The sequence below is a fragment of the Gemmatimonadales bacterium genome, assembly GCA_036279355.1.
Lineage (GTDB): Bacteria > Gemmatimonadota > Gemmatimonadetes > Gemmatimonadales > GWC2-71-9 > DASQPE01.
This window is the reverse complement of the sequence record DASUJH010000060.1, coordinates 57,672-238,811: the sequence shown is the minus strand read 5'-3', so window position 1 is coordinate 238,811 and position 181,140 is coordinate 57,672. Positions and strand designations below refer to the sequence as shown.

General features: G+C 71.1%; 168 protein-coding genes and 6 tRNA genes (1 of these 174 cut by a window edge). 52 read left to right on the top strand and 122 right to left on the bottom strand.

Annotation, left to right across the window (positions count from 1 at the left end; genetic code table 11):
• The 3 genes from asnS to ftsY all read right to left on the bottom strand — a co-directional run bounded on the left by asnS (position 1) and on the right by ftsY (position 4,532).
• Entirely contained in the window at positions 1–1,296 is a 1,296-nt protein-coding gene (gene asnS, locus VFW66_15565) for an asparagine--tRNA ligase (GenBank protein ID HEX5388117.1), read from the bottom strand.
• Between the two features lie 220 nt (positions 1,297–1,516).
• Positions 1,517–3,586, bottom strand: coding sequence for an ATP-dependent DNA helicase RecG (recG, locus tag VFW66_15560; GenBank protein ID HEX5388116.1), 2,070 nt, complete (start codon positions 3,584–3,586; stop codon positions 1,517–1,519).
• 7 nt (positions 3,587–3,593) lie between these two features.
• The gene (ftsY, locus tag VFW66_15555) at positions 3,594–4,532 is read right to left on the bottom strand and encodes a signal recognition particle-docking protein FtsY (protein HEX5388115.1); all 939 of its coding nucleotides are present in this window, start codon (positions 4,530–4,532) and stop codon (positions 3,594–3,596) included.
• A gap of 163 nt (positions 4,533–4,695) precedes the next feature.
• On the opposite strand from ftsY, the gene VFW66_15550 reads away from it, so the two are divergent.
• A complete protein-coding gene (locus VFW66_15550) occupies positions 4,696–5,250 on the top strand; it encodes a Rieske (2Fe-2S) protein (GenBank protein ID HEX5388114.1) in 555 nt (184 codons plus the stop codon).
• A 10-nt stretch (positions 5,251–5,260) separates the two neighbouring features.
• Positions 5,261–6,640, top strand: a complete 1,380-nt coding sequence (locus tag VFW66_15545; protein ID HEX5388113.1) for a cytochrome b N-terminal domain-containing protein — start codon at positions 5,261–5,263, stop codon at positions 6,638–6,640.
• Positions 6,641–6,646: 6 nt separating this feature from the next.
• On the opposite strand, the gene VFW66_15540 is transcribed toward VFW66_15545, so the two are convergent.
• From VFW66_15540 to VFW66_15250, 59 genes are all read right to left on the bottom strand, one after another.
• On the bottom strand, positions 6,647–7,675 hold the full coding sequence (locus tag VFW66_15540) for a hypothetical protein (GenBank protein HEX5388112.1): 1,029 nt from the start codon (positions 7,673–7,675) through the stop codon (positions 6,647–6,649).
• Between the two features lie 30 nt (positions 7,676–7,705).
• Positions 7,706–9,553 carry a hypothetical protein gene (locus VFW66_15535; protein ID HEX5388111.1) on the bottom strand — a complete coding sequence of 616 codons (1,848 nt, stop codon included), beginning with the start codon at positions 9,551–9,553 and terminating at the stop codon, positions 7,706–7,708.
• A complete protein-coding gene (locus VFW66_15530; GenBank protein HEX5388110.1) occupies positions 9,550–10,269 on the bottom strand; it encodes a 1-(5-phosphoribosyl)-5-[(5-phosphoribosylamino)methylideneamino] imidazole-4-carboxamide isomerase in 720 nt (239 codons plus the stop codon). Before VFW66_15530 ends, VFW66_15535 begins: the two co-directional genes overlap by 4 nt.
• Positions 10,270–10,273: 4 nt before the next feature.
• Positions 10,274–11,599, bottom strand: a complete 1,326-nt coding sequence (locus VFW66_15525) for a M23 family metallopeptidase (GenBank protein HEX5388109.1) — start codon at positions 11,597–11,599, stop codon at positions 10,274–10,276.
• Positions 11,599–12,768, bottom strand: coding sequence for a cell division protein FtsZ (ftsZ, locus tag VFW66_15520; protein ID HEX5388108.1), 1,170 nt, complete (start codon positions 12,766–12,768; stop codon positions 11,599–11,601). The genes VFW66_15525 and ftsZ overlap by 1 nt, the downstream gene beginning before the upstream one ends.
• 21 nt (positions 12,769–12,789) lie before the next feature.
• Entirely contained in the window at positions 12,790–14,055 is a 1,266-nt protein-coding gene (ftsA, locus tag VFW66_15515; GenBank protein ID HEX5388107.1) for a cell division protein FtsA, read from the bottom strand.
• On the bottom strand, positions 14,052–14,768 hold the full coding sequence (locus VFW66_15510) for an FtsQ-type POTRA domain-containing protein (protein HEX5388106.1): 717 nt from the start codon (positions 14,766–14,768) through the stop codon (positions 14,052–14,054). The genes ftsA and VFW66_15510 overlap by 4 nt, the downstream gene beginning before the upstream one ends.
• Positions 14,750–16,171, bottom strand: a complete 1,422-nt coding sequence (gene murC / locus VFW66_15505; GenBank protein ID HEX5388105.1) for a UDP-N-acetylmuramate--L-alanine ligase — start codon at positions 16,169–16,171, stop codon at positions 14,750–14,752. The genes VFW66_15510 and murC overlap by 19 nt, the downstream gene beginning before the upstream one ends.
• A 35-nt stretch (positions 16,172–16,206) precedes the next feature.
• Complete coding sequence (locus VFW66_15500) at positions 16,207–17,304, bottom strand: UDP-N-acetylglucosamine--N-acetylmuramyl-(pentapeptide) pyrophosphoryl-undecaprenol N-acetylglucosamine transferase (protein HEX5388104.1); 1,098 nt, start codon at positions 17,302–17,304, stop codon at positions 16,207–16,209.
• Positions 17,305–17,341: 37 nt separating this feature from the next.
• Positions 17,342–18,607, bottom strand: a complete 1,266-nt coding sequence (locus VFW66_15495) for a putative peptidoglycan glycosyltransferase FtsW (protein ID HEX5388103.1) — start codon at positions 18,605–18,607, stop codon at positions 17,342–17,344.
• Positions 18,607–20,001, bottom strand: a complete 1,395-nt coding sequence (gene murD, locus VFW66_15490) for a UDP-N-acetylmuramoyl-L-alanine--D-glutamate ligase (GenBank protein ID HEX5388102.1) — start codon at positions 19,999–20,001, stop codon at positions 18,607–18,609. The genes VFW66_15495 and murD overlap by 1 nt, the downstream gene beginning before the upstream one ends.
• A 1-nt stretch (position 20,002) precedes the next feature.
• Entirely contained in the window at positions 20,003–21,130 is a 1,128-nt protein-coding gene (gene mraY, locus VFW66_15485) for a phospho-N-acetylmuramoyl-pentapeptide-transferase (GenBank protein HEX5388101.1), read from the bottom strand.
• A 16-nt stretch (positions 21,131–21,146) separates the two neighbouring features.
• Complete coding sequence (gene murF, locus VFW66_15480) at positions 21,147–22,562, bottom strand: UDP-N-acetylmuramoyl-tripeptide--D-alanyl-D-alanine ligase (protein ID HEX5388100.1); 1,416 nt, start codon at positions 22,560–22,562, stop codon at positions 21,147–21,149.
• A complete protein-coding gene (locus VFW66_15475) occupies positions 22,552–24,069 on the bottom strand; it encodes a UDP-N-acetylmuramoyl-L-alanyl-D-glutamate--2,6-diaminopimelate ligase (protein ID HEX5388099.1) in 1,518 nt (505 codons plus the stop codon). Before VFW66_15475 ends, murF begins: the two co-directional genes overlap by 11 nt.
• A complete protein-coding gene (locus tag VFW66_15470) occupies positions 24,066–26,075 on the bottom strand; it encodes a penicillin-binding transpeptidase domain-containing protein (GenBank protein HEX5388098.1) in 2,010 nt (669 codons plus the stop codon). Before VFW66_15470 ends, VFW66_15475 begins: the two co-directional genes overlap by 4 nt.
• Positions 26,075–26,383 carry a hypothetical protein gene (locus tag VFW66_15465; GenBank protein HEX5388097.1) on the bottom strand — a complete coding sequence of 103 codons (309 nt, stop codon included), beginning with the start codon at positions 26,381–26,383 and terminating at the stop codon, positions 26,075–26,077. The genes VFW66_15470 and VFW66_15465 overlap by 1 nt, the downstream gene beginning before the upstream one ends.
• Positions 26,373–27,296 (bottom strand): 16S rRNA (cytosine(1402)-N(4))-methyltransferase RsmH, encoded by a 924-nt coding sequence (rsmH, locus tag VFW66_15460; GenBank protein HEX5388096.1) that lies wholly within the window; start codon positions 27,294–27,296, stop codon positions 26,373–26,375. The genes VFW66_15465 and rsmH overlap by 11 nt, the downstream gene beginning before the upstream one ends.
• Positions 27,297–27,374: 78 nt before the next feature.
• A tRNA-Asp gene (locus tag VFW66_15455) sits at positions 27,375–27,449 on the bottom strand.
• Positions 27,450–27,498: 49 nt separating this feature from the next.
• Positions 27,499–29,232 carry a hypothetical protein gene (locus tag VFW66_15450; GenBank protein ID HEX5388095.1) on the bottom strand — a complete coding sequence of 578 codons (1,734 nt, stop codon included), beginning with the start codon at positions 29,230–29,232 and terminating at the stop codon, positions 27,499–27,501.
• A gap of 56 nt (positions 29,233–29,288) precedes the next feature.
• Positions 29,289–29,363, bottom strand: a tRNA-Val gene (locus tag VFW66_15445).
• Positions 29,364–29,386: 23 nt separating this feature from the next.
• Positions 29,387–29,593 (bottom strand): hypothetical protein, encoded by a 207-nt coding sequence (locus VFW66_15440; protein ID HEX5388094.1) that lies wholly within the window; start codon positions 29,591–29,593, stop codon positions 29,387–29,389.
• A gap of 14 nt (positions 29,594–29,607) precedes the next feature.
• Entirely contained in the window at positions 29,608–30,429 is an 822-nt protein-coding gene (locus tag VFW66_15435) for a hypothetical protein (GenBank protein ID HEX5388093.1), read from the bottom strand.
• A gap of 83 nt (positions 30,430–30,512) precedes the next feature.
• Complete coding sequence (locus VFW66_15430; protein ID HEX5388092.1) at positions 30,513–31,391, bottom strand: tetratricopeptide repeat protein; 879 nt, start codon at positions 31,389–31,391, stop codon at positions 30,513–30,515.
• A complete protein-coding gene (locus VFW66_15425; GenBank protein HEX5388091.1) occupies positions 31,388–31,906 on the bottom strand; it encodes a chemotaxis protein CheW in 519 nt (172 codons plus the stop codon). The genes VFW66_15430 and VFW66_15425 overlap by 4 nt, the downstream gene beginning before the upstream one ends.
• Before the next feature lie 3 nt (positions 31,907–31,909).
• Complete coding sequence (locus tag VFW66_15420; GenBank protein ID HEX5388090.1) at positions 31,910–32,332, bottom strand: chemotaxis protein CheW; 423 nt, start codon at positions 32,330–32,332, stop codon at positions 31,910–31,912.
• On the bottom strand, positions 32,329–33,453 hold the full coding sequence (gene cheB, locus VFW66_15415) for a chemotaxis-specific protein-glutamate methyltransferase CheB (protein HEX5388089.1): 1,125 nt from the start codon (positions 33,451–33,453) through the stop codon (positions 32,329–32,331). Before cheB ends, VFW66_15420 begins: the two co-directional genes overlap by 4 nt.
• Complete coding sequence (locus VFW66_15410; protein ID HEX5388088.1) at positions 33,434–33,922, bottom strand: chemotaxis protein CheD; 489 nt, start codon at positions 33,920–33,922, stop codon at positions 33,434–33,436. Before VFW66_15410 ends, cheB begins: the two co-directional genes overlap by 20 nt.
• A gap of 13 nt (positions 33,923–33,935) precedes the next feature.
• Positions 33,936–34,754: a protein-glutamate O-methyltransferase CheR gene (locus VFW66_15405; protein ID HEX5388087.1), complete on the bottom strand. Its 819-nt coding sequence runs from the start codon at positions 34,752–34,754 to the stop codon at positions 33,936–33,938.
• Positions 34,751–36,367 carry a DUF4388 domain-containing protein gene (locus VFW66_15400; GenBank protein HEX5388086.1) on the bottom strand — a complete coding sequence of 539 codons (1,617 nt, stop codon included), beginning with the start codon at positions 36,365–36,367 and terminating at the stop codon, positions 34,751–34,753. Before VFW66_15400 ends, VFW66_15405 begins: the two co-directional genes overlap by 4 nt.
• Positions 36,367–38,280 carry a DnaA/Hda family protein gene (locus VFW66_15395; protein HEX5388085.1) on the bottom strand — a complete coding sequence of 638 codons (1,914 nt, stop codon included), beginning with the start codon at positions 38,278–38,280 and terminating at the stop codon, positions 36,367–36,369. Before VFW66_15395 ends, VFW66_15400 begins: the two co-directional genes overlap by 1 nt.
• Positions 38,277–38,879 carry a GTPase domain-containing protein gene (locus VFW66_15390; GenBank protein ID HEX5388084.1) on the bottom strand — a complete coding sequence of 201 codons (603 nt, stop codon included), beginning with the start codon at positions 38,877–38,879 and terminating at the stop codon, positions 38,277–38,279. Before VFW66_15390 ends, VFW66_15395 begins: the two co-directional genes overlap by 4 nt.
• Positions 38,880–38,883: 4 nt before the next feature.
• A complete protein-coding gene (locus tag VFW66_15385; GenBank protein ID HEX5388083.1) occupies positions 38,884–39,345 on the bottom strand; it encodes a roadblock/LC7 domain-containing protein in 462 nt (153 codons plus the stop codon).
• Complete coding sequence (locus tag VFW66_15380; protein ID HEX5388082.1) at positions 39,345–39,707, bottom strand: roadblock/LC7 domain-containing protein; 363 nt, start codon at positions 39,705–39,707, stop codon at positions 39,345–39,347. The genes VFW66_15385 and VFW66_15380 overlap by 1 nt, the downstream gene beginning before the upstream one ends.
• Entirely contained in the window at positions 39,704–40,576 is an 873-nt protein-coding gene (locus VFW66_15375; protein HEX5388081.1) for a roadblock/LC7 domain-containing protein, read from the bottom strand. The genes VFW66_15380 and VFW66_15375 overlap by 4 nt, the downstream gene beginning before the upstream one ends.
• Positions 40,569–41,729 (bottom strand): DUF4388 domain-containing protein, encoded by a 1,161-nt coding sequence (locus VFW66_15370; GenBank protein ID HEX5388080.1) that lies wholly within the window; start codon positions 41,727–41,729, stop codon positions 40,569–40,571. Before VFW66_15370 ends, VFW66_15375 begins: the two co-directional genes overlap by 8 nt.
• Positions 41,730–41,732: 3 nt before the next feature.
• A complete protein-coding gene (locus tag VFW66_15365; protein ID HEX5388079.1) occupies positions 41,733–44,468 on the bottom strand; it encodes a tetratricopeptide repeat protein in 2,736 nt (911 codons plus the stop codon).
• Positions 44,469–44,472: 4 nt separating this feature from the next.
• A complete protein-coding gene (locus tag VFW66_15360; protein ID HEX5388078.1) occupies positions 44,473–45,093 on the bottom strand; it encodes a chemotaxis protein CheC in 621 nt (206 codons plus the stop codon).
• A gap of 10 nt (positions 45,094–45,103) precedes the next feature.
• Positions 45,104–47,017, bottom strand: coding sequence for a chemotaxis protein CheA (locus VFW66_15355; GenBank protein HEX5388077.1), 1,914 nt, complete (start codon positions 47,015–47,017; stop codon positions 45,104–45,106).
• Positions 47,018–47,031: 14 nt separating this feature from the next.
• Positions 47,032–47,394, bottom strand: a complete 363-nt coding sequence (locus tag VFW66_15350) for a response regulator (protein ID HEX5388076.1) — start codon at positions 47,392–47,394, stop codon at positions 47,032–47,034.
• Positions 47,391–47,855, bottom strand: coding sequence for a chemotaxis protein CheW (locus tag VFW66_15345; protein HEX5388075.1), 465 nt, complete (start codon positions 47,853–47,855; stop codon positions 47,391–47,393). Before VFW66_15345 ends, VFW66_15350 begins: the two co-directional genes overlap by 4 nt.
• Before the next feature lies 1 nt (position 47,856).
• Positions 47,857–48,831, bottom strand: a complete 975-nt coding sequence (locus VFW66_15340) for an RluA family pseudouridine synthase (GenBank protein HEX5388074.1) — start codon at positions 48,829–48,831, stop codon at positions 47,857–47,859.
• 65 nt (positions 48,832–48,896) lie between these two features.
• Entirely contained in the window at positions 48,897–49,427 is a 531-nt protein-coding gene (gene lspA, locus VFW66_15335) for a signal peptidase II (protein ID HEX5388073.1), read from the bottom strand.
• Positions 49,411–49,824: a TraR/DksA family transcriptional regulator gene (locus VFW66_15330; GenBank protein HEX5388072.1), complete on the bottom strand. Its 414-nt coding sequence runs from the start codon at positions 49,822–49,824 to the stop codon at positions 49,411–49,413. The genes lspA and VFW66_15330 overlap by 17 nt, the downstream gene beginning before the upstream one ends.
• On the bottom strand, positions 49,814–53,050 hold the full coding sequence (gene ileS, locus VFW66_15325) for an isoleucine--tRNA ligase (protein ID HEX5388071.1): 3,237 nt from the start codon (positions 53,048–53,050) through the stop codon (positions 49,814–49,816). The genes VFW66_15330 and ileS overlap by 11 nt, the downstream gene beginning before the upstream one ends.
• A gap of 1 nt (position 53,051) precedes the next feature.
• Positions 53,052–53,906, bottom strand: coding sequence for a purine-nucleoside phosphorylase (locus VFW66_15320; GenBank protein HEX5388070.1), 855 nt, complete (start codon positions 53,904–53,906; stop codon positions 53,052–53,054).
• Entirely contained in the window at positions 53,906–54,433 is a 528-nt protein-coding gene (locus VFW66_15315; protein ID HEX5388069.1) for a DivIVA domain-containing protein, read from the bottom strand. The genes VFW66_15320 and VFW66_15315 overlap by 1 nt, the downstream gene beginning before the upstream one ends.
• The gene (locus tag VFW66_15310; protein ID HEX5388068.1) at positions 54,430–55,116 is read right to left on the bottom strand and encodes a YggS family pyridoxal phosphate-dependent enzyme; all 687 of its coding nucleotides are present in this window, start codon (positions 55,114–55,116) and stop codon (positions 54,430–54,432) included. The genes VFW66_15315 and VFW66_15310 overlap by 4 nt, the downstream gene beginning before the upstream one ends.
• Positions 55,117–55,170: 54 nt before the next feature.
• Positions 55,171–56,712 carry a hypothetical protein gene (locus tag VFW66_15305; GenBank protein HEX5388067.1) on the bottom strand — a complete coding sequence of 514 codons (1,542 nt, stop codon included), beginning with the start codon at positions 56,710–56,712 and terminating at the stop codon, positions 55,171–55,173.
• Positions 56,713–56,744: 32 nt separating this feature from the next.
• Positions 56,745–59,843 carry a protein kinase gene (locus VFW66_15300; protein HEX5388066.1) on the bottom strand — a complete coding sequence of 1,033 codons (3,099 nt, stop codon included), beginning with the start codon at positions 59,841–59,843 and terminating at the stop codon, positions 56,745–56,747.
• A gap of 77 nt (positions 59,844–59,920) precedes the next feature.
• Positions 59,921–60,700 (bottom strand): diadenylate cyclase CdaA, encoded by a 780-nt coding sequence (gene cdaA / locus VFW66_15295; GenBank protein ID HEX5388065.1) that lies wholly within the window; start codon positions 60,698–60,700, stop codon positions 59,921–59,923.
• Complete coding sequence (folP, locus tag VFW66_15290; protein HEX5388064.1) at positions 60,700–61,890, bottom strand: dihydropteroate synthase; 1,191 nt, start codon at positions 61,888–61,890, stop codon at positions 60,700–60,702. The genes cdaA and folP overlap by 1 nt, the downstream gene beginning before the upstream one ends.
• Positions 61,891–61,920: 30 nt before the next feature.
• Complete coding sequence (gene ftsH / locus VFW66_15285) at positions 61,921–63,909, bottom strand: ATP-dependent zinc metalloprotease FtsH (GenBank protein ID HEX5388063.1); 1,989 nt, start codon at positions 63,907–63,909, stop codon at positions 61,921–61,923.
• 34 nt (positions 63,910–63,943) lie between these two features.
• Positions 63,944–64,498 carry a hypoxanthine phosphoribosyltransferase gene (hpt, locus tag VFW66_15280; protein ID HEX5388062.1) on the bottom strand — a complete coding sequence of 185 codons (555 nt, stop codon included), beginning with the start codon at positions 64,496–64,498 and terminating at the stop codon, positions 63,944–63,946.
• Positions 64,482–65,894, bottom strand: coding sequence for a tRNA lysidine(34) synthetase TilS (gene tilS / locus VFW66_15275; protein HEX5388061.1), 1,413 nt, complete (start codon positions 65,892–65,894; stop codon positions 64,482–64,484). The genes hpt and tilS overlap by 17 nt, the downstream gene beginning before the upstream one ends.
• A 95-nt stretch (positions 65,895–65,989) precedes the next feature.
• Positions 65,990–66,334: a hypothetical protein gene (locus VFW66_15270; protein HEX5388060.1), complete on the bottom strand. Its 345-nt coding sequence runs from the start codon at positions 66,332–66,334 to the stop codon at positions 65,990–65,992.
• Between the two features lie 7 nt (positions 66,335–66,341).
• Positions 66,342–66,752: a Co2+/Mg2+ efflux protein ApaG gene (gene apaG, locus VFW66_15265; protein HEX5388059.1), complete on the bottom strand. Its 411-nt coding sequence runs from the start codon at positions 66,750–66,752 to the stop codon at positions 66,342–66,344.
• 74 nt (positions 66,753–66,826) lie between these two features.
• On the bottom strand, positions 66,827–67,207 hold the full coding sequence (locus tag VFW66_15260) for a PilZ domain-containing protein (GenBank protein ID HEX5388058.1): 381 nt from the start codon (positions 67,205–67,207) through the stop codon (positions 66,827–66,829).
• The gene (locus tag VFW66_15255; protein ID HEX5388057.1) at positions 67,191–68,396 is read right to left on the bottom strand and encodes an aminotransferase class I/II-fold pyridoxal phosphate-dependent enzyme; all 1,206 of its coding nucleotides are present in this window, start codon (positions 68,394–68,396) and stop codon (positions 67,191–67,193) included. Before VFW66_15255 ends, VFW66_15260 begins: the two co-directional genes overlap by 17 nt.
• Positions 68,397–68,460: 64 nt before the next feature.
• Positions 68,461–68,910 (bottom strand): response regulator, encoded by a 450-nt coding sequence (locus VFW66_15250; GenBank protein ID HEX5388056.1) that lies wholly within the window; start codon positions 68,908–68,910, stop codon positions 68,461–68,463.
• Positions 68,911–69,081: 171 nt separating this feature from the next.
• On the opposite strand from VFW66_15250, the gene VFW66_15245 reads away from it, so the two are divergent.
• Complete coding sequence (locus tag VFW66_15245; GenBank protein HEX5388055.1) at positions 69,082–69,591, top strand: hypothetical protein; 510 nt, start codon at positions 69,082–69,084, stop codon at positions 69,589–69,591.
• 48 nt (positions 69,592–69,639) lie between these two features.
• Here VFW66_15245 and VFW66_15240 read toward each other — a convergent pair whose 3' ends face one another.
• The 19 genes from VFW66_15240 to VFW66_15150 all read right to left on the bottom strand — a co-directional run bounded on the left by VFW66_15240 (position 69,640) and on the right by VFW66_15150 (position 87,029).
• Complete coding sequence (locus tag VFW66_15240; protein ID HEX5388054.1) at positions 69,640–69,885, bottom strand: DUF202 domain-containing protein; 246 nt, start codon at positions 69,883–69,885, stop codon at positions 69,640–69,642.
• Positions 69,886–69,926: 41 nt separating this feature from the next.
• A complete protein-coding gene (locus VFW66_15235) occupies positions 69,927–71,738 on the bottom strand; it encodes a galactose oxidase-like domain-containing protein (GenBank protein HEX5388053.1) in 1,812 nt (603 codons plus the stop codon).
• 601 nt (positions 71,739–72,339) lie between these two features.
• Positions 72,340–72,413: transfer RNA gene (locus tag VFW66_15230), tRNA-Met, on the bottom strand.
• 79 nt (positions 72,414–72,492) lie between these two features.
• On the bottom strand, positions 72,493–72,792 hold the full coding sequence (locus tag VFW66_15225) for a septum formation initiator family protein (protein ID HEX5388052.1): 300 nt from the start codon (positions 72,790–72,792) through the stop codon (positions 72,493–72,495).
• The gene (gene eno, locus VFW66_15220) at positions 72,789–74,069 is read right to left on the bottom strand and encodes a phosphopyruvate hydratase (protein HEX5388051.1); all 1,281 of its coding nucleotides are present in this window, start codon (positions 74,067–74,069) and stop codon (positions 72,789–72,791) included. Before eno ends, VFW66_15225 begins: the two co-directional genes overlap by 4 nt.
• Positions 74,070–74,080: 11 nt before the next feature.
• Positions 74,081–74,812 (bottom strand): lysophospholipid acyltransferase family protein, encoded by a 732-nt coding sequence (locus VFW66_15215; GenBank protein HEX5388050.1) that lies wholly within the window; start codon positions 74,810–74,812, stop codon positions 74,081–74,083.
• Positions 74,813–74,820: 8 nt separating this feature from the next.
• Positions 74,821–75,855, bottom strand: a complete 1,035-nt coding sequence (thiL, locus tag VFW66_15210) for a thiamine-phosphate kinase (GenBank protein ID HEX5388049.1) — start codon at positions 75,853–75,855, stop codon at positions 74,821–74,823.
• Positions 75,856–75,871: 16 nt separating this feature from the next.
• Entirely contained in the window at positions 75,872–77,422 is a 1,551-nt protein-coding gene (locus VFW66_15205) for an NAD(P)H-hydrate dehydratase (protein ID HEX5388048.1), read from the bottom strand.
• A 49-nt stretch (positions 77,423–77,471) separates the two neighbouring features.
• Positions 77,472–77,639, bottom strand: coding sequence for a hypothetical protein (locus VFW66_15200; GenBank protein ID HEX5388047.1), 168 nt, complete (start codon positions 77,637–77,639; stop codon positions 77,472–77,474).
• Positions 77,640–77,701: 62 nt separating this feature from the next.
• On the bottom strand, positions 77,702–78,088 hold the full coding sequence (locus VFW66_15195) for a Minf_1886 family protein (protein ID HEX5388046.1): 387 nt from the start codon (positions 78,086–78,088) through the stop codon (positions 77,702–77,704).
• Complete coding sequence (gene glyA / locus VFW66_15190; protein ID HEX5388045.1) at positions 78,085–79,404, bottom strand: serine hydroxymethyltransferase; 1,320 nt, start codon at positions 79,402–79,404, stop codon at positions 78,085–78,087. The genes VFW66_15195 and glyA overlap by 4 nt, the downstream gene beginning before the upstream one ends.
• Positions 79,401–79,844: a ribose 5-phosphate isomerase B gene (gene rpiB / locus VFW66_15185; protein ID HEX5388044.1), complete on the bottom strand. Its 444-nt coding sequence runs from the start codon at positions 79,842–79,844 to the stop codon at positions 79,401–79,403. The genes glyA and rpiB overlap by 4 nt, the downstream gene beginning before the upstream one ends.
• Before the next feature lie 87 nt (positions 79,845–79,931).
• Positions 79,932–80,747 (bottom strand): M90 family metallopeptidase, encoded by an 816-nt coding sequence (locus tag VFW66_15180; GenBank protein ID HEX5388043.1) that lies wholly within the window; start codon positions 80,745–80,747, stop codon positions 79,932–79,934.
• Positions 80,748–80,760: 13 nt separating this feature from the next.
• On the bottom strand, positions 80,761–81,609 hold the full coding sequence (locus VFW66_15175) for a 3-hydroxybutyryl-CoA dehydrogenase (protein HEX5388042.1): 849 nt from the start codon (positions 81,607–81,609) through the stop codon (positions 80,761–80,763).
• Positions 81,606–82,460, bottom strand: a complete 855-nt coding sequence (locus tag VFW66_15170) for a CPBP family intramembrane glutamic endopeptidase (protein ID HEX5388041.1) — start codon at positions 82,458–82,460, stop codon at positions 81,606–81,608. The genes VFW66_15175 and VFW66_15170 overlap by 4 nt, the downstream gene beginning before the upstream one ends.
• 14 nt (positions 82,461–82,474) lie before the next feature.
• Positions 82,475–83,665, bottom strand: a complete 1,191-nt coding sequence (locus VFW66_15165) for an acetyl-CoA C-acetyltransferase (GenBank protein HEX5388040.1) — start codon at positions 83,663–83,665, stop codon at positions 82,475–82,477.
• Positions 83,666–83,845: 180 nt separating this feature from the next.
• A complete protein-coding gene (locus tag VFW66_15160; protein HEX5388039.1) occupies positions 83,846–84,934 on the bottom strand; it encodes a Gfo/Idh/MocA family oxidoreductase in 1,089 nt (362 codons plus the stop codon).
• Positions 84,934–86,874, bottom strand: coding sequence for a threonine--tRNA ligase (gene thrS / locus VFW66_15155; GenBank protein HEX5388038.1), 1,941 nt, complete (start codon positions 86,872–86,874; stop codon positions 84,934–84,936). The genes VFW66_15160 and thrS overlap by 1 nt, the downstream gene beginning before the upstream one ends.
• Positions 86,871–87,029 (bottom strand): hypothetical protein, encoded by a 159-nt coding sequence (locus tag VFW66_15150; protein ID HEX5388037.1) that lies wholly within the window; start codon positions 87,027–87,029, stop codon positions 86,871–86,873. The genes thrS and VFW66_15150 overlap by 4 nt, the downstream gene beginning before the upstream one ends.
• Positions 87,030–87,111: 82 nt before the next feature.
• Between VFW66_15150 and VFW66_15145 the strand changes: the two genes are divergently transcribed.
• The 7 genes from VFW66_15145 to VFW66_15115 all read left to right on the top strand — a co-directional run bounded on the left by VFW66_15145 (position 87,112) and on the right by VFW66_15115 (position 97,487).
• A complete protein-coding gene (locus VFW66_15145; protein HEX5388036.1) occupies positions 87,112–87,549 on the top strand; it encodes a BON domain-containing protein in 438 nt (145 codons plus the stop codon).
• A complete protein-coding gene (locus tag VFW66_15140) occupies positions 87,546–90,227 on the top strand; it encodes a valine--tRNA ligase (protein HEX5388035.1) in 2,682 nt (893 codons plus the stop codon). Before VFW66_15145 ends, VFW66_15140 begins: the two co-directional genes overlap by 4 nt.
• Positions 90,228–90,478: 251 nt before the next feature.
• On the top strand, positions 90,479–91,819 hold the full coding sequence (locus VFW66_15135; protein HEX5388034.1) for an Ig-like domain-containing protein: 1,341 nt from the start codon (positions 90,479–90,481) through the stop codon (positions 91,817–91,819).
• Positions 91,816–93,174, top strand: a complete 1,359-nt coding sequence (gene selA, locus VFW66_15130) for an L-seryl-tRNA(Sec) selenium transferase (GenBank protein ID HEX5388033.1) — start codon at positions 91,816–91,818, stop codon at positions 93,172–93,174. The genes VFW66_15135 and selA overlap by 4 nt, the downstream gene beginning before the upstream one ends.
• A gap of 20 nt (positions 93,175–93,194) precedes the next feature.
• On the top strand, positions 93,195–93,812 hold the full coding sequence (gene purN / locus VFW66_15125) for a phosphoribosylglycinamide formyltransferase (protein HEX5388032.1): 618 nt from the start codon (positions 93,195–93,197) through the stop codon (positions 93,810–93,812).
• On the top strand, positions 93,809–95,344 hold the full coding sequence (purH, locus tag VFW66_15120) for a bifunctional phosphoribosylaminoimidazolecarboxamide formyltransferase/IMP cyclohydrolase (protein HEX5388031.1): 1,536 nt from the start codon (positions 93,809–93,811) through the stop codon (positions 95,342–95,344). Before purN ends, purH begins: the two co-directional genes overlap by 4 nt.
• A 10-nt stretch (positions 95,345–95,354) precedes the next feature.
• The gene (locus tag VFW66_15115; GenBank protein HEX5388030.1) at positions 95,355–97,487 is read left to right on the top strand and encodes a DUF2723 domain-containing protein; all 2,133 of its coding nucleotides are present in this window, start codon (positions 95,355–95,357) and stop codon (positions 97,485–97,487) included.
• 27 nt (positions 97,488–97,514) lie between these two features.
• Here VFW66_15115 and VFW66_15110 read toward each other — a convergent pair whose 3' ends face one another.
• Positions 97,515–97,814 (bottom strand): DUF6582 domain-containing protein, encoded by a 300-nt coding sequence (locus VFW66_15110; protein ID HEX5388029.1) that lies wholly within the window; start codon positions 97,812–97,814, stop codon positions 97,515–97,517.
• Positions 97,815–97,954: 140 nt separating this feature from the next.
• A complete protein-coding gene (locus tag VFW66_15105; protein ID HEX5388028.1) occupies positions 97,955–98,446 on the bottom strand; it encodes a hypothetical protein in 492 nt (163 codons plus the stop codon).
• A gap of 511 nt (positions 98,447–98,957) precedes the next feature.
• Here VFW66_15105 and VFW66_15100 point away from each other — a divergent pair.
• Complete coding sequence (locus VFW66_15100) at positions 98,958–99,443, top strand: hypothetical protein (GenBank protein HEX5388027.1); 486 nt, start codon at positions 98,958–98,960, stop codon at positions 99,441–99,443.
• A 46-nt stretch (positions 99,444–99,489) separates the two neighbouring features.
• Here the strand turns inward: VFW66_15100 and VFW66_15095 are convergent, their stop codons facing one another.
• Entirely contained in the window at positions 99,490–101,949 is a 2,460-nt protein-coding gene (locus VFW66_15095; protein ID HEX5388026.1) for a PAS domain S-box protein, read from the bottom strand.
• A gap of 139 nt (positions 101,950–102,088) precedes the next feature.
• Here VFW66_15095 and VFW66_15090 point away from each other — a divergent pair.
• A tRNA-Ser gene (locus tag VFW66_15090) sits at positions 102,089–102,175 on the top strand.
• A gap of 32 nt (positions 102,176–102,207) precedes the next feature.
• Here VFW66_15090 and VFW66_15085 read toward each other — a convergent pair.
• The 3 genes from VFW66_15085 to VFW66_15075 all read right to left on the bottom strand — a co-directional run bounded on the left by VFW66_15085 (position 102,208) and on the right by VFW66_15075 (position 104,985).
• A complete protein-coding gene (locus tag VFW66_15085; GenBank protein ID HEX5388025.1) occupies positions 102,208–102,552 on the bottom strand; it encodes a response regulator in 345 nt (114 codons plus the stop codon).
• Positions 102,553–102,754: 202 nt separating this feature from the next.
• The gene (locus tag VFW66_15080; protein ID HEX5388024.1) at positions 102,755–103,303 is read right to left on the bottom strand and encodes a sulfocyanin-like copper-binding protein; all 549 of its coding nucleotides are present in this window, start codon (positions 103,301–103,303) and stop codon (positions 102,755–102,757) included.
• A gap of 32 nt (positions 103,304–103,335) precedes the next feature.
• Entirely contained in the window at positions 103,336–104,985 is a 1,650-nt protein-coding gene (locus VFW66_15075) for a PQQ-binding-like beta-propeller repeat protein (protein HEX5388023.1), read from the bottom strand.
• A 218-nt stretch (positions 104,986–105,203) separates the two neighbouring features.
• On the opposite strand from VFW66_15075, the gene VFW66_15070 reads away from it, so the two are divergent.
• The 5 genes from VFW66_15070 to VFW66_15050 all read left to right on the top strand — a co-directional run bounded on the left by VFW66_15070 (position 105,204) and on the right by VFW66_15050 (position 109,832).
• A tRNA-Ser gene (locus VFW66_15070) sits at positions 105,204–105,294 on the top strand.
• Between the two features lie 25 nt (positions 105,295–105,319).
• Entirely contained in the window at positions 105,320–106,795 is a 1,476-nt protein-coding gene (gene gltX / locus VFW66_15065; protein ID HEX5388022.1) for a glutamate--tRNA ligase, read from the top strand.
• 142 nt (positions 106,796–106,937) lie between these two features.
• Complete coding sequence (locus tag VFW66_15060; GenBank protein HEX5388021.1) at positions 106,938–108,026, top strand: CapA family protein; 1,089 nt, start codon at positions 106,938–106,940, stop codon at positions 108,024–108,026.
• A 90-nt stretch (positions 108,027–108,116) separates the two neighbouring features.
• Entirely contained in the window at positions 108,117–109,136 is a 1,020-nt protein-coding gene (locus tag VFW66_15055; protein HEX5388020.1) for a class I SAM-dependent methyltransferase, read from the top strand.
• 102 nt (positions 109,137–109,238) lie between these two features.
• A complete protein-coding gene (locus VFW66_15050) occupies positions 109,239–109,832 on the top strand; it encodes a hypothetical protein (protein ID HEX5388019.1) in 594 nt (197 codons plus the stop codon).
• 24 nt (positions 109,833–109,856) lie between these two features.
• Here the strand turns inward: VFW66_15050 and VFW66_15045 are convergent, their stop codons facing one another.
• From VFW66_15045 to trxA, 11 genes are all read right to left on the bottom strand, one after another.
• A complete protein-coding gene (locus tag VFW66_15045) occupies positions 109,857–110,300 on the bottom strand; it encodes a hypothetical protein (GenBank protein HEX5388018.1) in 444 nt (147 codons plus the stop codon).
• A gap of 5 nt (positions 110,301–110,305) precedes the next feature.
• On the bottom strand, positions 110,306–111,169 hold the full coding sequence (locus VFW66_15040) for a hypothetical protein (GenBank protein HEX5388017.1): 864 nt from the start codon (positions 111,167–111,169) through the stop codon (positions 110,306–110,308).
• A 46-nt stretch (positions 111,170–111,215) separates the two neighbouring features.
• The gene (locus tag VFW66_15035; protein HEX5388016.1) at positions 111,216–112,412 is read right to left on the bottom strand and encodes an aminotransferase class I/II-fold pyridoxal phosphate-dependent enzyme; all 1,197 of its coding nucleotides are present in this window, start codon (positions 112,410–112,412) and stop codon (positions 111,216–111,218) included.
• On the bottom strand, positions 112,409–113,035 hold the full coding sequence (locus VFW66_15030; GenBank protein HEX5388015.1) for a fumarylacetoacetate hydrolase family protein: 627 nt from the start codon (positions 113,033–113,035) through the stop codon (positions 112,409–112,411). The genes VFW66_15035 and VFW66_15030 overlap by 4 nt, the downstream gene beginning before the upstream one ends.
• A complete protein-coding gene (locus tag VFW66_15025) occupies positions 113,032–115,575 on the bottom strand; it encodes a helicase C-terminal domain-containing protein (protein ID HEX5388014.1) in 2,544 nt (847 codons plus the stop codon). The genes VFW66_15030 and VFW66_15025 overlap by 4 nt, the downstream gene beginning before the upstream one ends.
• A complete protein-coding gene (locus tag VFW66_15020; protein HEX5388013.1) occupies positions 115,575–116,912 on the bottom strand; it encodes a hypothetical protein in 1,338 nt (445 codons plus the stop codon). The genes VFW66_15025 and VFW66_15020 overlap by 1 nt, the downstream gene beginning before the upstream one ends.
• Entirely contained in the window at positions 116,909–118,642 is a 1,734-nt protein-coding gene (locus tag VFW66_15015; GenBank protein HEX5388012.1) for a hypothetical protein, read from the bottom strand. Before VFW66_15015 ends, VFW66_15020 begins: the two co-directional genes overlap by 4 nt.
• Entirely contained in the window at positions 118,639–121,920 is a 3,282-nt protein-coding gene (locus VFW66_15010; GenBank protein HEX5388011.1) for a DUF4175 family protein, read from the bottom strand. Before VFW66_15010 ends, VFW66_15015 begins: the two co-directional genes overlap by 4 nt.
• Positions 121,921–121,943: 23 nt before the next feature.
• Positions 121,944–122,549 carry a DUF4159 domain-containing protein gene (locus VFW66_15005; GenBank protein HEX5388010.1) on the bottom strand — a complete coding sequence of 202 codons (606 nt, stop codon included), beginning with the start codon at positions 122,547–122,549 and terminating at the stop codon, positions 121,944–121,946.
• Between the two features lie 122 nt (positions 122,550–122,671).
• The gene (gene rsmI, locus VFW66_15000; protein ID HEX5388009.1) at positions 122,672–123,550 is read right to left on the bottom strand and encodes a 16S rRNA (cytidine(1402)-2'-O)-methyltransferase; all 879 of its coding nucleotides are present in this window, start codon (positions 123,548–123,550) and stop codon (positions 122,672–122,674) included.
• A gap of 12 nt (positions 123,551–123,562) precedes the next feature.
• The gene (gene trxA, locus VFW66_14995) at positions 123,563–123,898 is read right to left on the bottom strand and encodes a thioredoxin (protein HEX5388008.1); all 336 of its coding nucleotides are present in this window, start codon (positions 123,896–123,898) and stop codon (positions 123,563–123,565) included.
• Between the two features lie 37 nt (positions 123,899–123,935).
• Here trxA and mce point away from each other — a divergent pair, with 37 nt between their 5' ends.
• Entirely contained in the window at positions 123,936–124,331 is a 396-nt protein-coding gene (mce, locus tag VFW66_14990) for a methylmalonyl-CoA epimerase (protein ID HEX5388007.1), read from the top strand.
• A 38-nt stretch (positions 124,332–124,369) separates the two neighbouring features.
• Here mce and VFW66_14985 read toward each other — a convergent pair whose 3' ends face one another.
• On the bottom strand, positions 124,370–124,897 hold the full coding sequence (locus VFW66_14985) for a hypothetical protein (GenBank protein HEX5388006.1): 528 nt from the start codon (positions 124,895–124,897) through the stop codon (positions 124,370–124,372).
• Positions 124,898–124,956: 59 nt separating this feature from the next.
• Between VFW66_14985 and VFW66_14980 the strand changes: the two genes are divergently transcribed.
• Both VFW66_14980 and VFW66_14975 read left to right on the top strand, forming a co-directional pair.
• Entirely contained in the window at positions 124,957–125,694 is a 738-nt protein-coding gene (locus VFW66_14980) for a pyridoxine 5'-phosphate synthase (GenBank protein ID HEX5388005.1), read from the top strand.
• A gap of 73 nt (positions 125,695–125,767) precedes the next feature.
• On the top strand, positions 125,768–126,142 hold the full coding sequence (locus tag VFW66_14975; protein HEX5388004.1) for a hypothetical protein: 375 nt from the start codon (positions 125,768–125,770) through the stop codon (positions 126,140–126,142).
• A gap of 60 nt (positions 126,143–126,202) precedes the next feature.
• On the opposite strand, the gene VFW66_14970 is transcribed toward VFW66_14975, so the two are convergent.
• Complete coding sequence (locus tag VFW66_14970) at positions 126,203–126,718, bottom strand: hypothetical protein (protein HEX5388003.1); 516 nt, start codon at positions 126,716–126,718, stop codon at positions 126,203–126,205.
• A gap of 119 nt (positions 126,719–126,837) precedes the next feature.
• On the opposite strand from VFW66_14970, the gene VFW66_14965 reads away from it, so the two are divergent.
• From VFW66_14965 to VFW66_14850, 24 genes are all read left to right on the top strand, one after another.
• Positions 126,838–128,430 (top strand): hypothetical protein, encoded by a 1,593-nt coding sequence (locus VFW66_14965; protein HEX5388002.1) that lies wholly within the window; start codon positions 126,838–126,840, stop codon positions 128,428–128,430.
• A complete protein-coding gene (locus VFW66_14960; protein HEX5388001.1) occupies positions 128,414–129,433 on the top strand; it encodes a lysylphosphatidylglycerol synthase transmembrane domain-containing protein in 1,020 nt (339 codons plus the stop codon). The genes VFW66_14965 and VFW66_14960 overlap by 17 nt, the downstream gene beginning before the upstream one ends.
• A 27-nt stretch (positions 129,434–129,460) precedes the next feature.
• A complete protein-coding gene (gene ispE / locus VFW66_14955) occupies positions 129,461–130,372 on the top strand; it encodes a 4-(cytidine 5'-diphospho)-2-C-methyl-D-erythritol kinase (GenBank protein ID HEX5388000.1) in 912 nt (303 codons plus the stop codon).
• A gap of 77 nt (positions 130,373–130,449) precedes the next feature.
• A tRNA-Gln gene (locus VFW66_14950) sits at positions 130,450–130,520 on the top strand.
• A gap of 47 nt (positions 130,521–130,567) precedes the next feature.
• Positions 130,568–131,482: a glycosyltransferase family 2 protein gene (locus VFW66_14945; GenBank protein HEX5387999.1), complete on the top strand. Its 915-nt coding sequence runs from the start codon at positions 130,568–130,570 to the stop codon at positions 131,480–131,482.
• Complete coding sequence (locus VFW66_14940) at positions 131,479–132,495, top strand: lysylphosphatidylglycerol synthase transmembrane domain-containing protein (protein HEX5387998.1); 1,017 nt, start codon at positions 131,479–131,481, stop codon at positions 132,493–132,495. Before VFW66_14945 ends, VFW66_14940 begins: the two co-directional genes overlap by 4 nt.
• A 10-nt stretch (positions 132,496–132,505) precedes the next feature.
• Positions 132,506–134,284 carry a glycosyltransferase family 39 protein gene (locus VFW66_14935; GenBank protein HEX5387997.1) on the top strand — a complete coding sequence of 593 codons (1,779 nt, stop codon included), beginning with the start codon at positions 132,506–132,508 and terminating at the stop codon, positions 134,282–134,284.
• A gap of 130 nt (positions 134,285–134,414) precedes the next feature.
• Positions 134,415–134,624: a hypothetical protein gene (locus VFW66_14930; protein HEX5387996.1), complete on the top strand. Its 210-nt coding sequence runs from the start codon at positions 134,415–134,417 to the stop codon at positions 134,622–134,624.
• A gap of 148 nt (positions 134,625–134,772) precedes the next feature.
• On the top strand, positions 134,773–135,369 hold the full coding sequence (locus VFW66_14925) for a hypothetical protein (protein ID HEX5387995.1): 597 nt from the start codon (positions 134,773–134,775) through the stop codon (positions 135,367–135,369).
• Positions 135,370–135,390: 21 nt separating this feature from the next.
• Positions 135,391–136,344, top strand: a complete 954-nt coding sequence (locus VFW66_14920) for a ribose-phosphate pyrophosphokinase (protein HEX5387994.1) — start codon at positions 135,391–135,393, stop codon at positions 136,342–136,344.
• A 47-nt stretch (positions 136,345–136,391) separates the two neighbouring features.
• Positions 136,392–137,057, top strand: coding sequence for a 50S ribosomal protein L25 (locus tag VFW66_14915; protein ID HEX5387993.1), 666 nt, complete (start codon positions 136,392–136,394; stop codon positions 137,055–137,057).
• Positions 137,058–137,072: 15 nt separating this feature from the next.
• Complete coding sequence (gene pth, locus VFW66_14910) at positions 137,073–137,627, top strand: aminoacyl-tRNA hydrolase (protein HEX5387992.1); 555 nt, start codon at positions 137,073–137,075, stop codon at positions 137,625–137,627.
• A gap of 16 nt (positions 137,628–137,643) precedes the next feature.
• Positions 137,644–138,741 carry a redox-regulated ATPase YchF gene (gene ychF, locus VFW66_14905; GenBank protein ID HEX5387991.1) on the top strand — a complete coding sequence of 366 codons (1,098 nt, stop codon included), beginning with the start codon at positions 137,644–137,646 and terminating at the stop codon, positions 138,739–138,741.
• A gap of 83 nt (positions 138,742–138,824) precedes the next feature.
• On the top strand, positions 138,825–139,166 hold the full coding sequence (rpsF, locus tag VFW66_14900; GenBank protein HEX5387990.1) for a 30S ribosomal protein S6: 342 nt from the start codon (positions 138,825–138,827) through the stop codon (positions 139,164–139,166).
• Positions 139,163–139,384, top strand: coding sequence for a 30S ribosomal protein S18 (gene rpsR / locus VFW66_14895; GenBank protein ID HEX5387989.1), 222 nt, complete (start codon positions 139,163–139,165; stop codon positions 139,382–139,384). Before rpsF ends, rpsR begins: the two co-directional genes overlap by 4 nt.
• The gene (locus VFW66_14890) at positions 139,294–140,280 is read left to right on the top strand and encodes a DUF2232 domain-containing protein (protein HEX5387988.1); all 987 of its coding nucleotides are present in this window, start codon (positions 139,294–139,296) and stop codon (positions 140,278–140,280) included. Before rpsR ends, VFW66_14890 begins: the two co-directional genes overlap by 91 nt.
• A gap of 22 nt (positions 140,281–140,302) precedes the next feature.
• Positions 140,303–140,749: a 50S ribosomal protein L9 gene (gene rplI / locus VFW66_14885; GenBank protein HEX5387987.1), complete on the top strand. Its 447-nt coding sequence runs from the start codon at positions 140,303–140,305 to the stop codon at positions 140,747–140,749.
• Positions 140,750–140,756: 7 nt separating this feature from the next.
• Entirely contained in the window at positions 140,757–142,613 is a 1,857-nt protein-coding gene (locus VFW66_14880; protein HEX5387986.1) for a DegV family protein, read from the top strand.
• A gap of 28 nt (positions 142,614–142,641) precedes the next feature.
• Positions 142,642–142,995, top strand: coding sequence for a ribosome silencing factor (rsfS, locus tag VFW66_14875; GenBank protein HEX5387985.1), 354 nt, complete (start codon positions 142,642–142,644; stop codon positions 142,993–142,995).
• Between the two features lie 13 nt (positions 142,996–143,008).
• Positions 143,009–146,203, top strand: a complete 3,195-nt coding sequence (locus VFW66_14870; GenBank protein HEX5387984.1) for a hypothetical protein — start codon at positions 143,009–143,011, stop codon at positions 146,201–146,203.
• Positions 146,204–146,265: 62 nt separating this feature from the next.
• Positions 146,266–147,702: an SPOR domain-containing protein gene (locus VFW66_14865; protein ID HEX5387983.1), complete on the top strand. Its 1,437-nt coding sequence runs from the start codon at positions 146,266–146,268 to the stop codon at positions 147,700–147,702.
• Positions 147,703–147,736: 34 nt separating this feature from the next.
• Positions 147,737–151,252: a chromosome segregation protein SMC gene (smc, locus tag VFW66_14860; GenBank protein HEX5387982.1), complete on the top strand. Its 3,516-nt coding sequence runs from the start codon at positions 147,737–147,739 to the stop codon at positions 151,250–151,252.
• A 36-nt stretch (positions 151,253–151,288) separates the two neighbouring features.
• Complete coding sequence (aroF, locus tag VFW66_14855) at positions 151,289–152,329, top strand: 3-deoxy-7-phosphoheptulonate synthase (protein HEX5387981.1); 1,041 nt, start codon at positions 151,289–151,291, stop codon at positions 152,327–152,329.
• Positions 152,326–153,066, top strand: coding sequence for an outer membrane lipoprotein carrier protein LolA (locus VFW66_14850; GenBank protein ID HEX5387980.1), 741 nt, complete (start codon positions 152,326–152,328; stop codon positions 153,064–153,066). The genes aroF and VFW66_14850 overlap by 4 nt, the downstream gene beginning before the upstream one ends.
• Here VFW66_14850 and VFW66_14845 read toward each other — a convergent pair.
• The 7 genes from VFW66_14845 to rpmE are packed head-to-tail and all read right to left on the bottom strand — an operon-like array spanning position 153,063 to position 158,724.
• Positions 153,063–153,869 carry a DUF2520 domain-containing protein gene (locus tag VFW66_14845; protein ID HEX5387979.1) on the bottom strand — a complete coding sequence of 269 codons (807 nt, stop codon included), beginning with the start codon at positions 153,867–153,869 and terminating at the stop codon, positions 153,063–153,065. The two genes, VFW66_14850 and VFW66_14845, sit on opposite strands and share 4 nt — an antisense overlap.
• Before the next feature lie 38 nt (positions 153,870–153,907).
• Positions 153,908–155,551, bottom strand: a complete 1,644-nt coding sequence (locus tag VFW66_14840; protein ID HEX5387978.1) for a S41 family peptidase — start codon at positions 155,549–155,551, stop codon at positions 153,908–153,910.
• A gap of 25 nt (positions 155,552–155,576) precedes the next feature.
• Positions 155,577–156,212 carry a dTMP kinase gene (tmk, locus tag VFW66_14835; GenBank protein HEX5387977.1) on the bottom strand — a complete coding sequence of 212 codons (636 nt, stop codon included), beginning with the start codon at positions 156,210–156,212 and terminating at the stop codon, positions 155,577–155,579.
• Between the two features lie 10 nt (positions 156,213–156,222).
• On the bottom strand, positions 156,223–156,576 hold the full coding sequence (locus tag VFW66_14830) for a YlbF family regulator (GenBank protein ID HEX5387976.1): 354 nt from the start codon (positions 156,574–156,576) through the stop codon (positions 156,223–156,225).
• Positions 156,573–157,457, bottom strand: coding sequence for a peptide chain release factor N(5)-glutamine methyltransferase (gene prmC, locus VFW66_14825; protein HEX5387975.1), 885 nt, complete (start codon positions 157,455–157,457; stop codon positions 156,573–156,575). The genes VFW66_14830 and prmC overlap by 4 nt, the downstream gene beginning before the upstream one ends.
• On the bottom strand, positions 157,450–158,508 hold the full coding sequence (gene prfA, locus VFW66_14820) for a peptide chain release factor 1 (protein HEX5387974.1): 1,059 nt from the start codon (positions 158,506–158,508) through the stop codon (positions 157,450–157,452). The genes prmC and prfA overlap by 8 nt, the downstream gene beginning before the upstream one ends.
• Positions 158,509–158,511: 3 nt before the next feature.
• Complete coding sequence (gene rpmE, locus VFW66_14815; GenBank protein HEX5387973.1) at positions 158,512–158,724, bottom strand: 50S ribosomal protein L31; 213 nt, start codon at positions 158,722–158,724, stop codon at positions 158,512–158,514.
• 228 nt (positions 158,725–158,952) lie between these two features.
• Between rpmE and VFW66_14810 the strand changes: the two genes are divergently transcribed.
• Complete coding sequence (locus VFW66_14810; GenBank protein HEX5387972.1) at positions 158,953–159,630, top strand: Crp/Fnr family transcriptional regulator; 678 nt, start codon at positions 158,953–158,955, stop codon at positions 159,628–159,630.
• Between the two features lie 114 nt (positions 159,631–159,744).
• Entirely contained in the window at positions 159,745–160,656 is a 912-nt protein-coding gene (locus VFW66_14805; GenBank protein HEX5387971.1) for an MBL fold metallo-hydrolase, read from the top strand.
• Here VFW66_14805 and VFW66_14800 read toward each other — a convergent pair.
• The 4 genes from VFW66_14800 to VFW66_14785 form a co-directional block, all read right to left on the bottom strand.
• On the bottom strand, positions 160,646–161,881 hold the full coding sequence (locus VFW66_14800) for a DUF4105 domain-containing protein (protein ID HEX5387970.1): 1,236 nt from the start codon (positions 161,879–161,881) through the stop codon (positions 160,646–160,648). The genes VFW66_14805 and VFW66_14800 overlap by 11 nt on opposite strands.
• Positions 161,882–162,003: 122 nt before the next feature.
• Positions 162,004–163,008: a Gfo/Idh/MocA family oxidoreductase gene (locus VFW66_14795; protein HEX5387969.1), complete on the bottom strand. Its 1,005-nt coding sequence runs from the start codon at positions 163,006–163,008 to the stop codon at positions 162,004–162,006.
• A 25-nt stretch (positions 163,009–163,033) separates the two neighbouring features.
• Entirely contained in the window at positions 163,034–164,326 is a 1,293-nt protein-coding gene (locus VFW66_14790; protein ID HEX5387968.1) for a SpoIID/LytB domain-containing protein, read from the bottom strand.
• Complete coding sequence (locus tag VFW66_14785; GenBank protein HEX5387967.1) at positions 164,307–164,810, bottom strand: YajQ family cyclic di-GMP-binding protein; 504 nt, start codon at positions 164,808–164,810, stop codon at positions 164,307–164,309. The genes VFW66_14790 and VFW66_14785 overlap by 20 nt, the downstream gene beginning before the upstream one ends.
• Positions 164,811–164,988: 178 nt before the next feature.
• On the opposite strand from VFW66_14785, the gene VFW66_14780 reads away from it, so the two are divergent.
• From VFW66_14780 to metX, 3 genes are read left to right on the top strand one after another with little or no spacing between them, the layout of a single operon-like run.
• Positions 164,989–166,329, top strand: coding sequence for an O-acetylhomoserine aminocarboxypropyltransferase/cysteine synthase family protein (locus VFW66_14780; GenBank protein HEX5387966.1), 1,341 nt, complete (start codon positions 164,989–164,991; stop codon positions 166,327–166,329).
• A gap of 19 nt (positions 166,330–166,348) precedes the next feature.
• Complete coding sequence (locus VFW66_14775) at positions 166,349–166,888, top strand: carbonic anhydrase (protein HEX5387965.1); 540 nt, start codon at positions 166,349–166,351, stop codon at positions 166,886–166,888.
• Positions 166,885–167,979 (top strand): homoserine O-acetyltransferase, encoded by a 1,095-nt coding sequence (metX, locus tag VFW66_14770; GenBank protein HEX5387964.1) that lies wholly within the window; start codon positions 166,885–166,887, stop codon positions 167,977–167,979. The genes VFW66_14775 and metX overlap by 4 nt, the downstream gene beginning before the upstream one ends.
• Here the strand turns inward: metX and VFW66_14765 are convergent.
• The 7 genes from VFW66_14765 to larE form a co-directional block, all read right to left on the bottom strand.
• Entirely contained in the window at positions 167,909–168,769 is an 861-nt protein-coding gene (locus VFW66_14765) for a sigma-70 family RNA polymerase sigma factor (GenBank protein HEX5387963.1), read from the bottom strand. The two genes, metX and VFW66_14765, sit on opposite strands and share 71 nt — an antisense overlap.
• A 228-nt stretch (positions 168,770–168,997) precedes the next feature.
• Positions 168,998–170,488: an aldehyde dehydrogenase family protein gene (locus VFW66_14760; protein ID HEX5387962.1), complete on the bottom strand. Its 1,491-nt coding sequence runs from the start codon at positions 170,486–170,488 to the stop codon at positions 168,998–169,000.
• 12 nt (positions 170,489–170,500) lie between these two features.
• Positions 170,501–171,007 (bottom strand): hypothetical protein, encoded by a 507-nt coding sequence (locus VFW66_14755; protein HEX5387961.1) that lies wholly within the window; start codon positions 171,005–171,007, stop codon positions 170,501–170,503.
• On the bottom strand, positions 171,004–172,371 hold the full coding sequence (locus VFW66_14750) for a sigma-54 dependent transcriptional regulator (GenBank protein HEX5387960.1): 1,368 nt from the start codon (positions 172,369–172,371) through the stop codon (positions 171,004–171,006). The genes VFW66_14755 and VFW66_14750 overlap by 4 nt, the downstream gene beginning before the upstream one ends.
• Positions 172,372–172,395: 24 nt before the next feature.
• Entirely contained in the window at positions 172,396–173,034 is a 639-nt protein-coding gene (locus VFW66_14745) for a hypothetical protein (GenBank protein ID HEX5387959.1), read from the bottom strand.
• Positions 173,031–173,585, bottom strand: a complete 555-nt coding sequence (thpR, locus tag VFW66_14740) for an RNA 2',3'-cyclic phosphodiesterase (GenBank protein ID HEX5387958.1) — start codon at positions 173,583–173,585, stop codon at positions 173,031–173,033. Before thpR ends, VFW66_14745 begins: the two co-directional genes overlap by 4 nt.
• Positions 173,585–174,409 carry an ATP-dependent sacrificial sulfur transferase LarE gene (gene larE / locus VFW66_14735; GenBank protein ID HEX5387957.1) on the bottom strand — a complete coding sequence of 275 codons (825 nt, stop codon included), beginning with the start codon at positions 174,407–174,409 and terminating at the stop codon, positions 173,585–173,587. The genes thpR and larE overlap by 1 nt, the downstream gene beginning before the upstream one ends.
• On the opposite strand from larE, the gene arfB reads away from it, so the two are divergent.
• Positions 174,408–174,968 carry an alternative ribosome rescue aminoacyl-tRNA hydrolase ArfB gene (arfB, locus tag VFW66_14730; protein ID HEX5387956.1) on the top strand — a complete coding sequence of 187 codons (561 nt, stop codon included), beginning with the start codon at positions 174,408–174,410 and terminating at the stop codon, positions 174,966–174,968. The two genes, larE and arfB, sit on opposite strands and share 2 nt — an antisense overlap.
• 9 nt (positions 174,969–174,977) lie before the next feature.
• Positions 174,978–175,826: a class I SAM-dependent methyltransferase gene (locus VFW66_14725; protein ID HEX5387955.1), complete on the top strand. Its 849-nt coding sequence runs from the start codon at positions 174,978–174,980 to the stop codon at positions 175,824–175,826.
• A 45-nt stretch (positions 175,827–175,871) separates the two neighbouring features.
• Here VFW66_14725 and VFW66_14720 read toward each other — a convergent pair whose 3' ends face one another.
• From VFW66_14720 to VFW66_14710, 3 genes are all read right to left on the bottom strand, one after another.
• Positions 175,872–176,318, bottom strand: a complete 447-nt coding sequence (locus VFW66_14720) for an ester cyclase (protein HEX5387954.1) — start codon at positions 176,316–176,318, stop codon at positions 175,872–175,874.
• 245 nt (positions 176,319–176,563) lie between these two features.
• Entirely contained in the window at positions 176,564–178,102 is a 1,539-nt protein-coding gene (locus VFW66_14715; GenBank protein ID HEX5387953.1) for a YifB family Mg chelatase-like AAA ATPase, read from the bottom strand.
• Positions 178,103–178,253: 151 nt separating this feature from the next.
• Positions 178,254–178,745 carry a hypothetical protein gene (locus tag VFW66_14710; protein HEX5387952.1) on the bottom strand — a complete coding sequence of 164 codons (492 nt, stop codon included), beginning with the start codon at positions 178,743–178,745 and terminating at the stop codon, positions 178,254–178,256.
• Positions 178,746–178,891: 146 nt separating this feature from the next.
• On the opposite strand from VFW66_14710, the gene VFW66_14705 reads away from it, so the two are divergent.
• Positions 178,892–180,253 (top strand): S41 family peptidase, encoded by a 1,362-nt coding sequence (locus VFW66_14705; GenBank protein HEX5387951.1) that lies wholly within the window; start codon positions 178,892–178,894, stop codon positions 180,251–180,253.
• A gap of 11 nt (positions 180,254–180,264) precedes the next feature.
• Here the strand turns inward: VFW66_14705 and VFW66_14700 are convergent, their stop codons facing one another.
• Positions 180,265–181,140, bottom strand: partial view of an ATP-binding protein gene (locus tag VFW66_14700; GenBank protein ID HEX5387950.1) — the 3' end only. 3,171 nt of this gene lie beyond the right edge of the window; the window shows 876 of its 4,047 coding nt (coding positions 3,172–4,047); the start codon falls outside the window, past its right edge; its stop codon occupies positions 180,265–180,267.

The following is a 181,140-nucleotide window of genomic DNA, read 5'->3' as shown; positions in this document are numbered from 1 at the left end:
CTACGGATACAACCGATAAATCTGCCGCGGAAACGCGATCGCCTCGCGAATGTGGGGGATGCCGCAGATCCACGCCACCGTGCGCTCGATGCCGAGCCCGAACCCGGCATGCACAAAGGTGCCGTACTTCCGCAGGTCGAGATACCACGCGTAGGCCCTGGGATCGAGCCCCTGCTCCACGATGCGCGCGAGCAGCTTGTCGTAATCGTCCTCGCGCTGCGAGCCGCCGATGATCTCGCCGTAGCCTTCCGGCGCGAGGCAGTCGTTGTTGAGCACCGTTCGCGGATCGTCGGGGTTCTCCTTCATGTAGAAGGCCTTCACCTGCTTGGGATAGTTGTAAACGAAGACCGGTCGCTCGAACTGCGCGGCGAGCAGGGTTTCGTCGTCGGCGCCGAGGTCGTGGCCCCACGCGACATCGCTGCCGAGCGCGTTGAGCTTGGCGACGGCGTCGGTGTAGGCGATGCGGGCGAAGGGCGCCCGCACCGTTTCGAGCATGGTCGTGTCACGCTCCAGCTCTTTCAGCTCGGCCACGCGCCGCTCGAGCGCGCGCGCCACCAGGTAGCTCACGAACTCTTCCTGCAGTCGCATGTTCGCGGCCGAGTCATTGAACGCGACCTCCGGCTCGACCATCCAGAACTCGGTGAGGTGTCGCCGCGTCTTCGATTTCTCGGCGCGAAAGGTGGGCCCGAAGCAGTACACCCGTCCGAGCGCCGCGGCTGCGGCCTCGACGTAGAGCTGCCCCGTCTGCGCCAGGTACGCCTTGCCCAGGTCGAAGTATTCGGTGGCGAAGAGATTGCCCGCCTCCTCCCCGATGGCACCGGTGAGGATCGGCGTGTCGACCAGGGTGAAGCCGCGCGCGTCGAAGAAGTCCCGGATCCCCTGCACCACCTCGTGCCGCACCCGCGCGATGGCCACCTGACGGCGGCTCCGGAGCCAGAGGTGACGGTGCTCGAAGAGAAATTGGGTGCCGTGTTCCTTGGGGCTGATCGGAAATTCCGGCGAGGTGCCGAGCACCGCGAGATCGCTGACGCCGAGCTCGAACCCGCCGGGCGAGCGCGGCTCCGCGCGGACCGTCCCGGTCATCGCAACGCTCGTCTCCTGCGTGAGCGCGCCAAAGGTCTCCCACACGCGCTCCGGCACATCCTTCTTTGCGACGACTCCCTGCACGTGCCCCGACCCGTCGCGCACGACGGCAAACGCGATCTTCCCGCTCGAGCGCGTGGTGGCGATCCACCCCTGAACGGTGACGGTCTCTCCGACATGACGAGAGAGCTCGCTGATGAGGACCTGCGGCATCGGCGCGTGACTCGCGGCTTGGGTGTTCGACACGGAGCGTGGAGACTAAGGGCCGCTTCGCACCTCGTCAACAAAGCCGGACGCGTCAGTGAGCGGTAGCCAGCGTTATGATCTCACCCGAACGAGCGAACTGCAGCGGCCGGTAGGGGCAGCTCCCCGGGGCCGCGCCCGCCCCACACGGAGCCCGTAGAGGGCGCCCGCCCCACACCGGAGCCCAGAGCTACCCGACGCGAAAGAGCTCAGTGGCCCGCGGATACCGCGCCACCGCCCGCTCCCGCACCCCGCGATGCTCCGCCCGCTGCAGCGCAGGATCGCGCGCAATCATCTCCGCCGCCAGCTCGCGCGCCCGCCCCAGCAGATCCTCATCTGCCGGCAGGCGCGCATGCCGCACCACGAGATCACCCGACTGCCGCGCCCCGATCAGCTCCCCCATCCCCCGCTCCGCCAGATCCAGCTCCGCAATCCTGAACCCGTCGTTCGTCGCCGCGAACGCCTCCAGCCGCTCAGGCACGCGATCATCCACCAGCAGAATGCAGTAGCTCGCGTCCACCCCGCGCCCGATCCGCCCCCGAAGCTGGTGCAGTTGCGCGAGCCCGAAGCGCTCGGGATGCTCGACCAGCATGATGGTGGCGTTGGGCACGTCGATCCCGACCTCGATCACCGTGGTCGCCACCAGCACGTGCAGCTCGCCCGCGCGGAAGCGGCGCATGATGCCGTCGCGCTCGTCCCCCTTCTGCCGCCCATGCACCAGCCCCACCGCGAGCGCCGGCCACCGCGCCGCGAGCGCCTCGGCCATCGTGGTGGCCGCGCGCAAGTCCGCCCGCTCCGATTCCTCGATCACCGGCAGCACCACGTACGCCTGTCGCCCCTCCGCCGCGGCGCGCTCCACGAAGGCGTACACCCGCTCCCGCTCGGCCGCGCTCCGGATGGCGGTGCGCACGGTGCCGCGTCCGGGCGGGCGCTCGCGCAGGGTGGAGACGTCCAGGTCGCCGTAGAGGGTGAGCGCGAGCGAGCGCGGAATGGGCGTCGCGGTGAGGAGGAGCACGTCGGGCGCCGCTCCCTTCGCGATGAGCGCCCCCCGCTGCTCCACGCCGAACCGGTGCTGCTCGTCGATCACCGCGAGGCCGAGCCGATGGAAGCGCGTGGTCCCCTCGAGCAACGCATGGGTGCCGACCACCAGCCGCGCGGCACCGCTCGCCAGTCGCTCGCGCACCGCGCTCTTCTCGCCCGCCGGGAGCCGGCCGACGAGCAGTTCGGGGCGGATGCCGAGCGGCTCGAGCAGCGCGGCGAGTGTGGCCACGTGCTGCTCGGCCAGAAGCTCGGTGGGCGCCATGAGCGCTGCCTGGTATTCGTTCTCCAGCGCGAGCAGCATGGCGAAGAGCGCCACCACCGTCTTGCCGGTCCCTACGTCGCCCATGAGCAGGCGATGCATGCGGTCGGCCGCGGTCATGTCGGCGGTGATCTCGTGCAGCGCGCGCTGCTGGTCCCGGGTGAGAGACCACGGGAGATGCTGGCGAAGCGCGGTCGTGAGCTCGCGCTTCACCTCGAACGCAACGCCGCTCCGCCGCCGCTTGGCGAGATGCCGCGCGCGCACCAGCATGAGCTGCAGGTCGAGCAGCTCGTCGAACGCCAGCCGGCGGCGCCCCGCCTCCGCGTCGGCCAGCGAGCGGGGCCGGTGGACGGCCCGGAGCGCGTCGCCGAGTGTGGGGAGCGCGAGGCTCTTCCGAAGCGGCTCGGGCAGCACGTCGCGCGAGGCCGCCACGAGCGCATCGAGGTGCCGCTCGACGAGCCCGCGGATCACCTTGTGGCTCAGGCCTTCGGTGGCGGGATACACCGGGAGCACCGTGCCGGCGGCGAGCGCGTCGGGTTGGCCCTCGCCATCACCCAGGATCAGATATTCGCGCGGGGCCATCTGTCGCCCATGGTAAAACCGCATCGGCCCCGACACGAGCAGCGTCTGTCCGACCGCGATGCTGCGGTCGAGAAACGCCTGTCCCGGCCAGACGCACTCGAGCAGCCCGCTGTCGTCGCGCAGCACGGCGTGAAAGATCCTGAGCCCGCGGCGCGTGGGCACGACGCCCTTCGCCACCACTCTGCCCATGCACGCGACGTCGCTCCCCACTTCCGCGCGCGCGAGCGGGGTCACGGTCGATGCGTCGACGTAGCGGTGCGGGAGGTGCCAGAGGAGATCGCGCGCGGTACGGATGCCAAGCCGGGCGAGCGCCTCCGCCCGCCGCTCGCCGATGCCCTTGAGAAATGTGACCGGCGTGTCGAGGCGGAGCGGGCTCACCTGCGGGTCACGTGCCGCCCACGAGATTGGCGGCAAAGCGCTCGGCGTCGAACGGTTCGAGGTCGTCCACCCCCTCGCCCAGGCCCACGAAGCGAATGGGAAGCGCCAGCTCGCGCCGGAGCGCCACCACAGCGCCGCCCTTGGCGCTCCCGTCGAGCTTGGTGACGACGATCCCGGTGGGGCTCACCGCCTCATTGAAGAGGCGGCCCTGCTGGATCGCGTTCTGGCCAACGGTGCCGTCCAGCACGAGCAGCGTCTCGTGCGGCGCGCCGGGCACCTTGCGCGCCACGACGCGGCTCAGCTTACGCAGCTCCTCCATGAGCCCTTCCTGCGTGTGCAGCCGGCCGGCGGTGTCGACCACGACGGTATCGGCGCCGCGCGAGCGGGCCGCGTCGAGCGCATCGAAAGCGACCGCCGCGGGATCGCCCCCGGGCGCGCCCGCCACGCACGGCACACCGATGCGATCGGCCCAGATCTGCAACTGTGCGATGGCGCCGGCGCGGTAGGTGTCGGCCGCGGCGAGGAGGACCCGCCGGCCCTGGCGCTTGAGCCGGTACGCCAGCTTGGCGGCCGTCGTGGTCTTGCCGGTACCGTTGACGCCGACGATGAGCACGACGGTTGGGCCGCCGCCGTTCCCGTCCGACTGTGCCTGCGCGATGGCGCCAGGGTCGCCCGCGGCACCGAGCATCTCGGTCAGGCGGACGCGCAGGGTGTTGCGGAGATCGGCCTCGGTCTTGAGCCGCCCCTTGCGGACCTCGTCCTCCAGCGCCTCGGTGAGCTCGACCGTGGCGGGTACGCCGAAGTCGGCCTCGATGAGAATCCGCTCCATGGTCTCGATGTCAGCCGCGTTGAGCCCGCGGATGACGGCGTTCACATCGCTGAACGCGAGCCGCTTGAGCCGCTTCCAGAGTCCCTGCTTCTGCTCGCCAAGCCGGCCTTCGGCCACGCTGCGTCTCCCGGTGATCGTTCCCCGAAAATCTAGCGGGGCCGCGGCGCTTGCCGCGCGTCCCGGGCTCGCGCTAAGTTGCCCGCACCGAACGGCCGACCCGCCGCCGCACGCGCGCCGGATCGGCCGTCCGTCAGATCGCCACCATCAACGCGAGCCTCGCATGGACGCTGCCGGTTCCGACGCTTCGCCCGACCCCGCGCCTCCCGCGCCGCCCTCCACCCCGACGAACGGCGCCGAGATGCTTCCGCGGCGCCGCTTTTTCTCCCGGCTCTCGACCGCGGTTTCGGCCGCGGCCGCGGTGATCGTCGGCGTGCCTTTCATCGGCTTTCTCGTGGCGCCGCTCGTGCGCCGGGTGCCGAGGGAGTGGCGCGCGGTCGGTCCGGTGGACCGGTTCGCCGTCGGAGAGACCGTGTCCGTAACCTTCCAGGACGCGTCGCCGCTCCCCTGGTCGGGGGTCACGGCGCGCACCGCGGCATGGCTCCGGCGCACCGAAGACGGTGGCTTCACCGCGTTTTCCGTCAACTGCACCCACCTCGGCTGCCCGGTCCAATGGATCGCCGACGCGCGGCTCTTCCTCTGTCCGTGCCACGGCGGCGTGTACAACGCCGACGGCACCGTGGCCGCCGGTCCGCCTCCCCGCCCCCTGGGTGAATACCCGGTGCGCGTGCGGAGCGGGCGGGTGGAGATCCTCACGAGCCCGATACCGTTCGCGTGAGGCCGGCACGATGAGTCGGCTCCTTGCGTGGCTCGACGATCGCACCGGCCTGGTCACCTGGACCCGGCACGCGCTCGAGCATCCGGTGCCGCCGCGCACCGGCTGGTGGTACGTCTTCGGGAGCGCCACGCTCATCGCATTCCTGCTCCAGGTGGTCACCGGTATCGCGCTCGCCACCGCGTACGTCCCCGCCAGCGGGCAGGCGTACGAAAGCCTCCGCTTCATCAGCGAGCAGGCGCTGATGGGGCGCTTCCTGCGCGGCATGCATTACTTCGGCGCGTCGGCCATGATGCTGCTCATCGGCATCCACGTGGCCCGCACCTACCTGATGGCGGCGTACAAGTATCCCCGCGAGCTCAACTGGCTCTCGGGCGCGGTGCTCCTGCTGCTCACGATCGCGCTGGCGTTCACCGGCCAGTTGCTGCGCTGGGACCAGACCGCGGTCTGGTCGGTGATCGTGGCCGCGGCGCAGGCGGGCAAGGTGCCCGTGATCGGCACCGACCTCGCGCGCTTCGTCCTCGCGGGCGACACCGTGGGCGGCGCCACGTTGAGCCGCTTCTTTGCCTTTCACGTCTTCTTCATCCCGGCGCTCGTCTTCCTGCTCATCGGGCTGCACCTGCTCCTGGTGCTCCGGCACGGCATCTCGGAGCGGCCGCGCCTCGGCCAGCCCGTCGAGGAGGCCACCTACCGCGCGCGCTACGACGCGATGCTCCGCAGCGAGGGCGTGCCGTTCTGGCCCGACGCAGCGTGGCGCGACGCCGTGTTTGGCGCGGCGGTGGTCGCGGTCATCGCGATCCTCGCCGTGATCGTGGGCCCGCCGGAGCTCGGCCGGCCGCCCGACCCGAGCATCTTGCAGGCCTATCCACGGCCCGACTGGTATTTCCTCTGGTACTTCGCGGTGCTCGCGCTCACGCCCACGAGCCTCGAGACGTTCATCATCGTGGTGGCGCCCCTCGTGTTCGGCGCGATCCTGCTGCTGGTGCCACTCTCCAACACCGGCGAGCGCAGCGTGCGGCGCCGGCCATGGGCACCGCTGCTCGTGATCGCGATTGTGACGGTGATCGTGAGCTTCTGGATCGCCGGCGCGCAGGCCAAATGGTCGCCGGATTTCGCGGCCACGCCGCTGCCGGCCGAGGTGGTGCACGACACGTCGGCGGCGGTGGTGGAAGGCGCGCGGCTCTTTCACTCGAAGGGCTGCGAGTTTTGTCACCAGATTGCCGGCCACGGGGGAGAGCGCGGGCCCGACCTCTCGAACGTCGCGAGCCGGCTCACGTCGCAGGGCATCGCCCTGCAGATCACGAACGGCGGGCCGAACATGCCGGCGTACGCGCGGAGCCTGACACCAGACGAAGTGCAGGCGCTGGTGGCGTTTCTGTCGACGCGGAAGTAGCGGTCGCTAGCGGCCGACGACGAGCAACTCGAACGTCCCCGGCACCACGCTGGGTCGGGGATGCGGGTGCTCGGGCGTCGGGGCCGGCGGCGGCCCAAATGCCGCCGTGACGAGATAAACCCGGTGGGTGCGCGGATCGAGCGCCATGGTGCGCGCGCCGCGCGCGGTGGTCACGGTCTGCGCCACGCGGGGGTGCGGGCCCCGCGCGTCGACGACGGTGAGCGTGCCGTCGCCGTTGGAGCTGAAGGCGAGCCCGGTGGCCGCGTCGAAGGCGTTGGCGTCGACGTGCGCACCGATCGGCACCGTGTCGAGCACGCGGCCCTGGTCCGCATCGGTCACCGCCATCAGTTGATTGGCGCAGCCGCTGAACAGCCGGCGCCGCGCCGTGTCGATCGCAAGCCCGCTCGGCTCCTCGCAGGGCGCCAGGGACCACGGCGCGGCCGCCGCGAGCGTGCGCGCGTCGAACGACGTGAGCTCGCTCCGGTCTTCCAGATTTACGTACACGCGGCCGCGGCCGTCCGCCACCGCGAACTCCGGCCGGCCGCCGAGGGCGATCGTTCCGACCACGGCGCCGGTCGCGGCGTCGATGGCCGTCGCGTTGTCGCTGCCGCCGTTCATGGTGAAGACCCGGCGCGTCACCGGCTCGTAGACGATCGCGTCCGGATTGCGGCCGGTCACGCGGACGCGACTCAGCACACGGAGGGTGCGCAGGTTGAAGATGGTGACGGTGGAATCCGCGCCGTCGCTGATGAATCCTCGACCGAGCGCCTGCGCGAGCGCCGTGCCGTGCACGCCCGGCGTATCCGGGATCCGGCCGATGACCGTACCGCGGTCCGCGTCCACGACGAGCACCTGCGTGGCGTGTGCGATGAAGAGCCGGCGCCGCACGGGGTCCATCGTGACGTAGTCCCACCATCCCTCGCCGCCCAGCACGACCCGACGCAGCAGGTGGTACGGCGGCCGCGGATGACTTGGCGCCGGTGCCGCGCCGGAGAGGATTGCGAGTGCCGCGCCCAGGCCGGCGATCGCGCGCATCGGGTTCTCCCGTTGGAAGGTTTGACCGCCCTACCTGAGCCCCATCCGCCGCCGCGCGAGCCACTCGCCCGCCAGGCCCACGATACAGAGCGCAAAGAGCCACGGCCAGTCCCGTGCGGAACGGCGGGAGGCTTCCGCGAGTCGCCGTGCACCATGCGGTGTGAGCGTCACGGCGCCGGGCAAGAGCTCGGCGGAATACGCCTCCACGGCCGCCATGCCGCTGCCGCCGGCCGCGAGCTGGTAGCGGTATTCGCCCACCGGAAGCCGGACGGAGGCGTGGCCGAAGCCATCGAAGCGCAGCGTATCGGCGCGCGGCGTGGCGCGCGGGAGCGTGGCGCGCACCGGCTCGCCCGGCGACGCGCGATCGTTGGTCCACGTGATCGCCGTCGGCTGCGGCGCGCCGGCGCCGGTCCACTCGAAGACCATGGGACGGCCGTTCGCCACCACCGCGCGCACCGGCCGCGCCACGCCGCGCGCGCTGTCGGCGCCCGCGAGGAGCCAGCTCACCGTGGCCGAAACCCACGCGCGATAACTCTCTTCACTCGACCCGCCGCGAAATGCCCAGCGCCAGAGCCCATCGGCGCGCACGTCGACTTCGCGGATGCGCCCGGCCGATCGGCCGAATACCGCCGGCACGCGCGGGCCCCTGCGTCCCATCTGTCCGGTGAGCGCCACCCAGTCCGGATCGGGCGAACGCGCGGGCGCGATCTGAATTGCCGGCGGAAATGAATCGAGCGGCACACCCGCGAATGCGTCGGCCAGCGGCGATGCGGCAGACGCCGCGAGATACCAGTCGCCCGGTACCGGCGGGGTGCCGGTCTCACCGCTCGGCCAGCGCCAGATGCCTCGCGCGCGGCTTCCCGCCGCGAACGCACCGACGCCGCCCTTGAGAATCAGGAGATCGGCTCCGCGTGCGGCGCGGCGCACCGCGTCCTCGGCCGCCGGGGCGAGCGATTCCATCGCGCGCCAGCGGTTCCGCTCCAGCCGCTCGAACCCGCGCAGCGGCAGTTGCGCCACGTCCTTGAGCGCGCGATACAGAAAGCGGGTGTCCCAGTCCGCGGATCCGGCAAGGAGCACGATGCCCGGCGTGGCGACGACGGTGACGAGATGAAGACGACTGTCGGTGCGGGGCTCGGCATCGCGGTGGCCGGCAAGTGCGACGCGGAGCAGATGATCGCCGGGCGCGAGCGCCGCGGTGCCGACGCGAAGCTCCACCCGCGCCTCCCGCGCGGCGCCGAGCGGCACCGTGCGCCGCGCGAGGCGGGCGTCACCCGCGTGCACCGCCACCGTGACGCTCTCCGGCACCGCATCGCCGCTCCCGCGCACCTCCGCCTCGAGCGTGAGCGAGTCGCCGCGGGTGACGCGCGCCGGGCCGGTAAGTGCGGTGATGGCGACGTCGGAGGCGGGCGCGCGCGGAAAGAGTCGGATGGCCGCACCGGCCAGGAGGTCCGGCGGAAGCTCGGCCGCATCGCCGATCTCGCCGTCGGAGACCACGACGACCGGCCGGCCCGCCGCCGCCGCCGCGGTGAGCGCCGGCCCGAGCAGCGAGCGGCCGCGGTTCGGCAACGTATCGCCCGCGCTGCCCTGCCCTCGCTCGTCGCCGAAGAGCCGCACGTCGCCCCAGCGCGCGGCGGAATCGTGCGCCTCGCGCCAGCGGCCGCCGGGCGCCGTGAGGCTGAGCGAGCCGTCGAGCAGCACGAGCGGGCGGCGTATTGGGGCCGCCACCGGACAGCCCACGTTGAGGAGGAGCAGTCCGAGCGCGCTCCACGCAATTGCGCGGCACGCAAGCGGCACGACGGCGCGGCGGCCCAGACGCTCGAGCCAGAGATAGGTGAACGCCGCCAACCCCACGGCGAGTACCACGACGAGTGCTATCACGCGCTGACGGCCGCGACCGCCTCCGCGACGGTGAACCGCCCCTCGTAAATCGCCCGCCCGACGATGGCGCCGGCGAGTCCGGCGTCGCGCACCGCGCGGAGATCGGCGAGCGTGGCGACGCCGCCGCTCGCGATCACGTCGGCGCCGAGGTGCCGGAGCGCCGCGGCGCCGGCCACGTCGGGCCCGGCGAGCATGCCGTCGCGCGCGATCTCGGTGTAGACGATGGTACGAACACCCTGGGCGACCACGCGCGCCGCGAGCGTCTCCACCCGCTCACCGGACGATTCGCGCCAGCCGCGCACGGCGGCGGCGCCGGCGCGCGCGTCGAGCCCCACGGCAATGCGCTCCGCGCCCGCGCGCGCGAGCGCCGCCGCCACGAACGCCGGATCACCCACCGCGGCGGTGCCCACGACGATACGCCCGGCGCCCAACGCAAGCGCCGCATCGACCAACTCGAGCGTCCGGAATCCGCCGCCCCACTGCACCCGCACCCGGCCGCACACGGCGCGCACCACGCGCGCGATGGCCGCGGTGTTGTCGCCCTCGCCGAAGGCGCGGTCGAGATCCACGATGTGAATCCAGCGCGCGCCCTCGGCGACGAACCGCTCGGCTACGGCCAGCGGATCCGGCTCGTACACGGTCTCGCGCGCCGCCTCCCCCTGGCTCAGGCGGACCACGCATCCCTTCCGAACGTCGATTGCGGGGTAGAGGTCCACCGGCCTAGTTCGTGAGGCCTGCCGTCGTGTGCTCGTGGGTGGCTCCGGCGATCGCGGGCGGTGGCGCCGGCTCGGGTCCAGCGGGGTGGAGGAGAAGCGTGAGGCGGTCGCGCACGGCGAAGAACGCGTCGCGATCGGCTTTGGGCACCGGTGCGCCCGAGCCCAGATCCACTCGGCGCGAGTCGCGCGCGACGCCGTTCACCCGGAACTCGTAGTGCAGGTGCGGCCCCGTGGCGAGCCCGGTGGCGCCGACATACCCGATGACTTGCCCCTGCGTCACGTGCGCGCCGCGGTGGATGCCGCGCGCGAAGCCTTGCAGGTGGCCGTAACGCGTCGTGATGTCGTTCCGGTGCTTGAGCTCGACGAGATTGCCGTAGCCCCCCGCGCGCCCGGCGCGCAGCACCGTGCCGTCTCCCGCGGCCATCACCGGCGTGCCGCGCGCGGCCGCGTAATCGGTGCCCTCGTGCCGCCGCCATCGGCCGAGGATCGGATGATACCGCGCCCGCGAGAACGCGGACGAAATCCGGCGGAACTGGACCGGCGCGCGCAGGAAGGCGCGCCGGAGCGAACGGCCGTCGGAGTCGTAGAGCGTGTTGGTGGGGTCGAAGCGGAATGCGGTGAGGCTCTTGCCGGCTACGCTGAGCTCGCTCGCGAGGATCCGTCCGAAGCGCACCTCGCCCTCCGGAGAGACCAGCCGCTCGAACACCACGTTGAACGTGTCGCCCGGCTGCACGTCGCGGGTAAAGTCCACCTCCCACGCGAACACGTCCGCCAGGTCCCAGGCGAGTCGCACGCGCTCTGGGCCCGCGAGCACGCTGTCCCGCACCTGTCCGTCGAGCGCCTCGTAGAGCGAGTTGTCGATGCCCCCCCGCACATCCATGGTATCGGAGTGCCAGACAATTTCCCGGGCATTGACCTCCCAGCCGACGGACGAGCGCTGGAAGGTGACGACCTGCTCCGGCGAGCTGCGGAGGCGAATGCGGGTGGGCGGTGCACTTGCGTCCGGGCCGTGGAAGCTCAGCACGAGCCCTGGTCGCAACCGCCGCGGGTCGATGCCGGCGTCCCGTCCGCGGTGCGCGAAATCGAGATCGGTGATGTTGTGGCGCGCGAGGACGTCGGAAATGGTTTCGCCGCGGTGCAAGGTATCGAGGGTCTCGACGGCGGGCGGGCGCCGCGGGGGCGCCTCCGGTCCGTCGACGCCAGCCGGCACCGCTTCGAGCCCGCCCGGCGCCTCGACGTTGAGCCGGCGCCACGGCCAGTGCCCGCTCAGCGCCGCGGCCGCGGCACCGCCCAGGATGAGCGCGGCGAGGGCGATGCGCGACAGCCGCATCAGTCCATCTGCCGCCGGATGAACGTCGGGATTTCCATCTCCGGCACGTCGGCGCCGGGAGGCGGCGCGACCTTGGTCTGGACCCGGGGCGCCTGCACCACCGGCCCGGCGCGCTTGGGCGTGAACGGAAGTACGCTCGCGGCCCCGGCGCCGCGGGCCCCGGGCTGACCGCCGGTGGACGCGGCGGCCGGCTGGTCGCTCGTGACCGCGCGGTCGAAGCCGGTCGCGATGACGGTGACCCGCACTTCTCCCTGCATCGCGGGGTCGCTGCCGGCGCCGAAGATGATCTCCGCGTCGTCGCCTACCGCGTCATGGATGATGTCGTTGATCTGCGTGGTCTCGCCCAGCGTAAGGTCGTCGCCGCCGATGATGTTGATGAGAACGCCCGTGGCGCCGGCGATCGAGATGTTGTCGAGCAGCGGGCTCGAGATCGCCTGCTGCGCCGCCTCGAGCGCCCGGTTTTCTCCCCGGCCGATCCCCGTGCCCATGAGCGCGGCGCCGCCGTTCTGCATGATGGTGCGGACGTCGGCGAAGTCGACGTTGATGATGCCCGTACTGGTGATGAGACTCGAGATGCCCTGGGTGGCATGGAGCAGCACTTCGTCGGCCTTCTTGAGCGCGTCCTGGAATGGAATGCCTTTGCCCACCACGGCGAGCAGCCGCTCGTTGGGCACGACGATCATCGTGTCCACGTTCTTCCGCATCTCGTTGATGCCCGTCTCGGCCTGCCGCATCCGGCGCCGGCCCTCGAACAGGAATGGCTTGGTGACGATGCCGACCGTGAGGGCCCCTGTGTCGCGCGCGAGCTGGGCCACGATAGGCGCCGCCCCGGTGCCGGTGCCGCCGCCCATGCCGCAGGTCACGAAGACCATGTCGGCGCCCTGCACCACCCCGGCGACCTCGTCCTTGTTCTCTTCGATGGCCTGCCGGCCGATTTCGGGCCGGGCGCCCGCTCCGAGTCCGCGGGTGAGCTTGCGACCGATCTGGATCTTGATGTCCGATTTCGAGAGCCGGAGAGCCTGGTTGTCGGTGTTCACCGAGATGAACTCGACCCCGCCCAACTGCTCGTCGATCATCCGGTTGACGGCGTTGCCGCCGCCGCCGCCCACGCCGATGACCTTCATCTTGGCGTTCTGGGGGGCGCCGCTCTCTTCCAGCTCAAAGATCATGGTGTGTGTCCTCGGTCCGACTCAGAAGAAGTCCTGGAGCCACCGTTTCACCGGAGCCAACCATTTCTCGACTGCTGGCGAGCGCTGCGCGCCCGAGGAGAACCCGCTCCCAAGCGCCACCTGCCGCGCCCCGTAGAGCACGAGCCCGGCCGGCACGGCCATGCGGGGCGACTCGACGCTGTCGGCGAGGCCCCGGAGCCGCTGGCCGGGCACCCCGCACCGGGCTGGCATCGCGAAGACCTCCCGCGCCAGCTCCACGATCCCGGGGGTGACCGCGCCGCCCCCGGTCAAGATAACTCCGGCGGGAAGACGCTGATGATAGCCTGCGCGCGTCATTTCGTCGAGCGCGTACTCCAGGATTTCCTGAAACCGCATATGCATGATGTGGCCGAGCACCCGGCGGTCCGCCGAGCGGGTGCCCTGGGCCGGCGTCGTGGGCAACTGGAGCATCTCGCCCTCGGTCACGAGCGGCTCGTAGGCCGCGCCGAACCGCTCCCGAAGCCGCTCCGCGTCCTGTTGCGTCACCTGGAGCCCGTGGATGATGTCGCCCGTCACATGCCCGCCGGCGCAGAGGAGCGACGCGGTGTGCCGGATCTTGCCGCTCTGGAAGATCGACACGTTGGTCGAGCCGCCGCCCAGCTCGACCAGCGCGCAGCCCAGCTCGACTTCATCCGGCGTGAGCACGGCGAGCGAGGCCGCGAGCGGCTCGAGGACGAACTCCCCGACCTGGTAGCCCGCGCGCTCGACGCACTTTCGCAGGTTCTGCATGACGCTCGCGAGGACGGTGACCAGATAGACCTCGGCCTCGAGCCGCGAGCCGGTCATCCCGATCGGCTCGTCGATACCGCCCTGCTGGTCGATCAGGTACTCCTGCGGAATGGCGTGCAGCAGCTCATGATCTCTGGCGAAGGAGGTGTTGCTCGCCATGTCGTTCACCCGGGCGACGTCGCCGGTGCGGATCTCGTCGCCGGTGACCGACACCATGCCGCGCGAGCTGCGCCCGGCCACGTGCTCGCCGGCGATGCCGCAGTAGACGGTGCCGACCTCGACGCCCGCCATGCGCTGGGCGTCGCGCATCGCCTTCTCGATGGCGCGGCTCGTCTCCTCGACGTCGCGCACCACGCCGCGGCGCACCCCGTTGGTGCGCTCGACGCCGAGCCCCAGGATCTTGGCCCCGGCCTCACGCCCGTCGCCCACGACTTCGGCGACGATGCCCACGACTTTGGTCGAGCCGAGATCGAGCCCGGCGACGAGGCGCTGAGGTTGCGCGCTCGTCCGTCCGCTCACGCGCCGGCTCCCGCGGTCGTCCCCGAGCTCATCGAGCGCACGATGACCTGGCCGGAGAAGCGTCCGTCCAGCTCCTGATAGCCGCGGTTGCGCCGGGCCAGATCCTGTACGACTGCCGTCACCGCCCGTATGTCCTCCGCCGTTGCGTTACCCCTGAGCCAGAGCCGCCGTCCTCCGAGATCGAGCAGCACGTCGCCCCGTATGTCGGAGGCTGTCGAAATTCGCGCAAAGAGCGCCGGGTCCGCGTCGCGCACCACGTCGAGCACGCCGGCCACCACCGAATCGGCGCGCACGACGACGGGGAGATCGGGCGCCGCGAACGCGGGATCATAGGGGAGCAGCCTGCCCCGCGCATCCAGGGCGGCGAGCCCCTTGGCGCCGCGCGGCGTGAGCGCCACCGGTTCCCGCTCGACAACGGTCACCACCAGCGTGCCCGGCAGCCGGCGCCCGACATCGGCGCGCTCCACGCCCGGAACCGAGAATACTCTGCGCGCCAGGACGTCGCGATCGTCGAAGACCGTGGCCCGCGGCCCGAGCCGGAGCGCCGCCGCGACCGCTTCCGGCGCGAGATAGCGCGCGCCGTTTACTTCGATGCGCCGAACGCGAAAGAAATCGAACCGCCTGAGCACCACGGGCCCACCGAACCACACGAGCAGGCCGAGTGCCAATGCACCCGCGAGCCCGGCCACCACCGTCAGGCGGCTTGCAACCACCGCACCAGCTCGGGCCCGACCCGCGTGATGTCGCCGGCGCCGAGAATGAGCACCACGTCGCCCGGGCGGAGCGCATCGCGAACCACGCGCCCGAGCGTGTCGCGATCGGCTGCGAACTCCACTGCCGCGCCCGCCTTGGCTGCGGCGCGGGCCACGTCCCGTCCGCTCACCCCGGCGATGGGCTGCTCGCGGGCCGCGTAGATCTCGGTCACGATGACGACATCGGCCCGGGCCAACGCCTCGCCCATTGCGGCGCCGTGCTGCGCGGTGCGCGAGTAGAGGTGCGGCTGGAACACGGCGACGAGCCGACGCCCCGGAAAGGCCTGTCGCGCCGCGGCGAGCGTCGCGGCCAGCTCCGAGGGGTGGTGGGCGTAGTCGTCCACCAACGCCACGCCGCCGAACTCGCCCAGCCGCTCGAACCGGCGGCCCACGCCGCGAAATCCGCGCAGCGCATCGAGCGCGGGCTCCGGCTCGGCCCCGGGTGCCATATGCAGCGCCGCTGCGAGCGCACCCACCGCGTTTCTGAGATTGTGCAGGCCCGGCACCGTGAGCTGGAGCGCAAGCGGCGCGCGGTCGGGCATGCGCACGGTGGCTGCCGTACCCTCGGCATTCTGCCGCACGTCGTAGATGCGGATGCCGGCATCCGGCGCGAGACCAAAGCTCACAGCGCGCGTGTTCACGCTGCCGGCGAGCCGGGCTCCCACTTTCCGCGCTCCCGCGTCATCGGCGCCCAGGAACGCCGCCTCCGCGCGCCCGGCGAATTCGGTGAACGCATCCTCGAGGGCGGCCACGCTCCCGTAGCACTCGAGATGATCCGGCTCGACGTTGTTCACGATGGCGACCGTGGGTTCGAGCGCCAGAAACGCCCGATCGTACTCGTCCGCCTCGACCACGAAGAGCGGATCGACCGCCGGCCCGCGGCTGCCGGCGGGTTTGCCCGCAAGCCGCGCGTTGCCGCCCCACGCCGCCACCCTCCCGCCCGCGATGCCGGTGGGCTCCTGCCCCAGCGCGGCGAGCACCTCCGTCGCCATTACCGTCGTGGTGGTCTTGCCGTGGGTACCGCTCACCGCAAGCGTGCGGGCACCCGCCACCAGCTCGGCCAGCGCCACCTTTCGCGGCACCACCGGCACCCCGAGCGCCCGCGCGCGCGCGAGCTCCGGATGATCGCTCGGCACCGCCGCGGTGTGTACCACGGCGCGCGCGCCATCGACGTGCGCGGCCGAGTGCCCCTGCTCCACCGGGACGCCGAGCGCAGCGAGGTCATTCGCGCCGGCCGGATCGGCGTCGCACCCGGTTACCGTGATCCCGCGGTGGCACGCGATCAGCGCCAACGCGCTCATCCCGGCGCCGCCGATGCCAACAAAGTGGACCGGCCGTCGATCCTCGGGATTGAACAGTGCCATGGTGGATGAGCCAATGTAAGAAGCCGCCTCGGATTCTAAAAGGCCGGCCGCGACACCCCTGCCAGCGCCAACAGCCGCCGCGCAATGTCGCGCGAGGCGAAGGGCCGGCCGCGCGCCCGTGCCGCTTCAGCCATTGCGTAGCGCCGCGCCGGAACCTCCAGCAGGCGGCCCACTTCGCCACCCAGCCGCTCCGGGGTCAGGTCCCCCTGCGAAAGCAGCACCGCCGCGCGCGCATCCGCGAGCACCCGCGCGTTCACGGTCTGATGATCCGCCGCCGCCGTGGGGAGCGGAACCAGGATGCTCGGCAGCCCCCAGGCGCACAGCTCGGCCACCGTGATCATGCCGGCGCGGGAGACCACGAGGTCGGCGACCGCGTAGCCGTCGGCCATCGGATCGAGGAAGTCGATCACCTGTACCGTGGGCGGCCGGTGGTAGCGGGCAAACTGCGCGTACGTACGTTCCCCGGTCACCCAGAGCACGCTCGCACCCGCCGCAAGCCCCGCATCGAGCCACCCGGCCACCGCCTGGTTGATGGCGAGCGCACCCTGGCTCCCGCCGGTCACGAGCACGACCGGCCGCGTCGCTGCTGCGTCGAGCCCGAAACGCGTGCGCGCGGCGGCACGCCGCTCCGGCGTCGGCGGCGTGATGGGATTGCCCGTGTCGAGCACGACGGTGCGCTCGCCGGGCGTGAGATGCCCCCGCGCTTCCGGCAGGCCCAGGTAGATCTCGTCCACCCGCCCGGCGAGCCAGCGCGTGGCGATGCCCGGGAACGCGTTCTGCTCCTGCACCGCGCTGGGCACGCCTCGTCGCGCCGCCCACCACACCACCGGTCCGCTCGCGTATCCCCCGGTGCCGAGCACGACCGCGGGCTGCTCCTCGCGAAACAGCGCGCCGAGCCGGCGCACGAGTCGCGCCGCCACGAACGGCCAGCGCGCGTTCTTCCACCAGGTGCGGCGGTAGATCGGCTCCGACGGCAGCAGATGGTAGCGGAAGTCCCGGCTCCGGAGGATGCCCGCCTCGACACCGCGCCGGGCACCCACGAGGACCGGTTCGATGTCGCGATCGAGCTCCCGCAAGGATGCCGCGATCGCGAGCGCCGGCATGAGGTGGCCGCCGGTGCCGCCGCCGGCGATCAGGATTCGACGCGACGATTGCCTCGCGCTCAGGCGGTCAGTCGCTCCGCGCGGCGTGCGCGCTCGTGACCGTGCGACCCGACGGCCGGCCGGCTGCTCCCCTTCCCCGGCGCTCGCCCTGGCGCCGCTCGGCCGTCGTCCGCGCCTCGCTTCGCCGCTCGCCGGTGCGCCGCTCGGTCTTTCCTCGGAGCCGGCCGATGTTGATCAGGATCCCGGTGCCGGCGAGCGAGATCACCTCGCTCGAGCGGCCGTACGACATGAACGGCAAGGTGAGTCCCGTGGTCGGCATCATCCCGAGCGAGACGGCCATGTGCATGAACGCCGTGAGCCCGATCGTACAGGTGAGGCCGACCGCGAGGTACTGCCCGAACGGATCCGATGCCGTTCGCGCGATGCGAAGCCCGAGCCAGACGAAGAGCGCGAAGAGCAGCACAATGAAGAGCACGCCGATGAATCCCCACTCCTCGCCGATCGTGCTGAATAGAAAGTCCGAGTATGCGTACGGCAGGTAGCCCAGCTTCTGGTGCCCTTCGCCGAAGCCCAGGCCGAGCCATTGCCCCGACCCGATGCCGATGAGCGATTGATGGATCTGGAATCCGCCGGCGAGCGCGCCCTCGCCCGGGTTGAGGAACGTGTGCAGTCGGGCGAACCGGTACTGCGCATCGGTGATCTGGTGGAACACCGCGATCATGCCGACGGCGCCGAGGATTACGAAGTGACCGATCTTGGCACCCGCGCTGAAAAGCACGAGTCCGCCGAGAAACGCCACCAGCGTCGCCATGGAGAGGTTGGGCTCGAGCACGATGAGAAGCGCGACGAAGCCGAGCACCAGGATGAACGGCAGCACCCCGCGTTTGAACTCGCGAATCTGCGCGCCCTTCTTGGACGCGAGCATCGCGCACCAGATCACGACGGCGAGCCGCGCCAGCTCCGACGGCTGGAAGTTGGCGGGGCCGAAGTTCACCCATCGGCGCGCGCCGTTCACCGTCGGCGCGATGGCGCGGGTGAACGGCAGGAGCGGCAGCAGCAGGAAGACGATCGTGACGAAGAGCAGCGGCCACGCCCAGTCGCGCCAGCGCCAGTAGTCGGTGCGGGAGAGCCAGAGGAGCAGCACGCCACCCACCACCGCACCTCCGAGCTGCCGGAGCGCGAAGGTGGCACCCACCGTCTCGCCGCGCAGCGTGACGAGGCTCGACGCACCGTAGGTGGCGGCGACGCCAAAGACCAGCAGCACGAGCGTGATCACGCCGAGGAGCCGCGTCTCCCACCTGAGCTCGCCCGGATGGCGCACGGCTCGGCCCATCACATCGCCTCCACGGCGGCGCGGAACCGGTCGCCGCGCTCCTCGTAGTTGGTGAACATGTCGTAGCTCGAGCAGGCGGGCGAGAGCAGCACCGCGTCACCCGGACGGGCGAGCCGCCGCGCCGCGGCGAGCACGGCGCCGAAGTCGCGGCCGCCGCGCTCGAGCGGCACGGCGCCCGCGAGGTCCCGCGCGACGAGCGGCTCCGCCTCGCCGTAGGCCACCACGGCCCGGCACCGCCGCTCGAGCAGCGGCACGAGCGGCGTGTATGGCGCGCCCTTGTGCCGCCCGCCCAGCAGAAGGACGAACGGCCGGTCCACGGCGGCCAGGGCCACCTCGGTCGCGGTCACGTTGGTCGACTTGGAGTCGTTGATCCAGAGCACGCCGCCCACCTCGCGCACCGGCTCGACCCGATGGGGAATGGCGCGAAAGGTCGTGAGGCCATGCGCAATCCGATCGATTGCGCCGCCCGCCTGCCGCACCGCGAGCGCGGCGGCGAGCGCGTTGGCGACGTTGTGGTCGCCAAGGAGCGGGAGCGCATCGCGCGCGAGGAGTGGAACGTCGCCGAGCATGAGGCGGCGGCCGTCACGGTCGTACCAGCCGTCCGCGCGTGCCAGCGTCGAGAAGCGCAGGTGGGTGCCGGGCACGTTTGCCACCATCGCGCGCACCGCGGCGTCGTCCGCGTTGGTGACCCACACCGACCCGGCATCCGCGTGCGCAAAGAGCAGCGCCTTGTCCGCGTAGTACGCCTCCAGCGCCGTGTATCGGTCCAGATGGTTGGGCGACAGATTCGTCAGCACGCCCACCGCGGGCCGGAGGTGCGGCGCGTCGTGCAATTGGAACGAGGACAACTCGAGCGCGAGCCACGCGAGTGCGGGCCGCTCCCCCGATTCGGCGCGGAGCACCACGTCCGAGAGCGGGCGCCCGATGTTCCCCGCTGCCTCGGCCGCGAACCCGGCGGCGCAGAGCAGATGCGCGATGAGTGCCGTCGTCGTCGTCTTGCCGTTGGTTCCCGTGATCCCGATGCAGCGCGTGCCCCGGAGCTCGGCGAAGCCCAGGTCCACTTCCGCCACGATCTCGAGCCCCACACGGCGCGCGGCCTCGAGCGGCGGCGCATCGGGGGGCACGCCGGGCGACACCACCACCGCGCACGACTCGGCGATCGTGATCAGGTTGTGGCGGCCCAGCTCGACCGTCGCGCCTGCGTCGCGCAGCACCCGGGCCTGCCGCTCGAGTCCATCATCTTCCCCCACGTCCGACGCGTACACCGGAAGCCCCCGCGCGCGGAGCAGCAACGTCGCCGCGACACCGCTCCGTCCGAGCCCTACCACCGATACGAGCCGCCCGCTCGACCGCCAGCGCGCAATCAGGCTCGCGTCGGGCACGGCATGCGCCATGTCAGCGCACCTTGAGCGTGGAGAGGGCGACCAGCGCGCAAAGGAGCCCGAGGATGTAGAACCGCGTCACCACCGTCGTCTCCGCCCAACCCAGCTTCTCGAAGTGATGGTGCAGCGGCGCCATGCGAAAGACGCGATGCGCGTCGGCGTACTCCCGCCCGCGCGTGCGCTTGAACCACCTGTAGGTGCCCGTCTGCACCAGCACCGAGCACGCCTCCGCCACGAACACGCCCCCGATCAGGAGCAGCAGGAACTCCGCCTTGAGCAGGATCGCCACCGTGCCGAGCGCGCCGCCGATGGCGAGGCTGCCGGTGTCGCCCATGAACACCTGCGCCGGATGCGCGTTGAACCAGAGGAAGCCGATCGCACCGCCGGTGAGCGCCGCACAGAAGACCGTGAGCTCGCCCGCGCCCGGCAGATAGAACACGTTGAGGTACGTCGTGACGTCCACCCGCCCGAAGATGTAGGCGAAGACGGCAAAGGCGAACGCGGCGATCCCCGCGAGCCCCGTGGCGAGTCCGTCGAGTCCGTCGGTGAGGTTGACGGCGTTGCTGGTGCCGGTGATGACCACGGTGACGAAGACGACGTACAGCCAGGGCGCGAAGTTGACGACCAGATACTTGAAGAACGGGAGCGTGGTCGCCGTGGCAGGGATGGTGTCGGTCGGCACCACGGGCTCGAAGTACAGAAAGAGGCCGAGCAGAATCCCGAAGGTGCACTGGCCGACCAACTTGTACTTGGCCACCAGTCCCCGCGACTTGCCCTGCACGATCTTGAGGTAGTCGTCGACGAACCCGATGCACCCCATCCAGAGCGTCGACAGCATCGCGACCACGACGAAGCGGTTGGTGAGCGGAGCCCAGAGGAGCGTGGGCACGATGGTGGCGAGCAGGATGATGAGCCCGCCCATCGTCGGCGTGCCCCGCTTGCCCTGATGGCTTGCCGGCCCATCGGCCCGCACGACCTGGCCGATCTTCCGGGCCCGCAGCCGGTCGATGATCGCCGGCCCGCAGAGAAACGACACCAGGAGCGCCGTAACCGTCGCACCTGCGGCCCGGAACGAGATGTAGTTGAAGAGATTGAAGATGATCCAGGTCTTGCCCAGCGGCGCGAGCAGATGATAGAACATCAGTCCTCGGCGGAGATCAGTGCGCGCGGGCCACGAGAGCGGGAAGTATACGTTCGAGCGCAACGCCGCGGGATGCCTTGAGCACGACGACCTCGTCACCCCGGAGCCGCTCCGCGACGAGCGGGGCGATCGTTTCGGCATCGGGCGCCGTCACCAGCCTCGCGCCGAGCTGTGCGGCGTGCGGCGCGAGCGCGGGCACGAACTCACCGACGGCGCCGAGCAGGTCGGGCTCGAGCGCCACGAGCGCCTGCGCCACTTCGGCGTGGAGTCGCGCGGCGTCGGGGCCCAGCTCGCGCATCGTCCCCGCGACGAACACGAGCCGGCGCCCCCCGCGAAGATCGGCGGCCGTGGCGATGGCCGCACGGAACGACGCGGGGTTCGCGTTATAGGAGTCGTCGAGGATCGTGAGGGCGCCCTCCTGACGAAGCTCGCTCCTGCCGGCAGGCACTGTGAACCTGCCGAGCGCGCCTGCGGCCGCGTCGAGGTCGAGCCCGAGCTCGCGCGCGACGGTCCACGCGAGCATCGCGTTTTCCGCCAGGTGGCGGCCCGGGTAGGGCAGCGTGAACCGGCGGCCATCGACCTCGACCGTCGCGCGGCCGAGCGAATCGATCGCGACCCTCGTCGGAACCCGGTCCGCGTCCGCGAGTCCCGCCGTCACCACGCGCCTTGCAAGCTCGCGCGCGCCCGCTGCGAGCGCGGGCGGCTCCCGCCCCACCACGGCGAGCGCCACGCCGCGCGCGAGCGCGAGCTTCTCGGCCAGCACGCCGGCGAGCGAACCGAAACCTTCCAGGTGCCCGGCCGTCGCGTTGGTGATGACGGTAATGGCGGGATCGATGATGTCACGGTAGCGCGCGATCTCACCCGGCAGATTGGCGCCCGCCTCGACCACCATCGCCTCGACGTCCGGCGGCCCTTCGAGGATTGTGGCTGGCACGCCGACGAGATTGTTGAGATTGGCCCGCGTTGCATACGTGCGGTAGCGGGTCGCGAGCACGGCCGCGAGCATCTCCTTCGTGCTCGTCTTGCCGTTGCTGCCGGTGACGGCGACGACCGGGCCGGTGAGCCGCGCCCTGCGCGCGTGCGCCAGTGCGCCGTATGCACGCAGCGTGTCGTCCACCGCGAAGAGCCGAAGCCCCGCGACCGGCGCAGTGCCTCGGCGAACCACCGCGCCGATGGCGCCGGCCGAGGCGGCGGCCGCGAGAAAGCCGTGCGCGTCGAACCGCTCGCCGGCGAGTGCGACGAAGAGCGCGCCCGGGGCCAGACGGCGCGTGTCGGTCGAGATGCCGCTGAAGACTAGGCCGGCGGCAGCGGCCTTTGCCGCGCTCTCGCTCGTCGAAGCAGGCACGGGAGCGGCGAGCGCCCGCCGCACCTCGGCCTCGGTCCAGGTGGTGCCGCGCGCCGCGTTGGGCGCGGCCGTCGCGTCACCTGCCACGGCCGTCCGACTCTCCCACCGCGCGCGCCACGATGTCCCGCTCGTCGAACGGCAACTTATCCGTCCCCACGACCTGATACGTCTCGTGCCCCTTGCCGGCGAGCAGGATCGTATCACCCGCGCGCGCCGCGTCGAGCGCGGCCGTTATCGCCGCGTAGCGATCGGTGGCCCTGAGATGCCGCGCGCCGCCCATCCCGCGCTCGATCTCGTCGATGATCGCGTCCGGATCCTCGGTGCGCGGGTTGTCCGACGTCACCACCGCAAGATCGGCCAGCTCGGCCGCGAGCCGGCCCATGATCGGCCGCTTGCCGCGGTCGCGGTCGCCGCCGCAGCCGAAGAGCACGATGAGCCGCCCGCGGGTGAGCGGCCGGAGTGCCCGGAGCGCGCGCTCGAGGGCGTCCGGCGTGTGCGCGTAGTCGCGAAGCACGACGCAGGGGCGCGCGCTGATCCGCTCCATCCGCCCCGGCACCTGGGGCGCCGCGCCCAGCCGCCCCGCGACCTCCGCCGCCGAGAGGCCAAGCGTGAGCGCGCACGCCGCCGCGCCGAGCGCGTTCACCACGTTGAAGTCGCCGAGCAGTGGCAGCGTCACGGCGACGTCGCCAAAGCGCCCGGAGAGCGTGAAGCGGCTGCCGGAGGCGTCGAGATCGAGCGCGGTCGCGCGCACCTGGGCCGCGGGCGCAAGGCCAAACGTGACCCGCGGCTCCCGCACGCGCATCGCCGCCCAGGCGCCGTCGTCCGCGTTCACGACTTCGGCGCCCGTCGTGCCGAGCAGGGTCGAGAGCTTGAGCTTGGCGGCGAGGTACGCCTCCATCGTGCCGTGATAGTCGAGGTGATCGCGGGTGACGTTGGTGAAGATGCCGGCGGCAAACGTGAGGCCGTCGAGGCGGCCCTGATCGAGGCTGTGGGACGACGCCTCCATCGCGACGTCGGTGACGCCGCGCGCCGCCAGCGCGGCGAGCGTCGCCTGCAGGTCGATGGGCCCCGGGGTCGTCAGCGTGCCCGCGGTGGAATCGACGCTTGCACCCGCTCCGTCGAGCGCCCCGATGGTGCCGATGCTCCCCGCGGTGCCGCGCGCATTCAGCAGGTGGCGCACCAGCGACACCGTGGTCGTCTTGCCGTTGGTGCCGGTAACGCCCACGAGCCGGAGCCGGCGCGCGGGATCCTGGTACCAGGCACGGCCCAACGCGAGCGCGGCTCGGCGGCCGTCGCGCACCACGGCGCAGGCCGGCGTATTCGCCGGTCCGTTGCCGGCCGCACCGGCCGCCCGATCGTCGCGCGCATCGGGCGGCAGCTCGACCACGAGCGCCGTCGCACCGCGCCGCAGCGCGTCTCCGACGAAGCGGTGGCCATCCGTCCGCGTGCCGCGCACGGCCACATACGCCGCCCCCGGCGACGCGGTCCGGCTGTCGTCCGTGAGTGCCGTGAGCGGGCCGGGCGCGCCGGTGCTCGAAATCAAGAGGTCGTCCCGCCGGAGAACGTCGAGCAGCTCGCTCCAGCCGAGACTCACGGCGCCGCTCCCGCCCAGACGATCACCGTGGTGCCCGGGAGCATTGGCTGGCCCGCCGCCGGCGACGTGCGCGACACCCGGCCCACGCCGCGCAGATCAACCCGGAACCCGCGACGATGCAGCGCGAGCGCCGCATCGCGCACGTCGCTCCCCGCCACGTCCGGCACCGGAAGCGGTCGCGGCGCCGAGTCCCCCCCGCGGATGGGCCATTCGACGACTGCCGCCGGCGCGCTCGGCGCCGCGGCGGGTTCGGCATCGGCATCCGCGGCGCCGGCGGCTCGGGCTTGCGCGCCAGCCGGGCTCGCCGAGTCGGCCTCGGCCAGCCGGCTTCGATCGATCGCGATGCGCCGCGACGCCAGCGCCTGCTGCAGCATGCTCTTGGTGAGCGGCGCCGCGGTCTGACCGCCGTAGTATGCGCCCTTCGGATTGTCGATCTTCACGATCACGACGAGCTGCGGATGGTCCGCCGGAAAAAGCGCCGCGAACGACGCGGTGTACTCGCCGTGCACGTAGCGCCCGCCGGAAAACCGCACCGCCGTGCCGGTCTTGCCGAGCAGCGCGTAGTTGGCAAGTTGCGCCCGCTCGCCGGTCCCGCCCTCGCCGACGACGCCGGCGAGGAAGCGCCGGAGCCGCGCCGCCACCTCGGGCCGCACCGCGTGCCGCACCGGCTCGGGGTCGTGCCGGTACAGCAGCGAGCCGTCGGCATCGCGCACCTCGCGCACCAGCGTGGGCGTGAGCAGCACGCCGTCGTTCGCGATCGCGCCATAGGCCGCCGCGAGCTGCACCGGCGTCACCCCGAACTCGTAGCCCATCGCGACGCTCGCCCGCGTGTAGAGCGGTTGCCACTCGTCCGGCCGCTCCAGCCGGCCGCGCGACTCGGAGGGGAACTCGATCCCGGTGGGGCTCCCGAAGCCGAAGTCACGCAGCACGCCGAACTGCTCCTCCGGCGAAAGCCGCTGGGCAAACTTGCTCATCGCGATGTTGCTCGATACCTGGATCGCCTGCGCCAGCGTGAGCCGGCCCGGGTTGCGGTGGGCGTCGGTGATGATGCGCACGCGCCCGCGGCTATTGACCGGCATCCGCCACACGCCGTTCTCGCCGGCCACCGTGTCGGTGCTATCGACCCGGTGGTACGTGAGCAGCGCCGCGGCCGTGAACAGCTTGGCCGTGGACCCGGGCTCGAACGGGTCCGTGATGCTCGACGCCCGCTCCCCGGCGCCCGGCCCCCCGGCGGTCTGGCGCGACGCGATCGCCAGCACCTCGCCCGTCGTCGGATCGAGGAACACGATGTCACCGCCGTCCGCCTTGAGGCTCGCGAGCGCCGACTCGAGGCTCCGCTCGGCGATCTCCTGCAGTGACGCATCGAGCGTGAGATACACGTCGTCGCCCGCGCGCGGCTCGCGGACCCGCCGCGACGGCGAGTCGTAGCGGCGCCCCGCGCGATCCTTGAGCAGCACCGCCTCGCCCGGCACGCCGGTGAGCAGCGAGTCGAGCGCCAGCTCGAGGCCGGACCCGCCGGCGCCGGTTTCGGCCGCGAGCGTGCCGATCACCGGCCGGGCGAGATCGCGTGCCGGGTAGAATCGCAGGAATTCGCCGTCGAGGTGCACGCCGCGAACGTCGTGGAGCGGTTGCACCTGGCTCGCGGTGAACGGGCCCCCGTAGTAGATCCAGTGCCGCGAGCCGCCGAGGTCCCGCTCCACCGACGCCGTGGGCAGTTTGAGCTGTGCGGCGACCGCGCGCACGGTGCCGCGGCGGTCGGTCACTTCATTCGGCGCGATGCCGACGTGGTAGAACTCCTGCGTGACGGCGAGCGGCACGCCGTTGCGATCGAAGAGAGTGCCGCGGCGCGCCGGCAGCACCGCGTGCTCGGTCCGCTGCGCCGACGCCTCGCGCGACCAGCGCGCTCCCTGCACGATCTGCAACTGCGCGGCGCGCGCGATCACCGCGCCGATGCCCAGCAGGAAGCAGAACTCGAGCGCGGCGATCCGCGCGGCGGGCCTGGCCATCAGCGCGAGTCGCGCGCGGCGCCGGTCGCGACCGCGGGCACCGTGAGCAGGATGAATTCGTTGTCGGCCGGGAGGTGGAGCCCGAGGTCGTGCTCGGCGCGCGGCACCAGCACCTCGCGTCCCGATGCCTCACGGATGCGCCGCTGGAGATCGGCCCGCCGCGCTTCGAGCGCCACGCGCTGCTCGCGCAGCTCGCGCACTCGGCGCGCCGTACCCCACGCCGCGGTCTGCCGCGCGACCACCACGCCCGCGGTACAGAGGAAGAGCGTCAGCCAGAACACCAGCCAGTGGCGTCCCTTAAGCTCCATCGGCAACCTGGAAGAGCCGGAGCCTGGCGCTCCGGGCGCGGGGGTTCACGGCAAGCTCGTCCGCATCGGGCACGATCGGCTTCCGCGGCGCGGTGCGGCCCAGCGGCCGCCCGCGGCAGGTGCACACCGGTTGGGCCGGTGGACAGACGCAGGCCCGGCTCCACTCCTGGAATGCATGCTTGACCAGTCGATCCTCACCGGAATGGTAGCTGATGACCGCGAGCCGCCCGCCCGGCCCCAATGCGTCGCGAAAGGCCGGCAAGGCGCGCGTGAGGCTCGCGAGCTCTTCGTTCACCGCGATCCGCACCGCCTGGAAGATCCGCGCGAACTCCGCCGGCCCGGCGCGCGGCCCGAGGACGGCCCGGATCGCGTTCACCAGATCGTCGCTGGTCTCGAACGGACGGCGGGCGCGGCGCCGCGTGATTTCCGCGGCGAGTCGGCGCGCGCGAGGCTCGTCCGCGTACTCCGCGATGTATTGCCTGAGCGCGCGCTCGTCGGCGGTATTGAGCAGCTCCGCCGCCGTCGGCCCCGCGCCAGCCATCCGCATGTCGAGCGGCGCGCCGGGCCGGAAACTGAACCCCCTCGCTTCGTCGTCGAGCTGGCGCGACGAGACTCCCAGATCGAGCAGCACCGCGTCCGGGCGAAACCGCGCCACCGCGTCGAGCGCCTCGGGCGCGGCGTAGTCGGCCTCGAGATAACTGATGCGATCCTCGCCGAGCCGGGTGTGCGCGATCCTGATCGCATCGGGATCGCGGTCGATGCCGAGCACCTCCGCCCCGGCAGCGCGCAACGCCTCCGCGTGGCCGCCGTCGCCGAGCGTGGCGTCGACGGCGCGGCTGACCGGGCCGAGCGCCGCCAGGAGCGGCGCCAGGAGAACGGGTCGATGATACGCGGGCCCCGGCGAGGACGTCATCGGCGCGAGACGGGCTCGGTCCCCCGAACGACGACACCCCGTCCGTGGGGGACGGGGTGTCGGGTCAGACAGTGCGAGCGGGGCTGACGGGGCTCGAACCCGCGACCTCCGCAGTGACAGTGCGGCACTCTAACCAAGCTGAGCTACAGCCCCCTCGGACGGCGCGGAAAATATAGGTGCGGCGCCACCGGGCTGGTAGCCCCTACTTGCAGTATGCTTTGATCATCGACGCCACGCGCGGCTTGTACTTGCCGATGATGGCGAGGTCCTTCGCGGCTGCCTCGGCATTCACGCTCTGGCCGGCGGTGAGCGCCTGCTCCGATTCGTTCAGCAGATCGCTCTCCTTGTGCGCCAGATCACATGACTTCTGCTTCTCGGCCTGGGGGTCGACCTGCGGCACCTGCAGCAGCGTCGCGACGCCCAGCAGGAAATTGGCGGCCGGATACACCTGCCCCTGCGGATTGGCCGCGGCTACCGTGGCGCGGAGCAGATCGGCCGCGGCGGCATAGTCCTGTCCGGGTCCCTGCACCAGCGGCACCGCGGCCTGATACAGCATGCCTGCGGCCGCCTCCTTTGCCTGCGCGTCACCCTTGGTGATCGCGACCTGGATGAGCGGCAACGCGTCCTTCTGGCGGTTGTTGGCGATGAGCGTCTGCGCGGTGGCGAGCGCCGGCGTCACGTCATTCGGGTTGGCCTGCAAGAGCCGCTGGGTCACGGCCACCGAGCTGTCGGCCTGTCCGGTCATCACGTATGCTTTGCCCAGCTCCTGCAGCAGCGTCACATTCTTGGGGAAGCGGGCGCTCCCGGCCTTGGCCCATCGCACGAATTCCGCCGTGTCCGCGGCCGTGGCCCGGTTCTTCGTCGTGTCGCTGAGTTGCTGCTCCGAGAAGGCGAGAATCTTGGCGTAGAAGAGCGTGTCGGCCTTGGCCGAATCGACCCGGAACTCCTGCTTCAACGCCTCCACCGCGCAGCGGTAATCCTCGAGGAACGCGCAGGCGTTGCTCTTGAGGTCATAGAAGTCGGCGTTGTACGGGTCGTCCTTGATGCCCGAATCCGCAATCTCCTTTGCGATGTCGAACTTGTTGGCCTGGAGGAAATAGCGGAACGCCGTTTCACGCAGCTTCTGATTGGTGGGCGCGATCCGCAGCAGCTCGCGCAGGCTGGCCAGCACACCGGCGGTGTCGTTCTGCGCCTGGTAGATCCCCGCGAGGTTCTGCCAGGCGGCCAGGCTCGTCGGGTCGTCTTTGGCAGCGGCCTGGAAGCGCCGCAGCGCCTCCTTCCGGTCGCTCTTTTTCTGCGCGATGAGGGCGAGACAGAATTCGGCGAGGCCGTTGCGGGGGTCGTCCCTGAGCGCCTTGTTGGCCGCTTCGGCCGCCTTGTCCGGCCGGCTTTCCTGCTGGGTCATGCAGTTCTTCGCGTTGTCGTACGCCTTGTACGCCGGCTGGAGCTGCTGCGCCACGCGATCGCCGAACTCGACCAGGCTGGCGCGACCTTGCTGGCCGTTCACCACGCTGCCGACTTCGTCGCTTGGCCCGGCAAACCGTGCTTGGACCGCGTACTGGCCGTTGTTCAGGCGATTCATCGTGCCGGAGACGAGCATGCGCGCCTGCACGCTCTTGGCGAGCGTGATCGCCTGGCTCGGCGAGAGCACGGCGTTGGGCGGGAAGCCGTACTCCTTGAGCGCGTCGTTCATCTGCTGGGCCGAGAGCAGATTGTAGTCGCCCTCGACGATCTTGCCGAACCGATCTCGCATGCCGGCGCCGACCTGCACGGCCGCCGCCGAATCGGCGGCAGCCGTGACGTACGGGTTGGCCACCATGATTCTCGGGAGGCTGGCCACCTGCTCCTCGTGCGGGCGGTGAGGTACCTGGGCCCGCAGCGGCATCGTGAGCCCGGCCGCCAGCCCGCTGACGGCAGCGAGACGAACGCAGAACATGCGCAACCTCCAAACCAGGATCTGACCGCTGGGACCGGAACGCGCGGATGCGCTCATGGGCGAAGAGGGATTCGAACCCCCGACTTCCTGCGTGTAAGGCAGGCGCTCTGAACCGGCTGAGCTATTCGCCCGTGCACCAGCCGTGCCGCGAGCACTACAATGCGATGCCGAGTGGGAAGAGCACGCAGTATCCGAAGACCAGCAGCACCGCGGCGGCCGCGGCACTGCCGGTTTCCAGCACACCGTAGCCCGCGGCGACCGTGAGCACCGCAGCCCCGAGCAGCAGGAGATTGCGGCGGCTTATCGGCACGCGCGGGTGGAGCGTCTTGCGGGTCTGCTCGCGTATCTGCGGATACGACATAGACGTGGACGCTATCACCGGTTTTTGTCGGGGTCAAGCTCGGAGGACTCGTCGGGGACGATCCAGCCCTCGTCGAGCGCGGCCCGGCGCGGGCGGTCGAGCGCACGACGCCATCGTCCGAACCAGAGGACGAGGAGAGCAAGCACGCCCCAGCCGCCGCCCGCCACGATCCACGTGACGACGGTATAGTGGTGGCGGACGGACTGTTGCCACGCTTCCTCGAATCGGTCGAGCGAGAGGCCGGTGGTTTCGCGGACGGCGTCGCCGAAATCCACCCCGCGCACGAGCCGGTCGAAGAGGGGCGCCAACGTGCCGCTGGGATTCCGGCGGGCGAGCTCGAGGACGGCGCTCATGGCGAGCGCGTACGCCGCATCTGCGGCCTGCGCTGAGCCCCTGAGTGCCGCGTCCAGCGCGCCGAAATCGGGCACCGCGCCGCGGGCGACCGCGAGGTTGAGCTGGAGGCCGCCCAGGCGCTCCCACTCGCCCGCTGCCCAGGCCGCGTAGCCCTCGTCGAACCAGAGCGGCACCCGCTCGCGGACTCGCGCGTGCAGTGCCAGATGGGCCAGCTCGTGGCGGAGCGTACGGCGCACCTCGTCGTCATCCGCACGCAGCATGATCGTGCGCGTGTCAGGTACGGCCAGGCCCACCCCCCATGCGGGCGCGCGCCCCTGCGTGAGCGAGTCGAGGCGGGCCTGGTCGGGCACGATGATGAGCGAGAGGGGACCCGGAGAGAGGGTGCCGAGGCCGGGCCAGTCGTGCGGGCGGGCGGCTTCGGTGGCGAGCGCGATGGCAAGGCGGGTCTGGCCGGGCCATGCGACGGCGGTCACCTGTGCCACCCGGACCGCCGTCGGCGCGCCCTGGTGCGGGGCACGCTCCCCCGCCACCCTATGCGGCGGGAGCGCCAGCACTGCCAGCGCGATCAGGATGCCAGGCTGTGCGGAATGTCCTTTCCGGCCGCCGCGAGATCGAGCAGTTCCTTGCAACGCTTGGCCCACGGGTTGAACCGGTTGGCCTTCTGTCCGTCGCGCCAGGCCTGAGCGGCCCCATCGCGGTTGCCGGCGAACCAGCGCGCCCGGCCCAGCTCGAACCATGCCTCGACCAGGTTGGGACCGAGCGCGAGCGTCTTGCCGAGAAACGTCTGCGCGTCCTCGTACATCTCGCGCTCCAGATACACGAGCCCAAGATAGTAGTGCGCGTAGAGCGTCGCCTTGCGGTCGTTGTCCAGCCGGATCGCCTTCGAGAGGTGCTCGATGGCTTCGCCGAAGATCCGCTTCTTGAGGCAGATGTAGCCCACGTTGATTCGCGCGAGGGCATTGGCGGGCTCCTTCATCAGTACGGCGGAGAAGGTGCCGAGCGCTTCGTCGTAGTGCTCGCCCAGCATCTGCGCCCAGCCGAGCAGCGAGAGCGCCTGAGTGTCGCCCGGCGCCAGGGCCAGCGCCTTCTCGAGCGACTGTACCGCGCCGGCGTAGTCGCCGAGGGAGATGAGGCTCCAGCCCCGCTCGATGAACGTCGACGCGTTGAGATGGTCAGCCTGGATGGCTGGGCGCCCACCGGTGAACTGCGGCGCGTGCGGCGCGTCCGCGGCGGCGGCGAGCTGCTTGAAGCGATCGACCAGGACGCGGATGTCCTCCTTGAGCCGCGCCAGGGCGCCGAGCGAGCCGTCCACCCGCTGGAAGAGGTCGATGATGGCGCGCTTGATCTCCTCGCGGTCCTCGGCCGGATCGCCGGCGGCGCGCTCCAGGCGGCGCTCGATCTCGCGGTATTGCGCCGAGAGCTCGGTGACCAGCGACTCGCTCATCGGCGGGCTCCGGCCGTGCGCGCCGCGGCGGCCTTCGGCGGGCTCTCGGGCGCCCCGGCGACGGCGTCGGCAAGCTGCACCCGCTCGGCAGTGGTGAGCAACCGGAGCGCGTGCAGCAGCACGATCGTCCGTTCGCCGCGCGTGAGAATGCCGGAGACGTACGCCGCCGCGAGCCCGCGTACGATGGGCGGCGGCGCCGCGATCGTCGTGCTGTCCACGCGCATGACCTCGCGCACCTCATCGACCACGATCGCGATCCGCTGCCCGTCGAGGCGCAGCACCATGGTGCGGGTCTCGTCGCGGATCTCGGCCGGCAACTCGAGCCTGGTGCGAAAATCCACCACCGGCACCGCACCCCCCTCGTGCGAGAGCATGCCTTGTAGAAAATCGGGCGCTCGCGGGAGCGGCGTCGGCCGCTGGTAGCGGAGGATGCGTTCGACCTGCAGGATGTCGAGCGCGAACTCCTGCGGGCCGGCGCGGAAGGCCACGAGCTGGATCTCGTCGTCCATCGCCATGGGTTACGCTCCTCCGTCCGCGAGGCGGACGCCAAGCACGGGTATGTCGAGCACCGGCAGCAGACCGTCCGGCGCGCGCGCCACCGAGGCCGCCCACGGCAGCGCCTCGCCGGGGGGCGCCGGCAACGCCGGCGCGCGCAACACGTCTTCGACCGCTTCGACCTCGAGGCAGACGCGATGCTGGCCCACCGCGATCACGACGGCGGCATCGCCGATGGCCGCGGGACAGCCAGTGCCGTCGAGCAGCGCGCCGAGATGGAAGAGCGGACAGATGCGGCCGCGCACCGTGGTGAGTCCCCGGAGCGCCGGCTGGCGGGCGGGCACGGCGAGCGGCAGCGTGGGTTCCACCACTTCCACCAGATCGGCCAGCGCGAGCGCCACGCGACGCGCGCCTGCGCGGACCACGAGCACCGCGCCGGTACTCATCCCTGCTCCCGCGCGCGGGCCATCGCCGCCAGCTCGCGAATCATGCAGTCGGCGATGCGCGAGATCGGCAGCACGTGATCGGCGCCGCCCGCCTTGACCGCGGCGTTCGGCATGCCGAACACCGTGGACGTTTCGCGATCCTGCGCGATGCCGACCCCGCCCGCGTCGTGAATGGCGCGGAGTCCCTCCGCGCCGTCGCGGCCGATGCCGGTGAGCACCACACCCACCGCAGCCGGCCCGAACACCTCGGCGACGGACTGGAAGAGCGGGTCCGCGGCAGGGCGGACGCCCCACACCGACGGGTCGCGGCTCAGGCGCACGTGGGGGCCGCCCGGTCCGTTGGAAACTCGCATGTGAAAGTCGCCCGGCGCGACGTACGCAGTGTCGACCACGAGTGGCACGCCGTCCTCAGCCTCGACCACGGCAAGCTGGCTGTGCGCGGCAAGCCGCTCGGCGAGGCTCCGCGTGAACCTGGGCGGCATGTGCTGCACGATGACGACCGCCGCACCCTGGCTCCGCGGGAGCTGCGGCACCAGCTCGGCGAGCGCGCGCGGACCGCCGGTCGACGCGGCAATCGCCGCGCAGACTCGGGCCCGGCCGGGCAGCGTGAGCGCGGCCGGGGGCGCTGCCCGCGCCGCATGTCTGAGGCGCGCGAGCACGGGCATGCGGTGGATGTCCGCGGCAGCCGCGGCGCGGAGCGCACCGAGCACCCGCTCGGCGAAGCGCTGCACGGCCGCCTCGCTTCGTTCCTCCTCTTTGGGCACGAGGTCCACGGCGCCAAGCTCGAGGGCGCGGATGGCGGCGGCTGTGCCCGGACCCGCGTACGCGCTCACGACCACGATCGGCAGTGGCGCCTCGGACATGAGATAGCCGATGGCGTGGAGCCCATCGAGCTCCGGCATCTCCAGATCCATGAGCATGAGGTCGGGCCGGCGCGCGTGAACTTGCTCGATGGCGGCGACACCGTTTCGCGCGGTGCCCACCACGTTGAACTCGCCGCTCGCGGTCACCAGCTCCGCCAGCAGCCGGCGGAAGAACGCGCTGTCGTCCGCGATCAGCACGGTGGGCCGCTCGGGTGCCCGTCGCGCGGAGGCCAGCCGCTCAGAGAACGCGGATGCCATGCGCCACCGAGAGGATTTCGATCTGCCCGTCCGAGAGCCGGAACCGCACCGTCCGGCCGTAGTCCGCCCCGGCATCCTCGCCCAGGAGCGCGATCCCGTGGGCGCCAAGCGCCTGACGGGTGGCGACGAGGTTGCGCTCGCCCATCTGGATCGTCCCCGGCGCGCTCAGACCGGCGAACATGCTGGCACCGCCCGCGATCCGCGCCGTCGTCCGCCGCGGCTGAGCGCCGAGCGCCGCCATCCGCTCGAGCAGGTGGGGCACCGCCGTCTGGGGGCACTTGGCGGGATTCTGTTCCCGCCGGCTCAGTGCCTCCGTGGGGAGCAGCACGTGTGCGAGTCCGCCCACCCGCGCTTCGGTGTCGTACAGCATGATGCCGACGCAACTGCCCAGGGCGACGGTGATGAGCACGTCGCCGGCCGTGCCGGCCTCGAGATCGGCGACCCGTACGATCCGCTCGCGCGCCGTCATTGCGTGCCGGTCCTCACGCGTCCCGCCGGAAAATGCGCTCGCGCGGATCCACCGGCGTGAGCTGGTGGCGCGCGGGACCGAAAAGCGTCTCCACCTTGCCAAGCAGGAGGAGTCCGCCGGGGACCAGGGCATCGGCGAATGCGGCAAAGAGGCGCTCCTGCATCGGACGGTCGAAGTAGATGATCACGTTGCGGCAGGCGATGAGTTGGTATCCGTTCGCGGGAGGCGACTCGCGCAGCAGGTCCCGCGCGGTGATCGTCACCCGCTGCCGGATCGGCTCCGCCACGCGAAACTCGGGCCCGTCGGGCACGAGCCACCGGGCGCGCACCTCGGCGGGGAGCTCGGCCAGCGCCTCGGCACGGTAGCGCGCCGCGCGGGCGCGAGCGAGCGACGTGCGATCGATGTCGGTCGCGTCCACCCGCACCCGCTCGAGCGCGTCCGGCCGGCCCGCCGCCGACGCGACTTCGCCGGCGAGCATGGCGAGACTGTATGCTTCCTCGCCGGAGGCACAGCCTGCGCTCCAGCAGCGGAGCGGCGCGTCGAGCAGCCACACCGAGCGCAGCAGGCCATCGGCCAGGCGGGCCCACGCCTCCGGATTGCGGTAGAATCGCGTGACGTTGATCGTGAGCGCATCCTTGAGCCGCTCGAACTCGCCGGGCATCCGGCCGAGGAGCTCCATGTAATCGCCGTAGGTATGGACCCCGCACGCGCGCATCCGCACCGCGATCCGACGCTGCACGCACTTATCCTTGTACGCATCGAGCGTGAGCCCGGCCGCGTCCGAGATGCGGCGCGTGAGCGCGGCGAACGCCGGATCCTGTGCGGGCGTCACGAGGCCTGTCCCAACATGTCGAGGTTGGCCCGGGCGAGCTGGTGCCCCGGGTTGAGCGACGTCGCCCGCTCCCAGCTCGTCCGGGCGCGCGCCGGGTCCCGCCGCTTGAACGCGATGTTGCCGAGCTTGAACCAGAGATCGTCGCCCAGCTCGGGCGCGAGCTTCGCGGCGCGCTCGTACGCTTCGCCGGCCTCGTCGTAGCGCCCCGCGCGATAGTAGAGATCGGCGAGGTTCTTGGAGACCTGCGGCACTGTCGCGTCCTCGGCCAGAGCGGCGCGCAGCTCGGCTTCGGCCCCCGCAAGGTCGCCGCTCGCCTCGAGCAGCACGGCGAGGTTGTTGCGCAACGCGGCGCTTGCCGGATACGCCGCGACGCCGGCGCGGGCGGCTTCGAGCGCCGCGTCGCGGTCGTCGGCGGCGGCGCGCGCCAGGGTCGCGGCCCAGAACCAGAGCGCGGGCGGCGGCCGATCGCCGACCAGCTCGCGGGCCCGGTCGAGCCGGCCGAGGGCCACCGGTAGCTCGCCGCGCTTGAGGGCCACGATGCTCCAGCCGAGCATGACGCGGGCATTGTCGCGCGCGCGGCCGGCCGCGTCGCCGTAGGCGGCGTCGGCTTCGTCGAGCCGGCCGAGCTGCTCCAGCGCAAACGCGAGGTTGTGCAGCGCGGCCGGGCGCGGCCCGCCCTTCTCCAGCGCCTGGCCGAACGCCGCGGCGGCGTCGGCCCAGCGGGCCTGGCGCAGCGCGATGAGGCCGAGATAGAACGGCGCGCTTCCCTCCGAGGGCCGCAACTCCGCTACGCGGCGGAACTCGCGGAGCGCCTCGTCGAACATCCCGGCCTTGTAGAACGCGACGCCCAAGTTGCGGTGCTCCTCGGTGCGGCCGTCGTTCACCCGCGGCGCGGCGGCCGCCGAGGTGCCGACCCGGTGGGCAAAGCCGGCGGTGATGAGCCCGTAGAGCGCCTGCCCGACCTCGAATTCCACCAGCCCCGAGTCTTCCACCACCTGCTGCACGTCGCGACGGCCGTCGAGCAGCGGCGCGATCTGGCGCTGCGCCGGCGAGAGGTTCACGTCCGCCTTGCTCAGGCGGGCCGGATCAGCGGAGAAGACCAGATCGAAGCTCGGCAGCTTCTTCTGGATGAGGCTCCACTCGTCCACCCGGCGCGCGCCCTCGAGGAGCAGATACTCGGGGTTGAGCCGCACCAGCATCTCGCGCCGATCCGGCTGCACGCCGGCGTCGAAGTTGAAGGTTCCGGACGACCAGGTGAACAGGAAGTACACCGCCTCCTCGATCTGCAGCCGCACGTAGTCGGACAGCGCCTCGCGCGTGAGCACACCGTCGTCCACCAGGATTTCGCCGAGCCGGCGGTCCCGCGCGTGATCCTGCGCGTCGATGGCGGCGCGGAGCTGGGCAGGCGTGATCCGGCCGTCGCGCAGCAGCAGATCGCCGATCCGGTCCCGGCGGTTCACGATCGCGGCGAACACGATCTGTCCGTCGTCGAAGTAGATCGTGCCGAAATTCTGCCGGTCGGCGAGCGCCAGGCACCCGGTGCGCCGCCCGAGAAAGAGCAGTTGGATCACGTCCGGCAGACTCGCCTCCTTGAGGCTCCCCTTGATGGCCATCAGCGCCACTCCTCGAGGATGCGGTCACCCGGGTTCGGCCACTCCCAGACCATCTTCTCGCGACTCCGGACCGAACCGCCCGGCGCCACGAGGCCCGATGCGCGGAGCGCGGCGGGGCGGGGTGCGGGGCGCGCAGGCGGCCCTTCGAGCAACGCGCGGGCGAACTCGGCGGTGAGCGGTGCCCCGTCCACCTCGGCCGCGCTCAGCACGCGCTGCACCAGGCTCTGGAAGGCGCACACCGAGTCGGCCGGCCGGGTGGCGAGATACGCCGCGACCTCCGGGCCCGCCGCCAGCGCCTTCTCGCCCAGGATTCGCTCGGCCACGTGCTGGCGGATCTCGCGCTCGGGCGGTGGTAGCTCGACCACGAGTCCGCCCTCGAGCCGCGTGAGCAGCCGCGCTTCGACGCCCTCGAGCCGCGGGAGCGGCACCGCCGAGGTGAAGACCATTTGGCGCCCGCTCTCGGCGAACAGGTTGAAGAGGAGAAACAGCTCGTCCTGCGAGCGGTCCTTGCCGGCGAGGAGGTGGGCGTCGTCCACCAGCAGCGCGTCCGCGCGCCGGTAGCGCGCGCGCCAGACCGACACCGCGTCGCGGCCGATCGCCTCGATCAGCTCGCCGGCGAACTCTTCCGCGCCGACGCAGGACACGGCTCTCACGCCGGCCGCGAGGAGCGCGTTGCCGATCCCGTGCAGGAGATGCGTCTTGCCGACGCCGTGGCCGCCGACGATCACGAGCGGGTTGTACTTCTCGCCCGGCTCGGCCACGACGGCGCGGGCGGATTGCAGCGCCACCCGATTGCCCTCGGCCTCGGCCAGCTCATCGAGGCGCCAGTGCGCGGACGGTGCCGGCGGCGCGAGCGCGCCGGCGCGGGCGCGCTCGAGGAGAGCCTCGGCGGCGGCCATGTCGCCCGGGTCGTAGAGCGCGGTGGCGCCCGCGAGCTCGGGCGCGAGTTGCTCGGCTTCGGCGCGCCACGCTTCGAGCCGGTGCACGTCGGCCTCGAAGGCGGCAAGCGCCGCCTCGGGATCGCAGGAAAGCTCCTGGTCCAGAAGTGAGCGCAGCCGGCCGACCGCGTACCCCTCGCCTTCCCAGCGGAGGATCGCCGCCGCCACGTTCGCGCGCCAGCCTTCGATCTGGTGGGCGACGGTGGCGGTTACTTCAGAGAGAAAGTCGCCGAACTCGTCGGCTTGCGGCTCTGGCGGCGCCGCGCCGAGCACCGCGCGCGCCTCGGCGGGCGTGAGCGGTGTGGAGCGCACCGCCTGGTGCGCGATGAGGCGATTGAGCGCGCCCACCAGCTCGCGCACGTTGTCGATCTCGAGCCGGGCCACCGCCTCCAGCACACCCGGCCCGAACGGTACCCTTCGCTCGTCGGCCTTGCGGCGCAGGATCGCGACGCGGGTTTCATAGTCCGGCGCGGCGATGTCGATCACAAGTCCGCCGGCAAAGCGCCGGATGAGCCGCTCGTCGAGCGCCTCGATGTCGGCCGGCGGCCGATCGCTCGTGAGCACGATCTGCCGGCTCGCCGTCTGCATCGCGTCGATGATACGCAGCAGCTCGGCCTGGGTCTCCCGCTGCCCGGCGAGGAACTGCACGTCGTCCACCAGCAGGAGATCGACGTCGAGAAACCTGCGGCGGTACTCGGCCCCCCGCCCCGCCGCAATGGCGGCATGGAACGGCTCGACGAAATTGTCCAGGGTGAGATACTCCGCGCTGAGCCCCGGATTGATGGCGCCCGCGCCGTGGCCGATGGCCATGAGGAGATGCGTCTTGCCGAGCCCGGGGCGGGCGTAAACGAAGAGCGGGTTGTAGACCGCCCCCGGCGACTCGGCCACCGCCTTGGCCGCGGTGACCGCGAGGCGGTTGGCCGCGCCCACGATCAGCGTATCGAACCGCGCGTGCGGATTGAGCGCGGCCGTCACTGCGCCGGACTCCCCGCGGCGAGCCGGCGAAGCACCCGCTCTGAAATCGACTTGAGGGTCTCGAACACGCCGCTTCCGCGGAGCGCGTCGGCAGATACGCTTTCGACGCCGCGGAAGTTGAGCGCGTCGTCCAGCTCGTCCGGCGTGAGAATGAGGTCGCGCGGCAGGTCCTGCTTGTTGTACTGGAAGACCACCGGCAACTGCCGCACGTCGACGCCCTGGCTCAGCAGGTTTTCCTGCATGTCCTGCAGGCTCTCGATGTTCTCATCCACGCGGCGCGCCTGGCTGTCGGCCACGAAGACGACGCCGTCGGCCCCTTGGAGCACGAGCCGCCGCGTCGCCTGGTAATAGCTCTGGCCCGGCACGGTGTAGAGCTGGAACTTGGTGGTGAAGCCGGAGATGCTCCCGAGATCGATCGGGAGGAAGTCGAAGAAGAGCGTCCGGTCGGTGCGGGTGGCAAGCGACACCATGCGCCCCCGGCGCGACTCGGGCACGCGACCGAAGATGTACTGCAGGTTGGACGTCTTTCCCGAACGCCCGGGGCCGTAGTACACGATCTTGCAGGTGATCTCGCGGGCCGTGAAGTTCACGAGAGACATCGCATCACCGCCCGAAGAGGGCGCGGAGGCTGGCGTTCAGCTCGCGCTCGAAGTTCTGGGGAAGCGGCGGCGCCGTCTCGGTGACGGGCGGCGCGGCGGCAGCGAGCTCGGCGATGAGTCGCTCGAAGAAGAGCTGTACCAGACCCACCGTGCTGTCGCCGTCGAACACCACCACGCCGATCCAGCGGCCCCGCGGCGTATCGAAGCTCGAGAGAAACACCTGCTGGCGCGTGCCCTGGTGCACCAGCGTCCCGAACGGTGCCGCGCGGAGCTGCCGCGCCAGCTCGGCCGTGGACGCCACGATGCCGGCGCCCAGGGCCGCGGCGCTCATGACGTCCAGCGACCGGGTGAACCCGTGCTGCGCCACGACCTGGCCCGATGACGTGGTGAGCAGTGCCACGCGCGCCGCCGACTCGGCGAGAAAGCGCTCGAGCGGCGCGGCGACCCAGGGCTCGACGGTGCGCATCAGGCGAGGCTCCCCGCCGCGAGCGCGCCCGCGGTGGCGATCAGTTCGAGTCGCGCGAGCCCCACGTTCGCCTCCGGGCCGGCGATCGCCACGAGCAGCAGCTCGTCTCCGCAGGGCACGGCGAGCAGCGACCCGCCCTCACCGTGCAACTGGACGAACGCCGGCGGCCGCCGCCCCGCCACCTCGAGCGCGCGGCGAAGGCGCGCGGCCAGGCTCGCCGCGAGCGCCGCCGCGGCGCGGCCGTCGAGCCCGGTCATCATCGACTCGGCCACGACGAGGCCGTCGCCGAGCGACACGACCATCGCGCCGCGGATGCCACGGACGGCGTTGACCCGATCGAGCGCCTCGGCCGGCGTGCTCATGCGCCGCGCTCCAGCCAGGCGCGGGCCGCGGCGCCGGCGCGCGCCGCCAGATGCGCCACCCGCCCCATCGGTACGCCCGCGCTGTGCGCGCTCAGGAGCAGTGCGCCGGGGCTCGGCTCGGTGAGAAGCAGATTGCCGTCGGCACACTCGGCGGCGAGGCTGCGCCACGCATCGAGGCCCAGGAGACGCGCCGTCCGCTCCGCTTCGCGCGCCACGCCGGCGAGCTGCGCCGCGACCGCATCGGCCACGTCCGCGCCAGCGGGGTTGCGGAGGCCGCCGCCCAGGCGAAGTCCGCTCGCGTTCACCAGCAGCAGCCCGTCGGCGCCGCCGTCGAGCCCGGCGAAGATCGCGTCCTCCGCCGAGTGCGGGCTCGCCTCTTCCTTTGGAGCTGGAGGCAGCGCATCGGCGAGCGGCGGTTGCGCGGGCACCGCGGCCGGCGGTGCCGAAGCGTGGGGTGCCGCCTCCGACATGGCGCCCGCACGCACGCGGTCCAGCGCCGCGCGCGCGCCCGCATCGCCGGGCTCCGCCTGAGCCGCATAGGCCAGGTGTTGCTCGGCGGCTGCGAAATCGCCCGCCTGGCAGTAGAGGAATCCGAGGCCCTTGTGCGCCGAGACGAGTGCCGGGTCGAGCCGGAGCGCGGTGACCCACTCCTCGAAAGCGCGATCCGGCTCGCCGCGGTCGCAGAGAATGCGCGCGCAGAGGTCCCGCGCGCGCGCGGCCTGCGGGTAACGGCCGAGCCCGGTGCGGATCACCTTGTACGCCGCGTCGAGCTGGCCGCGCGCGCGGAGCGCCTCGGCCAGCTCGAGGAACACCATGCTGTCGGGCTCGGCCGCGAGCTGCGCCGTCATGCTGCGGATGTCGTCAGCCATGTCGCACCTCGTTGCCGTCGCACCCACCGAGCGCCTCCGCCAGCAGTTCCGCTGCTCCGCGCAATTGCCCGATCGCGCCGGCGTGCGCACCTTCCTCCGGCTCCCGCGCGGCAAGGCCGGCCCACTGATCCCAACTCTCCACCGCGTCGCCGAAGCGCCCGAGGGCGGCAAAGGCGAGCCCGAGCAGGCGCCGCGGCGCCGCGCGGTCCGGCGCGAGCGCGGCGGCGCGCACGAGCGCCGTGGCCGCGCCCTCGAATTGTCCGGCGGCGATGCGCACCCGGCCGACGGCGAGGTGGCCATCCGCATTGGCCGGGTCCGCCGCGACGAGCGCCTCGGCAGCCGCACGGGCCGCCGCGTGGTCACCCGAGGCGAGATGCGCGCGCACCCGCTCCGCCGTCTCGTCGTGCGCCGGCGGCGGCGCGGGCGACGGGCGGACGTCCTCGAGCGCAATGAGGCCCGCTCCCGTGAGCCCGTAGATCGTCCGCGCCACGTCGAAGTCCGAGCGCCGCACGTGCTCGGCGATCTCGCGCAGGTCGCGCGCGCCGTCCACCGCGGCGAGCACCTCCCACTCGAAGGGCACCAGGTCGAGCGGTGCCGCCGAGGCGCCGTCTGCCGGACGAAGTCGCGGTACCACACCCAAGTGCGGCACCTTGGTTTCGATCCGGCTCCATTCGTCGATCCGGCGTGCGGCCTCCATCAGCACCGCCTCGGTCGGAATCGCCACCGTGGCTTCGGCCGCCGCGCGCTCGGCCGCGCCGTCGGTGAACGAGAAGTAGCCCTCCGACCAGCTCAGCAGCTCGAAGACGACCTCCTCCACCTGCGCGCGGACGCAGCGCTCGAGATCGCGGCGGCTCACCGCGCCGATCGCGATGAGGATTTCACCGAAGCGGCGCGCGTCCCCCGTCTCCTGCATCCGGCGCGCGCGCGCCAGGTCCTCCTCGCCGAGCTTGCCCGCCTTGAGCAGGAGACCCCCGAGCGGATGCGGATTGCTCGCGATGTGTGCCGCGACCACCGCGCCCTGCTCGAAGCAGACGACGCCCGCGTTCTGCCGGAGCTCCGACGTAATGCGCAGCACCCCCGTCTTCCGCCCCAGGTCGAGGAGCTGGAAGACGTCGTGGATGTTGAGCTCCTTGAGCGGTCCCTCGATCGCCATCGTCTAGTCCGCCACGGTCGCGAAAATGTGTTGCAGGTCGCGCGCGGATCGCACCCGGCTCCGCGCGTCGGCCGCGAGCGTGCCGGCCGGATCGAGCTGCACCACGCGATTCCAGTCGTCCACCGCCTCGGGGAAGCACCGCTCCCGCGCGCGCACCACGCCGCGATGAAACAGCGCCGACGCGTGATCCGGATCGAATCGCAGCACGCGGTCGAGTGCTTCCCGGGCTGCGTCGGTGCGCCCATCATCCAGCAGGAGCCGGCCGAGCAGCGCAAGCGCGTCGAGGTCGTAGGGATCGGTCTCGAGCACCGTCACCACGACGTTGACTGCCGCCGCGGCCGACTCGGTGCGCCCTACGATGCCGGCGAGCGCGAGCGCCGCCGCGGTGAACGTCGGCAGGTGCTCGAGTGCCTGCTCGTACGCGGCGCGCGCGGCGAGGTCGTCGGCGCGTTCCTCCTCGAGGCGGCCCAGCTCGTAGCGGATCTGCACCTGCGCGCCGTCGATCCTGAGCGCCTCGCGATACGCGTCGCGCGCCCCGGCAATGTCGCCCAGGCGGTGCGCGATCCGCGCGCGCAGGTGGTAGAGGTCGGGCCGGCCGGGCGCCAGCCCCTGCGCGGCAGCGGCGGCCTCGAGCGCGCCCACCGCGTCACCGAGCTCCAGCCGCGTCCGCGCGCGGGCCACCTGCGCGTCGATCAGCTCCGGTGCACGCGCGGCCACCGCTTCGGCGAGCGGCGCGGCTTCCACGGCGCGGTCGAGCGCCAGGAGCGCGCGGACCTCGCCCAGCGCGGCCTCGATTCCGTCCGGCGACGCCGCGCGGGCTTCGCGGTAGCGCTCCAGCGCCTCGCCGTGGAGCCCGCGCCGAGCGAACACATCGCCCATCAGCACGCCCACGTCCGCCGTCGTCGCGCCGCGCGCCTGCGCGCGCGCCAGCTCGGCACCGGCCCGCTCCAGCAGGCCTTTGCTCACGTAGTCGCGCGCGAGTGCCAGCGGGTCGCCCGCGCCGTCGCTCGCCCCGTTGCCGGCGCCCGCACCCGCGTGGCCATGGGTGGGCGCCAGCTCGGTGAACAGCCGATCGAGCGCCGCCGAGTCGAACGCGAACTCCGCGCCAAGCCCACCCACCGCGATATCGGTGTCGAGCGCCGGCGGCACGGCGATCGTCGGGTCCTCGAACTGGAGGTCCAGCGTGAGCGCGTACTTCTGCGGCACGTAGAACGGCTCCAGCTCGAGCGCGCGCTTGGTGGCGCGGAGCGCGGCGTCGAAGTCGCCGAGCTGGCTCAGCGCAAAGCTCAGGTTATAGTGCGCGCCGGCCAGCCGGTCGTCGGCCTCGACCGCGCGCGCGAACGCCGTGCGCGCATCGGGCCAGCGCTTGAGCTCCATCAGCACGAGCCCCACACCGTTCCACGCGGCTGCGGCGGCCGGCGGCGCGGGCGAGCGCGCGAGCGCCTCGCGGTAGGCCTCGAGCGCCGCCGGCAACTGGCGACGCTGCAAATGCAGGAGGCCCAGGTTGAGCCGCGCCGCGGGCGGCGCCGCGGGAGCGCGGAGTGCGCGGCCGAACGCGTCGGCCGCCTCCGCGGGCTCCGCCCGATGCGCGTGTAGCACGCCAAGGTTGTTCCAGGCGAGTGCGTACCCCGGTTCGAGCGCCACCGCGCGCCGGTATGCGGCGAGCGCGTCATCCCGGCGCCCGGCCTGATGCAGGCAGACGCCCTGCTCGTTGGCGAGCTTGGGCGAATCCGGGTAGTCCCGCACCAACGCGTCGTACAGCTCGAGCGCGGCCGCCAGATCGCGGCGGAGGAGATGGACCTCGGCCATCGCCTGCACGTTGAGCCGGCGATCCTCGCCCGCGTCCAGCGCCAGCCGATACTCGCGCAGCGCCTCGGCGAAGTACCCCCGCTGCCGAAAGGCGAGCCCGAGGCTGTAGTGCGCCAGCGCGCGGCCCTCGACCACCCGCGGCCGCGCCTCGGCGTCGAGCCACTCGGCAACATTCGACGCCGGCTGGTCGCGCCCCGGGCCTCCGGCCACGCGGTCGAGCGCGAGGTTCGCCTGCGCGCGGGCCAGCGCCGGGTTGAGCGCGAGCGCGCGCTTGGTCGCCGCGCGGGCATCGTCCTGCCGCCCGATGTCGCCGTAGAGAAAGGCGAGCAGGTAGTGCGCGTCCGCGTTGTCCGGGTTGCGCTCGACCGCGGCCGTGAGCGCCGCCAGCGCCTGGTCGTTCAGTCCGCGGTGATAGAGCGTCTCACCGAGGTGGAAGAGGGCGACCGAGCTGTCCGGATCGCGCTCGCAGGCGCGGCTGAACCACTCCGCCGCCGCCTCGAAGCGGCCGCGCGCCCGCTCGGCGAGGCCAAGCTGGAGGAGCGCGGCCACGTCGTTCGGGTGCCAGGCGAGCAGCGTCTCGAACTCCTGCGCCGCCTCCGCGTGGTGGCCCAGCGCGGCGTAGGCGCGACCCAGCTCCCAGCGCGCTTCGCGGTCGCCCGGCTCGCGGCGAAGGCGTTCGCGCCGCTCGGCCACCAGCCGGTCGTAGTAGCCGCTCGCCTTGTAGGCGATCTCGAGATTTCCCCGCGCCACGTCCATGCGGGGGTCCAGCTCGAGTGCCTGGGTGAACTGCGCGATCGCCTCGGCGACCAGGCCCTTCTGGTGATACAGCACGCCGAGGTTGTTGTGCGCGCCGGCATCGGCGGGATCGATCCGGCGGGCGAACGACCGGAGCACCTCCAGCTCGCGCTCCGACACGACGGCACCGGACATCGGCTCAGGGCAGTCGGATGGCGTCGAAGATGGCCCGGAGCGACGGCATGTCCGGCAGCAGGAGGAAATGGCCGCGGAGCGGTTCGGTCGCGCCGGCCACGCGGAACGCCGTCTCGACGCAGAAGACGTAGTCGCGGTCGTGTCCGAAGTTGAGGTACGCGGTCGTGAGGATCGCGCCGCTCAAGTCGATCGTGAGGCTCGGCACCGACGGCACCAGCATGAGCCCCATGAAGTCGCTCAGCGCGGTCATGTACGCGCTCGCGAGGATGTTGCCCGCCTCCTTGAGTCCTGACTGCTCCATCGGGCCGAATTGCGCCGTGGTGCCGGGCGTGCGCCGGAAGAGGATGTCGCACAGCGCGCGTGCCGACGGCTCGGGAAAGAGCACCAGCGTGCGGCCCGTGAGGTCCCCCATCATATGCATGAGGACCGCCGCGATCACCGTGTCCGCGCTGCCCAGCAGCTCGGACACGTCCTCCAGCGGCCGGATGTTGACCTCCGGCACGGCGATCATAATGAGCCGCTCGGTGAGCTGCGACAGCGCCGTCGCCGCGTGGCCCGCGCCGATGTTGGCCACTTCCTTGAGGGCGTCGAGCTGCAGTTCCTTGAGATCGCGCACGTCTTCCATCGCGAGCCCCCTAGACCAGCGCCGCGGCGTCGAGAATGAGCGCGGGAGCGCCGTCCGCCAGGATCGTGGCACCGCCCACGTACGCGGGCAGTCCGCGCGGGGCATCGAACGGTTCGATGACGATGTCCTGCTGTCCCAGGAGCGCATCGACCACGAGCGCGGTGCGCCGCTCGCCCACCTCGAGGATGATCGTCGGCCGGCGCTGCGGCATCGCGGCGGCGCGCGCCGAGACGAGATCCCTGAGGTGCACCGTCGGCATCACGCGGTCGCGCACCACCAGCGCCTCGCGGTCGCGCAGCGCCGTCACCGCGTCCCGATTGAACTCGATCGTCTCCGCCACGTACGAGAGCGGCACGGCGTAGCGCTCGCCCCCCGCCTCGGCCAGGAGCGCGCGCACGATGGCGAGCGTGAGCGGCACGCGAAGCGTGAACGTCGTCCCCCGCCCCGCCTCCGAGCGCACGTCGAGGCTGCCGCCCAGCGCGCGCGCCCGCGTGAGCGCCACCTCGACGCCGACGCCGCGGCCCGAGATGCCGCTCACCGCCGCGGCGGTGCTGAACCCGGGGCGGGCGAGCACCCGGAGCAACAGGTCGTCGGTGAGGGTGGTGACGTCGGGCGCGCAGAGTCCGTCGCGCTTGGCGCGCGCCAGGATGGCCGCGCGGTCGATGCCGCGGCCGTCGTCGCTCACCCGGATCGCGACCGAGCGGCGCTCGCGGGTGGCGGAGAGCCGGATGGTGCCTTCGGGCGGGCGGCCGGCCGCCGCACGCGCGTCGGGCGTCTCGATGCCGTGATCTGCGGCGTTCCTGATGAGGTGCACCAGCGGGTCGCCCAGCTCGTCGAGGATCGAGCGGTCCAGCTCGATCTCGCCGCCCTCGGTTTCGAGCCGGATGCGCTTACCCAGCTCGCGCGCCACGTCGCGCACGACGCGCGGAAAGCGCTCGAACACCTCGCCCACCGGCGCCATGCGCGAGGCCACCACCTCGGTCTGCAAGTCGGACACGAGCCGCGAGAGCTGGCTTGCCAGCGCCTCGAGCTCCACGCCGCCGGCGCCCGACGTGTCGGCCGCGGCCCCGGCACCGGCGCGCGCCAGCTCCACCAGCCGGTTGCGCGCGACCACCAGCTCGCCCACCTGCTTCATCATCGCATCGAGCCGCGCCAGGTCGATGCGGATCTGGCGCGTGCCGGCATTCGCGCCGCCGGCGGCCGGCGCCGCGCGCGAGGCCTGAAAGGTGACCGTGTCGACCTCGCCCGCCGCGCGGAGCGTCGTTTCGATCGCCTCCTCGTCCGCGAGCGTCGTGAGGCGGAAGCTGAAGCGGCCGTCGAAATCATCGCGGTCGAAGGCGGCGACCGGCGGCGTCAATGCGCTCACCGCGCCGAGGCGCTCGACCCGGCGCAAGGCGAGGAGCGCGCGCGCACCCCGCATGGCCGTGCCCGCCCGGATCATCACCTCGACGAGACGAAACGCGGGCGGCGCGGCGGGCCGCGGCACCGGCATTTCGGACGTGCGGCCCAGGTCCCGCTCCCAGGCGACTTCCGTCGGCGCGCCACCGCCGGCCGCGGCCGCAAGTGCCTCGAGCAACTCGGCATGCGCCGGACCGTCCTGCTCGGCGCCGGACGGCGCCGCCTCCGCCGCGCGCTCGATGGCGTCCGCGGTTCGGAAGAGCAACTGGAAGAGCTCCGGGCTTGGCGCGAGCCGGCCGCCGCGCACGGCGTCGAGCAGACTCTCGGTGCGGTGTGCGAGATCGGCGACGGCGGTATAGCCCATCGTTGCCGCCATGCCCTTGATGTTATGGATCGCGCGGAAGAGACCGCCGACCGGCTCACGGGCCGCCGGATCGCGCTCCCATGCCAGCAGCAGTCGATTGCAGGTGGCGAGGTGCTCGCGGCTTTCGGAGAGGAACAGCGCCGCGTACTTCGGGGCGGGCATCGGCTCGGCCCCGCTCAGCCGAGCACGCGCTGAACGGCCTCCAGCACTCGCGACGGCTGGAACGGCTTCACCACGAAGTCCTTCGCGCCCGCCTGGATGGCCTCGACGACGAGCGCCTGCTGGCCCATCGCGCTGCACATGAGGATCTTCGCGTCCGGATCGGTCTTGCAGATCTCGCGCACTGCCTCGATCCCGCCCATGTCGGGCATCACGATGTCCATCGTGACGAGATCGGGCTTGAGCTGCTTGTACCGGTCGACCGCCTGCACGCCCGATTCGGCCTCGCCGACCACGTCGAAGCCTGCCTGGCTCAGGATATCGCTGATCATCGTGCGCATGAAGATGGCATCGTCACAGACGAGGACCGTATGGCTCACCGACCACCTCCGAGCGGTTCCGGATTGCCTCCCGTGAAGGGAGCGAGCAGCGTGTCGAGATCGATCAGGATGAACGAGCCGCCCGGATGGACGGCGACAGCCTCCACCAACGCAGGATCCACGCCGGGAAGCTCTTCGCGGGGGGCGATCGCGTCGGGCGGCAGCTCGACGAAGTCGATCACCTGGCTCACGTCTAGACCGTAGCGCCGGCCGGCCGACTCCACGACGAGCACGGCGCCCTCGTCGTCGGGCCGTGCCGGACGACCGAGCAACGCGTGCCCGTCGGCCACCGAGAGCAGCCCGCCGCGCACGTTCGCCAGGCCCTCGATGGCCCCCGCGACCCCCGGAATGCGGGTAACCCCGAGGCGCGGTAGCACTTCGCGTACCCGCGCGGCTGGGAGCGCGCAGACGAGGTCCCCGATCCGGAACACCACGACAGAAAGCGCGGCGGAATCACTCATGTCATTGAAAGAAGCGAAGGTAGCCGAGGGGCTCGGGTCGGACAGCGAGCTCGGGGCCGCCCACCGCCGCGAGTACCGGGCGCAGGTCCGCGGGCCACTCCGAGCGAAATTCCAGTTCGGCGCCGCTCGCCGGATGGCGAAATGCGAGCCATGCCGCATGGAGCACCTGCCGCGGCGCCGCCCGCTCGAGCGCCTCCGCCTCCCCGCGCTGCGCGCCCGACATGCGCCGGCTCCCGCCTCCACCGTAGACCGGATCGCCCACGATCGGATGCCCGACGTGCTCCAGATGGACCCGGATCTGATGGGTCCGCCCGGTGTGCAGCTCCAATCGCAGGAGGTCGGCGACGCCGAAGCGGGCCGCGACGTACGCATCGGTCCGCGCCGCCCGGCCGGGCGCCGACACGGCCATCCGCTTCCGGTCCCGCGGGTGGCGTGCGAGCGGTGCCTCGATCGTAATGGGACTTCGGGAGAGATGACCCCACGCGAGCGCCGCGTATGCCCGGCGCACCCGCCGCGCGGCGATCTGCCCGGCCAGCCGGCGATGCGCGAGGTCGGTCTTTGCCACCACCACGAGCCCCGAGGTGTCGCGATCCAGCCGGTGCACGATGCCTGGTCGCCCCTCGGCGCCGCCCGCGAGCGTGGTGCCGCGAGCCACGAGCGCATTCACCAGGGTGTCGTTCCAGTGGCCCGGCGCCGGGTGGACGACGAGACCGGCAGGCTTGTCGATGATGGCGAGGTGCTCGTCCTCCCACACCACCGCGAGCGGGATCGCCGCGGGCCGGAGCTCCCGCCGGGGCTCGTGCTCGGGAAACGCCACCGTGACGCCATCGCCCCGCGCGAGCGTGCGCGACGCCCGTGCGGGTTCGCCGTTCACGCGCACGCACTTCTGCGCGACGAGCCGCGCCGCCTGCGTTCGTGAGAGCTGGAGCTGATCCGCGAGAAACCGGTCGAGCCGCTCGGTCCGGGCGGCGGTCACGGAGAAGGCGGCGTCCGACGGTTCCTCGCTCCGCTCGTCCGCCCGTCCGCCCGTCCGCCCTCCCCTCACACCGGCGCCGATTCCGCCGCCGATTCCGCCGCCGATTCCGCCTGCGCCCGCCGATGGTCCTCCCGCCAGAGCGCGATGGCGAGCGCGATGCCGCCGCAGCTCACCGCGATGTCGGCGACGTTGAACGTCGGCCAGCGGAGCGAGCCGATGCCGACGTCGAGAAAGTCCACGACGCCGCGGGCGCTCCGCACCCGATCGAGGAGATTGCCGGCGGCGCCCCCCGCGACGAGCCCGAGCGCCACCTGGCGAAAGCGGTCGCCCACCGGGCTCGTGCGCGACATCCGGTCGAGCACGACGACCGCGATGACCGCGACCGCGAAAAAGATCCAGCGCGAATACGGCCCCACGTGCAGGCCGAACGCCGCGCCACGATTGTAGACCAGCCGGAGCTGAAACCAGTCGCCGACCACCGGGACGCCCGGCGTGAGCAGCAGCGTCGCCTCGGCGATCAGTTTCGTGACGATGTCGAGGGCCACTACCAGGAGCGCCACGCCCCAGAACAGCCGGCGCTCAGCGGCGTTTGCCATCCTCTTCCTTTTCCTTGCAGGTAATGCACAGGCGCGCGTGCGGCAGCGCATCGAGCCGCTCGAAGTTGATCTCGGTGCCGCAGGTATGGCAATGCCCGAATTTGTCCGGCGTGCCGTAGAGCCGGCGGAGCGCCTCGTTCACGTGCCAGAGATAGCGCCCCTCCTGCGAGGCGAAGAGGAACTGCTTTTCCCGCTCCATGGCGTCGGTGCCCTGGTCCGCCATGTGGAAGGAGTACGAAGACAGGTCGCCGTCCGAGGATTGGAGCGACGCGTTGAACGACTCGTCGTAGTAACCCAGCTCCTTCATGACCCGGGCGCGCTCCTCGAGCAAGCGCTTTTCCAGATGGGCCAATTGCTTCTTGTTCATGCCACGTCCGTGGTTGATGTCAGACTGCACTGCGCTCCTCGAACCGCCTGACGCCGAGCACGATCCGGCGCCCGTCCACGTCGAGCTCCTGCTCGAGGTCGGGCGCGGGTGCGCGCGCGCCGAGCTCGACCGAGCGGGCCAGCGTCTCCCGCTCGATGAATCCGACGTGGGACCGCACGGCCTCGAGCGCGTCCCGGTCGCCGTCGGTCCAGAGGCGGATGCGGGTGGTGTACTCGTAGCCGGCTTCCTTGCGAAGCCGCTGCACCCGATTCACCACCTCCCGCGCCAGGCCCTCGCCGCGGAGCGCGTCGTCGAGCGCCGGGTCGAGCGCCACGACGTACGGGCCGTCGCTCTTCACCAGCCAGCGGCTCGTCACCTCGCGCTCGATCGTGAGGTCCTCGGGCAGGTAGGTGATCGTCTCGCCACCCACGTCGAGCGAGGTGGACTCGCCTGCCTCGAGCGCGCGGAGCTGGTCCTGGGTGAGCCGACTTGCCGCGTCGGCCACGTCGGGCGTGCGCTTGCCGAAGCGCTTGCCGAGCGAGCGGAAGTTCGGCTTGGCCCGGAGACGCACCAGCTCGGCGTCGGAGCTCGCAACCTCGACGGACTTCACGTTGACCTCGAGGCGGAGCAGATCGAGCAACTCCTCGAAGGCAGGCCCGCGCACCGCCGCCGGCACGGCCACCTGCATGTGGCGGAGCGGCTGCCGCACCCTGAGCTCCGCCTCGTCGCGCGCCGCGCGCGCGAGCGACGCGAGCCGCCGCACCGCGTCCATTGCCGCCTCGAGCGCCGGGACGCGGCGGCCCAGCGGCTCCGGAAACCGGGCCAGGTGCACCGAAGTTCCCGCGAGCGCGCGATGCATCCAGTCGCTCGCGAACGGCGCGGCCGGCGCGAGTAGGCGGGCCACCGTGACCAGAGCCTCGTGCAGTGTGGCAACTGCCGCGGGATCGGCCACCGCATCCGGTGCCCAGAAGCGCCCCCGCGACAACCGCACGTACCAGTTCGACAGATCATCCACCACGAAGTCCATGATGGCGCGGGCGCCGGTCGTCACGTCGTAGCCACCCCAGGCGCCGGTGACTGCCTCGATCGTGGCGTCGAGCCGGCTCAGAAGCCAGCGGTCCACCCGACTCCGCTGCGCGAGCGGCGGCGCATCGGCAAACCGGTCGGTGGGCGCCCGCTCGCCGGCGTAGAGCGCGAAGAAGTTGTACGTGTTCCGGAGCGTGTTGAAGAAGCCGCCGGCCACCTCGGGAATGGCGCGCCGGTCGAACCGCTTCGGCAGCCACACCTGGCTCGACGCGAGCAGGTACAGCCGGATCACATCCGCCCCGAATTCGCGGATCGCCTCCCACGGGTCCACCACGTTGCCGCGGGTCTTCGACATCTTCTGGCCCTCGGCGTCGAGCACCAGCTCGTTCACGATCACGTGCCGGTACGCGCCGGTGTCAACGGCCGCGGTGGCGATGGCGAGCAAACTGTAGAACCAGCCGCGCGTCTGGTCCACGCCCTCGCAGATGAAGTCGGCGGGAAAGTGGGTGCGGAACTCCAGCTCATGCTCGAACGGGTAGTGCCACTGCGCGAACGGCATCGAGCCCGAGTCGAACCAGGTGTCGATGACTTCGGGGGTGCGGCGCATGGTGCCGCCGCACTCGCAGGCCCAGGTGTAGTCGTCGATGAACGGCTTGTGCGGATCAAAATCCTCGGGTAGCGGCCGGCCCCAGTGCGCCGCCAGGTCGGGGTAGGCGCCGATCACCTCGACGTGCGCCGGATCGCGGTCGCACACCCAGACCGGGAGCGGCGTGCCCCAATAGCGGTCGCGCGAGAGCGCCCAGTCCACGTTGTTCTCGAGCCACGCGCCGAAGCGCCCCGCGCCCACCTCCGGCGGGTGCCAGTCCACCTCGGCGTTGAGCTCGAGCATGCGGTCCTTCACCGCCGACGTGCGGACGAACCACGAGTCGCGCGCGTAGTAGATGAGCGGGCTGCCGCAGCGCCAGCAGTGCGGATAGCTATGGGTGTACGGCTGCGTGAGGTGCCAGCGGCCCTCGCGCTTGAGGCGCTGGATGATGAGGTCGTTGGTCTCGCGCGCGGTGACGAGGCGCCCCTCGATTTCCGGCCAGCTCGTGCCGGTGAACGTGCCGTCGGCCGCCACCGGGCGGAGCAGCGCCAGCGTGTCGCGCTGGCCGACCGCGAAGTCGTCGGCGCCAAACGCGGGCGCCATGTGCACGAGCCCCGAGCCGTCGTCGGCCGTCACGAACTCGCCCGCCACCACGACCTGCGAGCGGCGATCGGGCGGAAGCGGCACCACGTCGAGCGGCCGCCGATAGCGGAGTCCCACCAGCTCGGAGCCCTTGAACGTGCGCACCGGAGTGAGCGCGCGGAACGGCACGGCGGCCTTCCGCGCCCGCACCGACTTGCCGCGGCCGCCGGTGCCCAGCGCGCTCTGCGGCGCGATCTCCTCGATCCCGCTCGGCAGGTCGGCGCGCGCGGTCGCCAGGATGATGGTGCGCCCGTCCACCGGATACTCGGCATACTCGAGGTCGGGATTCACCGCCACCGCGACGTTGGAGAGCAGCGTCCACGGCGTCGTGGTCCAGATGAGCAACTGCCGGCTGGGTTCATCCTCCAGCGGGAAGGTGACGTAGACCGAGTTGGTGGTCTCCTGCTCGAAGCCAAGCGCCAGCTCGTGGCTCGAGAGCACGGTGCCGCAGCGCGGGCAATAGGGCAGCACTCGGTGGCCGCGGTACAGCAGGTTCCGCTCGTGCAGCCGGCTGAGCAGCCACCAGACCGTCTCGATGTAGTCGTTGCTGCACGTGATGTACGGATGCTCGTAATCGAGCCAGTAGCCGATCCGGTCCGACAGGCTCTCCCATTCGGATTGATACTTGAACACGCTGGTGCGGCAGCGCGCGTTGAATTCGGCCACGCCGATTCGCTCGATATCGCGCTTGCCGCTGATGCCGAGGGCCTTTTCCACCTCGATCTCGACCGGGAGGCCGTGGGTGTCCCAGCCGGCGATGCGGGTGACCGACTCGCCGCGCATTGCGTGATACCGGCAGATCAGGTCCTTGATCGTCCGGGAGAAGACGTGATGGATGCCGGGCCGCCCGTTGGCGGTGGGCGGGCCTTCAAAAAAAACGAAAGGCGGCCCGCCCGCGCCCGCTTCGAGAGTGCGGCGGAACAGGTTCTCCGCGCTCCAGACGGCAAGCTGTGCCTGTTCCAGTGCGTCGGGCGAAAGATCCGGCCAAGCGGGAAGCGCCATGCTACAACTGCTCCACCACCCGCCGCACGAGGCGGGTCAACCCCGGCTCGGCGCGCCGAGCGGTCTCGATGATGCGCCCGATCTCGGCCGGCTCCAGCGCGTCGGGCAGGCACTGGTCGGTGATGATCGAGATGCCGAGCACGCGCATCCCCTCGTGCACGGCGACGATCACCTCGGGTACGGTGCTCATGCCGACCACGTCCGCGCCGATCGTGCGCAGCATCCGGTACTCGGCCCGGGTCTCGAGGTTGGGGCCGGTGACGGCGACGTACACTCCCTCGCGGAGCACGATGCCGAGCTCGAGCGCGGCGCACCGCGCGAGCGTGCGGAGCGCGGGATCGTACGGCGCCGACATGTCCGGAAAGCGGGGGCCGAGGCGCTCGTCGTTCGGCCCGATGAGCGGGTTGTCGCCGAGCAAATTGATGTGATCGGCGATGAGCATCAGGTCACCCGGCGCCCAGAGCGGATTCATGCCGCCGCAGGCGTTCGAGACGACGAGCGTGCCGGCGCCCAGCGCATGGAGCACGCGAACGGGAAACGTGACCTGGCGGAGCGAGTAGCCCTCGTAGCGGTGGAACCGTCCCTGCATCGCCGCCACCGGCCGTCCGGCCAGCCGGCCGAGCAGCAGCTTGCCGGCGTGCGACTCGACGGTGGAGAGCGGGAACCCGGGGATCTCCTCGTAGGGAACAACGGTCTCGACCTCGATCTCGGCCGCGAGCCCGCCGAGGCCGGTGCCGAGAATGACGGCCACGTCGGGGCGGAGCGCCGCGCGGTCGCGCACCGCGCGCGCGGCCGCCTGCACGTCGTCGTAGAGAGGATCGGCGCGCGTGTCGCGCTCCGGTCGGTGCGTAGGCATCAGGCGTTTCCGGCGACCGGCTCCATCTCGGTTGGCGCGCGTGCCGACGTTCCGTGCGCGTGCGCCGCCGCTTGCAGTGCGTCCGCCTCGGCGAGCTGCCGCTCGAGCAGCAGCCGGAAGCTGGCCACGTAGGCGGAGAACTGGCGCGAGGCCGAGGCGGCGCGCTCGTGCACCAGTTGCTCGTCGAGGCCCGCGCGGTCGATGATGCGCGCCGCCTCGGCCTCGGCCTCGCGCACGATGACCTGCGCCTCGCGCTCGGCCTGCACCCGCGAGTCGGTTCGGAGCTGTTGCGCGGCGATCAGCGCCTCGTTAAGCGCGCGCTCCCGCTCGCGAAAGGTGCGGAGCTGGTCCTGCGCCGTCTTGAGCCGCTCTTCGGCCTGCACCCGGTCGCGGTTGAGCCGGTCGATTTCCTCCGCGAGGCGCTGCTTGAATTCGTCCACCTGGATCCGGTCGTAACCGCGGAACGCCCGCGCAAAGTCGTGCGTGCGCACTTCCTGCGGCGTGAGCTGGAAGGCATCGTGCGTCATCGGCCGCGCTCCCCGAAAAGCAGAGTTCCCAATCGAACCATCGTGGCCCCCTCCTCCACCGCCACCGTGTAATCACCCGACATGCCCATCGAAAGCTCGGGTACCGTGTGCCCGGCGCGCCCCGCCTCGTCGCGAAGCGTGCGGAGACGGGCAAAGGCGCGGCGCTGCTCGCCCGCGTCGTCCGTGAGCGCCGCCATCGTCATGAGCCCACGCAGCTCGAGCCGGGCAAGCGGACGCATGGCGTCGAGCAGCGCGGGCAGGGCGTCGGGCTCCACCCCGCCCTTCTGCGGCTCATCCGAGCAATTCACCTGAACCAGCACCGCCTGGCGCGTGCCGTGAGGCGTGCGGCGCGCCAACTCCTCGGCGAGCTCCAGCCGATCGACCGACTGGATGAGCGCAAACCGGCCGACTGCCTGGCGCGCCTTGTTCCGCTGCAGCGTGCCGATCAGGTGCCAGGCGATGTCGAGGTCGCGAAGCTGGTCCTGCTTGGCCAACGCCTCCTGCACCCGGTTCTCGCCCACGGCACCGATCCCAGCCGCGCCCGCGGCGCGCACCGCCTCGGGGCCGTGGGTCTTGGTGACCGCGACAATGGCCACCGGGTGCCGCCAGCCGCCAATCGCCTGATGGTGCGCGATGGTCTCGCGGATGTGCCCGAGGCGCTCCGCGAGCGCCGGGAATGCCATAGCCCCGAAATGTAGGGGCGGGTGGGGCGCAACAAAAGCGGCGGAAGCGGGTGCTCACCCCCCGATCCGGTCGGTTGCATCGATGAACGCCGCCTCGTCCGCCTTGAGCTGCTTGAGCGACCCCTCGTTGAGGTACATCATGTGCCCGGCCTCGAAGTACTTCATCGAAATGTGCGACTGCAGCGACGGGGCGAGGCCCAGGTGCGCCATCATGTACTCGGTCGCGAGCGGCGGGGTCGCGAGGTCGTAGAGCCCATTGAGCACCAGCACGCGCAGGTTCGGATTGTAACCGAGCGCGTGGGCCAGGTCCGGGCCGGTGTTGACCATCGGCTGGAACTGGCCGTCCGGCAGCCGGTGCTTCCAGTCCCAGTCGCGGAAAACCGACGCGGTGACCACGTAATCGCGGTCGGTGGGAACGTTGAGCTCGCGGTGGTAGTAGTCCAGGAATGCCGCGGTGTACGCCGCGGTGATCGCGGCCGCCTGGGGGTCATACTCCGCATTCTGCGCCAGGGGGTCGAACGTGACGCCCGTAAAGCGGGAATCGAGCCGGCCCACCGTCTCCCGGTGCTCGCGCAGCAGCTCCTGGGTGTACTCCGGCTCCGTGACCCGAAGGTTGGCCTTCTTGATGTAGTCGACGGAGAGCCCGGTGAACTGATGCAGCCGCTCGGCGATCGAGTCGCGCGCGGCGCCCGAGAGTGCGTCGCCCTGGAGCAGGGCCGCCGCGTAGGGGCCCAGCGCCCACGCGCGCGCGTCGGCCATGAGCTGGCGCACGTCCTTCGGCGCCGACGGAAGCACATGATGATACCAGCTCGTCGCGGCGAAGGTGGGGACGAACAGCGGATAGGGCCGGTCGTTGCCGGGCCAGGAGAAGATCGCCTCCAGGTCGAGCGCCACCGACACCAGCGTGACGCCGTTGAAGGCCATCCCATCGCGGGTCTGCAAGTAGTCCACGATGCCGGCCGAGCGGGTCGTGCCGTAGCTCTCGCCGAGCAGGTACTTGGGCGAATTCCAGCGGCCGTTCTCGGTCACGTACTCCTTGATGAACCCGCTCACCGACTCGATGTCGGGGTCCACGCCCCAGAAGTCCTTGTTCTTCTTCTTGCCGACCGCGTGGCTGATGCCGGTGCCGACCGGATCGATCATCACGAGATCGGTGCGATCGATGATGCTGTAGGCGTTGTCGACCACCCGGTACGGCGCCGGCGGCGTGGCCTCGGCGTCCGCCGCCACGACGCGCCGCGGGCCGAGCGCGCCCATGTGGAGCCAGAGCGAAGCCGAGCCCGGCCCACCGTTGTAGGCGAAGGTGATCGGCCGAGTGGTCGGGTCCTTCGTGTCCTGCCGGGTGTAGGCGGTGTAGCCGATGCTCGCGACGGTGTCGCCGTGGTCGTCGCGCAGCAGCAACGTGCCGGCCGTGGCCGTGTAGGGCACCGTCTTGCCGCCGATCACGATGGAATGTTTTGTGACCCACTGCTCCGCCCTGGGCGGCGCGGCGGGCGGCTTCTTCGCGGCAGAGTCCTTGGGTTCGCCTTGAGCGGCGAGCGACAGGAACGGAACCAGCAACATCAACGGCGCGGCGAACAGACGAGTCCTGGGCATCGGGGGGTGGGTTGGGGTTGGTGTAGGCGCGTTCAGGTCCCGGGCTCCTGCGCCAGACGGGCGAGCCGGCTGCGCACCTCCTTGACGCCGGGCTGGAGCTCGGCATCGGCATCCTTCCAGAGATCCACGAAGTGCTGGTAAGAATCGGCGGCCTTCGCGCGGTTTCCCTTGGCCTCGTACAGCTCGCCGAGACGCTTGTAGGCTGCGGCCATCGCGAAGGGCTCCGCGGCCAGCCGGCCGATGACGGAGTGCGTCGCGATCAGGCGTTCGTACCCGACGCGCGCCGAGTCACTCCCGCCCTGGCGGTCGTAGAGGTTCGCGAGCTCGAACAGCCCGCATTCGCCACAGATGCCCTCGCGACTCGCCTCGCGATAGAAAGTCGCAGCCTCGTCCATCCGCCCTTCCGCCTCGGCGACCCGACCGTACACAAGAGGCCGGGGCAGCGCACCGCGGCGCACGCCGGCGGGTACGGTCGATTCGTACGCTTTGAGGGTGCGTCGCGCGAGGTCGCGCTTGCCGGCCGTGGCGTAGATCAGAGCGAGGCCGAGATACGGCCGGTCGACCGGCGCGAGCGAATCCAGCGGATGGCGCGCAAGAGCCGCCTGAACGGTTGACAGCGCTGCGTCGGACCGGCCGCGGTATTGCGCGTCGAGCATGGCGAGCTGGACCGCGCCGAAGATGTAGTCCCGGGGCTCGCCGCGCGCATCGCTCTCCGCCATGAAGTCGCGCCAGTGCTGGCCCGCCTCCGCAAGCCGGCCGCGCATCTCCGCCAGCCTCGCGAGCCCGCGGCTCGTCATCACCTGCACGGCCGGGCTCGCGGGGTGCGCGCGGCGCTCCTCCGTCATGATCTGTTCCGCGGCCGCATAATCCCGGCGCGCGAGCGCAAGCCCCCATTTGAGGTCGTACGCTGAAGCGGCACCGGCCGGGAGCTGTCGCACTCCGCGCTCTGCAGTAGCCGCGGCGGCGGCGAGGTTGCCCTGCCCAACTTGCGCGAACAGCGCATTGTTCAGGAAGGTCGCGTCAGGCGAGATTCGCAGACCGCGGGTCAGGAGACTCTCCGCCTCCGCCCAGCGCTGCTCCGTATTGAGGAGCAGCCCCAGATTGTTCAGCGCGACGGTGTTGTCGGGGTCCACGGTGAGCACGGCGCGGTAGGCCGCCTCCTCCCGCGGAGGATCGTACTCGACCTGGTCGTAGTAAAACGCGGCCGCGAGCTGGCGCTCGATCTCGGGCAGTCGGTCGCGGCGGATGAAGGCGCTGGTCGCCGCCGCCATCGACCGGGTGCGGGATGCGCCCATGTTGGAGAGCACGACGGCGAGCTTCCGATAGGCCATCGCGAACCCGGTGTCTGCCGCGATGGCGGCTTCGAGCAGTGGCGCCGCTTCTTCGTCCTGACCCATGTAGTTGAGGCGCGTCGCCTCGGAGTACTTGCGGAGCGCCGGCAGCGATGCGGTCGTGACTGACTCGAGCGGCGGGCTGGACCGGATGCTCACCAGCGACTCTCCGATCCGCTCGCGCAGCGCCCGCGACAGTCGGTCCATCGCCTTGAGCAGCTCGGAGGGCCCGTCGGCTGTCTCGCGCACTGCCGTCAGCACCCGCCCGTCCGATGCGCCAATGAGGCTTGCCGATAGCACGTATCCCGCGCCCACCGGATCGATCTGCCCGATCAACACGGCCTTGACGCCCGCGCGCTCCGCCACCTCGCGCGCCAGATCGGCCCCGAGCCGGGTGCCGGCCGGTCGCTGCATCCGGGTCAGCGCGTCGGCGACTTCGGCGTTGCCCACCAGGCGGAGCGTAGGTGACTGGGAGAGATCGACCCGGAGCGCCTCGGTGAGCGACGTGCCGAGCGTCGAGTCGCTCGCGTGGTTGTCGAAATCGGCGAGGATGAGCCGCTCGCGATCCTTGAGCACGCCGGACGCGACGAGCGTGCCCACCGGCCCGATGCCGAGGAGCCGCATCGCCGTGTAGCCGGCGGCGGTGACTGCGAGCCCGGCGAACGCCACGACCCCGCCGAGCAGTGCGTTCCGCCAGGTGAACCAGCGGGCCGCGCCGGTGTCGAGCGGCGGAGAGACGAGCGTGGTTCGGGCTACCGCGCGGCGCCGTTCGTGCCCGCCGGTCACCAGCATGATCGGAAGGCCCAAAGCGAGCAGCACGCCCGCGCCCCAGAGCACCCAATCCGGAAGCCCAAGCCGCTGCTCGAGCAGCCACGTGAGCGCGAACACCACAATCGCCGCAACGGCGAACAGCACCGCCACGCGCGCCGGATGCGCCCGGCGGATGGCGCGCGCGGTGCCCGCCGAGATCGTGGGCTGCGCGCTCGTCGGCGCCATTCCGCCGCTCGGCGTCGCCATCGCGTCGAGCTGCGGCACCAGCTCGGCCGCGCTCTGCCAGCGGTCCGCCGCGCGCTTCTCCAGGCAGCGCATGATGAGGCCGTTGAGCGCGGGGGATACCGCGGGACGGAAGCGCGACACGGGGTCCGCCGTCTGCGTGATCTGCGCGGCCAGGAGCGCCTGCGGCGTGGGCGCGGTGAACGGCGGCCGCCCCGCGAGCATCTCGTACGCCAGGGCGCCGATGGCGTAGATGTCCGCGCGATGGTCGACGTGGGGGTCCGCGGCCGCCTGTTCCGGCGCCATGTACGCCGGTGTCCCGAGCGCCACACCGAGCGACGTGAGCGAGCCGCCGCTGCCGCTCGAGGCGCTTACCGCCTTGGCCACGCCGAAGTCGGTCACCACGGCGTGCCCCTCGGAGAGCAGCACGTTGTCCGGCTTGATGTCGCGGTGGACGACGCCGTTCCGGTGCGCGTACGCCAGCGCGTCCACCACCTCGCGCAGGATGCGCACTGCCTCGGTCACCGGCAGCTCACCCTCGCGGGCGAGCTTCACCCGGAGCGACTCGCCGGCGATGAACGGCATGACGTAGAAGAGGAGGTCGCCCTCTGCCCCGGCGGTGAGGAGCGGGACGATATGCGGGTGCTGCAGGCGCGCCGCGAGCTGGATCTCGCGCTCGAAGCGCTCGGCATTCACGCCGGCCCCCATCTCGGGCGGCAGCACCTTCACCACCACCTGGCGCCCGAGGCGGACCTCTTCCGCGAGAAAGACGCGGCTCATCCCGCCGCCGCCCAGCTCGCGCTTGATGCGGTAGGTCTCGCCGACGGCACCTTGCAGCCGCGCCTGGAGGTCTATCTGAGACTCCGAAGGAGGGACGGTGAAAACTAGAGGCCCCGGCGCGCGCCGGCCAGTCGGGCCGGCGCTAGCAACTCACGCACGCGGTCGGCGCTCAAGCCGCGCTCGAGCTTGCCGCCGCGCGCGAGCGAAATCGTGGACGTCTCCTCCGAGACCACCAGCACGAGCGCATCGCTCTCCTCTGAGAGGCCGATGGCCGCGCGATGCCGGGTGCCGAGCGAGCGGTCCGCGATGGCGTACTGGGCGAGCGGCAGGATGCACCCCGCACCCACGATCTCGTGGCCCCGCACGATCACCGCGCCGTCGTGGAGCGGCGCGTAGGGGCTGAAGATGCTCGCCAGGAGATCGGCCGACACCCCGGCCCGCATGGCGGTGCCGGTGGCGAGCCATTCCTCGAGCGAGCCGTCCTGCTCGATTGCGATGATGGCGCCCGTCGCGCTCCGGCTCAACCGGTCCACCGCCTGCGCGATCTCGTCCGCCGCCGCCGCGACGCGCGGGCCACCAAAGAGCGCAAAGAGCCGCGACTGCCCGAGCCGCGCGAGCGCGTGGCGCAGCTCCGGCTGGAAGACCACGAGCGCGGCGAAGGCGCCGTAGGTGAACACCACCCCAAGGAGGTAGGTGATCATCGACAACTTGAGCGCAAACGCGGCGGCGTAGATCGCGGCGAGGACCAGCACGCCGAGGAGGATCTGCAGGGCGCGCGTGCCGGCGAGAAAGCGGAGCAGCCGGTAGAGGACGGCGGCGACGATCAAAATCTCGAGCAGGTCCCGCCAAGTGGGCGTGGCCAACGGAATCTGCTCGAGGTGCACTAGGAACCTCCGACCGCCTGTGCGACGGTGAGCGCCTCGCGCGCGGCGGCGACGTCGTGGACCCGGAAGAGCCGCGCGCCGCGCTCCCAGGCGAGCGCGCACAGCGTAGCGCTGGCGCGGTCGCGGTCCGCCGGCTGGGCCTGGGCCGCCGTGGACCCCGCCGCGGCGCCGACGAAACGTTTGCGTGAAGGGCCGACCAGGATGGGCCGGCCGAGCGCGGTGAGCGCCGAAAGCCCATCGAGCAGCAAGATATTTTGCTCGACCGTCTTGGAGAAGCCGAACCCGGGGTCCAGCGCGATCGACTCGGGCGCCACCCCGCGCGCCACCGCCGCCGCCGCCGCCGCGCCCAGCTCGCGCAGCACCGCGCCGGCCACATCGCCTTCGCCATACTCGGCGTGGGTGTACGACGCGATCTCGAGCAGGCTGCCGCGCGAGTGCATGAGCACCACGCCCGCGCGCGCGGCCGCCGCCACGTCGGCCATCGCCGGATCGAGCCGGAACGCGGTCACGTCGTTCACGACGGCGGCGCCCGCATCGAGCGCTGCGCGTGCCACGCCGGACTTGACGGTGTCCACCGAGACGAGCACGCCCGGATGGTCTCGCACCAGCGCGGCGATCACGGGCACTACGCGCGCGCGCTCCTCGGCCTCGCGTACGCTCTCGGTGCGGCCGGGCCGGGTGGACTCGCCACCCACGTCGATCACCGCCGCGCCCTCGGCCACGAGCCGCTCGGCGTGCGCGCGCGCGGCGTCGAGCGCGGCAAACCGGCCGCCGTCCGAGAAACTGTCCGGTGTGACATTGAGAATGCCGACGAGCACCGGCCCGTCGAGCGCGAGCGGCCCGCGCGCGGTGAGCCATTGGCTCGCCGGCTCCGGCGGCATGGCGAGCCCGACCTGCACGCTCAGCTCGCGCAGGGCCTCGGGCGCGGTCCACGGGCGCGCCAAGGCGCTCAACCGGGATCGGCTGCCCGAGAGCACTGCCCAGTCGTCGCCGGTCAGGACCTCAAGGCCGAGTTGCCCCGCGAACCGGACCAGCGACTCGAGCGTCGCCTGGTCCAGTGCGGTGAGATGGAATGCGAGGGGGAAGATCCCGCCGGCGGCGGTTGCGGCCGGCGCCGGCTCCCATCCGTGCGCGCGGAGCGCGGTCTCGACCGCGCGCGCGGAATGGGTTGCCAGCGGAACGACGTTCACACGCCCGCGCTCACCCGCGGACGCGCCGCCTCACGCGCCGGCGGGTTCGGCCGGCGGTGCGCCGAGGATCGGCGCGCGCGAGGGCTGCGGCGCCGGCTTGGGGGCCGTGGCAGCAGGCACCGGCGATGGCGGCTCGCTCGGCGGGAGCCGCGGCGGAAGCGGCGCGCCTCTCACGAGGCGGTCCAGGTCCTCGCGGTCGATCGTCTCGCGATCGAGCAGCGCATGCGCGATGCTGTCGAGCAGCGGACGGTTGGCCGAGAGGATTTCGGTGGCGCGTGCGTACGCCTCGTCCACCAGGCGCTTCACCTCGGCGTCCACCATCTGCGCGGTGCGCTCCGAGATCTCGCGCCGCTGGGCGAACTCGCGGCCCAGGAAGATTTCCTGCTCCTTATCGCCCACCGCAAGCGGACCGACCACGTTGCTCATGCCGAACTGCGTCACCATCCGGCGGGCGAGCGCAGTGGCACGCTCGATATCGTTCCCCGCCCCGGTCGTCACCTTTTCGGCGCCAAACACCAGCTCCTCGGCCACCCGCCCGCCGAAGAACATCGCGAGACTGCCGATCAGCCACTCCTTGGTGTAGTTGTGACGATCGACCTCGGGGAGCGAAGCGGTGAGGCCGAGGGCGCGGCCGCGCGGCACGATCGTGACCTTGTGCACCGGGTCGCTGCCCGGCGTCTTGAGGGCAACGATGGCGTGACCGGCCTCGTGATACGCGGTGAGGCGGCGCTCGTCTTCGGTGAGCACGAGGCTCCGCCGCTCGACGCCAAGCATCACCTTGTCCTTCGCCTCCTCGAAATCGATCATGTCGACCAGGCTCTTGTTCTTCCGCGCCGCGAGCACCGCGGCCTCGTTCACCAGGTTGGCGAGGTCCGCGCCCGCCATACCCGGCGTGCCCTTGGCGATCACGTCGAGCCGCACGTCGGCGGAGAGCGGGATCTTCCGGGTGTGCACCCGAAGGATGCCTTCCCGCCCGCGCACGTCGGGCGCGTCGACCACGATCTGCCGGTCGAAGCGCCCCGGCCGGAGCAGCGCCGGGTCGAGCACGTCGGGCCGGTTGGTGGCGGCGATGAGAATGACGCCTTCATTCGACTCGAAGCCGTCCATCTCGACCAGCAATTGGTTCAGCGTCTGCTCCCGCTCGTCGTGGCCCCCGCCCAGACCGGCGCCGCGATGCCGGCCCACTGCGTCGATCTCATCGATGAAGATGATGCACGGCGCGTGGCTCTTGCCCTGCTCGAAGAGGTCGCGCACCCGGCTCGCGCCCACGCCGACGAACATCTCGACGAAGTCGGACCCGGACATCGAGAAGAAGGGGCGCCCTGCTTCGCCGGCCGCCGCCTTGGCCAGGAGCGTCTTGCCGGTACCGGGGGGCCCCACGAGCAGCGCGCCCTTAGGCAAGCGTCCGCCCAGCCGGGTGAACTTCTGCGGATCCTTCAGGAACTCGATGATCTCCTGCAGCTCGACCTTGGCCTCGTCCGCGCCGGCCACGTCGGCAAAAGTGATCTTGGGCGTGTCACCCGCGAGCAGCTTTGCCTTGGACTTGCCGAACGCGAACGCGCGGCTGCCGCCCGCCTGCAGTTGCCGCAGCAGGAAGAACCAGAGGCCGAGGATCACGATCCACGGAAGGGCCGCGATGAGAATTGCGGTGATGCCGCCCTTGGGCTCGCGCGCCACGATGTCGACGCCAGCGCTGTCGAGCTTCTGGATCAACTCCTCGCTGTTGGCGATCGGCAGCAGTACCTGGAAGCTCTTCGCCTGTCGGCCGTCCTGCGCCACCGGCGCGTTGAAGTCGCCCTCGACGCGTTTGCCGTCGAAGATCTCCACCTGCTTTACGTTCCCCGCATCGAGCTGCTTGATGAACTCGGTGTAGGAGAACTCCTGAGTCGGGCTCCGCTGACGGCTCATCATCTGGAACAGCGCCAGCGCGAGTAACCCCACCAGCAGCCACAGGGCGAGGTTCTTGCTCAGGTTTCCCCAGCTCGGTCGCGGGGGTCTCGTTGGGAGTCGGTCTGCCATCTATGTCAATCCAGCTCTGAGTCGAGTCGAGCCATCACTCCAGGTCCGCAATGAACGGAAGGTGGCGATAGTTCTCGGCATGGTCGAGGCCGTAGCCCACCAGGAACGCCGGGGGTGCCCGAAAACCGACGAACCGCAACTCGGCCGGCGGATCGGGCGCCAGATGCTTATCGAGCAGCGCGCAAATCGCTAGGCTCTGCGGCCGCCGCTCACCCAGCAGCCCGGTGAGGCGCTGCAAGGTGCGTCCACTATCAATTATATCCTCAACGAGGAGAATGTGTTTGCCGCCCACGTCGGTTTCGGGATCGTAGAGCAGCCGCACCTTTCCGCTTGACACCTTGTCCGGTCCGTAGGAGCTGGCCACCAGAAAATCCACCTGAATCGGCCGCTCGATCTTGCGCACCAGGTCGCTCAGAAAGATGAAGCTCCCCTTGAGCAGGCCGAGCACCAGGAGATCGCCGTCGGGGTAGGCCTCGGTCACCGCGCGGCCCAGCTCGGCCACGCGACTCGCGATCGCGGCCTCGTCGAAGACGATGGAGCGGATCGGCCGGCCGCCGGTGCGGCGGAGGATCTCAGGCGGGCTCAGCATCGTCCCGCGTGCCGGCGCCGCGCACCGCCTCCACATGGAGCGCCTCATCACCCGGCGCGGGCACCAGCCCGGCCGACCGGCAGATGCCGGGGAGCCAGACGATGGCGCCCTCGTGCTCCACCACGGGCCAGCCTGCCCGCTCGCTTCGCGGCACGCGGGCGTCCTGGAAGCAACGCACCAGCAACCGGTGGCCGGCGCCGCCCAATGGGTGCAGCCGTTCGCCGGGACGCCACGGCCGTACAACGAGCGCGTCGAGTCCGCGATCTCCGGCTCGGAACCAGGCGTTCGATGCCGAACGCTCCTGGCGCGGCGGGGCCGTGTCGTGCGTCCAGGTGAAGCGCCAGTCGCCCCAACGGGCTGCACCCATTTGTCCGGAAAGCCGCTGGGCCTCGAACGGCGGCGTCTGGGCCCGGCCCAGCTGGAGCCGCCCAAGCAGGAGCCGGCCGAAAGCACGCTCCGCCTTCCACTCGCCGCCGAGCGGGACCCAGGTGCCGCTTTCGCCCAGCCGCACGAGTGCGAGCACCCGTTTGGCGCGCTTCGGTCCGAGCAAGATTCCGGCGCGTCGCGCCAATGCCAAGATCAAGCATTCCGCCAAGTTATTACCGCACACCTCGAGTGGTTCGAGAGCGCAGGAAACCCCGCTGCGCCCGGTCCGGACCTCGAGTCCGGGCAGCAGATCGAGCAGCTCGTTCCACCCGGCCCGATCGGCAGCGGCACCGGCCGCCACCCGATTCAGCCGGCGCGGAACGTCGGGCAGGCGGCGCTCCAGCGCGGGCAGAATCTCGGTGCGCAGCCACGCCCGGAGGTGTCTCGGATGCTGGTTCGACGGGTCTTCCCAGAGATGCGCACCGGCGGATTGCACGTGCCGGGCCAACTCGTTGCGTGAGAATGGCAGCAGCGGTCGAAGGATTGTGCCTCGCCGCGCGGCCATGCCCGCGAGCCCCGCCGGACCGGTGCCGCCGAGGACGCGCATCAGCACCGTCTCGGCCTGATCGTCGGCGTGATGCGCCGTCACGATGAAGACAGCGCCGGCCTCAGCGCGCATCGCCTCGAGCGCCTCGTACCGGGCAGCGCGCGCGGTCGTCTCGCTCGCTTCGGCGCCGAGCGCGAGTGTCCGCATGGCGAAGGCAAGTCCGTAGCGGTCGGCGAGCGCGCGTACCATCTCGGCCACGCGGGCACTCTCCGGATGGATTCCATGGTCCACGTGCGCCACGACGAGCTCGAGCGCGAGCTCGCCGCTCACGCCCGCGAGCAGGTCGAGCAACGCCACCGAGTCCGGTCCACCGGAGACGGCGGCGATCAACCGCACCGGCGTCGGGCCCAGATCGAGCGTCACGAGGTGACGGCGAAAGGCCGCGGGCAGGGAGCGCGGCCGCGGCACACGGGACGGCCTCATGGGGGAAAGCTAGCCCCGAAAAGGTCGAAGCCCCGCCACGCCGGGCACGCGCGCGGGCGGGGCGAGGCGGGGGGAGCCCGGCGCGGTGCGACGCGTCAGATCGCCCCGGGCTCGGGGACGTCGCACCAGTTGAGGAACGCGACGATTTCCGCCGCCTCGGCCAGCGTCGCGACCGCGAGCGCAAACCCGCCCCGCTCAACCGTCGGCAGCGCCAATCCGATGAAGCGGCTCACCCCGCGCGGGCTGGCTTCGCCGACGTGCCACGGACCGACTACGTAATGCTCGAGCGCCACGCCGAACCGCCGCGCCTCACCCGTGAGCCGCTCGAGCAGCTTGCACGCAAGCGGCTCGGCCGTTCCCGGGCGGCGGCTGAGCTGTGATGAAGTATCCAGGATCTCGCGGGCGAGCCGACCTGCATCGGTGCGGTGCATCGAAGTCATGGGCCTCTCATCCGTCTTCACCGTCGGCCACGAGGGTGAAGCGGGGGATGGCCGCGTCGAAGCCGGCGCCGTCGGCGCGGACGAAGTGGTACTCGCCTTCCATGTAGCCGCCGGGCGACTTGAGCTCGCAGAAGCTTCGATACTCGTGCACCCGTCCCGGCGCGATCACCGGCTGCTCACCGATTATGCCCGGCCCTTCCACTTCGTGATCCTGACCGATCGAGTCGTGAATGCGCCAGTGCCGGGCGACGAGCTTGGCCGGCTGCCCGCCGACATTCTCGATCCGGACGAAGTAGGCAAAGACGTAGCGCGCCCGCGCCGGATCCGAATGCTCGGCCAGGAACTGCGGCCGAACCGTAATCCGGATCGCATTGGTCTGGCGGTAGAAGAACGGCCGCCGCTTCATCGGGCGCTGCATGGGGCCTCGCGGCTCGAGCCGGGGGAATGCGTCGTAGCATACCAAGCGGCACAGGCAAGGTCCAGCGGCGCCGCTCAGCCCGGATCCGCCGGCGCCAGGCTACGCTCCTCGGCGAGCAGCACCGGATAGGGGATCGAATCGGGCCAGAGGTGGAGGCCGACGCGGTCGCCATCCACCCAGACGACACGCGCCCGCACCACGAGCGTGGCGGAGGCGCGCGGCCGGAGTGTGCCCTCCAGCCGCGCGCCCAGCGTGGGGCGCGCTGCACCCGGCGCCAACACGAAGAGCAGCCCCTCGGCCGAGAGATCCAGCACGGCGTGATCCTGCCCGTCGAGATTGAGAACCGGGCGGCGGGCCGGCGGATAGTGGATCCGGACGTGCGAGCGGGTGTTCTCGTAGCCCATGGCGCTGAAGCTCCGGGGCCGGATGCGCAGCGACTTACGACTGGAGACCACTCCGGACCGCTGCTTCGACGGCGCGCGGCGCGGCGCGGCCCGAGCGAATGGTCCGCAAGCGGCGGGCGGCCTCGAGGAGAATGTCGTCCGTCTTGCAGAAGACGAAGCGCACGAGCGCCCGGCCGGCGTCCGGGTCATGGAAAAAGCTCGACCCCGGGACCGGTGTCACGCCCGCCTCGCGCGAGAGCCAGACGGCGAATTCGGTGTCGGAGAGATCGCTTAGATCGGAGAAATCGGCGAGGATGTAGTAGGCGCCCTCGGGCGGCGTGCAGCGAAAGCCCGCGTCGGCAAGAGCGCCATGCAAGAGATCGCGCCGGGCGCGATACGCGGCGGCCAATTCGGTATAGAAGCGCTGGTCGAGGCGGTCGAGCGCCACGGCCACTGCCTCCTGCAGCGGGGCCGGCGCGCCGACGGTGAGAAAGTCGTGCACCTTGCGGATCGCGTCGGTGAGCGCCTCGGGCGCCACGATCCAGCCGATCCGCCAGCCGGTCACGCCGAAGGTCTTGGATGCGCCGCTGATGGTCACGGTGCGCTCGGGCATGCCCGGGAGCGTCGCGATCGGCAGGTGCTCGCCGTGATACACCATGTGCTCGTAGATCTCGTCGGTGATCGCGAGGCAGTCGTGCCGCACACAGAGGTCGCGGATCGCCTCGAGCTCGCCGCGGGTGAGGACCCGCCCCGACGGATTGGACGGCGTATTGACGATGATCGCGCGGGTGCGCGGCGAGCAGGCGGCCGCCAACCGGTCGAGATCCAGCGGCCTCCCCGGCTCGAGCGGCACGAAGACCGGGCGCGCGTCGGAGAGGATGGTGTCGGGCCCGTAGTTCTCGTAGAAGGGCTCGAAGACGATCACCTCGTCACCGGGATCCACCAGGGCGAGCATCGCCGCCATCATGGCCTCGGTGGCGCCGCAGGTTACCGTGATCTCGCGCTCCGGATCTGCGTCGAGCCCGTACCAATCGCGATACTTCCGCGCGAGCGCACGCCGCAGGCGCTCCGCACCCCAGGTGATGGCGTACTGGTTCACGTCCGCGTGGATCGCCTCCACGGCCGCCGTCTTGAGCAGGTCCGGGCAGGCGAAGTTCGGAAAGCCCTGCGCGAGGTTGATCGACTGATACTCGCGGGCGAGCCGGGTCATCCCGCGGATCACCGACTCGCGGAATCCGTGGGTCCGTCGGGCGGTCGTCATGTTCGCTTGGCTCGGGGCGGGGTCACGCCGGAAGTATAGTGACGCGCGGGCCGGCGCGGACCGGTCACTCTCCTTCGGACTTCTCCGATGCCTTTGCGCGCTGCGCGGCCAATATGCTTTCGACGGCCGTGAGGAGCTCGTCGCGGGTGAACGGCTTATCGAGCACCGCGTCGCGACCGAGCTCCATGCCGCTCTCGAGCAGCACCTGATCGTTGTGCGCCGACATGAACAGGATGCGCTGCGCCGGCCAGCGCGCGTGGATGTGGGAGGCGAGCGCGACACCGTTCACCTCCGGCATCACTACGTCGAGCACGATGAGGTCCGGGCGTCCGCGCTCCATGACGTACATCGCCTCTTCCGCGTCCTCGGCCTCGAGCACGCGATAGCCGGCGTCGTTGAGGTAGCGGTACGTCACCCGGCGGACGACGGCCTCGTCGTCCACCACCAGCACGCTCGCGATGAGGCCGCGGCCGCTCGAGCCCGACCGGGTGAGCCACGCGTCCCGCCAGATCATGTGTTACACCGCACTACAGGCATCATGCCCGGCAATATAGTCCGCCGGCGCGCGGGGCGGCGGTGGCCATCGTCACGGGTGGGACACTGCTCCGCACACCCCATTGACCTGGGCCGTCCCGCTCTGCGAGTTTCCGACTCCCCCGTCCACGCTTGACTCGGGTTCAATTCATTGCCCTCAGGGTTTCCCCGCCAGGGCGCCGGCGCCGCTCTCGCGCGCGCGGCGCTCCCCATCGTGGCCCGCATGCTCATGGCGGCGCTCGTGCTGCTCCCGGCGGTGGCCTGCGCGTCGCGGATCGGGCCGCAGACCTTCGGCGACGCCATCGCGCCGATCACGCCGCCGGCGGTCTATGCCGAGTGGTACGCCCAGCTTGCGACCTGCCTGGGCGACAGCGCGCAGGCACGGCCGTTCAGCGCCATCCACTGGTACCGGGCCCGCCCGGCGGCGCGATTCACCGACCCCCGCACGGGCGAGGTGCTCGCCGGATTCTGGACCGCTCGGCGGGAGGCGATCATTTTGGGGGCGCCGTACGTGGACGATCCCGCCGTCGTGAAACACGAGTTGCTGCACTACCTCCGCGACGTGGGCGACCACAACGATCCGGCGTTTCGCGAGGGCAACCGATGCGGCGTTGCGCCTTCACCGGCGGCAGCCGTGGCGAGCGCATCGCAGGCCAACTGAGGCGGCCGGCAGCGCGCCCCCGCTCCGCGCTGACGCCGCGGCGGGGGCTCAGCGACGCGAGGCGGCCGCGATGATGCGGCGCACGTACACGAAGCGGCGAATACCCCAGGCGCCGCACGCCAAGCCGAGCAGCACCAGCACTCCGCCGGTGGCGGCAAGCCACTGTGCCTCGAAGAACCTGATCAGGCCCAACCCCATCGCGGCGAGCGCGGCCGCGGTCCGCAGGTACGCGAGGAGCGTGCGCTCGTTGGAGAGCGCCGTCAGCTCCTGAGCGAGCCACTCCTCGAGATGCATGTCCTGCACGGCTCGCCCCCTTCGCGGAATCCCGACCACCGCTACTGAACGTGCACGATCCGCGCGACCGACGGCACCCCTTGTTGATCGAGCACGAAGAGCATGTAGTGGCCCGGCGGCGCCGTCGTGGCGCGATCGGGCGCGGTCACCGTGACCGAGCCGGCATTGCGCCCCGTGATGGCCAGCTCGAGGAAGCGCTGGTTCATGTTGAAGGCATGGGTCACCGCGGAGAGCCGGATCAGCGTGACCCGCGCGATGCCGGACGCGTCCGGCGTCCCGATCGTGAAGCTCTGGCCGTAGCTCACATCGCGCGGGGCCGACGCGATCGTGGGGCGCGCGCCCTTGAAGAGATACGGCGGCGCAAAGATCTCTGCATTGAGTTGCCGCGGCGCGTTGTCCGTGTCACCTGAGCCGGTGTGGAGTATGCGGCCGTCGGGCAGCAGCAGCGTCGTCGCGTGATACCCGCGCGGCACGCTGCTGCTGGCGAGCGTGGTCCACTGCTCCGTGTGCGGATCCCAGAGCTCGGCGGCGAACACCGCGCTCGAGAGGTCGTTGAAGCCGGCGGCGGAAGTGTCGCCGCGGCTCAGGCCACCGGTGACGAGCACGGTGCCGTCGGGAAGCACGGTCGCGTTGAGGTGACGCCGTGGGTGGGCCATCGACGCTACCGATCTCCAAGTTGCCGCCTGGTCGTTCAGGTCGATGACTTCGGCGCTCGCCGTCGGCGGCCGGCCACCGCCCACGAGGAGGATCTTGCCGGGCTCGTACATCACTGCCGAGCCGTAGTCCCGCGGGGCGCCGAAGCGCGTGCTGGTCGTCGGCGTCCAACTCCCCGAGCCACTGGCCGAGTAGTAGCCCGACGTAGGCTGCTGACCGACGTAGAAGACGTCGCCGTTCGGCGCGAGAAACAGGCGGGGGTAGTCGGGAATCAGACGGTGCGTGCCCGGCAATTCGGTCCAGCCGCTTCCAGTCCAGAGCTCGGCCGTGGGCACCAGAATGCCGTTCTGGTCCTCGCCGGACACGGCGAGCACGTTGCCGTTGGCGAGTGTGGTCAACGTGGGGTACCAGCGCCCGTGGTGCATGGGAGGCTCGACCACCCATTGCTCGGTATACGGATCGAAGATGTTCGTGTTGGGGAGACCGCGGCCGCTCGAGATGTGCCCGCCGGCGACCAGCACCCGGCCGTCCGCCAGCAGCGTGTGGCCGGCGCAGAAGACGAGCGACGGGCTCGGTTTGGGCGTGAAGGCCCCGGTGGTCGGATCCCAGAGCTGTGGGTCGCCTTCACCGCCGAAGCTCAGCACCTTCCCGGTCGGCAGCAGGATGAGGTGCACCGCGACGATGGGCCAGGCGAACGGCGCCGACCAGGATCCCGTCGTGGTCTCGGGCCCGGTGGGCGGGGGCGCTGGCGGGGGCGGCGGCGCGGATTCGCACGACCTCCGGCCGTTGGCCGCCGTCGCCACCGTCGAATCGCGCCACGTGAGACGCACCGTGCCGGTCGCCTTGGTGGCGAACACGGTGTCGCTCGGCGTGGAGTCGTTGATGCGGGCGGCGAGCGTCAGCTTGCCGCTCTCGCTGCTGCCTTCGACCGTGTAGCTGAGGGGGACGGCGACCGCGTTCGCGTTGGTCGCGCGGAACTTCGTGTCGCAGAGATAGCTCAGCTTGAGCTTCGAGGCGTCGACCGGCGGCGTGGCCGACGAGGGCTCGCCCGCGGACGGGTGATCGTTCGCGGGTGGGGACGTTCCGGGGTCAGTCGGTATCGGGGACCCGCCGCATGCGTGGATGGCGAGCGCAAAGGCGGTGGACAGCAGGAGGGCGAGCGCGCCGACCGCGCTCGCTCGTTGTCGGGGATTGGACATCGCGGGGAGCGGCGGGCGCCGCTGAAGATTTCAGAGGAGTGGAGAAACCGTCGGCGTGCGATCTCCGCGCTGGCGCCTGCAATTCCACCGATCGATACAAACTCCGCCATTGCTGTGCACGCTCCGGGTCGAGGCGGCCCACCGATTGGACCGCGCGCGTGCGCGGTGCACGTGGCGTGCCGGGTGACGCCATGTTCTGGTGCGCTGATCGCGGACGGATATGTGATCCAGCGCACGAAACGTCCGCAACGGTGTTGCGGGTCGGGTGCGACAACGGAAGGAAGAACTTCGCCACCCTCTTCACGGATCACCATCGGGCGACGGGCGAGGTGTACACCACCACTGATCTCACCACTGATCTCACCACCGCATTTGCCTACCAGGCTCCGGGCACGCCGGCGGGAGCGTGGCTCGAGGCGGCCTTAAGGAATCTCCCCTCCACCTTAACTTCGGAGCCCGCCACGATCTGGCTGCTGGCTTCCGGGCTCGGCTGTTTCGGTGGGCTCGGTGCGTGCCGGCGGCGGGGAGTGCGAGATAGTCGGCCTGAGACCACGCATGAGAAAGCCCCCGGACCCGAGAGCCCAGGAGCGTGTGAGGACGATAGCAGGGGTGGGACTCGAACCCACGACCCCGGCATTATGAGTGCCGTGCTCTAACCACCTGAGCTACCCTGCCAGGCACCACGCCACATCGCGCGCACGCACAAGGCGCACTGTCTGCGCGCGGCCACGAAACTTACACCCACGCACGCCGCCTACCGCGACGCCGAGTCCCCCGCCTCCGCCGGCACCAGCTTGTAGAGAAACTCCCCCTTCCGGATCATGCCGAACGACTCGCGCGCCACCCGCTCCTGAACCCGCGGGTCGTGCTCGATCGCGCTCGCCGCCTTCCCCAGCGAGTCTACCGCCTGCTGGAGCGCCGCCACCTGCGCGCGCTCGGCCCGCTCCTGGCGCCGGAGCCGGACCAGGTCCCACGTACTGAATTCCCCCCCCTGAAGTGCGAAGAGCAGCGCGCCGCCCAGCGCCGCGAGCGCCGCCCAGCGCAGAGGCGTCACAGCGGATAGAGGTCTCGGCCGGGGTAATGCGCCAGCTCGCCGAGCTCCTCGGCGATGCGGAGCAACTGATTGTACTTCGCAATGCGGTCGGTGCGGCTGGCGCTCCCCGTCTTGATCTGCCCCGCGCCGCTCGCCACCGCGAGATCGGCGATGAACGTGTCCTCGGTCTCGCCGGAACGGTGGGAGATGACAACGCCATAGGCGCTCCCCTTCGCCAGCTCGATGCACTGGAGCGTTTCGGTCAGCGTGCCGATCTGGTTCAGCTTCACCAGGATTGCGTTGGCCACGCCCTCCTCGATGCCCCGCCCCAGTCGATCGACGTTGGTCACGAAAATGTCGTCGCCCACGAGCTGCACCCGGTCGTGCAGGCGCTCGGTGAGCTGCTCCCATCCCTCCCAATCGTTTTCCGCGAGACCGTCCTCGATCGACACGATGGGGTAGCGATCGACCCACTGCGCGTAGAGGTCGATCATCTGCGCCGCGGTGCGGCGCCCCCCGTCGCTTTTCTTGAACACATAGGTGCCGTCGTCGTAGAACTCGGACGCGGCGGGGTCGAGCGCAATAGCCAGGTCGCGGCCCGGCTGGTAACCTGCCGCCTCGATCGCCTGCATCACCGCGTCGAGCGCCGCCTCGTTGGACGGAAGCATCGGCGCGAAACCGCCCTCGTCACCGACCGCGGTCGAGAGCCCCTTCTTGGCCAGCACCTTCTTGAGCGCGTGGAAGACCTCGACCCCCATGCGGAGCGCCTCGGGAAATGCCTCCGCCCCGATCGGTACCACCATGAACTCCTGCACGTCCACGTTGTTCGACGCGTGGGCGCCGCCGTTGAGGATGTTCATCATCGGCACCGGAAGCACGCGCGCCATCGGGCCGCCCAGATACCGATACAGCGGCAACCCGACGTCCTGCGCCGCCGCGCGGGCCACGGCGAGCGAGACGCTCAGGATGGAATTCGCGCCGAGCTTGCTCTTGTTCGGCGTGCCGTCGAGCTCGAGCATCTCGGCGTCCACCGCGATCTGGTCGGTGACGCTCATGCCCTCGAGCCGCGGCCCGATCACTTCGTTCACGTTTCGCACCGCTTCGGTGACGCCCTTGCCGCCGTACCGCTTGGGGTCGCCGTCGCGCAGCTCGACCGCCTCGTGCTCGCCGGTGCTCGCGCCGCTCGGCACCGCGGCACGTCCCTGCGCGCCGCTCGAGAGCACGACGTCCGCCTCGACGGTGGGATTTCCCCGGCTGTCGAGGATTTCGCGGGCGTGGACCTCGATGATGGTAGACATGGGCGCGGAACCTATGCGGCGCCTCCGACTGCGTCAACGCCGGCTTCCTGCGCGACGAACCATGCGCGAACCTCATGCTGCAGGCGCCGCGCATCCGCCGCGTCGAGGCCCGCTGTCGGGATCGGCTCGCCCACCGTGAGCCTGATCGGCCCGCGGCGAAGCCGAAGGGTTCCGCGCGGCATGACGTCGTGCGTGCCCGCGAGGTACACCGGCACGAGGGGCACGCCGGCGGCGATGGCGAGCACGAACGCGCCCTTCTTGAATCGGTGCAGCCGCCCGTCGGCGCTCCGCGTTCCCTCGACGAACACGACGACCGACCGACCCGCGCACGCCTCGCGCACGGCGGAGTCGTACGCGTGAACGCCGGACGCCGGGTCGTGCCGGTCGAGCGCGATCTGACCGGTGGCGCGAATCGCGTCGCCGAAGATGGGAATGCGCAAGAGCTCCCGCTTGGTAATGAAGCGGACCAACCCCGGCAGCAGCGCGAGCAGCACCCAGATGTCCACGAACGACGCGTGGTTCGATGCGTAAACGTAGGGCTGCCCCGCGTTCAGGCGATCGAGGCCTACCGTCTCGACATGGAGCCCCGATGTGCGGAGCAGCTGCCGGCCCCACGCGCGCGGCTCCCGATCGAGCATCGCACCCGGCTCAGCGCGGCCGCCGAGGAGGCCGGCCACGATGGCTCGCGTGCCGTGCCACGCAGTGAGCGAAATGAGTGCGACAAAGCACCGGACGGCGTACATCGGAGGGATCAGCGGAAATGATCGAACCCGCGGAGGGTGACGGCGGCGCCGCGCGCCAGGAACCGCACGCCGGCACCTTGGCGCGCGAGGCCGATGCGGGTGAGCCGGAGTCCCGTGGCGGCGGTGAACGCGGCGGCGCCCGCGGACCCGAACGCGGGCGGGAGAGCGGCAAGCAGCTCATAGTCCTCGCCGCCTTCCGCCGCAAACGCGGAGGCTGCCGCCGCGTCCGCCACAGCCGGCTCCACGCCTTCGGCGACCGGGATGCGCTCCAGCTCGAACTCGAGCGCCACGCGCGACGCTGCGGCAAGGTGCTCCGCATCGCCGGCGAGGCCGTCGCTCAGGTCGAGCATGGCGCGGGCGCCATGCCCGGCGAGCCAGCGCCCCGCGGCGATGCGCGGCTCGGGGTGCGCAAAGGCCCGGCGGGCGGCGGGCGCGGGCTCCTCGCCACGGCGCCACGCCAGAACCGCGGCGCGTGCGCCGCCCAGAGCGCCGGTGACCCAGATGCCGTCGCCGGACTCTGCACCTGCGCGGGTCACGGGCCGCACCGCGCGACCGACGACGGTCGCGGTGATGCTCCAGACCGGCCCCGTCGAGAGATCCCCGCCGAGCACGCGGGCGCCCACCGACGCGGCGGCGGCGCCCACGCCGCGCATGATCGCCACGAGGTCCGCGCCGCTACCATCGGCGGCGGCCGCGCCGCTCACGAGCGGCGCGGCCACCGCCGCCAGAAGGCCGATCGGCTCGGCGCCTTCCGCCGCCAGGTCGGAAAGGGCCGCCGCGGCGGCGCGCCAGCCGATTTCCTCGAACGCGAGCCATTCGCGCCGGAAATGCACGCCCTCGATGCTTGCGTCGGTGCTGAGGGCGAGGGTGACGGCGTCACGTTCGGGCTGCCCCTCGCACACGGGAACGAGCGCGCAGTCGTCGTCCAGCGCGCCGGCGCCGCTCGCGAGCGCCGCGGCGATTGCCCGAATGCGATCGAACTCCGCACCCGCGCCGAGGCCGCTCAGCGTCATCTGTGTCCCGGCATCATGGCGCCCGCTCACCGCGCGCTCCGGCTATTCACACGGTTTCGGGCGCCGCGAGCGACAGCAGCACCGGCGGCCGCGCCGCGGGCGGCGCTACGCGCAGCACCTCCCACTCCCGCCAGAGGTCGGGGAGCGCCGCGATGACGTCGGTCGGGCGCATGCCGCGCGCGGTCACGCGCCGCGCCGCGAGATCGGCCGCGCGGCCCAGAATCTGGGCGCCGAGCGCCGCGGCGATCTCGGCTGACACGCCGCGCGCAAGCGCGGCGGCCACGAGGCCCGACAACAGGTCGCCGCTGCCGCCGGTGGCGAGCCCCGGATTGCCTGCGGCGACGGTGAGGAGCGGCGCGTCGGGCCGCGCGACCACCGTGGGCACGCCCTTGAGCAGGATGGTGCAGCCGAGCTGGGCCGCCGCGGCGCGCGCCGCGCCCCAGGGATCGATCTCGCGCTCCGCGGCGAGCCCGGGAAAGAGGGCGCGAAACTCGCCCGGATGCGGCGTCAGCACGAGCGGGCGGCTCGGGTCGCCGCGCGCACGGCTCAACTCGTCCACGGCGCCCTGATAGGCGACGAGCCCATCGGCGTCGAGCACCGCGGCGGCCGCACACTCGAGCACCGCCGCGACGAACGCGCGCCTGCCGGCAGCGCGGCCGAGCCCGGGACCGATCACCACGCCGTCGGCGCGCTCGAGCAACTGCCGGAGCTCTTTCGAGAGCGGCGTCTCGAGCTCGTGCGCCAGGGTCTGGAGATCCGGTTCGCCCTGCACCAGTGCGGCGACGGTCTCCGCCGGCGCCACGGCATGGACCAGCCCCGCGCCGGCCGCAAACGCGGCGCGGGCGGCGATGCGGACGGCGCCGTTCATCCCCGGCTGGCCGCCCACCACGACGACGCGGCCGCGGACGCCCTTGTGATCGGACGCATGGAGCCGCGGCAGCCATGCAGCCGCGTCTGCGTCCGTCACGAGCGACGGGAGCGGGGGCGCGGCCGGGTGGCCGATGTCGATGACCACGAGGTCGCCGCACTCATCCCGCGCGAGCAAATGGCCGCGGCGAAGGCCGCCGAAGGTGATGGTGACGTCGGCGCGGGCGGCGCCGTGGACGGTGCCGGTGGAAAGATCGACGCCGGTCGGGCCGTCGATGGCCACGATCGGTGCGGAGAGGTCATGCAAGCGCTCGAGCAACGCCGCAATGCCGGGCCGCGGAGCCCCGGAGGCGCCCGTGCCGAGGAGCGCGTCCACCGCGAGCCCGACCGCGGGCCACGGCCCGTCGGGCGTCACCTCGCGTACCCCGTCGCTCCGCGCGAGCTCGGCCGCGGCGCGGCGGAGCGGCGACCTTTCACCGGAGCTCGCGGCCACCCAGACCGCCACGCCGACGCGATGGAGCGCGCGCGCAAGCACCCAGCCGTCCCCGCCGTTGTTGCCCGGGCCTGCGGCCACCAGTACGCCTTGCGACATGGCCGGACCCTGGCGATCGGCGATGACCGCGGCGGTGGCGCGACCCGCCGCGTCCATCAGCGTGGCGAGCGCGATCCCGGCCGCCGCTGCCTGGCGGTCCCACTCGACCGACTCCGCTGGTGAAAGAATGGGAAGCATGGGGCGGCCGTAAGGCCAGACGCCTGGCCGGTGCGCGCGACGGCGCGGGTTACTTGTGGCTCTGTCCGATCGTGCGCCCGATCGAAATCTCGCCGTTATCGATCCGGATATTGAACCCGCACTCGGGATTGGTGCAGACCCACGCCTTGTAGGTGATCGGCGCGCCTTCGCGCCCATAATCAGACAGCGGTACCAGTATGCCCTGCGTGCACTTCATGCAGCGGGGCCATTCCTTGCCATCCATCGTCTTCCCCTCCCACTCCCCACGCGGCGGGGCGATCAGCCGCCGCGCACCCCCTGCCAGGCATAATCGCCCCCAAACGCCTCATCGAAATCATACACCGACGCGAAGTCGGATTCGCGGTCGCCCGGTTGGGTCACCAGCAATCCGATGTCGACCAGCGTGAAGACGATGCGGCCGAGGTCGTCGGTACGCCGGATGCCCCAGTGCTCGAGCACGTGCGGCGCCAGCAGCCCGAACTGCTCCTGCGCCAGGTCCCGGCACGCCCAGGCCAGCTCCTGCCCGGTGACGTGGCGCCGCGCCTCGAGGCGGGATTGGACGAACTCGATCGTGGCCAGCACGAACAGGTACGCGCGTTCGTGATAGGTCCCGCCCCGGGCCCGGATCCGGGCCATGATCTCATCGGTAAACTGCAGCTCGTTCACGCGAGAATCGGTCTCCGTGCCGGACGGCCAGGCGGGCGCGGCCCATCTTCCGCGTTGCCGATGGCACCCGGCTGATACAAGGGGAACAGTGTGGTGAGCTTTCGCACTTCGTTCTTCACCTGTGCGAGATGCGGATCATCCTGGTAGCTGAGCGCGCGGTCGATCAGCTCGGCGATGCGCACCATCTCGGAGGTGCCCATCCCGCGCGTCGTCACGGCCGGCGTTCCGATCCGGATTCCGCTCGTGACGAACGGCGACTGCGGATCGTCCGGGATGGTGTTCTTGTTGACCGTGATTCCCGCCTGGCCGAGCAGCGCCTCGGCGCGCTTGCCGGTGAGCTCCTTGGGTCTCAGATCCACCAGCATGAGATGCGTGTCCGTGCCGCCCGAGACGATGGCATATCCCCGCTCCAGCAGTGCGGCCGCGAGCCGCCGCGCGTTCTCGACGATGTGCCGGGCGTACGCCTTGAACTCATCATCCATCGCTTCGCCGAAGGCGACGGCCTTGGCGGCGATCACGTGCTCGAGCGGGCCGCCCTGGGTGCCGGGGAACACCGACTTGTCGATGGCCTTGGCAAGGTCGGCGGTGCAAAGGATGAGGCCCGAGCGCGGACCGCGAAGCGTCTTGTGCGTGGTGCTGGTCACGACGTGCGCGTGGGGCACGGGTGACGGATGGTAACCGCCCGCGACGAGTCCGGCGAAATGCGCCATGTCAACCAGGAAGTAGGCCCCCACCTCGTCCGCGATGTCGCGGAAGGCGGCAAAATCGATGACGCGCGCGTAGGCGCTGCCGCCCGCGATGATGAGCCGGGGCCGCTCGCGCTGTGCCTGTGCCCGGACCTGGTCGTAATCGATGCGGCCGGTGGAGGGATTCACGCCGTAATGCACCGCGCGCCAGATGGTGCCGCTGTGGTTCACGGCGGCGCCGTGCGAGAGATGGCCGCCGTGCGGGAGCGACATGCCCATGATCGTCTCGCCCGGCTTTACCAGCGCCATGAACGCCGCAAAGTTGGCCTGCGCGCCGGAGTGCGGCTGCACGTTGGCGTGCTCGGCGTTGAACAGCTGCTTGAGCCGGTCGATGGCAAGCTGCTCGATCTCGTCCACCACCTCGCACCCGCCGTAGTACCGCCGGCCCGGATATCCCTCGGCGTACTTGTTGGTGAGCGGCGTGCCCATCGCGTCGATCACGGCGCGGCTGGCAAAGTTCTCGCTCGCGATGAGCTCCAGCCCCTGCTGCTGCCGGCGCAGCTCGCGGTCGATGAGCCGGGCCACGGTCGGATCGGCCTCGCGCAGCGAAGCGTTGTGGTCGAGCGTCATGCGGTCTCCTGGTCGATTTTAGCCACCCGGCGGGCGTGCCGGCCGCCGCTGAACGGCGTCGCGAGCCACGCCCTCAAGATTTCGATGCCCTCTGCGTCCGAGACGAAGCGCGCCGGAAGTATGAGCACATTGGCGTCGTTATGCTCGCGCGCCAGCCGTGCGACCTCCGGCGTCCATGCCACCGCCGCCCGCACGCCGCGGTGCCGGTTGGCCGTGTACGACATGCCGAGCCCGGTGCCGCAGAGGAGCACGCCGCGCGCCGAATCCCCCTGCTCCACCCCACCGGCGAGCCGGTGGGCAATATCGGGGTAGTCAGCCGAAACCTCGCTATGCGTGCCGAGGTCAACCGGCTCGAACCCGAGCCGCGCGAGCTCCTCGACGAGTTGGCCCTTGAGCCGGAAGCCGGCGTGGTCGGAACCTATGGGGATTCGCTCGGGCATGGGGGCTAAGGTAAAGGAAAGAGGGAAAGTGTGCAGGCGGCAGAGAAGGCGGTAGGGGTGGCACCGTCTCGCTACCGCCCCTCCCGCCTACTTTCCCTCGTAAAACCGTTCCAGCTCTTTCACCAACCTCGGCTCTACGGCCTGCAGCGCCTGCTTCCTCTCGAAATACACCTCCGTTGCCACTGCGAAAAACTCCGCCTCGTCGGTCACCGCGTAGCGGTCCAGCACCGTGGGGCTCCCGGCGGCAACGGCTTCGCAGAGACGGTCGTAGCTCGCGCGGATCGCCTGGCGAAGCGGGTCGATGGCGTCGGCATCGGGATCGGTGAGATGGTGCACAAAGTCGAGCTGGTGGGCGAATTCGTGGTAGACCACGTTCCGTCCGTCGGCCGGATTGGCGGCGCCGGCACCCGCATCGTCCCACGCGAGCACCACGATGCCGTCGCTCCAGGCCTCGCCCAGCGTGGGCTGGCCGGGATCGTGTTCCCGCGTCACGTGCCACTTGCGGAGATCGACCGCGCGGCGGGGCACGAAGGTGCTCGGATAGACCAGGATGGTGTGGAGCGCCGGGTAGAGCTCGCCCGGACGCTCGAGCGTGATCAGGCAGGCCTGCGCGGCAATGACGAGCTGCATCTCCTCGGTGAGCACGAGCCCGCCGCAGCCCTCCCAATGGCAGGTCGTGAGGAGGTCGCGCATGGCGCGAAGCAAGCGCGTGCGCTGATCCCTATCCAGCCCGGCGACGGCGGGCACCTCGCGCGCGATGAGCGGCCACCACGACGCCGGCACCGGCTCGGCCTCGCGTTTGGCGGCGGCACGCTGGGTGAGCCCGCGGATGAGCGGGCCCAGAGCGAACCAGGCACCGGCCAGCAGCGCCGCGCCGGCCAGAAGCACGAGCCCTTCGCTCACGCCCTGCCGTCCGCTAACGCGGGTACTCGTAGAATCCCCGCCCTGCCTTTCGCCCGAGCGCACCGGCAGCCACCATCCTCCGGAGCAGCGGGCAGGGACGGTATTTGTCGTCGCCCAGGCCGCGATGGAGCACTTCCATGATGGCGAGGCAGACATCGAGGCCGATGAAGTCCGCCAGCGTGAGCGGGCCCATCGGGTGGGACATACCGAGCCGCATCACGGTGTCGATCGCCTCTGGCGTCGCGACGCCTTCCATCACACAGAAGATGGCCTCGTTGATCATCGGCATCAGCACGCGATTGGAGACGAAGCCCGGATAGTCCTGCACCTCGACCGGCGTCTTGCCGAGCGCGCGCGCCACCTCCATCACGGTGGCGGTCGTCGAGTCGCTCGTCGCCTGTCCCCGGATCACCTCGACCAGCGCCATCACCGGCACCGGGTTCATGAAGTGCATGCCGAGCACGGCGGCCGGGCGCCGGGTGCGCGCCGCGATTTCCGTGATGGAGATCGAGCTGGTGTTGGAGGCAAGGATCGCGTTCGAGTCTGCGATCCGATCGAGCTGCTCGAAGATGCCGAACTTGACCGCCGGACTCTCGCTCGCCGCCTCGATCACGAGGCTCGCCCCGGCGGCGGCATGGAGCGAACCACCCGTGGCGATGCGCCCGAGGACAGCGGCCGGCGCATCGGCCGGGAGCGTGCCTTTCTTCACCTGGCGGTCGAGGTTGGCGCGGATCGTCGCCAGCGCGCGCTCCAGCGCGGCCGGGGCCGAATCGATGAGCGCCACCTCCCACCCGTGTTGCGCGAACACGTGCGCGATGCCGTTGCCCATCGTTCCGGCACCTACGACGGCGGCGCGGCTCATTCAGCCGTCCCCGGCCGGGCCCATTGCACAGCGATAAGGAGCGCGAGGATCAGCGCGCCGGTGGCAAGCAGTCCGCCCTCCGGGCCGAAGCGGCACCCGGTGAGCCAGCACGGCACACCGGCGTGGTAGTCGAGCAGCGGAATCTCAAACGGCAGCCCGCTCACCGGCGCGTCAAGCGCCGCGAGCGCGGCGTTCCAGCCCAGGTGCGAGCCGAAGGCAGTCCAGATGCCGCCCGGCGCGTAGAACGCGACCCCGAGCCAGATGCCGGCGAGCGCGATGTTGCCGAGGGCCAGTGGCGTGATGCCGGGATTGATGGCGTGCAGCGCCGCAAAGGCGAGGCCCGCCACGAGCACGATGGCGCTCGCACGCCCGATCGCGCCGGCAAGGAGCACGAGCGGCACGCCGCGAAAGATCACTTCCTCGCCCAGCGCCGCCGGCGCGAGCACGGCCACGGTCTTGGTCACCTGGGCCAGGTAATCGCCGAATCCGCCGCGATCGTGCGACCAGTGCGCGGCTCCGACGAGGGCGGCGCCGCCGGTGGCGAGGAGCGCCGCGCCGATGCCGACCGCGAGTCCCCACCCTGCGCCCCGCGCACCGTGCCCGACCCGCCACCGGAGCGTGCGCGCGTCGAGCCCGAGCGCGCGGCGACCCACGATCCAGGTCGCCGCGAGAAAGCCGCCCAGCAGGCTCGCGCCGGTGGCGAGCGCTTGCAGCGCCGGCGAGAGCTGGATAGCGTCGAGCCCCGCGGCCACGTCACGCCGCAGGAGATACGCGAGCCCGCCGATGAGCAGGAACGAGAAGGCGAAGCCGAGCAGCAGGAAGGCGATCGACCAGCCGATTGCCGGAAGCACGCCGCGGGGCGCGCTCAGATGCGCTCCACGCTGAGCGCCACCGCGTTGCCGCCGCCCAGGCAGAGCGTCGCGAGCCCGGTACGCGCGCCCCGGTCGCTGAGCGCATACAGCAGCGTGGTGAGCACGCGGGCGCCGCTCGCGCCGATCGGGTGGCCCAGCGCCACCGCGCCGCCGTGCACGTTGACGCGGTGCCAGTCCCAGCCGAGCGCGCGCCCGTCGGCGATGGCCTGGACGGCGAAGGCCTCGTTCGCCTCGAGCAGGTCGTAGTCACCGATGCGGGTGCCGGCCTTCTGCATGAGGGCGTTCACCGCGACGATCGGCGCGAAGAAGAGCTCGCGCGGCTCGCCGCCGCCCGTGGCGTACGCGGTGACCCGCGCCAGCGGCGTGAGCCCGTGCGCCCGCGCAAACGCGAGCGACGCGACCACAAGGGCGCTCGCGCCGTCGTTCAACCCCGGCGCGTTCCCCGGCGTCACGGTCCCGCCATCCTTCCGGAACGCGGGCTTGAGCTTGGCGAGCGTTTCTGGCGTCGTGTCCTTGCGCGGCGATTCATCGGTCGAAACCGTGGTGGACCCGCCGCGGCCGGGCACCTGTACGGGCAGGATCTCACCGGCAAACTTCCCGCTCTCCATGGCCGCAACCGCCTTCCGGTGACTCTCGGCCGCGAAGCGGTCCTGGTCCTCGCGGGAGACGCCCGCCTTTTCGGCGGTGTACTCGGCGTACTCGCCCATGTGGCAGCAGCCGAACGAGTCCCACAGTCCGTCGTGGATCATCCCGTCCAGCATCGTCTGGTCGCCGGCCTTGATGCCGCTGCGCATGCCGAAGACGTAGTGCGGCGCGTTCGACATTGACTCCTGGCCGCCGGCCACAACGCACTCGGCATCGCCGGCCTTGATCGCCTGCGAGGCGAGCATCACGGCCTTGAGCCCGGAGCCGCACACCTTGTTGATCGTGAGCGCGGGCACGGTGCCGGGAAGGCCGGCGTGGATCATTGCCTGGCGCGCCGGGGCCTGGCCCGAGCCACCCTGCACCACCTGGCCCATGATCACGTCGTCGATGGCGGCCGCGTCCACCGACGCGCGCCGCACGGCTTCGCGGATCACGAGGGCGCCGAGCTGCGGCGCGGTGAGCGGCGAGAGGCCGCCGAGGTACTTGCCGATCGGAGTGCGGACGGCGGAGAGAATGACGGGGGTCGTGGAATCGCTCATGGGACTGTATCCGTTTTCGCTGCGTTGCCTGGCGTCCAGTTGCCTTGCATCACGCGAAAGGTAGGCGGCCACGACGAGCCGCGCCATGCGAATCGGCGCCCATGCGAGCGAATGCGAGCGAGCCGCACCACTCGCGCAGCGGCGCGCGGCGGCCGCAATCCGGCCGTGCGCCCCAGTGCGTCATGCCGCGTCCACCCACTTGCCCCCTGACGCGACGCTCGCGCGACAGGCGTCGATCGTCGCGACCACGCGCACGCCGGCTGCGGCGTCGGCGCCGCGGAGCGTATCGCCGGCGCCCCCCTCCGGCGGACCGGCGCGTGCCAGGCCGCCGTCATGCAACGCGCGGACGAATTCGTCGAGCTGGCGCTCGAAGCTGCGCGCGGTGACGCCTCGCCGCCGGGTGAGCTTGCCGCGGGCGAGCGCAACCTGGTCGCCGAATATGGCGGCCCGCCGTGCCACCGGGCCCGCCCACCGGCGCGCCCGCCAGACGGCGGTGCCGCTCGCGGCCATGATGTGTCCCCGCGCGAGCTCGAGCTCGAGGCGCTCCACATACGCGCCGTGCGCGGCGACGCACCGCGCCAGCGCGCCGCCGGGGAAGCGGAGCTCACAGGTGATTCGCGCCCTGGTGCGCTCGTGCTCCGGCGCGGCAAGCACCCGCGCCGACTCGGGCCACGTGCCCCAGAGCGCGCCGAGCAGATCGATCTGATGCGAAAGCACGTCGTCCAGCACCCCGCCGCCCAACGCGTCGCGCCCGAGGAATGCGTCGTGCGCCGCCCAGGTCCCGATCGGGAACGACAGCTCGAACCGCGCCGCGCGGGGCGCCCCGATGTTCATGCGACCGATCGCACCGGCAAGGCGCAGGTAGGGCGACCGATGCCGGCGGGTGAATCCGACGTGCAGGCAACGCTTTGCCGAGGCCGCGGCGGCGGCCATCGCGCGGGCATCGGCAGCAGTGAGCGCCATGGGCTTCTCCACCAGCACGTGGAGGCCCGCCTCGAGCGTAGCGGTAGAGATGTCGCGGTGCGTGGTGGGCGGGGTGAGGACGACGACGGCATCCGGGCGCGTTCGGACGAGCTCGGCGATCGACGCCACGACCGCCACGGTGGGGAGCCGCGCGGCAGCCCACGCGCGCCGGGCCGCGTCGGCATCGCACACGGCCACGAGCGCCACGCGCCGCGCCGACTCCGCGGCGCGCTCGATTGCGGGCAGGTGGAAGCGCTCGAAGACTCGGCCGCATCCCACCACGCCGAGGCGGAGCGCGTCCGGCATCAGGGCACGAGCGCGCGCCGGCGCACCTCGTCGAGCACGCGCGCGAGGAACGCGTCGACGGACATGACGTCCTGCTTCTTTCCCGCGCCGCGCACCCGGAGCGCCAGGCTGTCCGATTCCGCTTCCCGCTGCCCCACGACGGCCATGTACGGCACCTTCTGCAGCTCGGCCTCGCGAATCCGGTAGTTGAGCGTCTCGGGCCGATCGTCCACATGGACCCGGAGCCCGGCGGCCTTGAGCCGCGCGCCGATGGCCCGTGCCGCGCCCGCCTGCTCGTCGGAGATCGGGACGACGCGCACCTGCTCCGGCGCGAGCCACACCGGAAAGGCGCCGGCGAAGTGCTCGATCAGATTGCCGATGAATCGCTCGAGCGTGCCATAGATGGCGCGGTGGATCATGACCGGCCGGTGCGGCCGGTTGTCGGCCCCGGTGTATTCCAGCTCGAAACGCTCGGGCAGGTTGAAGTCGAGCTGGATCGTCGGCCCCTGCCAGGTGCGGCCGATGGCGTCGCGGAACTTGATGTCGATCTTGGGGCCGTAGAATGCGCCCCCGCCCTCGTCCACATCGAACGCGATGCCTTTGCGCTCGAGCGCGCGGCGGAGCATCGCCTCGGCCTGGTCCCAGATTTCATCGGTGCCCAGCCGCTCCGGCGGCCGGGTGGAGATCTCGAATGCAAGCTCGAAGCCGAAGGTCTGCCGCACCAGCCGGTCCACCTGGTCGAGGCAGAGGAAGATCTCGTCCTCCACCTGCTCCATCGTGCAGAAGATGTGCGCGTCGTCCATGCTGAGGCCGCGCACGCGGAGCAGACCGTGCAGCGTGCCGCTCTTCTCGTTCCGGTAGACGTTCGCCACCTCGGAGAGGCGGATCGGCAGATCCCGGTAGCTCCGCTGCTGGCTCCGGTAGATGAGCGCGTGCATCGGGCAGTTCATCGGCTTCACCCGGTAACGCACATCCTCCGACTCCCCGGCGCCGCCCGCCATGGGCGGATACTGGTTGGCGGCGTAGAGCGGCAGGTGACCCGAGATGTAGAACAGCTCCTCGCGGGTCACGTTGGGTGTGTACACCAGGTCGTAGCCGCTGGCGACATTGTCGTCCTCGACCGCGCGCGAGAGCAGCCACTTGATGAGCGCGCCCCTGGGATGCCACAGCACGAGCCCCGGGCCCACGATGTCACTGATGGAATAGAGGTCGAGCTGCTTGCCCAGCAGGCGGTGGTCGCGCTTCCGCGCCTCCTCCAACCGGTGGAGATAGGCGTCGAGGTCCTCCTTCTTGAACCACGCCGTGCCGTAGATGCGCTGGAGCATCTGGCGGCGCTCGTCGCCCCGCCAGTAGGCGCCGGCGGCGTGCAGCAGCTTGAAGTGCTTGAGCCGCCCGGTGCTCGGCACGTGGGGCCCGCGGCAGAGATCCTGGAAGGGCCCGTCGGTGTAGGTGGTGATCACCTCGCCGTCGCCGAGCTCGGCGATGCGCTCGAGCTTGAGAGGATCGTCGGCAAAGCGGCGGCGCGCCTCCTCACGATCGACCACGGCGCGCTCGAACGGGAAATCGCGCTTCGCAACCTCGCCCATACGTGCCTCGATCCGCGCGAGGTCGTCCGGCGTGAACGGCCGCGGCACGTCGAAGTCGTAGTAGAAGCCGTCTTCGATGGGTGGGCCAAATCCGATCCCGGCGCCGGGAAAGAGCTCACGCACCGCGGTGGCGAGGATGTGGGCGGACGAATGGCGCAGGAGCTCGAGCGCGTCGGCATCCTGCTCGGTGACGATGGCGACGCGCGCGTCGTGCTCGATGGGGCGATCGAGGTCGCGAAGCTGTCCGTCCACGCGCACCGCGAGCGCCGCGCGGGCAAGCCGTGGCCCGATCGACTCCGCGAGCTGGCGCCCCGTCGTGCCGGACGCCACCTCGCGCACCGCGCCGTCCGGCAGGGTGAGACGGAGGGTGCTCACGGCGAGGACTCGAGCGCGGGCACGGGGACGACCGGCTGGACCCGCCGGCCGACGGCGAAGTAGAGCCCGATGCCGGCGGCGATCACCGCGGCCACCACCAGCCAGCGGGCCAGACCACGCAAGGTCAACTCCTCCCGCTCGTCACCGGTGCTCATGGCAAGATTCGTCTGTCAAAGTGGATGCGCCCGTTGGATCAAGCGTGTTAACTTAATTCCGCGTTCGAACCGAGGGTACGTCGTGCGCCATCAAAATCGGCTGTCCGGCTGGCAGGTGTTCACCTGGGCGACGCTCGGCGTCGCAGCCGGGCTCGTGACGGGTCTTGCCCTGGGCGAGTGGGTGGGTGGCGTGAACCGCCCCCGGCTCCGCCGCATGGCGACGCGCATCCGTGCCGAGCGCCGACCACCCGCCCTCACGAGCGCCGCCGCCGCCCGGGCTGCCCGCGCCGCGCTCGATGCCGATCCCAGCCTCGAGGGGATGGGGCTCGACGCGATCATCATCGGCCGCGGCGTGGTCGAGCTGCGCGGCTGGGCCCAGAGCCGGGCCGCCCGCGCACGCGCAGCGCGGGTGGCGCTCGCCGTACCCGGCGTCGAGTCGGTGATCAATCGCATCCTGGTGCGGGGCGAGGACGACCGCGGCTTCCCCGCCGACGTCCGCACCACCGACCAGAGCGCATGAGCGAGCCGCTCGCCCCGCAATACAACCCCGCGCTCATCGAATCCGAACTCTACAGGTGGTGGGAGGCGCGCGGGCTCTTTCGGCCGCGCGGAGCGGAGCCGGGCCGCGCGCCGTACGTCATCATCATGCCCCCGCCAAACGTGACCGCGGTTCTCCACATGGGCCACGGGCTCAACAACACCATCCAGGACGTGCTGATCCGCTTTCAGCGGATGCGTGGCGCCGACGCGCTCTGGGTACCGGGCACCGACCACGCGGGCATAGCCACGCAGAACGTGGTCGAGCGGCTGGTCGCTGCGGAAGGGGCCACCCGATTCGACCTGGGGCGCGAAGCGTTCGTCGAGCGGGTCTGGACCCATGTGCGCCAAACCGAACCCGTCATTCTGCAGCAGCTCGCCGCCCTCGGCTGCTCGGCCGACTGGTCGCGCACGTATTTCACGCTCGACGAAAAGATGTCGCGCGCGGTGCGCGAGGTGTTCGTGCGGCTCTACGACCAGGGCCTCATCTACCGGGGCCACTACATCATCAACTGGTGTCCCCGCTGCCTTACCGCGCTCTCCAACGAAGAAGCCGAGAAGGAGGAGGCCGAGGGGCGGATCTGGCAATTGCGCTATCCACTCGCGGATCGGAGCGGGCACGTCACCGTCGCCACCACGCGGCCGGAAACGATGCTGGGCGACACGGCGGTGGCGGTGCATCCGGGCGACGAGCGCTACCGCGATCTCATCGGACGCGAGATCCGGCTTCCGCTGGCGGACCGGCTGGTTCCGATCGTGACCGACGAGGCGGTGGACCCGGCCTTCGGCACCGGCGCCGTCAAGGTGACGCCGGCGCACGATCCGACCGACTTCGAGATCGGGCGCCGGCACCAGTTGTCGACCATCGATGTGATGACCCCGGATGCGCGCATGAGTCTCGCCGCGCCCGCGCGGTTCCAGGGGCTCGACCGATTCGAGGCGCGGCGGCGCGTGGTGGCCGAATTCGAGGCGCTCGGGCTGCTCGAGTCCGTGGAGCCGCACCGCCATGCCGTCGGCCACTGCTATCGGTGCGGCACGGTGGTCGAGCCGCGCCTCTCCGACCAGTGGTTCGTGCGCATGGAGCCGCTCGCGCGGCCCGCGCTCGAAGCGTATCGCGATGGGCGGCTCCGCTTCGTGCCCGAGCGCCGCGGCGAGGAATACGCCCAATGGATGGAGCACATCCGGGACTGGTGCATCTCGCGCCAGCTCTGGTGGGGCCACCGCATTCCCGTCTGGTACTGCGAGCGGCCGGGCTGCGGCCGGATCGTGGCGAGCCGGGTGGATCTCGACACCTGCCCCGGCTGCGGCGGGCCGGTGCGGCAGGACGACGACGTGCTCGACACCTGGTTCTCCTCGTGGCTCGTGCCCTTCTCGAGCCTGGGCTGGCCCGACCAGACGCCCGACCTCGCCAAGTTCTATCCGGGGGACACCCTCGTCACCGCAGCCGAGATCATCTTCTTCTGGGTCTCGCGGATGGTCATGGCGGGCTGCAAGTTCATGGGGGAGGTTCCGTTCTCCACCGTGTTCCTGACCGGCACCGTGCGCGACACGCAGCATCGCAAGATGTCCAAGTCCCTGGGCAACGGGATCGACCCGCTCGAGGTGGTGACGCGGTACGGCGCCGACGCGCTGCGCTACACCCTGGTGGCGGGTTCGGCTGTCGGGACCGATGTGATCCTCGATCCCGACGACCTGGAGGTCTCGTTCGCGCCGGGCCGCAATTTCGCGAACAAGCTGTGGAATGCGGGCCGCTTCATTCTCTCGAACCTCGGCGGGCCCACCCGCCCCCTGGCGGGCCCCCATCCCGACACCGTGCGCCGCGACGAGCTGGGCCTCGCCGACCGCTGGATCCTGGCCCGCTGCGACGCCACGGTCCTGGAGGTGACCGACGCGCTCCAGCGCTTCCGGCTCAACGATGCGGCCGCCGCCGCGTATCGCTTCCTCTGGAGCGACCTGGCCGACTGGTATATCGAGCAGATCAAGCCGCGGCTCTACGGCGAGCAGCCGGGCGGCGACGTGGCGCGCGCGGTCGCAGCCGCCACGTTCGATGTGGCGCTCCGGCTGCTGCACCCGATGATGCCGTTCGTTACCGAGGCGCTCTGGCGGCGACTGCCGGGCCGCGCGCCCGAGGCGTCGATCATGGTGAGCCCGTGGCCGCTCCCCGACCCGCGCGCGCGGGACGCGGAGGCCGAGCGGCGCTTCGGCCTGGTGCAGGAGTTGGTGACGGCGATTCGCGCCATCCGCGCCGAGCACGGCGTGCCGCCGGGCCGGGCGGTGCGCGCGGTCGTGAGCAACGCGAGCCCCGCAGCCATGGCCGCGTTCGACGCCGAGCACGCCACGATCCTGCGCCTCGCCAAGCTGTCGGAGCTCGGCGCCGGCGAGGCGACCGGCGGCGCGGGTGGCAACGCAGTGCTCGGCGACGGCACCGCGGTCTTCGTGCCCCTGGGCGACGCCATCGACGTGGCGCGCGAGGCGTCGCGCCTCGGCACGGAGGTTGATCGCCTCAGCACGCTCATCGCTTCGCAGGAGCGAAAGCTCGCCAACGAGCAGTTCACCGCAAAGGCGCCGGCCGCCGTCGTCGAGCGCGAGCGGCAGAAGCTGGAGAGCTGGCGCGAGCAGCGCGGCGTGCTGGTGGAGAAGCGGCAGCGGCTGGAACGGTGACTAGGGGCGTGGCGGACAGGCGGACAGGCGGACAGGCGGACAGGCGGACAGGCACCCGCAGAAGCCTGCATCGAAGCGGCGCAAGAATGGGGGCGGAGCCGGCTGTCACGCAGTTCTTGTCGGCGGAGCCCCCGTCCCCTTCTGTGCCGCGACCCCTGCGCGATCTCATTCGACGATCTGTCCGCCTGTCCGCCGGCCTCCTCCTTGCCGCCTGCGCCAACATCCAGCCGCCCCCGGGCGGCCCGCCGGACGTGTCGGCGCCGCAGCTCGTGTCCGCCTTCCCTACTTCGCTCACCGTGCTGCCGCCAAGCTTCGACGGCCAGGTCGAGTTTCGCTTCAACGAGGTCGTGTCCGAGGGCTCGCAGCCAAGCCAGGGCCTCGGCACCGGCGATCTGGAAAAGCTCGTCCTCCTCTCGCCGACCGACCGCGTACCCGAGGTCCACTGGCACCGGAGACGCATCACGGTGCGGCCGTCCGAGGGATGGAAGCCGAACCGGGTGTATCGCGTCGAGCTGTTGCCGGGCATCAGCGATGTCCGCCGCAACGTCTCGAAGGCCGAGACCCTCATCACCTTCACCACCGGCGCGCCGGTGCCGGCGGACACGCTGCGCGGGAGCGTGATCGATTGGGTGGCCGGGCACCCGGCGTCCGGCGCACTCGTCGAAGCAGTGCTCGAGCCCGACAGCCTGCCCTACCGCGTGCTCGCCGACTCGAGCGGCCGGTTCGTCCTCGGCCCGATTCCGAGCGGCGAGTACGTCGTGTTCGGCGTGCTCGACCAGAACCATAACTTCCGCCGCGACGAGCGCGAGGCGTTCGATACGATGCGCGTGCTCGCCGACAGCGGCACCGTGGGCGCGCTCTACGCGTTCGTCCACGATACGCTGCCGCCGCGCATCGCGAACATTCAGCCGACGGATTCGGTGACCGCCACGATCATGTTCGCCCAGCCGCTCGATCCGACCCAGCGGCTGGATACGTCGATGGTGATCGTGCGGCGGCTGCCGGATTCGGCCCGGGTGGCCGCCGTCTCGCTCTCGCGGCCTGACACCGCGGCGCGGACCACTCCATCCCCCGAGCGCACGCCCGGCGCCCCCGGGGCCCGCGCCGACACGCTCCGGCGAGAGCTCGGCGGGGCGCTCGATTCCCTCGCGCGGCGCCGCGGCGCCATCGCGCGCGGCGCCGACTCCCTCGCCCGCCGCATCGATTCGCTCGCGCATCGCGCGGACACGGCGGCGCGCGCCGTGCCCCCGGCCGCCGCCGGACCCACGCTACCCGCCCGGCCGCCACTCAGCGACCGGCTCACGCTCAAGGTGGCGGAGCCCTGGCACCCGGGTGACAAGCTCGAGATCGCGCTGAGCGGCATTCGCACGGTGAGCGGGATCGCGGGCGATGTGCTCGGTGTGCTCGCCATTCCGCAGGCCAATGCGGGCGCGGGTGTCGGGGCGCCGAGCGCCGCCCAGCCGGCCGATTCGCTCAATCGCGCCTCCCCATCCGATACAACGCGCGCCGATTCCACGCGCGCCGATTCGGCACGCGCCGTCCCCCGCCCCGCCCCGGCACCGCCCGACTCGACTCGCCCGAGGCCACGATGACCGACGCGCGCCGCGCGCTCCCCTCGGTCGACCGCCTGTTGCGTGAGCCCGCCGTCGCGGCGCTCCTCGCCGAGGCGCCGCGCCTCGCCGTGGTCCACGCGGTGCGCGAGGTGCTCGCCGCCGCCCGGACGCGGCGCGCCGGCGCGCCCGACGATTGGGCCGCCGAAATCCGCGAGCGCCTGGCGCATCGCTCGATGCGCTCGCTTCGTCCGGTGGTGAACGCCACCGGCGTCATCCTGCATACCAACCTGGGGCGCGCCCCGCTCGCGGCGGCGGCCATCCGCGCCGTCGAGGCGGTGGCCGGGGGCTACTCCACGCTGGAGTTCGACCTCCACACCGGCGCGCGCGGCAGCCGCGCCGATCACTGCCGCGTGCTCCTGGCCGAGTTGACGGGCGCCGAGGACGGCCTCGCCGTCAACAACGCGGCCGGCGCGCTCGTGCTCGCGCTCAACGCGCTGGCAGACGGGCGCGAGGTGCTCATCTCGCGCGGCGAGTTGATCGAGATCGGCGGATCGTTCCGGATTCCCGACATCCTGGAAAAGAGCGGCGCGCGGCTGCACGAAGTGGGGACGACCAACCGCACCCACCTCGACGATTATCGGCGTGCGCTCGGCCCGGCGGCCGGTGCCATCCTCACCGTGCATCGGTCGAACTTCGAGCAGCGCGGGTTTGTGGCGACGCCCGACCCGGCCGAGCTGGCCACGCTCGCGCGCGAGGCGGGGGTGCCCTATCTCCATGACGTCGGGAGCGGCCTTCTGGCCGATCTTTCCTGGGCGGCTCTCACGTCCGAACCGCGCGTCGCCGATGCCGTGGCCGCCGGCGCCGATCTCGTGCTCTTCAGCGGCGACAAGCTCCTCGGTGGCCCCCAGGCCGGCTGCCTGGTTGGACGCCGCGCCACGATCGAACGCTGCCGCAGGAACCCGCTCGCGCGCGCGCTCCGCGCCGACAAGCTCACCCTCGCGGCGCTCGAGGCCACGCTCGCGCTCTACCGCGATCCGGACGCCGCGCGGCGCGAGATTCCGGTGCTCGCGATGCTGGTGGCGACGGCACCCGAGCTGGCCGAGCGCGCCAAGCAGCTCGCCGAGGCGTGCCCCGCCGCGCTCGATCCGGAGCTTCGCGCCGGCGCCTCGGCGGTGGGCGGCGGCGCGTTTCCCGACGCGGCGCTCCCCACGACGCTCGTGGTGCTCGACCCCGGCCCGCTCGGCGCCGACGGCCTGGCGCTTCGGCTCCGCCTGGGCGAACCGCCGATCGTCACCCGGGTCGCTGAGGGGCGCGTGCTGCTCGACCCGCGCACGATTCCCGCCGCCGCGTTCGGCGAGGTCGGCGCGGCGCTTCGCCGCGCGCTCGCGCAGTGATCCGATTAGTTTCCCCCGCCATGCTCGGACACGAATCGATGCGCGTCTGCGTCGCGGTCTCCGGCCGCGGCAGCAATCTGGAGGCGCTGCTTCACGCGCTCGCGGATGACGCGCCGGCACGCGTCGCGCTCGTCGTGAGCAACCGCCCCGCCGCCGGCGGCCTCGATGTGGCGCGGCGCCACGGCGTTCCCACCGCCGTGCTCACCGATGCGGCGGATGCGGACGAATGGCTCGGTTTGCTCGAGCGCGCGCGGATCGATCTCGTGGTGCTGGCCGGATATCTCAAGCTGGTGCCACCGGCCGTGGTCGCGCGGTATCGCGGACGGATCATCAACATCCACCCCGGACTCCTCCCGGCGTTCGGCGGCCCCGGCATGTACGGCATTCGCGTTCACGAGGCGGTACTCGCCGCCGGGGCGCGCGAGAGCGGCGCCACCGTGCACCTGGTGGACGAGGCGTACGATCGGGGCGCCGCGCTCGCCGAAGTGCGCGTGCCCGTCCAGCGGGGTGATACGCCCGACTCGCTCGCGGCTCGCGTGCTCGCCGCCGAGCATCGCCTGCTGCCGGCCGTCGTCCTCGCGGCGGCGCGCGCCGGACATGCGGTGCCGCTGCGCGAGCCGGTGGAGCTGTCCTCGTGACCGCGCCGCGCGCGCTCCTCTCGGTGAGCGACAAGCGCGGCATCGTCGGCTTCGCGCAGGGGCTCGTGGATCTGGGCTGGGAGATCGTCTCGACCGGCGGCACCGCCGCGGCGCTGCGGAAAGCCGGCGTGCCGGTCACCACCGTCGAGGAGGTCACCGGTTTCCCCGAGCTGCTCGACGGCCGCGTCAAGACGCTGCACCCGCGGGTGCACGCCGGACTGCTTGCGCGGCGCGATCAGCCCGAGCATGTGGCGGCGCTCCGTGAGCATGGCATCGCACCCTTCGACCTCGTAGCGGTCAATCTTTACCCGTTCCAGATGACGGTCGCCCAGCCGGGCGTGGCGTTCGAGGACGCAGTGGAGAACATCGACGTGGGCGGCCCGTCGATGCTCCGCTCGGCGGCCAAGAACCACGACTCGGTCATTCCCGTTTCCGATCCGACTGACTACCCGCGGGTGCTCGCCATGCTGAGCGCGGGCGGCGTGCCCGCGGCCACGCGCCACGAGCTGGCGGCAAAGGTCTTCGCCCACACGGCTGACTACGACGCGGCCATCGCCCGCTATCTCACACCCAGGGACGAGGGCCTTCCGCGCCGGCTCGCGCTCGCAATGGAGCGGGTGCAGCCGCTCCGCTATGGCGAGAACCCCGAGCAGCGCGCCGCGCTCTACGTGACCGAAGAGCCGCGCGGCGTGCGTGACCTCCGCCAGCGCCAGGGCAAGGAGCTTTCGTTCAACAACTTGCTCGACATCGACGGAGCGACCTGGGCGGTCGCCTGCTGGCCCGCGCGGCCGGCCTGCTGCATCGTGAAGCACACGACGCCGTGCGGCATCGCGGTGGGCGCGAGCGCGGTCGAGGCGTTCCGGAAGGCGCGCTCCACCGACCCGGTCTCCGCCTACGGCTCCGTCGTCGCGTTCAACACCGTAGTGGACGCGGCCACCGCGGAGGCAATGCGCGATCTCTTCGTCGAAGTAGTCGTCGCCCCCTCGTTTCACGCGGAGGCGCTTGCGGTGTTCGCCGCAAAGAAGGCGCTCCGCGTCGTCGAGCTGCCGGTCGGTCAGGGCGCGGGCTCGCTCGACTTCAAGCGGGTGCGCGGCGGGTTCCTGGTGCAGGACCGGTTCGTTTTCGATCCGAACGACGCGGGGTGGCGGACGGCGACGGCGCGCGCGCCGACCGAGGCCGAGCTGGGCGACCTTCACTTCGCGTGGGCGGCCGTGGCCGCGGTCAAGTCGAACGCGATCCTGCTCGCGCGCGGCGAGATGGCCATCGGCATCGGCGCGGGCCAGATGAGCCGGGTCGACGCCTCGTTCCTCGCGGTGCACAAGGCGCGACAGCAGGGGCACGACCCCGCCGGCGCCGTGCTCGCGAGCGACGCCTACTTCCCCTTTGCCGACGGCGTCGAGGAGGCGGCCGCGGCGGGCATCACCGCCATCGTCCAGCCCGGCGGCTCGATGCGCGACGCCGAGGTCATCGCCGCCGCCGACCGCCACGGCCTTGCCATGGTGCTCACCGGCCGCCGCCAGTTCCGCCATTGATTCCGACCGTATGAAAGATTCCGAGCGGCCCCTCGAGCCGCCTCCGTACCTCTGGGCCGCGGTGACGGCGTTCGGGGTGTTCGCGATCTATCTCGTGACCCTCGCACCCACCACGGCCTTCTGGGATACCTCCGAGTACATTGCCGCGGCCAAAGTCCTCGGCATCCCGCACCCGCCGGGCAATCCGCTTTTCACGCTGCTCGCGCACACCTGGGGGCTCATCCCCTGGGCCGAGTCGTACGCGGTGCGGATCAATCTCTTCGCCGCGGCCACCAGCGCCGGCGCGTCGGCGTTCTGGTTCCTCGTGGCCGACCGCTGGCTCCGCGCCATCGTGCCGGTGCGCTGGGCCCGTTACGCGGCGGCCTTTGCCGGCGTGCTCGTGGGCGCCACCTCGTGGACGGTGTGGAACCAGTCCACCGTCAACGAGAAGGTGTACACCGTCTCGCTGCTCTCGATCGCACTCGTGATGTGGCTGGTGGTGCACTGGGGCGACGACGAGCCGGGCCCGCACCGCGACCGGTGGCTGGTGCTCATCGCCTACGTCATGGCGCTGAGCTCGACCAATCACCTGATGGGACTGCTCGCGATCCCGGCGCTCGCGGTGTACGTCCTCTGGACCGACTGGCGGGTGCTCACCCGGCCGTGGGTCATCATCGCGATCCTCGTCGCGATCGCCGTGGGCGTTTCGCTCAACTACCTGTACCTCCCGATGCGCGCGGCACAGTTCCCGCCCATCAACGAGGGCGAGCCGATCGGGTTCTTCAGCAAGGCGCTGAGCGACGTGCTGAACCGGGTGCAATACGGCAAGCCGTCGATCTTCGACCGGCAGGCCGGTTTCATCGGGCAGCTCGCCAACTTCTGGCAGTACTACAACTGGCAGTTTGCCCGCGACTGGGGGCGCCTTGCCGGCATTGCCACCGCGATCTTCACCTTCCTCGGCCTCACCGGGCTCTGGACGCTGTACAAGAACGACCGCCGCGCGGGCATCGCCGCGGCCGCGCTGCTCGGCACGCTCACCGTGGCGCTCGTCTTCTACATGAACTTCAAGTACGGCTTCTCGCAGTACCTGGACCGGCCCGATCTTTCCCGCGAGGTGCGCGAGCGAGACTACTTCTTCATCGGCTCGTTCTCGGCGTACGGCGTCTTCATCGCGCTCGGGTTCGGCGCGCTGCTTGGCGGTGTGGCCGAGTTCTTCGAGAATCGGGTCAAGCCGTCCGCGCGCTGGGCGGCGGCAAGCCCCGTGCTCGTGCTCGGGCTCATTCCGCTGTTCGGCAACTATCTCACCGCGAGCCGCGCCCACGAGACGATCGCGCGCGACTTCGCGGTCGACATGCTGGAATCGGTCGAGCCGTACGGCATCCTCATCACCGCAGGCGACAACGACACCTTTCCGCTGTGGTACGCGCAGGAGGTGGAAGGCGTGCGCCGCGACGTGACCCTGGCCAATCTCTCGCTCATGAACACCCGCTGGCACCTGCGCCAGCTCCGCCGCCGCGAGACGCCGACGTTCGATCCGGCCGAGGCCGCGGCGCTCTGGCGCCAGCCGCCGGGGGGCGGCAACTGGACCAAGCCCACGACGCCGGTCTTCAGCCTGAGCCTGGCGGACCTCGACAGCCTTCCCGAGGTCACGCAGGTGCCCGAGAAGGGCGGCATCAAGGTGGGCGACGTGCAGATCGCGTTCGGGCAGAACTATCTGCTCCTGCAGGATCTGGCGACCATCTTCCTCATCAAGGACAACCTCGGCAAGCGGCCGATCTACTTCAGTTGGAGCGACGGCGGGTACCCGGACCAGACCCTCGGCCTCTCACCCTATCTCGTGACCCAGGGGATGGTGCGGAAGCTCATGCCGCACCTCGTGGCGCCGAACGATTCGACCGTGCTGAGCTCGGCGCTCGGCTACCTCGATCTGCCGCGTACCGAGCGGCTCATGTGGGAGGTGTACCACTGGAAGTCGGCCGCGCGCGACCGGCCGCGCGGCTGGGTGGACACCCCCTCGGCATCGATCCTCACGCTCTACACGATCGTCTACCAGGGCGCGGCAGAGGTGCTGCGGAAGCGCGGTCGGACGGCGGAAGCGGCCAAGGCGGATTCGATCGCGCGCGCGGTGCAGGAGAACATCCGCAAACGCGGATCGACGCTGTAGCGCCCGGCCGCCGGCTCGAGCGCCGCCCTAGTGGGCGGCGTTTTTCGTATGCGGGTGACTGCCCAGCTGGTGCCAGTTGTCCTCGGCGATATCGACGCCGTAGTGCTGCGCGGCCTGCTTGATGTTGGCAAACGCGAGGTCGCGATCCGAATCGGATACGTCCTGCACCTGGTCGAACCGGGCCAGCGCGGTGCGGACGTGCGACGCATCGGTGAGCGGCTCCTTCCGCTGCTTCGGGAAGGCGAAGACGCTGTCGGGCAGCTTGTCGCGGTCGTGGGTGCTGAGATCGCCGTGTTCGGTATGCGGGTGCCAGGTGGTGTGTGCCATGCGTGCCCTCCTTGTTTGTGTGCCGCGCCGGTTGCGAACGGCGTCGGGCGGCTCACGAACACGCTACGGGCGCTACGCAGGCAGAGCCGTGCGGCGGATCACGCGTGCGAGCACCAACCCGGGGCGCTCGCCGGCGGCGCTCAATCGATCCGCGGAAGCGGCATGCCGACGAGCCGCCCCACGCCGAAGGCGGACGCGCTGTCGCCATGCGCGGCGCGCCATGACTCCCAGGTAAGCGGGCAGGGATTGCCGAACGGCGGGTCGGGGTGGCCCGGGTGGCCGATCAGCTCGTGGAGCATCTCGTGCCGCACCACCATCTCGCTCTCCAGATAGTCGCTCGCGATGAAGATCCGGTGGTTGGCGTTCCACCGGCCCACGCACTTGCCGCCCGGGCAATCGAAGCTGCCGCCGTCCACCTCGTACCACTCGATCCGGTCGAAGTTTCCTTTGAGGCCCGAGCACGCCTGCGTCTCGGCGAACCACGCGCGGTACTCGGCCGGCGGCGCGATGCGGTGGTCGCCCGTGGGCTCGAACGAAGAGCAGCCCGCGACGGTAGCTGCCGCGAGCGCACCAACCGCCGCGCTTCTCGCTGCGCGCGTGAGACGGGGTCCGACCCGCGCCATGGGCTGCATCGGTCCTCCGGTCCAATCGAACTGGCTGGGGGGGTGATGCGGGAAAGGAGCAAAGGGAACGCCGCGCGCGAGCGACGGCGCGTCGAGCGGCGTGGCGCCGCGGGCGGGCGCTGCGGCGCCCACGGCGCGGCGCCGGGGCAACTCGGGCGCCGCCGCATTGCGATGCGGATATTCTACTTCAGGTCCGACTATCAAAGCCGTTACTCAGAAGGGAGTTGCGACATCGAGTTGCAGCGATGCCAGCGTCAGGGACCGGTCGCGCACTCGGGAGCAGCCGAGATGCCGGATTCACCATCCACGAAAGCGGACCGTCATCTCGATGTTCGATCAGGCTGCGATCGCCCGCCAGGCAGCATCTCGCGCGGCGCGGCGCAGTCGGCAGTTTGCGGCTCCGCGGTCATCCGTCACAGCCGGGCGGCCGACAAGAATCCACCATCTGCACCTGGCTCCGGGCGCGCCGAGCCTTTCATTCGCGCGCGCATCGGCCGGAGCAGATTCGAGGAGCACCACCATGAAACAGCTTCACCTTTCGCCATGGGCGGTTCTGGCCGCGGCCGCACTGCTCATGCCCGCTTCGGTGCGCGCGCAGGAACCGGCCCAACTGGTGTGCCGCGACGGCACCAGCGAGCCGGGGCCCTCGCGCATCGCCTGCAAGCAGCACGGCGGCGTGGACTGGGCCAGCACGAAGGCCGCGACCGAAGAGCGGGCCGGCGCCAAGCAGCAGACCAAAAAGGTCGTCTGTATAGACGGCTCGAACGCGGCGCGCGGACCGGAGGCATGCAAGGGTCAGGGCGGGATCGACAGCGCGGCGACGCGCGCAGCCGCCCGCGGGCGTGCTCATGGCCGCGCCGCGGTGGGGCGGCCCAACGAGCCCACCGGTGCAAACGCCGACACCGCCGGCAATGCCGGGAATGCGGGGAACGCAGGCGTGTCAGACACGGCTGCGGCCCAGCCGCCGCAGGACACCACGGGCATGCAGCGGAGCGACTCCACCTGACGGAGGCGGACTCCCGTCCGCACGGAAATCGACTCGGGGCCTGCGCTCAGCGCGCGGACCGCGTTTGCCCGCTCAACGCGTCCGCGGTCGCGCGTACGAGCGCATCGGGCGAGAACGGCTTCTGAAGAGCTGGCTCGGCTGACGCGCCGGTGGGCCACCGGCTGTCGCCTGGCGCGTATCCCGTGATGAAGAGCACGGGCAGCCCGGGGCGCTCCTCCCGGAGCGTGCGCGCCAACTCGTGCCCGTCCATCTCGGGCATGCCGATGTCCGCGATCATGAGGTCGAGCCGTCCCCCGTGCCGCCGCGCAATGTCGAGCGCGGCCCGGCCGTTCTCCGCTTCGAGAATCTCGTAGCCCGCCTCAGCGAGCACGCGCGTCACCATCGCGCGGACGAGCGGGTCGTCCTCCACGACGAGCGCGACGGTGCCCTGCGCGGGTCCTTCCGCGGCCGGGGCTTCCGCCGGGCGGTCCGGTATGGGCCTGGGCGCCACGACCGGGAAATACAGCTCGAACAGCGTGCCCTCCCCCGGGGCGCTTTCCACTCTCGTGTATCCGCCGAACTGGCTCACGATGCCGTGCACGACGGAAAGGCCGAGTCCGGTGCCCTGGCCCACATCCTTGGTGGTGAAGAAGGGCTCGAAGATTCGATCGAGCGTCGCCCGGTCCATCCCGAACCCCGTATCCCGGACCGTGAGCACGTGGTACGTGCTGGGTGCCACCGTGCGGCGCTCGGCCGCCTTGCCGCTCACCCGCTCCTCGGCCGTCCCGATCGTGAGCTGCCCGCCGTCGGGCATGGCATCCCGGGCGTTGAGGGTGAGGTTCACCAGCACCTGCTCGAGCTGTCTCGGGTCCGCCCGGACCGTTCCGCCCAGCGGCCGGGGGTGGAGCACGAGCGTGCGGCTCTCACCCAGTGAGCGCCGGAGCACCGGCGCGACAGTCTCGACCACGGCGTTCAGGTCGACGGCCTTCAGCTCGAGAACCTGCCGCCGGCCGAACGCGAGCAGCTGGCGGGTGATGGCGGCCGTCCGGTCCGCCGCCTCCCGGATCTGCTCGACCTCGCGGCGTGCTCCGTCGGGCAGGTCGGGCCGGCGCAGCAGAAAGTGCGCGCCGCCCAGCACCACCAGCATCTGGTTGTTCGCCTCGTGCGCAATGCCCCCCGCCAGCTGACCGATCGCCTGCATTCGCTGCGTGTCGCGGAGGTGCTCCTCCATGAGCTTGCGCTCCGTGATATCCATGCACACCCCGGCGAGGGAGATCGGGACGCCGCCCGGGCCTGCGATGGCATGGCCGAGATCGGCGAGCCAGCGCACGCGGCCATCGGGCAGCACGATCCGGAATTCGTAGTCGAGCGCGTGCTCGCCATGAAGAGCGCGCTGCACCGAGCGGCTGACCCGCTCACGGTCCTCCGGGTGTACCCGTCGGATGAAGTCGTCGTACCCACTGACCTCCTCATCCGGTCCCAACGCGTACAGGCGACGGAGGCCGTCGTCCCACCGGAGGACGTTCGTCTCGGCGCTCCAGTGCCACGTGCCCATGCGGGCCGCCTCGTGCGCCATGCGCAGCTGCGCCTGGTTACGGCGCAACTCGATCTCGGCTGCCCGCTGCCGCGTGATGTCGCGCTTGATTGACGCGATGCCCACGACGGTGCCGGAGGCGTCCCGGATGGGGGATGCGCTGAGCGCGATCCAGATTCGCTCGCCATCCTTCCGGATCCGCTCCGCTTCCGAGAACTCGCCCGGCTCGCCGCGCCGCAGCCGGGCGAGCAGCTCGCGTTCGGCAGCATGCAATTCCGGCGGAATCAAGCGAAAGATGGACTCACCCATCATCTCCGCCGCGCTGTAGCCGAAGATCTGCTCCGCTGCGGCGTTCCAGCTCGTGATGGTGCCGTCGAGCGCCTTCCCGACGATGGCATCGCCCGATGAGGCGATGATGGCGGCGAGGCGTGCCGACTGCTCGTACGCCGCCGCCTCCGGCGTCACGTCCTGCATGAACCAGCGCGAGTGCGCGAGGCTTCCGTTCCGGACACAACCGGTCGCGTCGATGAGCATGTCCCTGACCCGGCCATCCTTGCACCGCACCCGCGCGGGATGGCGGCGCACCGCCTCTCCCGCTGCCAGTCGACGGAGGATGTCATCGACCATGGCCCGCTCGACGTAGAATTCGGCGGCGGCGCGGCCGACGTACTCGTCTCGCGCGTAGCCGACCAGATCGAGAGCCGCCTGATTCGCCCGCAGAATCGTGCCATCCGCGGCGAGCCGTTGCATGCCGATCGGTACCGCGTCGGCCACCTCCGCGAATTCGCTCTCCGCGGCGCTCGGCTCAGGCTGGACCGTGGCGCCGCTGCCCAACGGAGATTGCGCGCCGGGCCGGCGCCCGCGCCGGATGCCCACCGCGATCCCCGCGATCGCGGTGGCTGCACCAGCCAGCACCAGCAGCACGACCGCGGCCGGGGCGGCACGCAGTTCGAACAGGGATGCGGTTGCCGGGAATTGCGTGAACAGCGCCATGATGAAGAATCGGTTGGCCCGCCGGTGGGGCGCACGTCACGGGATCAATATAGGTTCCGACGGCCTCCCACGCATGCGCGCCGCCCAGGCGCGCACCGGTTTCCAGACGGCCGCGTCGGGCATAGCTTCTTCGGTGTCGGGCGTGGTGGCCGAGTGGTTGAAGGCAGCGGTCTTGAAAACCGCCAAGGGCGAAAGTCCTTCGTGAGTTCGAATCTCACCCACGCCGTGGGGCCGCGCCGGCCCGAGCGGGCGAGCGCCTTATGCGCCGAGCAGCCCTCGCACCTTGGCCGCGAGATCCTCCTGGGTGAACGGCTTCGCGATGAACGGGGCCGCCGCCTCCAGCAACCCGCCCTGGAACACTTCGCTCGCGAACCCAGACATGTAGAGCACCGGTTTGGCCGGCCAGCGCCGCTCCACCTGCCGGCCCAGCTCGCGCCCGTTCATCCCCGGCATCTTCACGTCGGTGAGCACGAGGTGGATGCCGATCGGGTCCTGTTCCAGCGCGGTGAGCGCCTCGCGCCCATGGCTCGCCTCGACCGCGCGGAAGCCGGTCTGGGTAAGCATGCGCGAGGCGAGCTGCCGGACGACGGCCTCGTCGTCCACTACGAGAATGGTGTAACCGCCGGGCGGTCGCGGCGTCGGGCCGGAAGGTCGTCCACCTGCACCCATCGCGTGCTCCACGAAGCAACGATCAAGGCCGGAAAGGGACTACGGGGGTCGCGCGCCCACGGGAGGCGCGCGCACCGAGTTTACAGGGAGTACGAACGCCCGACAAGATTGGCGGGCGCCCCCCGCCAGCGCAGGGTCATCGTCCTCGTTCGTCGGTCGGTTTCGGTGTGGCCTCCATTTTCGGTTTCGTTGCGGTCTTGCTGACCCGGAGCCGGATCCACATCCCGGCCACGGCATGTCCCGGCACGCCGCATACGATGAAATAGCTTCCAGCGGAATCGGCCGTGAATTTCATCATGTCCTTGCCACCCGGCGGAATCCCCTCGGCCACCCGCACCGTGTAGGCGCGGGGGATCGCGGGTTGGGTGGGCGCCGGGTCGATCGGAAGCGTGCCGGCCACGACCAGCGCGCTGTGCGGCAGCATACCGTCGTGATTGACGAAGTCCATCTCCACCTTCCAACCCACCGGAATCACGAGCTCCAGGCCGCCGTCGTCGAAGCCATTGAAGTTGAGCGCCCCGTTCAAGGTGGTGAGCCCGGCGATCAATTGGAATTTCGCCGACTTCGCCGCGGCGTCGGACGATAGCCACGAAGAGTCGATGGCCGGCTGCTGTGCGCCTGCCGGCTGCTGTGCGCCTGCCTGCTGCTGTGCGCGCACGGCCGGCGCGCAGGCGGCGGCCGCCATGCTGGCGACCACCGCGAGCGCGACGCGACCCGTCACTGGCCCGACCACGGCTTCGGGAGGCCGAAGACCATCACGGCATCGCCGAGGGGATAGCTGAGCTGGAAATTGCCGCCGCACGCGACCGCGACGAATTGCTCGCCCCCCATCTGGAAGCTCATCGGTGTCGAATTGCACCCGGCTCCGGCGTGGTATTGCCAGAGGAGCTTGCCGCTCTTCGCGTCGAAGGCGTCGAAGTTGCCGTTGCCTTCCCCGGTGAAGACGAGGCCGCCGGCGGTGGCGAGTGAGCCGCCCATCATCGGCTGATCCACCTTGTTCTGCCAGGCGATCTTGCCAGTCGCGAGGTTGACCGCGGAGAACAGCCCGTACTGCGGCTCCCCGGGGATCGCGATGAACGCCGAGCCCAGCCAGAGACGCCCCTTCTCCCAGGGAGCGGGATGGGTCTTGTAGTGCATGGGCTGGTGGAGGCCGGCGACGAATACGTAGTTGAGCTTGGGATCGAGCGAGATCGGCGACCACTCGGACCCGCCGTTGGCCCCCGGCAGCATCCGGGTGCCGTCGGGTGTCGGCAGCGCGAACATGTTCTCCTGCGGGACGAAGTTCTCGCTCTTGCGCACCAGCTTGCCCGTGGCCGCGTCGACCACATACACCCAACCGGTCTTGCCGGCCTGGATTACGACCTTTTTCCCGTTGAGCTCCGCCACCACGGACGGCGACGTGGCGTCGAGGTCCCACACGTCGTGGGGCACCGTCTGGTAGTACCACTTGGTCTTCCCGGTCGTAGCGTCGATCGCCACGATGCAGTCGGTAAAGAGATTGTCGCCCGGACGGACGCTGCCGTCGAGATCCGGCGACGGATTGCCGACCGTGGCGAAGATCGTATTGGAGGCCTTGTCGTACGACGGCGTCGTCCAGACGCCGCCTCCGCCCTTCTGCCAGGCGTCGGCGTACTTGGCGCTGTCCGCCTTTTCCTTGGAGATATCGCGGTGCAGGTCGGCGTTCTCCGCCTTGGTCTGCCACGTGCCCCACCACCCGTTCTTGGCTACCGGGTCGTCCCCCGGCGCCGGGATCGAGTACCAGCGCCACACCTGCTTGCCCGTCGACACGTTGTACGCGGTAAGGTTGCCCCGGATGCCATACTCACCTCCGGACACGCCGATGATGACGTTGTCGCCCACCACGAGCGGCGCCATCGTGATGCTGTAGGCGAGGGTGGGATCCGCCACCTCCGCCTGCCACTTCGGGTCGCCGGTCTTCGCGTCGAACGCGAGCAGGCGGGCGTCGAGCGTGCCGATGAAGACGTTGCCCCCGCCGATGGCGACGCCCCGATTGACCGGTCCGCAACACTGGATCGTGGGGCCGGGCTTGAGCTCCTGACGCCACAGCTCCTTGGACGTCTTGAGGTCGTAGGCCATCACCGCCTCGCTGTAAGGCGTCGTCACGTACATGATGCCGTTGTCGACGATCGGGGTGTTCTCGAAGGACCCGAGCTTGCTCACGCCCGTCTGAAAGGTCATCCGGGGCACCAGGCGGGCTACGTTGCTCGTATTGATACCGGTGAGCGTGGACCACCGCTGATTCCACGCGTTGCCTCCATATGTCGTCCAGTCGTTCTGGGCCCACGCCGGCGGCACCGCCACCACCGCGATCCCCACCGCAACCAGATACCGCCACAGACACCTCATCGCACACCCCTCCTATCAGGAACAGCCGCCGCGGATGACCGCCACACGCGGGCGGGCGCCATATCACGTTGTGTTGCCCGCGGCCATCGGTGCATTAATTGACCAATTGGTCGCGGCGCGCAAGAGCAAGGCTGTGCGTGCGCGCAAACCGTCCTCCGGCGGGCCTGCGCCACTTGAGACGCTTGGCACCCCCCGCTAGAGTTGTTGGCGCCCCATCCGGAGTGGTGGCCGAGAGGCTGAAGGCGGCGGTTTGCTAAACCGTTATAGGGGTGAAAGCCTCTATCGAGGGTTCGAATCCCTCCCACTCCGCTCCCCAACCGCTTACGCTTGCCGCATGCGCGTCCGCTTCGCTCCCTCGCCCACCGGCTCGCTCCACGTGGGCGGCGCCCGCACGGCCCTCTTCAACTGGCTCCTCGCCCGCCGCGCGGCGGCTATCGGCAGCGGCGGCACGTTCGTCCTGCGCATCGAGGACACCGACCGCGAGCGGAGCACGGAGGAGCACACCCGCGTCATCCTCGACGGCCTCACGTGGCTCGGCATCGCCTGGGACGAGGGGCCCTACTTCCAGGGCGCGCACGCCGAGCGCCACCGCGCGGATGCGGAGCGCCTCCTGGCCGAGGGCCGCGCGTACCGTTGCTTCTGCACCCGTGAGGAGCTGGACGCGCGCCGCGCCGACGCCGAGCGCGCCGGGCAGACGTTCCGCTACGACCGGCGCTGCTACCGACTCTCGCCCGACGACGTCGCGGCCCGCCTCGCCGCCGGCGACCCATTCGCCATCCGCTTCCTCGTGCCCGACGAGGAGATTTCCTGGGAGGACGCGGTGCACGGGCGGATCAGCGTGCTGAGCCAGGAGCTGGACGACTTCGTCATCCTCCGGAGCGACGGCTCGGCCATCTACAACCTGGCGGTCGTCTCCGACGACATCGCCATGGCCATCACCCACGTGATCCGGGGCGACGACCACATCTCGAATACGCCAAAGCAGATCCTGCTCTATCAGGCGCTGGGGCACGCGCCGCCGGTGTTCGCGCACGTGCCGATGATCCTGGGCCCCGACGGCCGCAAGCTCTCCAAGCGCCACGGCGCCACCGCGGTGGGCGAGTATCGGAACCAGGGCATTCTCCCGGCCGCGATGCGCAACTTCCTGGCGCTCCTGGGCTGGTCGCCCGGCGGCGACCGCGAGATCCTGCCCGAGGATGAGCTGATCGCGCTCTTTTCACTCGAGGGCATCCAGAGCAAGGCCGCCGTCTTCGACACTGCCAAGCTGGAGTGGATGAACGGCGAGTATCTCTCGATGACGCCGGCCGGCGCGCTCGTCGCGCCCGTGCGGCGGGAGCTCGACCGCCTCGGCGTGCCCGACGCGGGCCGCGACCTTCGCCCGCTCATCGATGCGGTGAAGGGCCGCGCGCGCACGGTCGTGCAGCTCGCCGAGCGCGTGGCGGTGCGGCTGGACGCCTCGCGCGTGGTGCTCGACGAGAAGGGCGCGCAATTCGCCCGCAAGCTTGGCCCGCAGTTCGCCGCGAGCCTCGCGCTGGCGCGCGAAACGCTCGAGCCGGTCACACCGAGCGCGTGGCACGCCGATGCGCTGATCGAGCTGCTCCGTGGGGCCGCCGTGAGCCACAGCGTCAAGCTGGGCGATCTGCTGCAGCCCATCCGCGTCGCGCTCACCGGCACCACCGTATCCGAGCCGGTAAACGAGCTGCTGGCCGTGGTGGGCCGCGACGAGAGTCTCCGCCGGCTCGCAACCGGCGCCGCGCGCGCGGGCGTCGGTCAGGGCAACGGCGACAGGGGCGATGGCGGCGCGGCGTAGCCGCATCGTCCTCGCCCTGCTCGCGGGCGCCTGCGCCCGTTCCGCGCCGCCCCCACCGGGCCCAGCACCGGTTCCGGCAGCGCGACCCGCGCCGTCACCCGGAGCGGATACTGCCGGCGGCGCACCGGCACCCCCCACGCCCATGCCCGCGCCCACGCGCCTCCGCTCCCACGGCCCGGTTCACTTCGCGTTCGTTGGCGACATCAACCTCGGCACCACGACCTTTGACGACGGCCTGCCGCCGGACAGCGGCCGCAGCCTGCTCAGGGCGGCGGCCCCCTATCTCAAGGGCGACCTCGTCGTGGGCAACTTCGAGGGCGTTCTCGCCGACAGCGGCACCAGCTCGAAGTGCGAGCCCAACGACAGCGTGCCCGCGCCGCGGCACCCGCCACGCCGGCTGGCGCACCGGCACGCGAGCCAGCCCGCCCGCGCCCCCTGCTTCGTCTTCCGCACGCCGACGTGGCTCGCGCCGCGCCTGGCCGAGGCGGGCTTTACCGATCTCAACCTCGCGAACAACCACGCGAACGATTTCGGGCTCGATGGGCGCACCTCCACTGAGGCCACGCTCGCCGCCAGTGGGCTCGCGACCTATGGTCCGCTCGGCAGTATCGCCATCGACACCGTCGCCCGGGGCGACAGCAGCACGATCGTCGGCGTCGTCGGCTTCACCACCTACCCCTTCGCCTACGACCTGCTCGACATTCCGCGGAGCGCCGCGGTGGTGGATTCGGTGCGCCCTCTCGTCGACGTGCTCGTGGTGACCTTCCATGGCGGGGCCGAAGGCGTGGGAGCGCAGCACGTGCCGGACAGCCTCGAGTTTCTGGGCCGAGAGCCGCGCGGCGAGCTGCGCGCCTGGGCACACGCGGTGATCGATGCCGGGGCCGATGCCGTCATCGGCCACGGCCCCCACGTGCTGCGCGGGGTCGAGTTCTACCGCCGTCGGCCGATCGCGTACTCGCTGGGGAATTTTGCGACGTTCAGAGGGTTCAACCTGCGCGGACCGCTCGGTGTCACGGGCGTCCTCCAGCTCACGCTTGGCGCCGATGGCGGCTTCCTGCACGCGCGCCTCGTCCCGATGCGCCAGCTCCCGAGCCAGGGCCCGGCTCCCGATCCCGACGCCGCCGCGCTGCGGCTCGTGCGCGAGCTCTCGGCTGAAGACTTCGGCGCGGCCGCGGCACGGGTGAACGCGGACGGTGCGATCCTCGCCCCCGAGGCAAGCGACGCGCCCTAGCGGCGCGCCGCCCGGGCCGCCAACTTGCGCCCTGTTCCCGATCACGCCCGCGCGTCCGCGCGTCGCGCCCGACTCCCTCCGGAGCATCGCATGACCCCGCTGACGCAGGCTCCCCCCTCGCCCGACCGAATCCTGGAAACGCTCTGTGCCTACGAGCGCTCCGCCGCGCTCAAGGCCGCGATCGAGCTCGACCTCTTCACCGCCATCGGTGAGGGGGACGACACCGTGCCCGAGCTCTCGGCCCGCACCGGCGCCGCGGAGCACGGCGTGCGCATACTGGCGGACTACCTCACCGTGATCGGCTATCTGGAAAAGTCGGGCGACAAGTACGCGCTCACGCCCGAGCCGGCAACGTACCTCGACCGTCGCTCGCCGGCGTACCTCGGCTCGATCGCGCAATTCATCGCCTCGCCGATGTTCGAGCGGCACTTCGACGAGTTTACCGAGGCCGTGCGGCGCGGCGGCACGACGGAAGGCGAAGGGACGCTCGCCCCCGAGCATCCGGTGTGGGTGGAGTTCGCGCGGGCCATGGCGCCGCTCATGCGGCCCGTCTCGGAGATGCTCGCGCGCGCCGTCGGCGCGGGCACCGGAACCGGAGGCTGGCGGGTGCTCGACATCGCGGCGGGGCACGGGCTCTTCGGCATCGCGATCGCGAAGGCGGATCCGCGCGCCTCGGTGGTGGCGGTGGACTGGGACAACGTGCTCGCCGCTGCGCGCGAGAACGCCGCGGCCGCCGGCATCGCGAGCCGGTACGCGGTGAATCCGGGCAGTGCGTTCACGGTGGACTTCGCCACCGGCTTTGATCTCGCGCTCATCACCAACTTCCTGCACCACTTCGACCGCGATACCTGCACCGGGTTGCTCCGCCGGGTGCGTGCGGCGCTCGCGCCCGGTGGCCGTGCGGCCATTCTCGAGTTCATCCCGAACGAGGATCGCATCACGCCGCCGCGCGCGGCGACCTTCGCGATCAAGATGCTCGCGACCACCCCCGCCGGCGACGCTTATACCTATGCCGAGCTGGACGACATGTGCCGCGCCGCCGGATTCCGCGCGACCGAGCGCCATGAACTCGCGCCGGCCCCGAACGACCTGGTGATCGCGCTCACGTAAGCCGATCGCCGCGTGATCTCTGCACTGGCGCGGCCCCGTCGGCAGGACTACGCTCCGGCAATGCGAGAGAGCGTACCGTCATGAGCAGAAGCGAACCGCGCAATGAGTGATTCCACCCCGTTCGAGCCCGAGGAACCGGCGCCTTCCGGCGACGACGCGTCGCCAGCGGCACTCGCCGCCACCGAAGATCCGGTGGCGCTGCAAGTGCTCTTGCTCGAGGACGAGCGGGTGCCCGATGGGATGGTGTGCATGGGCACCTACCGGAACGGGCGCCTCGTCGCGCGCTGCGCCATGCCGCCGGAGGCATGGGAACAATTGCAGACCTACAAGCTGTTCGAGGCGCCGGTGCCGGTGGTGCTCGTGGCGCGCGAGGCGCCGCCCGGCTTGCAATGCCAGCTCTTCGCGATGGTGACGCTGCCGCCCGAGTTTCCGCTGGAGGAGGATGAGAACGAGGAGCCGTGGGCCGAGAGCGTGCCCGGCTCGGGCTACGAAGCGAGCATCGCCGAGCCGGAGGAGGACGACGACGATCCGCGCGTGGCACCGATCCCGCTCGGCAACATCGTGCGCTTCAGCCGCGACCGCGTGCACCCCGAGAGCCTGCCGCTCGAGGCCGTGGACGTCTTGCAGCGGATCGTCGAAGGCAAGACCAACGAGGTGGTGGACAAGGCGCTGGAGGACCTGCTGGGCGGCGGGTGAGCCGCCGACACGCCAGGCGCTGCGCTAGACGAGTGTCTCCGTCCGGAAGCGCCAGATCTTCTGGAGAAGGTCGTCGAGCACTCCCCGCTGGACGAACGCCTCCACCGCCGCAAGCGTCGAGCTGGCGTCGACGCCCCAGAGACTCGCCCGCTTCACTTCTCCCTCGAAATCGGCCTGCACGAACGCGCGCTCGTCGAGATTGAGCACGGTCGGCAGCTCGTCCGTGAAGTCGGCGGTGACGCCGTTCGCGCCCGGCCCGCCGATCGCGATCGTCGGGTTCAGATGGAAGATCCGGTGCTCCAGGTACCAGGTGTCGCCCACCACCACCGCGCGCCGGTAGGCGAGCCCGCCGCCGCGCCGGTCGATTTCCGCCTTGAGGCCGTATGCGGTCGGCCGATCGCGCTCCTCGGCCGTGATGCTCGTGCCGGTGACGAGCACGATCGTTTCGTCGGTGTCAATGAGTTTCATGGGTGTCAGGTGGTCGTAGTGTCCCGCGGCGCCGGGTGCGCGGCGGCCGGCGCGGCGGGGCCCGCAGGCGGCTCAGACCGCAGCTCGGGCGGCGGTGGCGTGCGCTGATTGTGCTCGAACTCGTGCTCGGCCTGCTTGCGCTCGCGGAGATCGCGGATCGCCTGCTTGAACTCATCCACCGTCTCGGAGCGTTGCGCGGCCGTGCGCAGGTCGACCAGCAGGTCGGGCGTGTTATCGAACGCCTTCTGCTGATTGGTGCCACCCGAAATCGGCAGCAGCGCGAGCACCGCCGCCGGAATCTTGAGCCCGCCGAGATAGATGTACTTCTGGTCGAGGCCAATCTTCTTGCCGGCCACCTCTGTGCTCCACTTGGGCAACGCCGCGGTGGCCGAGCGCGGCTCGAGCGCGATGGAATCGAGAAACGCCTGGATGGTGGCATTGACCGCGCTGTCGACCAACTCGACGTGGGTGCGGCGGAGCCGCTGCGCCAGCTCGCGCGGCGGCAGCGGGAGCGGCCGCACCCAGAGCGTACCGTCGCCCAGGTCGGGCCCGATCCGGCCGATGACGCTGCGCGGGGGCGGGGGCGGGCTGCTCGTGTCACGCGGCAGCTCGACGGCGGGCGTGGGCGGGACCTCCGGCAGCACCGCAGTCGTGCGGGGCGCATCCGGCAGCCGCCGTGGCTGCTTCGGGGGGCGCGGCGGAACCGGGCCGCCCACGATGGTGCGCGGCACCTTGTAGGGCATCTCGACCGCACGCGGGCTGTCCGCCAGCGGCTGCAGCACGATGATCCGCTCGGGCGCTTTCCAGACGAACGGCCTGAGCGTATGGAAGAGGCCGACGACGAGCAACGCGTGAATGGCGACGCTCACCGCAACAGCGGTGGGCGACCAGCGGCGCGGCTTCGGAAGCCTGAGCTTAGGCGGAGGTCGCAAGCTCTCCACGACGGACCCGTTCCAGCAACGCGCCGAGCCGGCCGGCCGCCTCGGCCAGCCGCTCGGCGCCCACCGTAAGCGCGATTCGGAAGTACCCCTCCCCCGCCGGCCCGAACCCGCTGCCCGGCAGCACGACGACGCCGTGCTCCTCCAGCGCCCGCCGGGCAAATACCGCCGAGGCCACGCCCCGGGGCAGTGGGACCCAGAGATACATCGCCGCCTTCGGCGATTCCACCTCGTAGCCGACGCCGCGGAGCGCGGGTACGGCCGCATCGCGCCGCCGCTCCAGCTCCTCGCGCACCGGCTGCACCAGCCGCTCGGCGGCGTCGAGCGCCGCGGCGCCGGCCTTCTGCACGGCGAGCCACGGCCCCGTGTCGACGTACGACTTGACCCGGGTGAACGCGCCGATCAGCTCGCGCGCGCCCACCGCAAAGCCGATCCGCCAGCCGGTCATCGAAAAGCTCTTGGACAGCGAGAAGAACTCCACGGCGATCTCGCGCGCGCCGGATGTCTCGAAGATGCTCGGCGCCCGGTAGCCGTCGAACGTGAGATCGCAGTAAGCGTTGTCGTAGGCGAGCAGGATCCCGTGCCGCCGGCACGCGGCCACGGTGCGCTCGAGGTAGTCGGGAGTGGCGACGGCGGCGGTGGGATTGTTGGGATAGTTGACGAAGACGATCTTCGCCCGCCGCAGCACGTCCTCCGGCACGTCGTCCAGCTCGAGCAGGAAGCTCCGCTCCGCGCGGAGCGGTGCGATGTACGGCTCCGCGCCCGAGAGCAGCGCGCCCCCGATGTACGCCTGATAGCCGGGCTCGGGCACGATGGCCACGTCGCCCGGGTTCACCACCGCGAAGGTGAGGTGCATGAGACCTTCCTTCGACCCGATGAGCGGAAGCGATTCCGTCATCGGGTCGAACTCGATCCCGAACCGCCGCGCCACCCAGCGCACCGCGGCCTGCCGGTACTCCGGCAATCCCTGCTGAAAGCCATATTTGCTGAGCGCGGTGGTACGGACCGCGGCCGACATCGTATCGATTACCGGCGCGGGCGGCGGCATGTCGTTATCGCCGGCGCCCAAGTCAATAATGTCGACCCCTGCCGCCGCGAGCCGCCGTTTGATGGCGGGAATCTCGGCGAGCGGATAGCCTGGAAGCGCCTTCACCCGATCGCTGAATCGGATCATGCATCGCCATCCTTGCGCACCGGATTGGACAGGATGCCCACCCCCGGAATCTCGACTTCAACCACGTCGCCGTCGGCCATCGGACCGGTGCCCGCCGGCGTACCGGTGGCGATGAGGTCGCCCGGCTCGAGCGTCATCACCCCGCTGATGAAGGACAGCAAGGCGGGGATGGAGAAGTGCATGTCGACCGCCTTGGCGCGCTGCCGCTCGTCGCCATTCAACCGGCAGCGGATCTCGAGCGCGCGCCAGTCCAGGCCAGTCGCGACCCGCGGCCCCACCGGGCAGAACGTGTCAAAGCCCTTGGCCCGGGTCCACTGGCCGTCCGTCTTCTGGAGGTCGCGGCAGGTCACATCGTTCACGCAGATGAACCCGCCGATGGCCCGCTCCGACTCGTCGGCCGAGGCGCGGTGCAGCCGGCGGCCCACAACCACCCCGATTTCCGCCTCGAACTCAACCTGTTGAGAGACGCTCGGGAGGCGGATCGTGCCACCGGGCTCGAGCAGAGAGGTAGTCGGCTTGAGGAACAGGATCGGCTCGGCCGGGACTTCGTTCCCGAGCTCGACCGCGTGGGCGACGTAGTTGCGGCCGACGCCGATGATCTTGCCGGGACGGAGCGGGATCATACGCTCGCGCCCACGCCGAAGCGGGCAAAGAAATCCTCGAGCCGGGTGCGAACCTCGGGCCAGCTCCCGACGATGCGGTCTGCGCGCGGCAGCCCGCCCAGCACGAGCGGTCCGTACCGGCGCGTCACCACGCGACTGTCGAGCAGCAACACGATGCCGAAGTCCTTCCGGCTCCTGATGAGCCGTCCGAAGCCTTGCTTGAGCTTGAGCGCCGCATGGGGCAAGAGATACCCCATGAATCCGTCGGCACCCTGCTCGGCCAGGCGCTCGAGACGCGCGGCCGTGATCGGCTCCGACGGGACTTTGAAAGGTAACTTGCTCAGGACGAGGGCGCGGAGCGCGCGCCCCGGCACGTCCACCCCTTCCCAGAATGAGTCGGTGCCGAGCAGGATCGCGTTGCCCGCGTCGCGGAAGCGGCGGAGCAGCTGGTCCCGCGATGCCTCGCCCTGCACCAGCAGCGGCCAGCGCGCGCCGAGCGTTTCGCGCAACGCGGCGGCGGCGCGGCGGAGCGCCGCGTGGCTGGTGAAGAGCACGAACATCCCGCCGTCGGAGGCGAACGCGACGTCGCCCACGATCCGCTCGAGTGCCGCGCCGTGGCCTTCCGCGTCGTCGCGCGGGTCCGGCACGTCTGTCGGGATGCCGAAGAGGCACTGCGAGGGGTAGTCGAAGGGCGACGCGAAGATTTCGCGCACCGTGACCGGGCTGTCATTCCCGCTCAGGCCCAGGCGCGACTCCAGAAACTCGAATTCGCCGCCGGCCGCGAGCGTGGCGCTCGTGAGCACCACCGTCTCCAGGCGATCGAAGAGCAGCTCCCGAAGGACGGGTGCCAGGTCGAGCGGCACTTCAGAGAGCGAGACCTGCTGGCCCCGCTGGCCGCCGCGCTCGATCCAGCGCACGCTCGGGGGGCCGCCCGGCACCGGCCGGAGCGTCCGGTTGAGACCATCCGACGCGGCAGCGAGCCGGCGCACCACGCCACGCAGCTCGTGCAGGAGTTGGCCGGACCGTTCGTTGGCACCCCGGGCGATGGCGACCGGCTCGTCGGCGGCCGCGAGCCGGTCGGCGATGGTCTCGAGCTGCTCGCCCAGCGCGCGGAACGCGGCGAGCAGCGCGTCGAGCTCGGCGCCCAAACCGGCGCTCCAGATCGGATCCGCCGCGAAATCCTCGCCGAGGCGGACCTGGGGCGAGGGGAAGTCGGCGAGATGCTCGTGCAGCCGGAGCAGCAGCGCGTCGGTCGCCTGCCGCGCCTGCTGCAAAGCGGGGAGGAGCCGCTGCTGCAGCAGGTCGAGGCTCGCGCGGCTCAGCAGGTCGTTCCGCGCCATCAGCTCGTGCGCCAGCGTGGGCGCGAGCCCTCGCCCGTTGCGCTCGATCCGGCCGAGCAGGCGCCGCAAGCTCCGACCGCTGACGTGCACGCCCAGGTGCTGCGCCGCGACGTCCTCCACGTGCTGCGCTTCGTCGAGCACGAGCCGCCGGTAGGGCGGCAGCACCGCCGCGTCCTCCCAGTTGTCCTGCACCCGGCGCACCGAGAGATCGGCGGCAAGAAGATGGTGGTTGACCACGACCACGTCGGCCTCGGCGGCGCGGCGGCGGGCGCGAAACAGGAAGCAGCGGTCGAAGTGCGGGCACTTGAGCCGGGTGCAGAGGTCGGGCTCCGCGCTCACCTCGTCCCACACCTCGAGCGTCGGCGCCACGGGCAGGTCGCTCAGCGTGCCGTCGGCCGTGCGCCCCGCCCACTCGGCGATGCCGAGCAGCTCGTCGTGCTTGTCGGGCTCGAGCAGCGTGCGCTGGCCGCTGACAGCGCCGTGCAGGCGGGAGAGGCAGAGGTAGTTTCGCCAGCCCTTGAGCAGCGCGAACGTCGGCGTGTAGCCGTCATCCGCAAGCGCCTTCCTGAGGAGCGGCAGGTCCTTGCCGACGAGTTGCTCCTGCAGATTGATCGTGTTGGTGCTCACCACAGTGCGCTCGCCGTTCGCGCGGGCCCAGGCGAGCGCGGGCACGAGATAGGCGAACGACTTGCCGATCCCCGTGCCCGCCTCGAGCAGGGCAACGCCGCCGCCGTTGTAGCTGTCCGCGATGTGCGCGGCCATGTCGCGCTGGGCCGGCCGGTCCTCGAACTGGCCCAGCACGTTCGCCACCGCGCCCCCCTCGTCGAGGCTCGCCACCACGTCGTAGGGATCGATGCGCTCGACCGCATGCGCGCGCGGCACCTCGACCACCACGTACAGCTCGGTGGCCGCATTGTCGATGATGCCGAAGCCCACGCCGGCATCGTGCAGCCGGGCGGCCACGCCCAGATCGGCGGGCGAAGGGTCGAGCCGGCCGCTCGGATGGTTGTGCAGCAGCATCTCGCCGCGCCCGGCCGCGCCGGGGAGCGCCAGCACCATGTCGACCGTACCGCGCGCCACGGCCCGCGCGGCAACGACGACGCCGTCCTGGTCCAGCCGTGCGACGAACGACACCTCGCGCCCGTCCGCGGCGGCAATCTCGCGGGCGAGATACGCCCGGGCGCCGGCGGCCAGCCGATCGGTCGGTTGCGCCGTGATCATCAGGTCTTGAGCTCTTTCTTCTTCGCCGCGGGGAACAGCACGTTGTTCAGGATGAGCCGGTAGCCCGGCGAGTGCGGATGCAGGGAGAGATCGGTCGGCACGTCGCCGATCTGGTGCTGCGGGTCCTCCGGGTCGTGTCCGCCGAAGAACGTCCAGGTGCCCTGCCCCCGCTCCCCATGAATGTACTTGACCCAGGGCGCGCCCGGCTCGTCGGCCAGTACCGTGTCGCTCGGCTTGAGCGTGCGGCGGGTGAACGAGGTCGTGAGACCGTAGAAGTCGGGGATGACCTGCCGGTGGTTCTGCACCAGCATGGTGGCCACCGGATCGATCTTGGCGCTGAAGTTGAACAGCGCGAACGAGCCCAGCGGCTGCCGGTGATCGAGGGAGTTGACTTGGTGGCCGTCGATGTCCGAGAACACCGGCGTCATCGGATCGGGCTCGAGCCGCGCGTTCTGGAAGGCGAGGGCGCGGTCCCAGTGCATCTTGGCGCTTGCGTTCGGATCCATCGGGGTGCCGTCGGCAAAATTGGTCGAGATGTCGACGCCTTCGCCGGCGAGCGCCAGGTCGAGGGTTTCCGTGGCGGTGCACATCGCGAAAAGAAAGCCGCCCCGCTCGACGAACGCGGCGATCGCGCGCGCCACCGCCTTCTTGAGCTCGGGTACCGAGGGAAAGCCCTGCGCCCGCGCCATCGCCGTGTTCTGCCGGACCATGTCGGCAAGCCACGGCGCGCCGGCGTAGTTGAGGTAGAACTTGGAGTACTGGCCGGTGAAGTCTTCGTGGTGCAGGTGCAACCAGTCGTACCGCCGGAGTCCGTCGTGCAGCACCTCTGCGTCCCATACGGTCTCGAACTTGATGCCCGCATAGTTGAGGGCCATCGTCACCGCATCGTCCCACGGCGGCGCATTGGGCGGCTGGTACACGGCCACCCGCGGCGCCTTCTCCAGCGGGATGGCGTCCATGTTCTCGTTCTGGATCCGCCCGCGAATCGCGAGGAGCGCGCCGTCGTCGAGCCGCTCGAGCGCGATGCCGGCGAGAGCGGCGTCACGCTCCACCGCGCCATCGGCCGGGAGGAGGAAGGACCCGTTCCTGAAGTTGAGGAACCACTCGGCCCGCGCACCGCGCTCGACTGCGCGGTAGGCGAGCCCGTACGCCTTGAGGTGATCGGTCTGCGCGTCGTCCATCGGGGCGAGGAGCCACGGCGCCGCGCGCCTGCCCCACGACGATCGTGCGAGCGGACCGCCGAGCGGCGCGAGCGCCGCAGCGGACGAGAGCCCCCCGGCGGGTGCAAGTGCCGCGAGCGCCGCGCCCGCGCGGGCGAGAAAGTCGCGCCGCCTCATGTGGGAGGCACCCCGCCCCGCGCCTCGTCGAGCGCGCGCCGCGCCGCCGGCACCAGCGCACTTTGCGGGTGCGCGAGGATGAGTTGCTCAAGTACCTTCACTGCTTCGGGGGCCCGGTTGAGGTCGAGCAACAGCCGCCCGAGCGCGAGCTCCGCCGCGGGCGCCGTGGCCTCAGCCTCAGCGATGTCGGCCGCACGGAAGAGCCGCTCGGCGTCGGCGTCGTTTCCGGCAGCGCGGGCGATGGTGCCGGCATAGAGCCGAAGCGCCGCTCCGCCCTTCGCCGGCGGCAGCCCGCCGGCGGCGTCCGTGAGCCCTGCGATCGCGCGCGCGGTATCGCCGCGCTCGAGGCCGAGCAGCGCCCGGCCGAGCGCCGGGAGGGAGTCCGCTTCGATCGGCTGGAGCAGCGCGAGCAGCGCGGTACGCTGCGTGGCCTCCTCGCGCGTTCCGGCGTAGGGTCCCGCCGCGGCGAGGCGCTCCACCGCGCCACGCACATCGCCGTGCAGCAGTCGAAGCCTGCCGGCCAGGGCAAGTCCGTCGACGGTGGTGTCCGCGCCAAGCGTCGAATCGGCGCGATCAAGCCGGCCGGTGCGCACCCAGGCCCACGCCACCCGGCGGCGAAGGGCCAGATACCGGTCGCCCGGGAGCGTGTCCTTCAACGTGGCGAGCTTCCGCTCGGCGCCCTCGACATTGCCCTTGCCAAGCAGGAGGCCGACCACCGCGCCCGCCGCATCCGACGCAGCGCCGGGCGAGCCGCTCGAATCCGCGGCGAGCTGACCGGCCATCCGTTCGGCGCCGGCCTGATCGCCCGCCGCCGTGAACGCGCGCACCGCTTCCAACTTGAGGCGCTCGCGCTCGCCGTCCTCAGCGCGGGCGGCGAGCGCCTCGAGTGCCAAGCCCCGCGCCCGCGCCGCGGCCTGACCCGGCGTATCGCGCAACTCGCCGAGGAAGACGCGCAGCGCGTCCGCCGCCTGTCCGCGATCGTCCGGTAGCGCGCCGGCAAGTATCTGATAGCCGCCAAGCGGATCGCCCCAGCGGGCGCGCAGATCGGCCTCGATCCACCGCGCTGCGGGAGCGTCCGTGTCGCGCAGGCGATGGAGCAGGCCCGCGCGCACCGCGTCGGGTGCGCCGGCGAGCGCCGTGGCCGCAGTCGCCCGATAGGCCGGCGCGCGCGCGGTGGCCGTGACCCACTCTCGCACGGCGGTGGCCCAGTCGCTGTCCTCCACGGCGAGCCGCGCCAGCTCGGGCGCCAGCGCGTCGGGGCGCCGCAACCGTTCACGCCCTGCGCGATAGGCACGCCGCGCCTCCGCCCGATCGTGGCGCGCGAGCGCCGCGGCGCCCCATTCGCGGTACGGCGCCTCCTCGTCCGGGACCGCGCTGGCCCATGCAAGTGCGGTGGTGCGGATGCTGTCCATTTGCCCGGCGGCGGCCCAGGCGCGGATCGCGACGCCATAGAAGGCGCCGGTGCCCGGCATGCCCGCGATCGCCGCCCGCGCTTCGGGAAGGATGTCGGGCGCCCGATTGAGCGCGAGCAACGTGCGCTCGAGCCCGAAGAGTGCGGCGGATTCAGCAGGGTGCGCGGCGAGCACGCCCCGGTACAGGGCGGCGGCATCGGCGAAACTTCCCCTCCGCTCGAGATCGTACGCGTGCCGGAGCGAGTCCGACTGCTGCGCTGCCGCGCTCGCGGCCGGCACGAGCAGCAACGAGGCGAGCAGCCACGCGCGCGTGCTCATCGCGGTGCCTCCGACAGCCGACGGAAGTAATCCATTACCAGCCGCCGCTCCTCGGGCGAGAGTCGCTGCATGTCCTCCCAGCTCGGCATCCGGAGCCGGTCGGCGTCGTCGAGCAGCCGCGCGCGGAGCGCCGGCGGCAGGCGGACGTTGTCGTCGCTGCCCGGCGTGCTCTGGCGCTCCTTGCGTTCGTCTTCCTCGCGTCCTTGCAGCGTGCGGCCGGCGTCCAGCATCCGTCGGAACAGCCGCTCCTGTCGCTGCACGATGCCCCGGTCGAGCTGCCGGTTCTCGAGATTCCGCGCGAGATCCTTGGCCTCGTCCGCCATCTCGCCGGCACCGGCGATGCTCCCCTGCCCCTTGAGCCGCTCGAGCTGCTGCGCCAGCGCACGCTGCTCGGCGCCCAGTTGGCGCAGCCGCTCCTGATAGCCGCTCGCCCCCACCATCGGCAGCAGCCCGCCGCTCTGCTGGCCCAACTGTCCCTGGCGGTCGGCGAGCTTGCCCAATTGCTCCAGCGCCTCGGCGAGCCCGCTCCCAGACTGCGCGCCCGATACGGCGTCGCGCGCCCGCAGCATCTGATAGGCGGCGACGTTGAGCCCGTCCACGGCTTCGCCCGCCTGCTCGGCCGCCTCGCGACCGTTGGGATTGGCCGAGCTGACCGCGTCGCGCGAATGCTCCATCGACTGCGACGCCGCCGCGAGCGCCTGCGCGATCGTGGGCGGCACCAGCGCGTTCTTTCCGGCAACATCCTTGAGTTGGGCCTGGAGCCGTGTCACGCCCTCCTCGATGGCGGCCTGCTCGCCCCGCAGCGCCATCGCCGCGGCGCCGCGCTCGAACGCCTGCGCGACGGCCAACTGGCGCTCGGAGAGGCGGCTCGTCTCGGCCAGCGCGCGGTCCAGCGCCTCCGCCACCTCCCGGCGCCACGCCTGCTGCATGCCCTGCCGCTGCTGCTGGAGCGATTCGCCGAGCGATCGAAGCTGCTCCGCCGCGTGCTCGCCACGCTGCTGCGCCGAGGGGCGCTGGCCCGCCTGCGCGGCGCCGGCGGCCTGTTTCATCTCACGGGCCGCGTCGTCCGCGCGCCGGGCCGCATCGGCAAGTTGCGACTGCGGGCTGCCTCCCGACGAGTCAGCATGATTTGGCGCGAGCGAACGCAACGCCGCCGAGAGCGAGTCGGTGCGCCCGGCGAGCCGGCGCTCGGCAGCCGAGGCGCGCGCGCTGTCCGCGGCCGGCACCTGCTCGGACCACCGGCGCTGCTCCCGCGCCAGATCGCGCGATTCCTGGCTCAGATTCGCAAGCTCGCCCTCGAGCGCCGCGCGCCGGAACAGCTCGCGACTCTGCTCCAGCGCGGCGCGCATTTCCCGCTGGTGCTCGGCCAGGGCCTCGAGCGATTGCCGGGTCTGCTCGGCGTTGAGATCCTTGAGCGCCCGCTCGAGCGCCTCCAGGCTCTGCCGCATTTCCGGCGTGAGCGCGCGCGCGAGCTGCTGGCGAATGTCGGCCAGTTGCCGCTGCCATGCCGAATCGCGGACGCCCGCCGCTTCGGCGCTTCGCTCGAGCTGCGCGAGCTGCTGCTGCAACGCCTCCGCCTCTCGCACGAGCTGGCGCTGATCGCCGGCCACCTGCTGGGCCCGCTTGGCCTCGCCGTAGGAGAGCGCGTCGTTCCGCTGGGATTCTCCGCCCGTCGCGCGCGGCTGTTCGCGCGCCAGATCCTCGGTGGCGCGCTCGAGCGCCCGGCTTCGCTCGGCGAGACTGTCAATCCTCCCGCCGATCGCCCGGCTCGCGGTCCGCTCGGCTGCGCGCACTTCGCTCATCGTGGGGAGGCGGATCACGTACTCGCGCGAGCGCCCCGTCTGTCCGCGAGGCGAGTTGTCGGTCGCCGTCGCGACATAGCGCACCGTGTCGCCCGGTAGCAGCCCGCGGCGGTTGAGGTCGAGCGTGAACATCGCGATGCCTCGATCGCCGGTGCCGGGCGGCAGCGGCACGATCTCCCGCACCGCCGGGTCGGCGCCGCCGAGCCGCGCGATCCGGCGGCTCTCGACCGCGAGCGCGCGGAGTCCGTGATCGTCGCGGGCATCGATCACGAGCGGCACGCGCAGGTCGAGCGGTGCGACCGTATCGGCTCCGGGCGAGGGGACGTCGACCACCGGCACGCTGTCTTCGACGAGGCGAACGGCGAAGCGCGCGGTGTCGCCCGCGAGCGGCGTGCCCGACTCGGCGGCCAGCGCGAGGGCATAGCCGCCCGACGCGTGCGGAACGAAGCTGCCGCGAAAGCGCGTCGCGGCGACGCCGAGTGACTCGGCGCGCGCGCCGCCGGTCCACACCGCGCTCGCCAGCGGCGCGCTTGCCTCGCCGTGCGTTTCGATCCGGGTGCCGGCCGGAAGCAGGACCGTATCGCCCGAGGTGGCGATCGGCTCGTCGTCCAGGTTGAGGTAGCGGGGATAATGGGCGGTCACCGTGAGCGCGCCGAGAAAAACGGGCGGCCGGACGCGCACGGTTATCGTATCCGACGCGCGGTGCCCGCTTGTCGCACGGGCGAAAAGATCGCCGCGGAGCGGGCCGGCGACGAATCGCGCGCGGCCCAGCGAGTCGAGCGCGAGCGGCGTCGGGCGCCACTCCTCGCCGGGCGCGCGGAGCCAGAGCGTGGCCTCGTGGCGACCGACCGCCTCGACGTGGAGCGCCACCCGGCCGCCCCGGTCGACGACGCGTGCATCGGAGGCGAGCCGGACGGGCGCCATCGTCGCGCGCCACGCCCGCGCGGGGTGCCAGAGCGCGGCCGCGCCGCCGCCGAGCGGCCCGGCCGCCGCCAGCGTGCCGAGGCCGAGCATGAGGCACGTGCCGCCGGCGACCAGTCGTTCGGCGGCGGAACGCGCGAGCGGCGCCGCGGCGGCACGCCCGCGGGCGGCGAGATCGTCGGCCCGCGCGCGGTCGGCAAGGCCGAGGAGCGCGTCGCTGGTGCCGGCCGCCGGGCGGTCGAGCATCGTCGCCAGCGCGCCCTCGCGCCAGCCGCCCGCCTGCTCCAGCTGCCGCGCAAAGCTCCTGAGCGCGAGCGTGGGTTCGCGACGAACCGCGTGGAACATGACGCCGGCGAGCCCGGCCAGCGCGAGTGCCCATGCGGCGAGGACCCACCAGGGGGCCGAGAGCACCTCGAGCCGCGCGAGCCACGCCATCAGCCCGAGCACGAGCGCCGCGACCCCGAGCGCGGCGGCGAGCCACGCCGCCCGGCTCCGCGCGCGGATGGGGCGCGCCAGCTGCTCGAGCGCGCGCGCGGTGGCCGGCGCCGCCGTCATGGGTCGCGGCGCCGACGGCGACGTCACTGGCCGCGACCTCCGCCATAGCCGACCGCGTACGCGAAGAGATTCACACCCATACGCAGCGCCGCCTCGTGCTTGGCCGGTGGATCGTGGTGCACCTCGAAATCTTCCCAGCCGTCGCCCAGATCGCACTGATAGTCGTAGAAGACCGCGAGCCGCCCGTCGAGAAAGATCCCGAACCCCTGCGCCGGCTTGCCGTCGTGCTCGTGGATCTTGGGGAGGCCCCTGGGGAAGTCGTACACGAGATGGTAGATCGGGTGATTCAGCGGCACCTCCACCAGGGCGTGATCCGGAAAGAGGCGCCTGAGCTCGCGGCGAATCGACGCGTCCATCCCGTAGTTGTCGCTGATCTCGAGAAAGCCGCCCTGGGTGAGCCAGCGCCGGAGCGTGACGAGGTCGCGGTCGCTCCAGTGCACGTTGCCGTGCCCCGTCATGTGCATGAAGGCGACGCTCCAGAGATCGTCATCGTCGAGCGTCACGACCCTTTCCTGAGCGGCAACCGGCAGGGCGGTCCTGGTGCGGATGGCCTCGAGGAGATTCGGCAGGCTTGAAGGGTTGGCGTACCAGTCGCCACCGCCGTCGTAATGCAGGCGCCCGATGGTCATGAGCGGAGCGCAATCGGGCGGGCAGGCATTCGCGTAACGCGGGCGGGGCGCGCTCGACGCATCCGCCGATCCGGTCCCGGCCACCACGCACGCTCCGAGCACTGCTGCCAGCCACGCAAACTTCACGATTCGCCCCGCTCGTCCGGCTGCCGGTCTCGCTCCGCTTCCGGCCGCCCGGCCGCCACTCGATACGCCTCGTTCCGCGACAGTCCGAGCGCCGCGCTCAGGCGCTGCGCGACCTCGCGCCGCGTGAGTCCTTCCGCCAGGAGCGCGTCGGCCCGCGCACGCGCCTCCTCCACATCGAAAGTCGAGGCAGGGGGTGCGCCGGCGCCCTCGAGTACCACCGTGATTTCGCCACGCGGTTCGTCCGCCGAATAATAATCCGCCAGCTCGGCAAGCGTCCCCGCGCGGAATTCTTCGTGCACCTTGGTGAGCTCGCGCGCCACCACGGCACGGCGCCCCGCACCCGCGAGCGGCACCAGATCGGCAAGCAGTGCGGCGAGCCGCCCCGGCGCCTCGAACAGCACGACGCTCCACTCCTCGTCCGCCGCGCGGGCCAGCAGCCGCGTGCGCTCCCCGCCCTTTCGCGGCACGAAGCCGAGGAAGAGATACCGATCGGCGGGGAAGCCCGAGGCCGAGAGCGCCGCCGTCACCGCCGACGCGCCGGGCAGCGGCACGACGGAAAATCCCGCAAGGCGCGCGGCGGCCACGAGCTCGGCCCCGGGATCACTCACGGCGGGCGTGCCCGCATCGGTGACGAGCGCTACGTCGCGCCCGTCGCGCAACATCTCGAGGAGCACGTCGCGGCGCCGCGCCGGCGAGTGGGCATGAAAGCTCAACACCCGCGACCCGCTCGCGCCGAGATGCGCGAGGAGTCCGCGGGTGCGTCGGGTGTCTTCGGCCGCGACCACCGAGACCTGCCGGAGCAGGTCGGCGGCGCGCGGAGTGAGGTCGGCCAGATTGCCGAGCGGCGTCGCGACGACGTAGAGCGTGGCGGCCACGGCCGGCCGGGCTTAGAGGTGCTGCTTGATCTTGCCCTCGAGCGCCGCGCGCGGCACCGCACCGACGACCGTGTCCACGTGCTTGCCATCCTTGAAGAACAGAATGCTTGGGATCGTGCGCACGTTGAACCGCGTGGCGGTCCGCTGGTTGGCATCGACATCCAGCTTGGCGACTTTCGCGCGGCCGGCGTATTCACCCGCAAGCTGATCGAGGATCGGCGCCACGATCTGGCAGGGGCCGCACCACGTCGCCCAGAAATCGACGAGCACGAGGCCCTGGGACTGCTCGATCTCACTGGTGAAGGTGGAATCGGTGACCTGCGTGGTCGCGGTGTTGGTCCCACTCATGGTGTTATGCTCCAGTGCAAGTGAAAGGAGAGATCGTGTGACCGATCGTCCCCGGATTGCTCATGTCGGCATCGCGGTGCCGGACATCGCTGCGGCGCTCGCCTTCTACCAGCAGGTGCTGGGGCTCACGCCGCACGCGCCGGAAGCGGCCGATGGCGCCGACATCGTGTCGCTCACCTTCGGCGATGCCGAGGTCGAGCTGCTCGCGCCGCGGGATCCGGGCGGTCCGATCGCGCGGTTTCTCGCGCGGCGCGGGCCCGGCATCCATCACATCTGCTACCGTGTGCCCGATCTCGACGCCGCGCTCGCCGCCTGCCGTGCGCACGGGTTTCAACTGGTGGATGAAACGCCCCGGCCGGGCGCCGGGGGGCGGCGCATCGCGTTCGTGCACCCCCGGGCCACGGCCGGCATTCTGATCGAACTCACCGAGTAGCAACGCCGCGCCCCTCACCAAGGTTCCGGGCCGCGAAGCTACGATGCTGAATCCGCCGGCGCCTTCTCGTTGCAGGGGTGGCGGGGATTTCCTGCGGCCGCGAGATCGACGTCGTTCACGACCCACCGGTTGGCGTCGGTCCGGACCACCGTGAACGGCACGAACTTGGGGCAGCCGGGCCGCTCCAGCTGCACCACGACCTGATGCGTCTCGGCCGAATCCGCGGGCTGTTCGGCGGCGTCACCGGGGGGCGCCGACTCCACGTGCATCGGGCCGCCGGAGAGGACGTGGTAAGGCGCGCCGGCCAGATACACCTGCATGATCGCGACGCGCCGCTCGTAGTCGGGCGGCTGCCCGGTCACGGCGGCGGCCCCTTGGCGCGTGCCCCAGAGCGACGCCATCTTGGCGAGATTACTGTCAGCCGCCGCCTGCATGAAGCTCTTCACCGCCTGCTCGGCCGACGAGGCGGGCGGCGCCGCCGTCGAAGGCGACGCGCCGCCTCCGCAGGCGAGCAGGCCGCAGACTGAACCGAGCAACGCTCCGACGAGCTTGGACCGATGAGACACGCGAGACTCGACCGGCGAGAGACGGAGTGGGATCATAACGAGCGCCCGGGCCGCGAGCAATGACGGCACGCGCGCTCCGGCTCTACGTCAACATCGATCATGTGGCGACCGTCCGCGAGGCGCGGAAGACGGTCGAGCCCGACCCCGTGGCGGCGGCCGCGCTCGCCGAGGGCGCCGGGGCCGACGGCATCACCGTGCACCTGCGGGAGGATCGGCGGCACATTCAGGATCGCGACGTCGAGCGCCTGCACCGCGCCGTGACCACCGTGCTCAATCTCGAGCTCGCCACGAGCGACGAGATCGTGTCGCTCGCCTGCCGGCTCCGGCCCTATCAGGCGACGCTCGTGCCGGAGCGGCGCGAAGAGATCACGACCGAGGGCGGGCTCGATCTCGGCGACCCGCCGCCCCGCCTCCACAGTGCCATCGCCCGACTCAGCGGCGCGGGCATCCGGGTGAGCCTCTTTATCGATCCGGACCGCGCGGCCATCGACACCGCCCGCGCGCTCGGCGTGGCCGCGGTGGAGCTGCACACCGGGCGCTACGCCCACACCTGGCGCGAGAGCACCGGCGCGCTCGACGAGTTGCGCGCCGCCGCGCGCCATGCAGCCGCTCTGGGCCTCGCGGTGCACGCGGGGCATGGGCTCACCTACGCCAACGTGCAACGGGTGGCCGCGATCGCGGAAATCGAGGAGCTCAACATCGGGCACAGCATCGTGAGCCGCGCCGTCCTGTACGGCATGGAGGAGGCGGTGCGCACGATGGCCGAGCTGGTGCGCGCCGCCCGTACCGGAGCTTGATGTGTGACCTGGCTCGCTGGCCGCACGTCCCCAAGGCGATAAAATTCCTCGACTACGTCTCCCTGGAGGCCCGATGCTTCGCCTGCCCCGCACCGCCTGCTTTGCCATGGCACTTGCCGCCGTCACCGCGGTCGCCGCCTGCAAGGGTCCTCCGCCAGCGACCGGGGCCGAACCTGTGAACGCCGCGACGGCGCCTAAGACGACGCTTCAGGTGACCAATCGTAACTTTTACGATATGAACGTCTTCCTGCTCGCCCAAGGGCAGCGTTTCCGGGTCGGCACCGCCACCGGCAACAACGCCACGAGCACGTTCCAGTTTCCTTCCCAGTTGGTTGAAAACGGTTCCGTGCAGTTCCTGGCGACACCGATCGGCGCGGCGGGCGCCGATTTCACCCAGCCGCTCGATGTGCGCCCGGGCGACGTGGTGAGTGTAACGATCCAGCCGTAGCGCGATTCCTCATGACAGCGCCGGTCGCGTTCGCGCGGCCGGCGCTCTCGCATCCAGCCGTCAGACGGTCTCGGAGGCGCAGGTGATCGTGCCGGCGAGCTTTCGGCCGCCCACGTCCGTGCCGTCGATCTTGAAGCTCAAGCCATGCTTCCCGCGGCGGGCGATGGTGGTCACGTTCACGGCAAGCGAAGTGAAACGAGGCTTGCCCTTCCCGGCGAGCACGAGGTTCTGCTCGGTCTTGCCTTCGGCGTTGCCGCGAATCCGGAAGATGAACAGCTCGGACGCGTCCGGCGCGGACCAGCCGATGGTCCAGTTGGGCTGCTTCGCATCGCCGTAGTTCTGGCATCCCCCCTCACCGCGCATCGTGTAGCTGCCCGCCTCGGGCCCCGCGGCGGTGACCGTGAGGCGAAGCGCGACCCGGGTCACGGATAGCGAGGGTGCAGGGGGTGCCTGGCTCGGCGACTGGGCTTCGAGGACCGCGGGCGTGCCGAGAAGCAGTATGGCCAGCAGCGGGCTCAGCGCGCCGGGCCGGCGCAGCGGCATGAGTTGTGCCGACGTGGGGTGACGCGAGGCCATCGAAACTCCAGCGGGCAAAAGGGTTCGAGAAGTATACCTGGCTTGCTCGGGCAGGGTGCGGATTCTACACTTCGTGCGCCGCCCCCACCCCGAATCCGCGTGCCTTTCATCGAGGTGCCATGACCAGTCCGCTCGGGCCGACCGCGTTCTTCGCGCTCGAGGCCGGCGAGTGTCTCGACCGGCTCGATGCGCTCCTGCAGGTCCCCGAGGGCCCCTCCGGCCCCGAGCTCGTGCGCCGCGCGCGCGTGCTGCGGGGCTCCGCGCTCATGGCCAATCAGCCCCTTCTCGCCCGCGCCGCCGCTGGGTTCGAAGCGCTGGGTCGCGCGGTCCGTGACGGCGTCCGGCCGTGGGATGCGGCGACGCGCGAGCAGGCGAGCCAGGCCGTCGAGGAATATCGTCTGCTGGTGCGGCGGGTGCCGGAGCGGCAGGAGGGCGACACGGCGCGTGCCGCCCAGCTTGCGGCGCGGCTCGAGTCGCTCGCCGGTCAGGGCCCGCTCGAGGCCGAGCGGCTGCATCGCGCCACGACGACCGCGGGTGACTTGCAGACGGGCGTCAGGGCATTCGTTGCCCGCGAAGGCGCGCTCATCGCGAGCGCGCTCGACCGCGCCGCCCGCGCATTTCGCGCCGCGCCCGAGGACCGGGAGCCGCTGTACATGGTGCTCCGGCGCATGCAGTCGCTGCAGGGACTGGCCGAGCTTCCCGAGCTGCCGCCGCTTCCCGATATCCTCGAGGGAATCGAGCTGGCCGTGGGCGATCTCGCCCGGCTCCATGCGCCGCCGCCCGGCGTCGACGCCGTGCTCGCGGCCGCGGCGGTGGCGCTCTCGCGCGTGGCGCGCGACATCGCCGAGCACGGCTTGCCGGCGCCCGACGCGGAGGAGTCGCGCCGCTTCACCGAGCTTCTGCTCGAGGCGTTTGCGGTCGAGCGTGACGTGGTGACGATCGAGTCCTTGCTCGTGCCGGGCGACGGATTTGGCGCCGGCCCGGCAATGCAGCGCGCGGCGGGGCCGCAGTTCTCGCCGCCGTCGCCGCCGGGCGCGCTCGAGCTGGTAAGCCTGGGCGAGCACCTGGTGCAGACGGCCGGCCGGCTGGAGGCGGCGCGCTCGGATACCGAGCTGGACTTGAGGCTCTATCGGCTGATCGGCACGCTGCGCGGCGCCGCGTCCCCCCACGGCGAGGCGGTATCGGATGCGCTCGGCATGCTCGCGCGCGCGGCGCGCGAAGCCGTGGCGGCGGGTGTGGCCCGCGCCGCGCGGACCAGGTTCGCCTCGGCGCTCCGCGAAACCGGCGAGCTGTTGCGGAGCGCGGGAGCCGCGCCCGACCGAGCCGAGTTGTCGCGCCGCATTCTGCGCGCGGCGCAGGAGCTCGACCCGGGCTGCGCGCCCGCGGATGCGCCGGTGCCGATCGCCGCTCTCGCCTACGAGGCGGAGCCCGAGCGGGCCGACGCCGCGCCCGCCGCCGCGCCCGCCGCCGCGCCCGCCGCCGAGCCCGACGCCGAATCCGAGCCCGAGCCCGAGCCCGAGCCCGAGCCCGAGCTGTCCATCGTCCCGGTCGACACCCTGTGCTACCGCGGCCGCGGAGCGCTCGAGCGCGCCGACGACATCGGGCGCGAGCTGCGGCGCCGCCTGGCCGAGCAAAGCGACCTCTCCGCCGTGCACCCGCTCCTCGACGAGCTTCTGGACCTCGTGCCGCTCGCGCTTGCCGAACCCGTCTGAGCGCTCGCGCCTCTGGCCGGCGCTCATCGGCCTCACGATCTCGGCCGGCCTCATCTGGTATGCCATCCGCGGCGTCGATCTGCGGGACGTCGGGCGCCATCTGGCCGCGGCCCACGCCCTGCCGCTCGCGGGCGCCGTCGTCCTGGCGACGCTCACCTTCCCGATCCGCGCCGTCCGTTGGCGATATCTCCTTCGCGACGCGCGTGACGAGCCGATCACGTGGTCCGCGCTCTGGCACGCCACTGCCATCGGCTTCATGGCGAACAACGTGCTCCCGTTCCGCCTGGGTGAGCTTATTCGGCCGCTCGCAGTCACCCGGCTCGCGGACGTTCGCTTCACGGCGGCGTTTTCATCGATCGCCATCGAGCGCATCTTCGACGGGCTCACGCTCGCCCTGCTGCTCGGTCTCGCGCTGCTGAGCCCCGGGCTCGGGGCCGGCGTCGAGGTGGGTGGCGTTTCGGTCGCGAAGAGTGCGGCGGTGGGCGGAGCCGTTTTCCTGCTTCTGCTCGCCGTGGCGATCGGGGTCGTCCTGCGCCCGCTCGCGGCGGAGCGGGTCGTCCGCGCGCTGCTCCCGCGCGGCCGGCTGGCCGAGCGGCTCGTCCGGCTCATCGAGGGAATCCGGCAGGGCCTCGCGGTGCTGCAGGCGCCGAAGCGCGCGGCCGCGGTCGTCGTCTGGTCGCTCGTGCTCTGGCTCGTCAATGCGCTGGCGTTCTACGTCGGCTTCGCCGCGTTCGACATCCGGGTGGACTTCACAGGGGCGGTGCTGCTCGAAGGCCTCGTCGCCTTCGGCGTATCGCTGCCGTCGACGCCCGGGTATCTCGGCCCCTTCGAGGCGTCGATTCGCGCAGCGCTCTCGCTCTATGGCATCGCGCCGGACCGAAGCTTCTCCTACGCGATCGCCTATCACGTCACGACGTTCGTGCCGATCACGCTGCTCGGCCTCTGGTCCTTGACCCGGACGCCGCTCGCGTTGAAGGACCTGCGCCGGGCGTCGGCGCCATGATGCCGTGCGTTCGGCCGAGCTGACGCGATGAGCGCCGCCGGCGCGCAGGCGGTCACCATCGCGTGCCACGCGAAGCTCAACCTCCTGCTTCGGGTGCTCGCGCGCGAGCGCGACGGCTATCACGGCCTGGAAACGCTGTTCTGCCTCATGAGCCTCGCCGACACGCTGACCGCGCGGCGGCGGGAGGAGCGCGGCGTCGCGATCGACGTGCGCGGCGCGGAGGTCGGGCCCGACGCCGAGAATTTCGCCGTCCGCGCCGCGCGGCTCGTGCTCGAGGCGACCGGCGAGCGTTTTGGCGTCGAGCTCGCGCTCGAGAAGCGGATCCCGGTGCGGGCGGGCCTGGGCGGCGGGTCGAGCGACGCCGCCGCCGCGCTCACGGCCGTGAACCGACTGGCCGGTGATGCGGTCCCTCGGCACGAGCTGCTGCAGTTCGCCGCCCGGCTCGGCAGCGACGTACCGTTCGTCTTCACCGGGGCGCCGCTCGCGCTCGCCTGGGGTCACGGCGAGCGGATGCTCCGCCTGCCGCCGCTCCCGGCCGCACCGGCGTTGCTGCTCACGCCGCCGGTGGCGATCGCCACGGCCGACGCATACGGCTGGGTCGATGCGGCGCGCCAGGAGTCGGGCCGCCGCGGCGCAGTGGCGTTCGACCTCGGCGCGCTCTCCACTTGGGGCGACGTAGGACGATTGGCCGGCAACGATTTCGAGTCTCCGGTCTTCGGCCGCTTCCCGGAGGTCCGGCGCGCGTTCGAGGCGCTCGCCGGCACGCATCCGCTGGTGTGCCGGATGAGTGGGTCCGGGGCCACGCTCTTTGCGATCTACCGGAGCGCCCGCGACCGCGATGACGCCGCGATGATGCTCGGGAGCCGGCACGGGACGATCACGCCGGTCGAGACGCTCGCGGCGGCGCCACCAGGGCCTGACGTGCTCGACGCGGGCTGAGCGCCGCGGACCGCGCGGATCTTCGCGCGGCGCGGGCCCGTTCACCGCGCCCGGTCCTCCCGTTACTGTTGTGGGACTGGCCCTTCGTCCAATGGCAGGACAGCGGACTTTGGATCCGTTAATGGTGGTTCGAATCCACCAGGGCCAATGCCGGCCGCAGTGTCGTCGCGCGCTTCACCGCCCGGAGGACGATCGATGGCGACCGAGATTGCTCCGCTCGCGGTCCCCCTGCCCGCCGCCTGGCCCTTCAGCGTTAGCATCGTCATACCTGCGTTCAACGAAGGGGCGACGATCGGCCATGTCATTGCGGTCGCGCGGGAGCAGTGCCCCGGAGCCGAGGTGGTTGTGGTGGACGACGCATCGACCGACGACACGGCGGAAGTGGCCGCCGGGGCGGGCGCGCGGGTGATTCGTCGGCCGTACAACCTCGGCAACGGCGCCGGCGTCAAAACCGGCATCCGCGCGGCGCAGGGCGACGTCATCCTCATCATCGACGGCGACGGCCAGCATGACCCCGCCGACATCCCGCGGCTCCTCGCGCACATCGGCCCCTACGACATGGTGGTCGGCGAGCGCAGCCGCGCCGGCCAGCAGAACGCCTTCCGCTGGCTCGGCAATAGCATCCTGAACCGCCTCGGCTCCTATCTGGTCGGCGTGGAGGTGCGCGATCTCACCTCCGGGTTTCGCGCCATGCGGCGCGACGTGATCGCCGAGTTCCTGCACCTGCTCCCGAACCGGTTCTCCTGGCCCACTACGAGCGCGCTCGCCTTTGCCAAGGCCGGCTACCACGTGCGGTTCGAGCCGATCACGATGCGAAAGCGCAAGGCCGGACGCAGCACCCAGCAGTTGCTGCCGAACGGCGTCAAGTTCGTGCTCATCATTCTCAGGATCGCCACGCTCTTCAGCCCGCTCCGGCTCTTCTTTCCGATCTGCGTCGGGCTCGAGGCGCTGGCGCTCGCGGCGTACGGCTGGTCGGTGGCCCGCGGCGGCGCGTGGCTGCACCTGCCGCCCTCCACCGTGATGTTCTTTCTCGGCGGGATCGTGTTGTTCCTCTTCGGCCTCATCTCCGAACAGATCGCGAGCCTGCGCTTCCGGGGCCCGGAGCGTTGATCGAACCAGCGCCCCGCGCGGCCGACCGATACGCGCGCCGGCTGCCGCGCCTCATCGGACCGGCAATCCTCGCGTGGTTTCTCGCCACCACGGACCTCGGCCGGATCGCCGCGCACCTCCGGGGCGTGCACTGGATTCCGCTCGTCGTGGCACTCGCGCTTTACCCGATTTTCATCGCGCTCAAGGCGTGGCGCTGGCGGCTGCTGGTGGGCGAGTTGCGGCTCGCGCCTCCGTCGCCGGGCGACGCGATGGTGCTTTACATGATCGGGCTTTTCGCGGCGGCCGCCACGCCCGGCCAGTCGGGCGATTTCATCAAGGCATGGTATCTCCGCGCGCGCGGGCAGCCGATGGCTCCGGCGCTCTTCAGCGTGCTGCTCGATCGCCTCTTCGACCTCCTCGTAATGGCGGTGCTCAGCGTGCTCGGCCTCGTTGCCTTCCGCCAACTCGCGCCGCCGCGCCTCGCCGGGCTGGTGGCTGCCGTAGCGATCGCCGTGGCGGCGGCGCTCGTCGCGGCGGTGCCGGCGCTTGTCGCGCGGCGCCCGCGCGAGCGCCTGATCGGGCTCGTCCGGCGGGCGGCGCCGAGACGCGCAGGCGCCGCGCTCGAGCGGTGGCGCGGCCAGCTCACCGGCATGGGGCTCCGCCCCGCGCGCCTGGGCATCGTGCTGGCCGTGACCCTCGCCGCCATCACCGTCACGATGGCGCGGCTCTGGCTGCTGTTCGCCGCGCTCGAGATCAACATCCCGCTGCTCGCGCTGGTGTCCGCCATGGCGCTCGTGGCGATCGCGCAGACGCTGCCGATCAGCGTCGCGGGGCTCGGCGTGCGCGACGCCATTCTCATCGCGGTGCTCGCGGCCTACGGCTATGCCGCCGCCGCGGCGCTCGCGCTCTCCGCGCTCATCCTGTTGCTCAACCTGGAGAACATCGCGATCGGCTTCGTCGTCTCGCTGCGCCATCCGCTGGGCCGAGCCACGGCGGCCGAGCCCCCGCGCGCCGAGGCGGTCCCGACTCCGTGAGGTGCGCGCGATGAACGCCGCGGGGACGGCGGCACGGCTCGTCGGGCTTTGGGCCCTCTCGAGCGCCGCACGCTGGCTCGCCGCGATGCCCATCGTCGAGCCCCGCATCTTCCGCGACGAGCTGATCCACTGGCAGATGGCGCGGGCGTTTGCCTTTCATGAGCCGTTCGTGCTGTTCGGCCAGGTCGTGCACTACCCGGCCGTGCTCTATCCGGCGGTCCTGAGCGTGGCCTTCTCGGCCGGCGACGCGCGGGCGGCGTTCGACGTGGCGCAGGCGGTCAACGCCATGCTGGTGAGCGCGGTCGTTTTTCCCGCCTACGCGCTCGCGCGCGAGTTCGGCAAGCGCGACGCGGCCGTTGCCGTCGCCGCGCTCGCGGTGCTCACGCCTTGCGGCGTCTATTCCGCGCTCATGATGGAGGAAAACCTCTACTATCCGCTGTTCGTGCTCGCCTGCTGGCTCGCATTGCGGGTGCTCCTGCGCGGACGCGCCCGCGATGCGGCGGCGTGCGCGGTGGCGCTCGGGCTCGCCTACCTCGCGAAGCCGCTCGCGCTGGTGCTGATCGGGGCCTACGGCGTCGCGGTGTTTGCGTGGGGCGCGCTGGCGCTGCGCGGTCGCGGACGGACTCGAGATGCGCGGGGCCCTCTGCTCGCCCCCTTCGCGGTGCGCGCGGGGCCGCTCATCGCACTCGGTGCGGCGCTGCTCGCGCGGCACGCCCTCGCTGCGCCCGCGCAAGCATCCGGCTCGGCGGGCGCGGTGCTGCTGAGCCGATTCTACGCGGAAGAGATGAGCGGACCCATCATTCCCGCCATCGCACCGGCGGCCGCCGTCGCTGTCGCGCTGCTCGCGGCGCTCGCGCTCGGCACCGGTGTCGTACCGGTCGCGAGCCTCGTGAGCCGCCGGTCGGAGCGCACGGACCCGACGCGCGCGTGGCTCGCAGGGTTCGCCGTGCTGGTGATGCTGCTCTATCTCCTGGCCGGCGCGCGACACACGGTGCTGATGAATTCGAGCCTCCGACCGCACGAGCGCTATCTGTTCGCGGTGGGTCCGCTGTTGTTCGCCGCGTTTCTCACCGCGCGCACGCCGCCGATCGGCCGGGTAGCGGCGGGCGTCGTGCTCGCGACGATCGTGCTCTCGGTGAGTCCGCTCGCGCACCTCACGCTCACTCGCGCCACGCCGATCGACGCGCCGAGCCTCACGCTGCCGTGGCTCCTGCGCCGCAATTTCGGCAGCGGGCTCGAGGCCGCGGCGGTGATCGGCCTGCTCGCGCTCATGGCTACCCTGGGCGCAGCCCGCGCGCGCAGCCGATTGTGGCCGTGCACCGCGTGGCTCGCGGTGCTGCCGCTCGTCCTCAACGTGGGGTGGTACAGCGAGCTGTACAGCCAGACGTCGCTCGGGCCACCGTCGCGTCTCATCACCGCCATCGAGCAGCGGATCCGGCCGGACGAGCGCGTCGCCGTCGTGCTGCTCCAACCGGACGAGGCGATCGGGCGGCTGAGCTACTACCTCAAGTTCTGGTTGGGCGAGCGCTCGATCACGTACTGGGCGTCGGGAGACGAGGTGCCCTGGTATGCCGACCTCAGCGGTCCAGCTGAAAACGCGGCGCAGCGCGCGATACGACCGGGTTACCTCGTCGGCGGCGCCGATGTCGCGCGCCTTTGCCCCGCCGCGCGCGCGGTGCCGGCGCTCGAACCCGGTCCCAAGCTGCCCGTCGTAGTGCTCCACGTGCCCGCGAGCGGTTGTGGTGCACCGACCGAGTCGGAGTCAAGCGCAACCACGACCCCAAGTTGACGGATCTTTCCCCATTTTCTGGAAAGCGAGGTGGAAAACCGAGGTCTGGCGGTGTGGATAGTTAATCCGTAGCATAGCGCCTCCCTCGGCGGCATCCCGGCCGGCAGACCGGCAAACTGTGGTGAGACCGATGACACCAGCGACCCAGATTCCCTCCCACGGCTCCCTGCTTCGCGAAATCGCCCGCAACCTCGAGCGCACGCTGACCAAGTCCGGCGAGGATCTGGTCTGCCTGGCACATACCGGAAGCGGCGGCGGATCCTGCGTCTGCTACCGCGACGCGGATCACAACGGGCGGCACCGCTGCGCATGCGGCGCCGAGTGGCCCGGGCGGTTCTGAGCCGTTCCTTCGAGCGGCAGCCGACCATCGAGTGCACGGCGGGTGGAAAAGCGCGCGGGGGCGCCGTGAGGCGCCCCCGGGAGCCGGCGTGTGTGGCGCCGGAAATGAATCACGACTGACCGCGGTCGCCGCGGAGCTCACGCCGGTCATGGCGTACGTCGCGCCGGTCGTGATGGATGTCGCGGGTGTCGTGGCGGATGTCTCGCCGATCGTGACGCACGTCCCGGCGGTCGTGGCGAACGCCTCGCTTGTCGGAGCGGATGTCGCGACGATCGCTCGCGAGCTCGCGGGCGCTCGCCCCCTTGCGCCGATCCTGCCGCAGGTCCGCACGGTCGCGGTGGACGTCGCGAGTATCGGCGCGCAGGTCCCGGCGGTCGTGGTGGACGTCACGCACGTCGGCGCGGCGGTCGCGCCGATCGTGGCGAATGTCGCGCCGGTCGTGGCGGATGTCGTGGCGATCGTGCGGCGCGTCAGCGGCAGGGGCGGGACCGGCCGGTGCCTGGGCACGCACGGCGGCGGGAGCTCCGACGATGAGGAGCGCGGCGCCAACGGCCGCGAGACGGATACGGAACATCGCAAGCCTCCTGGAGGGAAGGGCGCGGGGACCGAGGGCGCGGCGCGGATCGCCGCCCTGCACCGCTGGTGCGTGAACGGCGGGAGAGACGCCGGCCGCCGCGCGGCGTTAAGGCGCCGCCCGGGCAGTGTGCATGCCAGGATTGGCGTTGACGCCGGTCGGGGGAGCTAACTATGTTGCCCGGCTCTTGATATGGCGGATCTTTCGCAGGCCCGAAGCCAGATGTTGCTGATGAGCGGCACGGCCAACCGTCCGCTCGCCGAAGAGGTTTCGGCGCACCTCAACCAGCCGCTCTGCCAGGTTACGATCCGCCGATTTGCCGACGGCGAGCTGTTCGTCAAGATCGACGAGAACGTCCGCGGGCGGGACGTCTTCATCATTCAGCCCACCAACCCGCCGGCGGAGAACATGATGGAGCTCCTGCTCCTCATGGACGCCGCGCGCCGGGCGAGCGCCGCGCGGATCACGGCCGTGATGCCGTACTTCGGCTACGCGCGGCAGGACCGCAAGGACCAGCCGCGGGTGGCCATCAGCGCCAAGCTCATGGCCAACATGGTGTCGGTGGCGGGTGCGGATCGGGTGTTGGCCATCGACTTTCACCAGCACCAGCTCCAGGGGTTCTTCGACCTGCCGGTCGATCACCTCTACGCGGCGCCGGTGTTCGTGAGCCATTACCGGCAGAAGGCGCTGCGCGATCTCGTAATCGTGGCTCCCGACGTGGGCTCGGCCAAGATGGCCCGCGGGTTCGCCAAGCGGCTCAACGCGTCGATCGCGATCATCGACAAGCGGCGGCCGTCGGCCAACATCGCGGAAGTGGTGAACGTCGTGGGCGAGGTGACAGGGCGCGACTGTCTCATCCCCGACGATATGATCGATACCGCCGGGACGATCACCGAGGCGGTCTATGCGCTGAAGCGCCTCGGCGCGAACGACATCTACTGCTGCGCCACCCACGCGCTCTTGTCGGGGCCGGCGGTGGAGCGGCTCGTGGCGTCACCGGTGAAGGAAGTGGCGGTCACCAACACGATCGCCATTCCGCCCGAGCGGCGCTTCGACCGGCTCAAGGTGCTCTCGATCGCCGGGCTCCTGTCGAAGGCGATCGGCTATACTCACAGCGACCAGTCGGTCAGCTCGCTCTTCGACTGACCGGCGCGGCCGCCCGAATCGAAGGACACGAGGGGAAGGACGGAACGATGGCAGAACAGGTGACTCTCACCGTGAATACGCGAGCGGAAACCGGCAAGGGCGCCGCCCGGGCCCTCCGGCGCGCGGGCAAGGTGCCCGGCGTCATCTACGGCCACGGGCGCGACCCCGAGGCCGTCACCGTCGACACCGCCGCCCTCGGCCGGATGCTCGTCGGCGTGAACGCGGCCACCGCCATCGTGGACGTCACGGTGGACGACCGCGCGCCCGTCAAGGCGCTCATCCGCGAGATCCAGCGCGATCCCCTCCGCGGAAGTGACATCCTGCACCTCGATCTCTACGAGGTCCACGCCGACGAGCAGATCGAGCTGTCGGTCCCGATCGAGCTCACCGGCATCCCCGACGGCGTGCGGAACTTCGGCGGCATCCTCGACCACTCGCTCCGCGACCTCGACATCCGCGTGCTTCCGGGCGACATCCCCGAGCACGTGACGCTCGACGTGACGGCCCTCGCCATCGGCCACTCGCTCTTCGTCCGCGACATCAAGGTCGAAAAGGCGGAGATCCTGAACGACCCCGACACGCCCGTCTGCACCGTGGTGGCGCCGAGGGCGGAAGAGGCGCCAGCGGCGCCGGTCGAGGCGGCCGCGGTGACCACCGAACCCGAGCTCATTCGCAAGCCGAAGGCCGAGGAAGAGGAAGAAGCCGGCGAGTAACCCCTGCGCGCCATCATGGGGCTGGGCAATCCCGGCCCAGAGTACGAGGACACCCGGCATAACGCCGGCTTCCGCCTGGCCGATCACCTCGCGGCGCGCTGGTCGCTGGGCGGGTTCCGCCGGGCCGAGCGGGCGCGTGCCGTGTCGGGCACGGTGGACGGCGCCGCGGTGATGCTGGTCAAGCCGCAGACGTACATGAACCGGAGCGGGGCGGCGCTTGCCCCGCTCCGCGCGCATCCGGACTTCGACCCCGCGCGCGATCTGCTCGTGCTGGTGGACGACGTGGCGCTTCCGCTCGGCAGTTTCCGCCTGCGCGGCGCCGGCTCGGCCGGCGGGCACAATGGCCTCAAGAGCATCGAGGGCGCGCTCCAGCGGCAGGACTACGCCCGGCTTCGCATCGGCATCGGGCCGCGGCCGCCCGAGATCGACGACCTCGCCGATTTCGTCCTGGCCGAATTCACCCGTGAAGAACGGAGTGCGCTCGACGAACTGCTCGACCCGATGGCCCGGGCGGTCGAATGCTGGCTGGCCGAAGGGATCGAGCGCGCCATGAGCCGCTTCAACCTGTGATGCCCCGCCCCGCCTGATGCTTCGCCTCGGCATTGTCGGCCTGCCCAACGTCGGCAAGTCCACCCTGTTCAATGCACTCACCGCCGCCAAGGCGCTGGTGGCAAACTATCCCTTCGCCACCATCGAGCCCAACACCGGGGTCGTGCAGGTGCCCGATCCGCGGCTCGACGTGCTCGCGCGCATCGTCGAGCCCGGGCGCGTCGTGCCGGCCACGGTCGAGTTCGTTGACATCGCCGGACTCGTGCGCGGCGCGAGCCAGGGGGAAGGCCTCGGAAACCAGTTTCTGGCCAACATTCGCGAGGTGGACGCGATCCTGCACGTGGTCCGCTGCTTCGAGGACCCCGACGTGCAGCATGTGATGGCGACGGTCGATCCGGTGCGCGACCGCGAGATCGTCAACATCGAGCTGGGTCTCGCCGATCTCTCGACGGTCGAGAAGCGGCTCGACCGTGCGGGGCGGGCGGCCAAGTCTGGCGATCCGCAGGCCAAGGTGGAGCAGCGCGTGCTCGAGTCGCTCCAGCGCGCGCTTGCCGACGGACGCCCCGCACGCGCCGTGGTGCCGGGCGAGGAGGAGGTGTCCGCCTATCGCTCACTCAATCTGCTCACGGCCAAGCCGGTGCTCTACGCCGCGAACGTGGCCGAAGACGAGGTGGCGGGCGGCAACCCCTACGTAACCGCACTCGCGGCGGCGGTGACCCGGGAGGACGAGACGGCGGAGATCGTCACCTTCAGTGCCAAGGTCGAGGCCGAGTTGGCCGAGCTGCCGCCGGCGGATCGTGCGGAGTTCCTGGAATCGCTCGGTCTCACCGAGTCGGGGCTCGATCGTCTGGCGCACGCCGCGTATCACCTGCTGGGCCTGCAGAGCTACTTCACCGCCGGGGAAAAGGAAGTGCGCGCGTGGACCGTTCACCGAGGCGACAAGGCGCCTGCGGCGGCCGGCGTGATCCACTCGGACTTCGAGACGGGTTTCATCCGAGCGGAGACCGTGGCGTACGACGATTTCGTGCGCGCGGGGGGATGGAAAGGCGCGCGCGAAGAAGGACTCACGCGGGCAGAAGGCAAGGAGTACGTGGTGCGCGACGGGGACGTAATGCTGTTCCGCTTCAGCAACTGAAGGGTTATCTTGCGCCGGTTCACATACCATCCTCCTCGACCTCGCACCGGGGCCGGGGCGACCACGACCAAAGGAAAGGTGCCATGACCCGCCAGTACGAGGTGGTCTACATCTTCGACAGCGCGCTCGAAGAGGCCGCCATCAACGAAAAGCTCGCCCGCTTCCACACTCTGATCCAGGAGCCCGGCGCGGAGCCGCCGCAGCTGGCCTACTGGGGCAAGCGGACGCTCGCCTATCCCATCAAGAAACACGAGACCGGCTACTACGCGGTCGCCAAGTTCGAGGCGAACGCCGCGGCGCTGCCCGAGTTCGAGCGGGCGGTCAAGCTCGACGAGGGGGTGCTGCGCTTCCTCGTCGTGGTGAACGAGGGCGCCCAGCCGGTGCCGGCGGCGGCCGCCAAGAGCGGTGAGGAGGATGACGAATGAGGCGGCCCCAGAAGACCTGCGCCATTTGCGAGTCGGGCGTCCGCGTGGTGGACTACAAGGACGACCGCACCCTCGCGCGCTTCCTGACCGAGCGCGGCAAGATCCTGCCGAGCCGGCTGTCAGGCACTTGCGCGCGGCACCAGCGTCAGTTGAGCACCGCGATCAAGCGGGCGCGCCAGCTCGCCCTGCTGCCCTACATCAAGGGCTTCGGCGGCTGATCCTGGGCTCCGGGCTCGTCTGGCTCTCGCTCGCCTTCCTGCTGCTGGCGCCGCCCGGCTTCCTGGTGGCGCCGCTGACGCTGCTCCTGCTCTGCTCCCGGCCCACCAGCTGGCGCGAGTGGATCTGGATCCTGCTCGGCGCGGCGGCGGTGGGCTACTGGATCGCGCAGCCGGGCGACATCGCCGCCCAAAGCATGCGCGCGGTGGGCGCGCTCGCGGCTGGCGCCTTTGCCGCGCTCACGCTCGCCGGCATGGGCCGGCCGGTGCCACGCTCGCTCGTGGCGGCGGTGATCGCATTCGTGGCGTTTGCGGCATGGTGCGCCGCGTTCCACATCGGCTGGGCGGACATCCGGAGCGCCGCCACGCACTCCGTGCGACAGACGCTCGACGCCATGGCGACCCAAGCCCAGCCCCGCGATCCGGACGCCGCGCGCATGATCCGGGACATGTCGCAGGCCGCGCCGAACTGGGCCGCGTTGCTTCCGGGCGTGACGCTGCTCGAGCTGATGGCGGGCTCGCTTCTCGCCTGGGGACTGCATCGCCGCATGTCGGCGCGTCCACTCGGCGCTGCGGCCGATGCGTTCGCGCGGTTCCGGTTCAGCGATCATCTGGTCTGGCTCGTGGTGGCGGGGCTCGCGCTCGTGCTCTTCCGGCTGCCGCCATGGGTACCCGGCGACCTGGGCCCGAATCTCCTGCTCGTGGGCGGCACGCTGTACGCGGCGCGCGGGCTCGCGGTGGTGCGCGCCGGCGCAGGCCGGCTCCCGAGCCCCACCGCCGTTGCCCTCGGGCTCGTGGCCGTGGTCCTGCTGCCGTTCGTGCTCTGCGGGCTCACGCTCCTCGGCCTCGCGGACACCTGGCTAGACTTCCGGCGGCGGCTCGCGCCGCCGGCAACCTGACGGATCGACCGAGGGTTCGACCATGATCGAAGTCATTCTCCGCGAGGACGTGCAGTCGCTCGGGAAGGCGGGCGAGCTGGTTCGGGTGCGGCCGGGCTACGCGCGCAATTTTCTCCTTCCGAAGGGCCTCGCCTTCGAAGCGACCGAGGGCAACCGGAAGCGGATCGCCGCCGAAAGAAAGGCGCGCGCCACGAGGAACGCCGCCGAGCGTACCGATGCGGAGGCATACGCCGCCCGGCTCGCCGCCGTCCCACTAACCCTCACCGGCCGGGCCGGCGAGGAGGGAAAGCTGTTCGGGTCGGTGACGGCGCAGGACATTGCCGACGCACTGGCGCGCCAGGGGTTCGAGGTGGATCGGCGCCGGATCGAGCTGGAGCAGCCGATAAAAAGCCTGGGCGAGCACACTGTCTCTGTCCGCCTCCACCCCGAGGTCCACGCCGAAGTGCGGGTTACGGTCACCGCCGAATAGGGCGCGGATGACGGCCGGCATCGCCTACGTCGATGGGCCGCGGCTGGCGCGCGCCCTCGTCGCGGCGGCCGACTGGGTCGCCGCCGGCCGAGACGAGATCAACCGGATCAACGTCTTTCCGGTGCCCGACGGCGACACCGGCACCAACCTCAACTTCACGCTCCACGCCGTCGTCGGTGCGCTCCACGCGCTCGGCGACGCGGCGCATCGTGGGCCGCCGCTCCCGGAAGTGGCGAGCGCTGCCGCCCGCGCCGCGGTGCTCGGCGCCCGGGGCAATTCCGGCATCCTGCTCGCCCATTTTCTGCTCGGGTTCTCGGACGCGCTCGCCGGGCGCACGCGCGCCTCGATCGCCGACCTTGCGGCCGCGTTCCGCCGCGGCGCCGACCGGCTGCGCGACGCGTTGGACGAGCCGCGCGAAGGGACGATGCTCACGGTGGCCCGACAGACGGCCGACGCAGCGGAGCGGCTGGCGCCCGAGGCGCCGGAGCTCGGCGAGTTCATGCGCCGGCTCGCCGCCGATGCGGAGCGGAGTGTGGCGGGCACGCCGGCGCTCATGCCGCTCCTCGCCGAGGCGGGCGTGGTCGACGCCGGCGGGGCCGGGTTCGCGCGGATGCTGGAAGGCGTCGTGCGGCTTATCGAGGGAAATGAGATTCCCGTCTCGGCGCACGTCGCGCGCGCGCCCGCTGATTTGGTTCCGGCCGCGCGGGTCGAGACGGCCGTCGAGCGCGATTTCCGCTACTGCACCGAGGTGCTGGTCCGCGGCGACCGCCTCCCGGCCGCGAGCGAGGTGCGGGAGGCCCTCCACCAGTTCGGCGGCTCGATCGTCGTCGCCGTGACCGCCGACATCCTCAAGCTCCACGTGCACACCGACACACCGGAGGCGGTCTTCGGCCACGCCGCACGCTGGGGGCGCGTGGAGGCGACCAAGGCCGACGACATGCGGGCCCAGCATCGCCAGCTCGCCCATCCCGAGCGGCAGCCCGCCTCCGTCGTAGTCGATAGCTCGGCCGACCTGTCCGACGCGATGCTGGCGCAGCATCGCATCGCCATGGTCCCGCTCCAGGTCGCGTTCGGCGCTACGAGCTGGCGTGACCGGATCGAGCTTGCCCCCGAGGAGTTCTATCGGCGGCTTCGCGCTGCCCCCGAATTGCCGACGACCTCGCAACCCACGCCCGCCGATTTCGCCCGGGTGCTGGGCGACGCCGCCCGGAATGCCGACGAGGTGATCGCGGTCCTGCTCTCGTCGGCGCTCTCGGGTACGTTCAAGTCGGGCATCGCGGCCGCTCGAGCGGCCGGGCTCGATTCGGTCCACCTCTTCGACAGCCGCACCGTCTCACTGGGCGTGGGCCTCCTGGCCCTGCGCGCGGCCGAGCTGGCCGAGTCCGGCTGGCGAGCGGCGGACATCGTGACGGAGTTGAATCGGGTGCGGGGCCAATCGGGTATGTTTCTCACGGTGGACCGGTACGAGAATCTCCTCCGATCGGGGCGGGTCACCCGGGGCCGGGCATGGCTCGCCGGGATGCTCGACCTCAAGCCGATCATGGCGCTCGACGACGCGGGCCGCGTCGTTCCGGTGGCCCGGGTGCGCGGATCGGATAAGGTGGTGAGCCGGGTGCTGGCGCTACTCGCGCGGCGGCTCATGCCGCGGCCTCGGGTGGTGCGCTTCGGCGTGGCGCACGCCAACGCCCCGGCGGTGGCGGAGCGAATCCGCGCCGCGCTGGTCCAGGCGTACCGCCCGCGCGACTGCTTCGTCTCCCTCGTCACCGGCGTGCTCGCCACTCACGTGGGCGAAGGTGCCTGGGGCCTGTTCTACCAGATTGAGGACGGCACGCCAACGCACCTCACGCATGGTGCGATTGAATGAAAGGACTACGTCTACACCCATGGATCTTGTGAACCCGCGCCTGCCGGAAGGGCTCCGGTCGGCGCTGGATGCGATCGAGGACCTGAAGGCCGTCCAGCCGGTGGTGCTCGATCTCAGGGGTTTGAGCAACGCCACCGATTTCTTCGTGATCGCCTCGGGCACCTCCGATGCGCATGTCCGCGGCATCGCGGAGCACGTGATGGAAAAGCTGCACAAGCAGGGACATCGCACGCATCACGTCGAGGGACTGCCGGGCGGCCGGTGGGTCCTGCTTGATTTCGTGGACTTCGTCGTCCACCTCTTCCACCCGGAGACCCGCTCGTTCTACCAGCTCGAGCGCCTCTGGGGCGATGCACCGGAGCTTCTGATTCGCTCTTCCTGAGTGAGGGTTCGCCATGCTTCGATGGTCGGGCGTTGCGCTGCTGCTCCTGGCGGCCGCGCCTTCGGTCCTTGCGGCGCAGGACTATTTCGGCCAGAACAAGGTCCAGTACAACACCTTCGACTGGCGAATCATCCAGACCGAGCACTTCGACGTGCACTTCTACCCGTCGGAGCGCGCGGCGGCGATGGACGCGGCCCGGATGGCCGAGCGCTCGTACGCGCGGCTCTCGCGGGTGCTCGACCATCGCTTCCGCGAGCGCAAGACGATCATCCTCTACGCCTCGCACTCCGACTTCTCCCAGACCAACACCACGCCGGGCGAGGTGGGCGAAGGCACCGGCGGCTTCACCGACTACTTCAAGCAGCGGAACATCATCCCGCTGACCGGCTCGTACGCCGACATCGAGCACGTGCTCACGCACGAGATGGCACACCAGTTCCAGCTCGACGTCTTCTCGCGCGGGCGGGGCGGCTCGGCGCTCCAGGGCGTCCTGCAGGTCCAGCCGCCGCTCTGGTTCATGGAAGGCATGGCCGAGTACCTCTCGCTCGGGCCCGTGACGCCCGAGACGGCGATGTGGCTGCGTGACGCGTCGCTCGAGGGCACGCTGCCCACCATCGAGCAGCTCACCTACGATCCCCGGATCTTCCCGTATCGCTTCGGCCACGCGCTCTGGGCGTATGTCGGCGAGCGCTGGGGCGACGAGGCCATCGGCCAGATCCTCAAGAGCTCGATCAACGGAGGTATCGACAACGCCTTCCGCAAGGTTACCGGCCTCACCCTGCCGCAGCTCTCGGCGCAGTGGCGCGACGCGGTGCAGAAGAAATACCTGCCGGAGGTGGGCTCCAGGGTGCGGGCGCGCTCGGTGGCGAAGGAGCTGCTCACCGAGAAGCGCAGCGAGGGAACGCTTCACCTGGCCCCGGCGCTCTCGCCCGACGGGTCGCAGGTGGCCTACTTCAGCGAGAAGGACTTCTACTTCGTCGATCTCTACCTCGCCGACGCCACGACCGGCAAGGTCAAACGCCGGATCCTCAAGTCCACGTTCAGCAGCAACTACGAGACGTACCGCTTCATCAACTCGCAAGCCAACTGGTCGCCCGACGGCCGGTTCCTTGCCTTTGCCGCGAAGCGCGGGCCGCAGGACGACATCGTCATCGTGGACGTCAAGCGCAACAAGCGGGTGAAGGAAATCCGCGTGAAGCTGAACGGCGTCACCACGCCGGCCTGGAGCCCGGATGGCCAGCAGCTTGTCTTCACCGGCTACGACGGCGGCCTCTCGGATCTCTTCGTCATCAATCGCGACGGGACCGGCTTCCGCCGGCTCACCGACGACAAGTACGCCGACCTGCACCCGGTCTGGTCGCCGGACGGGCGTACCATCGCGTTCGCCACCGACCGCGGGCCGCGCACCGACTTCCGCACGCTCGCCATCGGCAACTTCCGGCTCGCGCTCTATCACCTCGACACCGGTGCGATCGACGTCCTGGACCACATGGACGAGGGAAAGAACGTGAGCCCCCAGTGGGCGCCCGATGGCGGCTCGCTCGCGTTCGTGTCCGACCGGAACGGCGTGAGCAACATCTTCCTATATGACTTGCGCAGCCACGACGTCTACCAGATCACCGACTTCTACACCGGAGTGCAGGGCATCACGCCGCTCTCGCCGGTGCTGTCGTGGTCGGCGGGCGCGGATCGGCTCGCGTTCAACTATTACGAGAAGGGAAACTACGACGTCTATACGCTGGACAACCCGCGCGCGCTCCGGCGCGAGCCGTACCGCGCGGCAGCGGTGGACACCGCGGCGGTGGCGCGCGGCGGGGAGCCGGCCGATACCGGGGTCGCCGTGGCGAGCGCGGCGAATGAGCAGAATCCGCAGATCGGCGAGGGCGGCTCGATTTACCGGAGCGAGCAGGGCTTCCGCGCCTCGGGCGATCTGGGCCGGGCAACGGACACGAGCAAGACCGTCGCGCCGGTGACGGTCGCGTCCCTGCTCGACTCCGCCAACTTCGCGCTGCCCGACACCAGCGAGTTCACCATCAAGCCGTACAAGATCGGCTTCTCCGCCGACTACGTGCAGCGGCCGACGGTGGGCTACGTGCGTGACAACTTCGGCAGCGGGCTCTACGGCGGCAGCGCCATCCAGTTGACCGACATGCTCGGCGACCATGCCCTCACCTTCGCCGGCTTCATAAACGGGCGGATCACCGAGGCGCAGGCGCTCGCGGCGTACACCAACCTCAGGCACCGGCTCAACTGGCAGGTGGGGCTCGAGCAGGACCCGTACTTCTTCTTCGAGCAGAGCGCGTTCGTCCAGGATCCGCGGGTGCCGGGCGGGATCAGCCTCGTCTCCAATATCCGCCGGCTTGTGTTCCGCTCCGCGTTTGCGCAGGCCATCTACCCGTTCAGCCGGTTCCAGCGGGTCGAAATCGGCGCGCGCGCGGTCAACGTTGCCGACGGCATTTACCAGATCGTCGAGCCGTACAATTTCGGGGCCGATCCGTCTATCGAGCGGTTCGACAGTCCTTCCCACAGCTACATCGAGCCCACCGCGGCGCTGGTGTTCGACAACACGCTGTTCGGCTACGTCGGGCCCTTCATCGGGCGCCGGTACCGCTTCTCCGCCTCGCAGGCGATCGGCGGGTGGCGATACAGCGAGCTGCTGGCGGACTTCCGCCGCTACGACAGGATCGCCGGTCCGGTCGTGTTCGCCTCCCGCGCGCTCTTTCTCGGCCGGCTCGGCCGCGACGCCGACCAGTTCCGCATTTTCGCCGGCCTCCCGGACATCCTTCGAGGCTATACCTCGGGATCGTTCCTCAACCACGAGTGCCTCACCGCCACCGTGAACCCAAACGGCTTCACCGGGTGCGGCGCGCTCGACCAACTGGTCGGAAGCCGGATCGCCGTCGGCAACTTCGAGATCCGGTTCCCGATCCTCAATAACCGCCTGATCCACGGGCTGCCATCCGCCATTCCGCCACTCGAGGGCGCGCTCTTCTACGACATCGGCCTCGCATGGGACAGCGGCGACAAGATCGTGTGGCAGCGGCACGCCGGCGATGATCCGGTGCTCGTGCGCGAGCCGCTCATGGCGTACGGCGGCTCGCTCCGCACCAATCTGTTCGGCTTCGTGGTGCTGCGGCTCGACTATGCGCGCCCGCTCCGGCGGGAGATCAAGAGCCTCTGGACGCTGAGCCTGGGTCCGGTGTTCTGACGGGGCATCCTGCAGGGCTGAGCGGGGTGCCCCCTGCACCCCGCTCGGGCTATTTTCCGGCCGTGCTTCTCCGACACCAATCCGCACGCAGAGTGGCGCTCGCGCCCGAGTGTGCCCGGGCGGCCGCGCTCGCCGCGCTCGTGCTCGCGACCGGCTGCGGCGGCCGCTCGACCACGGCGGTGCCGCGGCTTCCCGAATCGCCGCGCGCGACGACGCCGGCGAGCGTGCTCCGCGTGCCGCGTGGCGGCGGGCTCGCCCGCCTCTATCGCATCCCCGACCTGTCCGAATCCGAGTGGAAGGCGCGCGAAAAGCTCCCCGCGCTAAAGCAGGTGGTGGGCGGTGATCTCGAGCAGCGGATCGTTTTTGCGCTCGACGCCAAGCGCAATCTTATCGGGCTCGATCTCGAGTCCGGTCACGTCCGCACCTTCCTGCCGGAGGTGCGCGAGGCGGCCATCGGGCCCGACGGCTCCGTGTACGCGGTCGACACCGGCGGCGTCGTGACCCAGTTCGTGCGCCGGGCACCGGTGCGGTTCCGCGATCGGCTTGCCGGCACCAGTCGCGCGCTCTACGGCACGATGGACGGCTCGCTCATCGCGATCCCCGCCTCCGAGCGCAGCGATGCCGAGGCGCTGGGCCCCGACCAGGCGACAGGCCGCGCGGCGCTCCCGCGCGGAGATGCGGCGGCCACGTTCCTTGGCGACCTGGTCGCGATCGCGGCGGACAGCGCGGTCGTGCTCTACCAGCCTCAAGCCAAGCGCGCCACGCGCACCGTGGACGTGGAGCACGCGCGTGCGGTAGCGTTTTCGCCGTCTGGCCACCGCCTCTACGTGGCGGATGCCGGCGGCGGCCTTCGCATCATCGATCGCTTCAGCGGTGAGACGCTCAAGCGGATCGCGCTGCCGGGGCCGGCGCGCGAGCTGCGTGGCGACTTCTATGGCGCGTGGCTGCTCGCGCGGCCCGAACGTGGCGACTCGGTCTGGGTGGTGGATGCTGCCTCGGGCCGGATCGCGGGCACCGTGCTCAGCGGATGGAGCTACGACCTTCCCGCCGTGGCAGGCCATCACACGCTCCTGCTCCGCGCCGGCGCGGACCTCTCCGCGCGCGATCTCTCCGCAGAGGGACTCCCGTCGAGCGGCACCGTCGAGGGCGGGGCGGCGGACATCTGGCTCCCGCTCGCGTGGCTGCCCGCCACGGAAGAGGCGCAGCTCGCGGCCGCCGACTCCGCAGCCGCCGATTCGACCGCAGATTCCGCCGCGCCCGCCGGCGCCGGCATCTACCTGCAGGTGAGCAGCTCGCGCAATCCGTCATGGGCCGGCGAGCTGGCCGACAAGCTCAAAGCGGCCGGCGTCCCCGCATCGGTCCTCCCGCCCAAGCAGGGTGACGAGGCCTATCGCGTCGTGCTCGGCCCCTACGCCACGCGGGAACAGGCCGAGGCGGCCGGCAAGACGCTGGGCATGCCGTCGTTCGTGGTGACCCCGCAGGACCGACCCGCGCAGTGACTCGTCAACGCATTCCGAGCGGAGGACGCGCCGCATGAAGCTCACCCGGCTGGAGCTTTCCGGCTTCAAGTCGTTCGCGGACACAGTGACGCTCGATTTCGAGCAGGGCGTCACCGCCATCGTTGGGCCGAACGGTTGTGGCAAGTCCAACGTCTCCGACGCCGTGCGCTGGGTACTGGGCGAGCAGTCGGCGCGGCTTCTCCGCGGCGGCAAGATGGAGGACGTGATCTTCCAGGGCTCCGCCAATCGCCGGCCGGTGAACGTGACCGAGGTGGCGCTCTACCTCGACAACAGCGACGGCGACCTGCCGATCGCCTACCGCGAGGTGGTGATCGCCCGCCGCCTCTCGCGCTCCGGTCAGAGCGACTACCTGCTCAACGGCTCGCCGGTGCGCCTGCGCGACATTCAGGATCTGCTGCGCGGCACCGGGCTCGGCAGCGACGCGGGCGTCGTGATCGAGTCGGAGATGATCAAGCTGCTGCTCTCCGACCGCGCCGACGAGCGCCGCTCGCTCTTCGAGGAGGCGGCGGGCATCGGCCTCTACCGCGACCGCAAGCACTCGAGCGAGCGGCGCCTGGAGGAGACGGCGGCCGACCTGCAGCGGGTGGAAGATCTGATCGCCGAGGTGCAGTCGCAGATCCGGAGCCTCGCGCGGCAGAAGGGCAAGTCCGAGCGGCACGCCAAGCTCACCGAGGAGAAGTTCGCCGTGCAGATCACGCTCGCGCGGCGGCAGTTGGACGAGCTGGCCGAGCGATCCGCCGGGCTCAACGCGCGCTTCGGCGAGCTCACGGCGCTGCTCCCGGCGGAGCGCGAGCAGCTCTCGGCGGCGGAGGCGCGGCGCGAGGAACTGTCGCGCGGACGGGCGGCAGCCGAGCTGCAACGCACCGAGATCGCCCGGCGCCTCGGTGCAGTTCGCGTGGACTTGGGCAAGCTGGACGGCGATCTGGCCCTCGCCGCCGAGCGGCTCGCCAACACGACCGCGCGCCGCGCGCGGGCCGAGGACGAGCGGGCGCAGATGGTGCAGCGCGCCGCTGAGGCCGCAGCCGAGCGCGAGGCCGCGGCCGCCGAGCAGGACGCGGCCGCGCGCGAGCACGAGCGGATTCAGGCCGACGTGACGGCGCGCGCGGCGGAGGAAGAAACGGGGCGCGCGCGGTTGCTGGAGCAGCGAGCCGGCGTGCGACAGCGGGAGCACGGGCTGCACGTGCACGCGCAGACGCTGCATTCGCTCGAGGGCGAGCGCGCGGCGCTCGAGGGCGAGCTTGCATCCCTCCGCGAGCGGCTGGCGCAGGCGGGCGCGCACAGCGGGGGGCTCGAAGGCGAGCTGGGCCGCGCCGAGCGCGAGCGGGACCACGCCGCCGAGCAGGCCGCGAGCCGGAGCCATGACGCCATCCGCGCCGCCGCGGCGGCGGAGCACGCGCGGCACCTCGTTGCGGAGGCGCGGGAGCACGAGGCGACGAACCGGTCGGAGCGGCGCCGGGCCGAGGAGGCGCTCGCACAGATCACCGCGAGGCGGGAGGTGCTGGAGGAGCTGGAGCGCGACCGTGTCGGGCTCGCGCCCGGCGCCGCCGCCCTGCTCTCCGCGCGCGACCGCTTTGACGGCCGCGTGCTCGGACCGCTGAGCGATTTCGTGAGCGCGGCGCGCGAGGACGCCGAGCTGGGAGAGCGCCTGCTTGGAGAATGGACTCACGCCGTGCTGGTGAAGGACCACGAGACCATCGACGTCATTCGCGCGTGGCACGCCGAGCACCAACCGGGCGCGCTGGTGCTGTTGCCGGTCGAGCCCGGGCCATCGGCACCCGCGGGCGATCGGTCGCTCGCCGGCCGATTCCGCGCGGAAGGCCCCGCAGCCGCTTGGGTGGCGGCGGCACTCGCCGGCTCCGAGGTGCTCGACGACGCGGGCCACGTGCTCCGCCGTGCGAGCGGCGCGATCTTCCTCGGCGCGCCGGCGGGCCCGTCGGGGCCGCTTCGCCGGCGGGCGGAGCTTGCCGCCATCAGCCAGGAAGCGGCGCACGCCACCGGCGTGCTCGAGGCGGCGGAAGCGCGCCTCGCCGCCACCGTCGCGCAGCTGGCGGAGCTGGAGCGCGCGCAGGCGGCCGCGGGTGCCGAGGCCGACGCCTGTCGGGATGCGGAGCGCCAGGCCATCGCCGCGCGCGAGGACGCCGCGCGCTTCGTTGCCAACCTGAGCCGGGAATTCACCGATTCCGAGGCGCAGGTGGCGCGGCTCGCCGAGCGGCTGGCGCGCGCGGAGCAGCGGCTGGTCGAAGTCGACGCGCTGCTCATCGAAGGGGAGCGGTCTCGCGCGCGGCTCGACGAGGCGTTGGGCGCGGCGCGCGCCGCGCTCGCCGAGCTGGAGACCGCGCAGGAGCTGGCGCGCGAGCAGCGGGCGCATCGGCAGGTCGAAGAAGCGCACGTGGCCGCCGGACTGCGCGGCGCCTCGGAGCGGCTTTCCCGCGCGCTCGCGGCGCACGATGGCGCATCGGCCGCCATCGGATCGCTCACCTCCGAGCTGGCGCAACTCGAGCATGACGCCGCCAGCCTTGGCGCGCAGCAGCTCCAGTGGCAGGAAGCCCGCTCCGAGCGGCGCGTCGCGCTGCTCGAGCTGGAGGCGGCGGACACTGACGCGGAGCTCGGCCTCGCGGCCGCGGAGGCGGATCTTGCCGAGGCCGAGCGCGCCGTGGCCGCCGCGCGAGCCGCGGTGGACGCGCACGCCGAAGAGAGCCATCGACACCAGATCGAGCTGACCGAGGGCGCCGGCCTCCGGCGCGGCATTGTCCAGGCGGTCGAGACCGAATGGCGCAAGCCGATCGACCTGCTGATGGACGGTGCCGCGCTGCTCGACCTCGACCGCGAGACGCTGGAATCCGAGTCGGCCCGCATCGTCGCCGCCCTCGAGGCGATCGGCCCGGTCAATCCGCTCGCCGTGGAGGAGCATGCCGACGAGGTGAAGCGGCTCGAATTCCTCACCGGCCAGCGGGACGATCTGGTCGGCGCACGGCAGGCGCTGCTTCAGGCCATCCGCGAAATCGACGGCACGGCGCGACGACTCTTTCTCGAGACGTTCGAGGCGGTGAAGGCGAACTTCCATACCGTCTTCCAGACCCTCTTCGGCGGCGGCGAATGCGACCTGCGGCTCGCCAACACGGACGACCCGCTGGAAAGCGAGATCGAGATCCTCGCGGCGCCGCGCGGCAAGCGGATCCAGCACGTGCGGCTCCTCTCGATGGGCGAGCGCACGCTGGTGGCCACCTCGCTCCTTTTCGGCCTCTATCTCACCAAGCCGAGCCCATTCTGCCTGATGGACGAAGTAGACGCGCCGCTCGACGACGCCAACGTCGGCCGCTTCACCCGGCTGCTGGACGAGTTCAAGGCAAGCACCCAGTTCATCGTCATCACCCACAACCCGCGCACCATGCAGGCGGCCGACGCGGTGTTCGGTGTGACGATGCAGGAGCCGGGCATCTCGACCATCGTCGGTGTGCGGCTGGGTGAGGCGGCGCACGTGGAGCCGGTGCACGCCGAGCCGGCGCGAGCGGTCGCGGCGCATGCGTAGTCCCCGACCGCTCGCGCGCCCCGCCGCGGAGCTCCCATGCTGATCGTGATGCGCCACGGCGCTACCGACGAGGAGATTCGTCAGGTGGCCACCGTCATCGAGGAGATGGGTTACGAGGCGCGGGTCATGCCGGGCCGCCAACGCACCACGGTGGGCCTGGTCGGCAACGACGGCCGCGTCGATCCCTCGCGCCTTGCGGGACTGGCCGGGGTGCAGGAATGCATTCCGGTCACCAAACCGTACAAGCAGGTATCGCGCGAATGGCGCCCGCAGTCCACGGTGGTACAGCTCGGCGGCGGGGTCGCCGTGGGCGGCGAGGAGATCGTGGTGATGGCGGGTCCCTGCTCCGTCGAGAGCGAGCGCCAGATCATTGACGCCGCGCGCGCGGTGCGGGATGCCGGCGCCACCGTGCTCCGGGGTGGCGCGTTCAAGCCGCGCAGCTCGCCGTACGCCTTTCAGGGGCTTGGCGCCCGGGGCCTGGCACTTCTCGCCCGGGCGCGCGAGGAGACCGGCCTGCTCATCGTGACCGAGGCGATGGATCCCGAGGGTCTCGACGCGGTGGCAGCCGTCGCCGATGTGGTGCAGATCGGCGCGCGCAACATGCAGAACTACTCGCTGCTCAAGCGCGCGGGCCACTGCGGCCGCCCGGTGTTGCTCAAGCGCGGCCTCGCCGCCACCATCCAGGAGCTGCTCCTCTCGGCCGAGTACATCCTGGCCGAGGGCAACGCGAACGTGATCCTGTGCGAGCGCGGTGTCCGCACCTTCGACCCGGCAACGCGCAACCTGTTCGACCTCGCGGCCATTCCGGTCGTGCACGGCGCGTCACATCTGCCCATCGTGGCCGACCCGAGCCACGCCACCGGGCATCGCGACATGGTGACGCCGATGGCGCGCGCCGCGGTTGCGGCTGGCGCCGACGGACTTCTCATCGAGGTCCATCCCGATCCGGACCGCGCGCTCTCCGACGGCGCGCAGAGCCTCTTTCCGACGCAGTTCAGCCAGATGATGCGCGAGGTGCGGCTCATCGCCGAGGCCATCGGACGGCGGGTGACGGAGCCGGCGGGGGAGCGGGCGTGAGGGTGGGCGGACGGGCGGACAGTCGGACAGGCAGATGCAGGGCCGGGCGCCGCGCCGCGGGTTGGGCGGCCGTAGTTCGCCTGGCCGGCGCGATCATCCCGGGCGCCGCGCTGTCCGTCTGTCCGTCTGTCCATCTGTCCGCCCAAGAGGCCCCCGCCATCGTCGACCGCGCGGCGGACGCCTACCGTTCGCTCATTTCGCTCCGGGCCGACTTCGATCAGACGATCGAGAACCCGATGATCGGTGACCAGGAAAGCAAGGGCGTGCTCACCCAGTCGGGCCACGCCAAACTTTCGATGCGCTTCACCGATCCGCCGGGCGAAGCGATCGTGATCGACGGCGAGCATGTCTGGGTGTACACGCCAAGCACCACGCCCGGCCAGGTGCTCAAGTTGCCGGTGCCGAGCGGCGGGCCGGTGTACGGCTACAATCTCATCGCGTGGCTGCTCGACCGGCCCGCTGAGCGGTACGCCTCCACGTACGTCCGCGCGGATCGGATCGACGGGCGCGCGGTCGACGTGATCGAGATGCTACCCACCGTGCCCGACATGCCGTTCACCAAGGCCACCGTGTGGCTCGACAAGGCCGACGCGCTGCCGAGACGGATCGAGATCGAGGAGATCTCGGGCCAGCACCGCACACTCACGCTGCACCACCTCCGTATCAACGTCCCCGTGAGCGACAAGACGTTCACCTTCGACGTGCCGGACGGCGTCAGGGTGATCGAGCAGGGTTAGTCGGCGAGCAGGCGCGCCAGCTCGGCCGCGGCTTGCTCACCGAGCCCCGCCTCGCGCGCGAGCGCGAGTGCTGCGCGCCCCACCGCCCGGTAGATGGCCGCGTCTCCGGGCGCGAGCGCCGTGAGGTGCGCCCGCACCGTTGCCACGTCGCCGCGACGGATGGGGCCGGTGAGCGCGCGTCGGGCGCCGAGGGCCGCCACGTTGCCGACGGCGCCGGCCAGTAGCGGCTGATACATCCGCCCCACGACTTCTTCGGGCACCCCCGCCGACTGCGCGATCCGCTCCGCCATGGCCGCCAATGCCACCGTGTAATTCGCCGTGATCACCGCGGCCGCGTGGTAGAGCGGCTTCGCTTCGGCCCTGAGCCGCACGGGCGTCATGCCGAGCGCCTCGGCGAGCCGTTCTGCCGCGGCGAGCGCGCGCGCGTCGCCCTCGATGCCGGCAAAGGCGCCGCGGAGACGCGCCGGCGCGCGGGCGGAGTCGGCCACGGTCTGCAATGGGTGAAAGGAGCCGAGCGCCGCGCCGGTCGGCGCGAGTGCGGATAGCGCGCTCCGATCGAGTGGACCCGCCAGATGGAGCACCACGTGCGCCGGCCCGACGGCGCCACACGCCACGAGCGCGGCCGCCGCATCGGGGATCGCGTCGTCGGGCGTCGCCACGAGCACGAGTTCCGCCGCGCCGACCGCGGGCCCCCAGTCTCCCGTCCGCAACGCGAGAGGTGACGCCACCGGCCGCGCCGAGCGCGCCAGCAGCGTCACCTCCCATCCGCCCGCAACGAGCGCGAGCGCGATGCCCTGCCCCATCCGGCCCGGCCCGACCAGGGCCGTCCGGAGCGGGCCGGTCAGTTCGTCCTCTGTGCCGTCGCGCTCGACATCGCGAGCCCGAGCAGCTCCTTCGGTGTCTGCGCCTTGCGAAGCAGACCGAGCGCCGTCTGCAGTTGCTCGTCGTCGAGCGAGCGGCGCTTGAACTCGGCCGGCCGCCCGAAGATGTAGCGCGCGATCTCGTAGCCCAACTGCGAATCGATGAGCGAGCCCGCCCCGGCAAACACCTGCGGCGTCATGTCCACGCCCTTGGCCTTGAGCCGCTGATAGACCTGCTGCCGCATCTCCGGCGTCACCTTGAAGTTCTCGGCGGTGACGGCCTTGGTGCGCTTGAGGTCGAGCGCCAGATCGGTGAGCACGTCGCGGTACACCGGCGTCTTGCCGCCGAGTGCGCGGGCGAACTCACGCTCGCTCGTGGTGAGCGTGTCGGGCCGCACCACGATGTCGGGCACGATCCCGCCGCCGCCGCGCACGGTGCGGCCGCCATCGGTATGGTAGGCGGGCCGCTGCTTGAGCGCCGAGTCGGAGGTGGCGTCGCTCGAGGCCGCGCCGGTGCTGTCGAGCGCCGCGGCCTGCGCCTGCGCGAACTGGTCTTCCTCGTTCTTGGCCGTGCGCTGAATGGTGCGTCCGCTTGGTGTGTACCACCGCGCGGTGGTGAGCTTGAGCGCCACGCCATCGCCAAGAGGGAAGAGGGTCTGGACCAGGCCCTTGCCGAAGGTCGGCGTGCCCACGACGACGGCACGGTCGTGGTCCTGCAAGGCGCCGGCGATGATCTCGGCGGCGCTCGCCGTGCCTTCATTCACCAGCACTACCACCGGCAGATCGGGCCACGGCTGCCGGACGTCGTCGTAGAACTCTTTGCTCGAGCCGCGCGCGCGGCCGCGGGTGGAGACGACCTCCTGGCCCTTGTCGAGGAAGAGGTCGGAGACCTTGACGCCCTGGTCGAGCAGGCCGCCGGGGTTGAGCCTCAAGTCGAGCACCATCGCCTTCATTCCCTTGGCCTTCATCGACGTGACCTCGTCGCGCAGCTCGCTCGCCGAGGTCTCGGCCACCGGATTGAGGGAGATGTAGCCCACGCCGCTGTCGAAGAGTGTCCCCGGCGGCACCGAGCGGACATGGATGGCAGCGCGGGTGAGATCGAACTTGAGCGGGTCCATGATGCCCGCACGGCGCACCTGGAGCGCGATGTGGCTGCCCGGATCGCCGCGCAGGGCCTTCACCGCCTGCTCCGTCTTCCAGCCCTCGGTGGACTTGCCTTCAACTTGAATGATCTGGTCGCCGGTTTCGATGCCGGCGCGTTCGGCGGGCGTATCGGGGAGCGGCGCCACCACGGTGATCCACCCGTCGCGCACGTCGATCTGGATACCGAGCCCCGCATAGTTGCCCGACGTCTGCTCGGTGAGCGCCTTGTAGTCGTCGCCGGTGAGAAGGACCGAATACGGGTCCTTCAGCTCCTCGAGCATCCCGTTGGTGGCTTTGTCGTACAGGTCGGACTCGCCGATCGAGTCCACGTAGTAATTGTGGACGTGAGCGAGCACGTCGTCGAAGAGGCGCGCCTGCTGATAAACGTTGCCGTTCGCCGCGACGCCGCGCTGCAAGAGCCAGCCGCCGCTGAAGAACGACAGCATCGCCACCAGGCCGATCACACCCCAGCGTTGCTTCATACTGCCTCCAGACAGACCGGGACCGCTACCCGCGCGTCCCCCGAAAGGTTTCCGGTGCCGCTGCGAGCACCTCGGCCCACGCGGCCTCGAGGAGCGCCGCCGGCGCCAGTGTTCCGTCCAAATGTCGCACCCCCTCGCCGCTTGCCGCCAGATAGGCGCGGGCCACGCGGTCGTGAAAGCCGGGGTCTTCCCGCTCGAGCCGGTCGCGCGACTTGCCGGCGTTTCGCTGGCGCTGCCGCCCGAGCGCCGGAGGGATGTCGAGTACCAGCGTCAATTGTGGCCGGAGCCCGCCAGTGGCGACAATGCCCACGAGGCTGATGGTGGCCGCGTCCAGGCCCCGTCCCGCCCCCTGATATGCCTCGGTCGACAGCTGGTAGCGATCTCCGAGCACGATTCGCCCCGCGCCGAGTGCCGGCCGGATCACCTCCTGCACCAAATGGGCCCGGGCCGCCGCGAGGAACAGCAGCTCGGTGGCCGGCGCGAACCGGCTGGCCGGATCGAGAAAGGCGGAGCGGATCCGCTCGGCCGCAGGCGTCCCGCCGGGCTCGCGGACCACCACGGGGTCGAGACCCCGTTCCCGCATCGTGCGCTCGAGCCCGGCGACAAGCGTCGACTTGCCGGCGCCCTCGGGACCCTCCACGACGAGGAAGAACCCGCTCACGGCGGCGCGATCACGAGAGCGTGATGATGCTGCTCGTCGCGCCCTTTTCCATGCCCTCGCTGATCTGCTGATTCACCCGGCCCATCAACTTCTCGAAGTTGGCGCGGGCCACCACGTACGCCTGGCCCACGGAGCTCGTCTCCAGGTCGCGCACGGCGTTCTCGTACGCTTCCGCGGTCGGCTGGTCGGGCATCTGGCCCTGGGCCACAAGCTGATCGACCTGCCGGGCGAGACGCTGGATCTCGTCCAGCTTGGCGACCGTGTCCTTGTCTTCCCGCAAGCTCGTCTCGGCGCGCCTGAGCGCCTGATACTCTGGCGTCTGCCCGATGCTGCGGCCCAGGTCCTGTGCCTTGTCCCAGATCACGGTCCGTCGCTCCTTCGCGCGAGGAGGTAGCGCTCGCGCCCGAAAAGGTCCATGCCCACCGTCACATCGGTCCACCCGGCCCGGACCACGAGGCTCGCCGCCGCCGCGGCGCGGGTGCTGTCCACCTCGAGCGCGAGCCACCCGCCCGCGCGCACCACCCGGTGCGCATCGTGCGCGAGCCCGCGCACCGCGTCGAGTCCGTCCGCGCCGCCCACCAGCGCGTCGCGCGGCTCCCAAGCCCTCACCGCGTCGTCGACGGCGGCATATTCCGCCGTCGTGAGGTATGGCGGGTTGGAGACCACGGCGTCGAGGCCGCTCGTCACCAAAGCGCCGGTTAGATCGCCGCGGACGAAGGAGACCGGCGACGGTCCGCCGGGCCGCGCCATGCGACGAATGCCGGCCCGGCGCGCGTTGTGAGCGGCGAGTGACAGCGCCCCGCCGGACCGATCGACGGCCACGATCCGCTCGTAGCTGCCCTCGACCGCGAGGCTCAATGCGATGCAACCCGAGCCGGTGCCCACGTCGGCCACGGAGCCGCCGGGAACGCGCGTGAGAACGAGGCCCACCAAACCCTCGGTTTCCGGCCGCGGAATGAGCGCGCGCCGGTCAATCTCGAGCGTGAGCCGGCGAAAGCCCACGACGCCCGAAACATAGGCGAGGGGCTCGCCGGCCGCGCGCCGCGCGACGGCATCGAGGAAGCGCGCCGCATCGCTCGGCGCGACCTCGTGCTCGCGCACGAGCCACGCGCGCGCTGGCTCCGTTGCATTGAGATCCGCCCAGAGGCGGAGCGCATTGCGCCGGGGCGCCGGGACACCGGCAGCGGCGAGGCGGCCCGCAGCGTCGGCGAGCAGCGGGGCCAGCGTCGCGACGAGCTCAGTCACCGGCCTGCTCCTCCCGGCTCTTCATGCGCAGCGCGTCGACCAGCGGCTCCAACCGCCCGTCGAGCACTTCGGCCAGGTTGTGGATCGACAGGTTGAGCCGGTGCTCGGTGACGCGGCTCTGGGGAAAATTGTAGGTCCGCACCTTGGCCGAGCGGTCGCCGGTGCCCACCATGGCGCGACGCTCGCGGGCGCGCCGCGACTCCTGCTCGGCGATCATCCGGTCGAGCAGCCGGGCGCGCAGCACCTCGAGCGCCTTGAGCTTGTTCTGCAATTGCGACTTCTGATCCTGCTGCTGCACCACGAGCCCGGTGGGGAGATGGGTGATCCGGACCGCACTATCGGTGGTGTTGACGCTCTGGCCGCCGGGACCGCTCGAGCGGAACACGTCGATCTTGAGATCGTTGGGCTCGATGCGGACGTCCACCTCCTCCGCCTCGGGCAGCACGGCCACGGTCGCGGCGGAGGTGTGAATGCGGCCCTGGGTCTCGGTGGCCGGCACACGCTGCACCCGGTGCACGCCGCTCTCCCAGCGCAGCAGACCGTACGCATCGTCGCCGCGGACGGCAAAGATCGCTTCCTTCACGCCGCCCAGGTTTCCCTCGCTCAGCGCGATCGGCTCGACGGCGAGGCCGTGGCGCTCGGCGTAGCGGGTGTACATGCGCACCAGCTCGCCGGCGAAGAGGCCGGCCTCGTCGCCGCCGGTGCCGGCGCGGATCTCGACGATGGCATCGCGGTCGTCGTGGGGATCGCGGGGGATGAGCAGCTCGTGCAGCTCGCGGCGGAGCGCATCGATTTCGGGAGTGAGGCGGACGAGGTCCGCGCGGACGAGCGCGGCGAGCTCGGGATCACCGTCCTGGCCCAGCTCCCGCGCCTGCGCCAACTCGTCTTCAAGCCGGGTCAGCCGCTCGGCGGCCCTGACGACGGGAGCGAGCCGCGTGTGCTCGCGGCCAAGCGCCTTGAGCCGGGCCGGATCGCGCGCCACGTCGGGCTCGGCCAGCGCCCGGGACACCTCCTCCGCGCGGGCGAGCGCCTGGCGGAGTCGGGCCTCCATGGCTTACGCCTTGGCCGCCTCGCCCTGGTACCTGCGGCGGAAGCGGTCCACCCGGCCCGCCGTGTCGACCAGGCGCTGCTTGCCCGTGAAGTACGGATGGCATTGCGCGCAGACCTCGACGTGAATCGACGCCGCGGTGGAGCGGGTCTCGAAGGAGTTTCCGCACGCGCAGACGGCGGTGACCTTCCGATAGTTGGGATGGAGATCGGCCTTCACGGTTGTGCTCCTTCGAATGCGTCGGGATCGATGGGTTTGACACGAGCGCCGGCCGGTCGGGCCGGAAACGGCGAAATCTAACGGTCTCAGTGGGTTCCGATCAATCCCCGAGCGCTGCGGCGCGCCGCGCGCCCTTGTGAGAGCGGCCCGGCCGCGGTACACGTTCAGGGCACCTTGCAGCGGGTCATGCACCGTGACCCGCGAACATCCTGCGAGAGAGAGGTCCCCGTGCCTGTTGCCGCCATAGACGTGTTGCGCAAGGTCCCCCTGTTTCACGGGCTGACCGAGCATGATCTGCAGTCATTCGCGGACCTGGCCCGCGAACGCAGCTATCCGAAGGGCAGCGTCATCGTATTCGAGGACGATCCGGGCGACGCGCTCTATCTCGTCGCCGGAGGACAGGTGAAGGTGGTGCTCATTGCCGAAGACGGCCGCGAGGTCATTCTTTCGGTGCTCGGCGAGGGGAGCTTCTTTGGTGAGATGGCGGTGATCGACGAAGAGCCGCGCTCCGCCCACGTGATCGCAATGGAAGACTCCAACCTGCTCGTGATCCGCCGCGAAGATTTCCACGCGCGGCTCCGCAGCATGCCGGAAGTGGCGATCTCCCTCCTCAAGGAAATCTCACGCCGCCTGCGGCGCGCGGACGAGAAGATCGGCAGCCTCGTGCTGCTCGACGTGAACGGGCGGGTAGCCCACCTGCTCTTGCGCATGGCCGACGAGGAGCACGGGGACCGGATCACCCGCAAGCTCACCCATCATACGATCGCGCAGATGATCGGCTCCAGCCGAGAAACGGTGTCGCGCACGATGCGCAATCTGGTCGAGCGCAGCATCATCCAGGTCACCCGCAAGGACATCACGCTCAAGGATCGACAAGCGTTGATGCTCGCGGCGCGCCGCGCGTGACCCCGGTCACGCGGCCCCGGTGAGTGCGGCTCTCGCCGCGCCCGGGGTCGCGGCCGACTTTCGAGCGTGCCGGCGGGGGCCACACCCGCCGGATTCCTCTCGCATCGGGGCCTCGTGAGTTACACCCTGACGTTCTGGGGCACCCGGGGTTCGATTCCGACACCGGGCCCGAAGACCCACCGCTACGGCGGCAATACCCCCTGCGTCGGCATTACCGCCCGCGATGGCCGCCTCGTGGTGCTGGACGCGGGCACCGGGCTTCGAGCGCTAGGCGACGCGCTCATGCGCAGCGAGGCGGATGGCGCCGCGCCCGCTGATGGCGCGGCCGAGAGAGGCTACGGCGGCGCGCGCGAGGTCGATCTTCTCCTCTCGCACACCCACTGGGATCACATTCAGGGATTGCCGTTCTTCAAGCCGCTCAGCGTCGCGGGCACGCGGGTCCGGATCTACGGCGCCGCGCAGGATGGCGTGAGCCTCGGCGACATTCTGCGCCGGCAGATGGATCCCATGGTCTTCCCCGTCCCGCTCACCGCGCTCGCGGCGACGCTCTCGATCTCCGAGATCGGTGAGGGCTCGTTCGAGATCGGGCCCTTCCAGGTCTCCACGTTCTGCCTGCGCCATCCGGGTACGACGCTCGGTTTCCGCCTGCGGCCGCGTGACGGCGGCGGTGAGATCGCCTATCTCACGGACAACGAGTTGGGTCCCGGCGGCCGCTACCGGGTGCCGGCCGGCTGGCGCACCGCGCTCATCGAGTTTCTCGGCGGCATCGACACGCTGATCCACGACGCGATGTATTCGGAGGGCATCATCCGGGCCCGCGCGGGGTGGGGCCACTCGACGCCGCGCGAGGCGGTGGAGCTCGCCGGCGACGTCGGCTGTCGGCGGCTGATCCTGTTCCACCACGATCCCGAGCACGACGACGACACCATCGACAATCTGTTGCGCGATGCGCGCGCGCACGGCGCACACCGGGCGAAGGGGCTCGAGGTGGACGCCGCGCGCGAGGGCATGACGATCAGTCTTTGACGCCCGGCGCGCCGCCGCTCACCGGCCGCTGCCGAGCCACCATCGACACGCCGATCCCGAGCCCCACGTTGGCCGGCACGGCGAACGCCAGCACCTCCGCGTTGGCCTGATCGAACCCCGGCAGCAGCTTCACCAGCAGTCCTAACACCGACACGGCCGCCACCGCCCACGCGAGCGTCACCGCCGGTTGCCGCGCCCATGCGCTGCCCCGCGCGAGCCTCGGCGCGAGCAACGCGAGCGGCAGCAGCAGCAGGTTGGCCTGGAAGAGATTTTCGTTGCGGTACGCCGCCGTGTGGTCGGTGAACGCCCAGAGAAAGGCGAGAATGCCGCCCGCGACCCCGATCATGAGCGTCCAGCCGCCGGCGAGCCACGCAAATCCGCGCGCCGCACGCCGCGACGCCACCGCGCGCCGCGCCAGCACGACGAGCCCCGCGCCGATCGCGACCCCGGCCGCGAGGTAGGCCACGAGCCAGTGCGGCGGCCTCGCGGGCGGCACGGGCCGCGTGCTCAGATACAACGTGCGCTCGGCACGCACGAGCGCCATCGGACGGCCGTCCGCCCCGCGCACGTGAACCTGCGCGAGCCAGCGGTGCAGCTCGACCGGCAGGAACATCTCCTCCCACGCGCTCAGCTCATGGTCGGCCGGCTCGCCCAGGGCGAGGAGCAGCGCCGAGTAGAGCGCCGGATCGGATTCGGTGAGCCGCTCCGTATGCGAGCGATAGGTGGTGCCGGTGGGGATCGTGTCCATCTCGGCGCGCATCTGGCCGCCCAGGATGCGGTCGATGGCGTCGCGCACGCGGGTCGAGCAATTGTCCTTGTAGTAGTCGTAGTGGTAAAACCGGTTTTCCGGGCGCGCGTTCCACTCGAGGAAATCGGCGAGCGCGCGGCTCTGCTCGGATGAGAGATTGAGCTCCTGTACCCAGATCGTGCGATTGTCGTGGATGTAGTGCTCGATCATCGGCGCCGCATCGAAGCCTTCCATCCAGTAGAGCATCCGCCCCTGGATGAAGCGGAGCACGAAGTTCTCCTGCCGAAAATCGAACAGCCCGTAGTTGTAGGCGATGCTGGTGCCGTGAAGCCGGTCCTGCACCAGGATGGCGTTGTGCCCGAAGCGTTCCCACACCTCGGCGCCGACGCCCATCGTGAGGAGGGAGATGATGAGGGAGGAGTCGGACGGGCGGACGGGCAGACGGGCGGACGGGCGGACGGCGGGAGGCGCGGCCACTCCGGGTTGCGCGTGGGCCGATGGAGCGGCCATCGCCAACAGCGCAACGGCCGCGCACAGGTTCAGGACGGCGCCCCATCTGTCCGCCGCTCCGCCGGTCCGCCCGTCCGCCCGTCCGCCTCTCACAACTGCACGTCGCGCCCGTCCTGCGCCGAGCGGTAGATCGCCTCCAGCACGCGATGCAGCACCACCTGCTCGTCCAGCCGCGGCACCGCGGTGTCGCCCGCCACGGCCGCCTCGAAGTGCGCCCACTGCGCGCGGAACGAGGCGAGGAACGGATTCTCGCGGCCCCCCGACCCCGTGGGCGCCACGTCGGTCGGTACGCCGTGCAGCTCCTTCCACACCTTGAGCGGATTCACCGCCGCCGTTCCCTTGCTCCCACGGATCCCGACACCGAAGCGTTCTCCCTCGCCGATGTGGCGCCAGGTCACGTCGAAGAAGAGGCAGAACCCGCCATCGCATACCAGGAACGCGCTGCCGGACTGCTCCACCCGGTCCTTGCCGGCGCGGTCGAGGGCGGCGCTCGCGCGGATCGGGGGGGGATTGCCCGCGAGCCAGAGGCTGAGGTCGAGAATCGTGAGCCCCAGATCGAACATCGCCCCGCCGCCCGACTGCTCCCGCCGGGTGCGCCAGCCGAGCTGCGCGCGCGCGGGGCGGTACACGTGCCAACTGCCGCGCGCGCTCTCGAGCGCGCCCAGCTCGCCGCTCTGGACGAAGCTGCGGACGATCTGGACGTCCGGCCGGTAGCGATGATTCATCCCGACGAGCACGACGCGCCCGCGCCGCTCGACCGCGCGCTGAATCCGCTGCGCGCTCGCGAGCGAAATCGTGAGCGGCTTCTCGACCAGTACGTGCAGGTTGGCGGAGAGCGCGGCGAGGATGTGGGATTCGTGCAGGTGCGTCGGCGAGCAGACCACGACCGCGTCCAGCTCCTCGTAGCGCAGCAGCTCCTCGATGTCGTCGAATGCGTCCTTGATGCCGTACCGCTCGGCCAGCGCGCGGGCCTTCGGCAGGTCGCTGTCGCAGAGCGCGCGCACGTCGGTCTTCATTTTCTTGAACGTCGGCAGGTGTGCGATCTGGGTGATCGCGCCCGCGCCGATGACCCCGACCTTCAACGTGTCGCCCACGCGCTCGCTCCAGTGAGCCGGCGCCTCAGTAGAGGCGGCTCAACTCGGTATCCGGGTAATACGCTGCGAGGATGCGATCGAACGTCTGGCCGGCCCGCGCCCGGCCCACGGCGCCCCACTGGCAGAACCCGACGCCGTGCCCATTGCCGCCTCCCTCGGCTACAAGGTGAGTGAGCCGGCCGCCGGCGAGCGTCGGTGTGAGCGCGAACGCATTGCTCCGGAGCGGCTCGCCCGCGGCGGTATGGAGCACCTGCCGTACGAGCGGGCCATCCACCCTGAGCTCCTCACCGGGCAGGACAATGCCGAGCTCGGCCACGCGGCCCGACGCGCTGCGGCTTTCCACTCGGACATCCTGCAGCTCGTCGAGGCGCGGTGGCGGGGCACCAACTGCGGCGGGGAGCGTGCGCCGGAGCACCGCGCGCAGCGCGTCGCCCGACCACTCCTCCCGCCAGTGAAAGCGCGGCGAGATGCTGCAATAGGCGATGCCATCCGGACCCACATCGGACACCGAGCGGAGATACGGCCGCGCCGCGCCGCGGAAAATTTCCGTGCCCTCCGCCGTGCGGCCGCCGCAGGTCGAGAAGAAGAAGGCGTCGATCGGCGCGCCGTTCCAGGCGACGAAGAGCCCGCGGGTGGACTCGACGGCCTCGCGACCCTCGGGCGTCTCGGCGCCGATGCCCGCGTACACCTGGTCGGCCACGGTGGCATAGAGATCGAAACCCTGCGCGCGCCAGCGCCCCACGTTGCGCAGCGCGTAAGTGCGCGACACGACGGCCTGCGCGCGGAGCGCCTCGCGCTCGCTCGCGGCGCGCCGCCCCATCTCGGCGGATACGACGCCGAGGAGATACGCCTCTATCGGCACCTGGTTCACCACGGTGAGCCCGGTGCGGTCGCGAAAGAGCGTGAGCGCGCCGCGATATGCGCGGCCGTTCACCCGCACGGGCGCGCCCGGCTCCGCCGGCGTCACCACCGCCTGCGGCACATTGCCGGTGGCAACGCCGGAGCCGGTGGCGAGCGAGATGCCGTCGGTCGTGGCGGATGCGCGCCAGGTGTCGCCGGCCGGCACCTGGGTGAGGCGCGTGCCATCGGGGCCGGTCACGAGGAGCGCGGCGTCCCCGCCGAGCGTCACCGCGGGCGCACCGACGATGAGCCCCACCTGCAGGATCGGCTCGCCGCTCGCGGGGGCGCCCATCGGGGTTGGCGCGCCGGCCGGCGCGGGAGGGGCGCAGCTGCCGACGAACGCCGCCGCGAGCACCGCGGCCGCCGCGGCACCGAGCAGCGCGGCGCCGACGCGCCGCTCAGCCGCGGTAGTTGCCAAATCGGAGCTCGATCCCGAAATCCTGGCTCCGGAGGAGCGCGATGACGCTCTGCAGCTCGTCCTTCGACGGGCTCGTCACCCGGACCTCGTCGCCCTGAATGCTGGTTTGAGCCCGCTTGAACCCGCCGTCCTTCACCGCCTTGACGATCCGCTTGGCCACGTCGCCCGCGATCCCCTGGGTGAGCACGATCGTGCGCCGGACGGAACCGCCGCTTCCTTCGACCGGCTCGCCGATCTGGAGATTCTTCACGGGCACGCCGCGCTTGATGAGCCGCCCGCGCAGCACGTCGAGCAGTGCGTCCATCCGGAAGCTGTCGTCGGCGCTCAAGCGCAGCTCGGCCTTGTTCCGCTCGAACTCGATGGTGCAGTGGCTGCCCTTGAAGTCATAACGCTGGCCGACCTCCTTCAGCGCCTGGTTGACGGCGTTGTCGACTTCCTGCAAGTCGGCGCCCGTGGAGATGTCGAACGAGGCGGTGCTGGCCATGGGAACGCTGGGGCGGTTGGAGACTGCGGGGAGCTTAACCGCGGCGCGGGCGGACGGGCAAGCGGGCGGCGCTCTTGACGCGCGAGCCTGCGAGTCATATGGTGACGGTACGCCGGGGCCCGGCTCACGCGACGTGAGTCGGGCCTCTGCATTCGCCATTTTCCCGAGGGAACCCGCGATGTCCTACCATCTCGACACGCTTGCCGTCCATGCGGGGCAGGCGCCGGACCCGGCGACCAATTCACGCGCCGTGCCGATCTACGCCACCACGAGCTACGTGTTCAACGACACCGCGCACGCCGCGAATCTCTTCGGCCTCCGGGAGTTCGGCAACATCTACACCCGGATCATGAACCCGACGAGCGACGTCTTCGAGAAGCGGATGACCGAGCTCGAGGGCGGCGTTGCGGCGCTGGCCCTCGCGAGCGGACAGGCGGCCGAAACCCTCACCGTGCTCAATCTCTGCCGTGCGGGCGACAACGTCGTCTCCTCGCACACGCTCTATGGCGGCACCCACAACCTGTTCGCCTACAGCCTGCCCAAGTGGGGGATCACCACCCGGTTCGTGGACATCCACGATCTGGACCAGGTGCGGCGCGCCATCGACGATGGCACGCGACTCCTCTACACCGAGATCATCGGCAACCCGCGGCTCGACGTGCCCGACCTCGAGGCGCTGGCCGGCATCGCCCACGACGCCGGCATCCCGCTCGTGGTGGACAACACCTTTGCCACGCCCTTCCTCTGCCGGCCCATCCGCTACGGCGCCGACATCGTGCTGCACTCGGCCACCAAGTGGATCGGCGGGCACGGCACCGCCATCGGCGGCGTCGTGATCGACGCGGGGCGCTTCGACTGGACCAGCCCCGCCGCGCGCCGGCGGTTCCCCGAGTTCAGCAGCCCCGACCCGTCCTATCACGGGCTGGTATACACCGAGGCGTTCGGGCCAATGGCGTTCATCATCAAGCTGCGGGTGCAGCTGCTTCGCGATCTGGGCCCCGCGCTCTCGCCCTGGAACGCGTTCGCGTTCCTCCAGGGCATCGAAACGCTGCCGCTCCGCATGGCGCGGCATTCGGCGGCCGCGCTCGCCGTGGCCAAGTGGCTCGCGGCGGACGCTCGCGTGGAGTGGGTCTCGTATCCGGGGCTCGCGAGCCACCCGCAGCACGCCAACGCGGAGAAATACCTCGACGGCGGGTTCGGCGGCGTGCTCACCTTCGGGGTGAAGGGCGGTCATCCGGCCGCGCGGGCGGTGATCGATCGGGTGAAGCTCTTCTCGCTGCTCGCCAACGTGGGCGACGCGAAGTCCCTCATCATCCACCCGGCCTCGACCACGCACGAGCAGCTTACCGCCGAGCAGCAGCGCGCCACCGGCGTGGCGCCCGAGCTCATCCGCCTCTCGCTCGGGCTCGAGGACGTGCGCGACCTCATCGGGGATCTCGATCAGGCGCTCGGCACGCCGGACGAGGTCGAGCCGGATGCGCGCCGCACGGCGGTCCCCGCCACGGCGGGCGCGCGGTGACCCGGGAGCGGACCGGCCGATGACCTCCGCTGTCGATGCCATGCTCGAGGCAAACGCGGAATACGTGCGCGGCCTCGAGCCGCGCGCGATCCGTCCGCTGGGCGACTGCCGGCTCGCGCTCGTCACCTGCATGGACCCGCGGATCGTACCGCTCGTCGCGTTCGGGCTCGATCAGGGAAGCGCGTTCGTGATCCGGAACGCCGGCGGGCGCACCCGCGAGGCGCTGCGCTCGCTCGTCGTATCGGAGCGGATGGCCGGCACCAACGAAATCGCGGTGGTGCACCACACGCGGTGCGCCATGCTGGGCTTGAGCAACGATGACGTCCGCGCCCGGGTGAAACGCGATCTGGGCGCCGACGCGAGTCAGCTCGACGTGCAGGGGTTTGCCGATCTGGAGGAGAGCGTGCGCGACGACGTCGCGTTCCTGCGCGCGTCGCCGCTCATCGCGCGGACGACGGTGATCCGCGGCATGGTGTTCGACGTCGACACCGGCCGGCTCACCGAGGTGAGCACCGGCGCCGCGCCCGTCCGGCCCGGCGCGGCCGCCGGGTCCCTATGACCGTGACATCCCCCACGCCCGGCGTGGCGCGCGACTTCGCGCTCGGCAGCTTCACCACGGCCGCCGGTGAGGTGCTGGAGGATGCGCGCCTCCGCTTCGAGGTCACGGGCGACATCGAGGCCGCGGAAGAGCACGGCTGGATTCTCGCGTTCCACGCGCTCACCGGCAACGCGCACGTGGCGGACTGGTGGGGGCCGCTCGTGGGGCCGGGTCGCGCGCTCGATACCACGCGTCACGCCATCGTCAGCGCCAACCTGCTGGGTGGCTGCTACGGCTCGACCGGCCCGGGCGAGTGGCCGGCCGGCGCGCGTCCCCGGTTCCCTGCTCTGAGCTCGCTCGACCTGGCCCGCGCGCACGTGCCGCTGCTCGAGCACCTCGCCGTCACGCGCCTTGCCTGCGTGAGCGGCGGCTCGCTCGGCGGCATGGTGGCCCTCCAGTGGGGGCGCCTGAGCCCGGTGCCGGTGGACCGGCTTGTCGTGTTCGCGGCGCCGGCCGCAACGTCCGCGCAGGCCATCGCCTGGAACGCGACGCAGCGGATGGTCATCGAGGCCGACCCGGCGTGGCAAGGAGGCCGGTACCCGGCCGGCGGTGGCCCGGCCGCCGGGCTCGCGGCCGCGCGCGCGATCGCGATGATCACCTACCGCTCGGCGCCCGAATTCGCGGCGCGCTTCGGACGCGAACGCACCCGGACCGCCGGGCGATTCGACGTGGAGCATTACCTCCGCCGCCAGGGCGAAAAGCTGGTGGCGCGGTTCGACGCCGCGAGCTATGTGGCGCTCATGCGCGCCATGGATCTCCACGACGTGGGCGACCTCGCCGCCGCCGGGCGCGCCACGGCCGAGCGGGTGCGTGAGATCGTTGGCGTCGGGATCGACAGCGATATCCTCTACTACCCCGCGGAGGTGCGCGACTGGACCGCCGCCTATCGGGCGGCGGGCGCAAACGCCCGTTACACCGAGATCGCCTCGGTGTACGGGCACGACGCATTTCTCATCGAGTGGGATCAGGTGGCCGCGGCGCTCAGGCCAGAAAACTCTCCAGCGCGCGCGCCCGGCTCACATGGCGCAGCCGACTCAGCGCCTTCTCCTTGATCTGCCGCACCCGCTCGCGCGTGATGCCGAGCAGGCTGCCGATTTCTTCCAGCGTCATCGGCTCGGGGCCATCCAGGCCGAAGTAGAGCCGGAGGATCTTCGCCTCGCGCTCCTTGAGCGTCGAGAGCACTTCCTCTATTGACTCGGTGAGCGCGTGCTCGAAGGTCTCCGAATCGGGGCCGGGGTTCTGCGTGTCGGGGAGATAATCGAGGAGCTTGTTGTCTTCGCCCGGGGTGAGCGGGGCGTCCAGCGAGAGGTGGTTCTGCGAGATGGAGAGGGTTTTCTGCACCTCTTCCATCGAGATGTCCATGCCCTCGGCGATCTCGGACGGCGTGGGCTCGCGGCCCAGCTCCTGGAGGAGCGCCGACGAGCGCTTCCCGATGCGGTGCAGCGTGCCCGCGCGATTGAGCGGCACGCGGACGATGCGGCTTTGCTCCGCCAGCGCCTGGAGGATGGCCTGGCGGATCCACCACACCGCGTACGAGATGAACTTGATGCCCTTGGTCTCGTCGAACTTGTGCGCCGCGCGGATGAGGCCGAGGTTGCCCTCGTTGATGAGGTCGGCGAGCGAGACGCCCTGGTTCTGATACTTCTTGGCCACCGATACGACGAAGCGCAGGTTGCTGCGCACGAGCTTGTCGAGCGCCTCGGCTTCGCCCACGCGGATGCGCTGCGCGAGGTTGACCTCCTCCTCCTGCGGGATGAGTGGGTACCTGCTGATCTCGCGCAGGTACTGGTCCAGCGATCCCTCGTCGAAAGACGGCCCGCGCCTGCCGGAGCCAACCTGCATTGGACGCATACGACTCGACCTCACCACGGAGTGCCCCGCGCAAACTCTCACTGCGCGTACCTTACCCACCGCCGCGTCCCCGCGCAACGGCACGCGCGACATTCATTGCGTGCATGGCGCCAGTGCGGAGCCTGCGGCACACGAGCGGGGCGACGTGGCTCACACTTGGGCGCATTCGACCCGCGCCGCTCACGCGCTACGCTCACGCCTTACGCTTACGCGTTACGCTTACGCGTCGTAGGTGTCGATCTGCGCGCGCTGCAGGCGGCCGGAATAGTCGACGTAGCACACCTTGGTCTCCGAGTAGAAATCGTAAACCTCCCAGCCGCCCTCGCGGTGGCCGTTGCCGGTGGCCTTGACCCCGCCGAACGGCAGGTGCGCTTCCGCCCCGATCGTGGGCGCGTTGACGTAGGTGATTCCGTTGTCGAGCAGCTCGAGCGCGCGGAAGGCGAGATCCACATTCGAGGTGTAGATCGAGCTGGAAAGACCGTACCGCACCCCGTTGTTCACCCGCACGGCCTCGTCGAACGAATCCACCTTCACCACGCTCAGCAGCGGCCCGAAAACCTCCTCCTGCTCGAGCCGGCTGCCCGCGCGCACGCCGGCAAAGATCGTCGGCTCGAAGAACCAGCCCCGCTCGAGCGCTCCGCCCGGCTCGCGGCCGCCGGTCACCAGCTCGGCGCCTTCGCCGCGGCCCACGCCCACGTACGACGCGACCTTCTCCCGCGCCGCCTCGTGGATGAGCGGCCCTACCTCGGTGGCGGGCACGCGGCCATCGCCCAGGCGGAGCTTGCCGGCGGCATCCGCGACGCGCTGCAGAAAGCGCTCGTAGATCGGCGCGTGGAGAATGAGCCGGCTCGTCGCCGTGCAGCGCTGGCCCGCCGTGCCGAACGCGCCCCAGAGCACGCCTTCGAGCGCAAGATCGAGGTTCGCGTCGTCCATCACGATCTGCGCGTTCTTTCCGCCCATCTCGAGCGAGAGCCGCTTGTGCATCCGGCCGCAGATCTCGCCGATGATGGCGCCGGTGTCGGTCGAGCCGGTGAACGAGATCACCGGCACGTCGGGATGCTCCACGATGGCTCGGCCCGCGACCTCGCCGCGCCCGTGCACGAGCTGAATCACCTCGGCCGGAAGCCCCGCCTCGAGCAGGATCTCGACCAGCGTGTGCGCGGTCAGCGGCACGTCTTCCGATGGTTTGAGGATCACCGCGTTGCCGCAGAGCAGCGCGGGAAACGACTTCCACGTGGGGATCGCCATCGGAAAGTTGAACGGCGTGATGAGGCCGCAGATGCCAATGGGGCGCCGGTACGTCATCGCCCACTTGCTCGCAAGCTCGGACGGCACCACCTGGCCGAAAAGGCGCCGGCCTTCCGTGGCCGCGTAGTACGCGGTGTCGATCCCCTCCTGGACGTCGCCCCGCGTCTCCGCCACCACCTTCCCCATCTCGCGCGTCATCGCCTCGGCGATCGCGTCCTTGCGGGCCGTGAGGAGGTCACCGACGCGGCGCAGCACGTCGCCGCGCGCGGGGGCCGGCGTGCGGCGCCAGCGGTCGAAGCCGCGCTGCGCCGAACGCACCGCGGCCGCTACATCTTCGGGGCCGGAGTCGGGAAAGCAACCGATGAGATCGCCGGTGTCCGCCGGATTTCGGTTCTCGAAGTAGGCGCCACCCGCGGGCGCCACCCACTCACCGCCGATGAAGTTCTGGTAGGTCTTGGGCATGGCGGAAGGTACTCAGCCGCAGGTCCAGTGTGCCACGGCGCGGGCGTACCCGATGCGCGGGAGGATTTCGTGCGCGACGAGCCCCACGCCCCAGAGTGTCACCAGCAGAGCAACGAGGTGCGCCCGCGGCCGCCGGCGGTGCCAAGCCGAAACCGCGCTCCACCCGCCCGCAAGCACCACCATTCCGGTCACGCCTAGATAGAGGAAGAGCCCCGCCCCGCAGGCGCGTCCGTAGGGCCAGAACGGTACCGCCGCCGCGAGCACGGCGGCGAGCACGACGCGGAGCCACGTGGTCGTGGTCGCGCGCGGGCCGGCGACATGCGCGGGGAGCGCGGGCTTGGGGCTCGCGGACGATGCCGCCGCGGGCAGCGCGGCAGCCGGCGCCGCGCCCATGGCGGGTGCTCCGCCGGGACGCCCCGGGCTCGGCGCTGCCGGTGTACCCGCGGGCGGCGCGCTCCGCTCGATCGCGCGGTCGATCGCCGCCAGCTCCTTGTCCCAGTCCCGCGGCGGCGTGCTCACATCGATTCCCGCGTGAGCCCGTACCGCTCGATCTTCTTGTAGAGATTGGAGCGCGGCATCTTGAGCGCGCGCGCGGTCTCGGAAACGTTCCAGTCGTGTTCCCGCAGCTTCTGGTGCAGGAACGCCTTCTCGGCTTCGTGCTTGAAGTTCTCGAACGTCTGCGCGCCCGCGGCCGCGACCGACGGCGGGAGCGGACCGTCGGCGCCGGGAAAGAGCCGATCGATGTCGGCGGCGGTGACTGTCTTGCCCGGCGCCAGGATGAGCGCGCGCTCGACGACGTTGCGCAGCTCGCGAATGTTGCCGGGCCACATCCGCGCCTGAAGCCGCCGCACCGCATCCTCCGCGAACGGCTTCGGCGCCACTCCCGCGCCGGCCGAAAGCTGCTGGGTGAAGAAGGCGACGAGCGCAGGCACGTCCTCCAGCCGCTCGCGGAGCGGCGGCACCAGGATCTCCACCACGTTGAGCCGGTACAGCAGGTCCTCGCGGAAGCGCTGCTCCGCGATTTCAAGCCCGATGTCCTTGTTCGTCGCCGCGATGACGCGCACGTCCACCTGGATCGCCTTGGCGCCGCCGATCCGCGTGACCACGCCCTCCTGCAAGACGCGCAGCAGCTTGGCCTGCGCGGGGAGCGACATGTCGCCCACTTCATCGAGGAAGAGCGTGCCGCCGTCCGCCTGCTCGAACTTGCCCGCGCGGTCGGCAAACGCGCCGGTGAACGAGCCCTTCATGTGCCCGAACAGCTCGCTCTCGATCAGCTCCGACGGGATCGCGGCGCAGTTCACCTCGATGAACGCCCGCCCGCGCCGAGGCGAGGCCTCGTGCAGCGCCCGTGCGACCAGCTCCTTGCCGGTCCCGTTCTCGCCGGTGATCAGGACGCGCGCGCTCGTGGGTCCCACCCGCGCGATCAGCTCGCGCACGCCCTGAAGCGCGGGTCCGCCGCCCACCATCGCGTAGCGGCTCGCCGCCAGCTCGCGCAGCCGCTCGTTCTCGCCGGTGAGCGTCGCGTGCTGCAATGCGTTCCGCACGGTGACGAGCAGCCGGTCGGTGTCGAGCGGCTTTTCCAGGAAGTCGAACGCGCCGCGCTGCGTCGCCTCGACGGCGGTCGCGATGGTACCGTGGCCCGAGATCATCACGATGACGGCGTGCGGGTCGAGATCGCGCAGCCGCGTGAGCGTCTCGAGGCCGTCGAGCCCGGCCATCTTGACGTCGAGGAAGACCAGCCGCGGGCGGAACTCGGGGTAGGTGCTGATCGCCTCGCCACCCGAGGCGGCGCTCCGCACTTCCATCCCCTCGTACTCGAGCACCTGCTTCAACGCCTGGCGGATGCCGGGCTCGTCGTCGACGATGAGAACGCGCTGGCTCACGGCACTCCCCTCACGGTGCCCGGCTCACCGCGCCCGCGTCCCCACCAGCACGGTGCCCGACGGTCGGATGTGCACGGCCCGCACGCCGGCCGGTAGCGTGAGCGGCACCGTGCGCGTGTCGGTGCGTCCAAGCGCGTGGGAAACGAATCGATTCACGGCGTCGGTCGGAATGGGAATGTGGTGAATCTCCATCCTCTCGATGGTCCAGGCAGCGTGTCCCGGAGAGGTACCCCGCACGGGACCGGCCACCTGCACCCGCTGGCGATCGCTCAGAAAAAATGCGAGCGGGCCGAGCAGCTCGTGGGCGACGCCGCCCGTCTCGACGTCTGCGCCGACGCGAATGCCGCCATCGAGCAGGGTCACCTGGAGCGAGTCGAGCCGGTCGCGCACCGCGGGCGTCAGTCCTTCACGCACGAGCGACGCGGTCTCGGCGGCCGTGAGCACGACGGAGTCGGCGCGCCCGCGGGTGACCGCATTGAGCTTCCCCCGCGCGCTCTCGAGCGCCGCCGCACCCGGCGCCGCCTTCGTGACCTCGGCGGGATGACCGGTGAGCGTCCGCCAGGCCGCGCCGAGCCGGTCGCGGTAGAGCCAACCCACAACGAGCAGCACCACGAGGCCGAGGCAGCCGAGCACGCGGAACGAGCATGTGATGCAGCCCTTCATTCGCCGAGCGTGAGCGCAAGCCGCGCCTCGTAGCGAGGGCCCTCGGACGAGAGCAGGCTCTCATAGAGCACGAGTTGCTCGGCGCGGAAGGACACCTTGGGATGGCCTCCTCGAAATCGGTCGAGCGCGCCGGGGGGGAGGCGGTGGCCCTCGCGCACTCGGCCGAGCGTCACGTGCGGGGAGAACGGCGCGCCCTCGGGCGGAAAACCGATGGACTCGCCGCCGCGCTCGAGCCGGTCATAGAGCAGCGTGAGCGCGGACGGGGGCTCGAGTCCCACCCAGAGCACGCGCGGATGCCTGGCCGAGGGAAACGAGCCGACGTCGGCCAGGCGGAGTGAGACGGGAGCGCTGTCCGCCGCGGCAAAGCGCACTGACTCTTCGATTACGTCGAGCCGTTCCGGCGCCACCTCGCCGTAGAACTTGAGCGTGACGTGGAGACCTTCGTCGCGCACCCAGCGCACCGGCCACTCGCATGCCCTGAGGCGGCCGAGCAGGCCCGCGATTTCGTCGCGCGCGGGCTCGGGAATGGGCAGCGCGACGAAGAGCCGCATCAGCCGCCGGGCTGGCCCGCGCCGGCGTGCTCCAGCACCGCGAGCAGGCTCCCGCGCCGATACCCCCGCGGGTCCAGCTCGACGCCGCCGAAACCGAGCGCGGCAAAGGCCGCGGACACCGACGCCCAGCGCTCGCCGAGCCAGCCGTGGTGCTCGCGGCCCACCTCGAGCCGCGCGACAAGGCCGTGGTGCCGCACGCGCACGTCGCCGGTGACGCCAAGCGAGCGGAGGTAGGCCTCGCCTCGCTCGACCTGGCTCAGGCGCGCGGGCGTCACCTCGAGACCATAGACCACTCGGCTCGCGAGGCAGGGCGCGGCGGGCGCGTCCCACGTGGGAATGTCGAGCGCATGCGCCGCGGCGCGCACGTCGGCCTTGGTCCACCCCAGCTCGGCGAGCGGCGAGCGCACCCGGTGCTCGCCGGCGGCGCGGGTGCCCGGGCGGTGCTCGCCCAAGTCGTCGGCGTTGGTCCCGTCGATGACCGCGTCGAATCCGCGCTCGCGGGCCACCTTGCCCAGCCGCGTCCAGAGCTCGGATTTGCAGAAGTAGCAGCGGTCCGGGGCGTTGGCGCGGTACCGCGGATCATCCAGCTCGCGCGTGTCGAGCTCGAGCAGCGGAATGTCGAAGCGCCGCGCGAGGTCCAGCGCCGCGTGCCACTGCACCGCCGGATACGACGCGCTCCGGCCGAGCACGGCGAGCAGACGCTCTCGACCGAGCGCCCGCCTTCCGGCCACGGCGAGGAGGGCGGAATCCACGCCCCCCGAGTAGCCCAGGAGGACGCGGCCGTAGCCGGTGAGAAGATGTTGCAGAGCGGCGAGCGCGGGCATGGGGGAAACGTACGCGGGCCGGGAGATGGTCGCCAGCGGAACGGCGCCGCGCGGCGTGCGCTACGACGTGCCGGAGCGGCATGCTGGCGCGCCGCGCCGGATGCGTTACCGTTGTGGCGTGATTCGATCGCCCGCGCCCGGGGACGTCCCGGGCTTTACCGTGCCCGATGCCGAGCTGGTGTTTCGCGCGTCGCGCGCCGGCGGGCCGGGCGGACAGCACGTGAACACGTCGTCCACGCGGGTGGAGGTCGTGTGGGACGTCGCCGGGTCGCCCTCGCTCGACGAGGCGATCCGCGCGCGGCTCCTCACCCGGCTTGAGACGCGACTGGACTCGGAGGGGCGGCTCCGGGTGGTGGCGAGCGGCTCGCGCAGCCAGTTGCGGAATCGCGAGGACGCCACCGCGCGATTGAAAGAAGTGGTGCGGCGCGCGCTGGCGGAGCGGAAGCCGCGCAAGCGGACTCGCCCGCCTGCGGCGGCAAAGGCTCAGCGCCTCGACCGGAAGCGCCGCCGCGGTGCGCTCAAGCGGACGCGCCGGCCGGCGCGACACGACGAGGATTAGGAGAACGCCATGGCCCCGATCACGCACATCTCGGATACGGCGCGGTGGGTCGCCTTCTACCGGGCGATGGAGACCGAGCGGCCCGACGCGCTTTTCCACGACCCGTTCGCGCGGCGGCTCGCCGGCGAGCAGGGCGAACAGATCGTGCGCGGCCTGCGCTGGGGTCGCGGCATGGCATGGGCGATGATCGTGCGCACGGCGGTGCTCGACGAGCTGATCATGCGGGCGGTCACGCGCGACGGGTGCGATACGGTGCTCAACCTCGCGGCCGGGCTGGACGCGCGGGCGTACCGGCTCGACCTTCCGGCACGGTTGCGGTGGGTGGACGTGGACCTGCCGGGCATCCTGGCGTACAAGGCCGAGCAGCTCGCGGGGGAAACGCCGAGGTGCCGGCTCGAGACGGTGGCGCTCGACCTCACCGATCTCGAGGGCCGGCGCGCGCTTTTCGCGCGCTTGGGCGGCGAGTCGCGCCGCGTCGTCGTGGTGACCGAGGGATTGCTGGCTTACCTCAAGCCCGAGCAGGTGGCGAGTCTCGCTACCGACCTGCACGCGCCGCTCAGCTTCGCGACGTGGCTCGCCGAGGTCGCGTCGCCCTGGATTCTCAAGTTCATGCAGCGCCGGTACGGCAAGGCGCTGGAGCGGGGCGGCGCGCCGATGCACTTCGGGCCGGAGGAGGGGCCGAAGTTCTTTCTCCCCTACGGCTGGGCGTGTACGGAGGAGCGGATCATGCTGGACGAGGGCCGCCGCCTCCAGCGGACGCCGGCCGGCATGTGGCTCTGGCGATTGATGGCCGTGACCCGGCGCCGGCAGGAGATGATGCGGAAGGCGTCGAGCATCATCGAGCTGAGCCGGGTGTGACGGCGGGCGGGGCGGCCATCCGGCGCCCCGCCCGATGCGTGTGGATCAGGCGCCGGCGCCGAGCTGGCGGAGCAGCGTGGCCATGTCGAAGTAGTGGCGTTGCACGCGGACCCTTTCGCCCGCCATCTCGTTCACGATGCAGGCGCGGACGTCGATCCGCTTGCCGGTCGGTGCGACGGTGCCGTTCGGCGTGAGCAGCGGTCCCTTGTGGGTGCCGCTCCAGGTGGCTTCCAGCACGACCGTCGTGCCGCTCGCGACGGCGTTGTGGAAGGTGGGCTTGGAATCAGGGAACGCGGCGGCCCATCCTTTCCAGAGCGACAGCGCCTCGTCCGCACCGTTCGTTTTCCGCCCCGTGGCGATCTCGTCGTAGACGAAGTCGGGGGTGATCGCCGCTTTCACGGCGTTCCAGTCCTTGTTGCCGAAGGCGATCTCGGGCGCCTTGGCGGCGTCGATGAGCTGCTGCGGTGAGAGCATGGTGGCTTGCGCGGGCATGGAATCCTCCTGCCGGCTGAAGGGGTGCACTACGGGAGGTCCGGCCGCCGCTCTGGCGCGTGTCGGGCTCGAAGCCGCCCAGTGTGGTAAAGTCTTGAGTCGCGGCGGCGTGGTGCCGCTGCCGGGGGAAGATGGGAGGAAGGCGTTGCGGTGTCGATTTCCGGAACGGCAAGGGGCGGACGCGCATCAACAGCCGCAAGCAGGTTGAGGTTTTTGTCAAAGGCAAACGCTGGATGCGCGCTTCGTCATACCGCAGCACGCCTCCGATCCAAACTCCGATACTGAATCGCCTCGCTCAGGTGGGCTACGCCGATTACCTCGTCGCCAGCGAGGTCCGCGATCGTGCGTGCGAGCTTGACGACGCGATGGCACGCTCGCGCCGATAGACTTAGCCGTTCCGCGGCGCTTCTCAGCAGCGACGCAGCCGGCTCACCCACCGGACAGAACCGCCGCAGGTCACGCGATTGCATGTGAGCATTGGAATGCAGGTCGGGTCTGCCCCGGAATCGGTGCCGCTGCCGCGCCCGCGCCGCCTCCACCCGCGCGCGCACCACCGCACTCGGCTCGGCCCCATCGTTCGCGGTGAGCTCCGGCGACGGCACCGCGGGCACCGCGAGATGAATATCGATCCGATCGAGCAGGGGCCCTGAGATCCGCGCCAGATATCGCTCCACCGCTTCCGGCGCACAGCGACACTCGCGCAGCACATCGCCCGCGTAGCCGCATGGACAGGGGTTCATCGCCGCGACGAGCATGAACCGCGCGGGGAACGTGACGCTCCGCGCCGCGCGGCTCAACGTCACCACGCCGTCCTCCAGCGGCTGGCGCAACACCTCGAGCACGTTCCGGCGAAACTCCGGCAGCTCGTCGAGAAAGAGCACGCCGCCGTGGCTCAGGCTCACCTCGCCCGGGCGCGGCCACGAGCCGCCGCCGATGAGACCCGCGTCGCTGATCGTGTGATGCGGCGCTCGAAACGGGCGGCCGGTGGCGAGCGCCTGACCGGCCGGCAGCATGCCAGCCACGCTCTGCACCTGCGTCGTCTCCAGCGCCTCGTCCAGAGTAAGGCTTGGCAGGATGCCCGGAAGCCGGCGGGCGAGCATGGTCTTGCCGGCGCCAGGCGGGCCGATGAGCAGCACGTTGTGCGATCCGGCCGCCGCCACCTCGAGCGCGCGCTTGGCCGCGGCCTGGCTCCGCACATCAGCAAGGTCGGCGACGTCGCCCGCGACACCGTCGAGCAGCGCCGCCGGATCGGTGCGGGCCGGCGGAAGCTCGGCCCCGCCCGCCATGAACTCGTACACCTGCCGCAACGTGGCGGCACCCCGCACCTCGATGCCATCCACAACGGCCGCCTCGGCCAGATTGGCCGCGGGCACGATCACGCCGCGGCAACCGAGCCCGCGCGCCGCGAGCGCAATCGAAAGCGCGCCCCGCACCGGCCGGAGATCGCCCTCGAGCCCGACCTCACCCACGACGAGCACCCCGTCGAGCGCCGCCGCCGCCGCCTGCCCGCTCGCCGCCACGATGCCGAGCGCGATCGGGAGATCGAACGCCGAGCCGGCTTTGGGCCGGTCCGCCGGCGCGAGGTTGGTGGTCACCCGCCGGAGCGGAAACTCGAGCCCGCTGTTCACCAGCGCCGCGCTTACCCGCTCGCGGCTTTCCTTCACGGCGCCCTGCGGTAGACCGACCGTGACGAAGGACGGCAGCCCGCTCGTAATGTCCACCTCGACGTCCACCGCATAGGCATCGATGCCGAAGACGGCGGCCGATCGGATGCGCGCGAGCATGAGAGCCGCCGGGGCGAGGTTCCGCAGAACCTATCGCTCGACACGCGCGCAGCATGGACCCGGAAACCGCGGCACGGCGCGCCGGCACGCAGCCGAATGCCCAACGCCCGCATCATCATGCGCCGCCGAAGCGCCGCGGGCCCGGGCGCCGCTATGGGCACGCCCGCTTCAACATCTCCAGCACGTCGATCCGATTCTCCATCGCCCCCGACTGCGCCGAAATCCGATACGCGTACTCCCTGAGCGTCGCCGCGCGCTCGGCGCCCCGCGCCGCCACAACGCGCCACTGCGCGCAGTACGCCGGAATCTCGACCTCCACCACCCGCCGCGCCGAGCGCACGCTCGCGAAGAACTCCTCGCAACTCGGCGCGGCTGCCGCCTGCGCCCGGTGCACCGCCTCGTGCGCCAGAACCTCATCCGCTTGCGCCGTCCCGATCACGTCGGCGCGAATCCAGGTCTCAGCCAGCCCGTTTCGGCAGAACGTGTAGCCCAGGTCGCCGTTCGGAATCGGTGGCATGGCCGCGTGCAGCGCGCTCGGCGCCGCCGCACTTGGTGTCGCCGAATCCGGCTGCGCGGCACCGTTGCCCGCTCGCATCTGCGCGCCGAGCGGCGCCGCCATCACGGCCACGAGCCACAGTGCCATCCGCACGGCCCCGTATTTGCCCGCCATCTGCCCGACCCCTAACAACCGGCTCTATTCCCGTCAGTTACCCCCGCCGCGCCGGTGCAAGCGGCGAAGGATCTGGCATTTCGCGGTGATGTCACCGCGAGCCTCGGAGACCTCCACCGATGAAGCAACGCCTGGGCGCCCTTGCCTTCGTGGCCGTCCTTTCCTTTCTCTCCGGCGGGTGGCTCGTCCGCCGCGGAGACTCGGCGGACGGCAACCTCTACCAGCAGGCCCGGATTCTCGAGACGGTGCTCTCGATCATCCACGACCACGCGCTGGTGGCCCCGAACGGCACGGAGCTGTTCCAGAAGACGGCGCGCACCCTGGTGGACCAGATCAAGGACCCGTACGCCGAGCTGCTGATGGGCGACGGCTACCGTGACTTCAATCGACAGATGTCCGGCACCGGAGAGATCCCGACGCCGGGCGCGCTCGCCGATCACCCGATCCACATCCCCGCCACCTCGCCCGGCCTCCTCGTCACTCCCACCGTCGGCTACGTCGCCCTCCATTCGCTGAGTGCGAGCGCGGCCGACGAGCTATCGGGCGTCATCTGGGATCTCCGCAAGCGCGGCATGCGCTCCCTCGTGCTCGACCTGCGCAACGATCCGGGCGGCCTCATCAAGCAGGGCGTCGAAGTGGCCGAGCTGTTCCTCCCCAAGGGTGACACCGTGGTGGTCACCCGTGGCCGCACCGCGGGACACTCGAAGGTGTACGTGGCACCGGAAGCCGAGCAGTGGCCGGGACTCAAGCTGGCACTCCTCGTAAACGACGGCACCGCCAGCTCGGCCGAGCTCATCGCGGGCGCATTGCAGGACCACGACCGCGCGGTGCTCATCGGCCAGCCCACCTACGGCAAGGGCGTCCTCCAGACCACCTACCCGCTCACGAGCGACATGGCGGTGAAGCTCACCACGGCGCGCTGGTTCACGCCGAGCGGACGGAGTGTGCACCGGCCGCGCACCCGCAGTGACAGCATCGTGGCGGCGCGGCGGCGCTCGGCGGCCGAGCGCGGCGTACGCTACCGGACCGACGGCGGCCGCCCGCTCGCCGACGGCCAGGGCATCATCCCCGACCTCGTCGTCTCCCGCGAGGCCTACACCCCGGGCGAACGCGCCTTCCTCGACTCCCTCGGCAGCAGCTACTCGGCGTTTCGGGCGGCGCTCGCCGACTGCGCGCTCAACGCCCGCGCCAACGGCAACATCGTCTCCGATACGTTCACCGTGACTTCCGCGATGCGCGAGCAGGTGCGCGCGGCGCTGCTCCGCCACAACGTGGAGCTTTCGCCGGCGACGTTCGACGGCGCGGCATCGTTCATCGATCGGCAGCTCGGGTACGAGATCGCCCGCACGCTCTTCGGCGAGGAGCCGGGCAGCCGGCGCCGGCTGATGGACGACCGCCAAATGCGGGCGGCGCGCGAGCTGCTCGAGCGGGCGGACAACGAGCCGGAGCTGATCGGGCTCGCCGGGTCGGGGCTCGACTAGACGGCTGACGCCTATGCGTCCGATGCGGCGCCGGCCGGCGCCGCCGGCTCGGGCGCCGGCTCGAGCCGCACGGTGACCGTGGTTCCCCGCCCCGCTTCGCTCTCCACCTCCACCGTTCCGCCCCAGCTCTCCACCAGCCGCCGCACGATCGAGAGCCCGAGCCCCGAGCCGCTCGTCGTGGTCGAGAAGCGCGGCTCGAAGATTCGCGGCAGCAGATGCGCCGCGATGCCGTCGCCGTCGTCGTGCACGCGCAGGCAGCCGGGCGCCACCGCCACGCGAATTGTCGCCGCGCCGGCGTTGCGCGCGTTCTCGATCAGATTCACCAGCACTTCCTTCACCTCGTCGCGCCGCGCGGCGCCCCATGCGGCCCCGTCGGTCGTGAGCTCCACGGCCGCGCCCGATCCCGCGCCCGCCAGCCGGTAGAGCTCGACCACCTCCTGCGCCACTACCGTGAGGTCGAGCCGCTCGAGCGGCTCGTGCACCGCGGGCACGCCGGCGGGCGCCGAGAAGCGGCTGAACGCGCGCGCGATGGTGTCGAGCCGGTCGATCTCGCGCAGGATGCGCGCGGAAGTCTCCTCGAGCGTGCGGTCGAAATCAGCCTGCTGATCGCGCCACACCCGCGTGAGGTGCTGCATGCCGAGCCGCATCGGGGTGAGCGGATTCTTGATCTCGTGCGCCACCTGACGCGCCATCTCTCCCCAGGCGAGCACCCGCTCGGCGCGGGAGAGGTCGGTCACGTCGCTCAGGGCGAGCACGGCGCCGCGCACGTCGGAGCCGAGCGAGGCGAGCTGCACGGTGTAGCGGCGGCCGCCCACGGTGAGCTCGGCGCCCGCGTCCGCGGCGGCGGGTGCCGCGAGGAAGTCTCGGACGGCATCGGCCAGCAGGAC

What these genes read in the sequence shown, in the direction of transcription:
- asnS (HEX5388117.1), bottom strand. Translation starts at nt 1,296, where the DNA reads ATGCCGCAGGTCCTCATCAGCGAGCTCTCTCGTCATGTCGGAGAGACC.
- VFW66_15550 (HEX5388114.1), top strand. Translation starts at nt 4,696, where the DNA reads ATGGACGCTGCCGGTTCCGACGCTTCGCCCGACCCCGCGCCTCCCGCG.
- VFW66_15545 (HEX5388113.1), top strand. Translation starts at nt 5,261, where the DNA reads ATGAGTCGGCTCCTTGCGTGGCTCGACGATCGCACCGGCCTGGTCACC.
- VFW66_15540 (HEX5388112.1), bottom strand. Translation starts at nt 7,675, where the DNA reads ATGCGCGCGATCGCCGGCCTGGGCGCGGCACTCGCAATCCTCTCCGGC.
- VFW66_15525 (HEX5388109.1), bottom strand. Translation starts at nt 11,599, where the DNA reads ATGCGGCTGTCGCGCATCGCCCTCGCCGCGCTCATCCTGGGCGGTGCC.
- ftsZ (HEX5388108.1), bottom strand. Translation starts at nt 12,768, where the DNA reads ATGATCTTTGAGCTGGAAGAGAGCGGCGCCCCCCAGAACGCCAAGATG.
- murC (HEX5388105.1), bottom strand. Translation starts at nt 16,171, where the DNA reads ATGGCACTGTTCAATCCCGAGGATCGACGGCCGGTCCACTTTGTTGGC.
- VFW66_15495 (HEX5388103.1), bottom strand. Translation starts at nt 18,607, where the DNA reads ATGGGCCGAGCCGTGCGCCATCCGGGCGAGCTCAGGTGGGAGACGCGG.
- murD (HEX5388102.1), bottom strand. Translation starts at nt 20,001, where the DNA reads ATGGCGCATGCCGTGCCCGACGCGAGCCTGATTGCGCGCTGGCGGTCG.
- mraY (HEX5388101.1), bottom strand. Translation starts at nt 21,130, where the DNA reads ATGTTCTATCATCTGCTCGCGCCGCTGGGCAAGACCTGGATCATCTTC.
- VFW66_15470 (HEX5388098.1), bottom strand. Translation starts at nt 26,075, where the DNA reads ATGGCCAGGCCCGCCGCGCGGATCGCCGCGCTCGAGTTCTGCTTCCTG.
- VFW66_15465 (HEX5388097.1), bottom strand. Translation starts at nt 26,383, where the DNA reads ATGGAGCTTAAGGGACGCCACTGGCTGGTGTTCTGGCTGACGCTCTTC.
- rsmH (HEX5388096.1), bottom strand. Translation starts at nt 27,296, where the DNA reads ATGACGTCCTCGCCGGGGCCCGCGTATCATCGACCCGTTCTCCTGGCG.
- VFW66_15450 (HEX5388095.1), bottom strand. Translation starts at nt 29,232, where the DNA reads ATGTTCTGCGTTCGTCTCGCTGCCGTCAGCGGGCTGGCGGCCGGGCTC.
- VFW66_15440 (HEX5388094.1), bottom strand. Translation starts at nt 29,593, where the DNA reads ATGTCGTATCCGCAGATACGCGAGCAGACCCGCAAGACGCTCCACCCG.
- VFW66_15430 (HEX5388092.1), bottom strand. Translation starts at nt 31,391, where the DNA reads ATGAGCGAGTCGCTGGTCACCGAGCTCTCGGCGCAATACCGCGAGATC.
- VFW66_15425 (HEX5388091.1), bottom strand. Translation starts at nt 31,906, where the DNA reads ATGGCGATGGACGACGAGATCCAGCTCGTGGCCTTCCGCGCCGGCCCG.
- VFW66_15420 (HEX5388090.1), bottom strand. Translation starts at nt 32,332, where the DNA reads ATGAGTACCGGCGCGGTGCTCGTGGTCCGCGCAGGCGCGCGTCGCGTG.
- cheB (HEX5388089.1), bottom strand. Translation starts at nt 33,453, where the DNA reads ATGGCATCCGCGTTCTCTGAGCGGCTGGCCTCCGCGCGACGGGCACCC.
- VFW66_15410 (HEX5388088.1), bottom strand. Translation starts at nt 33,922, where the DNA reads ATGACGGCGCGCGAGCGGATCGTACGGGTCGCCGATCTCGAGGCCGGC.
- VFW66_15400 (HEX5388086.1), bottom strand. Translation starts at nt 36,367, where the DNA reads ATGGCCATCAAGGGGAGCCTCAAGGAGGCGAGTCTGCCGGACGTGATC.
- VFW66_15390 (HEX5388084.1), bottom strand. Translation starts at nt 38,879, where the DNA reads ATGTCTCTCGTGAACTTCACGGCCCGCGAGATCACCTGCAAGATCGTG.
- VFW66_15385 (HEX5388083.1), bottom strand. Translation starts at nt 39,345, where the DNA reads ATGCGCACCGTCGAGCCCTGGGTCGCCGCGCCGCTCGAGCGCTTTCTC.
- VFW66_15380 (HEX5388082.1), bottom strand. Translation starts at nt 39,707, where the DNA reads ATGAGCACGCCGGCCGAGGCGCTCGATCGGGTCAACGCCGTCCGTGGC.
- VFW66_15375 (HEX5388081.1), bottom strand. Translation starts at nt 40,576, where the DNA reads ATGGCTGACGACATCCGCAGCATGACGGCGCAGCTCGCGGCCGAGCCC.
- VFW66_15370 (HEX5388080.1), bottom strand. Translation starts at nt 41,729, where the DNA reads ATGGCGATCGAGGGACCGCTCAAGGAGCTCAACATCCACGACGTCTTC.
- VFW66_15365 (HEX5388079.1), bottom strand. Translation starts at nt 44,468, where the DNA reads ATGTCCGGTGCCGTCGTGTCGGAGCGCGAGCTGGAGGTGCTCCGGTCG.
- VFW66_15360 (HEX5388078.1), bottom strand. Translation starts at nt 45,093, where the DNA reads ATGGAAGACGTGCGCGATCTCAAGGAACTGCAGCTCGACGCCCTCAAG.
- VFW66_15355 (HEX5388077.1), bottom strand. Translation starts at nt 47,017, where the DNA reads ATGCCCGCCCCGAAGTACGCGGCGCTGTTCCTCTCCGAAAGCCGCGAG.
- VFW66_15345 (HEX5388075.1), bottom strand. Translation starts at nt 47,855, where the DNA reads ATGAGTGATTCCGCCGCGCTTTCTGTCGTGGTGTTCCGGATCGGGGAC.
- lspA (HEX5388073.1), bottom strand. Translation starts at nt 49,427, where the DNA reads ATGGCAAACGCCGCTGAGCGCCGGCTGTTCTGGGGCGTGGCGCTCCTG.
- ileS (HEX5388071.1), bottom strand. Translation starts at nt 53,050, where the DNA reads ATGGCGCTTCCCGCTTGGCCGGATCTTTCGCCCGACGCACTGGAACAG.
- VFW66_15320 (HEX5388070.1), bottom strand. Translation starts at nt 53,906, where the DNA reads ATGCCTACGCACCGACCGGAGCGCGACACGCGCGCCGATCCTCTCTAC.
- VFW66_15315 (HEX5388069.1), bottom strand. Translation starts at nt 54,433, where the DNA reads ATGACGCACGATGCCTTCCAGCTCACGCCGCAGGAAGTGCGCACGCAC.
- VFW66_15310 (HEX5388068.1), bottom strand. Translation starts at nt 55,116, where the DNA reads ATGGCATTCCCGGCGCTCGCGGAGCGCCTCGGGCACATCCGCGAGACC.
- VFW66_15305 (HEX5388067.1), bottom strand. Translation starts at nt 56,712, where the DNA reads ATGCCCAGGACTCGTCTGTTCGCCGCGCCGTTGATGTTGCTGGTTCCG.
- ftsH (HEX5388063.1), bottom strand. Translation starts at nt 63,909, where the DNA reads ATGGCAGACCGACTCCCAACGAGACCCCCGCGACCGAGCTGGGGAAAC.
- hpt (HEX5388062.1), bottom strand. Translation starts at nt 64,498, where the DNA reads ATGCTGAGCCCGCCTGAGATCCTCCGCCGCACCGGCGGCCGGCCGATC.
- tilS (HEX5388061.1), bottom strand. Translation starts at nt 65,894, where the DNA reads ATGAGGCCGTCCCGTGTGCCGCGGCCGCGCTCCCTGCCCGCGGCCTTT.
- VFW66_15270 (HEX5388060.1), bottom strand. Translation starts at nt 66,334, where the DNA reads ATGACTTCGATGCACCGCACCGATGCAGGTCGGCTCGCCCGCGAGATC.
- apaG (HEX5388059.1), bottom strand. Translation starts at nt 66,752, where the DNA reads ATGCAGCGCCCGATGAAGCGGCGGCCGTTCTTCTACCGCCAGACCAAT.
- VFW66_15255 (HEX5388057.1), bottom strand. Translation starts at nt 68,396, where the DNA reads ATGACGACCGCCCGACGGACCCACGGATTCCGCGAGTCGGTGATCCGC.
- VFW66_15250 (HEX5388056.1), bottom strand. Translation starts at nt 68,910, where the DNA reads ATGATCTGGCGGGACGCGTGGCTCACCCGGTCGGGCTCGAGCGGCCGC.
- VFW66_15240 (HEX5388054.1), bottom strand. Translation starts at nt 69,885, where the DNA reads ATGCATCTCGAGGAGTGGCTCGCTCAGGAGCTGACGGCGCTCTCCAAC.
- VFW66_15235 (HEX5388053.1), bottom strand. Translation starts at nt 71,738, where the DNA reads ATGTCCAATCCCCGACAACGAGCGAGCGCGGTCGGCGCGCTCGCCCTC.
- eno (HEX5388051.1), bottom strand. Translation starts at nt 74,069, where the DNA reads ATGTCTACCATCATCGAGGTCCACGCCCGCGAAATCCTCGACAGCCGG.
- VFW66_15215 (HEX5388050.1), bottom strand. Translation starts at nt 74,812, where the DNA reads ATGTACGCCGTCCGGTGCTTTGTCGCACTCATTTCGCTCACTGCGTGG.
- VFW66_15205 (HEX5388048.1), bottom strand. Translation starts at nt 77,422, where the DNA reads ATGCTTCCCATTCTTTCACCAGCGGAGTCGGTCGAGTGGGACCGCCAG.
- VFW66_15200 (HEX5388047.1), bottom strand. Translation starts at nt 77,639, where the DNA reads ATGAAGTGCACGCAGGGCATACTGGTACCGCTGTCTGATTATGGGCGC.
- glyA (HEX5388045.1), bottom strand. Translation starts at nt 79,404, where the DNA reads ATGACGCTCGACCACAACGCTTCGCTGCGCGAGGCCGATCCGACCGTG.
- rpiB (HEX5388044.1), bottom strand. Translation starts at nt 79,844, where the DNA reads ATGCCCGAGCGAATCCCCATAGGTTCCGACCACGCCGGCTTCCGGCTC.
- VFW66_15175 (HEX5388042.1), bottom strand. Translation starts at nt 81,609, where the DNA reads ATGAGCCGCGCCGCCGTCGTAGGTGCCGGAACGATGGGCAACGGCATC.
- VFW66_15165 (HEX5388040.1), bottom strand. Translation starts at nt 83,665, where the DNA reads ATGAGCGATTCCACGACCCCCGTCATTCTCTCCGCCGTCCGCACTCCG.
- VFW66_15160 (HEX5388039.1), bottom strand. Translation starts at nt 84,934, where the DNA reads ATGCCGGACGCGCTCCGCCTCGGCGTGGTGGGATGCGGCCGAGTCTTC.
- VFW66_15150 (HEX5388037.1), bottom strand. Translation starts at nt 87,029, where the DNA reads ATGAGCACCGGTGACGAGCGGGAGGAGTTGACCTTGCGTGGTCTGGCC.
- VFW66_15140 (HEX5388035.1), top strand. Translation starts at nt 87,546, where the DNA reads ATGAGCGAGCCGCTCGCCCCGCAATACAACCCCGCGCTCATCGAATCC.
- selA (HEX5388033.1), top strand. Translation starts at nt 91,816, where the DNA reads ATGACCGACGCGCGCCGCGCGCTCCCCTCGGTCGACCGCCTGTTGCGT.
- purN (HEX5388032.1), top strand. Translation starts at nt 93,195, where the DNA reads ATGCTCGGACACGAATCGATGCGCGTCTGCGTCGCGGTCTCCGGCCGC.
- VFW66_15115 (HEX5388030.1), top strand. Translation starts at nt 95,355, where the DNA reads ATGAAAGATTCCGAGCGGCCCCTCGAGCCGCCTCCGTACCTCTGGGCC.
- VFW66_15110 (HEX5388029.1), bottom strand. Translation starts at nt 97,814, where the DNA reads ATGGCACACACCACCTGGCACCCGCATACCGAACACGGCGATCTCAGC.
- VFW66_15105 (HEX5388028.1), bottom strand. Translation starts at nt 98,446, where the DNA reads ATGCAGCCCATGGCGCGGGTCGGACCCCGTCTCACGCGCGCAGCGAGA.
- VFW66_15100 (HEX5388027.1), top strand. Translation starts at nt 98,958, where the DNA reads ATGAAACAGCTTCACCTTTCGCCATGGGCGGTTCTGGCCGCGGCCGCA.
- VFW66_15095 (HEX5388026.1), bottom strand. Translation starts at nt 101,949, where the DNA reads ATGGCGCTGTTCACGCAATTCCCGGCAACCGCATCCCTGTTCGAACTG.
- VFW66_15080 (HEX5388024.1), bottom strand. Translation starts at nt 103,303, where the DNA reads ATGGCGGCCGCCGCCTGCGCGCCGGCCGTGCGCGCACAGCAGCAGGCA.
- VFW66_15075 (HEX5388023.1), bottom strand. Translation starts at nt 104,985, where the DNA reads ATGAGGTGTCTGTGGCGGTATCTGGTTGCGGTGGGGATCGCGGTGGTG.
- gltX (HEX5388022.1), top strand. Translation starts at nt 105,320, where the DNA reads ATGCGCGTCCGCTTCGCTCCCTCGCCCACCGGCTCGCTCCACGTGGGC.
- VFW66_15060 (HEX5388021.1), top strand. Translation starts at nt 106,938, where the DNA reads ATGCCCGCGCCCACGCGCCTCCGCTCCCACGGCCCGGTTCACTTCGCG.
- VFW66_15055 (HEX5388020.1), top strand. Translation starts at nt 108,117, where the DNA reads ATGACCCCGCTGACGCAGGCTCCCCCCTCGCCCGACCGAATCCTGGAA.
- VFW66_15050 (HEX5388019.1), top strand. Translation starts at nt 109,239, where the DNA reads ATGAGTGATTCCACCCCGTTCGAGCCCGAGGAACCGGCGCCTTCCGGC.
- VFW66_15045 (HEX5388018.1), bottom strand. Translation starts at nt 110,300, where the DNA reads ATGAAACTCATTGACACCGACGAAACGATCGTGCTCGTCACCGGCACG.
- VFW66_15035 (HEX5388016.1), bottom strand. Translation starts at nt 112,412, where the DNA reads ATGATCCGATTCAGCGATCGGGTGAAGGCGCTTCCAGGCTATCCGCTC.
- VFW66_15030 (HEX5388015.1), bottom strand. Translation starts at nt 113,035, where the DNA reads ATGATCCCGCTCCGTCCCGGCAAGATCATCGGCGTCGGCCGCAACTAC.
- VFW66_15025 (HEX5388014.1), bottom strand. Translation starts at nt 115,575, where the DNA reads ATGATCACGGCGCAACCGACCGATCGGCTGGCCGCCGGCGCCCGGGCG.
- VFW66_15020 (HEX5388013.1), bottom strand. Translation starts at nt 116,912, where the DNA reads ATGAGGCGGCGCGACTTTCTCGCCCGCGCGGGCGCGGCGCTCGCGGCA.
- VFW66_15015 (HEX5388012.1), bottom strand. Translation starts at nt 118,642, where the DNA reads ATGAGCACGCGCGCGTGGCTGCTCGCCTCGTTGCTGCTCGTGCCGGCC.
- VFW66_15010 (HEX5388011.1), bottom strand. Translation starts at nt 121,920, where the DNA reads ATGACGGCGGCGCCGGCCACCGCGCGCGCGCTCGAGCAGCTGGCGCGC.
- VFW66_15005 (HEX5388010.1), bottom strand. Translation starts at nt 122,549, where the DNA reads ATGACCATCGGGCGCCTGCATTACGACGGCGGTGGCGACTGGTACGCC.
- trxA (HEX5388008.1), bottom strand. Translation starts at nt 123,898, where the DNA reads ATGAGTGGGACCAACACCGCGACCACGCAGGTCACCGATTCCACCTTC.
- VFW66_14980 (HEX5388005.1), top strand. Translation starts at nt 124,957, where the DNA reads ATGACGGCACGCGCGCTCCGGCTCTACGTCAACATCGATCATGTGGCG.
- VFW66_14975 (HEX5388004.1), top strand. Translation starts at nt 125,768, where the DNA reads ATGCTTCGCCTGCCCCGCACCGCCTGCTTTGCCATGGCACTTGCCGCC.
- VFW66_14970 (HEX5388003.1), bottom strand. Translation starts at nt 126,718, where the DNA reads ATGGCCTCGCGTCACCCCACGTCGGCACAACTCATGCCGCTGCGCCGG.
- VFW66_14965 (HEX5388002.1), top strand. Translation starts at nt 126,838, where the DNA reads ATGACCAGTCCGCTCGGGCCGACCGCGTTCTTCGCGCTCGAGGCCGGC.
- ispE (HEX5388000.1), top strand. Translation starts at nt 129,461, where the DNA reads ATGAGCGCCGCCGGCGCGCAGGCGGTCACCATCGCGTGCCACGCGAAG.
- VFW66_14945 (HEX5387999.1), top strand. Translation starts at nt 130,568, where the DNA reads ATGGCGACCGAGATTGCTCCGCTCGCGGTCCCCCTGCCCGCCGCCTGG.
- VFW66_14935 (HEX5387997.1), top strand. Translation starts at nt 132,506, where the DNA reads ATGAACGCCGCGGGGACGGCGGCACGGCTCGTCGGGCTTTGGGCCCTC.
- VFW66_14930 (HEX5387996.1), top strand. Translation starts at nt 134,415, where the DNA reads ATGACACCAGCGACCCAGATTCCCTCCCACGGCTCCCTGCTTCGCGAA.
- VFW66_14925 (HEX5387995.1), top strand. Translation starts at nt 134,773, where the DNA reads ATGGCGTACGTCGCGCCGGTCGTGATGGATGTCGCGGGTGTCGTGGCG.
- VFW66_14920 (HEX5387994.1), top strand. Translation starts at nt 135,391, where the DNA reads ATGGCGGATCTTTCGCAGGCCCGAAGCCAGATGTTGCTGATGAGCGGC.
- VFW66_14915 (HEX5387993.1), top strand. Translation starts at nt 136,392, where the DNA reads ATGGCAGAACAGGTGACTCTCACCGTGAATACGCGAGCGGAAACCGGC.
- pth (HEX5387992.1), top strand. Translation starts at nt 137,073, where the DNA reads ATGGGGCTGGGCAATCCCGGCCCAGAGTACGAGGACACCCGGCATAAC.
- ychF (HEX5387991.1), top strand. Translation starts at nt 137,644, where the DNA reads ATGCTTCGCCTCGGCATTGTCGGCCTGCCCAACGTCGGCAAGTCCACC.
- rpsF (HEX5387990.1), top strand. Translation starts at nt 138,825, where the DNA reads ATGACCCGCCAGTACGAGGTGGTCTACATCTTCGACAGCGCGCTCGAA.
- rpsR (HEX5387989.1), top strand. Translation starts at nt 139,163, where the DNA reads ATGAGGCGGCCCCAGAAGACCTGCGCCATTTGCGAGTCGGGCGTCCGC.
- rplI (HEX5387987.1), top strand. Translation starts at nt 140,303, where the DNA reads ATGATCGAAGTCATTCTCCGCGAGGACGTGCAGTCGCTCGGGAAGGCG.
- VFW66_14880 (HEX5387986.1), top strand. Translation starts at nt 140,757, where the DNA reads ATGACGGCCGGCATCGCCTACGTCGATGGGCCGCGGCTGGCGCGCGCC.
- VFW66_14870 (HEX5387984.1), top strand. Translation starts at nt 143,009, where the DNA reads ATGCTTCGATGGTCGGGCGTTGCGCTGCTGCTCCTGGCGGCCGCGCCT.
- smc (HEX5387982.1), top strand. Translation starts at nt 147,737, where the DNA reads ATGAAGCTCACCCGGCTGGAGCTTTCCGGCTTCAAGTCGTTCGCGGAC.
- aroF (HEX5387981.1), top strand. Translation starts at nt 151,289, where the DNA reads ATGCTGATCGTGATGCGCCACGGCGCTACCGACGAGGAGATTCGTCAG.
- VFW66_14845 (HEX5387979.1), bottom strand. Translation starts at nt 153,869, where the DNA reads ATGGGGCAGGGCATCGCGCTCGCGCTCGTTGCGGGCGGATGGGAGGTG.
- VFW66_14840 (HEX5387978.1), bottom strand. Translation starts at nt 155,551, where the DNA reads ATGAAGCAACGCTGGGGTGTGATCGGCCTGGTGGCGATGCTGTCGTTC.
- prfA (HEX5387974.1), bottom strand. Translation starts at nt 158,508, where the DNA reads ATGGAGGCCCGACTCCGCCAGGCGCTCGCCCGCGCGGAGGAGGTGTCC.
- VFW66_14785 (HEX5387967.1), bottom strand. Translation starts at nt 164,810, where the DNA reads ATGGCCAGCACCGCCTCGTTCGACATCTCCACGGGCGCCGACTTGCAG.
- VFW66_14780 (HEX5387966.1), top strand. Translation starts at nt 164,989, where the DNA reads ATGTCCTACCATCTCGACACGCTTGCCGTCCATGCGGGGCAGGCGCCG.
- VFW66_14775 (HEX5387965.1), top strand. Translation starts at nt 166,349, where the DNA reads ATGACCTCCGCTGTCGATGCCATGCTCGAGGCAAACGCGGAATACGTG.
- metX (HEX5387964.1), top strand. Translation starts at nt 166,885, where the DNA reads ATGACCGTGACATCCCCCACGCCCGGCGTGGCGCGCGACTTCGCGCTC.
- VFW66_14765 (HEX5387963.1), bottom strand. Translation starts at nt 168,769, where the DNA reads ATGCAGGTTGGCTCCGGCAGGCGCGGGCCGTCTTTCGACGAGGGATCG.
- VFW66_14760 (HEX5387962.1), bottom strand. Translation starts at nt 170,488, where the DNA reads ATGCCCAAGACCTACCAGAACTTCATCGGCGGTGAGTGGGTGGCGCCC.
- VFW66_14745 (HEX5387959.1), bottom strand. Translation starts at nt 173,034, where the DNA reads ATGAAGGGCTGCATCACATGCTCGTTCCGCGTGCTCGGCTGCCTCGGC.
- thpR (HEX5387958.1), bottom strand. Translation starts at nt 173,585, where the DNA reads ATGCGGCTCTTCGTCGCGCTGCCCATTCCCGAGCCCGCGCGCGACGAA.
- arfB (HEX5387956.1), top strand. Translation starts at nt 174,408, where the DNA reads ATGGGGGAAACGTACGCGGGCCGGGAGATGGTCGCCAGCGGAACGGCG.
- larE (HEX5387957.1), bottom strand. Translation starts at nt 174,409, where the DNA reads ATGCCCGCGCTCGCCGCTCTGCAACATCTTCTCACCGGCTACGGCCGC.
- VFW66_14725 (HEX5387955.1), top strand. Translation starts at nt 174,978, where the DNA reads ATGGCCCCGATCACGCACATCTCGGATACGGCGCGGTGGGTCGCCTTC.
- VFW66_14720 (HEX5387954.1), bottom strand. Translation starts at nt 176,318, where the DNA reads ATGCCCGCGCAAGCCACCATGCTCTCACCGCAGCAGCTCATCGACGCC.
- VFW66_14715 (HEX5387953.1), bottom strand. Translation starts at nt 178,102, where the DNA reads ATGCTCGCGCGCATCCGATCGGCCGCCGTCTTCGGCATCGATGCCTAT.
- VFW66_14710 (HEX5387952.1), bottom strand. Translation starts at nt 178,745, where the DNA reads ATGGCACTGTGGCTCGTGGCCGTGATGGCGGCGCCGCTCGGCGCGCAG.
- VFW66_14705 (HEX5387951.1), top strand. Translation starts at nt 178,892, where the DNA reads ATGAAGCAACGCCTGGGCGCCCTTGCCTTCGTGGCCGTCCTTTCCTTT.